At 62.7% G+C, this 230,686-nt stretch carries 200 protein-coding genes, 5 tRNA genes and 2 pseudogenes (1 of these 207 running past the window's edge); 118 read left to right on the top strand and 89 right to left on the bottom strand.

Translation table 11 applies throughout. The annotated features are described in order from the left end of the window. Nucleotides 1-146: 146 nt before the first annotated feature. From rbr to DMP07_RS01315, 51 genes and pseudogenes are all read left to right on the top strand, one after another. Complete coding sequence (rbr, locus tag DMP07_RS01570; protein WP_123197396.1) at nucleotides 147-686, top strand: rubrerythrin; 540 nt, start codon at nucleotides 147-149, stop codon at nucleotides 684-686. A gap of 401 nt (nucleotides 687-1,087) precedes the next feature. Then, nucleotides 1,088-2,326: a hydrogenase small subunit gene (locus DMP07_RS01565; RefSeq protein WP_123197395.1), complete on the top strand. Its 1,239-nt coding sequence runs from the start codon at nucleotides 1,088-1,090 to the stop codon at nucleotides 2,324-2,326. After that, the gene (locus DMP07_RS01560) at nucleotides 2,326-3,963 is read left to right on the top strand and encodes a nickel-dependent hydrogenase large subunit (RefSeq protein ID WP_123197394.1); all 1,638 of its coding nucleotides are present in this window, start codon (nucleotides 2,326-2,328) and stop codon (nucleotides 3,961-3,963) included. Before DMP07_RS01565 ends, DMP07_RS01560 begins: the two co-directional genes overlap by 1 nt. 1 nt (nucleotide 3,964) lies before the next feature. After that, on the top strand, nucleotides 3,965-4,651 hold the full coding sequence (locus DMP07_RS01555) for a cytochrome b/b6 domain-containing protein (RefSeq protein WP_123197393.1): 687 nt from the start codon (nucleotides 3,965-3,967) through the stop codon (nucleotides 4,649-4,651). 512 nt (nucleotides 4,652-5,163) lie between these two features. Continuing rightward, entirely contained in the window at nucleotides 5,164-6,303 is a 1,140-nt protein-coding gene (locus DMP07_RS01550; protein WP_123197392.1) for an aminotransferase class V-fold PLP-dependent enzyme, read from the top strand. Next, nucleotides 6,300-7,100 carry an acyl-CoA dehydratase activase gene (locus tag DMP07_RS01545; RefSeq protein ID WP_244594809.1) on the top strand — a complete coding sequence of 267 codons (801 nt, stop codon included), beginning with the start codon at nucleotides 6,300-6,302 and terminating at the stop codon, nucleotides 7,098-7,100. The genes DMP07_RS01550 and DMP07_RS01545 overlap by 4 nt, the downstream gene beginning before the upstream one ends. Nucleotides 7,101-7,178: 78 nt before the next feature. Continuing rightward, complete coding sequence (locus DMP07_RS01540; protein ID WP_123197390.1) at nucleotides 7,179-8,360, top strand: double-cubane-cluster-containing anaerobic reductase; 1,182 nt, start codon at nucleotides 7,179-7,181, stop codon at nucleotides 8,358-8,360. Between the two features lie 11 nt (nucleotides 8,361-8,371). Continuing rightward, the gene (gene yedF / locus DMP07_RS01535; protein ID WP_161956999.1) at nucleotides 8,372-8,992 is read left to right on the top strand and encodes a sulfurtransferase-like selenium metabolism protein YedF; all 621 of its coding nucleotides are present in this window, start codon (nucleotides 8,372-8,374) and stop codon (nucleotides 8,990-8,992) included. Beyond that, nucleotides 8,989-9,246: a putative Se/S carrier-like protein gene (locus DMP07_RS01530; protein ID WP_161956998.1), complete on the top strand. Its 258-nt coding sequence runs from the start codon at nucleotides 8,989-8,991 to the stop codon at nucleotides 9,244-9,246. The genes yedF and DMP07_RS01530 overlap by 4 nt, the downstream gene beginning before the upstream one ends. A gap of 611 nt (nucleotides 9,247-9,857) precedes the next feature. Then, nucleotides 9,858-13,013 (top strand): molybdopterin-dependent oxidoreductase, encoded by a 3,156-nt coding sequence (locus DMP07_RS01520; RefSeq protein WP_148039622.1) that lies wholly within the window; start codon nucleotides 9,858-9,860, stop codon nucleotides 13,011-13,013. A gap of 13 nt (nucleotides 13,014-13,026) precedes the next feature. Next, complete coding sequence (locus tag DMP07_RS01515; protein ID WP_123197385.1) at nucleotides 13,027-13,965, top strand: 4Fe-4S dicluster domain-containing protein; 939 nt, start codon at nucleotides 13,027-13,029, stop codon at nucleotides 13,963-13,965. After that, the gene (locus DMP07_RS01510) at nucleotides 13,958-14,722 is read left to right on the top strand and encodes a cytochrome b/b6 domain-containing protein (RefSeq protein WP_123197384.1); all 765 of its coding nucleotides are present in this window, start codon (nucleotides 13,958-13,960) and stop codon (nucleotides 14,720-14,722) included. Before DMP07_RS01515 ends, DMP07_RS01510 begins: the two co-directional genes overlap by 8 nt. A gap of 235 nt (nucleotides 14,723-14,957) precedes the next feature. After that, nucleotides 14,958-15,866: a formate dehydrogenase accessory protein FdhE gene (locus tag DMP07_RS01505; protein ID WP_123197383.1), complete on the top strand. Its 909-nt coding sequence runs from the start codon at nucleotides 14,958-14,960 to the stop codon at nucleotides 15,864-15,866. 148 nt (nucleotides 15,867-16,014) lie between these two features. Further along, on the top strand, nucleotides 16,015-17,079 hold the full coding sequence (locus DMP07_RS01500; RefSeq protein WP_123197382.1) for a nucleoid-associated protein: 1,065 nt from the start codon (nucleotides 16,015-16,017) through the stop codon (nucleotides 17,077-17,079). A gap of 364 nt (nucleotides 17,080-17,443) precedes the next feature. Continuing rightward, nucleotides 17,444-17,746, top strand: coding sequence for a 4Fe-4S dicluster domain-containing protein (locus tag DMP07_RS01495; protein ID WP_123197381.1), 303 nt, complete (start codon nucleotides 17,444-17,446; stop codon nucleotides 17,744-17,746). Nucleotides 17,747-17,757: 11 nt separating this feature from the next. Continuing rightward, nucleotides 17,758-18,756, top strand: coding sequence for a 4Fe-4S dicluster domain-containing protein (locus DMP07_RS01490; protein ID WP_123197380.1), 999 nt, complete (start codon nucleotides 17,758-17,760; stop codon nucleotides 18,754-18,756). Next, complete coding sequence (locus tag DMP07_RS01485; RefSeq protein ID WP_123197379.1) at nucleotides 18,749-19,615, top strand: FAD/NAD(P)-binding protein; 867 nt, start codon at nucleotides 18,749-18,751, stop codon at nucleotides 19,613-19,615. The genes DMP07_RS01490 and DMP07_RS01485 overlap by 8 nt, the downstream gene beginning before the upstream one ends. Nucleotides 19,616-19,915: 300 nt before the next feature. After that, on the top strand, nucleotides 19,916-21,595 hold the full coding sequence (gene ettA, locus DMP07_RS01480; RefSeq protein ID WP_123197378.1) for an energy-dependent translational throttle protein EttA: 1,680 nt from the start codon (nucleotides 19,916-19,918) through the stop codon (nucleotides 21,593-21,595). 153 nt (nucleotides 21,596-21,748) lie between these two features. Beyond that, nucleotides 21,749-23,086, top strand: a complete 1,338-nt coding sequence (locus DMP07_RS01475; protein WP_123197377.1) for a Na+/H+ antiporter NhaC family protein — start codon at nucleotides 21,749-21,751, stop codon at nucleotides 23,084-23,086. A 319-nt stretch (nucleotides 23,087-23,405) separates the two neighbouring features. Beyond that, nucleotides 23,406-24,377: a PhoH family protein gene (locus tag DMP07_RS01470; protein WP_123197376.1), complete on the top strand. Its 972-nt coding sequence runs from the start codon at nucleotides 23,406-23,408 to the stop codon at nucleotides 24,375-24,377. A 94-nt stretch (nucleotides 24,378-24,471) separates the two neighbouring features. After that, nucleotides 24,472-25,377, top strand: a complete 906-nt coding sequence (era, locus tag DMP07_RS01465; RefSeq protein ID WP_123197375.1) for a GTPase Era — start codon at nucleotides 24,472-24,474, stop codon at nucleotides 25,375-25,377. A 3-nt stretch (nucleotides 25,378-25,380) separates the two neighbouring features. Continuing rightward, nucleotides 25,381-26,340, top strand: coding sequence for a zinc ribbon domain-containing protein (locus DMP07_RS01460; protein WP_123197374.1), 960 nt, complete (start codon nucleotides 25,381-25,383; stop codon nucleotides 26,338-26,340). A 269-nt stretch (nucleotides 26,341-26,609) separates the two neighbouring features. Further along, complete coding sequence (locus DMP07_RS01455) at nucleotides 26,610-27,398, top strand: methionine ABC transporter ATP-binding protein (protein ID WP_211324476.1); 789 nt, start codon at nucleotides 26,610-26,612, stop codon at nucleotides 27,396-27,398. After that, the gene (locus tag DMP07_RS01450) at nucleotides 27,399-28,076 is read left to right on the top strand and encodes a methionine ABC transporter permease (protein WP_123197372.1); all 678 of its coding nucleotides are present in this window, start codon (nucleotides 27,399-27,401) and stop codon (nucleotides 28,074-28,076) included. Between the two features lie 166 nt (nucleotides 28,077-28,242). Then, entirely contained in the window at nucleotides 28,243-29,100 is an 858-nt protein-coding gene (locus DMP07_RS09030) for a MetQ/NlpA family ABC transporter substrate-binding protein (protein ID WP_123197371.1), read from the top strand. 435 nt (nucleotides 29,101-29,535) lie between these two features. After that, nucleotides 29,536-29,943: a hypothetical protein gene (locus tag DMP07_RS01440; RefSeq protein ID WP_123197370.1), complete on the top strand. Its 408-nt coding sequence runs from the start codon at nucleotides 29,536-29,538 to the stop codon at nucleotides 29,941-29,943. Between the two features lie 132 nt (nucleotides 29,944-30,075). Next, nucleotides 30,076-30,150, top strand: a tRNA-Val gene (locus tag DMP07_RS01435). Between the two features lie 6 nt (nucleotides 30,151-30,156). Further along, nucleotides 30,157-30,231 (top strand) — tRNA-Asn (locus tag DMP07_RS01430). A 46-nt stretch (nucleotides 30,232-30,277) separates the two neighbouring features. After that, a tRNA-Asn gene (locus tag DMP07_RS01425) sits at nucleotides 30,278-30,352 on the top strand. 292 nt (nucleotides 30,353-30,644) lie between these two features. After that, a complete protein-coding gene (locus DMP07_RS01420) occupies nucleotides 30,645-32,414 on the top strand; it encodes a L,D-transpeptidase family protein (RefSeq protein ID WP_148039621.1) in 1,770 nt (589 codons plus the stop codon). A gap of 177 nt (nucleotides 32,415-32,591) precedes the next feature. Beyond that, nucleotides 32,592-34,673, top strand: a complete 2,082-nt coding sequence (gene abc-f / locus DMP07_RS01415) for a ribosomal protection-like ABC-F family protein (RefSeq protein WP_123197368.1) — start codon at nucleotides 32,592-32,594, stop codon at nucleotides 34,671-34,673. An 80-nt stretch (nucleotides 34,674-34,753) separates the two neighbouring features. Next, nucleotides 34,754-35,221, top strand: a complete 468-nt coding sequence (locus DMP07_RS01410) for a tRNA (cytidine(34)-2'-O)-methyltransferase (protein WP_123197367.1) — start codon at nucleotides 34,754-34,756, stop codon at nucleotides 35,219-35,221. Nucleotides 35,222-35,287: 66 nt separating this feature from the next. Continuing rightward, on the top strand, nucleotides 35,288-35,962 hold the full coding sequence (locus tag DMP07_RS01405) for a site-2 protease family protein (RefSeq protein WP_123197602.1): 675 nt from the start codon (nucleotides 35,288-35,290) through the stop codon (nucleotides 35,960-35,962). A gap of 4 nt (nucleotides 35,963-35,966) precedes the next feature. After that, nucleotides 35,967-36,749 carry a segregation and condensation protein A gene (locus DMP07_RS01400; protein ID WP_123197366.1) on the top strand — a complete coding sequence of 261 codons (783 nt, stop codon included), beginning with the start codon at nucleotides 35,967-35,969 and terminating at the stop codon, nucleotides 36,747-36,749. Further along, on the top strand, nucleotides 36,746-37,459 hold the full coding sequence (scpB, locus tag DMP07_RS01395; RefSeq protein WP_123197365.1) for an SMC-Scp complex subunit ScpB: 714 nt from the start codon (nucleotides 36,746-36,748) through the stop codon (nucleotides 37,457-37,459). Before DMP07_RS01400 ends, scpB begins: the two co-directional genes overlap by 4 nt. Before the next feature lie 25 nt (nucleotides 37,460-37,484). Next, complete coding sequence (locus DMP07_RS01390) at nucleotides 37,485-38,219, top strand: pseudouridine synthase (RefSeq protein WP_244594820.1); 735 nt, start codon at nucleotides 37,485-37,487, stop codon at nucleotides 38,217-38,219. Nucleotides 38,220-38,272: 53 nt separating this feature from the next. Next, a complete protein-coding gene (gene aroA, locus DMP07_RS01385; protein ID WP_123197363.1) occupies nucleotides 38,273-39,607 on the top strand; it encodes a 3-phosphoshikimate 1-carboxyvinyltransferase in 1,335 nt (444 codons plus the stop codon). A gap of 99 nt (nucleotides 39,608-39,706) precedes the next feature. Next, on the top strand, nucleotides 39,707-40,384 hold the full coding sequence (gene cmk, locus DMP07_RS01380; RefSeq protein WP_123197362.1) for a (d)CMP kinase: 678 nt from the start codon (nucleotides 39,707-39,709) through the stop codon (nucleotides 40,382-40,384). Nucleotides 40,385-40,393: 9 nt separating this feature from the next. After that, nucleotides 40,394-41,206: a lysophospholipid acyltransferase family protein gene (locus DMP07_RS01375; protein ID WP_123197361.1), complete on the top strand. Its 813-nt coding sequence runs from the start codon at nucleotides 40,394-40,396 to the stop codon at nucleotides 41,204-41,206. A gap of 4 nt (nucleotides 41,207-41,210) precedes the next feature. Then, a complete protein-coding gene (gene ispH, locus DMP07_RS01370; protein ID WP_123197360.1) occupies nucleotides 41,211-42,038 on the top strand; it encodes a 4-hydroxy-3-methylbut-2-enyl diphosphate reductase in 828 nt (275 codons plus the stop codon). 89 nt (nucleotides 42,039-42,127) lie between these two features. Beyond that, nucleotides 42,128-43,357, top strand: coding sequence for a murein hydrolase activator EnvC family protein (locus DMP07_RS01365; protein WP_123197359.1), 1,230 nt, complete (start codon nucleotides 42,128-42,130; stop codon nucleotides 43,355-43,357). Between the two features lie 61 nt (nucleotides 43,358-43,418). After that, on the top strand, nucleotides 43,419-44,795 hold the full coding sequence (locus tag DMP07_RS01360; protein ID WP_123197358.1) for a DUF512 domain-containing protein: 1,377 nt from the start codon (nucleotides 43,419-43,421) through the stop codon (nucleotides 44,793-44,795). Nucleotides 44,796-44,854: 59 nt separating this feature from the next. Then, a complete protein-coding gene (gene der, locus DMP07_RS01355) occupies nucleotides 44,855-46,168 on the top strand; it encodes a ribosome biogenesis GTPase Der (protein ID WP_123197357.1) in 1,314 nt (437 codons plus the stop codon). A gap of 6 nt (nucleotides 46,169-46,174) precedes the next feature. Beyond that, a complete protein-coding gene (gene plsY, locus DMP07_RS01350) occupies nucleotides 46,175-46,822 on the top strand; it encodes a glycerol-3-phosphate 1-O-acyltransferase PlsY (protein ID WP_123197356.1) in 648 nt (215 codons plus the stop codon). A gap of 147 nt (nucleotides 46,823-46,969) precedes the next feature. Beyond that, a complete protein-coding gene (locus tag DMP07_RS01345; RefSeq protein WP_162843067.1) occupies nucleotides 46,970-47,965 on the top strand; it encodes an NAD(P)H-dependent glycerol-3-phosphate dehydrogenase in 996 nt (331 codons plus the stop codon). A gap of 43 nt (nucleotides 47,966-48,008) precedes the next feature. Beyond that, nucleotides 48,009-48,731, top strand: a complete 723-nt coding sequence (locus DMP07_RS01340) for a phage portal protein (protein ID WP_123197355.1) — start codon at nucleotides 48,009-48,011, stop codon at nucleotides 48,729-48,731. Continuing rightward, a pseudogene (locus DMP07_RS01335) lies at nucleotides 48,703-49,297 on the top strand (VG15 protein); the annotation flags it as partial. The gene DMP07_RS01340 and the pseudogene DMP07_RS01335, both read left to right, overlap by 29 nt. A 188-nt stretch (nucleotides 49,298-49,485) precedes the next feature. Beyond that, nucleotides 49,486-49,947, top strand: coding sequence for a hypothetical protein (locus DMP07_RS01330; protein WP_123197353.1), 462 nt, complete (start codon nucleotides 49,486-49,488; stop codon nucleotides 49,945-49,947). A gap of 153 nt (nucleotides 49,948-50,100) precedes the next feature. Next, a tRNA-Leu gene (locus tag DMP07_RS01325) sits at nucleotides 50,101-50,185 on the top strand. Nucleotides 50,186-50,303: 118 nt separating this feature from the next. After that, nucleotides 50,304-50,828, top strand: coding sequence for a hypothetical protein (locus tag DMP07_RS01320; protein WP_123197352.1), 525 nt, complete (start codon nucleotides 50,304-50,306; stop codon nucleotides 50,826-50,828). 8 nt (nucleotides 50,829-50,836) lie between these two features. After that, nucleotides 50,837-51,088, top strand: coding sequence for a hypothetical protein (locus DMP07_RS01315; protein ID WP_123197351.1), 252 nt, complete (start codon nucleotides 50,837-50,839; stop codon nucleotides 51,086-51,088). A gap of 420 nt (nucleotides 51,089-51,508) precedes the next feature. Here the strand turns inward: DMP07_RS01315 and DMP07_RS01310 are convergent, their stop codons facing one another. After that, the gene (locus DMP07_RS01310; RefSeq protein WP_123197350.1) at nucleotides 51,509-51,787 is read right to left on the bottom strand and encodes a type II toxin-antitoxin system TacA family antitoxin; all 279 of its coding nucleotides are present in this window, start codon (nucleotides 51,785-51,787) and stop codon (nucleotides 51,509-51,511) included. Nucleotides 51,788-52,147: 360 nt separating this feature from the next. On the opposite strand from DMP07_RS01310, the gene DMP07_RS01305 reads away from it, so the two are divergent. Then, nucleotides 52,148-52,561 (top strand): hypothetical protein, encoded by a 414-nt coding sequence (locus tag DMP07_RS01305; RefSeq protein ID WP_123197349.1) that lies wholly within the window; start codon nucleotides 52,148-52,150, stop codon nucleotides 52,559-52,561. Further along, complete coding sequence (locus DMP07_RS01300; protein ID WP_123197348.1) at nucleotides 52,561-52,884, top strand: hypothetical protein; 324 nt, start codon at nucleotides 52,561-52,563, stop codon at nucleotides 52,882-52,884. The genes DMP07_RS01305 and DMP07_RS01300 overlap by 1 nt, the downstream gene beginning before the upstream one ends. 361 nt (nucleotides 52,885-53,245) lie before the next feature. On the opposite strand, the gene DMP07_RS01295 is transcribed toward DMP07_RS01300, so the two are convergent. Together DMP07_RS01295 and DMP07_RS08675 are read right to left on the bottom strand one after the other, a co-directional pair. Next, nucleotides 53,246-53,428 (bottom strand): hypothetical protein, encoded by a 183-nt coding sequence (locus DMP07_RS01295; protein WP_123197347.1) that lies wholly within the window; start codon nucleotides 53,426-53,428, stop codon nucleotides 53,246-53,248. Nucleotides 53,429-54,173: 745 nt separating this feature from the next. Then, entirely contained in the window at nucleotides 54,174-54,422 is a 249-nt protein-coding gene (locus DMP07_RS08675; RefSeq protein ID WP_148039620.1) for a hypothetical protein, read from the bottom strand. Between DMP07_RS08675 and DMP07_RS01285 the strand changes: the two genes are divergently transcribed. The 5 genes from DMP07_RS01285 (at nucleotide 54,409) to DMP07_RS01270 (ending at nucleotide 60,353) form a co-directional block, all read left to right on the top strand. Further along, the gene (locus DMP07_RS01285; protein ID WP_123197345.1) at nucleotides 54,409-55,920 is read left to right on the top strand and encodes a Wadjet anti-phage system protein JetA family protein; all 1,512 of its coding nucleotides are present in this window, start codon (nucleotides 54,409-54,411) and stop codon (nucleotides 55,918-55,920) included. The two genes, DMP07_RS08675 and DMP07_RS01285, sit on opposite strands and share 14 nt — an antisense overlap. 14 nt (nucleotides 55,921-55,934) lie before the next feature. Next, a complete protein-coding gene (locus DMP07_RS01280) occupies nucleotides 55,935-56,576 on the top strand; it encodes a DUF4194 domain-containing protein (protein WP_211324474.1) in 642 nt (213 codons plus the stop codon). Continuing rightward, the gene (locus tag DMP07_RS01275) at nucleotides 56,560-59,958 is read left to right on the top strand and encodes an SbcC/MukB-like Walker B domain-containing protein (protein WP_211324473.1); all 3,399 of its coding nucleotides are present in this window, start codon (nucleotides 56,560-56,562) and stop codon (nucleotides 59,956-59,958) included. The genes DMP07_RS01280 and DMP07_RS01275 overlap by 17 nt, the downstream gene beginning before the upstream one ends. Before the next feature lie 85 nt (nucleotides 59,959-60,043). Continuing rightward, the gene (locus DMP07_RS08740) at nucleotides 60,044-60,226 is read left to right on the top strand and encodes a hypothetical protein (protein ID WP_211324472.1); all 183 of its coding nucleotides are present in this window, start codon (nucleotides 60,044-60,046) and stop codon (nucleotides 60,224-60,226) included. Between the two features lie 50 nt (nucleotides 60,227-60,276). Beyond that, nucleotides 60,277-60,353, top strand: a tRNA-Pro gene (locus DMP07_RS01270). A 157-nt stretch (nucleotides 60,354-60,510) separates the two neighbouring features. Here the strand turns inward: DMP07_RS01270 and DMP07_RS01265 are convergent. Further along, nucleotides 60,511-62,079 (bottom strand): amidohydrolase, encoded by a 1,569-nt coding sequence (locus DMP07_RS01265; RefSeq protein WP_123197342.1) that lies wholly within the window; start codon nucleotides 62,077-62,079, stop codon nucleotides 60,511-60,513. A gap of 245 nt (nucleotides 62,080-62,324) precedes the next feature. On the opposite strand from DMP07_RS01265, the gene DMP07_RS01260 reads away from it, so the two are divergent. The 5 genes from DMP07_RS01260 to DMP07_RS01240 all read left to right on the top strand — a co-directional run bounded on the left by DMP07_RS01260 (nucleotide 62,325) and on the right by DMP07_RS01240 (nucleotide 67,041). Further along, a complete protein-coding gene (locus DMP07_RS01260; protein WP_123197600.1) occupies nucleotides 62,325-63,674 on the top strand; it encodes an amidohydrolase family protein in 1,350 nt (449 codons plus the stop codon). Between the two features lie 226 nt (nucleotides 63,675-63,900). After that, nucleotides 63,901-64,581, top strand: coding sequence for an orotate phosphoribosyltransferase (gene pyrE, locus DMP07_RS01255; protein ID WP_123197341.1), 681 nt, complete (start codon nucleotides 63,901-63,903; stop codon nucleotides 64,579-64,581). A gap of 158 nt (nucleotides 64,582-64,739) precedes the next feature. Beyond that, nucleotides 64,740-65,582, top strand: a complete 843-nt coding sequence (locus DMP07_RS01250; RefSeq protein ID WP_123197340.1) for a putative ABC transporter permease — start codon at nucleotides 64,740-64,742, stop codon at nucleotides 65,580-65,582. A gap of 152 nt (nucleotides 65,583-65,734) precedes the next feature. Continuing rightward, complete coding sequence (locus DMP07_RS01245) at nucleotides 65,735-66,217, top strand: helix-turn-helix domain-containing protein (RefSeq protein ID WP_161956995.1); 483 nt, start codon at nucleotides 65,735-65,737, stop codon at nucleotides 66,215-66,217. Continuing rightward, a complete protein-coding gene (locus DMP07_RS01240) occupies nucleotides 66,214-67,041 on the top strand; it encodes an IS3 family transposase (protein WP_123197599.1) in 828 nt (275 codons plus the stop codon). Before DMP07_RS01245 ends, DMP07_RS01240 begins: the two co-directional genes overlap by 4 nt. An 81-nt stretch (nucleotides 67,042-67,122) precedes the next feature. Here DMP07_RS01240 and DMP07_RS01235 read toward each other — a convergent pair whose 3' ends face one another. Then, a complete protein-coding gene (locus tag DMP07_RS01235) occupies nucleotides 67,123-67,905 on the bottom strand; it encodes a teichoic acid transporter (protein ID WP_123197338.1) in 783 nt (260 codons plus the stop codon). A gap of 266 nt (nucleotides 67,906-68,171) precedes the next feature. Here DMP07_RS01235 and DMP07_RS01230 point away from each other — a divergent pair, with 266 nt between their 5' ends. Continuing rightward, on the top strand, nucleotides 68,172-69,257 hold the full coding sequence (locus tag DMP07_RS01230) for a TerC family protein (RefSeq protein ID WP_123197337.1): 1,086 nt from the start codon (nucleotides 68,172-68,174) through the stop codon (nucleotides 69,255-69,257). A gap of 88 nt (nucleotides 69,258-69,345) precedes the next feature. Here DMP07_RS01230 and DMP07_RS01225 read toward each other — a convergent pair whose 3' ends face one another. Next, nucleotides 69,346-70,251, bottom strand: coding sequence for a diacylglycerol/lipid kinase family protein (locus tag DMP07_RS01225; protein WP_123197336.1), 906 nt, complete (start codon nucleotides 70,249-70,251; stop codon nucleotides 69,346-69,348). Nucleotides 70,252-70,335: 84 nt separating this feature from the next. Here DMP07_RS01225 and rnd point away from each other — a divergent pair, with 84 nt between their 5' ends. The 6 genes from rnd (at nucleotide 70,336) to DMP07_RS01195 (ending at nucleotide 75,612) form a co-directional block, all read left to right on the top strand. Continuing rightward, complete coding sequence (gene rnd, locus DMP07_RS01220; RefSeq protein ID WP_123197335.1) at nucleotides 70,336-71,484, top strand: ribonuclease D; 1,149 nt, start codon at nucleotides 70,336-70,338, stop codon at nucleotides 71,482-71,484. A 202-nt stretch (nucleotides 71,485-71,686) separates the two neighbouring features. Next, on the top strand, nucleotides 71,687-72,382 hold the full coding sequence (locus DMP07_RS01215) for a zinc metallopeptidase (RefSeq protein ID WP_244594808.1): 696 nt from the start codon (nucleotides 71,687-71,689) through the stop codon (nucleotides 72,380-72,382). 2 nt (nucleotides 72,383-72,384) lie between these two features. After that, nucleotides 72,385-73,704: an exodeoxyribonuclease VII large subunit gene (gene xseA / locus DMP07_RS01210; RefSeq protein WP_123197334.1), complete on the top strand. Its 1,320-nt coding sequence runs from the start codon at nucleotides 72,385-72,387 to the stop codon at nucleotides 73,702-73,704. A 9-nt stretch (nucleotides 73,705-73,713) separates the two neighbouring features. Continuing rightward, on the top strand, nucleotides 73,714-73,968 hold the full coding sequence (gene xseB / locus DMP07_RS01205) for an exodeoxyribonuclease VII small subunit (RefSeq protein WP_123197333.1): 255 nt from the start codon (nucleotides 73,714-73,716) through the stop codon (nucleotides 73,966-73,968). Between the two features lie 75 nt (nucleotides 73,969-74,043). Beyond that, nucleotides 74,044-74,388 (top strand): histidine triad nucleotide-binding protein, encoded by a 345-nt coding sequence (locus DMP07_RS01200; RefSeq protein ID WP_123197597.1) that lies wholly within the window; start codon nucleotides 74,044-74,046, stop codon nucleotides 74,386-74,388. 21 nt (nucleotides 74,389-74,409) lie between these two features. Then, nucleotides 74,410-75,612, top strand: a complete 1,203-nt coding sequence (locus DMP07_RS01195) for an acetate/propionate family kinase (RefSeq protein ID WP_123197332.1) — start codon at nucleotides 74,410-74,412, stop codon at nucleotides 75,610-75,612. Nucleotides 75,613-75,798: 186 nt separating this feature from the next. Here DMP07_RS01195 and pta read toward each other — a convergent pair whose 3' ends face one another. Beyond that, on the bottom strand, nucleotides 75,799-76,788 hold the full coding sequence (gene pta / locus DMP07_RS01190; RefSeq protein WP_123197331.1) for a phosphate acetyltransferase: 990 nt from the start codon (nucleotides 76,786-76,788) through the stop codon (nucleotides 75,799-75,801). A 339-nt stretch (nucleotides 76,789-77,127) separates the two neighbouring features. On the opposite strand from pta, the gene DMP07_RS01185 reads away from it, so the two are divergent. Next, entirely contained in the window at nucleotides 77,128-78,162 is a 1,035-nt protein-coding gene (locus tag DMP07_RS01185; RefSeq protein WP_123197330.1) for a glycosyltransferase family 2 protein, read from the top strand. 124 nt (nucleotides 78,163-78,286) lie between these two features. Here the strand turns inward: DMP07_RS01185 and dinB are convergent, their stop codons facing one another. Then, complete coding sequence (gene dinB / locus DMP07_RS01180; protein WP_123197329.1) at nucleotides 78,287-79,591, bottom strand: DNA polymerase IV; 1,305 nt, start codon at nucleotides 79,589-79,591, stop codon at nucleotides 78,287-78,289. A 214-nt stretch (nucleotides 79,592-79,805) separates the two neighbouring features. On the opposite strand from dinB, the gene DMP07_RS01175 reads away from it, so the two are divergent. Both DMP07_RS01175 and DMP07_RS01170 read left to right on the top strand, forming a co-directional pair. Beyond that, nucleotides 79,806-80,108 carry a hypothetical protein gene (locus DMP07_RS01175; RefSeq protein WP_123197328.1) on the top strand — a complete coding sequence of 101 codons (303 nt, stop codon included), beginning with the start codon at nucleotides 79,806-79,808 and terminating at the stop codon, nucleotides 80,106-80,108. Nucleotides 80,109-80,362: 254 nt separating this feature from the next. After that, nucleotides 80,363-80,836 (top strand): GNAT family N-acetyltransferase, encoded by a 474-nt coding sequence (locus DMP07_RS01170; RefSeq protein ID WP_123197327.1) that lies wholly within the window; start codon nucleotides 80,363-80,365, stop codon nucleotides 80,834-80,836. A 584-nt stretch (nucleotides 80,837-81,420) separates the two neighbouring features. On the opposite strand, the gene DMP07_RS01165 is transcribed toward DMP07_RS01170, so the two are convergent. Beyond that, entirely contained in the window at nucleotides 81,421-81,840 is a 420-nt protein-coding gene (locus tag DMP07_RS01165) for a rhodanese-like domain-containing protein (RefSeq protein ID WP_244594806.1), read from the bottom strand. A gap of 303 nt (nucleotides 81,841-82,143) precedes the next feature. On the opposite strand from DMP07_RS01165, the gene DMP07_RS01160 reads away from it, so the two are divergent. The 10 genes from DMP07_RS01160 to DMP07_RS01115 all read left to right on the top strand — a co-directional run bounded on the left by DMP07_RS01160 (nucleotide 82,144) and on the right by DMP07_RS01115 (nucleotide 92,478). Further along, complete coding sequence (locus tag DMP07_RS01160) at nucleotides 82,144-82,908, top strand: sporulation protein (protein WP_161956994.1); 765 nt, start codon at nucleotides 82,144-82,146, stop codon at nucleotides 82,906-82,908. A gap of 219 nt (nucleotides 82,909-83,127) precedes the next feature. Beyond that, nucleotides 83,128-84,729, top strand: a complete 1,602-nt coding sequence (locus DMP07_RS01155) for a GNAT family N-acetyltransferase (protein ID WP_123197324.1) — start codon at nucleotides 83,128-83,130, stop codon at nucleotides 84,727-84,729. A 552-nt stretch (nucleotides 84,730-85,281) separates the two neighbouring features. Continuing rightward, nucleotides 85,282-86,700, top strand: a complete 1,419-nt coding sequence (locus DMP07_RS01150) for an MDR family MFS transporter (protein ID WP_123197323.1) — start codon at nucleotides 85,282-85,284, stop codon at nucleotides 86,698-86,700. A gap of 4 nt (nucleotides 86,701-86,704) precedes the next feature. Beyond that, a complete protein-coding gene (locus DMP07_RS01145; RefSeq protein WP_123197322.1) occupies nucleotides 86,705-87,202 on the top strand; it encodes a CBS domain-containing protein in 498 nt (165 codons plus the stop codon). 212 nt (nucleotides 87,203-87,414) lie between these two features. Beyond that, nucleotides 87,415-88,155 carry a lantibiotic protection ABC transporter ATP-binding protein gene (locus DMP07_RS01140; protein ID WP_123197596.1) on the top strand — a complete coding sequence of 247 codons (741 nt, stop codon included), beginning with the start codon at nucleotides 87,415-87,417 and terminating at the stop codon, nucleotides 88,153-88,155. Further along, a complete protein-coding gene (locus DMP07_RS01135; protein WP_244594805.1) occupies nucleotides 88,152-88,976 on the top strand; it encodes a lantibiotic immunity ABC transporter MutE/EpiE family permease subunit in 825 nt (274 codons plus the stop codon). Before DMP07_RS01140 ends, DMP07_RS01135 begins: the two co-directional genes overlap by 4 nt. Then, entirely contained in the window at nucleotides 88,976-89,833 is an 858-nt protein-coding gene (locus DMP07_RS01130; RefSeq protein WP_123197321.1) for an ABC-2 family transporter permease, read from the top strand. Before DMP07_RS01135 ends, DMP07_RS01130 begins: the two co-directional genes overlap by 1 nt. Before the next feature lie 12 nt (nucleotides 89,834-89,845). Then, the gene (locus tag DMP07_RS01125; RefSeq protein ID WP_123197320.1) at nucleotides 89,846-90,262 is read left to right on the top strand and encodes a YxeA family protein; all 417 of its coding nucleotides are present in this window, start codon (nucleotides 89,846-89,848) and stop codon (nucleotides 90,260-90,262) included. Between the two features lie 108 nt (nucleotides 90,263-90,370). Continuing rightward, the gene (locus DMP07_RS01120) at nucleotides 90,371-91,033 is read left to right on the top strand and encodes a response regulator transcription factor (RefSeq protein ID WP_123197594.1); all 663 of its coding nucleotides are present in this window, start codon (nucleotides 90,371-90,373) and stop codon (nucleotides 91,031-91,033) included. Next, nucleotides 91,021-92,478 carry a sensor histidine kinase gene (locus DMP07_RS01115; protein ID WP_123197319.1) on the top strand — a complete coding sequence of 486 codons (1,458 nt, stop codon included), beginning with the start codon at nucleotides 91,021-91,023 and terminating at the stop codon, nucleotides 92,476-92,478. The genes DMP07_RS01120 and DMP07_RS01115 overlap by 13 nt, the downstream gene beginning before the upstream one ends. A gap of 103 nt (nucleotides 92,479-92,581) precedes the next feature. Here the strand turns inward: DMP07_RS01115 and DMP07_RS01110 are convergent, their stop codons facing one another. The 4 genes from DMP07_RS01110 to DMP07_RS01095 form a co-directional block, all read right to left on the bottom strand. Then, nucleotides 92,582-94,486, bottom strand: a complete 1,905-nt coding sequence (locus DMP07_RS01110; RefSeq protein WP_123197318.1) for a lipopolysaccharide biosynthesis protein — start codon at nucleotides 94,484-94,486, stop codon at nucleotides 92,582-92,584. A gap of 207 nt (nucleotides 94,487-94,693) precedes the next feature. Then, nucleotides 94,694-95,239, bottom strand: a complete 546-nt coding sequence (gene nrdG, locus DMP07_RS01105) for an anaerobic ribonucleoside-triphosphate reductase activating protein (protein WP_244594804.1) — start codon at nucleotides 95,237-95,239, stop codon at nucleotides 94,694-94,696. A gap of 189 nt (nucleotides 95,240-95,428) precedes the next feature. Further along, complete coding sequence (gene nrdD, locus DMP07_RS01100) at nucleotides 95,429-97,651, bottom strand: anaerobic ribonucleoside-triphosphate reductase (protein WP_123197316.1); 2,223 nt, start codon at nucleotides 97,649-97,651, stop codon at nucleotides 95,429-95,431. A 364-nt stretch (nucleotides 97,652-98,015) separates the two neighbouring features. Next, entirely contained in the window at nucleotides 98,016-98,969 is a 954-nt protein-coding gene (locus DMP07_RS01095) for an AEC family transporter (protein ID WP_123197315.1), read from the bottom strand. Nucleotides 98,970-99,292: 323 nt separating this feature from the next. Here DMP07_RS01095 and DMP07_RS01090 point away from each other — a divergent pair, with 323 nt between their 5' ends. Then, entirely contained in the window at nucleotides 99,293-100,333 is a 1,041-nt protein-coding gene (locus tag DMP07_RS01090; protein ID WP_123197314.1) for a helix-turn-helix transcriptional regulator, read from the top strand. Between the two features lie 279 nt (nucleotides 100,334-100,612). Continuing rightward, entirely contained in the window at nucleotides 100,613-101,131 is a 519-nt protein-coding gene (yfcE, locus tag DMP07_RS01085; protein WP_123197313.1) for a phosphodiesterase, read from the top strand. A 187-nt stretch (nucleotides 101,132-101,318) separates the two neighbouring features. Here yfcE and DMP07_RS01080 read toward each other — a convergent pair whose 3' ends face one another. Further along, on the bottom strand, nucleotides 101,319-102,638 hold the full coding sequence (locus DMP07_RS01080; protein WP_244594803.1) for an NCS2 family permease: 1,320 nt from the start codon (nucleotides 102,636-102,638) through the stop codon (nucleotides 101,319-101,321). Nucleotides 102,639-103,030: 392 nt separating this feature from the next. Between DMP07_RS01080 and tatA the strand changes: the two genes are divergently transcribed. Both tatA and DMP07_RS01070 read left to right on the top strand, forming a co-directional pair. Further along, complete coding sequence (tatA, locus tag DMP07_RS01075; RefSeq protein ID WP_123197311.1) at nucleotides 103,031-103,315, top strand: twin-arginine translocase TatA/TatE family subunit; 285 nt, start codon at nucleotides 103,031-103,033, stop codon at nucleotides 103,313-103,315. A gap of 104 nt (nucleotides 103,316-103,419) precedes the next feature. After that, nucleotides 103,420-104,862: a helix-turn-helix transcriptional regulator gene (locus DMP07_RS01070; RefSeq protein WP_244594802.1), complete on the top strand. Its 1,443-nt coding sequence runs from the start codon at nucleotides 103,420-103,422 to the stop codon at nucleotides 104,860-104,862. Nucleotides 104,863-104,879: 17 nt separating this feature from the next. Here DMP07_RS01070 and crcB read toward each other — a convergent pair whose 3' ends face one another. Beyond that, nucleotides 104,880-105,290, bottom strand: coding sequence for a fluoride efflux transporter CrcB (gene crcB / locus DMP07_RS01065; protein ID WP_123197310.1), 411 nt, complete (start codon nucleotides 105,288-105,290; stop codon nucleotides 104,880-104,882). A gap of 126 nt (nucleotides 105,291-105,416) precedes the next feature. Here crcB and DMP07_RS01060 point away from each other — a divergent pair, with 126 nt between their 5' ends. Together DMP07_RS01060 and DMP07_RS01055 are read left to right on the top strand one after the other, a co-directional pair. Beyond that, nucleotides 105,417-106,691 (top strand): Mbeg1-like protein, encoded by a 1,275-nt coding sequence (locus DMP07_RS01060; RefSeq protein WP_123197309.1) that lies wholly within the window; start codon nucleotides 105,417-105,419, stop codon nucleotides 106,689-106,691. Nucleotides 106,692-106,770: 79 nt separating this feature from the next. After that, complete coding sequence (locus DMP07_RS01055; protein ID WP_244594801.1) at nucleotides 106,771-107,703, top strand: prenyltransferase; 933 nt, start codon at nucleotides 106,771-106,773, stop codon at nucleotides 107,701-107,703. 17 nt (nucleotides 107,704-107,720) lie between these two features. Here the strand turns inward: DMP07_RS01055 and gluQRS are convergent, their stop codons facing one another. The 17 genes from gluQRS to DMP07_RS00970 all read right to left on the bottom strand — a co-directional run bounded on the left by gluQRS (nucleotide 107,721) and on the right by DMP07_RS00970 (nucleotide 125,250). Further along, on the bottom strand, nucleotides 107,721-108,674 hold the full coding sequence (gene gluQRS / locus DMP07_RS01050) for a tRNA glutamyl-Q(34) synthetase GluQRS (RefSeq protein ID WP_123197308.1): 954 nt from the start codon (nucleotides 108,672-108,674) through the stop codon (nucleotides 107,721-107,723). A 119-nt stretch (nucleotides 108,675-108,793) separates the two neighbouring features. Further along, nucleotides 108,794-110,152: a phenylacetate--CoA ligase family protein gene (locus DMP07_RS01045; RefSeq protein WP_123197591.1), complete on the bottom strand. Its 1,359-nt coding sequence runs from the start codon at nucleotides 110,150-110,152 to the stop codon at nucleotides 108,794-108,796. Nucleotides 110,153-110,166: 14 nt separating this feature from the next. Then, complete coding sequence (locus tag DMP07_RS01040; protein WP_123197307.1) at nucleotides 110,167-110,610, bottom strand: ACT domain-containing protein; 444 nt, start codon at nucleotides 110,608-110,610, stop codon at nucleotides 110,167-110,169. Between the two features lie 2 nt (nucleotides 110,611-110,612). Beyond that, a complete protein-coding gene (locus DMP07_RS01035) occupies nucleotides 110,613-111,212 on the bottom strand; it encodes an indolepyruvate oxidoreductase subunit beta (RefSeq protein ID WP_123197306.1) in 600 nt (199 codons plus the stop codon). Then, nucleotides 111,205-112,947, bottom strand: coding sequence for a thiamine pyrophosphate-dependent enzyme (locus DMP07_RS01030; protein ID WP_123197305.1), 1,743 nt, complete (start codon nucleotides 112,945-112,947; stop codon nucleotides 111,205-111,207). The genes DMP07_RS01035 and DMP07_RS01030 overlap by 8 nt, the downstream gene beginning before the upstream one ends. Nucleotides 112,948-112,985: 38 nt before the next feature. Next, complete coding sequence (locus DMP07_RS01025) at nucleotides 112,986-113,435, bottom strand: FHA domain-containing protein (RefSeq protein WP_123197304.1); 450 nt, start codon at nucleotides 113,433-113,435, stop codon at nucleotides 112,986-112,988. A gap of 61 nt (nucleotides 113,436-113,496) precedes the next feature. Further along, nucleotides 113,497-114,843, bottom strand: a complete 1,347-nt coding sequence (locus DMP07_RS01020; protein ID WP_123197303.1) for a D-alanyl-D-alanine carboxypeptidase family protein — start codon at nucleotides 114,841-114,843, stop codon at nucleotides 113,497-113,499. Between the two features lie 67 nt (nucleotides 114,844-114,910). Further along, nucleotides 114,911-115,339, bottom strand: a complete 429-nt coding sequence (locus DMP07_RS01015; RefSeq protein ID WP_123197302.1) for an amino acid-binding protein — start codon at nucleotides 115,337-115,339, stop codon at nucleotides 114,911-114,913. Nucleotides 115,340-115,374: 35 nt separating this feature from the next. After that, nucleotides 115,375-116,679, bottom strand: a complete 1,305-nt coding sequence (locus tag DMP07_RS01010; RefSeq protein ID WP_123197301.1) for a phenylacetate--CoA ligase family protein — start codon at nucleotides 116,677-116,679, stop codon at nucleotides 115,375-115,377. A 153-nt stretch (nucleotides 116,680-116,832) separates the two neighbouring features. Then, nucleotides 116,833-117,459: a CDP-alcohol phosphatidyltransferase family protein gene (locus tag DMP07_RS01005; protein WP_123197300.1), complete on the bottom strand. Its 627-nt coding sequence runs from the start codon at nucleotides 117,457-117,459 to the stop codon at nucleotides 116,833-116,835. A gap of 265 nt (nucleotides 117,460-117,724) precedes the next feature. Continuing rightward, a complete protein-coding gene (locus DMP07_RS01000) occupies nucleotides 117,725-118,174 on the bottom strand; it encodes a 4Fe-4S binding protein (RefSeq protein WP_123197299.1) in 450 nt (149 codons plus the stop codon). Nucleotides 118,175-118,181: 7 nt separating this feature from the next. After that, entirely contained in the window at nucleotides 118,182-119,270 is a 1,089-nt protein-coding gene (locus DMP07_RS00995; protein ID WP_123197298.1) for a hydrogenase large subunit, read from the bottom strand. A gap of 1 nt (nucleotide 119,271) precedes the next feature. After that, nucleotides 119,272-119,934, bottom strand: a complete 663-nt coding sequence (locus DMP07_RS00990; protein WP_123197297.1) for an NADH-quinone oxidoreductase subunit C — start codon at nucleotides 119,932-119,934, stop codon at nucleotides 119,272-119,274. A gap of 3 nt (nucleotides 119,935-119,937) precedes the next feature. Next, nucleotides 119,938-120,384, bottom strand: coding sequence for an NADH-quinone oxidoreductase subunit B family protein (locus DMP07_RS00985; protein ID WP_123197296.1), 447 nt, complete (start codon nucleotides 120,382-120,384; stop codon nucleotides 119,938-119,940). Nucleotides 120,385-120,393: 9 nt separating this feature from the next. After that, complete coding sequence (locus tag DMP07_RS00980; protein ID WP_123197295.1) at nucleotides 120,394-123,255, bottom strand: proton-conducting transporter transmembrane domain-containing protein; 2,862 nt, start codon at nucleotides 123,253-123,255, stop codon at nucleotides 120,394-120,396. Nucleotides 123,256-123,429: 174 nt separating this feature from the next. Next, nucleotides 123,430-123,807, bottom strand: coding sequence for a PaaI family thioesterase (locus DMP07_RS00975; RefSeq protein ID WP_123197294.1), 378 nt, complete (start codon nucleotides 123,805-123,807; stop codon nucleotides 123,430-123,432). Between the two features lie 78 nt (nucleotides 123,808-123,885). Then, nucleotides 123,886-125,250, bottom strand: coding sequence for an MGDG synthase family glycosyltransferase (locus tag DMP07_RS00970; protein ID WP_244594799.1), 1,365 nt, complete (start codon nucleotides 125,248-125,250; stop codon nucleotides 123,886-123,888). Nucleotides 125,251-125,358: 108 nt separating this feature from the next. On the opposite strand from DMP07_RS00970, the gene DMP07_RS00965 reads away from it, so the two are divergent. Beyond that, nucleotides 125,359-126,006, top strand: a complete 648-nt coding sequence (locus DMP07_RS00965; RefSeq protein WP_123197293.1) for a cysteine hydrolase family protein — start codon at nucleotides 125,359-125,361, stop codon at nucleotides 126,004-126,006. Here DMP07_RS00965 and DMP07_RS00960 read toward each other — a convergent pair. Beyond that, nucleotides 125,978-126,808: a hypothetical protein gene (locus DMP07_RS00960; RefSeq protein WP_123197292.1), complete on the bottom strand. Its 831-nt coding sequence runs from the start codon at nucleotides 126,806-126,808 to the stop codon at nucleotides 125,978-125,980. The two genes, DMP07_RS00965 and DMP07_RS00960, sit on opposite strands and share 29 nt — an antisense overlap. Nucleotides 126,809-126,959: 151 nt before the next feature. Then, nucleotides 126,960-127,436 (bottom strand): 2-thiouracil desulfurase family protein, encoded by a 477-nt coding sequence (locus tag DMP07_RS00955; protein ID WP_123197291.1) that lies wholly within the window; start codon nucleotides 127,434-127,436, stop codon nucleotides 126,960-126,962. 212 nt (nucleotides 127,437-127,648) lie between these two features. On the opposite strand from DMP07_RS00955, the pseudogene DMP07_RS09085 reads away from it, so the two are divergent. Further along, nucleotides 127,649-128,322, top strand: a pseudogene (locus DMP07_RS09085) (nitroreductase family protein). Between the two features lie 78 nt (nucleotides 128,323-128,400). Here the strand turns inward: DMP07_RS09085 and DMP07_RS00945 are convergent. Then, nucleotides 128,401-129,885 carry an aldehyde dehydrogenase family protein gene (locus DMP07_RS00945; RefSeq protein WP_123197290.1) on the bottom strand — a complete coding sequence of 495 codons (1,485 nt, stop codon included), beginning with the start codon at nucleotides 129,883-129,885 and terminating at the stop codon, nucleotides 128,401-128,403. 241 nt (nucleotides 129,886-130,126) lie between these two features. Further along, nucleotides 130,127-130,660, bottom strand: coding sequence for an adenine phosphoribosyltransferase (locus tag DMP07_RS00940; protein WP_123197289.1), 534 nt, complete (start codon nucleotides 130,658-130,660; stop codon nucleotides 130,127-130,129). Nucleotides 130,661-130,820: 160 nt separating this feature from the next. Between DMP07_RS00940 and DMP07_RS00935 the strand changes: the two genes are divergently transcribed. The 3 genes from DMP07_RS00935 to DMP07_RS00930 all read left to right on the top strand — a co-directional run bounded on the left by DMP07_RS00935 (nucleotide 130,821) and on the right by DMP07_RS00930 (nucleotide 132,995). Beyond that, a complete protein-coding gene (locus DMP07_RS00935; RefSeq protein WP_123197288.1) occupies nucleotides 130,821-131,789 on the top strand; it encodes an L-lactate dehydrogenase in 969 nt (322 codons plus the stop codon). Between the two features lie 87 nt (nucleotides 131,790-131,876). Continuing rightward, nucleotides 131,877-132,059, top strand: coding sequence for a hypothetical protein (locus tag DMP07_RS08850; protein ID WP_211324470.1), 183 nt, complete (start codon nucleotides 131,877-131,879; stop codon nucleotides 132,057-132,059). A gap of 9 nt (nucleotides 132,060-132,068) precedes the next feature. Further along, nucleotides 132,069-132,995 (top strand): MarR family winged helix-turn-helix transcriptional regulator, encoded by a 927-nt coding sequence (locus DMP07_RS00930; RefSeq protein ID WP_123197287.1) that lies wholly within the window; start codon nucleotides 132,069-132,071, stop codon nucleotides 132,993-132,995. A gap of 71 nt (nucleotides 132,996-133,066) precedes the next feature. On the opposite strand, the gene DMP07_RS00925 is transcribed toward DMP07_RS00930, so the two are convergent. From DMP07_RS00925 to DMP07_RS00910, 4 genes are all read right to left on the bottom strand, one after another. Further along, a complete protein-coding gene (locus DMP07_RS00925; protein ID WP_123197286.1) occupies nucleotides 133,067-133,798 on the bottom strand; it encodes a hypothetical protein in 732 nt (243 codons plus the stop codon). Nucleotides 133,799-133,819: 21 nt separating this feature from the next. Continuing rightward, nucleotides 133,820-135,661: an FAD-dependent oxidoreductase gene (locus DMP07_RS00920; RefSeq protein ID WP_162843069.1), complete on the bottom strand. Its 1,842-nt coding sequence runs from the start codon at nucleotides 135,659-135,661 to the stop codon at nucleotides 133,820-133,822. 9 nt (nucleotides 135,662-135,670) lie between these two features. Next, entirely contained in the window at nucleotides 135,671-136,165 is a 495-nt protein-coding gene (locus DMP07_RS00915; protein WP_123197284.1) for an FMN-binding protein, read from the bottom strand. 64 nt (nucleotides 136,166-136,229) lie between these two features. Continuing rightward, nucleotides 136,230-136,865, bottom strand: coding sequence for a cytochrome c3 family protein (locus DMP07_RS00910; protein ID WP_123197283.1), 636 nt, complete (start codon nucleotides 136,863-136,865; stop codon nucleotides 136,230-136,232). A 316-nt stretch (nucleotides 136,866-137,181) separates the two neighbouring features. Between DMP07_RS00910 and DMP07_RS00905 the strand changes: the two genes are divergently transcribed. The 8 genes from DMP07_RS00905 (at nucleotide 137,182) to sufU (ending at nucleotide 144,867) form a co-directional block, all read left to right on the top strand. Then, nucleotides 137,182-137,748 carry a TetR/AcrR family transcriptional regulator gene (locus tag DMP07_RS00905; protein ID WP_123197282.1) on the top strand — a complete coding sequence of 189 codons (567 nt, stop codon included), beginning with the start codon at nucleotides 137,182-137,184 and terminating at the stop codon, nucleotides 137,746-137,748. 174 nt (nucleotides 137,749-137,922) lie between these two features. Beyond that, nucleotides 137,923-138,918 carry a DUF5692 family protein gene (locus DMP07_RS00900; protein WP_123197281.1) on the top strand — a complete coding sequence of 332 codons (996 nt, stop codon included), beginning with the start codon at nucleotides 137,923-137,925 and terminating at the stop codon, nucleotides 138,916-138,918. 207 nt (nucleotides 138,919-139,125) lie between these two features. Next, nucleotides 139,126-139,566, top strand: coding sequence for an RrF2 family transcriptional regulator (locus DMP07_RS00895; RefSeq protein WP_123197280.1), 441 nt, complete (start codon nucleotides 139,126-139,128; stop codon nucleotides 139,564-139,566). Between the two features lie 131 nt (nucleotides 139,567-139,697). Then, a complete protein-coding gene (gene sufC / locus DMP07_RS00890) occupies nucleotides 139,698-140,552 on the top strand; it encodes a Fe-S cluster assembly ATPase SufC (protein ID WP_123197279.1) in 855 nt (284 codons plus the stop codon). 8 nt (nucleotides 140,553-140,560) lie between these two features. Next, nucleotides 140,561-141,970 (top strand): Fe-S cluster assembly protein SufB, encoded by a 1,410-nt coding sequence (gene sufB, locus DMP07_RS00885; protein WP_123197278.1) that lies wholly within the window; start codon nucleotides 140,561-140,563, stop codon nucleotides 141,968-141,970. Next, on the top strand, nucleotides 141,970-143,205 hold the full coding sequence (locus DMP07_RS00880; RefSeq protein WP_123197277.1) for a SufB/SufD family protein: 1,236 nt from the start codon (nucleotides 141,970-141,972) through the stop codon (nucleotides 143,203-143,205). The genes sufB and DMP07_RS00880 overlap by 1 nt, the downstream gene beginning before the upstream one ends. Continuing rightward, the gene (locus DMP07_RS00875) at nucleotides 143,187-144,440 is read left to right on the top strand and encodes an aminotransferase class V-fold PLP-dependent enzyme (RefSeq protein ID WP_123197276.1); all 1,254 of its coding nucleotides are present in this window, start codon (nucleotides 143,187-143,189) and stop codon (nucleotides 144,438-144,440) included. The genes DMP07_RS00880 and DMP07_RS00875 overlap by 19 nt, the downstream gene beginning before the upstream one ends. Continuing rightward, entirely contained in the window at nucleotides 144,433-144,867 is a 435-nt protein-coding gene (gene sufU / locus DMP07_RS00870; protein WP_123197275.1) for a Fe-S cluster assembly sulfur transfer protein SufU, read from the top strand. Before DMP07_RS00875 ends, sufU begins: the two co-directional genes overlap by 8 nt. Before the next feature lie 280 nt (nucleotides 144,868-145,147). Here the strand turns inward: sufU and DMP07_RS00865 are convergent, their stop codons facing one another. Next, nucleotides 145,148-148,627, bottom strand: a complete 3,480-nt coding sequence (locus tag DMP07_RS00865; protein WP_123197274.1) for a thiol reductant ABC exporter subunit CydD/CydC — start codon at nucleotides 148,625-148,627, stop codon at nucleotides 145,148-145,150. Between the two features lie 174 nt (nucleotides 148,628-148,801). Between DMP07_RS00865 and DMP07_RS00860 the strand changes: the two genes are divergently transcribed. Then, entirely contained in the window at nucleotides 148,802-152,065 is a 3,264-nt protein-coding gene (locus DMP07_RS00860) for a DEAD/DEAH box helicase (RefSeq protein WP_123197273.1), read from the top strand. Between the two features lie 29 nt (nucleotides 152,066-152,094). Here DMP07_RS00860 and DMP07_RS00855 read toward each other — a convergent pair whose 3' ends face one another. Beyond that, nucleotides 152,095-152,724: a TetR/AcrR family transcriptional regulator gene (locus DMP07_RS00855; protein WP_161956993.1), complete on the bottom strand. Its 630-nt coding sequence runs from the start codon at nucleotides 152,722-152,724 to the stop codon at nucleotides 152,095-152,097. 180 nt (nucleotides 152,725-152,904) lie between these two features. Between DMP07_RS00855 and DMP07_RS00850 the strand changes: the two genes are divergently transcribed. Then, complete coding sequence (locus tag DMP07_RS00850) at nucleotides 152,905-154,344, top strand: radical SAM/SPASM domain-containing protein (protein WP_211324469.1); 1,440 nt, start codon at nucleotides 152,905-152,907, stop codon at nucleotides 154,342-154,344. Nucleotides 154,345-154,584: 240 nt separating this feature from the next. On the opposite strand, the gene DMP07_RS00845 is transcribed toward DMP07_RS00850, so the two are convergent. Continuing rightward, the gene (locus DMP07_RS00845; RefSeq protein ID WP_123197271.1) at nucleotides 154,585-155,646 is read right to left on the bottom strand and encodes a glycosyltransferase family 2 protein; all 1,062 of its coding nucleotides are present in this window, start codon (nucleotides 155,644-155,646) and stop codon (nucleotides 154,585-154,587) included. Nucleotides 155,647-155,845: 199 nt separating this feature from the next. Between DMP07_RS00845 and DMP07_RS00840 the strand changes: the two genes are divergently transcribed. Next, on the top strand, nucleotides 155,846-157,000 hold the full coding sequence (locus DMP07_RS00840) for a glycosyltransferase family 4 protein (RefSeq protein ID WP_211324468.1): 1,155 nt from the start codon (nucleotides 155,846-155,848) through the stop codon (nucleotides 156,998-157,000). 21 nt (nucleotides 157,001-157,021) lie between these two features. Continuing rightward, nucleotides 157,022-157,966, top strand: a complete 945-nt coding sequence (locus tag DMP07_RS00835) for a glycosyltransferase family 2 protein (RefSeq protein ID WP_123197269.1) — start codon at nucleotides 157,022-157,024, stop codon at nucleotides 157,964-157,966. Nucleotides 157,967-158,210: 244 nt separating this feature from the next. Here DMP07_RS00835 and DMP07_RS00830 read toward each other — a convergent pair whose 3' ends face one another. The 8 genes from DMP07_RS00830 to DMP07_RS00795 all read right to left on the bottom strand — a co-directional run bounded on the left by DMP07_RS00830 (nucleotide 158,211) and on the right by DMP07_RS00795 (nucleotide 173,018). Continuing rightward, on the bottom strand, nucleotides 158,211-160,316 hold the full coding sequence (locus tag DMP07_RS00830; protein ID WP_123197268.1) for a DUF6541 family protein: 2,106 nt from the start codon (nucleotides 160,314-160,316) through the stop codon (nucleotides 158,211-158,213). Nucleotides 160,317-160,588: 272 nt separating this feature from the next. Then, nucleotides 160,589-163,165 (bottom strand): NTP transferase domain-containing protein, encoded by a 2,577-nt coding sequence (locus DMP07_RS00825; RefSeq protein ID WP_123197267.1) that lies wholly within the window; start codon nucleotides 163,163-163,165, stop codon nucleotides 160,589-160,591. A gap of 178 nt (nucleotides 163,166-163,343) precedes the next feature. After that, on the bottom strand, nucleotides 163,344-165,419 hold the full coding sequence (locus DMP07_RS00820; protein ID WP_123197266.1) for a sulfatase-like hydrolase/transferase: 2,076 nt from the start codon (nucleotides 165,417-165,419) through the stop codon (nucleotides 163,344-163,346). Continuing rightward, complete coding sequence (yidC, locus tag DMP07_RS00815; protein ID WP_123197265.1) at nucleotides 165,409-167,325, bottom strand: membrane protein insertase YidC; 1,917 nt, start codon at nucleotides 167,323-167,325, stop codon at nucleotides 165,409-165,411. The genes DMP07_RS00820 and yidC overlap by 11 nt, the downstream gene beginning before the upstream one ends. 100 nt (nucleotides 167,326-167,425) lie before the next feature. Beyond that, the gene (locus DMP07_RS00810; protein WP_211324467.1) at nucleotides 167,426-168,580 is read right to left on the bottom strand and encodes an acyltransferase; all 1,155 of its coding nucleotides are present in this window, start codon (nucleotides 168,578-168,580) and stop codon (nucleotides 167,426-167,428) included. A 16-nt stretch (nucleotides 168,581-168,596) separates the two neighbouring features. Further along, complete coding sequence (locus DMP07_RS00805) at nucleotides 168,597-169,781, bottom strand: glycosyltransferase family 2 protein (protein ID WP_161956992.1); 1,185 nt, start codon at nucleotides 169,779-169,781, stop codon at nucleotides 168,597-168,599. A gap of 8 nt (nucleotides 169,782-169,789) precedes the next feature. Next, nucleotides 169,790-170,860 (bottom strand): glycosyltransferase family 2 protein, encoded by a 1,071-nt coding sequence (locus DMP07_RS00800; protein WP_161956991.1) that lies wholly within the window; start codon nucleotides 170,858-170,860, stop codon nucleotides 169,790-169,792. 58 nt (nucleotides 170,861-170,918) lie between these two features. After that, entirely contained in the window at nucleotides 170,919-173,018 is a 2,100-nt protein-coding gene (locus DMP07_RS00795) for a DUF6541 family protein (RefSeq protein WP_123197261.1), read from the bottom strand. A 216-nt stretch (nucleotides 173,019-173,234) separates the two neighbouring features. Here DMP07_RS00795 and DMP07_RS00790 point away from each other — a divergent pair, with 216 nt between their 5' ends. Beyond that, nucleotides 173,235-173,918 carry a glycosyltransferase family 2 protein gene (locus DMP07_RS00790; RefSeq protein WP_123197260.1) on the top strand — a complete coding sequence of 228 codons (684 nt, stop codon included), beginning with the start codon at nucleotides 173,235-173,237 and terminating at the stop codon, nucleotides 173,916-173,918. A gap of 2 nt (nucleotides 173,919-173,920) precedes the next feature. Beyond that, nucleotides 173,921-174,280: a DUF2304 domain-containing protein gene (locus DMP07_RS00785; RefSeq protein WP_123197259.1), complete on the top strand. Its 360-nt coding sequence runs from the start codon at nucleotides 173,921-173,923 to the stop codon at nucleotides 174,278-174,280. On the opposite strand, the gene DMP07_RS00780 is transcribed toward DMP07_RS00785, so the two are convergent. Together DMP07_RS00780 and DMP07_RS00775 are read right to left on the bottom strand one after the other, a co-directional pair. Then, nucleotides 174,270-175,427 (bottom strand): glycosyltransferase family 4 protein, encoded by a 1,158-nt coding sequence (locus DMP07_RS00780; RefSeq protein ID WP_123197258.1) that lies wholly within the window; start codon nucleotides 175,425-175,427, stop codon nucleotides 174,270-174,272. The genes DMP07_RS00785 and DMP07_RS00780 overlap by 11 nt on opposite strands. Further along, nucleotides 175,427-176,281 carry a LicD family protein gene (locus tag DMP07_RS00775; protein WP_123197257.1) on the bottom strand — a complete coding sequence of 285 codons (855 nt, stop codon included), beginning with the start codon at nucleotides 176,279-176,281 and terminating at the stop codon, nucleotides 175,427-175,429. The genes DMP07_RS00780 and DMP07_RS00775 overlap by 1 nt, the downstream gene beginning before the upstream one ends. 309 nt (nucleotides 176,282-176,590) lie before the next feature. On the opposite strand from DMP07_RS00775, the gene DMP07_RS00770 reads away from it, so the two are divergent. Genes DMP07_RS00770 through DMP07_RS00760 form a run of 3 tightly spaced genes read left to right on the top strand, consistent with a single transcriptional unit; the run spans nucleotide 176,591 to nucleotide 179,831 of the window. Beyond that, nucleotides 176,591-177,427, top strand: coding sequence for a LicD family protein (locus DMP07_RS00770; protein WP_161956990.1), 837 nt, complete (start codon nucleotides 176,591-176,593; stop codon nucleotides 177,425-177,427). Between the two features lie 12 nt (nucleotides 177,428-177,439). Then, the gene (locus DMP07_RS00765; RefSeq protein ID WP_123197588.1) at nucleotides 177,440-178,714 is read left to right on the top strand and encodes a lipopolysaccharide biosynthesis protein; all 1,275 of its coding nucleotides are present in this window, start codon (nucleotides 177,440-177,442) and stop codon (nucleotides 178,712-178,714) included. Further along, the gene (locus DMP07_RS00760; protein ID WP_244594797.1) at nucleotides 178,704-179,831 is read left to right on the top strand and encodes a glycosyltransferase; all 1,128 of its coding nucleotides are present in this window, start codon (nucleotides 178,704-178,706) and stop codon (nucleotides 179,829-179,831) included. The genes DMP07_RS00765 and DMP07_RS00760 overlap by 11 nt, the downstream gene beginning before the upstream one ends. Nucleotides 179,832-179,902: 71 nt before the next feature. Here DMP07_RS00760 and DMP07_RS00755 read toward each other — a convergent pair whose 3' ends face one another. The 5 genes from DMP07_RS00755 to DMP07_RS00735 all read right to left on the bottom strand — a co-directional run bounded on the left by DMP07_RS00755 (nucleotide 179,903) and on the right by DMP07_RS00735 (nucleotide 188,464). Beyond that, entirely contained in the window at nucleotides 179,903-182,074 is a 2,172-nt protein-coding gene (locus tag DMP07_RS00755) for an N-acetylmuramoyl-L-alanine amidase family protein (protein WP_123197255.1), read from the bottom strand. A gap of 94 nt (nucleotides 182,075-182,168) precedes the next feature. Next, entirely contained in the window at nucleotides 182,169-185,117 is a 2,949-nt protein-coding gene (locus tag DMP07_RS00750; protein ID WP_161956989.1) for an N-acetylmuramoyl-L-alanine amidase, read from the bottom strand. Between the two features lie 101 nt (nucleotides 185,118-185,218). Next, on the bottom strand, nucleotides 185,219-185,494 hold the full coding sequence (locus tag DMP07_RS00745; RefSeq protein ID WP_211324466.1) for a hypothetical protein: 276 nt from the start codon (nucleotides 185,492-185,494) through the stop codon (nucleotides 185,219-185,221). A 4-nt stretch (nucleotides 185,495-185,498) separates the two neighbouring features. Then, nucleotides 185,499-186,641, bottom strand: a complete 1,143-nt coding sequence (locus tag DMP07_RS00740; RefSeq protein WP_244594796.1) for a hypothetical protein — start codon at nucleotides 186,639-186,641, stop codon at nucleotides 185,499-185,501. A gap of 38 nt (nucleotides 186,642-186,679) precedes the next feature. Continuing rightward, nucleotides 186,680-188,464 carry a phosphotransferase gene (locus DMP07_RS00735; RefSeq protein ID WP_123197253.1) on the bottom strand — a complete coding sequence of 595 codons (1,785 nt, stop codon included), beginning with the start codon at nucleotides 188,462-188,464 and terminating at the stop codon, nucleotides 186,680-186,682. A 284-nt stretch (nucleotides 188,465-188,748) separates the two neighbouring features. Between DMP07_RS00735 and DMP07_RS00730 the strand changes: the two genes are divergently transcribed. The 4 genes from DMP07_RS00730 to DMP07_RS00715 all read left to right on the top strand — a co-directional run bounded on the left by DMP07_RS00730 (nucleotide 188,749) and on the right by DMP07_RS00715 (nucleotide 193,746). Continuing rightward, nucleotides 188,749-189,531: an ABC transporter permease gene (locus DMP07_RS00730; protein WP_123197252.1), complete on the top strand. Its 783-nt coding sequence runs from the start codon at nucleotides 188,749-188,751 to the stop codon at nucleotides 189,529-189,531. A gap of 8 nt (nucleotides 189,532-189,539) precedes the next feature. Continuing rightward, entirely contained in the window at nucleotides 189,540-191,372 is a 1,833-nt protein-coding gene (locus DMP07_RS08845; RefSeq protein WP_211324465.1) for an ATP-binding cassette domain-containing protein, read from the top strand. 88 nt (nucleotides 191,373-191,460) lie between these two features. Further along, on the top strand, nucleotides 191,461-192,555 hold the full coding sequence (locus DMP07_RS00720) for a glycosyltransferase family 2 protein (protein WP_123197251.1): 1,095 nt from the start codon (nucleotides 191,461-191,463) through the stop codon (nucleotides 192,553-192,555). A gap of 105 nt (nucleotides 192,556-192,660) precedes the next feature. Continuing rightward, a complete protein-coding gene (locus DMP07_RS00715; protein ID WP_161956988.1) occupies nucleotides 192,661-193,746 on the top strand; it encodes a glycosyltransferase in 1,086 nt (361 codons plus the stop codon). A 290-nt stretch (nucleotides 193,747-194,036) separates the two neighbouring features. Here DMP07_RS00715 and glf read toward each other — a convergent pair whose 3' ends face one another. The 5 genes from glf to DMP07_RS00690 all read right to left on the bottom strand — a co-directional run bounded on the left by glf (nucleotide 194,037) and on the right by DMP07_RS00690 (nucleotide 197,994). Next, entirely contained in the window at nucleotides 194,037-195,158 is a 1,122-nt protein-coding gene (glf, locus tag DMP07_RS00710; RefSeq protein WP_123197249.1) for a UDP-galactopyranose mutase, read from the bottom strand. 222 nt (nucleotides 195,159-195,380) lie between these two features. Continuing rightward, nucleotides 195,381-195,863 carry a universal stress protein gene (locus tag DMP07_RS00705; RefSeq protein ID WP_123197248.1) on the bottom strand — a complete coding sequence of 161 codons (483 nt, stop codon included), beginning with the start codon at nucleotides 195,861-195,863 and terminating at the stop codon, nucleotides 195,381-195,383. 131 nt (nucleotides 195,864-195,994) lie between these two features. Then, on the bottom strand, nucleotides 195,995-196,696 hold the full coding sequence (locus DMP07_RS00700) for an ABC-2 transporter permease (RefSeq protein ID WP_123197247.1): 702 nt from the start codon (nucleotides 196,694-196,696) through the stop codon (nucleotides 195,995-195,997). Continuing rightward, entirely contained in the window at nucleotides 196,693-197,589 is an 897-nt protein-coding gene (locus DMP07_RS00695) for an ABC transporter ATP-binding protein (protein ID WP_123197246.1), read from the bottom strand. The genes DMP07_RS00700 and DMP07_RS00695 overlap by 4 nt, the downstream gene beginning before the upstream one ends. 30 nt (nucleotides 197,590-197,619) lie before the next feature. Continuing rightward, the gene (locus DMP07_RS00690; protein WP_123197245.1) at nucleotides 197,620-197,994 is read right to left on the bottom strand and encodes a GntR family transcriptional regulator; all 375 of its coding nucleotides are present in this window, start codon (nucleotides 197,992-197,994) and stop codon (nucleotides 197,620-197,622) included. A 351-nt stretch (nucleotides 197,995-198,345) separates the two neighbouring features. Between DMP07_RS00690 and DMP07_RS00685 the strand changes: the two genes are divergently transcribed. After that, entirely contained in the window at nucleotides 198,346-198,714 is a 369-nt protein-coding gene (locus DMP07_RS00685; protein WP_123197244.1) for an MGMT family protein, read from the top strand. Between the two features lie 216 nt (nucleotides 198,715-198,930). Here DMP07_RS00685 and rnhA read toward each other — a convergent pair whose 3' ends face one another. From rnhA to DMP07_RS00665, 3 genes are all read right to left on the bottom strand, one after another. Next, nucleotides 198,931-199,425: a ribonuclease HI gene (gene rnhA, locus DMP07_RS00680; RefSeq protein ID WP_123197243.1), complete on the bottom strand. Its 495-nt coding sequence runs from the start codon at nucleotides 199,423-199,425 to the stop codon at nucleotides 198,931-198,933. Between the two features lie 467 nt (nucleotides 199,426-199,892). Beyond that, a complete protein-coding gene (locus DMP07_RS00670; RefSeq protein WP_123197242.1) occupies nucleotides 199,893-200,411 on the bottom strand; it encodes a zinc ribbon domain-containing protein in 519 nt (172 codons plus the stop codon). A gap of 130 nt (nucleotides 200,412-200,541) precedes the next feature. Then, nucleotides 200,542-201,219 (bottom strand): hypothetical protein, encoded by a 678-nt coding sequence (locus tag DMP07_RS00665; RefSeq protein ID WP_123197241.1) that lies wholly within the window; start codon nucleotides 201,217-201,219, stop codon nucleotides 200,542-200,544. Nucleotides 201,220-201,440: 221 nt separating this feature from the next. On the opposite strand from DMP07_RS00665, the gene DMP07_RS00660 reads away from it, so the two are divergent. Next, nucleotides 201,441-202,202, top strand: coding sequence for an AIM24 family protein (locus DMP07_RS00660; RefSeq protein ID WP_123197240.1), 762 nt, complete (start codon nucleotides 201,441-201,443; stop codon nucleotides 202,200-202,202). A 218-nt stretch (nucleotides 202,203-202,420) separates the two neighbouring features. Here the strand turns inward: DMP07_RS00660 and DMP07_RS00655 are convergent, their stop codons facing one another. The 13 genes from DMP07_RS00655 to DMP07_RS00595 all read right to left on the bottom strand — a co-directional run bounded on the left by DMP07_RS00655 (nucleotide 202,421) and on the right by DMP07_RS00595 (nucleotide 214,461). Continuing rightward, nucleotides 202,421-203,275 carry a PHP domain-containing protein gene (locus DMP07_RS00655; protein ID WP_123197239.1) on the bottom strand — a complete coding sequence of 285 codons (855 nt, stop codon included), beginning with the start codon at nucleotides 203,273-203,275 and terminating at the stop codon, nucleotides 202,421-202,423. After that, nucleotides 203,272-203,973, bottom strand: coding sequence for a phosphonate C-P lyase system protein PhnL (locus DMP07_RS00650; RefSeq protein WP_123197238.1), 702 nt, complete (start codon nucleotides 203,971-203,973; stop codon nucleotides 203,272-203,274). Before DMP07_RS00650 ends, DMP07_RS00655 begins: the two co-directional genes overlap by 4 nt. Next, nucleotides 203,974-205,323: an alpha-D-ribose 1-methylphosphonate 5-triphosphate diphosphatase gene (locus DMP07_RS00645; protein WP_123197237.1), complete on the bottom strand. Its 1,350-nt coding sequence runs from the start codon at nucleotides 205,321-205,323 to the stop codon at nucleotides 203,974-203,976. It lies immediately after the preceding gene. 61 nt (nucleotides 205,324-205,384) lie between these two features. Next, entirely contained in the window at nucleotides 205,385-206,263 is an 879-nt protein-coding gene (locus tag DMP07_RS00640) for an ATP-binding cassette domain-containing protein (RefSeq protein ID WP_244594795.1), read from the bottom strand. Between the two features lie 2 nt (nucleotides 206,264-206,265). Continuing rightward, a complete protein-coding gene (locus tag DMP07_RS00635; protein ID WP_123197236.1) occupies nucleotides 206,266-207,129 on the bottom strand; it encodes an alpha-D-ribose 1-methylphosphonate 5-phosphate C-P-lyase PhnJ in 864 nt (287 codons plus the stop codon). Next, the gene (locus tag DMP07_RS00630) at nucleotides 207,113-208,237 is read right to left on the bottom strand and encodes a carbon-phosphorus lyase complex subunit PhnI (RefSeq protein WP_123197235.1); all 1,125 of its coding nucleotides are present in this window, start codon (nucleotides 208,235-208,237) and stop codon (nucleotides 207,113-207,115) included. The genes DMP07_RS00635 and DMP07_RS00630 overlap by 17 nt, the downstream gene beginning before the upstream one ends. Continuing rightward, on the bottom strand, nucleotides 208,237-208,800 hold the full coding sequence (gene phnH / locus DMP07_RS00625) for a phosphonate C-P lyase system protein PhnH (RefSeq protein WP_280176177.1): 564 nt from the start codon (nucleotides 208,798-208,800) through the stop codon (nucleotides 208,237-208,239). Before phnH ends, DMP07_RS00630 begins: the two co-directional genes overlap by 1 nt. Nucleotides 208,801-208,826: 26 nt before the next feature. Further along, the gene (gene phnG, locus DMP07_RS00620) at nucleotides 208,827-209,261 is read right to left on the bottom strand and encodes a phosphonate C-P lyase system protein PhnG (protein WP_123197233.1); all 435 of its coding nucleotides are present in this window, start codon (nucleotides 209,259-209,261) and stop codon (nucleotides 208,827-208,829) included. Nucleotides 209,262-209,283: 22 nt separating this feature from the next. Then, on the bottom strand, nucleotides 209,284-210,147 hold the full coding sequence (locus DMP07_RS00615) for a PhnE/PtxC family ABC transporter permease (protein WP_123197232.1): 864 nt from the start codon (nucleotides 210,145-210,147) through the stop codon (nucleotides 209,284-209,286). Next, on the bottom strand, nucleotides 210,144-210,935 hold the full coding sequence (locus DMP07_RS00610) for an ABC transporter permease subunit (RefSeq protein ID WP_123197231.1): 792 nt from the start codon (nucleotides 210,933-210,935) through the stop codon (nucleotides 210,144-210,146). The genes DMP07_RS00615 and DMP07_RS00610 overlap by 4 nt, the downstream gene beginning before the upstream one ends. After that, nucleotides 210,935-211,789 carry a phosphonate ABC transporter ATP-binding protein gene (phnC, locus tag DMP07_RS00605; protein WP_123197230.1) on the bottom strand — a complete coding sequence of 285 codons (855 nt, stop codon included), beginning with the start codon at nucleotides 211,787-211,789 and terminating at the stop codon, nucleotides 210,935-210,937. Before phnC ends, DMP07_RS00610 begins: the two co-directional genes overlap by 1 nt. A 59-nt stretch (nucleotides 211,790-211,848) precedes the next feature. Next, entirely contained in the window at nucleotides 211,849-212,919 is a 1,071-nt protein-coding gene (locus tag DMP07_RS00600) for a phosphate/phosphite/phosphonate ABC transporter substrate-binding protein (protein WP_123197229.1), read from the bottom strand. 336 nt (nucleotides 212,920-213,255) lie between these two features. Beyond that, a complete protein-coding gene (locus tag DMP07_RS00595; protein WP_161956987.1) occupies nucleotides 213,256-214,461 on the bottom strand; it encodes an AI-2E family transporter in 1,206 nt (401 codons plus the stop codon). Nucleotides 214,462-214,804: 343 nt separating this feature from the next. Between DMP07_RS00595 and gdhA the strand changes: the two genes are divergently transcribed. Next, on the top strand, nucleotides 214,805-216,136 hold the full coding sequence (gdhA, locus tag DMP07_RS00590) for an NADP-specific glutamate dehydrogenase (RefSeq protein WP_123197227.1): 1,332 nt from the start codon (nucleotides 214,805-214,807) through the stop codon (nucleotides 216,134-216,136). A gap of 885 nt (nucleotides 216,137-217,021) precedes the next feature. Here gdhA and DMP07_RS00585 read toward each other — a convergent pair. The 10 genes from DMP07_RS00585 to DMP07_RS00540 all read right to left on the bottom strand — a co-directional run. Beyond that, entirely contained in the window at nucleotides 217,022-218,809 is a 1,788-nt protein-coding gene (locus tag DMP07_RS00585) for a [FeFe] hydrogenase, group A (RefSeq protein ID WP_123197226.1), read from the bottom strand. Beyond that, nucleotides 218,803-220,635 carry an NAD(P)-binding protein gene (locus tag DMP07_RS00580; protein WP_123197225.1) on the bottom strand — a complete coding sequence of 611 codons (1,833 nt, stop codon included), beginning with the start codon at nucleotides 220,633-220,635 and terminating at the stop codon, nucleotides 218,803-218,805. Before DMP07_RS00580 ends, DMP07_RS00585 begins: the two co-directional genes overlap by 7 nt. A 243-nt stretch (nucleotides 220,636-220,878) precedes the next feature. After that, on the bottom strand, nucleotides 220,879-222,024 hold the full coding sequence (locus tag DMP07_RS00575; RefSeq protein ID WP_123197224.1) for a hypothetical protein: 1,146 nt from the start codon (nucleotides 222,022-222,024) through the stop codon (nucleotides 220,879-220,881). Continuing rightward, nucleotides 222,021-224,903: an excinuclease ABC subunit UvrA gene (gene uvrA, locus DMP07_RS00570; RefSeq protein WP_123197223.1), complete on the bottom strand. Its 2,883-nt coding sequence runs from the start codon at nucleotides 224,901-224,903 to the stop codon at nucleotides 222,021-222,023. The genes DMP07_RS00575 and uvrA overlap by 4 nt, the downstream gene beginning before the upstream one ends. Before the next feature lie 124 nt (nucleotides 224,904-225,027). Then, nucleotides 225,028-225,717: a response regulator gene (locus DMP07_RS00565; protein ID WP_123197222.1), complete on the bottom strand. Its 690-nt coding sequence runs from the start codon at nucleotides 225,715-225,717 to the stop codon at nucleotides 225,028-225,030. Beyond that, complete coding sequence (locus DMP07_RS00560) at nucleotides 225,707-227,047, bottom strand: sensor histidine kinase (RefSeq protein WP_244594794.1); 1,341 nt, start codon at nucleotides 227,045-227,047, stop codon at nucleotides 225,707-225,709. Before DMP07_RS00560 ends, DMP07_RS00565 begins: the two co-directional genes overlap by 11 nt. An 83-nt stretch (nucleotides 227,048-227,130) precedes the next feature. After that, nucleotides 227,131-228,063, bottom strand: a complete 933-nt coding sequence (locus DMP07_RS00555; protein WP_123197221.1) for a tyrosine recombinase — start codon at nucleotides 228,061-228,063, stop codon at nucleotides 227,131-227,133. Between the two features lie 2 nt (nucleotides 228,064-228,065). After that, complete coding sequence (gene trmFO / locus DMP07_RS00550; RefSeq protein WP_123197220.1) at nucleotides 228,066-229,406, bottom strand: methylenetetrahydrofolate--tRNA-(uracil(54)-C(5))-methyltransferase (FADH(2)-oxidizing) TrmFO; 1,341 nt, start codon at nucleotides 229,404-229,406, stop codon at nucleotides 228,066-228,068. 99 nt (nucleotides 229,407-229,505) lie between these two features. Then, entirely contained in the window at nucleotides 229,506-230,468 is a 963-nt protein-coding gene (gene dprA, locus DMP07_RS00545) for a DNA-processing protein DprA (protein ID WP_123197219.1), read from the bottom strand. Beyond that, nucleotides 230,468-230,686 carry the final stretch of a YifB family Mg chelatase-like AAA ATPase gene (locus DMP07_RS00540; RefSeq protein WP_123197218.1) on the bottom strand. Its footprint extends 1,275 nt past the window's final position, so the window shows 219 of its 1,494 coding nt (coding positions 1,276-1,494); its start codon lies off the right edge, out of view; its stop codon occupies nucleotides 230,468-230,470. Before DMP07_RS00540 ends, dprA begins: the two co-directional genes overlap by 1 nt.

Raw genomic sequence — 230,686 nt, 5'->3', positions numbered from 1 at the left:
TTCCCGTTTCGTGTCGTTTTTCGTCAGGGCCTAGGCGCCGTGATATTCTTGACACAGGCGTCGTTTCCCATGCGGCGCCTTCGCGCATGCGCGCGCCGCCGAAGAGCGACGCGCCCGCGACCGTCTTCGTGGAAAGGGGAGAGACCATGGAACTGAAGGGAAGCAAGACCGAGAAGAACCTCATGGCGGCGTTCGCCGGCGAATCTCAGGCCCACACCAAGTATCTGTATTACGCATCGCAGGCGAAAAAGGACGGCTATGTCCAGCTTCAGAACATTTTCGCCGAGACGGCGAAGAACGAGTCCGAGCATGCCAAGCTCTGGTTCAAGGCGCTGCACGGCGGTTCGATCCCTTCGACGCTCGAAAACCTCGCCGACGCGGCGTCGGGCGAGAACTACGAGTGGACCGACATGTACGCCGAATTCGCCGCGACCGCTCGCGAAGAGGGCTTCGACGAGCTCGCCCGTCTTTTCGACGGCGTGGCTGCGGTCGAAAAAGAACACGAGGCCCGTTATCGCAAGCTGACCGAGCGCATCAATGCGGGCGAGGTGTTCAAGCGCGGCGAAGTGTACGCGTGGAAGTGCAACAACTGCGGCCATATCCACATCGGCACGGAGGCTCCCGAAGTCTGCCCGGTGTGCAACCATCCGCGCGCCCATTTCGAAATCCGCGCCGAAAACTACTAAGGCCGGGCCCATCGTCTCAAAGGGATGGTGTGCGAAGCGTCGCATGCCCTGCAAGGAGTCGCATATATGCATGCGGCTCCATTTATTTTATGCATATGCATAATTCTGCATCGCCCATTTGACGGGAGCGCGGATTCGGCAGGATTTTCAGATGGATACCGCGTTTTCGAACCATCACCTTTATGGGGTGATGCGCCTATGGTGCAGGCCTCTGACCTGGGGTATGTTACCCGCTTCAAAATATGTAATATTTCGTTGCTACCGCGGCATATTTTCGTAACATTTTTATGCCTTTGAACAGGAATTTTGCATAAATGTCATTTTTAGGTGTCAGGACGGCAACAGTTCGCGCATAATGCCGCCTGTCAGTATTTTCGACACATCTAATAGGAGGTGTATGTATGGACAACGAAGCCACTGTCTCAGAGTTTCAGGGTATGCTCGATGCGCGAGGCGTCTCGCGTCGTAGCTTCATGAAACTGTGTGGCACGCTCGCGGTCATGGTCGGTCTGGGAGAGGCCGCCGCTCCCCGCGTGGCCCAGGCGCTCGAAGAGTCCGTCATCGGAGCGAGCCAGGGCGATCTGTACCCCGTCATTTGGATCGAGGGTGCATCCTGCACCGGCTGCACGGAGGCGTTCGCTCAGCTCGACGCTCCCGATGCCGCAGCCGTCGTGCTCGAAATGATCTCGCTGAACTACAGCGAGACCCTGAGCGCCGCCGCGGGCTGGTCCATGGAGGAAGCCAAGGAGCAGACCATCAAGGCCGGCAACTACATCCTCGTTTACGAGGGCGCCGTGCTTCACGGCTGGGGCGGCAACGCCCTGCGCATCGCCGGCAAGACCGGCAACGAGCACCTGATCGAGGCCGCCGAGCATGCGAACGCGGTCGTCGCCCTGGGCTCTTGCGCCGTCAACGGCGGCTGGATGGCCGCCCATCCCAACCCGGCAGGCGCCGAGGGCGTCCAGATGTTCCTCAAGGAGCAGGGCATCGCGACCCCCGTCATCAACATTCCCGGCTGCCCGCCGAACCCCGAGTGGCTCTGCGCCATCCTGATCGACGTCCTGCTGCTGGACAAGCTTCCCGAGCTCAACGCCGAGAACAAGCCCGTGCAGATCTTCGGCCAGACCGTGCATGACAACTGCCAGCGCCGCGGCCACTTCGAGAACGGCGAGTTCGTCTATCAGTTCGGCTCTCCGGAAGAGGCCAAGGGCTACTGCCTGTACCCGCTGGGTTGCCGCGGTCCTCAGACCAAGGCCAACTGCGGCGTCGTGCGCTACAACCATCGTCGCAGCTGGTGCGTCGAGGCAGGCGCTCCCTGCATCGGTTGCTGCGAGGCCAACCCCGAGAACCCGGGCCAGAACTGGGTCGAGGTCAACACGCCGTTCTACAAGCGTCACCGCGACCTGCGCATCGGCGATTTCGTGGTCCAGCCCGGCACTATCGCGCTCGGCGTGACCGGCATCGTCGCCGCCGCTCTGGTGGTCCACGGCTTCGGCATGAAGGCCGCCGGCCGCGTTCCCAAGGGCGCCGATTTCGAGAAGGTGCGCGCATGGGATGCCAAGCACCCCGATAAGGCCATCGGCGTGTACCCGAAAGAAGACCTCGAAGCCGCTAGCAAGAAGAAGGGAGGCAACCAGTAATGGCACGTTCCATCATCGACCCGATCACCCGCATCGAAGGCCACCTGCGCGCTGAGATGGAAGTCACCGACGGCGTGGTTACCGACGCATGGGTTTCCGGCGGTTGCTTCCGCGGCATGGAGCTCGTCGTGCGCGACCGCACGCCCGAGGACGCGGCGCAGATCGTGCAGCGCATTTGCGGCGTCTGCCCGGTTTCGCACGCCCATGCTTCCTCCATCGCGGCTGAGAAGGCCTACGGCATCAGCATTCCGAACAATGCCCGCATCATCCGCAACCTGATCGAAGGTTCCCAGTTCCTGCACAGCCACATCCTGTGGTTCTACAACCTGGCCGGCCTCGATTACGTCAACCCGCTCAACGCGCTTTCCGCCGACGCGACGGCCGCCTACGACCTGGCCGCCGAGCTCGGCACGCCGTCCGCCGACTTCGTCGGCCTGCAGGACCGCCTGAAGAAGTTCGCCGAGAACGGCCAGCTCTCCATCTTCAGCGGCAATTGGTTCGACACGGGCGAGTACAACCTCACCCCCGAGGCCGACCTCATCCTGACGGCTCATTACCTCGAGGCTTTGCAGATGCAGAGCAAGGCATCCGAGATCGCCGCCCTGCTCGGCGGCAAGATGCCCCACATCATGACGATCGTCCCCGGCGGCACGGCTTTCGTTCCCACCGAGGAGAAGCTCGACGACCTCAAGGGCCTCGTCGACGAGCTGTACAACTGGATCGCTTCCACGATGATCCCGGACACGCTCGCCGTGGCGAAGTTCTATCCCGAGGCGGCCACGTTCGGCAAGGGCATCGGCCGCTACGCTGCATGGGGCGTCTTCGAGCGTCCGTCCATGGAGATGAACGACCGCTACCTGCCCGCAGGCGTCCTCGACGAGAACTTCAAGCTCTCCGACGTCGACGAGTCCAAGATTACCGAGTACGTCGGTCGCTCCTGGTACGAGGGCGATGCCGACTTGCCTCCGTTCGAGCAGGGCGTCAAGCCTGCCTTCACGGAGTACAACGTCGACGATCGCTACACGTGGAACAAGTGCCCGCTCTATGACGGCAAGTCCCTCGAGACCGGCGGCTTCGCCCGCCTGCTCGTGGCCTACAAGCGCAACGTTCCCTTCGTCGTCGAGCACATCGACTCGCTGCTCGAGGCTCTCGGCGCGAAGAAGGGCGACCTTTCCGCGCTGCAGAACACGCTCGGCCGTACCGGCTCCCGCCAGATCGAGACCCTCTACATCGCCACGCTGATGAAGGGATGGGTCGAAGAGCTGTGCGAGGCCGTCAAGGGCGGCGACAGCGCCTACTTCGAGATTCCCGACCACATCACCGGCGAAGGCACCGGCTTCTGGGAGGCTCCGCGCGGCGCCCTCTACCATTCCGAAAAGGTCAAGGACGGCAAGATCGAGGATTACCAGATCATCATTCCGTCCACCTGGAACCTCGCTCCGCATGACCCGAAGGGCAACTACGGTCCGCTGGAGCAGGCTCTGATCGGCGTGCCCGTGGCCGACATCGAGAAGCCCATCAACGCGCTGCGTACCGTCCACAGCTTCGACCCCTGCACCGCATGCGCCGTGCACATCGTCGAGCCGAAGACGGGCAAGAAGTTCGAAACCGTTACCAGCCCTTGGGGGGTGAAGTAAGATGGCCCATCTCGCGCATTACCGCGAAGCGCATCCCGCGCCGTTCCGTGTGACCCACTGGGTCAACCTGATCGCGATGATCCTGTTGATCGTGACGGGCTTTTGCATTCACTTCCCGTTCTGGCCTGAGTTCATGGGCATCGCTCGCGGCACCCATATCTTCTTCGGCTTCGTGATCTTCATCAACTGCCTGGTGCGTATCGTGCTGGCCTTCACCGTGAAGTCCGCTCCTGCGGGCGGCACGCGCGAACTGGTGCCCGACTACAAGACCTGGCTGCCCCAGGCCGACAACAAGCATCAGCTCGGCGCATGGATCAAGTACTACCTGTTCCTGAAGAAGGACCATCCGCTGTCCGCAAAGCTCGGCGTGCCCCAGAAGCTTTCCTATCTGGCCATTCCGCTGCTGCTGGCGTTCATGTTCTTCACCGGCCTGCTGCTGTGGCCTCCCACGGCCAACCTGCCGATGTTCGAGGCTGCCATCAACATGATGGGCGGAGCCATGAGCGTGCGCATCATCCACTACTTCATGATGTTCGTGTTCATCTGCTTCACGATGCTTCATGCCTACCTGGCCAACATCGAGGGTCTTGCCCCCTCTAAGCTCATGTTCTTCGGAACCGAGCACGGCGGCTTGACCTACGACCCGGAGAAGCACAACATTTCCGGCGAGGACAAGCTCGATCACTAAACGCGATCGCGCATCCACGGCTTTTCGAAAGAATGGCGGCGTCATGCCGCCATTCTTTTTTTGCGCGCCGCGCCCGCCGCTCGTCGCGCCACGCCCGCGGCTCGCCCTGCCGCGCGGCTTCGTGCTCCGGCATTGAAGCGTTATCGGAAGGCCGGCTCGATCTTACCTGGATAAAATATGCAATTCGACGGTATCTCTTGAATATAAAAGCAGGAAATAACGTGTCGCAGTGCATATTTTCGAAGTGACGCTCACGCTTCGAACGCGACCGTCCGCCGCTTGCGGCGGCCTGGTTTCACGCGGCGTTCTATACTGAATAGCGACCGGCGCATCTCTGCTTGCAGCGCCGCGTCAGCTTTTTCTCTGCCTCGCACGTTCAATCGATTCGCTGCATCGCGAAAGAGTCGCGCCGCATTTTCGCGCGACGGTTCGGCTGCGCTTGCACCCGATTCTCGGCCTGCGTTCGTGCGGCCCGTCTTTTCATGCTTCGATCAGTTTGCAAGGTGATTCCCATGATCTATCTCGACAATGCGGCCACGACCATGAAAAAGCCCCCCGAGGTCGTAGAGGCCGTCTCGCGCGCCCTGTGCTCGTTCGGCGGGCCGGGCCGCGGCGTCCACGAAGCCTCTCTCGCGGCAAGCGAGGCGCTCTATGACGCCCGCATGCGCACGGCCGAATTCCTCGGGGCGCCGGATGCTTCGCGCGTCGCATTCGCGGCGAACGCCACGGCCGCGCTCAATGCCGCCATCGCGGGAACGCTTCCCGCGCACGGCCGCGCGCTCACTACGGCCGCGTCGCACAATTCCGTGCTGCGCCCCTTGTTCAAAGCCCGCGACGAGCGCGGATGCGCCGTCGACGTGGCTCCCATCCGCCCCGACGGCTCGCTCGACATGCGGGAATACGAACGCCTGCTTGGCTTGAATCCCGATGTCGTCGCCGTGACGCACGTGTCCAACGTGACGGGCGACGTCTACGACGCGGCCGCCATGGCGCGCCTTGCCCACGATGCCGGCGCGCTGTTCATCCTGGATATCGCGCAAAGCGCGGGCGTTATGCCCCTCGACCATGCCGCCCTCGGCGCCGACATCATGTGCTTCACCGGCCATAAAAGCCTTTTGGGCCCTCAGGGTACGGGCGGCCTGTGCGTCGCCCGCGATATCGAGGTGGCGCCGTATTCCGAAGGCGGTTCGGGCGTGCACAGCTTCGACGAGCGCCATCCGCGCTTCATGCCCGATGCGCTGGAGGCGGGCACGGCGAACGCCCACGGCCTGGCGGGCCTTGCGGCGGGCATCGCGTACCTGCAGGACAAAGGCATCGATGCCGTTGCAGGGGAAGTTTCCCGCCTGTGCGCGCGTTTCCTCGACGGCGTGCGCGCCATACCTGGCGTGCGCGTGGTAGGCGGCGGCTCGGATGCCCGCTGCGCGATCGCGGCGATCGACGTGGACGGCATGGAGGCCGCCGAGGCGTCGATGCGCCTGTCGATGGAATACGGCATCTGCACGCGAGCGGGCGCCCATTGCGCGCCGTTGATGCACAAGGCGCTCGGCACGCAGGACGGGGGCGTGGTGCGCTTCAGCTTCTCCCACCTCAATACGGATGAAGAAATAGATGCTGCCTTGGAGGCACTCGAGACGATTGCGAGCGAACGATGACGACTGATTGCAAAGAACAGATGGGCGGCCTCGACGCCGTGAAGCCGATTCGAGTCGGCATCGATATCGGATCGACGGCGGCGAAGGCGGCCGTGTTCGAAGGCGACAAGCTCGCGTTCACGACGGCCATCCCGACGGGCTACAACAGCGCCGACGCGGCGGCAAGGCTTGCCGAGGAGCTGCGCTTGCAGGGGTACGACGTCGAAGACCCGCGCGCTTCCACGGTGGCCACGGGCTACGGACGCATCTCGGTTCCGTTCGCCGACAAGGCCGTCACCGAAATCACCTGCCACGGCCGCGGCGCCGCGTTCTTGTTCGGCGACGACGTGACGGTGGTCGACGTGGGAGGCCAGGACACCAAGGCCATCCGCCTGGCGAAGGGCAAGGTGGCGAAGTTCGTCATGAACGACAAGTGCTCCGCGGGCACGGGCAAATTCCTCGAGATCATGGCGAACAGGCTCGGCGTCTCGATGCCCGAGCTGTCGGTCTTGGCGCGCGAAGGCGAGCCGACCCCCATTTCTTCCATGTGCACCGTGTTCGCCGAATCCGAGGTCATCTCGCTGATCGGCCGCGGCATCCCGCGCGAAGACATCGCCTGCGGCGTCATCGACTCGGTGGTCGCCAAGGTGGTTCCGCTGGTATCCCAGGTGGGCGGCGACTCCTACGTGCTCACGGGCGGCCTGTGTGACGAGGCCTATGTCGTGCAGCGTCTCGCCGGCGCCCTCGGCGCGCCGGTGCGCACGACGCCCGAAGCCCGTTTCGCCGGCGCCATCGGAGCGGCGCTGAGCGCTTCTTAGGCAAAGGCCCTTTTGCAGCCGATGCAGAGGTCTTCCCATACGAATCCGACATTCCAGACCATGAAAGGAACGATGTCCATGAGCCAGGAAAACACCACGCCGCAGAAAGCCCCCGACACGCTGCCCGAGATCTTCGAGGCGTTCGATGACGCCCGTCGCGCGGGCTTCATCGCCGCGATGGAATTCAAGCAGAACGGCGGCAAGCTCGCCGGATGCTTGTGCTCCTACACGCCGCTCGAGCTGCTCGATGCCGCGGGCATCGCCGCCGTCGGCCTGTGCGGCATGAGCAATGAGACCGTTCCCGACGCCGAGGCCGTGCTGCCGAAGAACCTCTGCCCGTTGATCAAGGGCACCTACGGCTTCGCGCTCACGCAGAAGTGCCCCTACACCTATTTCTCCGACCTGATCATCGGCGAGACCACCTGCGACGGCAAGAAGAAGATGTACGAGCTTCTCAACGACATCAAGCCGACGTACGTGCTGCATCTTCCGCAGAGCCAGGGCCGCGCTTATGCGTCCGACATCTGGCGCGAAGAGGTCGAGCTGCTCAAGCAGGAGCTCGAGCGCCGTTTCGACGTGGAGATCACCGACGAGGCCCTGCGCGACGCCGTGCGCCTGCGCAACCGCGCCCGCCGCGCCTTCAACAAGCTCTATGCGCTGCAGGAGAACACGCCGCCTGCGATGAGCGGCGTCGAGATGATGACCACGCTGCTTAAGAGCACCTTCAGCTTCGACGTCGAGAAGTTCGTCGAGTCGGTCGAAAAGCTCGCCGACGACCGCCTTGCCGCCTATGAGGCGAGGGAGCGCCCCGTGCCCGCTTCCGCCAAGCGCATCATGCTCACGGGCTGCCCTTCGGGCGGCGTGATCCAGAAGGTGGGCATGACGATCGAACGCAACGGCGGCGCGATCGTGTGCCTCGACGATTGCTCCGGAGAGCGTACTCAGAGTATGCTGATCGACGAGGATGCCGACGATATCCTGCGCGCCATCTCCGACCGTTACCTGGGCATCAACTGCTCGGTCATGACGCCGAACGAGGGACGCATCGAAAACAGCCTCGCCATGGTTGAGAAATATCAAGTCGATGGCGTTATCGAGGTCGTTTTGCAGGCGTGCCACACGTTCAACGTCGAGTCCGCGAAGGTCGCGGCCGCATGCGAGGAGCGCGGCATTCCCTACCTGAAGGTCGAGACCGATTACTCGACCGGCGATCTGGGCCAGCTCGAAACCCGCATCGCCGCCTTCATCGAAATGCTGTAGGAGGACCGATTATGAAAATCATCGACGCGTTCGGCAAGCAGTGTCCGCTGCCGCTGGTCATGGCGAAAAAGGAGCTCGATGCGGGTTGCACCGAGCTTGCCGTGCAGGTCGACAACGAGACCGCGGTGAAAAACCTTTCCAGGCTGGGCGAGAAGCAGGGCATCGGCGTTTCCGTCGACGCGATCGAGGGCGGATGGCTCGTTTCGTTCGCCGTGGGCGAGCGCGCCGAAGCCGTCGAACTGACGACGCCTGACGCCGCCGCTCCCGTGCAAGGCGCCTGCGGTCCGATGGGTTGCGGCTACGCGGTGTTCATCAAAAGCGACGCCATCGGCACGAGCGAGGGCGAACTGGGCGGCAACCTGATGAAGATGGCGCTCTACACGCTTTCCGAAGCGGGCGATCCCCCCGCGTCGCTTTTGTTCATGAACGAGGGCGTCAAGTTGCTCGTCGAGGGCCAGGACCAAAACATCGAAAGCGTCCGCAAGCTGATGGAACAGGGCACCGAGGTGCTCGTATGCGGCACGTGCCTGGATTTCTACGGCCTGAAGGAGAAGCTGGCCGTGGGCGAGGTGTCCAACATGTACGACATCCTCGGCCGCATGCGCGAGGCCGCGAAGGTGATCGAGCTGTGATCGAGTCCATGTATGTGATGGCGTTCGAATCGACCCATGCGGCCATGGCGGCCTATCATGCGCTCGCGCAGGCCAAGCCCGCCATGATCCCCACGCCGAAGGCCATCTCCGCAGGCTGCGGCATGTCGCTGCGTTTCGCGGCGCAGGATACGGCCGCCGCGTGCGCACTCGCCGAAGGCGTCGAGCAGATCAAAGGCCTCGCATCGCTGTATGCCGATAAGGACGGATCGTTCGATCTGGTCGAAAAGCTTTAAACGCCTGTTCGCGGGCGAAGCGCCGCGATGTCTCGGAAAAGCCCGAAACGACGGCTTGAATCTTTCATGTCGGACCCGGAATGGATCTTCATTCCGGGTCCGCTTGCGTTAGGAAAGATGCGATGCGCCGCGTCGGGCCGCCGCGACCGTCGCTTTGTTCGGCGAAGGTGGCGCCGTCGGCTTGCGCGTCGGCGCGGGCCGGGCGGTGCGAGGGACTTCCGCGACGCCGAAGCCCATTCGCGGCGATGCGGAATCGGGCGGCCGTTCGAGCCGCGTTTTCTATTATTCAACATGCTGCGGCGCGGCGATCCCCAGGGAATTTCGACAAATTCGCCGCATGAGCGGAATCTAGAAAAAAGCACGTTTTAATCTCAATGAAAGCATGTTTTTTGGCTTTTATACATGATGCGTCCATTTGCCGAATCAAACGGCTTCGCTTTGCGTTCTTTCGGTCCAATTGATGCCGCAATGCTACCATTGATCAATGTAACGGGAGGGTAACGCCCCCTCGTTTCCGACTTTCGAGCCATGCGCCCGTCCATTTTCCGAGCGCATGCTTCGATTTTCGAAAACGTATACACCGCAGTGAAAGAAAGAAAGGAGACGAGGCTATGGACCTGACACGCAGGGGCTTTTTCAAGGCCGCGGGCGCCACGTTCGCGGCAGGCGCCGCATTCCAACTCGCATCGGCTTCGCCGGCACTCGCCGTCGAGCCCGATAAGAACTGGAAGCTCGTGAACACCGAAGAGTACACGAATATCTGCTGCTATTGCGCCGGCGGTTGCGGCTCGCTGTGCTCGGTTCGCGAGGGCGAGCTGATCAATCTGGAGGGCGATCCCGACCATCCGATCAATCAGGGCGGTCTGTGCCCGAAGGGTGCTTCGATGTTCCAGCTTCGCAACATCGTCGATCCCGAGACGCGCGAGGTCGTCAAAAACCCCGATCGTATCTCCCGTCCTATGGTGCGCCGTCCGGGCGCTTCCGATTGGGAGGAAATCAGCTGGGAAGACGCCATCGAGGAAATCGCGCGCAACGTCAAAGACACGCGCGACGCCACCTTCGTCGAAACCGACGAGACCGGCCTCACGGTGAACTACACGCCCGCCATCGCGAGCTTGGGCGGCAGCCAGCAGAACTCCGAGGAAGAATATCTCATCCTCAAGGCCATGCGCAGCCTGGGCGTCGTAGCAGTCGACAACCAGGCCCGTGTTTGACACGGCCCCACCGTTGCCGGTCTGGCAGCATCATTCGGTCGCGGCTCTATGACGAGCCATTGGTGCGACTTCCAAAACGCCGACGTCATCATGAACATCGGCTCCAACAGCGCGGAAAACCACCCCGTCAGCTCGAAGTGGATTCATAAGGCCCACGAGCGCGGCGCGAAGTGGATCGTCGTCGACCCGCGCTATACCCGTACGGCCGAGCAGGCCGATATCTATTGCCCCATCCGTTCGGGCACCGATATCGCGTTCTACGGCGGTCTGTACAACTACATCATCGAAAACGATCTGTGGCAGCATGAATACGTGCTGAACTACACGAACGCTTCCTACCTGCTCGATCCCGAATACGAATTCGATCCCGCGACCGGCTTCTTCAGCGGCTGGGACGAAGAGGCGGGCAAATACAGCAACCACAGCTGGCACTACCAGGTCGAGTCCGAAACCGTCTGGGACACCTCCGAAGGCGGCGATTACGCATGGGCCGTCGCAGAGGGCGTGCCCGAGTTCACTCCTCCCGTGGTGCAGCATCCCAAGCGCGATATGACCCTGCAAGACCCGCTGTGCGTCTTCCAGCAGTTCAAGAAGCATTATTCCCGCTACGACATGGACACCGTGTGCAGCATCTGCGGCATGGACAAAGAGACGCTCGAGCTGGTGTATTCCACCTACGCCTCCACCGGCCAGCCCGGCAAGGCGGGCGCCGTCCTGTACGCGCTCGGCCAGACGCAGCACACCTACGGCGCCCAGAACACGCGCGCCATGTCCGTCCTGCAGCTTCTCCTGGGCAACATCGGCGTTCCCGGCGGCGGCCTCAACGCTTTGCGCGGCGAGCCCAACGTCCAGGGCGCTACCGACATGGGCATGCTGGTCAACGAGCATCCCGCATATCTGAAGTGGGCCAACACCACCGACCGCTCCTCGCTGCGCAAGTGGCTCGAGTCCCAGACGTATTCCGACGGCTACTACACCAACAAGCCCAAGTTCCTCATCTCCAGCTTGAAGGAATGGTTCGGCGAGAACGCCACGGTCGAAAACGACTACGGCTACGATTGGTGGCCGAAGGTCCCCACGTCGCCCGACTTCACCATGATGTCCACGTTCGAACTCATGGACCAGGGCGTCATCAAGGGTTACTTCAACTGGGGCATGAACCCGTGTCACTCCGCTCCGAACGCAGGCTTCGTCCGCCGTTCCATGGCCAAGCTCGACTGGCTGGTCGTCGCCGACCAGGTGGCCACCGAGTCGGCCACGTTCTGGAAGGCCCCGGATATGAATCCGGAGGAAATCGACACCACGGTGTACTTCCTGCCGTGCGCGCTGATCTATGAGAAGCCGGGCATCATCTTGAACTCCGGCCGCTGGATGCAGTACCGCAACAAGGCGGTCGAGCCGTGGGATATGGCCAAGCCCGACTACGAGATGTGCGACCTCATCTGGCGCGAGGTCTGCCGTCTGTACGAGGAAGAGGGCGGCGCCAACCCCGACCCGATTCTCAAGACGAAGTGGGACTACTACGTCGACGGCAAGATCGACCCGCGTCCCGTGGCGTGGGCGCTCAACGGCTACCGCGTCGCAGGCACCGAGTGCAACACGACGTCCGCCGCGCCTAAGACCGACCTGCTTCCGGGCTACGGCGACCTGAAGGCCGACGGCTCCACCGCATGCGCGATGTGGATCTACTCGGGCTTCTGGAGCAACAACGACGCGCCGCTCGATGCGGCCGAGCAGCCCATCGGCCGTCGCGACAATTCCGACGCTTCGGGCATCGGCCTGAATTCGACCTGGGCATACGCCTGGCCGAATAACCGCCGCATCCTGTACAACCGTGCTTCCGCCGACATGGCGGGCAAGCCGTGGAACCCCGAGAAGGTCCTGGTCGAGTGGACCGGCGACAAGTGGAACCTGGTCGACGCCGCCGACTTCGTCGCGGCCAAGAACGGCAAGCCCGTTCCGCCGAACGACAAGGCCTTCTTCATGCTGTGGGAGCAAAACGGCCGCCTGGAGAGCTACGGCATGGCCGACGGCCCGCTGCCCGAGCACTACGAGCCGTTCGAGACGCCTGTCGAGAGCAATCCGCTCAACGGCGCCCTCAACAGCCCCTGCATGCAGTTCGCGCGCAACGAATCCACCCGCAAGGGCGATTCGGCCGAATACCCGATCGTTGCCACCACGTACTCGGTCACCGAGATGTGGCAGACCGGCGGCCAGTCGCGCATGTGCCCGGCGCTCGTCGAGGCCATGCCGTCCCAGTTCGTCGAGATCAGCGAAGAGCTGGCGGCCGAGAAGGGCATCGAGAAGGGCGACAAGGTGCGTGTGTTCAACAACCGCGGATCGGTCGTGGTCGACGCCATGGTCACCAAGCGCATCAAGCCGCTGACGGTGCACGGCGAAACCCAGCACCTGGTGGGCCTGACCCATCACTACAGCTGGGCCGGCGTCTTCGGCACGGGCGACACCGTGAACGACCTCACCCCGAACGTGGGCGACCCCAACTCGTTCACGCCCGAGTACAAGGCGTTCCTCGTGGACATCGAGAAGGCATAGGGAGTGAATTGGCATGAGTGAAAAAGCAATATTGTTCGATTCCTCCAAATGCACGGCCTGCAAGGGATGCCAGATCGCATGCAAATGCTGGAACGGCCTGCCGTCGCCGACGGGGCTTAACGAGAACGTGTTCTCGGGCACGCTCCAAAACCCGCCCGACGTCAACGGCGACACGCGCCTGATCATCACGTTCAACGAGATGGAGGCCGAAGAGGGCATGTCGAACAAGAGCATCGCGTGGGCCTTCGGCCGCCGCAGCTGCCAGCATTGTTCGGACGCCCCGTGCGCCCAGGTCTGCCCGGGCGGAGCGCTCGTCAAAGACGAGGCCACCGGCTTCGTTTCCGTCGACGACTCCAAGTGCATCGGCTGCCAGTACTGCAGCAGCGCCTGTCCTTTCGACGTGCCGCATTATTACGGCGCGCAGAGCAAGGTCAACAAGTGCACGGGCTGCATCGACCGCGTGGAAAACGGCATGGCGCCCGCATGCGTGAGCACCTGTCAGCCGGGCGCTCTGCAGTTCGGCGACCGCGACGAGATGATCGCCATCGCCCATAAGCGCGTCGAGTTCCTCAAGGCCCACGGCTACGAGAAGGCGACCGTGTACGGCGAGAACGAAATGGGCGGCCTCCATGTGATCCAGGTGCTGAAATACGGCGTCGAGGCGCATGGCCAGGTCGAAGATCCCAAGGTGAGCCCCATGGTCGGCCTGCAGCAGATCATGAAGCCCATCACGGCCGTCGGCACGGGCGCCACGGTGCTCGGCCTGGGCGCCATGTTCGCCCTGGCGGCCGGCTATCGCCACAAGAACCTCGCGTACAACGAGAAGACCGGCGATACCATCGATGTCGACACCGGCGAGGTCGTCAAGCACGGCGACGCTCAGGACGAGCTGACGGTCGTCGAGCATCTGACCGAGAACCTGCCGAAGAAGAAAGGAGGCAGCCATGAGTAGCGCCGTGAAGGTTTCCGCCGCCGACGAAGCCCTCGACCGAGAGTTCCTCGAAGAGCGCAAGGCGAGCGAGACGGGCCGATACATCAAGCGCCATTCCAAGCAAGCGCGCTGGACGCACGGCATCACCATCGTGTGCTGCATCCTGCTGTGCTTCAGCGGCCTGTTCGTGTTCGTCCCGGCCCTGGGCCAGGCCATCGGCGCCGATACGGTGTTCGTGATCCGCATGGCGCATCGCGTGCTCGGCGTGCTGTTCGTCGCCGTCCCGCTGATCAGCGCGATCATGGCTCCCAAGGGCGTCGTGCACATCTTCAAGAACCTGTTCGCGAAGTGGGATTCTGACGATAAGAAGTGGATGATCCTCTTCTTCCCGTACCTGTTCATGGCCCGCTTCATCCACATGCCCGACCAGAGCGAGGTCAAAAGCGGCCAGCGTTTCGCCGACGGCATGTTGTGGCTGTTCGGCGGCCTGATGGGCATCACGGGCATCGCCCTGTTGCTCGACACCACCGTGCTCGATTTCGGCGCGACCGTCTACGGCGTCATGCTGTTCCTGCACGACCTGGGCTTTTTGGGCATCGCCGTGTTCGGTCTGGCGCACATCTTCCTGGGCGGCGGCATCTTCCAGCCGTACAGGGGCATGCATCGCGCCATGTTCGGCGACGGCCTCGTCTCCGAATCCGATGCGCTCTATCACTGGGGCCATTGGGCCCGTGCCGAGCTCGAAGACGGCAAGAACGTGGTCGAAAAGCGCAAGTAGGCGTTTTCGACTCGGGTGTTTTCGGCTGGAAAGCCGCCCTGCGCGGCGCGCTTTCCAGCCTTCTCGACGGCCCGACGCGCCGCTATCCCGGCTCGTGCCGGCGGCGGCGCTTCGGGCCGTCGTTCGACGTGAAAGGCGCCTTGTCGCTTCGTTCGATAAGGCGCCTTTCGCTTCGAATGCGTTTCATGCAGGAATTCGGACTCGGCCGCATTTCGGCCGGGATGGGAGAGTATCCATGAATCTGAAGTTGGCGGATGCGGCGCTGGCCGCATATGAAAAGCAGCTCGACGATGCCGACAACGCCAGGCTCGCGTTCTTCCGCGCGATCTGGGACGTGCGCGAGCGGATCGCGGCCGAGCATGCTCCGCGCGCGCATGTGATGCCTGCGGCCGACGACCTGCGCGCCTGGGCTGCGGAGGGCGCGCCCGTGCTCCATCGCGCGTCGCTTGCGATCGATGCGGCGGTTCTGGCCGACGCGTGCGGCGCCGTGGCCGCCTGCATCGCCGAAAAGGGCGGGTTCGCGCCCGAGGCGACGACCGCGCTTTCCTCGTTCGATTGGGCGGCGGCCATCGACGGCTCGCCGCTCGAGGTGGCGGGCAGCAATCCGTCCGCCTATGTGGACGCGTTCGCGCAGAGGCTTCTGGCCGACGGCGCCGACGAGGCGGCGGCTTCCGTCATCGTGTCGGCGGTGTTTTACGCCCTGCGCGCGCTCGTCGAGCCTTCCGCGGCGGCCTTGCAGCGCGCGCTCGAAGACGCAGGCGCCGACGAGGGCCATCCGCTCGAGTGCCCCGTGTGCGGCGCGCCCGCCACGGCGGCCCGCGTGGGCGTCACCAAGAAAAGCGACGGCCGCGCGAAAACCCTGTGGTGCGCGCAATGCGGTTGCACGTGGGCGTTCGAACGCGTGCGCTGCGCCCGTTGCGGCACGCGCAACCAGGGCCATCTGCATTACTTCAACGTGGAAGGCGACGATTCCCATCGCATCGCCACCTGCGACGAGTGCGGCGGCTACATGCGCACCGTGTTCCAGGACGACGCACTCGCCCCGTTCTCCTTCGACGTGGAAGACGTGGTCATGGCGCGTCTCGACTCGATAGCCCTCAACCAGCTGGCCGCCCAGGAGCAGGCCGACGCGGCGCAGGGCTAGGGGCGTTCGCGTCCTAGAGCCGCCGGCGGCATCGCCTCGTGCATTCGCGGCCCGGCATCCGAACGCGCTTCGGGTGCCGGGCCGCTTTCGCGTGCTATCCTGTATGGCCGCATATCGAACCAACGAGTCGAACGAGGAACGAAGGCTTATGAGCACCCGTATCAACCATGCCGTCTTGCACGTTTTCGATTTCAATTCGTGCGTGAACGTCTTTTCTGAAGAAGAGCTCGATCTGTCGAGCCGCCAGGTGAAAAACTACGTGGCCACGCACGCCCGCCGCGCGCTTTCGAATATCGACAACAAGCACGGCTCTTTTTCCGATGACAGCATGTTCGCCGAGAGGCTGCGCGCCTATCGCGACGGCGGGGTCGATTTCGTCGATCTGTCCATCGAGGCGGCGCAGTATCTTTGCGGTCAGCTGGAGCATCAGGACAAGGCGGCATCGGCCGACCTGCTCGCGATCGATTTCGAGGAGGATGCCGAAATCGAGGCGGGCACCGAAAGGGAAGATGCGGTCGACGAGGCCTTCGACGGCCGCACGCCTCGCTATTTCGCCCTGCTGCTGCTGGAAAGCAAACAGGCCTACATGCATGAAGTGGGCCGCGCCGACAACGGGGCGGTGCGCAATTCGATCGCCCGCCATTACGCCATCCTTCCCAATCCTTCGCAGAAGGTGGCCTCGTATGCGGTCGTCGACCTGCGTTCGATGTCCGTGCTTTTCTGCGACAAGCCGCGCTCCATTTCGGGCGAAGACCGCCTGATCATTCCCGACGGGCTTTTGCAGTGCACCAACGAGGCGTCGAGCAAAGAGGTCATCGATGCGGTGACCCGCATCGTCGAAGAGGTCGCCGAGGAATACGGCGCCAATACGGCGGTGGCGCTTTCGAAAGCGAAGGCGTGCGTGAACGAAGCGGCCGACGACGAGGAGTATCTGGCTCCGTGGGACATGGCGGCCGACGTGTTCGAAGACGAGCCCCTGCAGAAGCGCTTCGAGCAGGCGGTGGCCGAAGAGCGGCTTCCCGAGCGCATTCCCGTCGAGAAGAAAGTGGCCCAGCGCGTGGCGAAAAATCACAAGATACGAACGGATACGGGCATCGAAATCACGTTTCCTTCGGAATACAGCAACAGCTCCGAGTACATCGAGTTCGTCAACGCCCCCAACGGCCTGATCAGTATCGAGTTGAAAAACATCGGCAGCATCGAGAACCGCTAGCCGAAAGCCGTCTTTCGAGGCGCCCGGTCTTTCAAGGCCAGGCGCCTTCGTTTTACACTCGGGCAGACCTTTCGGGCGTGCATACGTTCTGCATAATCATGGAGATGCATTCATAATTCGAGTTGAGAAACGGGCGGCGAACGGCAGGGGGCGCACGGTTGCGCCGATTGGCGGCCAATAGCGTCGGCGGCCATCTTGTGTGCCACGGACCCAATTATCAGTGAGATAGTTTCAATTGCACAAAGGGAGGAATATCTCTTCCTCCGCCCATCGATCCGACAATGAAAAAATTCCGGGCCCTTGAGGGCTTAGCTTCGTATTGCCTGGTCATGGTGGGTGTACGTTCGCGTGGAAGGAGCGTGCTATGGGTCCGGTCGTCCTGACGAAGGCGCGGGAATCGCAATGGCGGCGCATAGCCGCGATCGCATCCGACGCCGGAGTGAATCTTAAAGACTGCTATCAGCGCGGCAAATGCACGGCAGGCTGCATCGAATGCGGCGAGTGCGAGCGCGTGTGTCCCATGGATCTGCCGCTCATGAGCCTCGTGCATAAGCAGGTGCGCGATATCGACCGCCTGTTCGGACCCTACGAAGGCGGCGGCCTGAGCGATGGCGGCCCCGATCCGCTGCGCACGTACAGGACCGACGACGTCGAGGAATTCATGTAAGGAGGCCGCTCATGGCGATTTCGAAAAGCGCCGTCGCCGCTCTTCTCGAGCGCATCTCGGCAACGCAGCCGGTTTTCGTCCCGTGCAAGGTGAGCGGCGGCTCGAAGTTCGTCGAGTTCGGCGAAGGCGTGGTGCCGGCGTTCGACATGCAGAACACCAAGGAGCCGCCGAAGGAGCTGTTCTTCCCGGCGACGGAGAAGATGTATCGCTGGAAAAGGCACGAAGGGGAGCTTTCGATCGAGCAGGCGGCGCTTGCCGACGCCCCGTTCACCGTCTTCGGCGTGCGGCCGTGCGATATGGCGTCGATCGACAGGCTCGACCAGGTGTTTTTGACGAAGGGGTTCGTCGACGAGTTCTACGAGGCGCGCCGCAACGCCGCGACCGTGGTGGCCATGGCGTGCCCGACGGCCGACAGGACCTGTTTCTGCTCGTCGATGGGCGTCGATTCGGGAGCCGCGCCTTCTGCCGACGTGCTGCTGACCGATTGCGGCGACTGCTACGAAGCGGCGGCGCAGACGCCGCGCGGCGAGGCGGCCGTGCGCGCGTGGGGAGACGCCGTGAGCGCTTGGGCGCCCGCGTCGGCGCCCAAGCGCGCGGCCTGCACCCTCGAGGTGGATGCCGAAGGGCTGGCCGAAAAGCTTCCGCACCTGTTCGAAAACGACCTTTGGGAAGACGTCGCCGCATCGTGTCTGACGTGCGGCACCTGCACCTTCGTCTGCCCGACATGCTATTGCTTCGACATCAGCCAGGACGTCCGTGCCGACGAAGGCTCGCGTTTCCGCTGCTGGGACAGCTGCATGTTCGCGGATTACACGCAGATGGCGGGCGGCCACAACCCGCGCGCCCGCAAAAGCGCGCGGGTGCGCCAGCGCTTCATGCATAAGCTGTGCTTCTTCGAGCAGCGCTACGGAACGGGCCTGTGCGTCGGGTGCGGCAGATGCATGAGGGAGTGCCCCGCATCGGTGGATATAACGCGCATCATCGAGCGGATTGGAGAGGCCGATGTCTAAGATCGGGATTTTCCACGGCTGCGCCCATCTGTGCGAGCCCTATGTTCCCCAGGTCTGCAGGGTCGTCCGGATCGAGAGCCAGACGCGCGACGTGAAGTCGATCCGCCTGCAGACGCTCGACGGCGCGCGTCCCTTCGACGTGCTGCCGGGCCAACTGGGCATGCTGTCCGTGCCTCCGTTCGGCGAGTGCATGTTCGCGGCGACCTCGTTCGGCGACGATTACGTCGAAATGGCCGTGAAGCGCGTCGGCTTCGTGACGGAGCGCATCCACGAGCTGGGCGAGGGCGACCAGGTTGGCCTGCGCGGGCCGTACGGCAACTGGTTTCCGTACGAATCGTGCCGCGGCCGCGACATGCTCTTCGTGTCGGGCGGCATCGGCTTGGCGCCGGTGCGCTCGTTCATCCGCCATTGCCTCGACCATCGCGACGATTACGGCCGCATCGATATCGTGTACAGCGCCAGCTCGAAGGCCGACCTGGTCTATCTGGACGAGCTGACGAACGATTGGCCGAACAGGCCCGACACGCACGTCCACGTGAGCGTCTACCACGGAAGCGACGATTGGGACGGCCCGGTTTCTTATACCGCGCCGTATCTCGAGCAGGTGTTTCGCGACAACGGGCTTTCGACGGAGAACCGCGCCGTGGTGCTGTGCGGCGGGCCGAGCCTGTTCCGCACGTGCCGCGCGACGCTTTCCGAGCTGGGCGTGTCGCCCGCAGACATCATCACCACGCTCGAGGCGCGCATGAAGTGCGGCGTGGGCAAATGCGGCCGGTGCAATATCGGCGGCCGCTTCATCTGCCTGGACGGCCCGGTGTTCACCGAGGAAGAGCTGGCGTCGGTCGCGCGCGACTTCTGACGGGCCTGTCGGAGGCGCGCCGGCGCGGCGGGGCGTACGGCGCAACGGGAAGGACGCGGCTTCGGCCGCGTTCTTTCGTATGGACGGGTTTGCGCGGGAGCGAGCGCGCCCTTTCGGGCGGGCGGAGGCGCCTTTGCCGCGTCGCTGCGGCGAAATGCTGCGGCGAAGCGCCGTTCCGCCCGGTAGAATACGCAGGACGCGGCGTGAAACCGCGTTCTTTTTTCGCACGAAGCGCCCCGGCTTCGCCCTGCGCGGCCTCGGCGTGTTTCTTGAACCGAACCTGAAGAAGGGAAGTGTCGCATGGCGGAATTCATCTACACCATGTACAAGGCGCGCAAGGCGCACGGCGACAAGGTCATCCTCGACGACGTGTCGCTGTCGTTCTATCCCGGCGCCAAGATCGGCGTGGTCGGCCCGAACGGCATGGGCAAGTCCACGCTTCTCAAGCTGATGGCCGGCATCGAGGAGGTCTCCAACGGCGAGGCTCGCCTGAGCCCCGGATACACGGTCGGCATCCTGCAGCAGGAGCCGCCGCTGGACGAGGACAAGACCGTCCTCGAGAACATCCAGATGGCGTTCGGCGACATCCTGGCCAAGATCGATCGCTTCAACCAGGTCAGCGCCGAGATGGGCGATCCCGACGCCGATTTCGACGCGCTCATGGAGGAAATGGGCAGGCTTCAGGACGAAATCGACGCCGCCAACGGCTGGGATCTGGACAGCCAGCTTTCCCAGGCCATGGATGCGCTGCAGTGCCCCGAGCCCGACATGCCCGTGAACGTGCTTTCGGGCGGCGAGCGCCGTCGCGTGGCGCTGTGCCGTCTGCTGCTCGAGGCTCCCGACCTGCTGCTGCTCGACGAGCCCACCAACCACCTCGACGCCGAGAGCGTGCTGTGGCTCGAGCAGTTCCTCAAGCGCTACCAGGGCGCGGTCCTGGCCGTCACTCACGACCGCTACTTCCTCGACAACGTGGCCGAGTGGATTTGCGAGGTCGACCGCGGCCATCTGTATCCCTACAAGGGCAACTACTCCACCTATCTCGAGACCAAGGCGGCCCGTATGGCCGCCCAGGGCCAGCGCGACGCGAAGCTCGCCAAGCGCATGCAGGCCGAGCTTGAATGGGTGCGCAGCTCTCCGAAGGCGCGCCAGGCCAAGAGCAAGGCCCGTCTGGAGAACTACGACCGCATGGTGGCCGAGGCCGCGCAGTCCAAGAAGGTCGACTTCACCGACATTCATATTCCCGCAGGTCCGCGCCTGGGCGCCGAGGTGCTCAACGTGGAGCATCTGCACAAGGCGTTCGGCGACCGCGTGCTGATCGACGATCTGTCCTTCAGCCTGCCGCGCAACGGCATCGTCGGCGTGATCGGCCCCAACGGCGTGGGCAAGTCCACGCTGTTCAAGATGATCGTGGGCAAAGAAGAGCCCACGTCCGGCGAGCTCAAGCTGGGCGAGACCGTCAAGGTGTCCTACGTCGACCAGAACCGCGAGGGCATCGACGCCGACAAGACCCTGTGGGAGGTCGTTTCCGACGGCCTCGACTACATGCAGGTCGGCGAGACCGAGGTTCCCAGCCGCGCCTACGTGTCCGCGTTCGGCTTCAAGGGCTCCGACCAGCAGAAGCCTGCGGGTGTTCTGTCCGGCGGCGAGCGCAACCGCCTGAACCTCGCGCTCACGCTCAAACAGGGCGGCAACCTGCTGCTGCTCGACGAGCCCACCAACGACCTCGACGTCGAGACGCTCGAGAGCCTGGAAGAGGCGCTGATGGAGTTCCCGGGCTGCGCCGTGGTCACGAGCCACGACCGTATGTTCCTCGACCGCATCGCCACGCACATCCTGGCGTGGGAGGGCACCGACGAGAACCCCGGCAACTGGTTCTGGTTCGAGGGCAACTTCGACAGCTATCAGAAAAACCGCATCGAGCGTTTGGGCGAAGAGGCCGCCAAGCCGCATCGCATCCATCGCAAGCTGACGCGCGACTAGGCGCGTCGCGGACAGGGCGCGCCGGCGCGAAGCCGGGCGCCCTTCTTCGCGCATGAAGGGCGTCTGCTTCGGGCTTTTCCGCGGCGGCGCCTTCGCAATAGATCTGAGGCGTTTCATGCGCGCCTCTTTCGAAACCCGTTTGAAAGGTAGGAAATGGAAAACGAAGCGAAGGAGAAGGGCAACGTCAAGGCGTTGCTCCCTATCGGAGTCTTTCTGGTCCTGTATCTGGGCATCGGCATCGTGTTCGAGTACGTCATGGGTATCTCGATGGGCTTTTACAACATCCCCATCGTCGTGGTGTTCCTGATCGCGCTGCTCGTCGCGTGCTTCCAGAACCGCAAGCTTCCCTTCGAGGAGAAACTTGCGGTTATGGGAAAAGGCATAGGCGATAAGACCATCGTCACGATGATTCTCATCTTCATGGCGGCCGGCATCTTCGTCGGCGTGGTCGGTCGCGATAGCGCCGAAAGCGTGGCGTATCTGCTGCTGTCGGTCATCCCTCCGCAATACGCGGTGGCGGTCCTGTTCGTGGTGAGCTGTTTCGTGTCCGTGTCGATGGGCACCTCGGTCGGCACCATCACGCTGATCGCGCCGATCGCCGTGGCCGTTTCGGCCGCTTCCGGCTTCGATTTGCCGCTGTGCATCGCCGCAGTCATGGGCGGCGCCATGTTCGGCGACAACCTGTCGTTCATCTCCGACACCACGATCGCCGCCTGCCAGGGCCAGGGCTGCAAGATGCAGGATAAGTTCCGTGAGAACTTCAAGATCGCGCTTCCCGCGGCCATCGTCACGCTGATTCTGATCTTGGTGCTTTCCATGGGCGCCGACCTCAACGGCAGCATCTCCCATGATTACGACCTGATCCAGCTCATTCCGTACGTGATCGTCCTCATCGGCGGCATCGTCGGCATCAACGTCTTCATCGTGCTGCTGCTCGGCATCCTTTCCGGCACGGTCATCATGGTGGCCACGGGCGCCACGCCTGCCACCGAGCTGCTCGCCAACATGGGCTCCGGCGCCGCCGGCATGTTCGAGACCACCATGGTCGCGGTGCTCGTCAGCGCGATCTGCGCGCTCATCCGCGAGCACGGCGGTTTCGTTGCCCTGCTCAACGGCATCAAGAGCCTGTTCAAGTCCCGCAAGGGCGGCATGCTCGGCATGGGCCTGCTCGTCGGCGCGATGGACGTCGCCACCGCTAACAACACGGTGGCCATCGTCATGGCCAACCCGATCGCATCCGATATGGCCAAGACTTACGACATCTCCAAGCGCAAGACGGCGTCGCTGCTCGACACCTTCTCCTGCGTCTTCCAGGGCGTGATCCCCTACGGCGCCCAGATGCTGGTTGCCGTGTCCGCTGCGGCCGAACTGGGCTATGCGGTGTCCGCGTTCCAGATTATGCCGCTGCTGTTCTATCCGTTCCTGCTGCTGCTCAGCTCGCTCGTCTTTATTTTCGTCATTCCTGACAAGCGTCATTACGACGGCGAATAGCGCGCCGCAGGCCGCTTTCCTTCGAAGAAGGGCTTTCGAGCGTCCGGCCGCATGCCGGACCGAACTCTCGATATCTGACCCGGAATGAATCTTCATTCCGGGTCTTTTCACGTTTGGAGGCGGTTTGAAGCGCGAGGGGATGATCGGCGAAGCCGTCGACCCTCTCGAAGAGGGGCGCGCCCGGGCATTTTTCCTCGCCGAGGCCTTTCGTATGGACGTTTCGTGTCGGAATTGCAAGAGAAGGGCAATGTTGTTCGACTGCGGCCTTCTTTTGATGCGGGGCGCCCGCGCGAAGCCCCGTCTTTGCTAAAATGCTCGCATGAATGACGAAGCACGCATAACACTCACTGTTCCCGATCACGTCGATATGACGGACATCGTCGGCCCTTCCGACACGGTCCTTCATGCGATCGCGGACGCGTTCGCCGCACGCATCACGGTGCGCGGCAATCTCATCATCCTTTCGGGCGATTCGCTCGAGGTGCAAAGCCTGACTGCTTTGTTCGGCGATCTGATCAAGATGGCCGCGTCGGGAACGGCGCCGACGGTCGATGACGCGCTGCGCGCCGTCGAGCTTCTGCGTCAGGGCGAATTCGCTCCGTCCATCCTGCGCGAGGACATCTTGCTCACGTATCGCGGCCGCGCGATCCGTCCCAAGACGGCCGGCCAGAAGCGCTATGTCGACGCCATCCGTTCCAACACGGTGACGTTCGGCATCGGTCCCGCGGGCACGGGCAAGACCTATCTGGCCATGGCCATGGCCGTGGCCGCGCTCAAGCGCAAAGACGTGAACCGCATCATCCTCACGCGCCCGGTGGTCGAAGCGGGGGAGAACCTGGGCTTTTTGCCCGGCACGCTGACCGAGAAGGTCGACCCCTATATCAGGCCCTTGTACGACGCGCTGTTCGATATGACCGATATGGAACGCGCCCGCGACCTGATCGACCGCGGCGTGATTGAAATCGCTCCGCTCGCGTTCATGCGCGGCCGCACGTTCAACGACAGCTTCATCATTTTGGACGAGGCGCAAAACACCACGCCCGAGCAGATGAAGATGTTCCTCACCAGGCTCGGGTTCAATTCGAAGATGGTCGTGACGGGCGACATCACCCAGCTCGACCTGCCTCGCGGGCTTTCGGGCCTCAAAAGCGTGCAAAGCGTCTTGCAGGATGTCGACGACATCGCGTTCTGCACGCTGACTGGCCGCGACGTGGTGCGCCATAACCTGGTGGCGCGCATCGTCGAGGCCTATGAGCGCGCGGCGGCGAAAGAGCAGGGCTCTCGAAGCTGACCGGGCGGGCTTTCGGGCGCATCGCGCGCCGAGGGCGAAGACGAAAGAAGACGCGGGCCGTAAGCCCGTCGATGAAAACGAAGGAGACCATCCTATGGCAGAGAAGTTCAAGAGCGGTTTCGTGACGCTGGTCGGCCGCCCCAACGCCGGCAAGTCCACGCTGATCAACGCCGTGGTCGGCCACAAGGTGGCGATTACGTCGAATACGGCCCAGACCACCAGGCACCGTTTTCGCGCCATCGTGACGCGCGACGACGTCCAGATGATCATGGTCGACACGCCGGGCCTGCACAAGCCCCACGACGCTCTGGGCGAAGAGCTCAACACGAGCGCGATCAAGGCTATGGAAGACGTCGACGTGGTGGCATTTCTGATCGATGCGAGCAAGCCGATCGGCCGCGGCGACGAATGGGTGGCGGCGCAGGTGCGCGCCGTGCGCCATGCGCGTAAGATCTTGGTGATCAGCAAGGCCGACCTGGTCGATAAAGACACGGTGATCGCACAGCTCGAGGCGGCGCGCGCTTTGGGCCGCTGGGACGACGAGGTGGTGCTTTCCTCCAAGTCGGGCTTCAACGTGGAGGGTTTCGAGACCGCGGTGGCGCGCTGGCTTCCCGAGGGTCCGAAATGGTTCCCCGACGATATGGACACCGACCAGCCCTTCGAGGTGCTCGTCGCCGAGTTCATCCGCGAGAAGATCCTGCGCAGCTTCCGCGACGAGGTGCCTCATTCCATCGGCGTGTCGGCCGACCAGATCGAATACGACCGCGGCAAGGACATGTATCGCATCTATGCGGTGGTCTACGTCGAGCGCGATAGCCAGAAGGGCATCATCATCGGCCGCGGCGGCGAGTGCATCAAGAAGGTCGGCATCGAGGCCCGTCACGACCTCGAGCAGCTGCTCGGCTGCAAGGTGTTTTTGGACTTGCAGGTCAAGGTGAAGAAGAATTGGCGCCGCGATCTGAACCAGATCCGTCGCTTCGGATACGGAGAGGGCATCTAGGCCATGGCCAAGTTCTGCACGTGGTGCGGCGCTCCTTTGGAGCCGGGCGCGCGGTTTTGCGGAGAATGCGGCGGACGCATTCTCGAAACCGTGACGGTCGACGGCACGAAGAAACAGGTCGATACCCTGAGCGGCTTCGACATCGTGGACGGCCGACAGCTTCCGGCCGATGCCACGTTGCGCCTCGACCGCGACTCCGTGGTCGTCAACACCGACAACAAGCAGAAGCGTTTCTCGCTCGATAGCGCGAAGCGTCCTCGTAAAACCGCCCTTATCGCAGCGGCGACGGTGATCGTGCTCTTGCTTGCGGCGGCGGGCGTCCTCGCCGCCGCGTATTTCGGCGGATGGGGCGGCGACCAGCAGAAGGAGCCCATCGCCGTGTCGGGCGTCGACGACAAGGCGCCCGCGCCCGAGGCTTCGCAGCAGGATGCCGCTTCCGACCTGGACAAGGATTCGGCGGAGGCGCCCGACAAGGCGCAGGACGAGTCGTCTTCTGCGAAGATCGATGACAAATCCCAGGTCAAGCTTACCGAGGCCGAGATATTCAATTCGCTCGACGCCGCGTACGGCAAGCTGTCGTCCTATGACGAGCGCATCGGCACCTGCGTCGAGGAGTTCAATGCGAACTTCCTGGCCAATTCCATGCCGACGCGCACCGCTTCCAAGGAGTTCGCCGACAAGGTTCTCGCGGACCTTCAAAACGACCTCAAGGGCATCGAGGCCATGCATATTCCGTCGCAGTCCGCCTACGCCGAGCAGGCGCAGACGGTGATCGAGCTGTACGAATGCCAGGTCGGCCGCGTGAGCGCTTTGACGAACGCATGGGCGCTCGACGTGACCTTCGAAAAGCCCTCCGAGCACAAAGACGAGATTCTGGCGACGTACACCCAGGGAAAGGCGAAGTCGCACTTGGACCGTTACGACGAGCTTTATGACGCCGCCAAGCCCGAAAAGGTTTCGTAGCGCGCATCGTCGCCTGAAACGCGTTCGGCCCATCGAGCCGCCCGTTACCGAAACGGGCGGCTTTTTTCATATTTCTTCTTGACGAATCACTCTAACGCACTATAGTGATTCGCATGATTTTCGTTTCCGCACATACCATGAGCTTCATGCCGATGCACATGCCCAAGCCTGGGTTTATCGGCGCATGGGCCGATACTCAGGCCTAGCTTCCGGGCGGCCGTATCGTGCCGCATTCTCGTTGTTTCCCCCTATGGTATGTATGAGGAATCATGATACATCTCAAAAATCTCTCCAAGACCTACGAGGGTCGCTCGGGCACGCATGACGCGCTGCGCGACGTGACGCTTCATATCGAACGCGGCGACGTGTTCGGCATCATCGGACAATCGGGCGCAGGCAAATCCACCTTGGTGCGTTGCATCAATCTGCTGGAGCGCCCCACGAGCGGATCGGTCGTCATCGACGGCGTCGATGTAACGGTATACGAAGGCAAGGACCTGCGCGTTTTGCGCTCGAAGATTGGAATGATCTTTCAGGGCTTCAGCCTGTTCCAGCAGCGCGACGTGCTGGGAAACGTGACGTTTCCGCTGGAGCTTCGGGGCGTATCCAAGGCCGATGCCCGCGCCCGCGCACGCGATCTGCTTTCGTTGGTGGGCCTTGCCGACAAGGCCGATTTCTATCCCAGCCAGCTTTCAGGCGGTCAGCAGCAGCGCGTGGCCATCGCCCGCGCCCTGGCGAACGATCCCAAGATCCTGCTTTGCGACGAGGCCACGAGCGCTTTGGACACCCTGACCACGCATGCGATCCTGGGCCTTCTGCGCGATATCAACGAGCAGCTCGGCGTGACGGTGGTGGTCATCACCCATTCGCTTTCCGTGGCGCGCCAGGTGTGCAACAAGGTTGCGGTCGTCGATCGCGGACGCCTTGCCGAAGCGGGCTTCGTTGAAGACGTGCTCGCCGCGCCGCGAAGCGAGGCGGCCCGTCTTCTGGTCGAGGCCGACGGCGTGATCGGATTCCGTCATGCCGACAGCCCCGTTATTGCGAAGAAGGCGGTGTAAATGGAGTCCATCGCATCGTTTCTCGACCAGTACGGCGCGCTCATGGCGCAGGGCACGGTGGACAGCGTAGTGATGACCGCGCTTTCCACGGCGTTCGCGTACGCGCTCGGCATTCCCCTGGGCGTTCTGCTCGTCCTCACGGCGCCGGGCGGCCTGCATCCGCATCGCGTGCTCAACGCGGTCGTCGGATGGCTTGTCAACATCGGCCGCTCCATTCCCTTCATCATCCTGATCGTGTTCATGATCCCTGCGACGCGCGCCATCGTGGGAACGTCGCTCGGCGTCGCCGCCGCCATCGTGCCGCTGTCCGCGGCGGCGGTTCCCTTCGTGGCACGCATGGTCGAGCAGAGCTTGTCAGAAGTCGATGAGGGCCTGGTGGAGGCCGCATCGAGCTTCGGCGCCTCCACCGCGCAGACCGTGTTCAAAGTGCTGCTGGCCGAAAGCGCTCCTTCGCTGATCCGCGGTCTGTCCATCACGTTCATCACGCTGTTCGGCTTCGTCGCCATGGCAGGCACGGTGGGCGCGGGCGGCTTGGGCGATATCGCCATCCGCTACGGCTACCAGCGCTATCAGGACGACGTGATGATCGCGGCGATCGTGCTGTGTATCGTCATCGTGCAGTTGGCGCAGAGCCTGGCCAGCGCTGCGGCGCGCAGGACGGATCACCGCTTGCGTTAGCCGGCCCTTTGCCGTAGGGCTTTTCATTCGAAGTGCCGCGAGGGCGCTCAGGTATGGCGCCGCGATACGAAAATCATCTCCTGACGGAATCTCGACAAAAGAATCTATGAAATCGAAACGTGCACGGCCGCGCTAGGTTCGTGCACCCGAAAGAAAGGCTGAAACCATGAAATTCAAGAAATTCATCCTGTCGTGCGCAGGTTTCGCAGCGGCATTCGCGCTTGCGTTCTCGCTTGCCGGCTGCGGCGGCGCGGCCAAGCAGGTCGCCGTTCCTTCCGACGCCACCAACGAGGCGCGAGCGCTTCTGCTGCTGGAAGACCAGGGGTTGATCACGCTGGCCGAAGGCGCGGGCCTTGCGGCGACTAAAAACGACATCGTCGAAAACCCCTACGGCATCGAAATCGTCGAGACGGAGGCGGCGTCGCTGCCGCGCGTGACGGCCGATGTCGACGCGGCGGTGATCAACGGCAATTACGCGATCGGCGCAGGGCTCGATCCGGCTACCGCGTTCGCTTCGGAGGATGCCGCTTCGGCCGCTGCCGATAAGTTCGCCAACGTGATCGTGGTCCGTGCGGGCGATGAGGGCTCGGTCAAGACCGCGGCGCTTCTGGCGGCGCTGCAAAGCGACGAGGTGCAGGAGTTCATCGCCGCCGCCTATAGCGGCGCCGTGACGGCCGTGTTCGAGCCGGGCGCGGCGGGCGATATCCCGCAGGCGGAAGGCGACGACGTCGTCATCAAGGTAGGCGCATCGCCCGCGCCCCATGCCGAGATCCTCGCTCAGGTGAAAGACGTGCTGGCAGCGAAGGGCTGGGTGCTCGAAGTGGTCGAATTCACCGATTACGTGCAGCCCAATGTGGCGCTTTCCGAAGGCGACCTCGACGCCAACTACTTCCAGCACCAGCCGTATCTGGACGATTACAATGCTCAGAACGGCACCGATCTGGCGGGCGTGGCCAAGATCCACTTCGAGCCTTTGAGCGTCTATCCTGGCAAGAGTGCAAGCGTCGAAGCGCTGAAGCAGTAGGGAAGAGCGCTTCGTATCGGAGCAGGCTGTCGGTGGAGTCGGGCTGCGTACGGCCCGGCTCCCTGCGGGACTTCCTCACGACGGCCTTCTGCCCATGCTGCAGCACGAACTCGACCTTGCCGCCCTCGATCGCATGGCTCGACGGATTCGAAGCGTATTCTGCGATGTTTGCATTCGATATATTCAATATGAACTTATCGAATATATCGAAATATTTATAACGGCAAGACCAAAAGTATAGAAAAGGAAAAGTGGCATCTATATAGTGAAAATATCACGTTAGTTAATAGGGCCAAAAAGACGCATCGGCGGCAGCGAAGGGGCTTTGTCGCCGGTGCGTGTCGGTGCGGCGCTTCGAAGAAGGTATGTAAGACACGTGCCGTCGGGCGGCGTGCAGACGGACGGGAAGGCGTTTCCTGAAAGGTGTGCGGGGCGATGAAAAACTACCAGGTTCGCGCGTTCTTCATAGATAAGAAGGATGTTGCAACCCCGCTTACGGACGACCTTATCGCGGGCGGGTACGTTCAGAAACGCGGCGGATATATAGATCGCGCGCGAGAACGCGGCATCGACCGCCCTACGCAGTATTGGCACTTGATCGAATCGTGGTCGGCCGCGAGCGCTCCCGACGCGACGTTCGGGAGGTCGATCAAGTGCGGCGAACTGATCTTTTGGATGGCGGAGTCTTCGGGCGCGGTTTCGGCCGCGGCATTGGAGCGGCTGAAAGACGACGTGCTTCGGGAGCCTTCGAACCGCGTCAGGGGCAATGGGCTGATCCAGGATGCGTGCTTCGATGCAATCGCGCGCGTCGTGGAGGCGTTCGACGCAGGCGCCTCCGAGTAGTTCGGGAGTGCAGGACCAACTTTTTCAAAAAAGTTGAAAAAAGGGCTTGCCAAGACTGGGCGATGTGCGTAATATACTGTCCTGCGCTTGGCGCTAAGGAAACAACTCCAAAGCGAAAAGAGCACATGAAATGGGCGTTTGGCTCAGGGGGAGAGCACTTCCTTCACACGGAAGGGGTCACAAGTTCAAATCTTGTAACGCCCACCATTTCATTCCTCGGTAGCTCAACGGCAGAGCACTCGGCTGTTAACCGATAGGTTGTAGGTTCGAATCCTACCCGGGGAGCCATTGAAACTTTCAAGACCCGCTCAGGCGGGTCTTGTATTCTCTACATTCCTCGGTAGCTCAACGGCAGAGCACTCGGCTGTTAACCGATAGGTTGTAGGTTCGAATCCTACCCGGGGAGCCATATGAATCTTCAAGAACCCGCACGACGGAAGTCTGCGGGTTCTTTTCGTATTCCCGCGATATGCGCTTGTACAGGACTTTGGGCTTGTGGCCTGGCGGCTTAGCGAACAAAAAGCGGGCTTATAGGATAAAAAGCACGTCCCCTAAGCCTGGGTCTTCGCCGTCGATGGCGCGTTTGTGTTTGTTGCTCTCGTGGTTTGTGCCGTTATTGACGCATCGCTTCTGCGATAAGTAAACTATCCAGGTTACACGGATGAAAGAACCGAGCGGGTTTTCAACAGAGGGTGGCAAGCGTGAGCGGCAAGAAAGAAGCAAAGAATCGGGATTTCGCGGAAGCGACGCGCGACCAGGCGAAACATGAGAGTTTTCCCCCTGGTCGCAACGGCGCCGAATCTCTTGCGTCGACGGGCGGGTTCAATCTTGCTGCAACGGCGGCGTATCGTCCCGTCGATGCTGCCTCGGCGAAGGCGCGCAGGGGCGCGCATGCGCGCGTGACCCCCGATGCGGCTGCTGGCTCGACCAGCGTGATGCCTGTGGATGTTTCCCGCCGTGCCCGCGGGGGCGCGCGCCAGGCGGGTCCCCAGCAGCCGGGACCGCAGCATCCCGCGAACGGCTCTGCGTTCGAGCATGCCCCCAAGTCGCGCAAGGGAAAGGCGGCCGCCATCACGGCGGGCGCCGTCGTGCTGCTTCTTGCCGTGGTTTACGTGGCGGGCGCCGTTATGTTCACGGGTCGTTTCTACCCCAATACGGTCATGGGCGCGCTCGATTTGTCCATGAAGGGCGCCGACGAAGCCGCCGCTATGCTTTCCGAGGCCGAGCGCGATTACACGCTGCAGGTCGAAGGCCAGGGTCTCGATTTCACCATTTCTTCCGTCCAGGCGGGCATCGGCGTCGATGCCCGCGCCATCGTCGAAGAGGCGCTTGCCGATTCCGAGCCCTGGAAATGGCCGCTTCGCATCGGAGGCAGCCACGACGAGACCGAGCGCATGGTGGCCGCAAGCGATACCGAGTCGCTGAGCGAAGCCGTGCATGAGGTTGTCGATGCCTTCAACGAAGCCGCCGATCCTTCCGCCGACGCGCACGTGGCGTTCGATGCGGACCAGGGCGCCTATGCCGTCATTGACGAGGTGTACGGCAAGCAGGTTTCCGCCGACGCCGTGACTCAGGCGGCCGCGCAGGCCATCGCTTCCATGCAGGACTCCGTGAAGCTGACCGACGAGGTGCTGATCAAGCCCGCGGTCCTTGCCGGCGACAGCCGCCTTGCCGCCGCTGCGGATAAAGCGAACCTGATGATCGGGTGCGACGTGGTTTTGAAGTCGTCCACCGACGGCACGAAGATCGCCGAGCTCGATGGCTCGACCATCTCTCAGTGGATCACGTTCGACGAGAACATGGAGCCCGTGCTCGACAGCGCCGCTCTGGATGCTTGGGCCAACAAGCTCGCGTCTTCTCTCGATACGGTGGGCAAGACGCGTTCGTACACGCGCCCCGACGGCAAGCATGTCGAAGTGGGCGGCGGCGATTACGGCTGGAAGGTCGATTCGGCCGCATTGGTGAGCGCCATCCAGGAGGCCGTCGGCAACGGCACCGTGGGCGATTTGGAAATCCCCACCTCGGTGACGGGCAACGGCTATACGGCGCCGGGCCGCGATTGGGACGCTTATTGCGACATCGACCTGACCGAGCAGCATGCCTATTACTACGACGAATCGGGCGCGCTCGTGTGGGACGCTCCCATCGTGACGGGCAAGCCGAACGGCGACGACGACACTCCCACGGGCGTGTACTCGCTGAAAAACCTCCAGCGCGACGTGTCGCTGCGCGGGCCGGTCGATCCTGAAACGAACAAGCCCGAATGGGATTCTCCTGTCGATTACTGGATGCCCTTCGTCGGCAATATGATCGGCCTGCACGATGCGCCGTGGCAGCCCGACAAGGTGTTCGGCGATCCGAACGCGTATAAGACCTACGGAAGCCACGGGTGCATCAACCTGTCGGTCGACAAGGCCGCGGCGCTGTTCGGCGTCATCAAGACGGGCGATGCCGTGATCGTGCACTGGTAGGCGCGCGGATTCGCCGCATCTTCTTCGTCGGGGCGGGCGGTCGAAGCCGCGCGCCGTCTGGAAGCGGGGCCGCGAAATCGTGTAGACTAGGCGATTGTTTTTCATGCAATTGATTTTCTCGGTTGCGTCTGGCGGCATGGCCGTCGGGCGCTTCCGTGCGTATGAGGGTGAACGAATATGATTATGCAGATAGAACACGTGTCCAAAAGCTTCGGCGGGCGCGTTTTGTTCTCCGACGTGAACTTCCGCCTCGAGGCGCACGACCGCCTTGCCCTTGTCGGCCCCAACGGCGCCGGCAAAACCACGCTGCTCAACATCATCACGGGCAACGAGGATGCCGACGAAGGCCAGATCGTGTTCGCCCGCGGCGCCCAGGCGGGATATCTCGAGCAGGAAGCCATCGAAATGGAGGACCGCTCCATTTTCGAAGAAGTCATTTCCAGCCAGTCCGAGGTGCTCGAAGCCGAACGTCGCCTGCAGCAGCTCGAAGAAAGCCTGGGAGACAACCCGACCCCGGAAGCGCTCAAGGCGTGCGGCCGCGCGCGCGACGTGTACGAATCGCTGGGCGGATACGTTCTTGAATCCCAGGTCAGAAGCGTGATGTTCGGCCTCGGCTTCAAAGAGGAAGACATGTCCCGCTCGACGAACGAGTTTTCGGGCGGCTGGCAGATGCGCATCGCCTTGGCCAAGCTCTTGATTCGCAAGCCCGACGTGCTGCTGCTCGACGAGCCCACCAACCATCTCGACCTCGAAAGCGTGAAGTGGCTCGAAGGCTTTCTGCGCGGCTACGAAGGCGCCGTGGTGGTGGTTTCGCACGACCGCGCCTTCATGGACAATATGGTCGATCGCGTCGCCGAAATCGATGGCGGCCGCCTGCAGCTGTATAAGGGCAACTACTCGTCGTATCTGCGTCAACGCGAGGAGCATATCGAGCGTCTGAAACAGGAGGCCGAAAAGCAGGCCGAAGAGATCGCCCATATGGAGGCGTTCATCGAGAAGTTCCGTTACAAGCCCACCAAGGCCAAGCAGGTCCAGGACCGCGTGAAAAAGCTCGAGAAGATCCAGCGCATCGAAGTGCCTCAGGAAAAGAAAACGGTGCATTTCAACTTCGTGCAGCCGCCGCGCACGGGCGATATGGTGGTTCGCCTCGACGGCGTGTCGAAGTCTTTCGGCGAGAAGCATGTCTACGACGGGCTCGATTTCTCCATCTTCCGCGGCGAGAAGGTGGCTTTGGTCGGCCCGAACGGCGCCGGCAAATCGACCCTGCTCAAGATGATCGCGGGAGCCTTGGCCCCCGATGCCGGGTCGATCGAATACGGCGTGCACGTGAGCAAGACCTACTTCGCCCAGCACCAGCTCGAAGAGCTCTATCCCGGAAACACGGTGTTCGAAGAGCTCGACCGCGTGGCTCCCGGTTGGACGATCAGCCAGGTCAGAAGCCTCCTCGGCGCGTTTTTGTTCCAGGGAGACGCGGTCGATAAGAAGGTCGGCGTGCTTTCGGGCGGCGAGAAGTGCCGCCTCGCCTTGGCGAAGATGCTCGTGGCCCCCGCGCCTCTGCTTTGTCTGGACGAGCCCACCAACCACTTGGACATCGCGAGCGCCGATATCCTCGAGCAGGCCCTGAACCGTTTCGATGGAACCATCGTCTTGATCACGCACGACCGCCATCTCATTCGCAGCGTGGCCAACAAGATCGTGGAAGTGGTCCCTGGCAAGATGACCGTCTACGACGGCGACTACGATTACTACCTGTTCAAGTCGGGCCAGCTCGAGCAGGGCGGCGATCTTTCGGCGTCTTCGCTCGAGGACTTCCTCGACCAGCCCGAAGGCGACGTTCGTTCGCGCGCGAAGCGCGGCGCGGCCAAGGAGAAGCGCGCGAAAGCGAAGGCGAAGGCCGCCCAGCCCGCGCCCGCTGCTCCCGGAAAGCCCGTCGAGCTGACGGCTCCGCGCGCGAGCGCTCCGAAATCCAAGGAGCAGAAGCGCCGCGAAGCCGAGGCCCGCAACAGGGCCTATGCCGCCTTGAAGCACCATCGCAAGCGCATCGCCGAGCTCGATGCCCAGATGGAGCGCGACAACGCGCGCATGAAGGAGCTTCTCGAGCTGATGGCCGACCCCGATTTCTATATCAACGAATCGGCGAGCTCGGATGCCGTGGCAGAGCATGCCCGCATCAAGAAGCGCCTGGCCGAGGCGGAGGAGGAGTGGTTCCTGCTCACCGAAGAGCTCGAAGAGGAAATGGCGCGCCAGCAGGAGGCCTAGCCGCCTGCTTCGAAGCCCGTCGCGTGGCGGGCGCGCGTTTCGTCTCGCATACGTTCGCCGTCGTTTCAGAAAGGAAGGTTATGGAGCCTTTGAATATCGTGCTCGTCGAGCCCGAGATCCCGCAGAACACGGGCAATATCGCCCGCACCTGCGCATGCCTGGGCGCCCGTTTGCACCTTGTCGAGCCGATGGGCTTTCGCCTGACCGACCGCAACATCAAACGCGCGGGCTGCGATTACTGGGATAAGGTGGAAATAATCCGCTGGCCTTGCGCCGAGGCGTTTTTCGAAGCCCATGCCCAAGACGAACTCCACCTGTTCACGGGCAGCGCCGAGCGCCTGTATTCCGACGTTTCCTACGGCGAGGGAAGCTATCTGGTGTTCGGTCGCGAAAGCCGCGGGCTCGACCGTGAATACCTCGAGCGTTTCCAGGATTCGTGCGTGCGCATTCCCATGCGCCGCGACTTGCGCAGCCTCAATGTGAGCAACGCCGTGGCCATCGGCGCGTACGAGGCGATGCGCCAGACGTCGTTTCAGGGACTTACGTAAGAGTCCTTCTGCATCATGAATGCCTGCTTCGCGCAGGCGCCCGTCCCTTCGATAGACTGCGAGACCATGACTTCGTTTCCTTATCTTATCTGTTCTGTGCTCAGCTTCATTCCCGCGATCGTGTTCCACGAGGTGGCGCACGGATTCGCCGCGGCGAAGCTGGGCGATCCCACGGCGAAAAACCGCGGACGCCTGAGCCTCAATCCGCTCAAGCACATCGACCCGTTCGGCACCGTGCTCATGCCGCTGCTTCTGCTGGCGCTCGGCGGTCCTATTTTCGGCTATGCGAAACCTGTGCCGTACAATCCATCGTATTTCAAGGACAAGAGGAAAGGCGAGGCCATCGTCGGCCTTGCCGGTCCCGCTGCCAATCTGGCCATGGCGCTGCTCGCCGGCGTCGTGGCGTGGCTGTTCTATCCGTCGGCGCCCGAGCTGGTGGCCGAAAGCGAGCTGTTCTTTTACTTCTACCTGTTCTTCCTGCCCATGTTCGCGCTGGTGAACCTGTACCTCATGTTCTTCAACCTGATTCCGTTGCCTCCGCTCGACGGCTCCAGCGTGATCGCGCTGCTCCTCAACGACAAGCAGCTTGCAAGCTATTACCGCATCCAGCGCTATGCGCTGCCGGTGTTCATGGTCGTGGTGCTGCTCGTGCCGTATATCTTCCACGTCAATCCGATCGGCGCATACCTCGACGTCACTGCGGGAACGTTGGCGCGCCTGCTGTTCCCGTTCGCCATATAGTCCTATGTCGTATCGCGTGCGCATAGACAGCTTCGAGGGGCCGTTCGATCTTCTGCTGCATCTGGTCGGTCGTAAGAAGGTCGATATCGGCTCCATCTCGGTGGCGCGGATCGTCGACCAGTACCTCGCCTACGTCGACCGCATGCAAGAGCTCGACCTCGACGTCGCAAGCGATTTCCTTCTGGTGGCTTCGACGCTGCTCGAAATCAAGGCCGCCTCGCTTCTTCCGCGCGAAGAAGATGAAGCGCTCGATGAATTCGACGAGCTTTCTCCCAGCGAAGCGCGCGATATGCTGGTCGAGCGCCTGATCGTATACAAGCAGTTCAAAAACGCCGCGGCGGCGCTCGGTGCGCGCTTCGAGCATGAGGGGCTCATGCATCCGCGTCTGTTCGGACCCGACGAGGAATTCCTCGACCTTGCGCCCGACTATTTGAAGGAGACGACCATCGACGACCTGGGGCGCTTGGCCGCCCGGGCCCTTGCACGCCGCGAGGTGTTCCTGCTTGAAAGCGAGCACATCGCGGCCAAGCCCATTGCGGTGGAAACACAGGTGCGTTCGATTCATCGCCGCATCAGCGCGCGCAAGCACATGATGTTCAGCGAGGTTTTGGCCGAGGCGCCTTCGCTGTCCGCCCGCGTGGCGAGCTTTCTCGCCCTGCTCGAGCTTTACAAGCGCACGATGGTCGACCTCGTTCAAGACGGCCCTTTCGCCGATATCGCCATCGATTTCATCGAGGGAAGCGGCGAGCTCGTGTTCGGCGAAGATGATGAAAAGGAGTGGTCATGACGCTTCAAGAGCTGCCCGATTCCGATATTCCGGGCGCGATCGAGGCGCTGCTGTTCGTCAGCGACGAGCCCGTGGCCGCTTCGACGCTCGCCGAGATGCTCGAAATCGACCGTTCGAAAGCGCTCCAGGCGCTCGAGGCGCTGCAGGAGCGCTTGTCTTCGGACGGTTCGGGCATCCAGCTGCGCGAGGTCGCCGGCGGCTGGAGGCTTTACACCCATCCGCGCTACCACGGCCTGGTGGAGCGCTACGTGCTTTCGTGGGATACCCGCCGTCTTTCCCAGGCCGCGCTGGAAACGCTTGCCGTGGTGGCCTACTGCCAGCCTGTCACGCGCGCTCTGGTGGCGTCGGTGCGCGGCGTGAATTCCGATAGCCCGCTCAACTCGCTTGTCGAAAAGGGCCTGGTCCGCGAGGCGGGCAAGGACTCTCGCAGCCCCGGGCAGCCCATGACGTATGCGACCACGAAGACGTTTCTGGAGAAATTCGGGCTGGCGAGCCCGGCCGATCTGCCCGACCTCGACGAGTTTGCTCCCGACGAGCGCACGCGCGAGCTGATCGGCGAAAGACTCGGCATAACCAGGGCCCAGGCCGATGAGGCGGCCGCGGCCTGCGACGATGCTGACGCTGCGCTCGAGGCGGGCTTCGTGTCGGATTTTTCCGACGAGTTCGCGTTCGAGCCTTACGAAACGAAGGAGGACGGCCTTGTCCGATGAAACCGAACAGAAGCGCATCGTGTCGATGCGCTTGCAGAAATTCCTCGCCCGAGCAGGCGTCGCGAGCAGAAGGGGAAGCGAAAACCTCATGACCGCCGGCCGCGTCTGCGTGAACGGCGCGGTGGTGACCGAGCTCGGAAGCAGGGTGGACCCTCGCGTCGACGTCGTCACTGTGGACGGCATGCAGGTGCATCTGGCCGACGGCGCCGTCACGATCATGCTGCACAAGCCCGCGGGCTATATCACCACGATGTCGGACCCTCAGGGCCGTCCGACGGTGGCCGACCTGGTTCCGCACGACCGCTATCCCGGGCTCTTCCCGATCGGAAGGCTCGATTACGACACCACGGGCCTGCTGCTGTTCTCGACCGACGGCGAGCTTGGAAATGGGCTGCTGCATCCGCGCAAGCACGTCGACAAGACCTACGAGGCGCTCGTCGACGGCGTCATGACGCCGGGCGAGGCGCGCCGCCTTCGCGAGGGCGTGCTGCTCGACGACGGCATGACGCTTCCCGCCGAAGTCGAGGTGCTCGAGGCCGCGCGGGGCCGTTCGCTCGTGTCCATCACCATCCACGAGGGGCGCAAGCGCCAGGTCAGAAGGATGTGCTCGTTCGTAGGCCATCCGGTGGTCGAGCTGCATAGGAAAAGCTTCGGACCCTTGGGGCTGCGCGGCCTCGAAGAAGGGTCGTGGAGGCTTCTGGATGCCGATGAGGTGGCGGAGCTTCGCCGCGCCGCCGGCCTCGAAGACGCGCAGTGGTAGAATCCGCCTCAAGGCGCGTTTAGGCGCGTGTCGTTCGACGACGAGGAGCGATCATGGACACGCAGGCAAGAACCACGATTATCGAACCGCTCGAGGGTTGCCTGACGGGCAGCGTGCATGTGCCGGGCGATAAGAGCATTTCTCATAGGGCGGTGCTTTTCGCCGCCATGGCCGAAGGAACCACGCGCCTTTCCGGCGTGCTCGATTCCGACGACGTGCGTTCTTCGGTCCGTGCCGTCCAGCAGCTCGGCGCGCGCGTCGCGTTGGAGAAGATGGCCGACGGAAGCCTTGCGGGAGGAATCACCGGATGGGGCGCGCAAGGTCCGCGCACGCCCGACGGACCCATCGATTGCGGCAATTCGGGAACGACGGCCCGCTTGTTGATGGGCGTTCTCGCGCCGTGGGATATCGAAGTCGAGCTTACGGGCGACGAATCGCTGCGCCGCCGGCCGATGGCGCGCGTGACCGCGCCTTTGTCCAGGATGGGCGCGCGCTTTTTTCCCGAAGGCGCGGCCACGCTTCCGCTGACGGTGCGCGGAACGCGTTCGCTGCGTGCGGCAAAATACGATTCTCCCATTGCGTCGGCCCAGGTGAAAACGGCTGTTTTGCTTGCGGGAGTCGGCGCCGAAGGCACGACGTGCGTCACGGAGCCTTCTCCTTCGCGCAACCATACCGAGCTCATGCTGCCGCTGTTCGGCGTGCCGACCACGGCGGCGTCGGGCGTGGCGCAGGTGTGCGGCTCCGCACCCATGCATGCATGCGAAGTCGAGGTTCCGGGAGACCCTTCGTCGGCGGCGTTTCTCGCCTGCGCCGCGGCGCTCAAGCCCGGAAGCGCCATCCAGATCGAAGGGGTTTCCCTCAATCCCGCGCGCATCGGTTTTCTGCGCACGCTCGAGCAGATGGGCGTCGACGCGTCGCGTCGCGGCGTCTCTTCGTCGGGCAAGGAGCTTTCGGGCATCGTTTCGGTGCGCTATTGCGACGACCTTCACGGATGCGAGGTTCCTGCGGAAAAGATCGCGTCGCTGGTCGACGAGGTTCCTGCGCTTTCCCTGGTGGCCGCCCATGCGCGCGGCATCACGGTGTTTCGCGAGGTGGGCGAGCTGCGCGTGAAAGAGACCGACCGCATCGCGGCCGTCATAGACGGGCTCGGCCTGCTGGGCGTCAATGCCTGGATGGACGGAAACGACCTTTATATAGAAGGAAATCCCGGCCTGCAGGTTCCCGAAGGGCTGCGGCTCTCGTCGGGCGGCGACCACCGTTTGGCTATGACCTGGGCTTTGGCTGGTCTCGTGAGCGAATCGGCCGTGGTAGTCGAGGATTTCGAGGCGGTCTCGGCGAGCTATCCGGGGTTCCTCGGCGATATCAGGTCGCTCGTGCGCCGCGCTTGATCGGCGCATCTTTCTGAAAGCGATGGCGACGGACTTCCTCGTTTCGCTTTATACTATTGCGTCTTCGATAGTTCGCACGGTTTTCAAGGAAGGCTTTTCATGATCATTGCTATAGACGGCCCTTCGGGGGCTGGAAAATCGACGGTCGCCAAGGCCGTCGCGAAACACCTCGGATTCAGCTGCCTCGATACCGGGGCCATGTATCGTTGCATCGCGTTGGCGGCGCTCGAGGCGGGCGTCGAGCTGTCCGACGAGCAGCGCTGCGCGTCCATCGCCCGAGAAAAGGCCATCTCGTTCGGCCACGTCGAGGGCGACCCGGTTCCCAAGCGCGTCTTCATCGACGGAGTCGAGGTTACCGACGACATCCGCACGGCGCGCATCGACCGTTCCGTCAGCATCGTTTCCGCGCATCCGCTCGTGCGTGAGGCGCTCGTCGAGCAGCAGCGCAGGCTTGGCCATCAGGGCGATTTCGTCATCGAAGGCCGCGACATCGGCACGGTGGTGTTTCCGAAGGCCGAGGTCAAGGTGTTTCTGACCGCGAGCAACGAGGAGCGCGCCCGCCGTCGCGTCCTGCAAAACGAGCAGCGCGGCGTCGGATCGGTCGATTTCGACGAAGTGCTCGCCGACATCGTGCGTCGCGACGAGCTGGATTCCAGCCGCGAAACCGCCCCCCTTATCGCCGCGGAAGACGCCGTGCGGATGGATTCCACGGGCCGCACCATCGAAGATGTGATCGACGACATCTGCACGCGAGCACGCGCCGCGCGCGGCTTCTAGGGGGAGCCGATGCTTGCATACGAAGAAATGTGGGACATGCCTATCGATCAGGCTTCGGCCGAGCGGGAGGGCAAGGGCGCAAAACCCATCCCTCACCTGGTGGGTAACGTCGTCTACGGCGTTTTGTTCGCGGCGTTCAAGGTCGCGTTCAGGTTTTCCGTCGAAGGCGTCGAGCATGTGCGCGCGTTTCGCGACGGAAAAGGCTGCGTGATCGCAGGCAATCACGTGTCGTATCTCGACCCGGTGTTTCTGTGGCTGTCCGCTCGTCCCTCGCAGTGGATCAGGTTCATGGCGCGCGACAACATGTTCGAAAACGCGAAGGGCATCGCGGGCCAGGTGATTTCCCGCGTCGGCGCGTTTCCCATCAAGCGCTCGAGCGCCGATAGGACCGCCATCAAGAGGGCTTCTGCCATGCTCAAGCGCGGAGAGGCCGTGGGCATCTTTCCCGAGGGCACGCGCCGCGGCCGCGGTTCGGCCGAACCCGAGCTGCATGCGGGCGTCGCATTCATCGCGCGCATGGGCAAGGCGCCGATCGTTCCGTCGAGTGTTCGCAACGTCGAAAAGGTCAAGCCGAAGGACAGCACGTTCGTTCATTTCCCGAAGATCGAAGTGGTCTTCGGCGCGCCGGTTTTCCTGGAAGATTTCGACTTTCTTCCCAAGGAAGACAGGCTCGATGCCGTGGCATGGTATGTCATGAGGGAGTGCTATGCGTTGTCTCGCGACATCGATCGCGAGCAGATCGACATGGGGGAGCTTTTCCCCGATGCGAAGGATTTCGCCTCCGCATTCGCGGGGCGCGATATGTCACGAAAAGGGGAGTAAGCCGATGCGCGTTGTCAGGGCGAAGCATGCGGGCGTGTGCTATGGAGTCGAGCGCGCGCTCGATATGGCCGTCGTGGCCATGATGGACGAGGACGACACCCATACGCTCGGGCCGCTGATCCACAATCCTACCGTGGTCAAGCAGCTCGAAGAGCAGGGCGTCAAGGTTGCGAAAAGCGTCGACGATATCGAAAGCGGCATCGTGGTCATTCGCAGCCATGGGGTCGAGCCCCATGTGATGCAGCAGCTGAAGGACAAGGGGCTGACGGTGATCGACGCCACGTGCCCCCATGTGGCGAAGGCGCAGCGCTCCGCGGGCGAGCTGCGCGACGCGGGCGGAACGGTGATCGTGATCGGTCGCGCCGAGCATCCCGAGGTCAAGGGCCTGTGCGGCCATGCGGGCGAGCGCGCCGTGGTGGTGGCCGACGTCGACGAGCTGCCCGATGATCTCATCGAGCCCGTGGGCATCGTCGTGCAGACCACGGAAAGCAAAGAGAAGCTCGAAGCGGTGGTCGAGGCGGTCCGCGCCCGCGGCATCGAGCCCGTGGTGAAGAACACGATCTGTTTCGCCACGCGCCAGAGGCAGAATTCCGCGGCCGACCTTGCCGACGAAGTGGACGCCATCGTGGTGATCGGCGGGAAGAACTCGTCGAATACCACGCATCTCTACGACATCTGCAAGGCCCATTGCGAGCGCTCCTATTTCATCGAGCGCGTCGACGAAATCGACCCGGCGTGGTTCGCAGGCTGCGAAACGGTGGGCGTGACCGCCGGCGCATCGACCCCCGACGACCAGATCTGCGCGGTGGTCGATTATTTGGAAACCTTGTAAAAGTGGAAGCGGGCGCGTCGGTACCGGTATCATCGTAGGGTTCAAAGACATTGCTCGGCAATGTTCGACAGATCAGGAGCGATCACACTATGACCGAAACAAGCTCTCAGTTGCACGGCTGGACGCGCCGTAATTTCCTTAAAGCAGCCGGCGCCGCCGGAGCCATGATGCTGTTCCCGTGGCTCGCCTACGCCGCCGAATCCGACGAATTGAATGCCAAGGCCGACGACCTCGAGGCCTCCGTCGCCGAGAAGCAGGCCCAGGCCGACGAAATGGCTGCTAAGCTCGAAGCCCTTCAGGCGCAGTTCAACGAAGCGCTCGAGCGCTATAACGCGGCCAACGACGCCCATGATGCGGCCGTCGAGGCCATGGACGAGGCGCAGGGCCGTATCGACGAGGCCACCGTGCGCATCGCCGAGCTCCATGAGCAGCTGAGCAACCGCGCCACCGCGATCTATCGCAAGGGCGAGCCGTCGTTCATCGACGTGCTGTTCGGCTCCGAGTCGTTCGAAGACTTCGTGACCAACTGGGATTCCATGGAAAAGATCGGCCAGCAGGACGCCAGACTGGTCCAGGAGAGCAAAGACGCCAAGGCCGAGGCCGAGGCGGCTCGCGAAGAGTTCTCCAGGCAGGAACAGATCGCGGCCGAGGAGCTTTCGAAGGCCCGCGCTGCCAAGGAAGAGCTCGAAAGCGCCCAGGCTTCGCTGCAGGCGGAATACGACCGCATGAGCGAAGACATCATCGCCATCCATGCCGAAATCGAGCAGATCCGCATGGACGCCGACGCCGCGCGCGAGAAGGAAGAGGCCGCCAAGAAGGCGGCCGAGGAAGCGCTGGCCAAACAGCAGGCGGCCGCCGCATCGCGTCCGTCGGCCCCTCGTCCGTCCGGCGGCGGATCCGTTTCCACGACGCCTTCGCCGAGCGTGTCGGGCTGGGTGAACCCCGCTCCCGGCAAATTCATCACCAGCGGCTTCGGATACCGCGCCTCTATCGGCGACTACCATCAGGGCGTCGATCTGAGCTGCAAGTACGAGCCGGTCTATTGCATGGCCGACGGAACGGTCACCACGTCCGGCTGGTTCGGCACGGGCGGCCAGGCCGTCACGGTCAATCACGGCGGCGGCATCGTGAGCTGGTATCTGCACGGCAGCCAGCTTCTGGTCAGCGTGGGCCAGAAGGTCTCGGCGGGCCAGCAGATCATGGTTTCCGGCAATACGGGCTTTTCCACCGGCGCCCATCTGCATTTCCAGATCAACGTGAATTCCCCGAACGGAGTCACGGGCACGGCGGTCAATCCCACGGCGTATTTCGGCTGGTAACGACATACGTACCTCAGAGGGCGGCCTCATGCGGGCCGCCCCTTTTTCGATAGGAGCATCAATGGAATGCAAAGCCTGCGCCGGCGTGCGGGAGTATCCCGGCGATCCGGCGCGAACCGCCGCGGTGATCCTCGAGGTCGAAGAGGATTCGCCCGCCTACGATGCGGGATTCGAGCCCGGCTGCAAGATCTGCGCGGTCGACGGCCATCCGTTGCGCGACGTGATCGACTGGCAGTGGTACAGCGCCGATGACGAAATCGGGCTTTCCTACATCGACCTCGACGGCGAAAGCGGCACGGTGGTCCTGGAACGCGAAGAGGGCGAGAACTGGGGCATCACGTTCGACGGCGCGGTGTTCGACGGCATTCGCACATGCCGCAACGCCTGCGTGTTCTGCTTCATGCGCCAGCTTCCCGAGGAATCGCGCGACACGCTGGTGCTGCGCGACGACGACTGGCGCCTGAGCTTTCTGCAGGGAAATTTCGTCACGCTGACCAACCTGAGCGAAGAAGACGCCGAGCTCATCGTCGAGCGCCAGGTCTCTCCGCTGCGCGTTTCGCTGCACGCGATCACGCCCGAGCTGCGCAAGAAGATGATCGGCAAGCACGCCCCGCACGGGGTGAAGATGCTCGAGCGCCTGCTCGAAGGCGGCATCGAGGTGCATGCCCAGATCGTGCTCGTTCCCGGGATCAACGACGGCGACGAGCTGAAGAAGACGCTTGCGTGGGCATATACGCATCCTGGCATCGAAAACGTCGGCATCGTGCCGCTCGGATTCACCAAGCACCAGACGCGCTTCGAGAAAAGCTTCGACGAGCCCGACGACGCGCGCGCGGTGGTCGAGGCGGTCGAGCCCTTCCAGCGCTACGCTTTGGAAGACCGCGGCCATCCGTGGGTTCATCTGGCCGACGAGTTCTACTGCAACGCCTATCCGGGCGATGTGCTCGCCCATATTCCGCCGGCGTCGAATTACGGAGACTTCTCCATGTTCGAGGACGGGATCGGCATCGTCAGAAGCCAGATGATGGAGTGGGACGAATCGGCCGACGCGATCGAGCGCCTGGCGGGCGCGCTCGAGGAATACGACGCGCACGTCTACTACGTCCTCGGCGCGGCGCAGCGCGACTGCATGGCGGCCATGATGGACGAAAGCCCGCTTGCGGGACGGCTGATCCCTCTGATCGTGAAAAACGAGTACTTCGGCGGAAACGTCGACGTGACGGGCCTTTTGTGCGGCTGTGATGTGGCGCATGCCATACGCGGCGTATCGGCGCATGATTTCGTGGTGCTGCCGCGCATCATGTTCAACGCCGACGGCTACACGCTCGATGATATGACCGTGGATGATATTCGCGACACCGCGGGCCTTCCCGTGACCGTGGTATCCTGTAGCGTGCCCGAGTTCATCGAGCAGATCGAGGAACTGGTAGCGGGCTAGCGTTCTCGCGAATTCGGACGGTGCGCGTTCGCGCACGGATATATAAGAAGGAAATGATTATGGCACTACCTATCGTCGCCGTCGTCGGACGGCCGAACGTCGGCAAATCCACGTTCGTCAACCGCATCGTGGGCGGACAAGACGCCATCGTGCATGAGATGCGCGGCGTGACGCGCGACCGTTCTTATCACGAGGCCGACTGGAACGGCGTGCATTTCACGCTGATCGATACCGGCGGCATCGAAATGGGCAACGACGACGCCTTCCAGGAATCCATCCGCAACCAGGCCGTCATGGCCACGCAGGAAGCCGACGCCGTGGTGTTCCTGGTCGACGGTCGCACGGGCGCTGCGCCCGACGACCTCGAGGTCGCGCGCATTCTGAAGCGCAGCGGCAAGCCCGTGGTGCTCGCCGTCAATAAGATGGACGCCCCTGGCAAAGAAGACGGCCTGTGGGAGTTCTACAGCCTGGGTCTGGGCGATCCCTGGCCCATCTCTTCGATCCACGGCCACGGCACGGGCGATTTGCTCGACGAGGTCGTCGGCTACATCAAAGACATCCCGGTGGAAGAAGAGGAAGACGTCGATTCGATCAACATCGCGATCATCGGCCGCCCGAACGCGGGCAAGAGCTCGCTGACCAACAAGCTGATCGGCCGCGAGCGCGCCATCGTCAGCGACGTGGCGGGTACGACGCGCGACGCCGTCGACACCACGGTCGAGCATGACGGCAAGTTCTACATGATCGTCGATACGGCAGGCCTGCGCAAGAAGAGCAAGATCGACGAGGACGTCGAATACTACAGCTTCGTGCGCGCCATGCGCGCGATCGACCGCGCCGACGTGGCCATCCTGGTCATCGACGCGACGATCGGCCTGACCGACCAGGACCAGCGCGTCGCAGGCTTCGCCGCCGAGCGCGGTTGCGCCATGATCGTCCTCATGAACAAGCGCGACATCGTGGAAAGCGGCGAGGTGCTCGACGAGCTGCGCGAGACCATCGGCGACCGCCTGATGTTCGTGGGCTATGCGCCTGTCATCAGCATTTCCGCGCTGACGGGCAAGGGCGTTTCCCGCATCTGGGAGGCGGTCGACGCGGCTTACGAGAACTACTCCTCTCAGGTTTCGACGAGCAAGCTCAACGCATGGCTGCAGCATATCCGCGAATTCGGCCACACGGTGTCTCAGGGCAAGAAGGTGCTCAAGATGAAGTACGTCACCCAGACGCGCACCTGCCCGCCCGAGTTCACGTTCTTCGTGAACCACCCCGAGCTGATCAACGACAATTATCAGCGATTCCTCGAGAACCGTCTGCGTCAGGCGTTCGATCTTTCGGGCACGCCCATCCGCTTCAAGTTTAAGAAGAAGGATTAGTTCGTCATGCCTGATGTAGCGGTCGCTCTCGGCGTTTTCGCCGTATCGTTTTTGCTGGGCTCGATTCCTTGGGGCCTGATCATTTCCAAGGTCGTGTACCACACCGACATCCGCGAGCACGGGTCGGGCAATATCGGCACCACCAATGCCATGCGCACGATGGGCAAGGCGGGCGGCGTCGCCGTGTTTCTGCTCGACTTCGGCAAGGGCCTTGTTTCGGGCGCTTTGGGCCTTGCCGCCATGAACCTGCTGGCCTCCGATGCGTCGATCGGATCCGTTTTGATGGGCGCCATCGCCACGGCGGGCTGTACGCTGGGCCACATTTTCAGCCCGTGGCTGGGCTTTCGCGGCGGCAAGGGCATCGCGGTCGCCATCGGCGCGCTGTGCATGACCTTCGGCCCGCTGGGGGCCTTTATCGAGGTCTTCTGCATTTTCGCGCCGCTCGTGCTGATCACGCGCTACGTGTCCGTGGGCTCGATCGCCTCGGCGGCGCTGTGTCCGGCCATCGCCTGCTTCCTGTATTGGGGGCAGTGGCCGGCTATCGTGCTGTACGGCCTGACGGGCGCCACCGTGGTGTGGGCCCATCGCGCCAACATCAAGCGTTTGGCGGCAGGAACCGAATCGCGCATCGGCGCGAAGAAACGCCAGGCTTAACGCGAAGCCTGTTCGAAGGAAAGCGCCTCGCAAGGGGCGCTTTCGTCGTTGTCGCGTCGGAATGCCGTCCCGGCCGCGCTCGTCGGGCCGAGGCGCTGGAATCCAGCGACGCAAGAGCGCGCCTTGTGCGCGATGAAGGGAGCTGTCATGAAGGTTGCGGTTATCGGAGCCGGTTCGTGGGGAACGGCGCTTGCCAACGTGCTTGCCACGGCGGGCCACGATGCGGTGCTGTGGGCGCGCAAGGAAGAAGTGTGCGCGGGCATCAATGACAATCATCGCAATCCGCGCTATCTGACGGATGCGGTGCTCGGCGGCAACGTGAGCGCCACGTCGAGCCACGAACGCGCGCTGGCGGAAGCCCAAGCCGTCGTGGTGGTCACGCCGTCGTCCATCCTGCGCCAAGCGGCGCGAGACATCGCGCCGTTCATCGGCCCCGATACGCCGATCGCGATCTGCTCGAAGGGCGTCGAGGCGGAAACGGGTTTTTTGCCGGTCGAGATTTTCGAAGAAGAGCTGGGCGGACGCGACCGCATCGCCGCGCTGACCGGCCCCAACCACGCCGAAGAGGTGGTCAAGGGAATCGCGTCGGGAACGGTGATCGCGTCGTCCGGGGCCGATACGGCGCTGTTTTTCCAGGACCTGTTCGCCACGGAGACGTTTCGAACCTACGTCAGCGACGATATCGTGGGCGCCGAGGTGTGTGCCGCCTTCAAAAACGTCATCGCGATCGCCGTGGGCGCCGCGTACGGCTTCGGCATGGGCGACAACACCGCCGCGCTCATCATGACGCGCGGCTTGGCCGAAATGAGCAGGCTCGTGGAGGCGTGCGGCGGTTCGGCCATGACGTGTCTGGGCCTTGCCGGCGTGGGCGACCTGATCGCCACCTGCACGAGCGAGCATTCCCGCAATCGCACGTTCGGTTATCGCATGGCCCAGGGTACGACGCTCGAGCAGTACAAGGCCGAAACCCACATGGTGGTCGAAGGAGCGCTCGCCTGCAAGACCCTCGGCGCTCTGGCGGATGCGCGCGAGGTCGAGCTTCCCATCACGAGCATGGTCCGCAGCGTCTTGTGGGAAGGCGTCGATCCGAAGGTCGCCGCGGCCGCCCTGTTCGACCGTTCGCTCAAGCCTGAGTTCTACTAAGCGAGCATATTTCCTTTGATACGAGGACGAGGTTGAGCGCACCATGCGGCACATGGCCGCGTCGGGCGCGCTCTACGCCACGCCCAAGGACGTGCTGCTCGGCCTGACCGACCAGCAGTTCAAGGCCATGTCCGAGGCCAAGTGGTCGGTGATGGTCGGCTCGCTGTTCATGGGCACGCGCGACAAGAACGGGCAGTCGCCCGACTACAGGCGCATCCAGAGCGCGTCGCCGCAGCCATACATCGACAGCATCCAGACCTACGCCAAGCTTTTCAGCGGGGCCACGGGCGTGCCGCTGAACTCCCTGGGAATCGTCCAGGACAACCCCGCGAGCGCCGAGGCCATCGCCGCCCAGCGCGAGGACATCTGCATCGCCGCAGAGGACTGCATCGAGAGCAACCGCGAGGCCATGCGCAACGTCGCGCTCATGGCGGTGGCCGTGGGGAACAACACGACGCTGGACGGCCTGACCGACGAGCAGCTGTCCGTCGTGCCGAACTTCAAGAACCCGATGCGACCCAGCCTCGCCGCCACGGCCGACGCGATGGTCAAGGTCGCGAGCGTGATGGACGGCTTCGCCCAGACGCGCGAGTTCCTGGCCAACATGGGCTTCACGCCCACCGAGGTGGAGAGCATCCGCAGCCAACTGCGCCGCAGCCAGGCCCAGGGCGCGGCGGCCGCTTCGGCCCAGGCCGCGCTCATCCAGAGCAGAGCGCAGCGTGAACGGCAGGTGACCGATGGCGATATCGCAGGCGAGGCTCGATAGGTACCGCGCCGAGCTAGGCGACCTCGGCCAGGCGGCGTTCTTGTTCGTCGACGAGTTCATCCGCGCGATCGTCGAAGAGAACCCAGGCATATCGGTCGCCGAATTGCGCGAAGAGGCGATAGACGCGGTGGATTCGGCTTTGCACGCATTCGGAGACCAGGCATCAGAACTCGCGCTCGATCTGTTCGAGGAGATAGCCGTTCGCGAACACGGCATCGACGTCGACGCGAGAATCGAAGACGCGATACCCGCGAAGATGGTGGACGACGGCGTGAGATACGCCGCGCGCAAGCTCGTCGAAGGCGACACCGACGCGTTCAGGCGCGATGTCGCGGACTTGACCCGCTACTACATCAAGCGAAGCGCCTTCGAGAACATGGAGCGCAACTGCCACCGTAACGACCTTGCGCTACGCCCGCGTGCCGAGCGGTCGCGAGACGTGCCCGTTCTGCTTCATGCTCAGCTCGCGCGGGTTCGTCTACCGAAGCGAGCAGACGGCGGGACATGCCCATGCCTTCCACGAGCACTGCGATTGCGTCGTCGTGCCGGGCTTCAAGGGCCTGCCTGCGTCCGAGCAGATAGAGGGCTACGACCCGGACGGCATGTACGAGCGGTGGAGCGAGTGCCGGAAGACGGCTAGGAGCGATTCGGATTTCCGCGCAGAGTGGGAACGGATGACCAAGGCCGAGCGAGCCGAGTACAAGGGGGGGGCAACGATTCGGAGCGTTACAGGCGTTTCGAGAACGCAAGGGTCATGCGCGAAATCGAAACGCGCGACTGGCGTTGGCTGCATACGGGAGATATTCCCAAAATCACGTTTGATTCGACTGGTCTGGAAGACGAAACCCGCAAAGAGCGTCCTCAAGAGATTGCTACGGCAAATAGGCTTAGGGCGTTCGGCGTTGCAACGAATTTCGTAAAAGATTCAACGGATTACATCGACCCCTTGACGGGCTTCGTCCAGCATGTGGGTCTCGCCGATTTCGAAAACGGATACGAGATCAAGACGCTCGAAAGCGCGACGAGCTACAACACGATTAACGGCTATTTGAAGAATACAAGCAAAAAGAAGAATGCAAGATACGTATGCTTCGACAATTCCGCAGGAGCGATTGACGACGATGAGCTTGTCGGCCATCTGAGAAGAAGCAGGAGCTTTCGACGCGGACGGGTCTACATCATAGATTCGACGGGGCTTTATCGCTTCATAAGGTAAGGCCCCCGATATCACCAATGGGTGATATCGGGGGCCTGCTTTCATTATAGCCGATATATCGCAAACGCCGGCGCTCCTTTCCCCGGCTCAATTACCAGGGCGGCCTCCGGCGTTTGTCTGAACTAATTAGCTCGCTTTGATTATACACCATACCGGGGCGTGGCGGAAAGGCAGACGCGCGGCTCTCAGAACGCCGTGGGCATCGTCCGTGCGGGTTCGAATCCCGCCGCCCCGACCACATTATCGGGAATCAAGCCCCGCACGGGGCTTTTTCATACACGGGCCGCCTCCGGGCGGCCTTTTCCATGCCCGCACGGGCGAAAACGACGCGCCGCACGGCGCAGGAAGGGGGCCATATGGCCGAGGACGCCACCACCGCCGCCACCGAGGCGGCGGAGACGGAGCAGAACGCCACGGAGCGCGATTACGACGCGCTGCAGGCCAAGTACGACGCGCTTCTCGAGACCTCGCGCAAGTGGGAGAGCCGCAGCAAGGCCAACGCGGAGAAGGCCAGGGCGTACGACGCGCTCGCGCAGCAGCAGGCAGACGCCCAGGCGGCGGCGGACGAGGCCAAGGCCCGCGCCGACAAGGCCGAAGCCGACCTCGCGGGGGCCAACCGCCAGCTCGCGGTGTCGCGCATCGCCGCCGAGAAGGGCGTCGACGCCGAAATCCTCGCCGCGATGGCGGGCGACGACGCCGACGCGATCGCCGCGAACGCCGACAAGCTCGCCGTGTCCTACGCCGCCCGCAGCCTCTACCCGTCCGTCACGGACGGCGGGGCGAACGCGGCCCCCGCGATCACGACCGAGTCCATCGAAGCGATCAAAGACCCGCTCGCCCGCGTCATGGCGCGCGCCGAGCACATCGACCTGTACCGATAGGAGAGACAATGGCAGTACTCGCAAACACCACCAACGCGGCGGCCGTCAACGCCGCCCTCGACCAGGAGTTCGTGAAGAACTTCCAGGGCGATTCCTCCCGCCTCGCCGAGATCCTCGGCGTCATGCCGACGGACGACGACGTGGACGGCCTGTTCGCGGCCGCGTCGGAGGAGTCGGGGCGGCAGGGCGGGGCTGCGGACGAATACGGCGCCGGCATAGTCTGGGAGGAGTTCCACATGCCCACGAACTACAGGCGGTGAATGATCCGGCGGGACACACTTTTTTGAAACATAACCCGAAACGCAACCCTCGGATCCGCAGCGCGCGTTTTTCGCTCAGGGAATGGAAAAGCCCCGGCTCCTCGAAAGGCGCCGGGGCTTTCCGTACCCCTCCGGAGAATCAAGGCAAGGCCCGGAGAGGGTCGAGACCGGACGTTTTAAAAACGCTCGAGGTCTTCGAAAGGATGTCTTCATTATACGCTCCTGAAAGCGGGGCGCAAGGCCCTTTTCCCGTCCGTGGGATCCCCATTTCCGAGAGGAGGAAAGGGGGTTCATGGCGGCCCGATCGGAGGTGCGGGGAGCGGGCCGCATGGAACAGGGTCGCGGCAGGGCGGGCTGCGGGAAGGAGAAATCCCGGCAATCATATTCCTGGATCGAGCTGTACGGGCTTGGTGAAATTCGTCATTCCCAGACCGCCTTGCGGGCGAGGAGCTCTTGCATGGCTTCCGGCATAGGAGCCTCGAGCATCGCGCAGAACGAGTCGAAAGCTTCGGGGGAAAGAAAGGTCGTCGTGGCCGTGTCGATATCGAAACGGGCGTTTTTGTCGAGGTGCGTAGTGGCCCATTGGGTGAGGCTCTGGCCTTTCAGCGCCGCCGCGCGCTCGTAAGCGTCTCTTTGCGATTGCGTGAGCCGGACGTCCATGCGGCATTGTTTTTCCTGTTTTTCCGTCAGGGCGGGCATGTCTTTCTCCTTTCGTCGAGACTTCTTTTCTTAATTGTGCGGAACTTTTCCGTACTAGTTGATGATTTTAGCGTCGATGGCCTCGCGCCGCCCATGGCCTCCAGCGGCCGTACGGCATGACCGAGAGGCAGCACAGGAGGTTCGAGAAGGAGGCGGCCGCCGCGGGGAAAGAGTGCCAGGCAAGGCGGGAGTCGGCCCGCGCCGAGTATGCCCGCAAGGTCGCTGGCGGCGAGCTGAGGCGGCCTACCGCCGTCGAGCAGATGATGAAGGCCGCCAGGGGCCACGAGGACAACGAGTCGACGCAGGCCGCGCGCCCTCAAGAAGCGCGGGTACGACTGGAAGACGGGGAAGAAGGTCTAGATGGGAGGTCGCGTGGCGTCGAGCGGCTTCTACAAGCTCAACGGCAAAGCCAACGTTTACGGCGACGAATACGCGTCGGCGATGGCGCCCCTCGGAAGAGTCAAGATAGTTGCCCCAAGAGAAGGCAGAGCGAAGAAGGCCCCCGTCGAGTCGATGATTCCAGGGCGTGTTTACGCGACGGTGGACAAGGATACGGGCAAGCTCCACTCTCTTTCGTACATCGGCTCTGACGGCAAGGCGTACAAGCAGGTAGATTATCAGGACCATAAAGGAATGGGCATACACGCCCACGGCATCAGCTATGATGACGAGGGGAATCTGCTGCGCGGCGATCCCAGGAAAATGAGCAGAAGCGAGCGCAATGCGGCTTATTCGGTTAGGCGGTACGTGCGATTCAGAGGGGGTGCGGGATAATGGGCAGGCTTGTCAAGCATTACGGCGATTTCGACAAGGAGGATTTCGTAAGCGCGATCATGCAGGAATACGATGAAAAGCTGTTCACATACAACGGCCAGGATTACATGATCGACCAGAAGTTCGACAAAAAGCGAAAGCGCCGCGAATTCTTCTTCATAAACGCCTTGGGAATGCGCACGGGCGTCGGCATAAAGCAGCTTTCGGCCCGCTACCCATCGCTTGAAGAGCTCCTTAATGCGCCGAAGCTCGACGGCAAATCGTCCATGGACCGTTACGATGAATTGCTTACATGCGATTTCGTGGAATACGTCGCCGACTGACAGATGGCGTTCGCCATTTTTTCTAGCCGTTCCAATAGGAGCGGCTTTTTCATGCCCGAAAGGAGGGGCCGTGCCGACCAAGCCCGAATCGGTGACAGCCGACGAGTTCAAGTCGGCCAAGTGGGATGAGCTTACGCAGGGCCGTTCATTCGAGCAGGCGGACGCGCCCGCCCTCGCCAACCCGAACAGGGCGGCTGCGCGCGGGTATCCTCGCCGCGTTCGGAATAGGAGCGAAAAGGGAGGACATGGCATCGCCCGCAGACGTCCGGGGATACACCTACGGAGGCAGCGGCAACTGCTTCAACGCGCAGCACAGGGGGGCGCTTCGGCGCCCCCCTGTTTTTTCATGCCCGGATGCGGGCTATTCGCCTTTCGCGCGCTCGTATTCGCGGCGTATCAGCTCGCGCACCCACGCGCCGCTGTAGCCGTTCTCGCGCATCCAGTCGTAGACCTCGCGGTCGGCGGGGAAGAACTTCACGGTGACGTTCTTCACGTTGGCGGCGCGGTATGCGTTGGTGGCCTTCTTCTGGGCGTCGGTGACCATGGCTATTCTCCTTTCTTGCAGCGTATGAACCTCATCACGGTTATCGTCGCCAGCGATGCGGCTACGGCTATAAGAATCGTTTTCATACGGCTTCTCCTGTCTTATAATCGAAGTCGGCGGGGAAGCCGCGCCAACGGCTCCACCTTTGCTGCTAGGACCTCCTTTCATGCTTTCCGTGCTTGCGGGAGGTCTTTTCTTTTAGAATCCCGACGGCCATTTCGACGAGAACCGTTACCACCGCGCCCTTCGCAGCCACTGCGAGATTCGTCAAGAACCCTTCCGCTTTTCATCACCTCCTTCCTTAACTCGATGTCTATATCATAGGGCAAGTGCCATAGCAATGTGAGTGGATGCTGAATATTTCTCCGCATCGACCTGGTATTTTCTCCCATGAAACGCAAAAGGCCGCCACGCGGGCGACCTTTCTGCGAACCGTGCCAGGAGCGCGGCATCTTCGGCTGCTATTCGCCGCGCTCCATGTCGGCGCGTATCAGTGCCTTGATGTGGCCGGCCTTGTTGGGCTGCGCGTCGAGATGCGCTAGCAGGTCGCGCTCGTTGGGGCTGAGCCATCCGCTTGGTCGGGCGGCTCTTTTGGCCTCGAAATATCCCGGCGATATCCTAACTTGACGCGAAACGGTGAATTTCGTGCATTTCTTGGACTTATCGCCGTACAAAACCGCAGGTCAGGTATCTTATGGGCATACAGAAACATTATTGATACAAGCCCAATTTCTACTAAGCGGGCTTATCGGCCGGCGAGTCGTGTTTCGATATCCTGGAGCGCTTCGATGCGTTCCGTATCCAGCGGCCGTTTCGCTTGCGGCTGCGAAGCCTGCCGATAGACTGGAATCGTTTCGCGGCGGCCGTCGCCGTGATGGGCGGCTTTCGGCGGCGTAGGCCGAAAAGGCCGCTGTTCGTGCGCGCGTTCGGAGCGTTCCGGCTTGTTGTTTCGCGAAGGACGAAGGAGGTCTATCGTGTCGATGGATGACGACATGCGGCTGCAGCCTTTCGCGCTGCGCCGCGACGGCGAGGCGCAGCGGCGCCTGTACGCCGTGCTTTCGTCGCCGAAACGCGAATTCTACGTTCACGGCATCATCGTGCTTTGGGACCTGCATTGCTCCAAGCGATGGATCACCAAAGACGATTTCGTCGACACGTTGGCGACGCGTTTCGAGAACTATCTCGTAGGCGGCTTGCTCGGCGGGCGCGACGAATTCCTCGACGAGAATTTCGCCGTGGAAGAGGACGAATCCCCCGAGGAAGAAAGCCCGCTGTCGCGCGCCCGCATCGTGCTTCGGCGTCTGTACGAGACGGGATGGTTCGAGCTGTTCAAAGACTCCGTCGAAGGAACGCTGAAAACCACGCTCGTCGTGGGAGACCAGGCAAGCCGCCTGGCCGAATTCGTGGCCGCCGACGCGCGCCGTTCGCATGTCGACTCCACGTCGTGCGTGCTCAACGTGCGCGCAAGCCTGGAGCATGCCCACGACGGGTTGGAACGCGCTCGAACCGACGGCCGCGATATCGACGATGCGGTGGTCAGGGGCGTCGTGGGCCGCGAGCTGTGCGAGGCGTTGAAGAACGCGCGCGAGCGCTCGGAGGCGCTCAATGCGCGCATCCGCCGCACATGCCACGAATTCAAACTCACGTCCATGCGCATCGCGGGCTGCCGCACCCAGCACGACCTGCAGCTCGTCATGGACGATTACGAGCGGGGCCTGTTCGATTCGATCATGCAGCCGCTGCGCATCGAAGACGGCTTCGACCGCAACGGCGACGTCATCGTGCGCATGCTCGATGCATGGAGCGTCGATTCCGAACTGATGGCTTTGGTGCGCGAGGCGTCGCGCCTGCCCGGCATGCCCGAGGGCCTTTCGCGGCCGTTCGAGTTCATCCAAGACGTGCGCTACACCTATGCGGTCAGAATCAGGGATGCGTGGGAATACGCGCTTTCTCTCGAAAAGCGCGTCACGTCGGAAATGTCGAAGAAGCACCGCATGCTTTTGGGCGGGTCGTCCACCATGGCCGCCGCTTACGAGCGGGCGATCATGCAGATATCGCAAAGCGACGAAGCGCGTGCGGCGCATGCCCTCGAGGCCATGCAGGCGACGCTTTCCCTGCCCGACAAGGGTCCTTTCGACGATTCGTGCCTTTCGGCGTTTCGGGCGCAAGACGACGCCGAGAAGATGAATCGCGTCAGGATCGCCGACCAGGGCGACATGGCGACGGTCCGACGCGACGACGCCGTGTCGGAAAGCGCCTTGGCGCGCGCGGGAAGGCGCATGCGCGCTATGGTGGCGCGTGCGAGCGAGGTGGACGGCTCGTCGCTGCCGCTTTCGAGCCGAGCCGACCGCGTTCAGCAGATGCTGTACGTGCTGGCGGCCGATTCGAAGGATTCGGCCTACGTCGTGCCGCAGGTCGACGATAACGATCGAGTAATGTCGGGCGGGCAGAACATCGCGCGCGTCCGATTCGTGGGAAGGGCTTCGCGATGAAGCGGTTCTATCAAATGGAAACGGAAAAGAAGGTCAAAGCCGTCTGCGCGGCGCTGATCGCGCGCCGTTATCTGTGCAAGATGAAGTGGGTTTCGCAGGAAGGCGAACGGACGAAAGACGTTTCGCCCGAATTCATGTTCTGCGCCGACCACGAAGACGAGGTGCGTGCGCGCCTCGATGCCGTGGGATACGACCTCGACCTCGATCCGCAGGGCGATTTCTACATCTGCGCCCCGCAGGACGATACGGGCATCCGCTACGAGCGCCTCGACCGCGCCGAAACGCTGTTTTTGTTCGGCCTGGCCGTGACTTACGAGAACAAGCGCTCCGAAATGGGCCGTTTCGCGACGGTCGATTCCGACATAAACGAGCTGCTCGGCCTTTTGTGCGTCACGTATCGCGCATTCGACAAAGAACCTTCCGTGGCCGAAGTCAGGCGCATCATGGCTCGCTTCGAGCGCGCGGGCCTCGTTTTGCGCAAGCGCGGCCGTTGGTCCGACCTCGATGTGGAGTTCGCGATCCAGCCTGCGATCGCGCATGTCGCCGATCGCGCGACGATCGACGCGTATGAGAAGCGCTATGCGGCGGCGCTTGACGGAACGGATGCCGCGACCGATGCGACCGACGACGATGCGGGGGATGACGATGGCGAATAAGGGCGTGCAGGCGGGAATCTACGCGCGCAAGCTGCTCGTGGTGAACTGGTCGCTTCATCAGATGAAGCTGTACGAGCCGTTCAGCATCGACGGTTCGGTGTTCGCGGGCGCGAACGGGTCGGGCAAATCGACGGCTTTCGATGCGTTCCTCACCGTTTTGCTGGGCAGCACCAGGCGGTCGAACTATAACCAGGCGTCGAAATCGCACAGCGCCGACACGCGCAATTTCGCCGAATACGTGGTGGGCAGGCGCAAGGGCTCGTCTCAGAAGGGCGTGCGCGAAGGCATGGATTTCACGACCCATATCGTGGCCGTGTTCTGGGACTCTTTGCGCGGCGCCGAAGTGACTTTCGGCATGTGCTGCGATTACCGCAGCCGCCTCGGCGCGGGCAACCTGGTGCCTAACTATTATTTCTACGAGGGCGGGCTTCCCGAGAACCGTTTCGTGGAAGACGGCGAGGCGCTCAGCGTGCGCGATACCAAGCTGCACCTGAAGCATCTCGAAGACGAGGGCGTCATCTCGAATCTGCATCTGTGCGAATCGACCTCCGAATACAACAAGGGCTTTCTCGCGCGCATGGGATTCAGCGACCCCGGATATTTCGGCGCGCTGAAAAACCTCGTGGCCATCGGCAAGGACACGCGCATCGAGGATTTCATCTATCGCTACCTGTGCGACGGACGCAGCGTGACGACCGCCGACGACATGAACAGCAACATCGACAGCTGGCAGCAGTGCCGCGAAGACCTCGACCGCGCGATCGAGCGCCAAGCCGCGATCGCCCAGGAACGCGAGCGCTTCGCCGCGTGGCAGGCCTCTGTGGACGAGCGCGATGTCTTCATGCGCGCACGCGTGCTGAGGCAGCGCGCCGACCTTGCGGGCGAAATCGACGCGCTGCGCAAAGAAGAGGGCGACATCGAGGCCGAACGCGCGCAGCTCAATGCGCGCATCGCGGTTCTGGAAGCGCGTGCCGACAGCCTGGACAGCGAACGCCAGGCGAAGTGGGACCTGGTCAAAAACGATGACGTGCAGCGCGAGCGCGGCCGCCTTGCGAAAGACATCGACCGCATCGACGCCGAGGCGAAGCGTTATATGGATCGCTTCGGCGACGATTTCGCCGCGCTTGCCGACGATTCGGCGGCGTTGCGCGCCGCGCGTCGCGCCGCCGAATTCGAGCAGCTTTCCTGCGCCGATTCGGTGCTGCGTCTCGAGGAAGCCCTGGAGGCCGCCGTCGAGCGCGGCGTCGGCCTGCTCGAAGAAGGCCCCGATGCTCTCGACCGTCTTGTCGGGCTTGCCACCGAGGCGTATAGGGAAGCGCAGAGCGAGGAGCTGAAGGCGCGCGACGCGCATCGCGAGGCGTCCGATCGTCAGATGGAAGCGATGCGTCGGAAGGCGGCCGCCGAGGCGGGCGAGGCGGTGCGCGACGCCGATGCGGATGCGCTGATCGAGTATTTGCGCGACGAGGCGGGCGTCGAAGCGGTATGCATCTGCGACGCGATCGACATCGCCCCCGGCGAGCAGGTATGGCGTGCCGCGGTCGAAGGCATGCTCGGACGCAAGCGCACCGACCTTCTGGTGGCGCCCGATTCGTTCGCGCGTGCGTTTCGCGCCTACGGGTCGTACCGCGGCCGCAAAAGCGTGCGGCTTATCGACACGCCGGGCATCCTGAAGCACATGGAGAAGGCGCGTCGCGTCGAAGGGTCGCTGGCCGCCAAAACGGTCGCTTCCGAGGGCCGATTCGCGAAAGCCGCCGAAGCGTATATCGACTGGGCGCTCGGCGATATTTCGTGCTGCGCCGACAGGGAGAGCCTGCTGGCGTTCATCAAGGACAATCCGGGCAGATCGGCGGTCACGGCCGATGGGGAATGCTATCGCGGATTCGCCGTGTATGCCCTTCCTTCGCGCGATCGCATTCGCTTCATGGTCGGCTCGTCCGCCCAAGAAGCGCGCCGTGCCGATGAGATTCGCGAGGCCGAGAAGGCGATCGAGGATAACGAGACGCTCGCCCGCGCCCTTTCGGCGCGCCAGGATCTGCTGCGTGCCATCAAGGCGGCGTGTCCCGACGGCGAATCGCGTTTCGCCCGTGGCATCGCTTCGATGGTCGATGACTACGGCAGGCTGGCCTCGGCGCGCGCCGAGGCCGAAGGCATGCGCGCGGCCCTTGCCGCTTCGGGGTCGGGCGAGTCTGCGGCCGTCATGGAGTCGGTGCGCGCCTTGAAAGACGAAGTCGAGCTGGTGCGTGCCGAGTCGGCGCAATGCCAGCGTGCCCTGGGCGATGCCGACCGTCGTGCGAAAAACGCGGCGAGCCGTCGCGAGCGATGCGAGGTGGATTTCGCGAAGACCGAGGTGGCGAATGCGGCCTTGGAGGATGATCGTCTCGAAGAGGCCGCCCGCCAGGAATGCATGGCAAGGCCGTTCAAAGACCTGGAGGAGCAATCCCGCGTTAAGGCGTCGGCAAGCAGGGAATGCTGGAATGCGCTTGTGGCGTATCGCCGCGAACACGCGTCCGCTGTGTCGGCGGAACAGGTCGACGAAGCCGATCGCGGCAACGAGGCGTGGGAGCGCGAGTGGAGCGCTTTGGAGACGAACGTCATTCCCGAGCGCAGGGTGCTGTTCGAGCGCATGGAGGCCGAAACCAAAGAGGGCTTCACGACGGCTATCGTGGGCGCCTTGCGCAACGGCATCGTCGACGTCAGGAAGACCATCCGCGAAACGAACGCCTATCTGGCCGAATGCCCGTTCGGCGATATCAGGTATCGCTTCGATTGGTCGAAGAACCCCGATTACGCGCCGTACTACGACATGATCATGGACCCCGATTTCGACAATGCTCTGGGCGGCCTGTGGGATGACGCGTTCCATGCGAAACACGGCGCCGTGATCGACGGCTTCTTCGACACGATCAGGGACAGCCGCTGCGCCGAGACCGAGCAACAGCGCAACGAGGCGCTTGCTCGCAAGCGCGCGCTTCTCGACTATAAGAGCTACCTGAGCTTCGATATGAAGGAAGTGCGCCCCGATGGAAGCGAAGTGTCGCTGAAGGCCGGTCTGGGCGGCAGCTCGGGCGGCGAGCAGATGCTGCCGTTCTACGTGGTGCTGTTCGCGTCGATGGCGCATCGATGCCGCACGAAGAAGCAGGGCCTTGACGGCAATACGCTGCGCACGGTGCTAATCGACGAGGCGTTCGAGGTGGTCGACAGCGAGCGTACCGTCCAGGCCATCGAGCTGATGCAGCGTCTCGGCCTGCAGCCCATTCTGGCCACGCCGAACGAGCGCGTCGGAACCTTCGCGGCCTTGACGGGCAGCGGCTTCATCCATCGCAACCTCGGCGGCGCATTCGAGGTGTCGCGCTGGTACGACGAGCAGGCCGAAATGGAATAGACGATACGGGAGGAAGCCGCGTTCGATCGAACGCGGCTTTCGTTTCGAGAAGCCCGATTCGCTGTGTTTCGGATTGCGGAAGAGGATGGACATGACGAACATGGGGCCGCGCCGGGCTCGCGTTCAGGAAATGGCCGGTTGCCCGCGCGCAGGCAGGGCAGGAAGCGATATCCGATATATGTATCATGACCAGGTATTTTCGAAATCGGGCGAATATTTTTCAAAAAAGTTTGAAAAAGTGCTTGCCAAAGTACCGTATCAAGCGTAATATACCGTCTTGCGTTTGAGGGAAACGAAAAAAACGAAACGAAAACGCAACGGGTTGTGGCGCAGTTTGGTAGCGCACTTGACTGGGGGTCAAGGGGTCGCAGGTTCAAATCCTGTCAACCCGACCAGAACTCACAGACCAGGGCATTTGCCCTGGTCTTTTTGTTTTTCTCGGCCGAATCGAGGGCCGTGCGCCAGGGCGCCGCGCCGCAGATTCGTTCCGCTGCGGCCTCGGGCCCGCTTTCGAAAAAAACGAGCGGCGCTTCAGGCAGCCGCTCGTCGGTCTTAGATCTTCGCCTTGTTCGTCATTCCCGCCAGCACGGCGCGAACTGCGCCTTGGCTTTGCTTGCGATACGGGATTCCCGCAAGATAGAGGCGCTCCACTTTCAGGTCGAGCAGCCGTTCACGCGGCGTGGTGTAGGGGTCGCCCGAAAGAATGACCATATCGGCGACTTTGCCCTTTTCCAGCGACCCGCGCTCCGCCTCGTCGAAGGTGACCCAGCTGCCGTTGCGGGTGCACATTTTCAACGCTTCTTGAATCGTGACCGATTCGTCGGGGTTCGAGTGGTTGCATGCGCGATGGAGCCACAGCATGGGGTCGGGATCGGTGCAGGGAGCGTCCGACCCCGCAGAAAGCATGATTCCTTTGTCCAGCATGGTTCGCAGCGGATTGAGACGGCCGGCGCGCTCGCCCAAAATACGCTCCAGATACGAATCGGGTTCCTGCGGCCAATCGATGAACGACGTCTGCATGGGAAGATGGATGCCGTATGCGGCGCATATGTCCAGCCCCTGCTCGGTGGGAAGACATGCGTGGATGATGCCGTGCCGGTGGTCTTCGCGCGGAAAATCGTCGAGCGCGGCCTTCAGGCAGCGCGTGGCCTGGTCGAAGGCGGCATCTCCGATCGCATGCATTTCGATCTGCAGGCCCGCGCGATTCGCGGCTTTACAGAACTCGATGACCGTTTCGTCGGCGTAATACAGCACACCGCTCGAATCGCTTCCCTCGTACGGCTCGTTGAGCGCGGCATCGGCCGACCCGAAGCATCCGTCCAGCGCGCATGCGAAGCAGCCGCCGATGCGGGGAATGCCGCGCTTCTGCGCGACGGACACGTCGAGCGATTGCGGGAACACGCGTACCTGAAACCCGGACTGGGCGCTTTTGCCAATCCATTTTTCGAGCGATATATCCAGATCGCCTGCGAACCCCACGCCGCTGACCGTGTGGACCATGCCGATGCCCTGCTCGGCAAGGCGGTCCATCGCCCGCTGCATATTGACGATCAACTGCGGAATGGAAAGGGAGCCGGTGACGTAGTCGGATGCGGCGAAAAACGCTTCTTGGTTCATTTCGCCCGAATCGGGATGGTATCCGCGCAGGGCTTTCACCTTGTCTTCGATCTTGTCGAGCAGCATCGAATTGACCACGCACGCGTGGCCGTCGTACTTGACCAACATCGCCGGCTTGTCGGGGCACGCTTCGTCGAGCTGGGCGCGGCAGACCAGGCGGCCTTCTTCGACGGAGAAGGGCGAGGCGCCGAAGGCGATGACGATCTTGCTTTTGCACCGAGGGGCGAAGTCGCGCAGCATGCGGACGATTTCGTCGTTCGACCGGGCGTTCATGACATTGAGGCCCGCGCCGAAGGTGGCGTAGCTGGCGAAGTGCTGATGAGTGTCGACGAAGCTCGGGCAGAGCGCACGTTCGCCGAGCTCGACGACGTGTGCGGAGGCGAAATCCGCAGGACGTTCGTCGCCGACGTAGGCGATGGTTCCGTCGCGTTCGACAAGGTATGAAGCGACGGTGTCGGCATCGTCGCAGCAGAGAATGGTGCCGTGGAATATCGTTTCGCTCATAATCGCCGCTTTCGTCGTGGGCTTTCCGATGGTAAAGGTCGGCGGTGCGCTGCATGCTGCCGAAGCCCGTGCTGGGCTTTTCGGCGGCCGGCGTTGCGGGGGCGCACGGCCTTTCGGCGCGCCGGTCCGTTTTCCGACGCGTCCATTCTTTCGGCGATTTTACACCCGGCGCGGGCGGCTCATCGGCATGAAGGCGGACATGTACAATGGTCTTCGTTCTGCAATGCGCTTTTACGGAGGCAACCATGGCTCATTCGTCTGCGAAAATCGTTTTCACCGATGCGACCGTCCTCGATGGCACGAAGGAGATGAAGCCGCAGCCGCATACGACCGTCGTCGTGGAGAACGGCAAGATCGCGCGTATCGCTCGCGATGGCGAGGTCGATGTACCCGCGGATGCGCGTGTCGTCGATCTGGGCGGGGCCTACCTTATGCCGGGCCTTATCAATATGCATGTTCACTTCTGCGGTTCGGGCAAACCCGTTTCGGCGGGAGACGCGGGGTCGCTCATGAAGAAGATCGACAACCCGGTCGGTCGTGCCATTCTGCGCCGCATCATTAAAAAACACGCGCAGACCCAGCTCGCCAGCGGCGTGACCACCGTGCGCGGCGCGGGCGATCCGCTGCTTTCGGATATCGCCGTGCGCGACGCCATAGAATCGGGTCGTTACGTCGGTCCGCGCATCGTGGCTCCAGGCACGGGCGTGACGGTTCCGAACGGCCATGGCGCAGGCCTGTTCGCCCAGGTGGCCGCATCGCCCCAGGAGGCGGCCGAGCAGGTGCGCGACCTTGCGAAAAACGGAGCGGACGTCATCAAGCTGTTCATCACGGGCGGCGTGTTCGACGCCGTAGAACCGGGCGAGCCCGGCGTGCTGAGGATGTCGCTCGATGTGGCGAAGGCGGCATGCGCCGCCGCCCATAACGCGGGGCTGCCCGTCATGGCGCATGTGGAAAGCGCCGAAGGCGTGCGCGTCGCCCTTGAGGCGGGCGTCGACACCGTCGAGCACGGCGCGCCGATGACGCCCGAAATCATCGAGCTCTATCGCGGAGGGGTCGCGCAGCTGGAAGGCCGCAAGCCTTCGGTGACCTGCACCATTTCGCCGGCGCTTCCGTTCGCGCTGCTCGATCCCGCCAAGACGAACTCGACGGAGGTCCAGAAGGTCAACGGCGACATCGTTTGCGCGGGCATCATCGAAAGCGCCCGTTCGGCGGTCGAGCACGGCATTCCCGTGGGCCTCGGCACCGATTCCAGCTGCCCGTACGTCACGCACTACGACATGTGGCGCGAGGCCGCCTATTTCGCGAAATACGTGGGCGTGGATAATGCGTTCGCGTTGCATACCGCCACCCAGGCCAATGCGGAACTGCTCGGCCTGGGGCAGGTGACGGGCCGTATCGCGGAAGGCTACGATGCCGATATCTTGATCACGGACGGCAATCCCTTGGAAGACCTCGCGGCTCTGCGCGTTCCTCGCCGGGTCATGGTGCGAGGCGTCTTCGCCGACGATCTTCGCGTCAAGCGCTTGAAAGAGCTCGACGAAGACCTCGACTGGATTATGGCCCAGCCCGCCGAAAGCCTGCGTGCCCAGCGCTAGCGCGGGCTGCGCGATTCGGCGGCCGGACCTCTGCCGAGTCGGTGTCGGAGCGGCCCGCATGCGGGTTCGTGCGCCGTCCGCATCGAAGGAATGCGGTATCATAGGGCATCGTTATGCAGAATCAGGCTTCGAAGCCGGGCGATTTCCCAGCGTTTGCGAAAGCGCGCGCATGCCGTGCGCCCGCTTGCCCGAACGGCGGAAAGCGTTTATCGAAAAGGAGACCGACATGGAAGACTACAAGCGCGAGTTCATCGAGTTCATGGTCGAAAGCGACGTTTTGAAGTTCGGCGATTTCACGCTCAAGAGCGGCCGTAAGTCCCCGTTCTTCATGAACGCCGGCGCCTACGTCACGGGCGAGCAGCTCATGCGTCTGGGCGAGTACTACGCACGCGCCATCCACGATAACTTCGGCCTCGATTTCGATGTCGTGTTCGGTCCCGCTTACAAGGGCATTCCTCTGTCCGTGGTCACCGCCATCGCGATGCACAACCTGTACGGCAAAGAGGTCCGCTACTGCTCCGACCGCAAAGAGGTCAAAGACCACGGCGCCGACAAGGGCGGCATGCTGGGCTACGAGCTTAAAGACGGCGACCGCGTCGTCATGGTAGAAGACGTCACCACGTCGGGCAAGTCGATCGACGAAACCTACCCCAAGCTCAAGGCTGCGGCCGACGTGGAAGTGAAGGGCCTCATCGTCAGCTTGAACCGCATGGAGGTCGGCAAGGGCGGCGTCGTGACCGCCCAGCAGGAAGTCCAGGAGAAGTACGGCTTCCCCGTGGCCTCCATCGTCAGCATGGCCGAGGTTGTCGAGCACCTTTACGGCCGCGAGTGCCAAGGCCGCGTCGTCATCGACGACGAGCTCAAGGCCGCCATCGACGCATACTACGAGCAGTACGGCGTCAAATAAGGCAGAACGCTTTCGTCTTGCCGACCGCCTGCGGGTCTTTCCTTCGAGAAAGCCGCAGGCGGTTTTGTTTTGCGGGTCGGGCGTTTTACGCCCGTGCTACCGCCCGGAGCGCGGCTTCGGTGCGGCGGGACGGATGTCTTGAAGGGAGGGGTTCATCCATGGCGAAGCGACGGGAACCGCGCAAGGTGCAAGAGCGGATCGCCGAGCCGACCGACTTGTCGTACAGCATCGAGGGGAAACGCGGCGATCGCGCGGGTAGAAAGACCGTTTCGACGGAGGCGGTCAAGCACGACGTGCGCGATTTCGTCGAAGAGGCCAGGCATGAAATCGAAGCGGTGGCAAGGCCGCGCGACGAATTCTTCTCGCTGAGCTATTGGCATATTCTGTGGCTGTTCGTGGCGGGCTCCGTCGCGGGGCTTGTTCTCGAGACGGTCTTCCATGTCATCGTGTACGGCGGCTACGAAAGCCGTGCCGGGTTGGTCTGGGGTCCGTTTTCTCCCATCTACGGTTTCGGGGCCGTGTTTCTCACGATCGTCTTGAATCGGTTCTGGCACAATCACAACGTGGTCATATTCACGGTGGCCATGATCGTGGGATCGCTTCTCGAATACGTGACCAGCTGGGGCATGGAAGTGTTTTTCGGCGCGGTGGCCTGGGATTACGAAGGTACGTTCGGCAGTATTCACGGTCGAACGAATTTCGTTTTCGGCGTGATGTGGGGCATGCTCGGCCTGGTGTGGGTACGCACCGTTCTGCCGTTTTTCAAAAGGGCGTTCTCGGCGATCGACGTGGAGACCGTCGCGATGAAGGCCGTCGGCGTGGCGCTCACGGCGTTTTTGGTGCTTGATATTGCCCTTACGCTCGGAGCCGTCGGACGGCAGAGCGAGCGCATGCTGGGCATCGAGGCCGACAATGCCATGCAGGTCTTTTTCGACGAGCGATTCCCCGACGATTGGATGAAGCAGCGTTTCCATATGACGGTGTTCGGTCGCCCGCAGTAGGCTCGGAGGCCTTCGCCGCGCTTGCGGCGTCGTTGCCGCCTTGTTGCGCCGAACTTGCTCCAGACATGAAAAAGCCCCGATAATGAACTGAACCCCTAATGTTGGACCTGGAATGAAGATTCATTCCAGGTCTTTTCACGTTAGGAGGCAGATTGAAGCACAAGGGGCTGATCGACGAAGCCGCCGACCTGTTCGAAGAGGGGTACGGGCGAGAAGCCGTCGCCGCGCGCCTCGGCGTGAACGATGGCACGGTGAGAAACTGGGAGTATGCTTACAGGGCGCTCGGAAAGGAGGCCCTGTTGAACGGAAAGAGACTGTCGTACTCCCAGGATCTGAAGCTCGAGGCGGCGCGTATGTTCCTCGACGACGGGATGACGAAATCCCGGATCATGGAGGAGCTTGGCATCAAGTCCAAGTCCGCGCTCGAGCGCTGGATACGCGAATACCGCACCGCCGGCGCCGCCGCGCTCGAGCCGAAGCCCGGGGGGCGCAGGCCGAAGCCTGGAAAGCCCGCCTACGCGACCCGCGAGGAGGAGCTCGAGGCCAGGGTCAGGGAGCTGGAACTGGAGAACGAGATCCTAAAACGAATAAGCGCCTTAGCAGACGAGATCGAGCAGAGGCGGCGGAGTCGCTGAGGCGCGAGTGGCCCTTGGAGCTGGTGCTTGGGAAGCTCGATCTCAGGCGCTCCACCTACTATTACCTGCGGTCGCACCCCAGGGAAGACGCCTACGCCGACGTCAGGCCGCTGGTCAGGGAGATCTTCTCCCGCACACCCAACGGCATGGGATACAGGCAGGTGCGGATGGCCCTGCGCGCCGAGCAGGGCCTGTCGATATCGGGAAAGACGGTGCTGCGTCTCATGCGCGAGGAGGGCTGCGTCTGCAGGATCAGGCGCAGGCGCTACGCCTCGTACCGCGGCAAGGTGGGCAAGGCCGCGGAGAACATCCTGAACAGGGAGTTCTCTGCCGACGCGCCCATGACCAAGCTGGCGACCGACGTGACCGAGTTCAACGTGGCCGGCGCGAAGGCCTACCTGTCGCCCGTGATGGACCTCTTCAACAACGAGATAGTGGCGTTCTCGATCTCCCGGAGCCCGAACATGGCGCAGATCAACGAGATGATGGGGCAGCTGGCCTCCCTGGAGTTCGGCGAGTCGCCGCTCCTGCATTCCGACCAGGGCTGGCAGTACCAGCAGATAGGCTATCAGAGGAAGCTCGAGGAGCTTGGCGTCGTCCAAAGCATGTCGCGCAAGGCCACCTGCCTGGACAACGCCTGCATGGAAGGGTTCTTCGGCCATATGAAGGACGAGTTCTTCCGAGGCCGCAGGTTCCCCTCGTTCGAGTCGTTCAAAGCAGAGCTGACCGCATACATCCATTACTGGAACAACGGCCGGTATCAGGTCGGATTAAAAGGAATGACCCCGGTAGGATACCGAGGCCATTCAGCTGGGTCCGCTTGAGAACTTTATTTAACCGTCCAACATTCGGGGTCTAGTTCATAAACGGGGCTTTTCGTTCTTGTTGGCATGTATCGATGCAATCTACGCCTGAAGCCTGATGCCGACGTACTGCGAGTTTTCAGGGAGGCCGGCGATGTCGTAGACGTCATCGAGAGGGCATACCGAAACGCGCCAGGCGTAGGTCGCTCCGTCGGCCGCGGTCAGCGTGCCCGCCCTGAAGGTGTTGCCCACTTCGTCTTGGCCCTCGTCGGTCACCGTGACGGCGGGGTTGTCGAGCCATCCTTCGCTCGTCATGGCGGAATCGATCGCCGCCGCCGCGTCGGGCGATTGAAGGTCGGCGTAGCGTACGCGCATGGAAATGCCTTCGACGCGATCGACCGTCAGGCGCCAAGAGCCCACGAGGTATTTCGATGCGGCCACGCCGTCCATGTTGCCGATGCCGCCGCCCAAAGCGATGCCTGCGTCCATCAGATTGGTGTCCGAGGGCAGCTTCATGACGTCGATGCCGGAATCGCCTTCGCCGGTAAGGTCGTACGTGAGAAAGCCCGTCTCGTCGAAGCGCGCGAGAATCGCGGCGTCGTCCAGGGCTATGTAGTCTTGGAGCAGAGGAATATCGTAAGAGACTTCGCGCGTGATGTTGCTTTCGATGGTGGCAGCCGCGCGCTCTTCGCCGTGAAGAACTTGGTCGATCGTCTTCGACGCCATCATACCGCCGATGGCGGCCGCTGCCGCGGCTGCGACGATGCAGACGGCGATAACCGCCTTGGGCGGGTCGAACGGGCGCTTGAGGCCCGAATCGTCGAGGTAGCGCACCGGGCCCGCCTCGGTCGAATCGTGCTTATGCGAAGGTTTCATAAACTTCATGAGTTTCCGTCCTCAATGCCGACAAACCCTGTCATTATATCACGCGTGCTCTGCGCGCTTTTCAGCGAAGCGGGGCACGAGCCTATGAGGGAGTAGTTGGCATCTTATTCGATGCGGCACGTCAACAGACCCGGTTTCGCGCCTGGCGTGTCTGAAATAACGAGACTCATGTCACAGCTCGCGGGCGACGTGCCCGTATCGTATCGGTTGTGCCGGGGTCTCCGTCGTGCGCGGGTTCATGCTCCGGACTGTTTGAAAGGAGCGGAATGGACTTTTCCATTTTCACGACGCCCGAAGCATGGATCAGCCTTGTCACGCTGATCTTCCTCGAAATCGTGCTCGGCATCGACAACCTGGTGTTCATTTCCATCACCACGAATCGTCTTCCCGAAGAAAAACAGCACATCGGCCGCAAGCTCGGTCTTGCCGGCGCCTTGATCATGCGCATCGTATTCCTGTGCTTCGCCTCGTATCTGGTGCACATGACCACGACGCTGTTCACGATCGACCTGGGCGTGTACAACCACGGCTTCTCGATGCGCGACCTCGTGCTTTTGCTGGGCGGCGCCTATCTGATATATAAGGGCATTTCCGAGGTCATCGACATGCTGCGCCTCACCGAGGTCAAAGCCGAGCACTCCCATGAGCACAAGGCCCTGCATATGATCACGTTGCCCCAGGCCATCGTCACCATCATGGTCATGGACGTCGTGTTTTCTATCGACTCGGTCATCACTGCCGTCGGCATGGCCGACCACCTGATCATCATGATCATCGCCGTCATGATCGCCGTCGTCATGATGATGGTGTTCATCGACCCCATCTCCAACTTCATCAACGGCCACCCCGAGATGAAGATGCTCGCGCTGACCTTCATCGTCGCCATCGGCGCGCTGCTGGTCATCGACAGCGCCGGCTTCCACACGGGCATCGAGCTTTTGCATATGCCGCTTGAGAAGCTGATCGTGTACTTCGCCATGGTGTTCTGCATCGTGCTCGAGCTCATCCAGATGCGTTACAACAAGAATTTCGCGGACTGGAAGAAGAGCCGTTGGCAGGAAGAGACCGCTGCGCAGATCGAAACCGTGCGTGCCGAGATGCTCGAGCGCATCGAGGAGGAGCGTGCCAAGGTCGCGGATTCCGCGGACGCTTCTCAGCCCGCCACCACGCAGGCCACCCCGATCTTCATCGGCGGCAACGTCTACATTATGGCACCCGTCGACGGCGAGGACGCCAAGACGTTCCGCGAGCAGGTGCTTGCCAGCGCGAGCGCCCAGCGTTCGCTGAACGCGCCCATCGAAATCGGCTACGAGACGGTCGAAGATGACAGCCCGTCCGGTTCCGACAAATAGGCTTAGCGGACAAATAGCGTTTCTACACGAAAGGCGCCCGGTGTTCCGGGCGCCTTTTCCATGCATGCGTTCTTATGTCGGAGCCGGTCTACTTGAACAGCTCGTAGGCCTCGTCGGATACGATCAGACGGGTCGTCTGCGGCAGGGCGTGCGCCGCGAAGGGCGTGGTGGCGCCGGTCGTTTCGCCGTCGTATTGGATTTCGAAGGCGGGGTCGGCGGCCACTTCGACATGCTTGCCCGAATAGATGTCGAGCGCCTCGCCGCGGTCGGGGAAATGCCCGTCGCGGTCGAGCATGGCGGCGAACACCGAAGGCAGCAGCTCCACGGCGTTTTTCGCCTTCAGCACCACGATGCCGAGCTTGCCGTCGCGCGGCTGGTTGCTGTGGGTCACGGGAATGCCGAATTGGATCTGGGAGAAATTCACCAGCAGGACGCCCATGCCTTCGGTTTCGATCTTCTCGCCGTCGATGACGAGCGTGATCTTCGAGTGCTGGGGTGCGATGTTCGATCCCGCGGCCAGGAAATAAGCCACAGGTCCCAAAAGCTTTTTATTGGGAGCGGCGCTTTCCATAATGGTGGCGTCGTAGCCCGCGCCCGCCATGATCATGAACCCGAAGGTCTTGCCGTCCTTTTCGATTTCGCCCATGTCGAAATCGAGGGTCTTGCCCGAGCGGGCGAGCTTCGCCAGCGCATGGGGCTCGTTGGGCTCGAGCAGGTTGAGCGAGAGAAGATTCGCGGTTCCGGCGGGGTAGGGAAGCACGGGAACGCCCGTGCCGCGCAGACGATAGGCCACGGTGGCGATGGTGCCGTCTCCGCCCGATGCGACGACTGCGTCGAATTCTTCGGCGTCGTCGAGAAGGCGGTCTATCGACGTGGTTCCGTCGGATGAACGCAGGCACACCTCGTCGCCGTCTTCGACGAACGAGCGCATGAAGTCGTATACGGATCCTTCGCGGTATCCGGATGCGAGATTGTTGATGATGAGCACTTTCACGGCGGTCGGCCTCCTTTCTTCGCTACCATATTATAATTCCAGCCGCATATTGTTGCCCGATTACCGTGATTCAAAGGAAAAGCGTTGTACATCACCGACCAAAAGCAGTTGAAGCAATTCGTCGAGCGCGCGAAGAAATCGCCCGTTCTCGCCGTAGATACTGAATTTCTGAGGGAGAAGACCTATTGGCCCAAGCTGTGCCTTATCCAGCTTGCCACCGAGGAAGAAAGCGTGGCGGTCGACCCCTTCAGGGTGAAAGACCTCTCTGCGTTGGCCGAGCTGTTCGTCGACGAGGGCATCGTCAAGCTTTTCCATGCCGCCGGCCAGGACATGGAGCTCATCGTCCATGAAATGGGCGTCATTCCCAAGCCCGTCTTCGATACGCAGATCGCCGCGTCGTTGCTGGGCGATATGATCCAGATCGGCTACGGATCGCTGGTGCTCAACGAGTGCAACGTCAAGCTGAAAAAGGCCGACTCGTTCACCGATTGGAGTCGTCGCCCGCTGACCGACTCGCAGATCCAGTACGCGCTCGACGACGTGATCTATCTTCCGCGCATCTATCGTTCGATGAAGGCGCGCCTCGAAAAGCTCGGCCGCCTGTCGTGGCTCGACCCCGATTTTGCGGAGCTGTGCGATCCCGCGCGCTACGCGATCGACCCTTACGAGCGCTTCAAGCGCCTCAAGCGTGTCAACCAGCTTACGCAGCGCCAGCTTTCGGCCGCGCGCGAAGTGGCCGCGTGGCGCGAGACGGCCGCCATGAAACGCAACATCCCTCGCAAGTGGATTCTCACCGACGAGCAGGTCGTGGAAATCTGCAAGCGCGAACCGCGCACGCTCGACGAGCTTTTCATGGTCAGGGGCGTTTCCAACGCGCTCAAGACCGACGACGCGCGCCGCGTTTTGGCCGCTTGCAAGCAAGGTCTCGACGCGCCCGAAGACGAGTGGCCCGAATTGAACAAGTCCTTCAAGAGCGAGCCGAATGTGGACCCCCAGGTCGATCTGCTGTATTCGCTCGTGAAGATCAGGGCGAAAGAGGCGGGCGTGGCTTTCGGCGTGCTAGCATCCCATGCCGACCTGGCGAAAGTCGTTCGCGGCCATTACGACGAGGTCGATGTGCTTAAGGGGTGGCGCAAACATCTGGTGGGCGACGAACTGCTTGCCTTGATGCGCGGCGAAATCATGCTCGGGATCGAAGACGGCATGCTGAAGGTCGTCAAGCGGCGGCCGTAGGGCGCCGCGGCGGCTCCTGTTCGGCAGCGCTTTCGCTTCTTCGCCTTTCGCGGCTTTGCGGCGTGGAGATATGCGGCGGGTTCGTGAAATGCTGTGGTTCAGGTTACAAAACGGACACGCTCGGTGCGAGGGTACTTTTGTTCGACTACAATTACCAGCCGATATATCCAACGGCAGGTTCGAGTTCAAGAAGGAGCATCCAATGCCTATAGTTTCCGGAGGCATGGGCCTCTATTTCGCCGTTATGATTCTGACGCTGATCATCGGCGCCGGCGCTCAAATCTATGTGACCAGGCAGCTGAAGAAATACAGCCACGTTCCCAGTTCGTACGGCATCACCGGCGCCGAAATGGCGCGCCGCATGTCGATCGACAGCGGCATTCCCAACGTCGAGGTGCACCGCGGCGGTCCGAATCAGGACTTCTTCGATCCCCGTTCGAACTCCGTCACGCTGGGTACCGATTCGTATGCCCAGTACAGCATCACCGCGGTCGCTACCGCCGTGCATGAGATGGGTCATGCCCAGCAGTATGCCGAAGGCTACGCGTTCATGAAGTTCCGCAGCGCGCTCGTGCCCGTGGTGAACTTCTGCTCCAACGCCTGGATGATCATCTTCATGCTGGGCGTGGTCATGGGCGCCGCCGGCGGCACCACCATGATGAAGATCGGCATTATCATGTTCGCTGCCGTGTTGCTGTTCCAGCTGGTCACGCTGCCTGTCGAGTTCGACGCGTCGCGTCGCGGCCTTGCGTACCTGCAGGCGTCCGGCATGAACCAGGCAGAGCTTTCGGGCGCGTACTCCGTTCTGCGCGCGTGTGCTCTGACCTACGTGGCGGCGGCTCTGACCGCGTTGCTGCAGCTTCTTTACCTGGTTCTGTCCACGCGTTCGGAAGATTAATCATGTTGCTCTCTCAAGCGTCCTCTCAAGGATCAGCTCGGAAAGGGGCCGCGTCCTCGCGGCCTCTTTCCGTTTCGGAAGCCATGCAGGCCGCGAAGAACTCCCTCGAGTCGCTCACGCTCACGTTGATCGGCGAAGTTTCCGAGGTCAATGCCAAGCCCGGCTATAAAGCGGTGTATTTCACCGTCAAAGATGCGGGCGCTTCGCTTCCTTGCATGATGTGGCTCAACCGCTACCACCAGTCCGGCGTTCGGCTCGAAGTGGGGCAGCGCGTCGAGCTGACGGGCCGTTTCACGCTTTATGCGCCGAAAGGCCGCATGAACTTCGACGTTTTCTCGGTATCGGTTGCGGGCGAAGGCGACCTGCGACGCCGGGTTGCTGAGCTCGCGCGCAGGCTCGAGCAGGAAGGGCTGATGGATCAGGCCCGCAAGCGCCCGGTGCCTCGCATGAACGCTCATGTCGGCCTGGTCACGTCTCCTCGCGGCGATGCCGTTCACGACGTCATGCGCACGATGCGCAGACGTTTCCCGCTCACGAAGCTCTCGGTCGCGGGCGTCGCGGTGGAGGGTGCGAACGCGCCGGCCGGCATGATCGAGGCCTTGCGCGCCTGCGTGCGTGCGGGCTGCGAGGTCATTCTGCTCGTGCGCGGCGGCGGCAGCTTCGAAGACCTGATGCCGTTCAACGACGAAATGCTCGCCAGGGCCATCGCGGCATGCCCTGTTCCCGTGGTGACGGGCATCGGCCACGAACCCGACACCTCGATCGCCGACATGGTGGCCGATGTGCGGGCTTCGACGCCTACCGCGGCGGCCGAGCGCGTGACCCCCGAGGTCGAGACGGTCGGCCGGGAGCTTGCATCGCGTCAGGCGGCTATGGCCAATGCGCTCGAGCGCACGGTCGGGCAGGCTCAGGCTTTGCTGGAGCGTTACGAAACGCGTCCGGTGTTTAAGGACCCGCGTCAGCTGTTCGCGACGGATCTCATGACCGTCGATATGCTGCACGAGCGCCTGTCTCGAGCGCTGCCCGCGAGTCTTGAGAAAGACCGCGCCGCTTTGGCGGAAATGACGGCTCGTCTCCGCCGGCAGGGAGCAGGCATGTTCGATCCGTTCGAGCACGCCTTGGCTCTTCGCGCCGGGCGCTTGCACGACCTTTCCCCGCTGCAGGTTCTTTCGCGCGGCTACGCCATGGCGAAAGATTCCCAGGGCCGAGTGGTCTCGAGCGTCGAGGCGGTCGCTCCCGGCGAGAAAATCGACGTATCCATTTCAGACGGCGTGCTTCGATGCACGGTCGACGATATTGCCGCATCGCATGCGGCGGAATAGGAAGGCATCATGACCGAAACCGCATCCCGTCCCGTCGATCAGATGAGTTTCCGCGAAGCCATGGCGGAGCTCGATCGAACGGTGTCCGTGCTCGAGAGCAATACGCTCGAGCTCGAAGACAGCTTGAAGTCCTACGAATACGGCGTTTCTCTGCTCGCCGACCTGAAGGGCCGCCTTGCGAATGCGCAGCAGAAAGTCGACGTGCTCATGGGCAGGCTCGACGCTCCCGCCGACGATGCAACCACTGACACGACTCTTTCATAGGCGTTCGATTTTTTCCATTACACTGTCATGCGTTATGCGTGGTAGAAGAAACTGAAGAAAGGCGGTATGCATACTATGACGGATTGCATTTTCTGCAAGATTGCCGCTGGTGAAATTCCCGCAACCGTGGTCTACGAAGACGACCGCGTCGTCGCATTCGACGACTTGTCGCCTCAGATGCCCGTTCATACGTTGATCATCCCCAAGGAGCATCACGATAATATCGGCGACGACATTCCTGACGACCTGATGGGATACCTTTTCAATACCGTGAAAAAGGTCGCCGAGCTCAAAGGCATCGCCTCGTCCGGATATCGCGTTATCGTGAATACCGGCGACGACGCCCAGCAAAGCGTCCATCATATCCACGTCCATGTTCTCGGCGGCGCGCCGATGAACTCAGGATCTCCTGCCCTGTAACTTCGAACACGGGAGCATCACGTGAAAATTCTCGTTATCAATGCCGGCTCTTCTTCGTTGAAATACCAGCTCGTCGATACCGAGCTGGATAAAGTGCTCGCCAAAGGCCTGTGCGAACGCGTAGGCAGCAAAGACTCCTACATCAAGCACGGTGCCGACAAGGACGAACGCATCTTCGCGCAGTACATGGCAGACCATGAAGAAGCGCTCAGGATCGTTTTCGAGGCCCTGATCCACAGCGAGCGTTCCACGATCACCTCGATCGACCAGATCGACGCCATTGGCCACCGCATCGTGCACGGCGGCAACTACTTCGACTCTTCAGCCTTGATCACCCCCGATGTGATCGAGAAAATCGAGAGCCTTTGCACGCTGGCGCCCCTGCATAACCCGCCTGCGCTCAAGTGCATCCGGGTGTGCGAGCGTCTGGCTCCGGATCTGCCCCAGGTCGCCGTGTTCGACACGTCGTTCTTCCAGTCGCTGCCGCCTGCGGCATATATGTATCCGCTCCCGTACGAGCTGTGCGAGAAGCATCAGATTCGCAAATACGGCGCCCACGGCACGTCGCATCGCTACATCGCGTCCCGTTGCGCCGCGTTGATGGAGCGTCCTCTCGAAGACCTGAAGATCATCACGTGCCATCTGGGCAATGGCTGCTCCATTTCGGCTGTCGACCACGGCATCGCGGTGGATACGTCGATGGGCTTCACGCCGCTCGACGGCCTGATGATGGGAACGCGCTGCGGCGCCATCGACCCCGCCATCGTGCCGTTCCTGGAAGAGGCTGAAGACCTCACGCCTCCTCAGATCAATGAGATCATGAACAAGAAGTCCGGCCTTCTGGGCGTTTCTGGCATCAGCAACGACATGCGCGACGTGCGCAAGGGCGCCGAAGAGGGCGATGAGCGCGCGGTTCTCGCATATGAGATGTACGCTCACTCCATTCGCAAGTATCTCGGCCAGTACATGATCGAGATGGCCGGCGTCGACGCCATCGTTTTGACGGCAGGCGTCGGCGAGAACTGCGACCGCATGCGTCGTCTGGCGTTCGCGGGCCTGCAGCCTCTGGGCATCATCCTGGACCAGGAGAAGAACCGCCGCGATTACCACGGCAAGGAGCGCTTCATTTCGAGCGACAACTCTCCGGTGAAGATCATCGTCATTCCGACGAACGAAGAGCTCATGATCGCGCAGGATACCTACGAGATCGTCTCCAAGCTTTAATCGGGTGGAAAGCGCTTATCGGAAGCGGGCTTCGGCCCGCTTCTTTTTTCGTCCTATAACCCCCTACAACCTGGTTCTGACTCGCGCACAAAAATGCCGGCCCGATAGGTCGGGCCGGCATTGCCGTTCGCCGTATTCGCCGCTGTGGCGCTTGATGGGACGAACGGGTTCTGTTTTGCGATGCGGCTATTCGCCTTGAGCCTGAACGGCGGTGATGGCGACGACGCCCACGATATCGTCTGCGGTGCAGCCGCGGGAAAGGTCATTCATCGGGGCGCCGAGACCCTGCAGGATGGGACCGTACGCCTCGGCCTTCGCCAAGCGCTGAACCAGCTTGTAGCCGATATTCGCGGCGTCGAGGTCGGGGAACACGAGGACGTTCGCTTTGCCGGCGACGGGGGAGTCGGGAGCCTTGGACGCGGCGACGCTCGGAACGAGGGCGGCGTCGGCCTGCAGCTCGCCGTCGATTGCGAATTCGGGAGCCTTCTGCTTCGCGAGCGCGAGCGCCTCGGTCACCTTTTCGGTATCGGCATCTTTCACCGATCCGTAGCTCGAGTGGGAGAGCATCGCAACGCGTGCGGGGCTGCCGAGGACTTTCTCATAGGACCTTGCCGTTGCGACGGCGATTTCCGAAAGCTCTTCGGCATTGGGCTGGATGCATACCGCGCAGTCGGCGAACATGAAGGTTCCGCCGTCGCCGAATGCGCACTCGGGAACCTCCATGACGAAGAACGAGCTCACGAGCTTGCTGCCGGGAGCGGTTTTGATGATGCGAAGCGCGGGGTGCAAGACGTCTTTGGTGGCATGGCATGCGCCGCCCACAAGGCCGTCGGCGCGGCCGGTTTTCAGAAGCATGGTGCCGAAATACATGACGTCGTCCATGAGCTTGTCGGCCTCTTCGGCGGTCATGCCTTTGGCCTTGCGAAGCTCGAACAGGCCTTCGGCTAGTTCTTTGCGCAGCGGGTCGTTCACGTTGTCGATGACGTGAACGCCTTCGAGCGCGAAGCCCTTCTGAGCGATTTCGTCGGGGTTGCCGATGACGATGACGTCGGCGATTTCCTGGTCGACGATCTTCCGGGCGGCTTCGAGAACGCGCTCGTCGTTGCCTTCGGGAAGCACGATGGTCTTCTTGTCGGCTTTCGCACGCTCGATCATGGTGCTGAGAAACGCAGCCATGGGTGCTCCTTTCGTTGTCTGTTTTCGTCGCGTGCAATGATAATGCACGGGTTCGGATTCTTTTTGCCGCAACGGGGGAGCGCCGTTCATTTTCGGTTATGCGGCAACGTCGTTGTCGTGCCGTTACCGTTTTCTTTTGCGGCCTCGGCGGCCGCGGAACGTGCTGGCGCCCGTTCGCCGTCGTGCGAAGTTCCTCCAGGGGAGCCGAAATGCTGAATTTCATATGGTTGTCACCCGCATCGGCGAAGGGGCTGTGCGCGTCTACGTATAATAGTCGGGTTGTTTTCATTCATTCGACGGCGAGACCGTCTTAAAACGAATCAAAAGGGGCTTTCAGGCATGAAAACCGTCTCATTCGCCATTCCGTGCTACAACTCTGCCGCGTATATGGACAAATGCATCGAGTCCATTCTTGCGTGCGATTTCGGCAATCGCGGCGATATCGAAATCCTTATCGTCGACGACGGTTCGACGAAGGACAACACCGCGGAGAAGGCCGACGAATGGCAGCGCCGCTATCCCGATACGATCGTCGCGATCCATCAGGAAAACGGCGGTCATGGCGCTGCGGTGAACGCCGGTCTGGCCAATGCCACCGGCCGTTATTTCAAGGTGGTCGATTCCGACGACTGGCTTGACGAAGACGCCATGCGCGATGTGATGGCCTACCTGCGCAGGCAGTGCGAGCTCAAGGATTCCACCGATCTTATTATCGCGAACTACGTGTACGAAAAGGTGCATGAGGGGGCGCGTACGGTGATGCGATATCGTAACGTATTTCCCGAAGGCCGAGAATTCACGTGGGACGAAACGGGCCACTTCAATCAGTCTCAGTACCTGCTTATGCACTCGGTAATCTATCGCACCGAGCTTCTGCGCGACTGTGGCCTCAAGCTTCCCGAGCATACGTTCTATGTCGACAACATTTTCGTCTACGTGCCGCTGCCCCATGTCAAGACGATTTACTACCTCGATGTGGATATGTATCGCTACTTCATCGGCCGCGAAGACCAGAGCGTGAACGAGAAGGTCATGTATTCGCGTCGCGACCAGCAGCTTCGCGTGACGCGTATCATGATCGATTCGGTCTATCTTCCCGACGACGTCGAGTCCAAGAAGCTCGAGCGCTATATGGAGAACTATCTGTCCATGATGATGTGCATCTGCTCGGTGTTTCTACGTCTTGAAAAGACCGACGAGAACGAGCGCGATCGTGCCGCCATTTGGCAGTATCTGGAAGATGCGAATCCCGTTCTGTACAAGCGCATCCGTCATACCGTGCTGAATTGGGGAAGCAATATTCCCACCGAGATGGGTCGCCGCTTCGCTCTTTCGGCGTATCACATCGCCCAGCGCGTGTTCAAGTTCAACTAACGCTGCGGCGTTCGATACGGACCCTATTGCCCCTGCACTCGCTTTCGAGGGAGCGCAGGGGCTTTTGTGCAGTGGGCCAGGCAGCTTTCTCGACGGCTCGATGGGTGCCTGCCCTGGAGAAACGCTAATAGTCGGCCGGGTTTTTCGCCGCCGTGCCCGTGGTGTTGTCTTTCACCTGCAGTTCGCGGCCGTAAAAGACGGCCGATTCGCCGAATCGGTCTTTGACGATGTCGGTCGCTCGCGAGAGTTTGCGTCCATGATCTGCGTCGATTGCGGGAGGCTTCGCTTCTGCATGCGGGTGCTTTCCCTTGTCTTCCGCGGCGAAATCTTCGCTGTCGAAAAGAGATCCCTGCACGTGTTCGTCCTCTTCGAAGCCTGTCACCGCCACGCCGACGAGGCGCACCGCCATGCCTGGCTTCCAGAGTTCGTCGATCATCTCGTGAAGCAGGGGAATGAATGCGAATTCGTTGTCTTCGGGCCGGGGGAGCTTGCGCTGGACGCTGCGGGTGCTGCGGTCGGAATAGCGCATGCGCAACGCAAGCGTGCGTCCCGCCAGTTCTTTCTTGCGGAGCCGGCGCGCCACCTTCGCCGCCATGGTGTCGACGGCGGCGGCGATCGAATCGAAGCTTCGCAGATCGCTCGAAGCGGTCATCTCGCTGGAAACCGATTTCACCGGGTCGCTTTCGGCGCTGACGGGGGTCATGTCGAGCCCCAAACAGCGGCTACGCATCATGTCGGCATTCTTTCCCCAGATGGCTTTTAAGAGCCGCTCCGGGGCTGAGGCCATTTCTCCGAGGGTTGAAACGCCATGCCGATGGAGCATTTCTTCCGCTCGAGCACCGACTCCAGACATGGTTCGAACGGGCAGGGGAGAGAGGAAATCGCGCTCGCGACCTGGGTATACAACGGTAAGGCCTTGCGGTTTATCCATGTCGGAGGCAATTTTGGCGATGGTCTTGCTCGTGCCGACGCCGATCGAGCACGTCACTCCGAGCTCTTTGACGCGGCTTTGGATGCGCTGCGCGATCGCGACGGGATGCTCGGTGTTCACCGCGTTCGGGGAAACGTCGAGAAACGCTTCGTCGATGCTGACTTGCTGCAACAAAGGGCTTTCGTCGAGAAGGATGCCCATGATCGCGCGAGACATGGCTTTGTAGCGGTCGAAATGGCCATGCGTCCAGATGGCATGCGGGCAGAGCTGTTTGGCCGTTGCTGCGGGCATGGCGCTGCGAACGCCGTAGACGCGCGCTTCGTAGCTTGCCGTGGATACCACGCCGCGTTTGTCGGGGTCGCCGCCGACAATGACGGGTTTGCCGCGCCATGCTGGATGATCGAGCTGTTCGACCGAGGCGAAGAATGCATCCAGGTCGACCAGAAGCACGGCAGGGCCGGGCCAAGGGCGGTGCTGGTTCGTTCCTTCGAATGGCATGTCGCTTCCTTATGTTTCGGTTACGAATATCCGTTCGCTTTTATGTTTCATTATATACGAACAAAAGTTCCTATAGGAGTGCAAGCGGCTTCGTAACGTCTCGAGAACGTCTTGGCGCGCAAAACTTCGAACAGATTTACGCTCATGTACTATATAGTAGATTATGCACGAGCGCGTCGCTGCGATGCGCGGAAACGTTTCAAGGGAGAAATCAATGGACGCAAAGAAATGCCGAACGCTCGGCATCGTGAGCATCGTTTGTGCAGGCATCAGCTTGATTATGTTCGGCGCGCTGCTCGACATCGTCGCTTTCATCATCGGCTTCATCGCGCTGACCGGCGCCCGCAAGCTCGCCATGGCGAACGCCGATGACATCTATGCGCGCGACGCTATGAAGCTTGCCAAGATCGGCGTCGTGCTGAGCTTGGTCGCATTCATCGCGAACGCCCTTACGGCCGCATTCCTGGCTCCTGCGTTGCTTGAAGGCACTGTGGGCACTTCGGGTGCGATGTTCTAAAATCGCACGTGCCATCCGCGTTTCAGGCCGCCTGTCGTTCGGGGTTTCCCGATCGCAGGCGGCTTTTTCATTGTCTGAAGCTGTTTTGCTCTATTCCGACGTATCCGGTGCGCATTCGAACCAACGAATCGGCTATTCTCCGTGATACTTTGCCCATAAAACACTAAAATGGGGCCTTAGAACGGCTCTCAGGGCTTCATTTATAAAAGCCCAGGTCAGATGGGTGTAGGAACGAGCTTGAAGGGGAATAGCTCATGAAAATGGTCGAAGAGGTGCAAAAAAGCGAACGAACCGACGAATTGATCGACGAACTTGCCTTGCTTTGGCGACGTTCGGTAACGGCGAGCCATTGGTTTTTGAGCAAGGCGGATGTCGATGCTATCGAACCCGAGGTGCGAAACAGCATTCGTGATATCGAGACGCTCTATATCGCTCGAACCGATGCGGGTCATGCGGCGGGTTTTGCCGGAGCTTCGGGCGTGAGGCTCGAGATGATTTTCGTTGAAGCGGCTTTGCGCGGAAACGGATATGGCAGCGCCTTGATGGATCGCGTGATCGAAGACGCGCCGATCGAATTCACCGACGTGAACGAAGGCAATCCGAACGCGATCGAGTTCTATTCTAAAAAGGGATTCAGGGTGATGTCGCGCTCGTCGTGCGATGACGCAGGAAGGCCGTATCCGGTATTGCATATGCGCAAGGCTCCGAACTACGGAATCGGAGCATAGGCGGGCTGCGCGCCGGAGAATGGTTTAAAAGCGAACAGATGTTCAATAATATCTGTTCGCTTTTTGTTCGAAAATTTATCTATGATAATATATCTTATGTAAAGCTGTTGAATAAAACGACATAAAACGAGGCAAAGCGTCGTGCAGTCTATTTCACGCTTTGACCTGCGGTTATTGATGCATGACGCTGCACCTTGCCTTGTGGCGCGTTGCAAAAAAATCTGTAATTTTTTCCGGATTGTTTCCGGGTCTGTTCGATTTTCTCTTATATAACCAAGCCTTCGCCTTGCATTCATGATTCAATGTTCTGGCATCTGTTCGAGCTGCATGTACCATGCACTCCACTGCTCATTCCGAATGGCGCCGTGCTCAGGCCCCGTGCCAGCCGTTCGTGTCGTCGGCGCGAACTTCGTGGATGCCGGCTTGATGCGGACAAAAGAAAAGCCCCCGACGCGAAGCATCAGGGGCATACAGATGGTGGACGATCCTGGGACCATCCATAAGACGATTGCACGACAAAACAGGCCGTCAGGGAAGAAGGATGTTTATCGGGTGGCCGTCAAGCTAGCGTGAATCGTATGGCCCTACTTTCCCGAAACGGTCTCTCCCGTCCAGGAGTTGATGCCGCCGAACTCGATGACATTGGTGTATCCCAGGGCGACGAGCTTTTCACATGCCTGCTTGCTTCGGTTGCCGCTGCGGCAATACACGAAGATGGCCTGGTCTTTGTCGGGCAGCTCGGCGATCTTTTCCTTGCCGATCGTCTCGTTGGGAACATTGATCGCGCCAGGAATGTGCTTTTCGGCGTACTCTTCGGGCGTGCGCACGTCAAGGATGACGTAGTCCTGCTGGGATTGCATCATTTCGACCGCTTCCTCGGCAGTCGTTTGCACATAGGTCTCCGCCGCGCCGCCGCTCTCCCCTACGGGCGCCGAACAGCCCGCCAGCAGAATGGCCGAAAGCATCAGCGGAAGCGTCTTTCTCATGTTCATGGTTTTCTCCATTTCGCATAGTTCGCAACGCTCGGTTGCATGCTCGGGGGATCGAGCGCGGCGCATGTTCCAAGCGATGGCTCGGTTTTCATGCGCGAAGCCGCATCGGGTCGCCCTCTGTTGTGTATCGGGGCGATCGTAGCCTGGTCGCGTCTGTGGCGCTGCGGCGAAGGCCGCGCATTCGGTCGCGCGCCGATATTGTCGGCAGCGGTTCGGTGTCGTATCGCCGCCGACCCGAAAACGGTACCTTCTATACGTTATGCTGGCATGGACACGCGAGCGATGTTCGCACGGTTCTACGAATGGAGGATTCGCATGTTCAATAAACTGCTTCAATCGATCGGCATCGGCAGCGCCCGGGTCGACACCGTTTTGTCCGACACGGTTTGCACCCCTGGCGGCTCGATCGCCGGCGAAGTGCGCGTGCACGGAGGCAACGCGCCTCAGGAAATCGAGACGATCTATCTTTCGCTTATGGCGAGCTATGAGGTCGAAATCGACGACGCCAAGGTCAGGCGCACGGCCGATCTCAACTGCATCCGTCTGACCGATAAATTTTCCGTGCAGGCGAACCAAGAGCTCGTCATGTCGTTTTCGATTCCCGTGCCGCTCAATACGCCGGTGTCCATCGGAAAAAGCCAGGTGTGGGTGCAGACGGGCCTCGACATCAAATCGGCCGTCGATCCTCAGGACCGCGATCCGCTCGAGGTAAGGGCGCATCCGCTGGTCGACGGGTTCGTCGCTTCCGCACAGCGTCTTGGATTCCGTCTCTACCAGGTCGATTGCGAAAAATCCGATTTCCGCAATGCCGGCAACGGCTTGCCGTTCGTGCAGGAGTTCGAGTTCAAGACGGTCGGCGGAGAATTCCACGGTAGGCTCGATGAACTCGAAGCAGTCTTTCTTTTGAGCGATGCGGGAGCCCGCGTGATGCTGCAGATCGACCGTCGCGCGCGAGGGCTGGCAAGTATGCTTTCCGAATCCATGGGCATGGATGAATCCTACACGTCCATCTCTTACAGCCAGGCCGACCTGGTTCGCCTGGACGCTCTTCTTGCCGCTGCCATCAGGCGATATTGCTAGATCGCTTCACGCGTGCAGGCTGTGGCGGCGCCGTCGGTCGGCCGCGGGGCCGTTTCCGCGATCCGTCCGCCCCTCGCTCGCCTGCGCGATTTTTCGCGCCGCAATGTTCCATCGCGCGCATACGATGCTTGCAACTCGTCTTCGCTGTTGCAATAATCCTGGAAGCCCTCGTTTCGACGGGGGCTTCCCTATGCTCCACCCTGTTGAAAGGCCCCGGTTATGACGACGTCGAATGCCTCGAAAAGCCACGTAGCCCGCGGAATCCTGCTTACCGCCATCGGCGCGTGCTGCTGGGGCTTTTCGGGAACATGCGCCCAGCTGCTCACGAACGAATACGGCATTCCGGTTTCGTGGCTGATCACGGTGCGCATGTGCGCCGGCGCCTTGTTGTTCTTGGCGGTATGCCTGGGCAAGAATTGGCGCAGCTTCCGTGCCGCCCTGCGCGACACGCGCTCGCTCGTGCACATCATGATATTCGGGCTTTTCGGCGTGCTGTTGACGCAGTTCAGCTATATCACGTGCATTTCCTACACCAATGCGGGAACGGGCACGGTGCTCGAGAGGCTCGGCCTGGTCATCATCCTGTTCTATATCTGCATGACCGTGCGAAGGCTTCCCCGCCTGCGCGAAGCCGTGGGCGTCGCATTGGCGCTCGCGGGCGTGTTCCTTATCGCCACGCATGGAAACATCGGCACGCTGGCCATTCCTCCCCAAGGCTTGTTCTGGGGGCTCATGACGGCCGTCGCCATGGCGTGCTATACGCTTATGCCGGTAAAACCCCTGGCCAAATGGGGCAGCTTCATCGTGACGGGCATCGCCATGTCCACCGCGGCGGTTTCGTCGGCCGTGCTTTTGCAGCCTTGGAAGCTCGATGTGACGGTCACCCTCGAGGTGGTTTTGATCGTGGCGGTCATGGTGGTCATCGGAACGTTCGCCGCGTATCTGTTTTATTTGCAGGGCGTCAACGACGCGGGTTCCATGCGCGCCGGCCTGGTGGGCTGTCTCGAGCCCGTGTCCGCCATCGTTATCTCGGCGGTGTGGCTGCATACGCCGATCGGCATCTTCGACATCGTGGGCGCCGCCCTTATTTTGACGATGGTCGTCTTGACCACGCAGAAAGAAGAGCCGCGTGAGCACGACCGTTTCTCGGGCTCGCTGCGCGACGTGCCGCTTTTCCAGGGAAGCGCGTCGAGGCTCGGCTACTATGAGGCGCGCCGCGCCACGAGCGAAGATTTCAATGCGTTTTCCGCCGTGCTGGAAACGGGTCACGAGATGATGGCCGAATTGGGAATATCCGAGCAGGGCGACAAGAAATACCCCTCCGAACGCCGTGTTATGCGCGCGATCGACCGCGGCAACGCCTACGTGGTGACCATGGACGCCGAGGCCGCCAAGGCCGACGCCGGAGCGGGCGACGCCTCGGTCATCGACGCGGTGGCCGTCGATACGCAGGGCCGTCGCGTCATCGGCGTGTTTTCGCTCGACATGGGCGGCGACGCGGCATATGCTCGCTCGGAAGGAGCCGTTTGGACCGACTTCAGCGATATGAGGCCTGAAGGCGGCAGCGAATATGCGGCGCTTCATTGGGTGACGGTCGTCCCCGAGGCCCGCCGCAGCGGCGTGGGCATGTTCATTCTGGGCGAGGCCGAGCGCATGGCGAAAGAAGCCGGCAAGGCTTGCGTGCGCGCAGACGCGTACGAAGAGAACTCCCCCATCAGGCGTCTGTTCGAGCGCTACGGATTCCATTCGTGCGGTTCGATCGTGCTGAAAAACAGCCTGGGCCGCAAGCGCCGCCGCGCCGCCTACGAATTGATTCTCTAGCATCGATGCAGCGAATCGCTCGGGCGTTTTGCCGGGGCGATTCACGTTATGGCACGGAGAAAACCGCATTTCCTGCACGAAAAGTGCAGTCGGCGGTCTTTTCGGGGCGGGGAAACCTCGTCTTCGCATCGCCGCAGCCTTTTCAGGGCGGTATCGCATGAAGCGACCAGGCGTTTTGTCATGCGTGAAGGGCGCCCGCGCAAGAGAAAAGACCGCCAACTGCAAAAAAGACGCGGCATTTCCTCTTGCGACCGCGCGCTTCGCGCCGTGCCGATACTGTGAAGCATGCCGCCTCCAGGTTGACCCATTCCGAGTGCGTGGGTAAGGTATCCGACATGTTTTCTTCCGTGGTGAAAATCTACCGACATGCACGACTTCTGAACGACTTCGCATCGAGCGAAGCCGTTTTCGTCACGTCCAACGCCACGCGTCTATCGGCTATGCTCATCTAAGCCTCTTTTCGAAACACGATACAACCGAAAAAATCCTCGAGCGGCACCGTGCCGCCAGGTGTTGTTCTGTACTCTTTCGTTTTCGGAAAGGATCGATTCTTTGAGCTCTTCTTCTGCTTCGAACGACGTCCGTAAGGCGACGCGTCATGAAATCTTGGTTGTCGGCGTCGTTATCGCGGGCGCTTTCCTCGCGATTCTGAACCAGACCGTCCTCGCCCCCGCCCTGCCGGGCCTTATGGAGACCTTCCAGGTCAACGCCGGCACCGCCCAATGGGTGACCAGCATCTACATGCTGGTCAACGGCATCATGGTTCCTATTTCCGCATATCTGATCGACAAGTTCCCCACGCGCAAGCTGTTCTTCGCGTCGATGGGCGTGTTCATCGCGGGCACCGTGCTTTGCGCCATGGCTCCTAATTTCGAGCTGCTGATCGCGGGCCGTATCCTACAGGCGGCAGGCGCCGGCGTGCAGATGCCCCTGGTGGCCGTGGTTCCCATGCTGATTTTCCCGCCTGAGAAGCGCGGCACGGCCATGGGCATGGCCGGCATCGTCATGTCGGTCGCTCCCGCCGCAGGCCCCGTGGTCGCCGGCATGATCATCGACTCCATGGGCTGGCGCGCGATGTTCTGGTCGATCGCTCCGCTGGGCGTGATCGTGCTGATCGCGAGCATCTTCCTGCTCAGCAACGTCGGCGAGCTGAAAAACCCCCGCCTCGACATGCCTTCCGTCCTGCTTTCCACCGTCGCGTTCGGCGGCCTGCTCTACGGCTTCTCGAGCGCGTCGAGCCTGGGTTGGACCAATCCCATCGTCGTCGCGGTCATCGTTATCGGTGCCGTGTGCCTCGTGCTCTTCGTCCTTCGCCAGAAGAAGCTCGACGAGCCCTTGCTGCAGCTCGCCACGCTGAAATCCGACATTTTCGCATCGTCGGCCATCATCGTGACCCTGATCAACTGCGCCGCCGCCGTGACCAACGTCACGCTGCCGATCTTCCTGCAGAACGTGTTGGGCGCAAGCGCGCTTGAGACGGGCATGGTCATGATGCCCGCCGCCGCCGTGGGTATCATCATCAGCCCGCTTTCCGGCGTGATCTTCGACAAGTTCGGACCCCGCTGGATCACCGTGGGCGGCCTGGCGCTGATGAGCGCCGCGCTCTTCGGCTTCTCGCGCATCGGCTCCGACACCACCCTGCTCGTGGCCGCCGTGCTGTGCACGTGCATGGCCGCCGGCCAGACCATGGCGAACATGCCCGCGAACACGTGGGGCATCAACGCTCTTTCCAACGATATGATCGCGCACGGCAACGCGATCAGCAATACGGGTCGCCAGGTGGGCGGCGCGATCAGCACGGCGCTCATCGTGACTGTCATGACCATGGTGACCTCGGCGAATGCTTCCAGCGGCCTGGTCGAGTCGACGGCTCTGGGCGTTCAGGCGGCCTACGGCGTCTGCGCGCTCGTCGGCGCGGCGACGCTCGTGTTCGCCATCGTCAAGGTTCGTTCGAACAAAAAGGAGGCATAGGGTCATGAATACGACGACGGTCGGTTCTATCATGGAGCGCGATGCGTACTCGTGCTCTGCTCAGGACACGTTGAAAGACGTGACGAAAAGCCTCATCGACCTCGGCGTGAGCAGCCTGCCGGTGGTCGACGAGGGCAATCGCGTCGTGGGCTTCATCAGCGACGGCGACATCATGCGCGCCATCGCCGAGCACAAGACGCGTTCGATCTTCTCGGGCGGCGCTCCCACCATGCTCTACTACGACGACGAAACGATCGAGCAGAAGGTCCTTTCGCTCAAAGACCGCAACGTGATGGAGCTTGCCGCGCGCAAGGTGCTGTGCGTGACGGAAAGCCAAAGCATCGGCCGCGTGGCCGATACGCTGGCGAAGAAGAAGTTCAAGAAGCTTCCCGTGATCGATGAGCACGGCAGGCTCGTGGGCGTCATTCGCCGTTCGAGCATCATGCGCTACGCGTTCGACCTGCTTTTCCACGACGACGAGGATGAGAAACGGGGCGAATAGCCGTTCGCTGCCATTGAAAGCATCCTGAAAACGAGGCCTCCGGCATGCCGGGGGCCTCGTTGCATATGCGGGAGCGTTCGTCGAACGGGACCGGCGAAGCATAGAAAGGCCGGCCGCCGCGATTTCTTTTCCGTCTTTCAAGTTTCTTTAGAAACGTCGTCCATGCTGGATGAATCGAAGGAATCCGAAAGATGGAACGAAAGGAGTTCGGCATGGAGTGCCTTTTGGAAACGAAAGCTCTCACCAAGACGTTCGGCTGCGGTGACCGTGCGCAGACCGCGGTCGATGCCGTGGATATGCATGTGGAGGCGGGCCGCGTCTACGGACTGCTCGGCCCTAACGGCGCGGGGAAATCGACCTTGCTCAAGATGGTGACCGGCATGCTGCGTCCTACATCGGGCGAAATCATCTTTGACGGCCACGCATGGCGACGCGACGACCTGTACGACATAGGATCGCTTATCGAAACGCCGCCTTTGTATCCTAACCTGACCGCGCATGAGAATCTGAGGGTGCGGGCGATGTTGTTCGGTGTCGATGAATCGCGCATTCACGACGTTCTTCAAACGGTCGGGTTGACCGATACCGGGTCGAAGCGTGCGGGCAGCTTCTCCCTCGGCATGAAGCAGCGTCTTGGCATCGCCCTTGCGCTGCTCGCGCAACCGAAATTGCTCGTGCTCGACGAACCTGCCAACGGTCTCGACCCCATCGGCATCGAGGATCTGCGCGCGCAGATCCGCTCGTTCGCTCAGGCCGGCATCACCGTGGTGGTGTCGAGTCATATTCTTGCCGAAGTAGCCCATGTGGCCGACCGCGTGGGCATCATCGTGCAAGGCAGGCTTGCGTTCGAGGGCGATTTCGAAGACGGCATGGATTTGGAGAAGCTGTTCATGGACGTATGCCGCGGCGCTTCGCCTTCCAGCGAAGGCTCGATGAAGGGAGGCGTGCGATGACGTTCGACGGGCGATGCGTTCATGCCGAGGCCTCCCAGCTTCAGGAGCGGCCCTTGCGCGGCTTCAAGGCGGCGCTTGCGGCCGAGGTGGCGAAAGGCAAGCGTGCGGGCGCGCGCAAGGTAGCACTTATCGCCCCGCTTCCTCTCTGTGTTTTGGGCCTGATGAGCTCGGGGCTTGTCACTCAAGGACACGGTCCTGGCGGTGTGGGATTCAACACGTATGGCTGGTGCTGGTGGTATACGTTGCTGTTGCCGGTGGCTGTGGCGCTTATTACGGCGAGTGTGGCGGGCATCGATGCGCGCCAGAAATTCCATGGCGTCATGAGCTCGCCTGTAAGCCTTTGCAGCGTCTGGGGCGCGAAATCAGCGTATGCGTTCATGCTGGTCGCGGCGGCCAATCTTGTCGTGGCGACGGTATCGGTCGCAATCGATGCGCTCGGGGGTGATGCAGCCGGGCTTCTCGCAAGCGCGTGTATGGTCGTTCTTTTGAGCGTGTCGTCGCTCTGGATGGTTCCTGCGGGTCTTTTCCTGACGGCGCGATTCGGCATGCTGGCGGGAATAGCCGCGCCGCTTCTAGTGCAGCTTGGCGTAGGCATCGCGTTGTACGGAAGCGGCTTATGGTGGCTTTTGCCGCCGGCCGCCGCCATGCGCCTGTGCTCTCCGTTCGCCGGCGTGGCGCCATCGGGTGTGCCGCTTATGCCGGGCGAGATATACGGCGTCATCGATGCGGTTTGGTTCGTCGCGTTGGCCGTTTCGGCAGTGTTCGGCGTGTTGCTCGTCGCCGCAGGCGCGGCGTGGTTTGCTCGACAGGAGGTGCGTTGATGATGGATCGGGCCAACGGTTTCGAAGGCGCGCGCCGCACCGCCTTCATGGCGATGGCGCGCTCCGAGTTGCTTCGCGTCCGCCGCTCCCCTCTCGTGGTGTTGCATGCGGCGATCGCTGCGGCTGTCGGGCTTGCGGCAGGCTTGTATTTCGCGGCGACTCCGTGGGATTCGCTGCTCGCCTACGATGCGTTCGTGCAGCTTCTCGGCGCCGGCGCGTCGCTGCTTGCAGGTATTTCATGCGGGTTATCGCTTGAGGCCGAGCGCGATGCCGGCGATTACGCGAACCTTTCGGGCCACCCGTCGCGTTGCAAGGCGTTTTGTGCGAAGGGGGTCGTTTTGCTTGCAATGGGCTCGCTCGCCTGTTTGTGCGCGATCCTGCTGTTCGTCGGCGCCGTGGCGCTTGCGGGCAAGCCCGTTCCTTCGGCAGGAATTGTGGCGCTGTCGTTCGTCGCGTTGACGGGCGCTTCGGCGGCGCTGTACGCCATTGCGATCGTCGTGGCGCTGCGATGGGGCCGCAATGCCGCCATCGCGCTCGGGGCGCTTGGATTCATGACGGCTCTCGCATCGCTTGGCGGCCTTGGAAACGGCCTGGTCACAGGCACGATGAGCGCATCGGTGGCGCCGCTCGCCCTTATGGCGGTGCCCTTTACCTGGCCGGCGCGTCTCGCGTCGTTGAGCGTCGAAGCTCCCTTGGCCGCCGCCGGCTGCGCTCCCGGTGCGGCCGGAATGCTCGAGGCGCTTGTATCGAACGCGCAGGCGAGCATTACGCTGTGCGTGGCCGGCACGGTGCTTATCGCCGCGGTATGGGCGGCGTACGTGTCTCGTTTCGAAGATGCGCGCCGGACGAAAGAATAGGAGGCGAAAACCATGATAAGAGGAAAAACGGCCGCCGCGATCGCCGTGGCGGCCGCGATCGTCGCCGTCTGCGTCGCGGGGTCGGCCTGGATCGTGCAAAGCCGCGATGCCTGGCTCGTGAAAAGCGTCGTCGACCGCATCGCGCCCTGGAGCGCCCCGGCGGTTCTATATGCCGAAACGCCCGATGCGCAAAGCTACTTCCAGGTCTACGATGATGCGACGGGCGCGTATGAGAACTACGTCTACGAGGTCCAGGCGCATGATGCCGAAGGGAACGAACGACGCGTCGTGCTGGTTTCGTTCGGTACAATGCTCGATGAAACCGAACCCTTCCTTGCAATGGTCGCGAAGGGGTCGAGCATTCAGACCTGGGAATATGCTGAATCGCTCGAGTGCCTCCCCGTGTCGGATTCTGCCGGGGGCGCATAGGCCTTCGCAATGCGATGCGTCGTTGCCGCCGCATCCGGCGTCTTGCGCAATATCGAGCGGCGCGCGCGATGCGCCGCGCGCCGCGCTATCGAAAGGAGCGAATCGGATATGGCAAAGATTCTTGCAATCGACGACGAGCCCGCCGTCCTTTCCCTGCTCGTCGCCATTTTGAAGAAAGACGGACACGAGGTGGTCGCCGTGGAAAACGCCGAAAAGGCGCTCGCGCTCGACTTCTCTCGCTTCGACCTTATCTTGTGCGATGTGATGATGCCGGGCATCGACGGCTTCGAATTCGTGGCCTCCGCGCGCGAGCGCATCGATTGCCCCATCGTGTTTTTGACCGCGAAAAGCGAGGAAAACGATGCGGTGACCGGTCTGTCCGTGGGTGCCGACGATTACATGCGCAAGCCGTTCGGGGCGGCCGAACTGCGTGCGAAGGTGGCCGCTCACCTGAGGCGCGAGAAACGCGAACGCCATGCTGCGTTGACCTTCGACGGCATAAGGATCGACCTGGCCGCAAAGCAGCTGTACGTGCATGACGCGCCTATCAAGCTGACGAAGTGGGAATACGCGATATGCGAGCATCTGGCGAAGCATCCCGGCCAGGTGTTTTCGAAGGCGCAGATCCTCGAGGCCGTGGCGGGGTGGGATGCGCAAAGCGACGTTTCCACCGTGGCCGTACATGTGGGCAACGCCCGCACAAAGCTGAAATCGGCGGGCGTCGCTCCGATCGAAACTGTTTGGGGGATTGGATACAAATGGACCGCTTGAAAACATTCGGCAAGCGCGGAGCCGAGCGCCGTCGCGGCATGCCGTTCTCTTTGTTCATCGTTCGATATTTCGCTTATGTCCTGTTCGGGGCGCTGTTCTTGGCAGGCGCCGTGGTGTCGCTCATTATCGTCGCCGTCGATTCGGGCGCGCTGTACCCCGGCAATTACGCGAGCATCAATCGCGATGCGATGGTCGGCGCCATCGAAGAGCGCGGTACGGCATCGGCCGACGATATCCCCTCATGTTACCGCTGGGGCGTTTTCGACGAATCCGGGCGTCTTGTCGACGGCGATTTCGACGCGCGCTCCGAAGGCTTGGCGAAAGAATTCCTGCAGGATGGCGGCATAGACTCCGTGGTGTATTCGTCGCCGTTCGCCTCTCCCGTCTATGCGGCGCGTGCGATGCTTGAGGACGGCTCCGTCTGTGTTCTCGTTTACGATTTCAATCCCGACTTCGCTTCGAAGACGCTGCGCGACCGCCTGCCCGATCCGCAAGGCTTCATATTGGCGGTCGGCGCCTGCCTGTTCGTGGCGATGGTCGCGCTCATCGCGATGCGTGCGTCGCATATGATGCGGCGCGCCCTTTCCCCTCTTGTCGACGCGGCCCATCGCATCGGCGATCGCGAACTCGATTTCGAGGTGATCAACGGCAGCGTGCGCGAAGCCAACGACGTGCTGGACGCGGTCGACGATATGCGGAAGTCGCTCAAAACGTCGCTCGAGGCGCAATGGGCGGCCGAGCAGGCTCAGCGCGACGCCCTTTCGTCGCTCGCCCATGACCTGAAAACGCCGTTGACCATCGTGCGCGGCAATGCCGACCTGCTGCTCGAATCGTCCCTCGACGAAGAACAGGCGGCTTCCGCGCGCTTTATCGGCGATGCGGCGTGCGACATGGAGGATTTCATCGGACGCATCATCGATGTCACGCGCTCGTCGGGCGGCGCGCATCCCGAGGGCCGTCGCGTGGCGTGCGCGCGAGGGCTGTGCGACGAAGCCGTTCGTGAGGCGAAGGCCTTGGCCTCCGCGCGCGGATCGTCGTTCGACGCGTCAATCGAAGGGGTTCCCTCGGATGTTTTCGTGCGGATAGATGCCGATATCGTCCAGGCCGTTTCGAACCTCGTGGATAACGCGTTCGAATACGGCGCATCCCCGGTGACGATGCGCTGCCGCTACGCATCGGAGCGTGCGGCGGATGCATCGAGCGACGTTGCGGGTCGTCTTGAAATCTCGGTGGAAGACGAAGGCCCCGGCTTTTCCGAATCGGCGCTCGCCCATGCCTCCGAGCGATTTTATCGCGACGATGCCGCCCGCATGCGCGACGGGCATCACGGCCTCGGCCTCGCCATCGCTTCGGAGCGCGTCCGTGCATGCGGCGGAACCTTGGCCCTCGATAACACCGCGCGCGGCGCTCGGGCTACGATTACCTTGCCGTGTTTCGAGGCTTAGCGGACGAAGTCGTGTTCGCCAAGCCCGCATCGGCGTCGACGCACTTTCGCAGCCATAAAAAAGAGCCCATCGCAGCTGAGGAGTCTGCGATGGGCTCTTCGTTTTAAGGGCGCGGGCGTCGTTTCGTGTCGTCTGAACGAAGCGGACGGGTGCGTATGTCGCCCAGGTCTTGCGTGCCGCCGCGCAAGAAATCGCGCTCGCGCTCCAGGCGTGCGCGTTCTTGCGCCTCACGAGGCGGTTCCTGGCGCTGCATGCGCTCGGTGTCGTGCGCATGGCTTCTCGTCGGTTTGCCTGCCGCGCCGCTGCGGCGCGATCGCTGCATACGGGTCATCGACCGCGCCGCAGCTTGGCGCGAATCCGAAAGCTTCGCCACGGGCTTGCCGTCCACGGGCACGACCCCTTTGATGCGCGTCGTCTCATGCGCGGGCGCGCCCTCGCCTCCATGGCGGCCGGGCATCGCGGCGGTGCGGGCCGGGTCGTATTCGGCATCATAGGTCCGTGCGTCAGGCGCCATGTCGAAGCGAACGGTTTCCATCGCTTCGACCGGCATCGAAGCGCCCGCTTGCGCATCGTCAGGCATGCGGTCGATGCGGATTTCTTCCGTGGCATCCGCGGAAGCATGGTGTCCGGCGCCGCGTCCGCAAGCGGCGTCGCCCTCTGCGCGCATGGCCATGAAGCGGCGGCGCAGGTCCATTCTGATGGAGACGTATTCCATCACCAAAAGCGAAAGCAGGATGCACATCACGATCAGGTACGAAAGCACGGCGCCCGCAAGGCCCGTGAACCCGATCAGCAGAAGCGGCACGAAAATGGAGAAGCCGAACGTGAGCAGATAGAGCTTGGTGACGTCTTTCTGGCGTCGCAGCACGGTGATCGCCTGGTACAGGAAGTCGATCACGGCGGTCACGCCGCCTGCGGCGATCATGACGAAGGCGAGCCCGCGGAACGGTTCGAAGTCGATGCCGTAGAGGAAGCTCATGATGGGAATGCCGATCCAACCCATGACGGCCATCACGCCGCCCGTCAGCACCACCGTGATCGCGACGATCGCCAGAATAGCCAGGTCGAAGCGCTTGCGGCGCGCGGGGTCGGCCCATACTTCCGCCAGGCGGATGAGCAGCGGCTTGTAGAGCATGCTGATGGTGAGCAGGATGCCTTGCGCCGGGAAATAGAGCGCGTTGAAATAGAGCTGGTTGTCATAGGGCAGCATGCCCTCCATGACGAACTTCGGCATGTTCTCGATCAGATTGAACAGGAACAGCGCGACGAACAGCGGGAAGCACTGCTTGAGCAGCTCGATGACGGCCATCGGGCTCCAGCGGCGCGACTTGGGCGTTTCGAACAGGGCCAGCGGGAACGTGAGCACGAAAAACGACAGGAGCGACACGACGGCCATGGCGACCGAGGCGATGGCCAGGTTGCGCGTGACCAGGAGCAAAAGCGAGAACACGATGACCACGGCGACCGAGCGGATCGCCTGCGAAAGGCCCGCCAGATACATTTTGTCGGCTTGTTGCAGGCGGCCTTCGTAGACATCGGCGAGCGCATCGACCATCTTGTAGAAGTAAACGCCCATGCAGATGGTGAACATCTGGCCGTCGTAGCCGCGCGCGAAGCAGTAGAGCGCTCCTATGAGAAGCATGATGATGCAGGTTACGACGCGGTTGACCTGGTAGTCGGAAAACGAATAGCGTTCGTCTAGGTCGGATACCTGAAACGTGCGCACGCCGTAGTTGCCGAGGAACATGAGCACGAGGCCCGTGATGAAGGCCATCGAGAACATGCCTGCCTGCTCGGCTCCGACCAGCTGGGTCACGACGATCGTCAGAAGCGGGAATACCATGCCCCACGCCCCCACGCCGAGCGTCGTGCAGACGAAGTCGCGGCGGGTGCGATGCGATGCGTACTGCTCTTCCTGCTCGCTCAGCGACCCTTCGGACACCGCCCCCAAAAGGCGGTTCCACCATTCGTTCGTGATGCGCACGATGAAGTTCTGTTTGCGCGTCATGCGGCGGATGCCTCCTTAGAGCCGGTTCGGTGAATGACGAGAATTATAGGCCATGCGGCATACGCGAGCGAAAAAGCGCTTGGTTTTTCACGTCGCCGCCACGCGTCGCTTATACGGCCGACGAAGATTGTACCGACGCGCGCGGCCGTGCGATTCCGGAGCGGCACGGTCGAAAACGCCCTGTTGAAAAGGCGCGCTGATTTTCCGCTAATCCATCGTGTGCGTGGCGAACACGGGGTCGTCGGCCCACAGGACCACCTTGCCCGCCGCCCGCGTCGCGGCCATGTCGATGATGCGCTGATTGGACGAGCCGCGAAAGCGCAGCGTGATGTCTTTGAGTTCCTGGATGAACGGACCGTCCACGAGGACATCGATGGATGCGAGCAGGCGCTCGGTATCTTCGGTGCGCTTGGGTCCCGATACGAGTTCTTCGTAGGTATCGCCCGTGTAGCACCAGATGCTTTTTTCGGGATAGCGCGCTTTCACGGTTTCGAGAAACGAAACGAGTCCGCGCTGGTTTTCGGGCTCCATGGGTTCGCCGCCGAGCACGGAAAGGCCGTCGATATAGGCGGGTTCGAGGCTTGCGAGAATGGCATTTTGCGTCTCGTCGTCGAAAAGCCTGCCGGCGGCGAAGCTCCACGCCTCCTCGTTGAAGCAGAACGGGCAGCGCCTGCGGCAGCCGGAGACGAACAGGGTCGTGCGCACTCCTTCGCCGTTGGCGATATCGCAGTATTTGATCGTCGAGTAATTCACTTTACAACCTCTTTCGGGCAGATGGTTCTGCAGAAGACCCCGATGCATGTTCGGGCAAGGCCGAGCTTTTCGTTTGTAGGCAGCTGCGGTCACGCACATGCAGAAAGCCACTGAACGTGGCTTTCTGCATAGTTGGTTCGGTATGGTCGGCGGGTTTTCGCCGGTGCCGCCGTGCACCGGGATTATGGCCTACAGATGCAGGACGCGGTCGCGGATTTCCTCGGTGCGGCCCTGGTTCCAGAACTGCGTTCCGATGTAGCCGCAGGTGCGGCGGGCGACGTTGAGCGTGTCCTGGTCGCGATTTCCGCAGTGCGGGCACTCCCAAACCAGCTTGTTGTCATCGTCGACGATCTTTATTTCGCCGTCGAATCCGCACTTCTGGCAGTAGTCGCTCTTCGTATTGAGCTCCGCGTACATGATGTTGTCGTAGATGTACTGAAGCACGCGAATGACGGCCTGCAGGTTGTCCTGCATGTTGGGCACCTCGACGTAGGAGATGGCGCCGCCCGGCGAAAGGCGCTGGAACTCGCTTTCGAACTTCAGCTTCGTGAAGGCGTCGATCTCCTCGCTGACGTGGACATGGTAGCTATTGGTGATATAGCCCTTGTCGGTGATGCCCTCGATCAGGCCGAAGCGGCGCTGCAGCGCTTTCGAGAACTTGTACGTGGTGGATTCGAGCGGCGTGCCGTAGAGCGAGAAGTCGATATCGCTTTCGGCCTTCCATTCGGCGCACTTGTCGTTCATGTGCTGCATGACCGCCATGGCGAACGGAGTCGCCGCCGCGTCGGTGTGGCTTTTGCCCGTCATGTACTTGACGCACTCGTACAGGCCCGCGTAGCCGAGCGAAATGGTGGAATAGCCGCCGTAGAGCAGCTTGTCGATCGGCTCGCCCTTTTCGAGGCGCGCCAGCGCGCCGTACTGCCACAGGATGGGGGCGGCGTCGGACAAGGTGCCTTTCAGGCGGTCGTGGCGGCACATCAGGGCCTTGTGGCACAGCTCGAGGCGTTCGTCGAAGATCCGCCAGAACTTCTCTTCGTCCTTTCCGGACGAGCACGCTACGTCCACCAGGTTGATGGTCACGACACCCTGGTTGAAGCGGCCGTAGTACTTCGGCTTGTCGGGCTCGTAGTTGCCCGCGTTGGCCACGTTGTCGAAGCCGTTGCCGGAACGGTCGGGCGTGAGGAAGCTGCGGCAGCCCATGCAGGTGTAGCAATCGCCCTGGCCGGGCTCTTCGCCCTTGGAAAGCTTGAGCTCGCGCATCTTCTTCTCGGAGATGTAATCGGGCACCATGCGCTTCGCCGTGCACTTGGCGGCGAGCTTGGTGAGGTAGTAATACGGAGCGTCTTCGGTGATGTTGTCCTCTTCGAGCACGTAGATCAGCTTGGGGAATGCGGGCGTGATCCAGACGCCGGCTTCGTTCTTGACGCCTTCGTAGCGCTGACGCAGGACCTCTTCGACCACCATGGCCAGGTCGTGCTTCTCGGCCTCGGAGCGCGCCTCGTTGAGATACATGAACACGGTGACGAACGGAGCCTGGCCGTTCGTGGTCATGAGCGTGACCACCTGGTACTGGATGGTCTGCACGCCGCGGCGGATTTCGTCGCGCAAGCGGTTCTCGACGATTTCGGCCAGCTGCTCGGGGGAAGGCTCGACGCCGACGGCATTGAGCTCGGCGACCACCTGGCGGCGGATCTTCTGGCGGCTGACGTCGACGAACGGCGCCAGGTGCGTCAGCGAGATGGACTGTCCGCCGTACTGGCAGGACGCGACCTGGGCGATGATCTGCGTGGCGATATTGCAGGCGGTGCTGAAGCTGTGCGGGCGCTCGATCAGCGTGCCGGAGATGACCGTGCCGTTCTGCAGCATGTCTTCGAGGTTCACCAGGTCGCAGTTGTGCATGTGCTGGGCGAAGTAATCGGAGTCGTGGAAGTGGATGATACCCTCTTCGTGGGCCTTTACGACGTCTTGCGGCAGCAAAATGCGCATGGCGAGGTCTTTGGACACCTCGCCCGCCATGTAGTCGCGTTGCACGGAGTTCACGGTGGGGTTCTTGTTGGAGTTCTCCTGCTTCACTTCCTCGTTATTGCATTCGATCAGCGACAAGATCTTGTCGTCGGTCGTGTTGGCGACGCGTTTGAGGCTTTGCACGTAACGGTAGATGATGTAGGCGCGGGCGAGCGAGAATCGACCAAGGGCCATGATTTCGTTTTCCACCATGTCCTGGATCTCCTCGACGGAGACGGCATGGCCGGCGGCTTCGCACAGGGCTTCGACGCGAGCGGCGGCTTCGGCGATTTCGACATCGGTCATGCGTTCGCCCTCGGCGACGTCGGCATTGGCGCCCTTGATGGCGTTGATGATTTTCTCGATGTCGAAGACGGCTTCCGACCCGCTGCGCTTGATGATCTTCATCGGTGCGATTCCCTCTCTGCGATGGCCAATATTTCCTCTATGCAATGTTCGGCGCCGGGTCTTCGATAAGGCCCGGCGCCGAACATGCCGTTGTGATTGGTTCATCCATGATACGCCATTTAGGCACAAGATATTGTGAATTCTTATTGAATCGAACTAGAAATAGTATTTGTGCAGGTCAGCAATAAAGATGGCTCTTTTTTGGTTTTCAAGGCTTGATTCGCGGGAAAAGATCGTTCCGCCGCGTATTCCCTGATGGGCGATTCGATGCGTTCCGAAAGGCGCTTCAAGGGGTCCGAAAGGGACAGGCTCCGCTATGCCGAAGCCGTAAGAGGCGACTTCGTTTGCGCTGTCATCTCGCACTCTATATCAGCCCCATCGTCTTCAGGACGAAAAGCCATGCCGTGAGCGTGAAGGCGCTGCCGAGGGTCGTCGCCATGACGGCCGTCGAGGAAAGCACGCCGTCATGGCCCATCGAGCGCGCCATGACGAAGCAGCTGACCGTGGTAGGCGAACCGAGCATGACCGCGACGGTGGCCAGCTCCTCTCCGCGCATGCCCATCGCGGCGGCGACGGGAAGCAGCAATGCCGCGAGGCCGATGAGCTTGACGGCGCTGGCGCCGAACGCCGGACGCAGACGCCCCGAAGCGCGGCGCAGGTCGAACATGGCCCCCATGGCCATGAGTCCGAGCGGCGCAGCGAGCCCGCCGACGCTGCCGATCACGTTCGCCGCGATCTGCGGCATGGGTAGGCGAAGCGCCGCCCAGAGAAAGCCTGCGGCGATGCCGATGATGATAGGGTTGGTGATTATGCCGCGCAAAGATCCTGCCAGGCGTGTACGCATCGAGGCGCTTTCTTCGCCTGGATGCGGAGCCGTGAATACGAGAGCGATGACGGCGGCCACGTTGTAGAGCGGCACGGCGCCGACGATCATGAGCGCGGCCATCGAAGACGAGCCGTACATGTTCTGCATGAGCGCGATGCCGAGCAAGGCGGCGCTGCTGCGATACGACGCCTGGACGAATTCGCCGCGATCAGGCTTGTGCGGAACGAAAAACGACAGGATGACCGAAACGGCGATGCATGCGACCGTCAACGCGAAGCAGGATGCGACGAACGAGCCGTTCCATCCTCCGTCGAAATCGATCGCGGCCATGTCGCTGAACAAAAGGACGGGCAGCGCCACGTGGAACACGAATGCGTTGAGGCGCGCCGCGAACGCGTCGTCGATCACGCGCATGCGACGCAAGACCATGCCGAGGACCATAAGCAGGAATACCGGCATCGTCGCGTTGAGGCTGAATGCGAGGTTTTCCACGGATTCCTTTCGGCCGGATGCTTCGATGTGCGCCAATCGGCGCAAAGCGGCTTTCTATCATAGCACCGCCGTGGCGGTCTTCCCTATTTCCACAGAAGCCTTGCGAACGGGCTTGTATCCGATAATCTTCTTGCATACCTTTCTGACCTGCGATTTGCAACCATAAGGCGCATTGCGATGCCGTAAAATGAAGCCGCTGGTTGGTGGATTGCGACATGATGCCATCGTATATTCGCTCCCGTAAGACGTCTTGCAAGGCATTTTCAATCCGAAGCGTTCGATGCATGCAAAATGCTTCGCCGACATTCAGGAAAGGCATCGCTATGAGTTTTCGAGACAACCTTCTTTATTTGCGCGCCTCGCGCAATATGACCCAGGAGCAGCTTGCTATGCTGCTCGGCGTATCGCGTCAGTCGGTCACGAAGTGGGAATCCGAGAGAAGCTATCCCGAAATGGACAAGCTTTTGAAAATGTGCGCGCTGTTCGAATGCACGCTCGATGATTTGGTGCAGGGCGATTTGTCCTCACGCTGCGAATCGGATGCCGCAATGCCGGCCGTGATGCCATGCGGCCCGACGACCGACGTTTGCGGTTACGACGATCATATGCGTGCGTTTTCCGTGCAGGTTCCTACGGGCATCGCATGCATCGTGCTCGGCGTCGCCTGGACCGTCTTTTTCGACGGAGGCCCTACGGGCGTCTTGCGCGATGGCGACGTGCTTTCGATCGCAGGGCTGTTCGCCGGTATCCTGGCGGGACTTGCCTTCTTGGTTCCCGCGGGAATGCGTCATTCATCTTTCGTGAAAGCGCACCCTTATATCGAGGATTTCTACACCGTCGAGCAGAAAACCCAAGCAAGACAGCGGTGCGGCATTTCCATCGTCGCAAGCGTCGGCATCATATTCCTCGGCGTGCTGATTATGATTTCTACCGATAAGACCGGATATGAAAATGTGGGCGCAGCGGTCCTGACTGCGCTCGTGGCCGTTGCAGTATGGGTCATCGTGAATACGAGCATGATGTATTCGCGAACGAATCTAACCGAATATAACCAGAATGCGATTGACGAATTGGAGCTCGAAGACATCACGAAAGCCGCCGTTGACGAAGAGCGTAAGAAGGCGCTGCTCGCAGCTCACGGAATCAAGACGCGCAAGCAGCGCCTGACGGGCAATTTGTGCGGCATCATCATGATCGTCGCCAGCATCGCCGGTCTTGTGATGCTGTTCTTGCCGCTTGCCCAGGGGATTGACCCCGACGATGTCGATTGGAAGTCGAATCTCTTCTGGATGGCATGGGTCGTCGGCGGTCTGTGCTGCGGCATTGTGTCGCTTGCCGTGAATGCGTTTGTCGAAGACGAATAGCGCAGGGTGGATCGCCGAATCGACCACGGTCCTTTCCCGCCTGACTTGGGATCGACACGGCGGCTTCGAGCGGTTTTATTTTGAAAGAGCACGGCTGGCGCATCGGTCTTCGGGCGCGCCGGCTGCCTCATGATGAAAGCGGGATTCGGACGAGTCGCCGCTCGCTGACCGCCGGCGTATCGGGCCGTGCGCGGGCGCGTATTCGCTGTGATAGGCTACGGCCGATAAGGCAACCGCGGCGGTTCGGCTCGGATGCGCCGGAACGCGAAAGGAATCAATATGAAGTTTCTTATAGCATCGGATATTCACGGATCGGCGTATTGGTGCGCCGCGCTGATGAAGTGCATCGAGGCGGAGGCTCCCGACAAGGTGATTCTTCTGGGCGACGTGCTCAACCACGGGCCGCGCAACCCCCTGCCGGACGGTTACGCTCCGCAGGATGTGGCTGCGATGCTCAATAGCATTGCCGAGCGAATCGTGGCGGTGCGGGGTAATTGCGACTCGGAAGTCGATCAGATGCTGCTCGATTTTCCCTGCATGGGCGATTACGCTTTCGTGCTCGACGGCGAGCGTACGCTGTTCGCGACGCATGGGCACGTGTTCGGCCCCGACAACGTGCCGCCCTTGCCCGCCGGCTCCGTGGTGCTGTCGGGCCATACGCATATCAAGACGAACGACGAAAAAGACGGCCTGCTATTCGCCAACCCGGGAAGCGTATCAATCCCTAAGGACGGCTCGCACAGCTACGGCATCTACGAGAACGGGGCGTTTCGGACGGTCGAAATGATTGACGCATAACGGGCGGGTCGATCGTTTCTGAATGTCGTCGGAAAGCGATCGGTGTGGTCGAGCCAACGAAATCGACTGTCTTTCGAACCGCATGCCGCTCGTTTGCGGAGCGGCATGCAAGGCGATGCCGATATGTGCATGCAAAAAAGAAGGGGCCGCGGCCCCTTCTTTCGTTTGCTATATGCCGATGCCGAAGCTAGCCGACGATGAACATGACCATGAATGCGACGGCGGCGATCCACATGAGCGGCTTGACTTCGCACGCCTTGCCCTGCACCACTTTGATGATGCAGTAGGAGATGAAGCCGAAGCCGATGCCGTTGGTGATCGAGTAGGTCAGCGGAATGCCGAGAATCGTGATGAACGCGGGGAACGCATGCTCGATCTTGGACCAGTCGATGCTCGTCACGTCGGAAAGCATCAGATAACCTACGACGACCAATGCGCCGCACGTCGCCGAAGCAGACACCATGCCGATGACTGGCGCGAAGAACGCGAAGACGACGAAGAGGATGCCGACTACGATGTTGGAAAGGCCGGTGCGGGCGCCTGCCGCGGCGCCGGAGGTGGACTCGACGAAGCTCGTGATGGAGCTTGCGCCGAAGAAGCCGCCTGCGGCAGCGGCGACCGAGTCGACGGCCAGGATGGGCTGGATGTCTTCGACGTTGCCGTCTTTATCGACGAACTTGCCCTGCTCGCCCACGGCCACAACGGTGCCCATGGTGTCGAAGAAGTCGCTCATCAGAAGGGAGAAGACGAACAGCAGCAGCGCGGGCTGCAGGAACACCTGGACGATGGCCATCGTATCGGTGCCGGGAACCGTCTGGAAGGGCGCGGCGAAGGCGGAGAAGTCAAGGCCGAAGTTCCACTCGGTGGGCAGCGGCGTGACTCCCATGGGAATGCCGACGATCGTGGCCACTACGATCGAGATGAGCAGGCCGCCTTTCACATTGAGGGCCTGCAGCACGACGGCCAGAAGAATGGAGACGAGAGAAACGAGGACGATCGGGGACGAAAGGTCGCCGAATGCCAGGATGGTGGCCTCGTCGGGGACGATCAGGCCGCCGCCCTTCAGGCCGATGAAGGCGATGAACAGGCCGATGCCGATGCCGATCGCGTGGCGCAGGCTTGCCGGGATGGCGTCCATGATGGCTTTGCGCAGACCGCACAGAACCAGGACCAGAATGACGATGCCCTCGAGGAAGACGATCGCCATGGCAACGCGCCAGTCGACTGCGGTTTCGCCCAGGCACAACGTGTAGGCCACGATGGCGTTGATGCCCATGCCCGAAGCGAGGGCGATCGGCCTGTTGGCGATAAGGCCCATGGCAACGGTCATGACGGCGGCGCCGAGGCAGGTTGCCGTCAGCGCGGCATCGAACGGAATGCCCGCAGCCTCCAGAAGAGACGGATTGACGGCGATGATGTAGGCCATGGCCAGAAAGGTCGTCAAGCCGCCGATGATTTCGTTTCCGATCGTCGAGTTGCGCTCGGAAATCTTAAAGAACTTATCCACCGAGAAAGTCCTCCTCCTTCGATTCGTGGATATGCGACAATTCCCTCTCTTTCGAGCAAGGTAACGGAATTCTAACATTTCCACCTTTGAAGGGCATCGACGGCCCGTCTATTTTCGATGGATGCTACAGCGGGCGCGCCTCTTGTCGTTGCGTCTGGCCGTCTGTCGGGCCGTGTTCGCCTCATTTTTCAAGGCATCGTTTTCATCTGGCGTTTTGTAAATATCCTCTATTTACATGACATGATGCATGACGTATTTCCCTGAAATAATCCATTTGCACGATAGCCTGCACGACCTGTTCGGCTATTGTGGGGTGCGTCGATTCGTCCGCATGGCTTACGAACAAGGGCATCGCGGATACACAGCCGATATCCACTCAATAGGAGGCATTCATGAAAATCTTCGGTCTCGGCATGCCGGAACTTCTCATCATCCTGGGCGTCGCGCTTCTCATCTTCGGCCCCAAGCACCTTCCCAAGCTCGGCAGCGCTTTGGGCAAGACGATCAAGAACCTGCGCGACGGATTCAATTCCGGCGACGGCATGATCAAAAAGACCGCCGAGGAAGAGGAAGAAGAGCCCGCCCCCAAGCGTAAGAAGAAGGCCGTCAAGCGCATCGAGGCCGCCAAGGACGAAGAGGTCGTCGTCGAGGAAGAGACGGCTGTCACAGCCTCCTAATCGAGCGTCGCGCCCTGTATCGAAACCCCTGCGAAACCCCCGCGGGGGTTTCGTTTTTTCATGGGCGCGTTTGCTATGATGGTCATTCGACAAAGGAGCATCGAGTGAGCGAATCGACAACCCTGTCCCGAAGCGCGCCGTCTTTGCGGCGCATCCTGGGATTCTCATGCTATCAAGGCTTCATCTACGCCGTGTTCTACATGGGCGCGAACAAGGCGTTCGCCCTCGGGGGCGTCGCGATCGAGCGCGCCGACCTTTTGGCGACGCTCTTCGGCATGGTGGCGGCGTTTTGCGTCATGACGGCCCTTCCGCGCCTTGCGGGCAGAGTCCTTGCAAGCGACGCCGCGATCGCAGCCTGCGCGGCCATGTTGACGGCGGGCGCCTTCGCGCCGCGCCTTTCGGGGTCGCTCGATATTGCAGGCGCCGGCTTGGAGGCGTTTCTCGTCGGCCTTCCCATGGCGGTGCTGCTCGTGGCGTGGGGCAGGGTTTTGGGCCTGTCCTCCCCCCGTGTGGCCGCGTGCGAGATATTCGCATCGACCGGCATCGCGGCGGCGGCCTGCTTCATCGCGTCGTTTTTCGGCGAAGGCGCTTCGGTCGTACTTGCCGCCGCCCTGCCTGCGGCGAGCGCCGGCGTCCTGCTGGTTGCAGGCGTAGGCAGCGCGGCGAGCCAGCGCGGCTTGGAAAGCGCGTCACGTCCCGGGGCATTCGACGAACGCGGCGGATCGGGCGTGGCGGCGCTTTCCCGCAGGATGCTGGTCGGCGCCGTCATGTTCGGCTTGGCGGCGGGCCTTATGGAGACCTTCCGTTCGAATCCGGGCGCGTCGAGCACGCCTACGCTTCCCGCAACCCTGCTGATCCTTTCGCTTTTCTGCGCGGCGGCGCTTCAGTCGTTGCGCGGCGGCGCGGAAGAGCGCTCGCTCGGCAACACCTACCGCATCGCGATCCTCGTCATGATGGCGGGTTTTCTGTTCACGCCGGCATTGTATGAAAGCGGCGTTCCCGGAGAGGCGATCGTGCTTGCGGGATGCCTCGGCCTGATGGCGTCGTTCATCGCGCTTTTCATAGCCGTGTCCGTATTGCGCGGCATAGATTCGGCGTTGGCGTTCTGCCGCGGCTTCGGGGCCTTGTACCTGGGCGAAGCGGCCGGCATCGCCGCGGGCAACGTGATCGACGGCTTCGGAGCCAATGTGGCCGTGCAGCACGGCATGCTCGCATTCGCGGGGCTTGCGGCGCTCATCGCCTATCTCTTCCTTTTCACGGAAAGCGACTTCAGGGCGCTGTCGGCGATCGTCGATGCGGGAAGCGCCGAAGACGCGATGCATGACGCGATCGTCGAGCAGGCGGGGCTCTCCAAGCGCGAGGCCGAAGTGCTCGCACTCGCCTTGCGCGGCAGGACGAACGAGCGCATCGCGCAAGAGCTCGTCGTGGCGAAAAGCACCGTGGACACTCATTTGAGGCGCATCTATTCGAAAGCGGGCGTCCATTCGCGCCAGGAACTGATCGATTACGGCGAGAATCTGGTGCGCAGCGCCCGGCCGCGCGGTTAGGCCTGCGGTCGCGCTGGTCAGGGTTGCGCGACGAAAAGGGCGCGCGCGAGGGCGCGTCCCGCCATGACGCCGGCGAGGCATGCGCCGAGGCTCAGGCCCGCGTTGAGGGTCGCCATCCCTGCGGCGCCGCGTTCGATGAGGGAAACGGTTTCCAGGCCGAACGTCGAAAACGTGGTGAACCCGCCGAGCACGCCCGTGACGGCGAACGCGCGCCAGCCGGCCTCGCCGTTCCACGGCCCGCCGTCGAAAAGCACCGAAAGAACGCCGATGACGAAGCATCCGATGAAGTTCGCCGCGAATGTGGCGGCGGGAAAATCGCCCGGCACATGAAGGGACGCCGCGACGGCCGGCACGCCGAGGCCGACGAGGTAGCGCCCCGCGGCGCCGATCGCTCCGCCTGCGGCGACGGCGCACAGCTGCATGAACATGGTCGGCTTCCTTTCTCGGCTTCGAAGGGCCCGTCGAATGCGTACGGTATGGGGAATTATAAAGAACGGTTATCCCTCTGCGCTACAATACCTCGGAACAAATCGTAGGAAAGAAGGCGACGAGGCATGTCGGAGGATATCGAACGCAAGGAAGACCGAGAACGCGAGGCCTCGGGGCCTTCCCCTGAGAATCCGCATCATCCTTCTTTTTCATCGGCGGTCGCCTCCAAGCTCGCCGATTCCACGATGAGCGACTATCTGCGCCGCCATCACGAAGGGTTCGATGAAACCCCCTTCTCCCCCGTCGACAGCCTGGTGCTTTCCGCGCTGGCCTACCTCGATTTCAGCGCGTATCCTTACGGCGACGTCGGAGGCGCGCAGCAGGTGCCCCTCATCGACATCCTCCGTTTCACCGATTTGGACACGATGCTTACGGGCGGTTGGATCAGGGCGTCGAAAGACCTCCCGGTGTTTCTGGACGCCCTCGTGCGCTGTCATCGGTTCGCCGACCTGACGGTGTCGTATCACGTCAACGAGAACGCGGTGGTGATCGAGAAGCAATTCGCCGCGTGCACGTTCGGCTTCGACGGCGGCAAGACCTACTACATCGCTTTCCAGGGAACCGACGGGACGTTCGCGGGATGGAAGGAAGATTTCAACCTGAGCTATCGCAAGATCATCCCCTCGCAGCGCTCGGCCGAGCGCTATGTCTCGGGCGTGCTTTCGGCCCTGCCGCGCGATGCGCGGGTGTTCGTCGGCGGCCATTCGAAGGGCGGCAACCTCGCCGAATTCGCCGTTGCCACGATGGACGAGGCGAGCTACGACCGCGTCGAGCGCGTCTTCAATCACGACGGCCCGAGCTTTCTTGCCGCCCCTTCGCCGCGTATCGCCGAACAGCACTTCAAAGACAAGCTGTCCAAGACCGTGCCCGAGTCGTCGATTTTCGGCATGGTGCTCGAGCATCGCGACGATTACGCGGTGGTGCAATCGGATGCCACGGGAATCTTCCAGCATAATCCGTTCACCTGGCTTGTCGACGATACCGACTTCCTTTATCAGGAAGGCCTCAATGCAAGCGCGGCGCTGTTCGACGAAACGCTCGATCGCTGGCTGAAAAGCGTGACGCCCGAACAGCGCGAGCGCTTCATCGACACCTTCTACGACCTGATCGCCTCGACCACCGACTCCAACACGTGGCAGGAGTTCTGGGAAGGCGGCGTGGTCGGAACCGTGGCGGGCGTCTTGCGCGACGGGCGCAATCTCGACGCGGAAACCAAAGAGATCATCGCGCACACCATCCGCAATCTGGCCACGGTGACCAACGCCACGGTGCGCGAGCGCCTCAAGCGCCTTGCCGCGCGCATGCGCGATGCGGCCGTCGCCATGCCCGGCGGACGATAGCGCTCGGCGCGCTCTTTCCGCCCGACGCGAACCCTGCCGCCTGTTGCGGCGCGTTTCCATGCCTTAGAAAGGACCTCTCATGGCCTCATCGCCGTCTTATGCCCGCTTCACCCCCCGCATGGCGCTTCAGCTCGCCGCGCCCCATACCTGGCCCGCGGCGGTTCTTCCCTGTCTCGTCGCCGTATGCGCGGCGGCCGTTTCCCCGTCGGGCGCGTCCGTCGTCATGGCATGCGTGCTGCTTGCCATATGCGTGCTCATGCAATCGTCCGTGAACACCTTCAACGACTATTACGACTTCGTGAAGGGGTCCGATTCCGCCGATGACGACGTCGAGGAAAGCGACGCCACGCTGGTGTACAACAATGTGAATCCTCGATCGGCGTTGCGTCTGGGCATCGGATTTCTGGCGGCGGCGTTCGTCCTGGGAGCGTACGTGATCTATCACGCGGGATGGATTCCTTTGGCCATCGGCGTGGTCGGCGCGTTTTTCGTCGTGGTGTATTCCGCCGGCAAGACGCCCCTGTCCTATCTTCCTTTGGGCGAGGCGGTCAGCGGCGTGGTGATGGGCGGCCTTATTCCGCTTGCCTGCTATCAGGCGCTGACCGGCGATATGAACTGGATCATGCTGCTGTGGGCCGTGCCCGAGGTCATCGGCGTGGGGCTGATCATGCTGACCAACAACACGTGCGATATCGAAAAGGATATCGAAGCGGGCCGAAGGACGCTTCCCGTGCTGATCGGCCGCGATAAGGCGCGCACGCTCTATCACGTCGCCCTCGGTGTATGGATCGCCGCCGTCGCGGTGCTGTGCGCGGTGTTTTTCCCGAACGGCGCCGTCGTCTTGCCCTTCATGGCGCTCGCCGCGTATCCCCCCGTGAAAGCGCTCGTCGCCAATCCCCTCGTTCCCGCTTCGCGCATCGGCGGCATGGCTCAGATCTGCAGCGTGAACATCGCGCTCGGGGCGTTTTACGCCGCCTGCATCATCGCGCAGGGCGCCGTGCTGCATCTGTAGCGCCGACGCGCGCCGCGCTATCGCCAGCGGATCTGTTCGAGCTCGACGAGCGTGCGCGGCAGGGCTTCGGGGTGGAAAGTCTCGAGCAGCTCTTCGGGCGATGCCGGCTCGCACGTGGGAGCCAGGCCCGTGATGCCGGCGATATGTCCGATAAGGGCGCGCGGGCTGCCGAACCGCTCGAGCAGCGCGTCGAGGGCCGCGTCCTTATCGCGCTTGGAAAGGCGTCGGTCGTGTTCGGCCACGATCAGGGGCACATGTGCGTATGCCGGATGCTTCAGGCCGAGCAACGACTGCAAATACATCTGCTGCGGAGTCGAGCAAAGCAGGTCGACTCCGCGCACGACCGACGTCACGCCTTGCTCCGCATCGTCGACCACCACGGCCAGCTGATAGGCGAACGCGCCGTCCGAACGCCTTACCAGAAAATCGCCGCATTCGCGTGCAAGATTCTGCTCATAGGGGCCTTGGATGCCGTCGATGAACGAAACGGCTTCGTCCGGAACCGCCAGGCGCTGGGCGGGCGTGCGCGATGCGGCCCGCGCGGCTCGCATCGCCTCGTCGAGGCCGCGACACGTGCCAGGATAGACGAACTTTTCGCCATGATGCGGCGCGGAGGCCGCATGGAGGTCCGCACGCGTGCAGAAGCACGGATAAATCAGGTCGCGACGGCGCAGCTCTTCGAACGCCGCGGCATAGGCCTCGTCGCGGCCGTGTTGGAAGTACGGACCTTCATCCCAGTACAGGCCGAGTCTTTCGAAATCGCGCTGCACGTCGTCGATGAAGCAGGCTTTCGAACGTTCTTTGTCCAGGTCTTCGATGCGCAGCACGATGGTGCCTCCGCTCGCCTTCGCGGTGAGCCACGCGACGAGCGCCGAAAACACATTGCCGGCATGCATGCGCCCGGTCGGCGACGGAGCGAAGCGCCCCTTCAACGGCACGGCGTATTCGGACGGTGTGCGGCGGTCTTGCATCGAAAGCCTTCTTCCCTGCTCTTCGTCATGAAAAGGGCGCGGCCCGGAAAGCGTCGAAGACGAATCCGGACCGCGCCTCGCATCGGTTCAAGCGGCGCGAAACACGCCCGAACCGTATCTTACATCTTTCGTAGATCCTGCACGTGCTTGGTCTTGCCCGTGCTGCGCTCGATGCCGCCCGGCTCGACCAGCTTGACTTTCGAAGAAACCAGCAAGACGCCCTTGAGCTTTTCCTCGATGGCTCGGCGGAAGGCATCCATCTGCTCGAAGGAGTCGGAGAACGCCTCGGGTTTGAGCTCGACATGCACCGTCATGCGGTCGAGGCCGGTTTCGTTGTCGACGACGATGCGGTAGTGCGGCGTCACGCCGTCGATGCCCGAAAGCACGTCTTCCACCTGGCTCGGGAACACGTTCGTGCCGCGGATGATGAGCATGTCGTCGGAGCGGGAGCGCACTTTCTGCATGCGCGCCGTGGTGCGTCCGCACGCGCAGCGCTCGGTCACCACGCGCGTGAGGTCGTGCGTGCGATAGCGCAGCACGGGGATGGCGTGTTTGCCGAGCGGAGTCAAGACGAGCTCGCCCATCTCTCCCTCGGCGACCGGCTCGCCCGTCTCGGGGTCGACCACTTCCCAGACGAAGTGGTCTTCCGCGATATGCTGCATGTCGCGTTCGGCCAGGCATTCGCCCGAAACGCCCGGCCCCATGACCTCGGTGAGGCCGTAGTTGTCAGTGCAGACGATATGCATGCGGCGCTCGATTTCGGCCTTGAGGGCGGGCGTGCACGGCTCGCCGCCGAACAGGCCGACGCGCAGGGTGCTTTTCGCCCAGTCGATGCCCATCTTCTCGCCCACTTCGCAGACATGCAGCGCATACGACGGCGTGGACACGAGCACGGTGGAGCCGTAGTCCTGGATCATCTGGATCTGGCGCTCGGTGTTGCCCGAGCCCGCGGGAATCATCATGCAGCCCAGGCGCTGCAGGCCGTAATGCAGCCCGAAGCCGCCGGTGAACATGCCGTAGCCGAACGCCATCTGCACGCGGTCGCTCGGCACGACGCCCGCCATCTGCACGAGGCGCATGATGCAATCGGCCCACAGGTCCATATCGCCCTTATCGTATCCGACCACGATCGGCTTTCCCGTGGTGCCCGAGGACGCATGCAGTTCGACCACTTCGTCGAGGGGCACGGCGAACATGCCGTACGGAAACGTTTCGCGCAGCGCTTGCTTGTCGGTGAACGGAAGCTTGCGGATGTCGGCGAGTGTTTTGATGTCGGAGGGGGAAACGCCTGCGGCGTCCATGCGCTCGCGGTACCAGGCAACGCGGTCATAGGCCCATTCGACCTGGTCGATCAGGCGTGCGAGCTGAATGGCCTCGATGCGTTCGCGGCTCGCGCACTCGATCGAGGGATTATGTATGGGCAGTTCGTCGAAGCGCCCATGCGCCGCGGCTTCCAGCGCCGCACCTTTGACGGTCATATCGGCCACGGCGGCTACTCCTTTTCTTTCGTCGGCGTTCGGTCGAAGTCGACGAGGTCGTTCTGGTCGATCAGTTCGATAGATTCGCCCTCAAGCGCACGCTGGGCCGCGTCGAGGTCTTTGACGGATATGGCGATGAACGTCGAGATGAGCGAATAGCTGTATTCGACGTTGATGCCGCAGCGCGCCATGATCGCCATGATGCGCGCGAGCTCGCCCGGCGTGTCGGGCAGAAGGGCGCACAGAACTTCGGTTTTCACGGCGGCCGCGCCCATGTCTTTCAGGACCTCGAGGGCCTTGTCGGGGTCGTCCACGATGAAGCGCACGATGCCGTAATCGCCCGTGTCGGACGCGCTATAGCCGCGCACGTTGACGCTGGCGCGCTGGAAGGCCTCCAGGACGCGGGCCATATGCCCGGGGCGGCTTTCCACGAAGACGCTGATCTGGGATACGCTCACGGCTATGCCTCCTTCGCGGCGTTGCGCTCGGCCCAGGCGCGCGCCGATTCGAATGCCGTAATGTTGACGTCTTTGAATTTCGCGGGCACGCGCTCTTCGATGACGCGCAGCCAGACGTCTTTCGGGTACGGAAGGTAGGTGGACAGGGCGCCGAGCAGAACCACGTTGACGGCTTTGACGCTGCCGGCCTGCTTCGCCAGAAGTTCTGCGGGGATCACCTGCGCCTGATGGGCGGCGAGCTGCTTGCGGGCGCCCTTGGGCATGGCGAGCTTGCCCGTCAGGACGGGCAGCGGTTTGATCGATTCGTCGCTGACGATGGCCACGCCGCCTTCGCGCAGATACGAGATGTTGCGCAAGGCCTCGGTGGTCTCGAACGACACGAGGTAATCGACGCAGCCTTGGTCGGCCACCATGGACGAGACCTTCTCGCCGAGGCGCACGACCGTGGTGACCGCGCCGCCGCGCTGGGCCATGCCGTGGATTTCGGAAAGCTTCACGTCCTGGCCGCATGCCATGGCGCAGCGGGCGAGGATGTCGGCGGCCAGAAGGGCGCCCTGCCCTCCCACGCCGCACAGAAGTACGGTGGTCGCATTGCTAGGCATGGCTTCCTCCTGTCGACACGATGCAGCCGTACGGACACGCCTGCGAGCACTGGGAACAACCGACGCACAGGCTTGCGTCGATGAAGGCGACCTTCGTCTCGGGGTCGCACGAAATGGCGGGGCATCCGATCAGCGAGCACGTGCCGCAGGCGCGGCAGTCGCTTTTCACCTCGTAGGGGGCGTTGCGCTCCTTGGTCAGCAGCACGCACGGCGACTCGAACACGATGACGCTCAGCTCGTCGTTGGACGCGGCTTCCTTCAGCGCGGCGCGCACGGCCTTCATGTCCATCGGATCGACGGTGCGCACGTCGTCCACGCCGAGGGCGCGCACGAGCGCGGGAAGGTCGAGCTCGCGGCTCGGACGGTGCTGCAGCGTGATGCCGTTGACGGGATTGCCCTGATGGCCCGTCATGGCGGTGGTACGGTTGTCGAGGATGCACACGGTGCCGGTTCCGCAGTTGTAGACGGTGTTGAGAAGCGACGTGATGCCGGAATGCGCGAACGTCGAATCGCCGATGACGGCGACCACAGGACGATGCTTCTCGCCTTCGAGGCCCAGTTCGAAGCCGTGCGCCATCGAGATGGACGCGCCCATGTCGACGCAGGTGTCCACGGCGGAAAGCGGCGCGAGGGCGCCGAGGGTGTAGCATCCGATGTCGCCGGTCACGATGGCCTTCATGCGCGCGAGCTCGCGGAATACGAGCCTGTGCGGGCATCCCGGGCACAGCGCGGGCGGGCGCGGCGGAAGATTCGCAGGGGTATCGGCGTGCGGAGCCTCGTCGGCGCCGAATGCGCAGGCGATCGCCTGCGGCGTGAGCTCGCCTGCCGGAGAAAGCGGGCGAGCGGGCTGGGAAAGCTTCACGCCCAACGCCTTCACCTGGTCGGACAGATACACGGACGCCTCTTCGACCACGTAGACCTCATCGACGCTCGCGGCGAAATCGGCGATGGTCTGCGCAGGCAGCGGCCAGGACATGCCCAGCTTGAGCACGCTTGCCTCGGGAAGCGCCTCGACCACGTGCTGGTACGTGGCGCCCGTGCAGATGACGCCGACCGCGTCGCCACGGCGCTCGACGCGGTTGAACGGGCAGGTTTCGGCATACGCGCGCAACCGCTCGATGCGCTCGTCGAGGTCGAGCCTGCGCGGCTTGGCATAAAGCGGCATCATGACCCATTTCGGCTGGTTCTTTTCATACGGGACGGGCGCCGTCTCGACGCGCTCCCCCGTTTCCACGGCGCATTTGGTATGCGATACGCGCACGGTGGAGCGGATGAACACGGGAATGTCGAAACGCTCCGAAATCACGAACGCCTCTTTGGTAAAGGCTAGGGCCTCGGCGCTATCGGCGGGGTCGAGCATGGGAATGTGCGCGGCCATGGCGTAATAGCGGGAATCCTGCTCGTTTTGCGAGGAGTGCATGCCGGGGTCGTCGGCCGCAAGCACCACGAAGCCGCCGCCGACGCCGGTATAGGCGGCCGTGAACAGAGGGTCGGCCGCCACGTTCACGCCGACATGCTTCATCGTGGAAAGCACACGCTTGCCTGCGGCCGATGCGCCGAGACCCACCTCGACGGCGACTTTCTCGTTCGGGCACCATTCGGCATAGACGCCTGGCATCTTGGCGAAGTTTTCCATCGTTTCGGTCGAAGGGGTGCCGGGATAGGCGACGCCGATCGAAGCGCCCGCTTCCCAAGCGCCGCGCGCAATCGCCTCGTTACCGGATATCAATTCCATAGGGTCACATCCTATCAAACGTCGTTGCGAAACCGCTTCTACATGCTGGGCATGGACTGATAGACCAGGCAGAACGTGCCGATTTGGACGACGTCCCCGTCTTTGAGAGCCGCTTCTTTGACATTGAGGTTGTTCACCCACAGCCCGTTGAACGAATCGGCATCGACGATTTCATAGCCGCCCCGCACGCGCTTGAGCGTGGCATGCATGCGCGATACGGTCATGTCGTTGAGGAAGATGTCGCACTGAGGGCTTCGGCCGATGGTGATGGCGTCGGAGGACAGGCGGAACACGTTTCCGACCTGGGGGCCCTTCACGATGCTCAGGGTGCACTCCTCGAGAATGGAGGCAGGCGCCGTGTTGGCGTTGGGCTGCACGGCGATCGGAGAAAAGGCCTGCGTCTGGCCGAGGAGCTTGAATCCGCAGGTAGGGCAGGCATTGGCGCCCTCAGGGAGCGGCGCGTTGCAAACGGGGCATACGGTTGCCATGATGTTCCTTTCTCGAACGGAGAGCAATGCTCCGGATAGGTATCGAATAAGGCCGCGACGGTTACATGTCGGCGATGGCGGCCGGGTCGTTCAGGCAGACCGACGTCGCCATCGTGGGCTGATTCTGCAGGCCGCGGACGAAGCAGTCGATCCACACGCCGATTTTCTGGAAGAAGCCGGGCGCGGCCTGGTTTTCGGCGGCGAGCAGGTCGCATTCTGCAATCTTTTCGCCTGCCTGGGTGAATGTCAGATGACCGACGACGTCTCCTTCGGAAACGTCGCCTTTCACGTCGACGAACGAGACCTGCTGCTCGATAGGGCCGGCCAGGTCAAAGACTTCGACGGCGAGATCGGGGTCGGAGGCCGCAGCGTCGATCGTGCAGTCGGGCCACTGCGTATGGGCCACTTTGGCGACGAGCGGCTGGCGGATGCCATCGACCTCGATGTGTTCCATGCTGTTGATCAAGCGTTTCTGTACGATATTGCCATACGTCCAGTCGAAAAGCGCCACGGTATCGGCGAAACGCACGTCAGGCTCGGGGCTTCCCAGGACAACGCTGTAGAACTCTCCTTCTTCGCGCGAGACGGCGCCTGCGAAGCAATACCCCGCAGCATCGGTGGTGCCCGTCTTCACGCCGCAGACGCCGTCGTAGACGCCGATGAGTTCATCGGTCGAAACGAGCCGGAGAAAGCGCGATGACCCGTCAGCCGACGAGACCTCGATCGACGTGTCGCCCGCATCGACCACGGAGCGGAACGTGTCGTTGCGCATGGCGTGGGAAACCACGATTCCCACGTCTGCCGCCGTGGAGCGGCTGTCGCTTTCGAACGCTCCGGCATCGAGGCCGTGCGGATTGGTGTAGACGGTATCCTCGCAGCCCAGCTCTTGCGCCTTGGCATTCATGGCGGCGACGAATGCGGCCTGCGGGTCGGCGCCGTCGTATTCCGGCAGAAGCGCCCCGACGCTTTTGGCGATGGCGATGGCGGCGTCGTTGCCCGACGGCACCATGAGCGCGTAAAGCGCCGTTTCGAGGTCCATGGAGTCGCCCTCGAGCAATCCGGCCGACGACTCGCCAACTTCGGCCGCTTCGGCGTCGACCGTCACCTTTGTATCGAGCGGAGCGTTTTCGAGCGCCACTACGGCGGTCATGACCTTGGTGATAGACGCGATCTTGACAGGCTCGTGCGCGCCGCGGGCGAAATAGACCGTTCCATCGCGCGATACGAGCAAGGCGTTTCGGGCCTCTATGTCGGGGCATGCCGAGTCGGCAAGACCTCGCTGCGCTACGCTTTGCGAAAGCACTTCGTCGTTTTGCAGCACGACGCCGAAGGCCTGCTCGCCCGGGACGCTGCAAAGCGCGGCCGCCAGCGCGCACGACACCAGTCCGGTGCCGATGCGCGCCGGCATTCCGATGCGGCAGGGCCTTCCCCCGCCCTGCCGCGCGTCGAATTCATTCGACCATATCGAAGTCGAGCTATTCATCGAGCTCGTAAACCTCCTGAGCTTCTACGATATCGAATCCTGCTTCCGACAGTTTACTCTCGATGCTCGCGTCGCCGACCTTCAAAACGTCAATCGCCGTCTGTTCGCCGCGAGAAAAACAGTAGCCATACTCGATGTTGCATTCCTCATCCTCGATCGCCTCCAGAAGCGTTGCGAGGCCGCCGGCGACGTTGGGCACGCGCACGGCCAGGACGTCGACTACGCGGGCGCGATAGCCTCGCTCTTCAAGCATGGCGGCCGCGCGGCGCGGCGTGTCGCAGAAAATGCGCACGATGCCGAAATCGGACGTGTCGGCCACGAAGAGGTCGTGCATGTTGATGTCGGCATCGGCCATGTCGCGGCACAACTGCGAAAGGCGGCCCTTTTCGTTCTGAAGCAAAACGGTAAGCTGTTCGATCATGATGTCTCCTTTTCCCGATGTCGCGATGCCGGCGGCTAGTCTTTGTCGCGCAGGTCCAAGACGCGTTTCGCCTTGCCTTCGCTTCGTTCGATCGTTTTGGGTTCGACGATCTTGATATCGACGGCGATTTGCAGGTTGCTCTTAAGCTCGCCTGCGAGGCGGCGTCGCAAGTCTTCGAGGGCGCGAATCTCGTCGAATGGGAAATCGGACGCCGTTTCGACGCGCAATTCCACATGGTCGAGCTTGCCCCTGGTGGTGAGTACGATCTGGTAATGGGGAACGACTTCGGGGAACGCCGTGATGACCTGCTCGATCTGGGACGGGAACACGTTGACGCCTCTGATGATGAGCATGTCGTCGGTGCGGCCGAGGATGCGGTCGATCTTGCGGTGAGTGCGTCCGCAAGCGCACGGCTCGGAGATGATGCGCGTCAGGTCGCGCGTGCGGTAGCGGATCAAGGGGCTGCATTCGCGCGTCAGCGTGGTGATCACCAGTTCGCCGAGCTGGCCGTCGGGCACGGGCTCGAGCGTTTCGGGATCGACGATTTCGACGAGGAACTGGTCTTCTGCCACATGCAGGCCGCATCCTTCGGAGCACTCCATGGCCACGCCCGGCCCCATGATCTCGGAAAGGCCGTACACGTCGCAGTACTGCACGCCCAGTTTGCGGCGGATTTCGTCGCGCATGTGCTCGGAGGCCGGCTCGGCGCCCAGGATGGCTCCGGAAAGGTTGAAGTCTTTGGCCGGGTCGTATCCCATTTCGATCGCGGTATCGGCGATGAGCAAGGCGTAGGAAGGAGTGGCGCACAAAATGTCGACCCCGAAATCCTTCATGACCTGAATCTGGCGCTTCGTGTTGCCGGTCGAGGTGGGAACCACCGTGCACCCGGCGGTCTCGCCGCCCATGTGGGCTCCCAGGCCTCCCGTGAACAGGCCGTATCCGTACGAAACCTGCATCGTGGAATCGGCGTTGCCGCCCACCATGGCGATGCCGCGCGCGAAGCACTGCCCCCAGTTCTTCAGGTCGTTTTCGGTGTAGCCCACAACGGTGGCCTGGCCGGTCGTGCCGGAAGACGCGTGCAGGCGCTTGACCTCTTTGCGATCGACCGCGAACAGACCGAACGGATAGGCGTCGCGCATGTCCTGCTTGACGACAAAGGGGAATCGCGCGATATCGTCAAGCGATTCGATGTCGTAGGGGTCGAGGCCTGCGGCGTCGAATCGCTCTTTGTAAAGGGGAACGTTTTCATACGCATGGACGACGGCCCATCGCAAACGCTCGAGCTGCAGCTTTTCGAGCTCGGCGCGAGGCATGCATTCGATTTCCTCCTGGTAATACATCGGCGATTCCTTTCTCTTCACGTACACAGCGGACGACGTGTCGCCCGCCGCTTTTATACTCTAGTCTAGTAGAGTGGATTCGTGAAGTTAAAATCGCGTGAATTGACCTGATTTTGCACGAATGCGTATAAACCGGAGAAATCGTGGCGCGAATCAGCGCTCCGCGATTCCTGCCCGGACTTCTTGCAGGGCAAGCCAGCCGCGATGGATATAGACCGCCGTCGTGGCAAGGGCCGTGACGAGGCCCGCGTAGACGAACCAGATGCCCCACGAAACGGCTTCCCCGTTGAAGCCGGGAAGCCATGCGAAATCGCAAAGACCGAGGCCGGGAATCATCGGCCAATTCAGCAAAAGGCCGGCGAAGCCGATAAAGAGAAGCGTCGTTGCCACCTTGCCGGGAAACACCACGGCGATACGCTTCTTGTAACGCAGTAGACACGCACCGCCGATCAGGAGAAAGAGGTCGCGGGCGATTACGACGACGATGACCCACAGAGGCAGACGACCCACAAGCAGCAATCCCACCACGCCTGCGATCATGAGGATGCGGTCGACCGCAGGGTCGAGCAGCTGGCCGAGACGCGAAACGGTATGGGTGCGGCGAGCGAGCTGGCCGTCGACGAAATCGGTCGACGCAGCCAACGCGAAAAGGAACGTCGCGAGGATATCGTGGCCTTCGAGGAGGAATACGAGATACGCAGGCACCATACACAGCCTGATGAACGAAATCACGTTCGCGAGCGTGAATATTCTATTACTGACTTGTTCCTGCTGCCCCATGGAAATCTCTTTCAAAACGAACCGAACGACGTCTGCCGCTTTCGGGCAAACGGCTGTCGATTGTATCAGGCTTTTCGTACGTGAAGAACCTATGTCGGCCATATTCGCGATACCGTCACGGAGCCGTTGAGAAAAGTTGAGAAACAATGCACGAAACGACGGCGTCGCGCATCGCGGCCCGCCTTTCGTGTAAGTGCCGGCATCGCTCGCCGAAACAAACGGGGCCCGATGCGCCATATCGCGCATCGGGCCCCGCTGGTCGGGCTTATTGTTCGCCGGCCGCCTCTCGGGCGGCTTTCGCGGCGAGCGCGGCTTCGATCCGCGCGGCCTTTTCGGCCTCCTTGGCGGCAACGACCGCCTTTTCGTCCTCGGAAGGCTCGGGCTTATGCAGCGCATCGATGCTCTTCTGCGCAGCGGGCGCCGGGTAATTCGGATCCATCGTCAAGGAATCCTTCGGGCACTCGCGCACGCAGGTTCCGCACTGGACGCACCTGAAACGATCGATCTGCCAGCAGCCGTCTTTCTTAGCCACCTTGATGGCGTCGGTCGGGCAGCGCTTTTCGCAGATGCCGCACAGGATGCACGCGTCGATATCGTTGAGCACCTGGCCCTTGAGACCCTCGGGCTGATAGCGCGTCTGCGCCGGATACATGATGGTTTCCGGCTTCTTGAACAGCGAACGCAGGGTCATCTTCCCCAGTTTGAAGTTTCCCATCGCGTTCCTACCTTTCAGAGCAGCTGATACACGGATCGATAGTCAGGATGACCATGGGCACGTCGGCCAGGTCGCATCCTTCGAGCGCCTTCACCATGCCGGCGAGGTTCTGGCTGGTGGGCGTGCGCATACGCATGCGGTCGAGGTTCTTGGAGCCGTTGCCGCGCGCGTAGTAGTAGCATTCGCCGCGCGGCTGTTCGAGCACGCTTGCTGCCTGCGAGCCCGCAGGAGGCGTGAGCTTGCTCTTCTCGCCGATGCCGTCGTGGGGCATCTTGGCGGCCAGCTCTTTGATGATGGCGATCGACTGGTTCACTTCCAGGGCGCGCACTTTGCAGCGGGCGTAGCAGTCGCCTTCGTCGGAAAGGATGGGCTCGAAGCCTTCCAGGTCGCCGTAGCCGCCGCGTCCGAGCATGCGCGCGTCGTAGGCCACGTTGGAGGCGCGGGCGAACGGGCCGACCATGCACAGGGCTTCGGCCTCTTCTTTGGAGATGTGGCCCACTCCGACGAGCCTGCTTTTCACAGAGGAGTCTTTCAGGAAGGTGTCCGTGATCTCTTTGTATTCGGACTCGATGCTGTCGATCTTGTCGATGATAGCCTTCATCATGACGTCGTCGATATCGCGGTTCACGCCGCCGATGCAGACGGCCGACAGGATGACGCGGCCGCCCGTAGTGGCCTCGAAGATGTCGAGCACGCGCTCGCGCAGACGCCAGCAGTGCATGAACAGGCTCTCGAAGCCGAAGGCGTCGGCCGCAAGTCCCATCCACAGCAAATGGGAGTGCATGCGCGAAAGCTCGTGCAAGATCACGCGGATGTATTCGGCGCGCTTGGGAACCTCGACGCCCATGAGGTCTTCGACCGTTTCGGCGTAACCAAGCGAATGGCCGAAGCTGCAGATGCCGCAGATGCGTTCGGCGACATAGATGAACTGATGGATGTCGCGCGTTTCCACGAGCTTTTCGAGACCGCGGTGGATGAAGCCGATCTGAGGGATGGCCTCGATGACGCGCTCGTCTTCCACCACCAGGTCGAGATGGAGCGGCTCGGGCAGCACCGGGTGCTGCGGGCCGAAGGGGATGACCGTCGCTTTGCCCATGCTATTCGCCGCCTTTCTTCTCGGCGGCAACGCGCGCCGCCTTCGCTTCCATGGCCGCGCGCACTTTGGCGGCCTTTTCCGGGTCCATGCCTGCGAGCTTCGCTTCGAGCTCGTCGCGCTTCGCGCTTTCCGCCGCGGCTTTTTCCTTGGCCGCCTTCGCCTCCATGGCGGCGCGCACCTTGGCCGCTTTCTCGGGGTCCATGCCCGCGAGTTTGGCTTCGATATCGTCGGCCGGCTTGTCTTTGCCGGCGGCCTTCGCGGCCTTGGCGGCCGCGATTTTAGCAGCCTTTTCACGTGCCGCCTTCTGCGCCGGCGAGATGACGGTCATAGGCTTGTCCATGGCCACCTTGTAGAAGTTGCCGGCGAAATCGATGGCGATGTCGGTGACGTTCAGGCCGAATAGGTCGTGCGCCTCGTTTTCGAACGGGAAGGCGGCGAGGAAGAAGCCCGTGACCGACGGAACGGTTTCGACGGCCGTATCGATGCCGCAGATGGTGTAGTTCTCCAGGCGGTCATCTTTCATGAAGGCGTAGAGGGCGTCGATGCCCTGCTCCGTGTTGACGCACAGCATCTGGACGAAGCGATAGCCTTCATCGCGCTTCTTTTCGGCGAGCGCGAGCAGGTCGGCCGTCTGGATGGTTTCGAACGTGGTATGCAAGGCCATGGTCTACTCCCCTTTCTTCTTCGAGGCCGCGAGCGCCTTCGATTTTTCTTCAAGGATGCCGAGGCCCTGCACGACGCCGTCGATGATCGCTTCGGGGCGCACCGCGCATCCCGGCACGTAAACATCGACCGGGATGGCCTTGTCCACGCCGCCGATGATGTTGTAGCAGTCGTGGAAGATGCCCGCCGAGCATGCGCAGATGCCGCATGCCACGACGACCTTCGGCTCGACCATCTGGTCATAGATCTCTTTGACCACGTCGATGTTCTGCTCGTTCACCGACCCGGTGACGAGGAAGATGTCGGCGTGCTTGGGGTTGCCGGTGTTGATGATGCCGAACCGTTCGACGTCGTAGAGCGGCGTCAATGCGGCGAGCACTTCGATATCGCAGCCGTTACAGCTGCTGCCATCGTAATGGATGACCCAGGGCGATTTGGAAACACTGCTCATGATTGGCTCCTACGCGAAGATGATGTACAGCACGAGACCGAGGATATTGACGAGGCCCGCGACGAGCGAGACGATCCAGGCCCACTTCAGGCAGGACTGCCACTTCACGCGCGCGAAGTTGTTGTCGATCCAGATCTCGAGGAAATAGACCGCTGCGGCCACGACCACGGCGAGGGCGATGGATGCCGGGTTAGACCAGACGAAGAACATCGCGACCCAGGCCATGAACAACACGTTCTCGCACCAGTGCATCACTTCCACCTTGGCGAGCGTGCGGCCGGACATCTCGGTGGTCACGCCTTTGACGAGCTCCTGGTGGGCATGGTGCGAATACGAAAGGTCGAACGGCGATTTGCGCAGCTTGATGGTCAGCACGAAAAGCAGTCCGATGAAGATTGGCCATGCGGCGACGATCATCGGGGCGCTGCCGTGGAACAGGCCCGCCACATCGAAGGTGCCCATGGTGAGCAGCATGCCCACCGCGACGAACAAGATCATGGGCTCGTAGGACATGACCTGCAGGATTTCGCGGTCGGCGCCGATTTCGGCATACGGCGAGCGCGACGAGTAGGCTGCCAGGATGAAGAACAAAGCCGACAACGTGACCAGGAACACGCACATCAGGAAGTTGCCGCCGCCGAAGAACACGCCGCCGGCGATCAGCGTGAAGATGAGCGCCATGGTGATGTAGGTGCCTTCGACCGTGTTGACGCTCACGTCATCTTTGGCGATGAGCTTGCGCACGTCGTAATACGGCTGCAGCAGCGGAGGGCCGACACGGCCCTGCATGCGGGCGCTGATGATGCGGTCGAGGCCCGCCAGCAGGCATCCGAGAACGGGGCCGACGACGAGAAACACGACGATGCCGATCAGCGTGGAGAACACGCTTTCGTTCAGCGAAGCGGTCTGCAGATACATGGGCAGCGAGACGGAGCCGAGCGTGCCGCCCGCGAAGATGCTCGCGACGAGGCAGACGACGAGCACGGCTGCGGTGACGATGGTGGCGGGCTTGTCGAGGCGTTTCTCGCCGAAGATGCCTTCGAGGTACCAGTTGCGCGAGGTGGCCTCGCGCTCGCCGCCGAGGGCGCCCTTGAAGACGCGCTTCGAAGAGTCGACGGTGATGCCTGCCATGTAGACGGGAACAACCTTTTTCTTAGCCTTGCCGAGCGTGCCGAACAGCACCACGACGATGAAGGCCACGATGATCGCCATGATCGCCATGTTGTCGAAGCCGATGGCGAGCGGGGCCATGCCGTAGACGCCTGCCAGGTACGGCTCGACGAACGCGGAGGAGATGAAGGGCATGCCGACGCAGCAGGCCACGACCAGGACGGCCATCAAAATGATCGCGCTCCACTCGGTCTTGTTGACCGTGACCTCCTCGCTTTCGCGATGCGCGGCGATGCCGGCGAGCTTGCCGAGCCACTTGCCCCAGAACATGAAGGTGGCCGCGCTGCCGAATGCCAGCAGGACCAGCAGGAGCACCTGGCCGGTGGTGGCGAACGAAACGAGCGTCGCCCACTTGGAGACCAGCATGCCGAAGGGAGCGATGAACATGGTCATGATGCCGAGCATCATGAAGCGAGCCAGACGCGGCATGCGCTCGAAGAGCTCGTCCATGTCTTCGATGTTGCGGCTGCCGATATGGTGCTCGGCGGTGCCGACGCACAGGAACAGCAGGCTTTTCGCCACGGCATGGAAGACCACCAAGAAGATCGCGGCCCAGATCGCCTCAGGCGTGCCGACACCCGCGCAGGCGGTGATCAGGCCCAGGTTGGCGATCGTCGAGTATGCGAGCACGCGCTTGGCGTTGCTCTGCGAGATGGCCAAGAACGAGCAGAACAGGAAGGTCAGGCCGCCCACGATGACGACCATGCCCGATGCGATCGGAAAGACCAGGAACAGCGGCGACAGCTTGATCAGCAGGAACACGCCCGCCTTCACCATCGTGGAGGAGTGCAGCAGGGCGCTCGTGGGCGTAGGAGCGACCATGGCTCCGAGAAGCCACGTATGGAACGGCATCTGGGCCGCCTTGGTCATGCCCGCGAAGGCGAGCAGCACCACGGGAACGGCGAACAGGGCGGCAGCGGCCGTGCCGGCCGACATGGCGCCCGCCATGAGGAATTCGCTGAACACGAGCGGCAATCCGTTGAGCGCCGCGAACGCGATGGCGACCTGGAACGCCACGCCGCCGAGCATGTTCATCACGATCTGGCGGAATGCGTTATTGATGGCTTCGTCGGTCTTGGTGAAGCCGATGAGCAGGAACGAGCACAGCGTGGTGACTTCCCATGCGGTATAGATCCATGCCATGTTGTCGCTGAAGACGATATTGAACATGGCCGCGAGGAACGCGAACATGAGCGCGAAGAACCACGGGCGGCGGTCCTTCTGCTCGGGATGGTGCTCCTGGAAATCCTTCATGTATCCAAGGGCGTAGACGCAGATGCCGGAGCCCACGATGCCGATGATGAGGGCCATGATGACCGAGAGCTGGTCGACGCGCATCTGGGTGGAGAACTCGTGGCCCGCAAGGACCGACACCTCGATCCAGACGGCCATGACGAGCTGCACCAGCGCCAATCCGAGCGCCAGCATGCGCTTGTAGCGGATCGCGTAGGCGAGAATGAAGGCCCCGACGGCAATCTCGATCAAGAAATTGACGATTCCCAATACGCCGGCAGTCGATTCGGGAAGCACGAAATACACGGGGCTTTCGCCCAGATAGCGAACCGCGAACACGACTGACAGCAAGCCGATCGCCGCGACGGACGCCACGGCCAATACGTTTCGAGCCTTGTCGCAGCGCACTGCCAGCATCAGCAGCGCCGCGAGACAGGGCACGCCCACGAGGGAAACAATCAACTCCATCGGTTCCTCCTCCTTCGCACGGACGGTACAACGAAAAGCGGCGAGAAGACCTCGCCGCTCGGTACTCTATCAAAGTGGATCATCCGTGTACGAAGTGCCACCGATTCGATCACGTTTGGGGTCGATGCTTATCGGCGAATGGATGCCGTGTCGACGGCGCCGGCGATCAGGAGGCTATCGCGGGCGCTTGGTGTAGGTCGTGAGTTGGGAGACGTTGAACATCTCGCCGTCGCTTTCCCTGAATTGCTCGACCTTCCAAACCTGGATGCGGCCGCCGCGCCGTACGGGCGTCGCGACGCTGCGCACCGTGTCTCCCGCCGCGACCGGCAGAAGATGCGTGCTGGTCAGATCGAGCCCGACCACGTGGCATCGGTCGTCGTCGAGCGCGAAGCCCGCGGCGGCGCTCGCCACAGTTTCGGCGAGATATGCGCTCATGCCTCCGTGGATGATGCCCTGGGGTTGCAGCATTTCGTCGACGACGGGGGCGACCATCACGAAGCGGTCTTTCTCGCACTCCGTGAAACGGGCGCCGATTCGTTCGAAAAACATCATGGCTCGTCCTTTCTTGAAACGATCATCGGTCGGCCATTCACGGTAGCGCAGCGCGACGGCGCTGTCGATGGGCGGATGCTAGCGCGTGTGGGCGGGCTTTCCTCCCCAGTACAGCTCGATGAAGTGCTTCTTGGGCTCATCGACCGAGCCGATCAAACGCAACGACGCGTCGGCGATATCGAAGGCGGCATTCGGACGCCTCAGGATTTCTCCGTTGACGAGCATGGCATGCAGGCTCGAAGGATTGGCGTGCAGGTGCCGCAGGGCACCGAGCAGTTCGCGCGCCGTGGTGACGTGCATGCCGACGCCGAGCGACGTGAGCATGCGGGTATTGGCTTTCTCCTGGCCGTACGAATGGCCGAGAAGCACCATGGGCAGGCGGGCGCACAGGCATTCGGTGACCGTCAGCCCTCCCGACTTGCAGATGGCGAGGTCGCTGGCCGCCATGAGCGCAGGCATCTTGTCGACGTAGCCGAGGATGCTCATGTTGTCGATCGACATGGCTTCGCGTTGGCGTTCGAGATGCACGGCGTATTCTTCGTCTCTTCCGGGAAGGAAGACGAAGTGCATGCCGGGCAGGCCCTTGAGATACGAAAGCGTTTCGTCCATCGTGGCGCGGAAGCGAACATACGGTTGCGGCAGGTGGGCGCCTGCCATGACGAGCACGAGGGTCTTGTCGAGCGGAAGCCCGAGTTCGGCGCGGACGGCCGCGATGTCGTATTCCTCCCCCAGCCCGCCGCGCACCGGGATGCCGGTTATTTCCATCTTGTGCTCGGGCACTTTGCGCGGACGCAGGGTTTCTGCCATGGCTTCGGTGGCCACGCAGAACAAATCGGTTTCTTTATGGGGCCACAAGCCCTCGATTTCGTAATCGGTCGGCACGCAGACGATGGGAAAACGCTGGCCCGTGAGCATGCGCGCGCCTACGACGGCGTTCGCCGCGGTGATATGCGTGCAGACGACCACGGACGGCTTGCGTCGCTCGACGTATTCGGTGAGCTTTCCGAACATGATGTGCGACCACGCCGTTCCGCCGCCCCAGAGAAGCCTGCCGGTAAGCGTGTAGCGCCATGTGATGTCGTAGATCGGCCTTGTGGGGCCCGTGAACATGGAGGCGGTTTTGTCGCCGTCGATCGGAACGCGGCCGTAATCGAGGATATCGATGACCTCTATCTCGGCATCGGAGGGAACGCGCTCGTCGCCCGAGGCTTTCAGCGCCTCGAACGCTTCTGCCACGGCCAGCGCGGCGCTTCGGTGTCCCGACCCTACCGAAGCGTGCATCACGAACACGACGAACGGCTCGGCCGCCGCAACGCCTTCGTCTTGCTGCATGGCATCGCAGCCGAAACGGCCGATCGGGCTTTCCCCTGCGCCGCTTTTCTGTTCGCGGGTAAGATCGGATTCGGCCACCGGATGCCCCCTGTCGTCTTCATGCTGATTCATGCCGCCCGCCCCGAAAGGCTCGGCTTGAAGAAGCATAGCTTATTTATCATATGCTCACGAAAAGAGCGGTATCGATGAAACCGAGCCGTTGACGCGAGGAGGATGCCCATGATCGAACCCGAAAAGACAGCCGTCGTGATGATAGACATGCAAAACGGCTTCATACACGAACGCTCTCCGCTCCATATCGCAGGAGCCCGCGCGACGATCGGCGCGTGCGCCCGCGTGCTCGAAGCCGCTCGGCGCAGCGGCATGACTATCGTGCATGCCGTGCGAAGCTATGCCGCCGACGGATCCGACGTGGAGCCGTGCCGCTATGACGCATGGCTTCGCGGCAAGCCCCTTTCTGCAAGCTGCGACCCTTCGATCGACGACCGCGAGCCGGCCGAGCTGGCGCCGATCGATTCCGACCTGGTCATCGTGAAGCCGAGCTTCTCCGCATTCTTCGGAACGCAGCTGCACGAAACATTGAAAGCCGCCGGCATTCGCACCGTGGTGCTGACGGGAACCACGACGCCGAACTGCATTCGCAGCACCTGCTACGACGCCCTTTCGTACGGCTACAACGTAGCCGTTGTAGAAGACGCCACCTCGTCGCGCACGGAAGACGTCCAGCGCGCCAACATAGCCGACATGGCCTTCATCGGCGCTTCCGTGCTTTCGAGCGACGCGTTTTGCGAACGTTTGCTCGCGGATATGGACGATACGGCCGGACGGGTGCGCGAGGCTATTCATCGGCAGGCTCGAATGCGATGACGGCATGGCCGTTTTCGTTCGACCACGAAACGCGAAGGCCGCAATACGAGCATGTCGAAACGATGAGCGGCATCCCGGACCCTCGTGCGTCGACGCCCCCGAACCGATAAAGCGCCTGTACCAGCAAAGCGTTGCGCGTAGGCATGGCGCCTGCGGCCGGCCGATCGCGAAGCGTCTCGGCGGCGCCTTCCTTCCGCGGAGAAGGAACGTATACGTCGAAAAGATAGGGCCCGGGCGACGATATGCGCACGCACCCGGGCGAAACGACCGCCCGTACGGGTTCTGCGATTTCGTAATCGCGATGCGCAAGCGCATTGACGAGCGCCTCCCCGAGCGCGCAGGCGATGCACGATTCTTTTTCATGCGCGTTTTCCCGCTGTATGGCGAGCGCGCGCGGCGCGTGGCGCTCGAGAAACGCCCGCGCTTCCTCGAGCGCGGTCGAAAAGGACCCCGAGCAATCGGCCCCTTCGATCAGCACGTCGCATCGGGGGGAATCGTATGCCCGGCACAGGATAAGGGCGTCTTCGAAGCGATGGAACAAGAGCGCGGCGGCATTCGTCAGCATGCCGCCGCGCGATAAGCCGAGATTCGTCAGGGCCGACGGCGCATCGTCGCAGAAAAACGGAATGCGACGCGCGGCGAACCCTTGCTGCATGGCGAGCATCACGCCGAACGGATCGGCTTCTTGAACGGAGATTCCGCTTGCGCGCATGTCCCACGGCTCTTTTTCGCAGGAAATACATTCTGCGCGATCAAGCTGCGACAGGTGGCGGATATTGGGATAGGCGTACGGCGCGAACATGACAGCCCCCTTCCAGGAAGCGGCTGTCCTTCGCGTGAAGTTAGGCTGAACCAACCGTTACGAACATTTGTACTTGTTTCATAATAGCGAATGTTTGTTCGTAAAGCAAGCATGGGGCCGCCGTTCGCGAAAGAAGAAACGGATCCGCGCGTCACTGTTTCTCAGGAGCCGAGAAGCGCAACGCAGCCTGCGGGTCTTCGAGGAAACGGCGCTCGTCCACCACGCGCACGCCGGCGGCCCGCAATGCGCGAACGGCGAAGCCGTCCCCTTCCGTCAAGCGGCCCGTGAACGTGCCGTCATAGACCGACCCTGCGCCGCATGAAGGGCTTTTCGCCTTGAGCACCGCCAGGCGGCAGCCGTGTTCGCGCGCGGTTTCGACGGCGATCCGCGCGCCGCGCTCGAACGCGTCGGTCACGTCTTCCCCTGCTTCATTCACCACGCGCGCGCCGTCGGGCGCTATCTCGCTTGCGGGCCGCGGACACGGCAGACCGCCGTCTCGTTCGGGGCATATGCGCACGATGTCGCAGCCGTGCGCGGCAAGCGTCTCTTCGAGCCCGGCGGCGCATTTCGCCTTTCCGTCGTAGCGGCACGGCTCGCCAAGAAGGCAGGCGCTCACCAAGACATTCATGCGACGCTCCTCATTTTCGATGCTTTGTACGCGTCGCAGGGCGCGACGCGGTTTTGCCGAGACCATGATAGCGCAGTGCAGGCGCGCTTCGCGCCGTGCGACGCGGCCCCGCGCGCCGATGACGCGCGGGGCGAGAACCCCTACAATTCTGTCATCGGCCCTGCGTGTGCATCGTCGCTTCGGGCCGTAGTTCGAAGAAGGAGGCATGCGCCATGGACATCATACAGGCGATAGCGGCACGCCATTCCGTGCGAAAGTATTCGGACGAGCCGATCGGCGCCGCGGCCATCGATCGGCTGAGGCGCGTCATCGAGCGGTGCAACGTTGAGGGCGGGCTTCGTTTCCAGCTCTGCCTCGAGCACCCCGACCCCTTCGCGTCGCGCTTGGCCACATGCGGCATGTTCGAAGGCGTGCGCAATTACGTGGCGCTCGTCGGCGAAAAGGCCCGACGCTCGAAGAACGGGTCGGCTATTACGGCGAGCTCGTGGCCCTCGAAGCGCAGATGGCGGGGCTCAATACCTGTTGGGTCGCGCTGACGTATCGCAAGAAGGTCCTTGCCGCGACGGTCGCAGATAGCGAAGCCTGTCCTTGCGTCCTCGCTGTCGGGCACGGGTCGAACCAGGGCTTTACTCATAAGACGAAGCCTGTCGAAAAGCTCTGCCGCAGCGACTGCGACCCCATGCCCGATTGGTTCGAAGCGGGTATCGAGGCGGCGCGGCTCGCCCCGACGGCCCTGAACCAGCAGCGGTTCCTGATCGTCCTCGAAAACGGCGCCGTCCGCGCCGAAGCGCTTGCGGGGCCGTGCTCGAGCATCGACCTGGGCATCGTGAAGCGCCACTTCGAGCTGGGGGCGCGAAGCGTGCGGCCCGATTGGAACTGGGAATAGCAGCGGGCCCGCCTCGGCAAGAGACGGGCCCGCGATCGCGCGCCGCACGCGGACGGCGCATCGTTTTTCTCGAGGCGGTTACTGCGCCGGGTAGAATCCCGAAGGCTCTTCGGACAGGTTCACCAGGATGTTTTTCGTCTGGCAATAATGCTCCAGCATCACCTTGTGGGTTTCGCGGCCGATGCCCGATTCCTTATAGCCGCCGAACGGGGCGCCTGCGGGAATCTGGTTGTAGGTGTTCACCCACATGCGGCCGGTCTGGATGCCGCGGGCCACGCGGAAGGCGCGGTTGATGTCGCGCGTCCATACCGCCCCGCCCAGGCCGTAGACCGAATCGTTGGCCAGGTCGATGACCTCCTGCTCGTCTTTGAACTTCATCACCACGGCCACGGGACCGAAGATCTCTTCTTGGGCGACGCGGCAGGAATTGCTCGGGACCTCGAGCAGGGTCGGCTTGAGGAAGGCGCCCTTGGCAAGCTCGCCTTCCGTCGCGCGTTCGCCGCCGACCAGCACGCGGCCTCCCTCTTGCTTGGCGATTTCGACGTATTCGAGGATCTTGTCGGCCTGGCGGCGGTCGATCTGGCTGCCCATCTGGGTGTCTTCGTCCCATGGCAGGCCCACTTTGACCTTCTTGAACGCCTCCACCGCTTCGGCGACGAATTCGTCGTAGATGTCCTCGTGGACGAAGATGCGGCTGCCGGCGCAGCACACCTGACCCTGGTTGAACAGGATTCCCAGCTGGATGCCGTCGATCGCCATGTCGCGCTTGGCGTCGGGGAACACGATATTGGCCGACTTGCCGCCCAGCTCGAGCGTGGCGGGGATCAGGCGGTCTGCGGCGGCGCGGGCCACTTCGCGGCCGACCTCGGTAGAGCCTGTGAACGCCAGCTTGGCGAGCCTTTCGTTCTCGAGCAGGTACTGCCCCGATTTCGACCCGCGTCCCGTGACCACGTTGAACACGCCCGCAGGAATGACGTCTTGGGTCAGGCGCGCCAGCTCGAGAACCGAAAGCGAGGTGGAAGAGGACGGCTTGAGAACGGTGCAATCGCCCGCGGCAAGCACCGGCGCGAGCTTCCATGCGGCCATGAGCAGCGGGAAGTTCCACGGCACGATCTGGCCCACCACGCCAATCGGCTCATGCAGCACGATCGACATCATCTGCGGCGTCACCATATCGGCCTCGCCGGTTTCGGCGAGCAGGACGCCTGCGAAGTAGCGGAAGTGCTCGGCGGAGTAGGCCACGTCGATCGCGCGGGTTTCGCGGATCGGCTTGCCGTTGTCGATCGATTCGACGAGCGCCAGATGCTCGGCGTTCTCGTCGATGATGTCGGCGACGGCGTTCAGGATGCGCGCACGCTCGGCTTTATCCGTGCGGCCCCAGAAGACGAAGGCCTTATGGGCGGCATCGACGGCCGCGTCCACGTCTTCGCGCGTCGCATCGGCGATGCTTGCGATGCGCTCGCCGTTGGCGGGGCAGTAGGTGTCGAGCACGGCGCCGTCGGATGCCTCGACCCAGCGGCCGCCGATGAAAAGCTTGTAGGAATCGGAAACGGGATACTGCATGGTATCGCTCCTTTCTGACGAGGGCTTTCCCTCTCGGTATTTGCGCGTCATAATACCTACCGTTTTTGTAGGATATATAGTCGATATGTTACAGAACGAATAACAAATACCGAGGCGATCCCTTCCGCATCCGATTCGCGCGCCCCTCTCCTTCTACCCTTCTATAAAAGAAGCCCCCGCAGGCGGCGGAGACTTCGGAGGCGGACCCGCATCGAGCCCGCAAAAGCGTTTTGATTCGGGGTTAGCCTACTTTGACCAGCGAGAACACTTCGGCATCGGTGGCTTCGGCGATGGCCTTGCGCGGATCGAGGAACGCGAGCTCCATCAGAAAGCCCATGCCCGCCAGACGGGCGCCGAAGCGCTCGACCAGGCGCGCCTGCGCGACCGCGGTGCCACCGGTGGCCACCAGGTCGTCGACGATCAGCACCACGTCGTCGGAAGAGATGGCATCGAGATGGATCTCGAGGGAATCGGTGCCGTATTCGAGCGCGTAGCTCTCGCTCGCCGTTTCGCGGGGAAGCTTGCCGGGCTTGCGGGCGGGCACGAAGCCTGCGCCGAGCCGATGCGCCACGGGGGCGCCCACCATGAAACCGCGGGCCTCGGCGCCGATGACCTTGGTGACTCCCGCGTCGGCGAAGCGGGCGGCGATGGACTCGACCACCGCATCGAAGCCTTCGGGATCGGCGAACAAGGGCGTGATGTCTTTGAACACGACTCCCGGCTCGGGATAATCGGGAATGTCGACGATCAGACGCTCGAAATCGTATGCGGCCATGGTGTTCCTTTCTGCGCGCCCCTTGCGAGGCTCGATAGAGCTTTCGTGCCTGATGCATTGTACTACTCTCCCAGCGCCTCTCCTTGACGGCGCGCGCGTGCTCGTATAAAGTCCCGCCGATACCGCAGTGCACAAACACATATCTATTTCAGGAGGAAGCATGGCAAAATCGGTGAACGACAGGAAAGTAGCCATCGTCGGATGCGGATTCGTCGGATCTTCGTCGGCGTTCGCTCTGATGCAAAGCGGGCTGTTCACCGAAATGGTCCTCATCGACGTCGACCGCGACCGAGCCGAAGGCGAAGCGCTCGACATCAGCCACGGCCTGCCCTTCGCGCGTCCCATGAACATCTATGCGGGCGATTACGACGACGCCGCCGACGCCGCGATCACGGTGATCACGGCGGGCGCCAACCAGAAGCCGGGCGAAACGCGCCTCGACCTGGTGAAGAAAAACGTCGAGATCTTCAAGACCATCATCCCCGAAATAGCGGCGCGCGACTACCAGGGCATCATCCTGGTGGTCTCCAACCCCGTCGACGTGCTCACCTACGTCACCATCAAGCTTTCGGGGCTGCCGCTCGGCCGCGTGCTCGGTTCGGGCACGGTTCTCGATACGGCGCGTTTCAAGTATGCGATCGGCCAGCATCTCGGCGTGGACCCGCGCACGGTGCACGCCCGCATCGTCGGCGAGCACGGCGATAGCGAAATCGCCGTCTGGAGCACGGCGAACGTCGGCGGCGTGCCGATCAATTCCTTCTGCGAGCTGCGCGGATTCTACGACCACGAGGCTTCGATGCGTCGCATCGCCGAAGGCGTGAAGAACAGCGCCTACGAAATCATCGAGAAGAAGAACGCGACCTACTACGGCATCGCCATGACGGTCAAGCGCCTGTGCGAGGCGATTGTGCGCGACGAGAAATCGGTCCTGCCCGTGTCGAATCTGATGGAGGGCGATTACGGCCTGGACGACGTGGTGCTGAGCATGCCCGCGATTATCGGCCGCGGCGGCATGGAACAGAAGGTGCCGATCAGCTTGAGCGACGAAGAGCAGCGCAAGCTCGAAGAGTCGGCCGCGGCCCTGCGCGCGGTGATCGACGAGCTCGAGCTTCCCGGCATGGACGCCTAACTCGAAGCTCCGCGGACCCGCTTCGACCATCGAAGGCCCCGTCTCTCGATCGCGAATCGTCTCCCGTTTCTCGGATAAGAGAAAAGAATGGAAGACGATTCGCAGAGACGGGGCCTTTCCTCTATCGTGCGGCCCGAACCCGCCGCGATGAACGGGCTCGGAGAAACGACGGGCGGCATGGAGAGTTTGCGGCGAGGGACGATCCGCCGGATCGCGAAGGTTCGCGGACGCTACCATATCGTTACATCGTTGAAATATCTCGTATCGTAGAAAGCCCGCATGAGCCCTCGCAAAGAAAACCTCTCCCTCGATTCGGCCTATTTCGTCGCGTTCGAAATGACCCACGACGCCCTCAAGCGCGGCTTGCGGGCTGCAAGCGAGCTGAACATCACCCAATACCGCATGCTCGTCAAGCTGGCAGCCGCGGGCGGAAGCATCGCCCAAGGAGAGCTTTCTCGGATGCTGGACCTGCGCCCCAACGTGGTCACCCAGGCGGCCAACGCCCTCGAATCCGCGGGCTTCGCCAAGCGCGAGGTGGGCCGCGCCGACAGCCGTTCGCGCACCGTGGCCGCCACCGAAAAGGGAATCGCGCACGTGGCCGCCGCCAACGAGTCGATCGTGGCCCAGCTCTACGAGCTCTTCCCCACCGAAGACGCCGCCTGGCGCGCGATCTTGGAAACCTCGATCGCGGCGGGCGCTTTCATCGACCCGCCCGTTTCAGAACGCGAAACCTCCTGCTATCCGGCTTCGCGCGCCCTGGCTTCGCTCGAGCGATTCCGCTCGGCCATCGAAGCGGGGCTGCGCGCGGCATGCGGCGCCACGTATAACGAATGCCGCGTGATGCAACGGCTCGCCGAAACGGGCCGCCCCATGCGCATCGGCGACATCGCCGCGCAGCTGCAGCTCTCGCCCGTCAACGTGGCCCGGGCCGTAGACAGGCTCGCAGGACGCGCATGGGTGCGGCGCATGGGCGCCGAACACGATCGCAAGGCGGTGTTCGTCGAGGTCACCGAAGCAGGCGCCGCCCAGCAGCGCGTCATCGCGCGCACGGTGGACGACCTGGGCCGCAAGCTGCTCTGGAAGCATCTGTCCCGCCCGCAGCGCGACGCCATCCGCGCCGTGACCGACACGGTGATCGAGGGCCTGCGCGAGCGCGAGCGGCGCAAGGGCCTTTCCGCGTCGGAGAACCTGCGGCCGATCGGCTAGGCGAAAACGGTTCATAAAGCGAAGACGGCCCCTCGTGGGGCCGTCTTCGTCTGCGGTTCTTTATCTATTATCTATGCCGCGGTCGGCCGGGCGTTTTTCGCCATGCGCCATGCGATCGCCGCCATGGCCGCATTCGCCGCGATGTCGGCGACGAACCATCCGCCTGCGCGCGCGAGGTTGATCGAAACCGTATCGATCGAGGCGAACGTGCCCACCGTCAGCAGCATTACCACGACGCCGCACGCCGCCGTGGCGACGACCAGGTTCTTCGCCAGCGCGCACGGCGATTCCGCGCGCACGATGCACGCATGCACGACCAGCGACGCCGCCATCAGCAGCGTGCCGATGAACGCCGCGAACACCGCGACCGCCGCGATCAGCGCGAGCGTTCCCGGCAGCTTCGAGCTCATCGACGCGACCTGCACGCCGCTCAGGATGCCGCTCGCCACGATGCCCAGGCACGCGATCGCCACGAGCGCCGTGGCCCAGCCCCACAAAAACGCGGTGCCCGGATGGGCGGGAATCGCATCTCGGCGCGTCAGATAGCCGTAAAGCGCCACGCCCGCCGTCGAAAGCGTCAGGGCCAGCGATCCCGCGAATACGAACGCGACGAACGCCGAACCGGTGAGGATGGAGCAGATCACGTCCAAAACGGCCACGCCCGACGCGGAAATATAGTCGTAGGCGATCGTGCCTGTCATGTCCATGACCCACAGGCCCATCCTGGCCAAAAGCGCCACCACGAGCGCGATGGCGAACAGCCCGGCGTACGGGCGCGCCATATCTTTCATCAATGTAGCCATCTCAACCTCCCAGCGGCGCCTCTAGGCGCGGTCCAACTCGTGCTCGACGGCCGACGTGCCGCACAGATATCCTCCGCAAAACGCCAGGCCCACATCGCCCATCAGCGACCCGAGGATGGGGTCGCCCACATAGCTGTTCTCGCCGCAGGCGCCGCCCGCGGTGTGCCAGCCTGCGTACAGGCCTGCGACAGGCCTTCCGTCGATACCCATGACCTGCATATCCTCGTTGATCGCCAGGCCCGCCTTGGTTCCGTACAGATTGCCGCCGATGCGACAGCCGTAAAACGGCGGCTCGACGATCGCATGGAGCCACTCTTTCGGCATGGGATACAGGTAGTCGTCTTCTCCGCGCTCGCAGGCCTCGTTCCACTTCGCCACGGCATCGACCAGCACGCCGGGTGCGAATCCCAGGTCGGCTTCGAGCTCTTCGAGCGTGTCGCGGCGCTTGAGCACGTCGGCGTCGATCGCGTCCTGCACGCCGTGGTGCCAATCGCGGTAATGCGGCGGCACTTTCTCGATCTGCTCGAGGTCGGGCGTGATGAGCTTGCGGCAGTGCTCCTGCGCGAACCCGGCCAGATGGTCCTCGTAGTTCGCGTCGAAGATGATGTAGGAGCGGTGCCCGGGAGGCGTCATCTGGATCGTGGCGAGGTCGCCCAGCGCATAGATCGCGTTCGCGCCGTCTTCGCCGACGCGGCTGTCCATGTAGCGCAAGCGATTGCCGCAGCGGTCGATCGTCAGCCAGGGCTGACGCGAGAGCTGCGTCATGCCATCGTAGAGGAATCGCGCCCATTGGCCGCCTTCGGCCTCCCAATCCACGCCGCCGTCGAAGCTCGCCGAGCTGTTGAAGCCCGACACGTCGGCCCCGACGCCGAGGCCCATGCGGAAGCATTCGCCCGTCTCGCCCAAGGTGAGATAGCTCGACGCACAGCCCATCGCCGCCGTGGGAATATAGCGGTCGAGCAGCGCCTTGTTGTTGCAGAAGCCGCCCGCGGTCAGAATGACGGCCGCCGCGGCATGGATGAACACCTCGTGCTGATAGTCTTCCTTGCACACGACGCCTACGATGCGTCCGTCGCCGTCTTGCACGAGCGCCACGGCCGGGCACTGGAAGCGATAGTCGACGCCTTTGCGCTGGCCGTAGTTGAACATGGCATCGGTGGCGTCTTTCATCTTGAGCACGTGGTGGTCGAGCGTGGCGTTTTTGGGAGCCACGTACACGGGCACTTCGCCCAAGCGCCATTGCACGCCGCATTCGGCCATCCAGTCCAAGCTCGGGCCGCCCTGTTCGGCGATTTTGTAGATCAGCTTCGGATCGGCGGCGTAATGGTATTCGTCCATGGCCCAATCGGTCAGGGCTTTGGCGTCGAACGGATAGGACGGAAACGCGAAACGCTTCGACTCCTGCATTTTCGAGCCGCCCAGGATGCCGCACATGCCCGCCTCTTGGGCGTTGCCGCCGTGGAGGCCGGCGGCCTCCACGCAGATCACCGAAGCGCCCAGCTCGGCGGCGCGCGCGGCCGCGTTCAGTCCGCCGCCGCCTGCGCCGACCACGCAGATGTCGCACTCGTAATCCCAGGTTTCGGGAACCGGGCGCGGAGGAATGGGCGATGCGTCGTTCGCGGGAAACGCCGCTGCGTTATGCTCGCGATACGTGCCGTCGGGCGCCGTCGCATTCGTGTCCGCGCTTGCAGGAACCTCGACCGCGCGCGACCCGTCGGCCGCCCAGTCGCCGATAAAGCCCTCTTCGACCGCCTGGGCGGGCTGCGCCGCGAAGGCCCCGACGGCGACGGCTCCTGCTCCGGCGGCCGCCGCGCGGGCCAGAAAGTCGCGACGCGACATCCCTTCGTTCATGTAATCGTTCATCATGACCCCCTATTCGCCCGCCGCCGCGGTGTCGCCCTGCGCCGTTTCGGCCTGAGCCAACGCGTCGTTTACGGCCATCTTCACGCCGGCCGTCGTGATGGTGGCTCCGCTGACCGCATCGATATCGGAGCCCTGCGCCGCCTCGATCATGGCGGCGAACGTGCCGTCGCGCACCGCTTCGTAGCCGCCGCGGCTCTGGCTTTCGCCCTCCTGGGTCACCTCCAAACACGAAATGCGGTTGCCGTCCACCAAAAGCGTGACAGTGACCAGGCCCTCCATAGCCGTTCCTGTGCCGGTGTAAACGCCGTCGGCATACGTTTTCTCGGCGTGCGTGCGCACGGCTTCCGTCTGCACCGCCGCCCACGGGTCGTCGGTGCGCATGGCGAGCTGCTCGGCGCTCGCCGCGTCTTTCGACCCAGACCCTTCGAACGACGCCGCGCAGCCCGTCAGGCCAAGCATGAGCGCGGCCGCGGCCCCTGCCGCCGCCTGCGTCTTCCCCTTCATAGAACCTCCCCTCGAGAAGCGGCGATCCCGCCTCTGCATGTTTCGAATCAACGGCTCCTGAGCCTTATGCGGGATTCGTCCACCCTTCGGGCGTCAGGTAGTCGTGGCACGCGTTGCAATACATGTTCGACACCTTGTGCACGCCGTGGCAGTTGCTGCAATCGATCGGCGCTCCTTGATGCGACTCGTGCGGATTGACGCCCGCCTCGCCGCCCCAATCTGCGGTGGCCGCGATCACGTCCTTCATGTCATGGCAGCCGCCCTGGGTGCACATCTTCTCGTCGGCGGTCACGCCGACCGTGGCGATGTCGCCGTTCTCGTCCACCCGGAAATCGCCGCGGACCCACGCGAGCCCTTCGGCCACCTGCTCTTCGAGCTTGGGCTCGTGACAATCGAGGCACGACGTGCCGGCACGATAATGCGCGTTCGCGCACAGGCTCTCGTCTTCGAAATACCCCTGCACGTAGTTGTCCATCGGCACGTGGCAGACCGCGTTGCAAAAGCCCGGCGTCTGATGCCATGCGAAAAGCCCGGCGCCCGCAAGCGCGAGCACCAGCGCGACGCAGCCCACGACGATCGGCCACCTTCTTTTCGCGCGCGGCTCGCGAGGGCCTTCGACGCCCGACGTCTCGACGGCGGACGCATCCTCCCCATGCGTCTGCGGCGCTTCGAAACCGTCCTGCCGTTCTTTCTCGCCCATCCTTTCCCCCTCTCGTTCTTTTACTTCATTGAAGTTTTTAATTCATTACATCAATGAACTTTACGGCGCGAACTATAGCACGTGTATATTCGCCTGAAAATAGCCTTTGTACTGGTTTTTTACGGATTGACGGATTCGCGGAACTGTACATTGACGGGGCGTCAAAAAGGAGCGTATCCTGCAGAAATCAAGGGGAACGCGACGAGACGGCGCACAAAGGGGAACGTGCGTTTCACGCCCTCGCCGCACACATGAAGGCCGCGGGGAAACGCGCGCGAACCGCAAGGCGCGCCGCATCCGCGCCGAAGGAGGAGCCATGGGCCGCCGAGAGCAGATCATCGCCTGCACGCGCGAACTCTACGAAGAAAAGGGCCTCGCCAAAACGTCCGTGCAAGACATCGCCGACAGGGTCGGCGTCACGCGCAGCCTTTTCTACCACTACTTCACCGACAAAGACGCCGTCACGTCGGCCGTGCTCGACTCGTATATCGAAGACTTCCTCGCCATGCTCAAGGCATGGAACGACTGCCGCGTGGAAGGCGATGTGGACGGCGCGCTCGACACGCTCGTCCCCGTGCTGCGCCGCGCGCTCTTCGAACGCGATTCGTTCCGCCGCGCGCTGGCGTCGCGCGAAAACGCCGCGCTCTACATCGATTTCATCAACCGCGTGGCGGACCAGGCGGCGCGCTACATCGTCGCCACCACGGTGCAAGATTACGAGCGCCTGCACGAGGTCCGCATCGAGCACGTCTACGAATCCTTCTACGTGCTGATCCTCGGCGTCGCGGGATACGTGCGGTCGCACCCCGAAGCCCCCGACGCGGTCATCGAAGACATCGTCGCCCAGTCCCTGCATCTCGACCGAGGGCGCATCCGAGTATAGAACAGTGCGGCACGGCCGCATCGAAAAACAAGCCGCGACCCGGCGCTTCCCTTCGACGCTTCCCATCGCGAAGCGTCAGGCTCGAGCGCCCGAAATCGCGCATCGAAGGCCGGGAAAGGACGGCGACGGCGCAACGGCGCAACCATTCAACCATCGCATTACCAAGGAGTCACCATGCTATTCGACGTATACGGCGATACCGCCGTCTTCCAATGGGTCGGATGGGTCGTCGTCTTCGTCGGCCTGATCCTGATGAACGAATTCGCCCGCCGCACCAAAGCGGGCGGCATCATCTGCTTCCTCGTCGTTCCCGCCATCCTGACCGTGTACTTCATCGCGATCAGCATCAGCGCGGCGGCGGGCGCGCAGTGGGCCTTGAACAACCCCACCTATACCGATATGAACAGCTGGTTCCACTACGCGAAGCTCTATGCGGCGACCATCGGCTGCATCGGCTTCATGGCCCTGAAATATCGCTGGGGCAAGATCGGCAAGAGCCATTGGTTCAAGGCCTTCCCCTTCGTCATCGTGGCCATCAATATCCTGATCGCCGTGGTGAGCGACTTCGAAAGCGCCGTGCGCGCTTTCGGCACCACCTGGGTCTCCTCCGAAGGCGTCACCCTCTACGGCGGTTGGCATAACGTGTTCAACGGCATCGCCGGCATCATCAACATCTTCTGCATGACCGGCTGGTGGGGCATCTACGTGTCCAAGAAGAAGCAGGACATGCTCTGGCCCGATATGACCTGGGTGTTCATCCTCGCCTACGACCTGTGGAACTTCTGCTACACCTACAACTGCCTGCCCACGCACTCCTGGTACTGCGGCCTGGCGCTGCTGCTGGCGCCCACGGTAGCCAATGCGATCTGGAACAAGGGCGGCTGGATCCAGAACCGCGCCTACACGCTGGCCATCTGGTGCATGTTCTGCCAGGTCTGCCCCATGTTCGCCAACGACAGCGTGTTCGCGGTGAACTCGGTCAATAACCCCGACATCAACCTGGCCATCTCCGTGATCGCGCTGGTCGCCAATATCGCGGCCCTCGGATACATCGTCTACCGCGCCAAGAAGCTCGGCGTGAACCCCTACACCCACGAAGTGTTCACGGGCACCCGCGACTTCGTCAAGGCCATGGATCGCCGCGAAGAGGAAAGCGGCGAGACGGCTTAACGGCGATAGCTTCGAGCACGCACGTTCCGCCGACCCGGCTGCGGCCGGCGACACGGACCCGAGCCCGGCTTCTTCGGAGGCCGGGCTTTTTCGTGCACGGCTCGCCCGCCGCAGGCCCGTGCGGGCGGACCGCGGCATTCGGGCGCGACAATCGCATCGCGAGTGCTACTATAAGGGCACCTGCTTGAACGACCCGAAGGAGCGGCCATGATGATCTCGACGAAAGGGCGCTACGCCATGCGGCTCATGGTCGATGTCGCCGTCAACGCGCAAGAAGCGCCCGTGTCGCTGAAAGACGTGGCCCAGCGCGAGCATATGCCGCTCAAATACCTCGAGCAGCTCGTGCGCTCCCTGACGCGTGACGGCCTGCTCAAGAGCGTGCGCGGCCAACGAGGAGGCTACCTTCTCGCCCGCGAGGCGTCGTCGGTGACGGCGGGCGACATTCTGCGCTCCGCCGAAGGCAGCACCGCGCCCGTCGCCTGCGTCGACGGGCAGGCCGTCGACTGTCCCCGCATGGGCACGTGCACCACGCTCGCGTTCTGGCAAGGCCTCGACGAGGCGATCGAATCCTACGTCGACGGCGTGACCTTGGACGATTTGGCCCGCCCCCATCGGATCGAAGCCTGCGCGACAGGCGGCGAATCATAAGATCTTCCCCGCGCCGCACGAAGATGCGGCGTTTGTTTTAATTGATACCTTTTTAGTATGAATTAGCTTGACACCTCGTCGGCATGCCGTATTTTAATCCTAGAAATTTAATATGATTAGAAAGGCATGCCATGAACCCTGACATCCTGCTTTCTGTCCAGGGCCTTAGCGCCTCCGCCGATGGAAAACCCATCCTCCGCGATATATCGATCGACATTCCCGCCGGCCAGACCCATGTCATCATGGGCCCGAACGGGGCCGGCAAATCGACCTTCGGCCACGTCGTCATGGGCGACCCCGCCTACGACGTCGACGAAGGATCGATCGTCTTCGCAGGAAACGATATCGTCGACCTCTCCCCCGACAAGCGGTCCCGCGCCGGCGTGTTTTTGAGCTTCCAGGCCCCGGTGGAGATTCCGGGCGTGCCGGTCTCAAGCCTCCTTCGCGCCCAAACCGCAGGCCGCGAAGGCATCGAGATGAAGGGCAAGCGCTTCCGCCGCCGCATCGCCGACCTGGCCGAAAAGCTCGAAATGGACCCTTCCTATCTCGAGCGCGAACTGGGCGTCGGCTTTTCGGGCGGCGAGAAGAAGAAGCTCGAGATGCTCCAATTGCTGCTGCTCGAGCCGCGCCTGGCCATCCTGGACGAAACCGACTCGGGCCTCGATGTCGACGCGCTCGGCGTGGTGTCGCGCGGCATCCGCGCCTATCGCGAATCCTGCGACGGCACGCTCGTCATCATCACGCACAACACCCGCATCCTCGAAAACCTGTCGATCGACTGCGTGCATGTGATCGTGGACGGAAGGCTGGTCGAAAGCGGCGACGCGTCGCTCGTGGAAGAAATCGACCGCGCCGGGTTCGAGCGTTTCGCGCGCCATGCCGAAGAGGCTGCCGGCGAGCGCGGCGCGCTTCACTGCGACCATGCCGACGAGGGCCTTCTCGGCGGCAAGACCGACGGCCACTGCGTCGCGGCAGACGAACGGTAGGCGAAGCCATGGCAAAGAACCGCACCGAAGTCGCCGATATCGACCGCAGCATGTACGATTTCCGCTTCGAAGACGCAGGCGCCGAACGCGTCGACGCGGGCCTGACGCCCGCCATCGTCGAAGAGATCTCGCGCAAGAAAGACGAGCCCGCATGGATGCTCGAATTCCGCCTGAAGTCGCTCGAAACCTATCTGAGCATGCCCGTGCCCGATTGGGGCCCCGCGCTCGACGGGCTCGACATGGACCATATCGTCACCTACGTCAAGCCCGACACCGAGCAGAAAAGCGATTGGGAAAGCGTGCCCGCCGACATCAAGGACACCTTCGAGCGCCTCGGCATTCCCGAGGCGGAGCGAGCCTATCTCGCGGGCGTCGGCGCACAATACGATTCCGAGCTGGTCTATCACAGCGTCCAGGAATCGGCCGCGAAGATGGGCATCGTGTATTCGGGCATCGAAGAGGCGCTCAAGGGCGAATACGCTGAGCTCATCCGTGAGAAGTTCATGACGCTCGTCACGCCGCGCGACCATAAGTTCGCCGCGCTGCACGGCGCGGTATGGAGCGGAGGCAGCTTCGTCTACGTGCCCGCGGGCGCCAAGCTCGATTTCCCGCTGCAAAGCTACTTCCGCCTCAACGCGAAGGGCGCGGGACAGTTCGAGCACACGCTCATCATCGTGGAAGACGACGCCGACCTGCATTTCATCGAGGGATGCTCGGCGCCGAAGTACAACGTGGCGAACCTGCACGCCGGCTGCGTGGAGCTGTTCGTGGGCGACCGCGCGCGCCTACGCTATTCCACGATCGAGAACTGGTCGAAGAACATGTACAACCTCAACACCAAGCGCGCCCTGGTGGGCGAAGGCGGCTCGATCGATTGGGTCAGCGGATCGTTCGGCAGCCACGTGGGCTATCTCTATCCCATGTCGGTGCTCGCCGGCGAAAACGCCGCCTGCACCTTCACCGGCATCACCTTCGCGGGAACCGCCCAGAACCTCGATACCGGCTGCAAGGCGGTCCTCGCCGCGCCGAACACGTCGGTCGCGGTGCAGACCAAATCCATTTCGAAGGGGGGCGGCATCTCCACCTTCCGCTCGTCGATCGTGGCGACCGAAGCCGCGCGCGGCGCAAGCGCGAGCGTGTCGTGCCAGTCGCTCATGCTCGACGACGAAAGCCGCGCCGACACCATTCCCGCCATGGACATCCGCTGCAAGCATGTGGACATCGGACACGAGGCGACCATCGGCCGCATCGGCGACGACACCGTGTTCTACCTGATGAGCCGCGGCATTCCCGAAGAAGAGGCGCGCACCATGGTGGTCAACGGCTTCGCCGAGCCCGTCAGCAAAGAGCTGCCGCTCGAGTACGCGGTCGAAATGAACAATCTCATCAAGTTGGAAATGGAAGGGGCGATCGGATAATGCTCGACACCGTCATTCGCCATGCGAACGCGATGCCCGCCCCCACCTGGCATCGCCTCGGCATGAACCATGCCGACATCGCCGTGAAAGCGCCCGCCGCATCCGTGCGCGCCGCGACCGTCGATGCGACGGGCTTCATGGACTCCCCCGCGCCCGATGCGTTCGACGCGGCTCTGCGAACGCTGCCGTGCGCGGCCGCGCCTGCCGAGGGCGCGGCAGACGACGCGGCGGGCCTGGATGCCTGCGCGCTTTCACGCTACCAAAGCGACCTCGCAAACCGCGAACGGATCGGCGACGCGGCAGGCGCGTTCAAGACGGGCGCCGGACGCGACGCCGCCGCATTCGTCGAATCGATCGCGCCGGAGCGCGTCGTCCTTCAAACCGTCCGCGGCGCCGCCGACGCCCGCGCCGTCGTGTATCTGGAAGCCGGCGAAGGAGGAGCGTGCGCGAACGCGCTCGATATCGTGCTCGCCGAAGACAGCGCGGCCGAAGTCGCGGTGGTGTTCGACGCGACGCGCGCCGCGGACGCGTTTCTCGGTTCCGTCCTGCGCATCTTCTGCGGAGCGCGCAGCAAACTCGCGCTGACCGCGCTGCAGGCGGGCGGGGCGCGCACGACGGTCCTCGACGACGCGGGTTGCGTCCTGGCCGACGAAGCCTCGGTCGACGTGCGGCATTTCGCGCTCTCGACCGGCGCCTCCTCTACGGGATTCGCATGCGACCTGCGCGGGGCCGGCTCCCGGGCGCGCGCGGACGTGCGCTACCTCGGCCGCGAACAGGCCGAGACGGACTTCAACTACATCTTCGAGCACCGCGGAGCGGCCAGCACGAGCGACTTGCAGGCCGACGGCGTCCTGGCGGACGAAAGCGTCAAAACGCTCAAGGCGACGATCGATTTCATTCGCGGATGCAAGGGCGCAAGCGGCCACGAGCAGGAGTCGGCGCTCATCGTGGGCGAGCATGCGCACAACCGCAGCTGCCCCGTGATCCTGTGCGGCGAAGACGACGTGGCGGGCGACCACGGCGCCTCGATCGGCCACATCGACGCCGACCGGATGTTCTATCTGGCGAGCCGCGGCCTTTCGCCCGACGCGGCCGAGGCGCTGTTCTCGCGCTCCGTGCTCGAGTCGGCGCTGGCCGCCTGCCCTGACGACCGATGCCGAGAAGCCGTGCGGCGCATCGCCGACGGCGCCCTCGAAACGAAGGAGGATGAGGCCCCGTGCATCGTCTGCCCCTAAGCGCCGCCCAGGCCGGCGACATCTCGACCAATCCCTACAAGGCCGACTTCCCGCTGCTCGCCGCCCGCGACGACCTGGCGTTTCTCGACAGCGCGGCCACCGCGCAGCGCCCTCGCTGCGTAATCGACGCGCAGGCGCGTTTCTACGAGACCCTCAACGCCAACGCCTTGCGCGGCCTGTACGACCTCTCGGTCCAGGCCACGACCGCGATCGGCGAGGCGCGCGCCAAGCTGGCCCGCCTCATCGGCGCGCGCGACCGCGACGAAGTCGTCATCTGCCGCAACACGAGCGAGGCCCTCAATATCGTAGCGGGCTCGTTCGCGCTCGATATCCTGCGCGAAGGCGACGAGGTATGCGTCACCGCCATGGAGCACCATAGCAACCTGATCCCGTGGCAGCAGGCCTGCCGCGCGACGGGCGCGAAGCTGACGTATCTTTTCCCCGACGAGAACGACGTCATCACGGCCGAGGAGATGGATGCCAAAATCGGCCCCTCCACGCGCATCGTGGCGGCCGCGCACGTGTCCAACGTCTTGGGCGTGGAAAACCCCATCGCCGACATGGCGCGACGCGTCCATGAGCACGGCGGATACCTGGTGGTCGACGGGGCGCAATCGGTCCCGCATATGGACATCGACGTCGCGGCGCTCGAATGCGACTTCTTCGCCTTTTCGGCCCACAAGGCCTTCGGTCCCTTCGGCATCGGCGTGCTCTGGGGACGGCGCTCCCTGCTCGAATCGAGCAGCCCGTTTCTCACCGGCGGCGAAATGATTGAATCGGTCACGTTCGAAGACGCCGCCTGGGCAGGCATCCCCGAGAAATTCGAAGCGGGCACCCAAGACGCCGCCGGCATCCATGCGGCGGGCGTGGCGGTCGATTATCTCGAGTCGGTAGGCATGCAGGCCGTGCAGGCGCGCGAAGCGGCCCTCATGCGGGCATGCATCGAGACGCTCGACGCGCTCGATTTCGTCTCGATCGTCGGGCCGAGCGACCCGGACGCGCGCCACGGCGTCGTGTCGTTCAACGTCGACGGCATCCACCCGCACGACGTGGCGAGCATCCTCGACATGCAGGGCGTGGCCATCAGAGCAGGTTACCACTGCGCAGAGCCGCTTCTGACATGGCTCGGCACGGGAGCATGCTGCCGCGCGTCGCTCGCCTTCTACAACGACGAATCGGACATCGCCGCGCTCGGGCGCGGGCTCGAAACGGTCTGGAGGACCTTCAATGGCTAGCATCTACACGGCGGCGCTCATGCAGCACCATGCGCACCCCGACTATAAATACGATATGGAAGACGCCACGCACGCGCGCGAAGGCGTCAACCCGAGCTGCGGCGACCGGCTGACGCTTTCTTTGCGCATCGAGGACGGCACGGTCGAAGAAGCGGCGTTTTCGGGCAGCGGCTGCGCCGTTTCCCAGGCGTCGGCCGATATCATGGCCGATCTGATCACCGGCGAATCGGTTGACGAAGCGCGCCGACTGTGCAGGCTGTTCATCGCCATGGTGCGCGGCGAAAGCCTTTCCGACGACGATTTCGAAGACCTCGACGAGGCGGCGCAGCTCGAATCGATCGCGCGCATGCCCGCGCGCGTGAAATGCGCCGAGCTGGCCTGGCGCACGCTGGAGACGCTCCTCGACGAAACGGACGACGCCTCGTAAGCACGCGAAGCCCTTTGGGAAAGGGCGCTTGCGAACCGACCATTCGATAACGGCCCCGGGACGAAAATCCGTTCCGGGGCCGTTTGCGTCAGGAGACGATTCGAAACGAAACGCTCCGCCGAACGTGCCGACGGAGCGTTCGGCCGGCCGCGACCGCGCGGGTGCCGCTTTCCTCCCGGAGATACGCGAAGGCGCTGCCCTCGACGGGGCGGCGCCTTGCCCAGAATCCGGCAACCGTCGAATGACGGCCCGATCGGATGCGCTTTCGGGAAACGAAAGCCTACGAGACCATGCCCCGCTCCACGGAATACGACGCATCTGCGAAAAACGCCGCAGAAGGACGGTGGCTCACCAGGACGACGGTGCGATCGCCCCGATTCTCGACGAGCGCGCGCAGCACGGCTGCTTCGTTGAGGCTATCGAGATTGCTCGTCGGCTCATCGAGCAGCATGAGCGCCGCATCGCTCAAGAAGAGGCGCGCAAGGCCCAGCCGCTGACGCTCGCCTCCCGAGAACGACGCGCCGAGCTCGCCGACCTGCGTATCGAGGCCGTTCGGAAGACGCGCGACGGTCTGGCCCAGCGCCGCTTTGTCGAGCGCCGCGAGAACGGCTTCGTCGTCGACGTCGGGATCGGAAAGCGCCACGTTGTCGCGCACCGTTCCCGTGAACAGATGCGTTTCCTGGGTCATGAGGCCCTCGATCCCACGCAGGCTCTCGGTGGTCGCCTCCGCGATATTCTCGCCCGATATCTCGATCGAGCCCGAATCGGGATCCCAGAAGCGCATCATCAGCTTGAGCAACGTCGACTTCCCCGATCCGCTTTTTCCCGTTATCTGGACGACACTGCCGCACGCGATCGAAAAATCCACGCCCTCGAGCACGCTGCGCCCGTCGTAGGAGAAATCGAGAGCGCGAACGCGTGCGCCCGAAAACCCCTCCAGGCGCTCGCCTTCCAATACATCCGGCGTCTCAGGGCGCTCTCCCATCAAGTCGAGCACGCGCGCTCCCGCAGCGAGCGTGCCTTGCAACGTGCTTCCGAGGTCGGCGAGCGCGATAACCGGGCCGAAGGAGGACATCAGGGCCGCGCTTGCGAGGACGGCTGCCGCGAACGGCGCCGATCCCTGCATGACGAGGCCCGACGACATCGCGATCATCGCGATGTCGAAGGCAAGCACCGTCGCTCCTGTTCCCGCGAACGCGAGCGACGCGCGTTTTTTAAGGCGCATGGCGTCGCGACCGACCTCATCCATGCGCGCATCCAAATCCCGCGCGCGAGCGTCCTGCCCCGCGAACTGCAGCGTTTCGCGCAAGCCGCGCAGGCTTTCGAGCACGAAGGAATTCAGGCATCCCATGCCGTCGCGCACCTTGCGCCCGAGACCGCCTGCGGCCTTCGAAGCCGCGAAGGGAATCGCTGCGCCCACCGTCAGATACGCGCAGGCGGCGAAGACGCCGAGCATGGGAGAGAGCGAGGCGATGAACGCGACCATGGCGGCCGAAACGACCGCGGCGATCGCAACGGGCGAAAGCGTGTGGGCGAAAAACACTTCGAGCAGTTCGACGTCGGACGTGACAAGCGACACCAGGTCTCCCTTGTCGCGCCCTTCGAGCTTCGCGGGAGCGAGAACGCGCAGACGCGCGAACACCTTGTCGCGCACATCGGCCAACACCTTGAATGCGAGGTAGTGATTGCACAGCTGCTCGCCGTAACGCAACGGCCCACGCACGACGGCGCATATGCCCGCCGCCGCGACGAACGCCCCTGCGGGCGCACCCATAGGAAAGCCCGCGGCAGCAAGCAGGGCTGCGGCTGCGAAAACCGTCAAGCCGATCGCGGCGAGAAAACCGAGGATGCCGAGCACGACCGCCAGAAACATCACGAAGGCAAGCGACCCGACGAGTCCGACCAGGCCCATCATCACCGATGCTTTCGAACGCGGCTTCGAAGCGCCGGGCTTTTCCCGTCCGTTCGCGCGATCGCGCTGCCCCGGGCCCACACGCGACGGCGAAGCGCATTCGCACGCATCATCGCCGCAGGCGTTTTCCGCGAAGCGCTCGAGTTTTTCCTGTTCGCTCCACATGCCGGCATAGCAGCCGTCTGCCGCCGCCAGCTCGTCGTGCGTGCCGACCTGGGCCACGCGGCCGTCGTCGAGCACGTAGATCCGCGCCGCATGACGAAGAGCGGCCAGACGATGCGATATCACGACGACCGTCTTTTCCCGTGCCAGATCGCCGATAACGTCCATGATCGCATGCTCGCTTCGCACGTCGATATTCGACGTCACCTCGTCGAATATATAGACGGACGAATCGTGCAGAAGAGCGCGCGCCAAAACGAGCCGTTGACGCTGTCCGCCCGAAAGGTCCGCCGCATCGGGTCCGACGACGGCATCGAGCCCGCCGAGCGATCGCACGAAGTCCGCGAGGCGGCAGCGCTCGAGCGCGTTCCAGAGGGCTTCGTCGTCGGCATCGGGATCGGCAAGGCGAAGATTCTCGGCGATCGTCCCCGCGAACAGCCGGCTCGAAAACGAGACATAGGTCACCGCGCGCGAAAGCGACGCCGCCGAAGCCTTTCCGACATCGACCCCGCCGATTCTCACCGTTCCTTCGAAAGCCCTGTTGGACCCGGCAAGCACTCCCGCCAACGTCGACTTGCCCGACCCGCTCGGGCCGACCACGCCGACGAAGGAGCCGCGCGTAGCGTGGAAATCGACGTCGGAAAGGACGAAGCGGGACCCATCGTAGGAATATCCGATCCCCTCGCAGCGCACATCGGCGGCATCGGCCGGGATTTCCGCTGCAGCATACGGCGGCTCCGGCGCGTCGAGAATGGAAAACATCTTGTCCGCGACGGCCATGCCTCCCATCGCCGTATGGAAAAACGATCCCAGCGTACGCAGCGGAAGAAAGAACTCGGCCGAAAGGAACACGATGGAAAACGCAGATGAAAACGCTATCGCGCCGTGCGAATACTGCCAGACGGCGCAGGCGATGCCCGCCGCCGCCCCGCCGAAGGCGAATAGGTCCATGACCGTGATCGAATTGAGCTGCATGCGAAGCAGGCGCATCGTGGCCCGGCGAAAGCCTTCGGCCTGGCGGTTCATCGCCTCATGGGCGCGCCCGTCGGCGGAAAAGATTTTCAGCGTCGTGAGCCCTTGGACGTTTTCCAGAAACGACGCCCCTAGATCGATATAGGACCCCCAGTAGCGGCCCATCGTGCGCTTCGCGATCTTTTGAACGGCGACGATCGAGACGGGAATGAGCGGCACGCATGCCAGCAGCACCGCGGCGGCGGGAAGCGAAAGCGGCGCCAGGCAGACGAACAGCGTCGCCGGAGCGAGCACCGCGTAGAACAGCTGCGGAAGATACGATCCGAAATAGCTTTCCAGCTGCTCGGCCCCTTCGACGCATACCTGGACCGCGGCGGCCGTCGATACGTTCTCACGATACCCGGGACCCAAAGCGACGAGCTTGTCGTACACGCGGCGGCGGACGACGCGCTTCGCCCTATCCGCGGCCTTCGCCCCGGCGCGCACGGCCGCGGCCTGGCATAGGAACCGAACGACGATGGCGAACAGACCGACGACGACGAACGATGCCAAAGCCCGCGCGTCGGCCTCCCTTTCCAGCATCAGCCCGAAAAACCTGCCTGCGGCAATGAACAGGGCCACGTTGGCGAGCAAGGCGGTCCATTGCAGCACGACGCTCGCCGCGATGGGGCGCTTCGCCGCAGGAACCATGGCAAGAAGACGTCTGTCGAACACGCTTCGTCCTTTCATCCGAAAAAGAAGCCACGGCTTATGTTTGCCATGGCTTACTTCATGCTACCGGAAAAAGCAGCGTTGTAAACCTTGTCTTACTTTGACGCATGCGCTGCAGCGACCTTGTCGGGGCAAAAGCCTTTCCGTATCATGAAAGTTTGGCGAAAGGGAGGCCGAATGATCTCAGAGCAGGAACTCGCATGTCACTGCGCCCCGAAAACATTGCAGCGGGCGCGCCAGATCGCTTCGTCGGAGCAGAACATCCTCACGAAGAAATGCCGCTACGATCGCAGCGGCACGCACCTCAGCGCATTCGTCGCCTCGAGCCACGGATGGAACGACTGCTATCGCAGTTCCATCTCGTTCGATGAAGACGCCGACCGCGTCATCGACTACGCATGCACCTGCCCCGCATATCTTCAATACGACGGCCCCTGCAAGCACAGCCTCGCCCTGGCGCTGTCCTACAACCGCAGGCCCGCGGGCTTCATGGGCTACAAAGCGCATCGCAAGCCCGAAACCACCGCATGCCTCGCCGACCTGATCCGCCGCGCCGATGCGGCCGAGAAGGCCGTCGAGGTTAGCGGTATCGACATCGAGCCCACGTTCGTATACGGCTACCGCTCGTGGGCGGTGCAGTTCAAGGTGGTCGGCCCCGACGGCGCATACGTCATGAAAGACGTCGGCGCGTTCGTCGACGACGTGCAACGCGGCGCATGGCGCTCCTACGGCAAAAAGCTCGCGTTCACCCATGCCCTCGACGCCTTCACCGCGCACGGCCGCGCCATGGCCGAACTGATCGACCGCGCCGTCTGCGCCCGCCGACGCGCGGCGACGGGCATCCGCGGAAGCGAGGCGTCGGGCCGCGTGCTCGACCTGAACGAATTCGAGCTCATCGACTTCCTCGACGCCTGCCAAGACGCGTCCTTTCTCGTCGAGGGCGCCGATTACGGCGTAAGATCGCGCACCGTCGCCCACGTCGAATGCTGCGACCCGCGCATCGAAGTGAATATGACCTGGGAAGACGGCGGCATCTCGATCGCTTCGCCATGCGAAGCGGTGGCGATCTCGCACGGCGGGCGCCTCTATCTGTGGCAGGACGAGACGTTTTACCGCTGTTCCGAAAAACTCGCCGGCTGCGCGGCGTTTCTGCACATGCTGCACTCTGCCGACAGCGACGAACTGTTCGTCAGCGAAGATGACCTCGCCCTGTTCTGTTCGGCGATCCTGCCGCGCATCGAGCGATCCTTGCAGGTATCGGCGCCCGAGAAGCTCGACGCCTGGAGGCCCGTCGAAGGAACGCTGGAATTCTATTTCGACAAAATCGACGCCGCCGTCACGTGCGAGGCGGTCGTGAAATACGGCGCGAGCCGCAGAGCCCTTACGATGGAAGGTCCGCGCTGGGAAGGCGACGACGCGCAGGCCCGCCCGCTTCCCGACGAGAAGCTCGAACGCGCGGCCTATGCGCTGATGCATGCCTACTTCGACGACGCTGCGCCGCGCAAGGCGAGCGCCGACGATCGCGCGCGCTGCCATTTCCTTTCGCTCGAGCGCCCCCAAAGCGTCGCCGACCTGCTGTTCAGCGGCATGGCCCGCTTCGCCGAACAGGGGTCGGTGTATACCACCGACGCGTTCGACCGGCTCGTTTCCGACAAGAAGCCGCGCATCAGCGTGGGCATATCGCTCGCGGGCGACCTGATCGACCTCGACGTGCACGCGACCGACCTCGACCGCGACGAGCTGGCCGCGCTGCTCGGAAGCTATCGCGCGCGCAAGCGCTACCACCGCCTTAAATCGGGCGCCTTCCTCGATATGGCCGATTTCGAGCTGGCTCAGCTCGACAAGCTCGCGCGCGACCTCGACCTGACGCCCGCCGCCCTCACGGCCGGAACCGTCGAGCTGCCCGCATATCGCGCGGTCTATCTGGACGAAACGCTCGATGACGCGCGCCGCGACGCGGCGTTCGAGACGTACGTCCAGAAGCTGCGCGGCGCCAAGACCGTCGAACGCGCGGTGCCCGAAACGCTCGCGAATACGCTGCGCCCCTATCAGCGCGAAGGGTTCTCGTGGATGAATTCCCTCGCCGACCTGGGATTCGGAGGCATCCTTGCCGACGAGATGGGCCTCGGCAAATCGCTGCAGCTCATATCGTTTCTGCTCGCCCGCCGCGACGAGGCGCGCGCCATAGGACCGAGCCTGGTGGTCTGCCCCGCCTCGCTGGTCTACAACTGGACCGCCGAATTCGAGCGCTTCGCGCCCGAGCTGAACGTGCGCGCCGTAGCGGGAACCAAGCAGGAAAGAATCGCCGCGCGGGCCGAGGACGCCGTCGACGTGTTCGTGACCTCGTACGACCTCGCACGCATCGACGTCAAGGACTACGCCGCACGCGATTTCTACTGCTGCGCGCTCGACGAGGCGCAATACATCAAAAACCACGGCACGCTCACCGCGCGCGCCGTCAAGCGGGTGCGCGCGAAACTCCGGTTCGCCCTGACCGGCACCCCCATGGAAAACAGGCTGAGCGAGATCTGGAGCATCTTCGACTTCCTGATGCCCGGGCTTCTGGGATCCTACATGCGCTTTCGCGAGCGCTTCGAGCTCGACATCATCGGAGGAAACGACGATGCGGCCGCGCGCCTGCAGGCCCTGGTGGGCCCCTTCATGCTCAGGCGCCTGAAGGCCGACGTGCTCGACGACCTGCCCGACAAGATCGAATCGGCGGTGCATGTCCCCATGACGCGCAAGCAGGAAAAACTCTACCTCGCCTACGAACAGCAGCTCAGAGAATCGCTCGCCGCGCAGCGTGCCCTGCGCAAAAGCAAAGACGGCGAAGCCAAGGGGCCGGGCGTCGAAGTGCTCGCCGAGCTGACGCGCCTGCGCCAGATCTGCTGCGACCCGCGCCTGGCCATGCAGGACTACCCCGAGCCCGGCGCGAAGATCGCAGCCATCGTCGACCTGCTCGAATCGGCCGAAAACGACGGGCAGAAAACCCTGGTCTTCTCACAGTTCACGAGCTTTCTTACGCTGATAGCCGACGAGCTGGACAAGCTCGGCATGCCGTATTACACCATCACGGGCGCGACGCCCAAAAAAGAACGCATCGACCTGGTCGATGCGTTCAATGCCGACGACACGCCGGTGTTTCTGGTGTCGCTTAAGGCGGGCGGCACGGGATTGAACCTGACGGGCGCCTCGGTCGTGATCCACGCCGACCCCTGGTGGAATGCGGCCGCGCAGGCCCAAGCCACCGACCGCGCCCATCGCATCGGACAGACGCGCTGCGTCAACGTGCACCAGGTGATCGCGAAAGGCACGATCGAAGAGCGCATCGTGGCGCTCCAACAGGCGAAAAGCGACCTGGCCGACAAAGTCATCGGCGCAAACGCCGCCTCGTCGCTAAAACTGACCGGCGACGAGCTGCTCGAGCTGCTCCAGGGATAGCGAGCGACGCGCGAGGCGCGCAGCCGCCTTTAGCGGCCGAGCACCTCGCCGTTCATCTCGAAGAATTCGCGCACGCACACGCCGAGCATGCGGCTCGCGATATCGGACACGCGCTCGTCGGGCACTTTCATGCCGCGCTCGATCCAGGCGCTGTAGGCGCCCAGGATGCCGCCGACCAGCGAGGCGATATAGATTTCAAGCACGTCGTCTTCCACCTTGAGGCGGTCGGCGGCGCGCAGACGCACTTCCTTGGCCAGCGGACGGGCAAGACGGTCGGCCAGCACGGTGGCGGGCATGGCGGAGAAAATATGCTCTTTCATGGGCAGATGCGCCATCATGGCCCTGTTCACCCCGGCGAAGAACACGTGAAGGTCGGGCTCGACCCGCTCGGAAGCATTCGCCGCCTCCCCGCTTCGGCGGCGCATGTCCTCTTCCACGTCGTCGAGGATTTCGGCCACCATGGCGTCAACCTTGTCATCGATCATGTCGTCGATCGAGCTGTAGTGCAGATAGAACGTCTTGCGGTCGATATCGGCCTCGCGTGCAAGCTCGGAAATAGTGATCTTGTCGTAATCTTTCGTGCACAAAAGGCGGTCGAATGCCTCGAAAAGGGCTTTGCGCGTCTTCAGGACGCGACGATCGACCTTCTTCGTTTTCATAGTGCGTTCAATCGGCATATGATGTTCCCCCTCGTTCTCAAACGCTGCGCGGCTTAGTGCGCACAACGCCTTTCATTGGCAATTGTCGGCGGTGTTCCCAAGAATATAATCCCCATATGTGGAAAAAACAACATCGAATGGAACGAAACCACAGAGGTCCGCACTGAAAGGACGACTGCCGTGAACACGACCGACCACATGAAGCGCCTGGCGCTGAACAAGCTCGTCGACTACATCGTCAAAGACCCCGAAGGCCACGTCGACACGATCATGGACATGCTCGAGCCTCTGCTGCCCGAATCGCTGTTCCCCGAACAGCGCGCGGCGTTTCGCACGGCGTTCGAACAGAAGAACAACTGGTACGAACTGGCCATGAAGACCCTGCATCTCAACGAGGAAATCGTGCCGGCCCTTCTGAAAACCCTCCTGGTGGAAGCGAATTTCCTCGCGTGGCCGAAACAGGAGAAGGCGCGCCGGGAATACGAATGCAACATTCCCTGGGCCATCCTGCTCGACCCCACCAGCGCCTGCAACCTGCACTGCACCGGCTGCTGGGCCGCCGACTACGGCCACAAGCTCAACCTGAGCTTCGACGACATCGATTCGATCATCCGCCAAGGCAAGGAACTGGGCGTCCACATCTATATCTACACGGGCGGCGAACCGCTCGTGCGCAAGAAAGACGTCATCCGCCTGTGCGAGAAGCACCCCGACTGCGCGTTTCTCTGCTTCACCAACGCCACGTTGATCGATGAGGAGTTCTGCCAGGATATGATCCGCGTGAAGAACTTCGTTCCCGCCATCAGCGCCGAAGGCACGCGCGAAACTACCGACGCGCGCCGCGGCGAGGGAACCTACGACCGCATCGAAGCAGCCATGGCCCTCTTGAAAAAGCACGGCCTCCCGTTCGGCATTTCCGCATGCTACACCTCGCAAAACGCCGAAGCCGTGGCATCCGAGGAATACTTCGACCGCCTGATCGAAGCGGGCGCGCTGTTCTGCTGGATCTTCACCTTCATGCCGGTAGGCGCCGACGCGCCGGTCGAACTGATGCCGAGCGTCGAGCAGCGCGAGCATCTCTACCGATTCGTACGCGCGATGCGCTCGAAGAAACCCCTGTTCACGCTCGATTTTCAAAACGACGGCGAATTCGTGGGCGGCTGCATCGCGGGCGGCAGGCGCTACCTGCATATCAACGCCGCGGGCGATGTCGAGCCCTGCGTGTTCATCCATTATTCGAACGCCAACATCCATGACGTAAGCCTGCTCGAGGCGCTGCGATCGCCGCTTTTCAAAGCCTATTACGAAGGCCAGCCGTTCAACGACAATCTGCTGCGCCCCTGCCCCATGCTCGAAAACCCCGATTGCCTGGAATCCATGGTGGCGCGCACGCATGCCCGCTCGACCGACCTGCAATGCGCCGAAAGCGCCGAGGAGCTGTGCGCGAAATGCAGGCCGTTCGCCGAAGCCTGGGCGGATGCTGCCGACCGAATCTGGAACGACGAGGCCGACCCGCAGCATGCCAAGCGCCAGACGCCTACCCAGGGCATGTCGGAAAGCGACCTCGAACGCTTCGAGCGCATCGGACGCGCAGGGCGAACGAAGGCCGAGCTGGCGTAAAGCGCCCCATTGACCGCATGAGCCCCTTTTCTCGCCGCCACGGCGGCAACGACGAGGCGGCGGACTCCGTGCGTGACGTTCGTCGCACGCCTTCCGCCTGAATGAAACGCAGAAAACGCCCGTCGTACGATGTCTGCATTCGCCGAACGGATGCCTTTCGAATGAAGGACGCCGCGCCGAACGCTCGGCGCCGGAAAACAAGAGGCGGTTCCGATGCATACGGAACCGCCTCTTCGCATCTTATCGATGGGCTTTCAAATAGGCGAACACGCCCACGAAATTGCGCTTCACCCAGGAAATGAACCGGCTTTCCGCCGTCATGAGGCCGGGCTTGCGCCAGCGGATCGGCAGAAGCATGGCGCGCATCATCAAAGAACCGGGACGGGCCTCGGCCACGGCGCGCCGGACCGACGGGGCCAGCACCATGCGCGCGACCTCCGCCTTTTTCTCCTGCGGCGAAAGCGGGCAATCGGCGCAGGTCACCGTTTCGATGCAGCCCACCACACGCTCGACGTGGCGGCGGGCCAGAAATTCGCGCGAGGCCTCGTCGCTTACGCCCCAATGCTCGTAAAGCTCGCGCATCCAGCCGTCTTCCTCTTCGCGCTTCTCGAACGTGCCGGCGCGATACTTCGTGTTCTCGCTTTCGGAACGTGCGCGCAGGAAGTGATAAAAGGCGTCTTCCATGAGCGCCACGCGCTCGACATCGCGCAGGACGGCCAGATTGAACGGCAGGTCGTCCCACCATACGTCGGGGAATTCGATATCGCGCTCGAACAGATACGACGCCCTGAACAGCTTGTTCCAGGGGGTATACAAAAGGTTGCGGTCGAACAGGCGGTATGCGTCTTCGCGGAACTCGCGAACCGACGCGTAGGTTTTCGACGGAAGGCTTTTCGTCTCGCGGAAGAATTTGTCGTCGCTGCGATAGGTGTCGATGTAAAAGCCCGCGACCACCAGGTCATACGGGCCCGATTCGGCGCGCTCGTACATGCGCTCGAGCATTTCGGGCTCGCACCAGTCGTCAGCGTCCATGAAGAACAGGTACTCGCCTTTCGCCTGCGCCATAGCAGCGTTGCGCGCGCTTGCCGCGCCGCCGTTGGGCTTATGGATCACCGTGATGCGCTCGTCGCGCGCGGCGTAGGAGTCGCAGATCGCGCCGCTTTCGTCGGGACTTCCGTCATCGACGAGCAGCAACTCGAAATTGCCGAACGTCTGGGCCTGGATCGACTCGATGGCGCGCCCCACCCAGTCTTGTACCTTGTAGACGGGAATGATCACGCTGATGCCGGGTTTGTTCGCCACTGGAAGACTCCTTGGAATTTAACGCGTCGCACGAATCTATTTCGATAAAATTCGAAAACCATGTTCGATCTATTATAAAATATTAGTTTGGTACGCGCTCGATCGTCTCGCAGCGCGGTTTTATTCATCATCATCGAACGGAGCTACGTTGACCTGGTTGCATTATGTCATAGTGACTGCAGTCGCCTGCATTGTAACCATGGCGCTCGTTCCCTCCGTCAAAAAGCTCGCATTCGTCGTCGATGCCGTCGACTATCCGAACGCCCGCCGTGTGAATAAACAGCCCACGGCGCGCTTCGGCGGCGTGGCCATGTTCGGCGGCCTGGCCGCAGGACTTGCCGCCATTTGGATCGGCACGCAGTTCTTCGGATGGAACTACCCCCTGCACAGCCCCGTGAGCCGCAATATCTGGTACCCGGGCGTCATGATCGGCGTGGTCTTGATCTTCCTCGTGGGCGTGGCCGACGACATCTTCGACCTGCGTCCGCGCACCAAGCTGCTCGGACAGATCGCGGCGGCGGGCATTGTGGCGGCGTCGGGCCTGCTGCTTTCCGACATGCACAATCCCGTGGGCCCAGGCTACATCGATTTCGGCATCTTCGCCTACCCCATCACCATCTTCTACCTGGTGGCCTTCATGAACGTCATCAACCTGATCGACGGCCTGGACGGCCTGGCATCGGGCATCACCGCCATTTCGGCGCTGACCATGTTCATCTTCGCCACCCTGACCTTCCGTCTCGACGCGGCGTTTCTGGCGGTCGGCCTCATCGGCATCTGCCTGGGCTTTCTGCGCTACAACTTCAACCCCGCGTCGATCTTCATGGGCGATTCGGGGTCGCTGCTGCTCGGCATGTCGCTCGGCATCGTGTCGCTGTTCGCCACCACGCGCTCGGCGCTGTTCGTATCGCTGCTCGTGCCGATCCTCGTGGCGGGCGTGCCCATCATCGACACCGCCTCGGCGATCATCCGCCGCATGCGCGCCCACCAGCCCATCCAGCAGGCCGACAACGGGCATATCCACCACCAGCTGCTGCGCGAAGGCTTCAGCCAGCGCAAAACGGTCCTCATCATGTGGGGATGGACCGCCATCCTGGCTGTTTCCGCCATCTTCATCACCGAAACGCACGGCGTCATGCGCCTTGCGTTCATGGCCCTGGCCTTCGGCATATCGGCGTTTTTCGTCGTGCGCCTGCATCTGCTGGGACCGGTGCTGCGCCACCATTACGCGCCGCGCCCGGCAACGGGCCAGAAACGCGCCGCCGAAGAGTTCAACAAAGCCGTCGACAACGCCGCGGCATCCGATAAAGCCGCAGACGAAGCCGACCCCGACCGATCCGATACCCGTCGTTAGACCTCCCACGGAGAGCACACCATGACCGACCGCATTGCCGTACTCATTCCCTGCTACAACGAAGAAATCACCATCGCCAAGGTGGTGGACGATTTCAAGCGTTCGCTGCCCGAGGCCGCGATCTACGTCTACGACAACAATTCCACGGACGCCACCGCCGAAATCGCGCGTGCGCACGGCGCCATCGTGAAGCGCGAGCCGCGCCAGGGCAAGGGAAACGTCGTGCGCCAGATGTTTCGCGACATCGAAGCCGACTATTACCTCATGGTAGACGGCGACGACACCTATCCCGCCGAAGCCGCGCGCGAACTGCTCGCGCCGCTCATCGCCGGCGAGGCCGACATGACCGTCGGCGACCGCCTGTCCAACGGCAGCTACGGCGAAGAAAACGACCGCGCCTTCCACGGATTCGGAAACGACCTGGTGCGTTGGCTCATCAAATTCATCTACGGCTACGCCTTCGACGACGTCATGACCGGCTACCGCGCCTTCAATCGCACGTTCGTCAAGACCATGCCCGTCCTTTCCTCCGGCTTCCAGATCGAAACGGAGCTTTCCATCCACGCCGTCGACAAGCGCTGGCGCATCGTCGACGTGCCGATCGAGTACCGCGACCGCCCCGAAGGAAGCGAAAGCAAGCTTTCCACCTTCGAAGACGGCGCGAAGGTGCTCATGGCCATCGCCTCGCTGTTCCGCGAAAGCAAGCCCTTCGCCTTCTTCGGGTGGATCGCGTTCGTCTTCTTCGCGCTCGGCCTGATCGTCGGGGTTCCCGTGGTGCTCGAGTTCTTCCAAACGGGCCTCGTGCCGAAGTTCCCCTCGACGGTGCTCGCGACGGGCCTTGTGTCATGCGGCGCGCTCGCGATCACGGCGGGCGCCATCCTCGACACCGTGGCCAAAAGCCATCGCAAGATGTGGGAGCTGGAAGTCTATCGCGTCCAGCAGGAAAGCATGCACAAGCACGCGTAACGCCCGCCTGGGCGCAACGCCCGCAACCATACGCTATCGAAACGAAGCCCCGCCTTGTCAAACGACGTCCGGACAAGGCGGGGCTTCATGCGTTCAGGGCATCGCATCCGTACAAGCGCGAAAATACGGCGTCCGAAGCGCCCGACGGACGAATGCCCCGGCCCGTTCGAAACCCGATACGCGAAGGCCTCCCGCACGCTTGATGCGGGAGGCCTTCGCAGCTTTGCGGCAAGGGCGGAAAACCTTATACCACGATGCGATACAGCCTCATATCGCCTTCGCTCAGCACCGTTTCGAAGCCGGGCGTGGCGTCGTCGATAGCGCGGATGCCGCTCCATAGCTCGTTGTCGATATCGTCTTTCAGGACGAAACGGCGACGCTCCATGTCGGAGCCGAGGTCTTGGTCTTTGCCCTGGTCCAAAACCAGGACGTATTCGGCCCCGATGGATTCCACGGCTTGACGCACGCGCTCGTCTTCGGCGATCCGGTACAGGCCCTGCCTGATCGCGGCGCTGTCTTCGGACTCGTTCGACTCCGGCGAATAACCCGTCAAATAACGATAGTACGTGCGCACGCCCTCGTATCCGTACAGGAAAATGCTTCCGTCGTCGGGGCTGTTGATGATCGGCTGGTCGTCGGGAACGATCTGCTCGACCTGGCGGACGAACTCCTTCTCGGAAGCGTCGAGGTAATTCATCTTCGACACCGAATTCTGGTCTTCGACGCGGTTCCTGATGTCGCCGAAGGCCGTTTCCACCTTGTGGTGCCCGGGAATCACATAGCTCGGGAAGAATACCGCCGTGACGCTCAACGCGAGCACCAGCACGGCGGACACGTACGGCGTAGGCTTTCCGCCTACCGACTCGACCGCACGGTCGAGCCCGCGCGCGACGAAATGCACCGCATGCCTCAAGCCCAGCGCCGCCATGGGAGCGGCGAGCAGCGCCGCGGTCGAGCCCGTGCGCAGCTGGTCGGTGTACCAGAAGCCCGCAAGAAGATGCTTGATGAAGCCGTCATGGGCAAGGTCGACATAGCAGATCGCGCACGCGAGCAGAAACGAGCAGGCGAACCAGCGGTAACGTCCGTCGACCAGGCTGCACGCCGTGCCGATCAGCACGAGCGCGGACAACAGCAACTGCGCCGGCGCGTAGCTGAACGACAGCAGCGCGATATTGGCGATCGCCTGGGCCTCGCCTTCTTTCGCAGGCCAATCGAACCAGATGACGTCCTGCAAAAACGGCGCGTTGAACAGCGCCCACCAAATGGCCGCGATGCCCGCCACGGCAACGGCGGCAAGGCCGATCCGGCATGCGCGAGGATGCGCCGCATGCCACGGGAGGAAGCGTGCGAAGCGGGCTGCCCGCACGACGCAGAACGGCGCGAGCAGCACCGCGGCGGAAAAGACCGCATTGGGCTGCGCACACGCGAGCGACACGATGCCCACGACGAACAGCGCCGCGCGCACGATGCGCACGCGAGCTCCGACGCCGTCGTCGAAAATGCCCATGAACAGCACCGCCACCACGGGAAGAATCGCATACGAAAGCAGGTTGGGATACAGCGGACCGAAGGTCAGAAAGCCCCACGGAAACGTGGCGAACGCGAGCGAGACGAACGCGCCGCAGCGCACGATGCCGCGCCTTCCTTCGAACAAACGCTCCATCAGCACGAACGTGGACAGCGGCAGCACGATGCCCACGACGACCGCGTTAACGGCGTTGGCGGCCATGGAAACCGTGGCGCCCGATGCGCTTACCACCAGCGCGCCCAGGCAATGCCATGCGGACGGGTAGAACATCGACTCGCCCTGCCACGGCGTGAAAGAGCGGTCGAGCGCGGTGGCATACGACGTGGTGGTCAGCATGGAGAAATTGCCCGACTCGACGAAAGCCCTGATGGAGCTCAGATGATGCGAATTGTCCCACGCCTGCAGGAACGAATCGGGGCCGTCGAGGTTTTTCACGAAGACGAGCCCGACCACCGCAAGGCCCGCCAGCACGTACAAAGCGATCGAAAACCATTCCTCATTCATGGCCTTGCGAAACGAGCGCCCCATATCCGCCACGCCCAGGCGCGTCGGATTCCACGACGAGAACCACGGCACGAAGCGCACGATCGCGGCGGCGACGATGCCTGCGGCAAGGCACGGCAGAAACACCGTCTGCCACGTGGCGAAAACGCCCAAGGAAGGCAAAACCGCCGTGACGACCGCATATCCGACGATGCTGAACACGGGCGCACAGCACAAAGCGACCGCCGAACGCACGCGCAGGGCTTTCAGGGCAAGAAAGCCGGGCATATAGAGGAACACGGCCGCAAGGGCCATGGCGATGAAAAACGTCGACCACATTCGGATTCTTCTCGATTCTTCTAAAGCAACGTCGAAATGCGACGGAAAAGATCAAAGGAAGGCGCGCGCCCGGATGACGCCGAAACCCACATCGAAGCGGTCGTGAAGCGCGTGCATGCATAGCAGCTTACCCGAAGGGCCGTCCCCTGCGGGCCGGCCCTTCGAAATAACCATGGAGCGGATGAAACGGCGGGGCGTATGCCGCCGCCTTGGGAGAAACGCGGCCGCATCGGCGACCGTCTTCCGCAGAGCCTGCGCGGCGGAAGACGCGCTTAGGCGATGCGGTACGCGGGATCGACGTCTTGCAGCTCGGCGAACGAATCGATCTCCACGATCGCGGAAGCCTCGAAAGGACGCACGTGCACGTCGTAGCGGTCGGCGCGCAGGCGCAAAGCGACTTCGTCCCAGAACACCTGCTTGTTCTCGTCGTTTTCCTCGAAGGCCGCAGGAATGTCTTCGCGCAGCTTCGCGCCGTCTTCGGCCGTCCAGTACGAAATGCCCGCCATCTGCCAGCACGGGGCGTCTTTGCCCTTGGCGAGCGCCACGATGCGGCCGTCCTCGTCGGCGTCGAAATACCAGTCGTCGGTGGATTCGACGGGCAGGCCCAGATAGTTGGAGCGGTACTGATACTTCGTCACCAGCGAGGGGTCGACCAGATACAGATCGCTTTCGAAGACGTAGGCGTTTTCGAACAGGTCCTTGGCCAGGACGGCCGAAGAGATGTTGTTCGTCTTATCGTAGCGCGGGTTGTCGATGAAGCGCACCATGGGATAGGTGCTCAGCAGCTGGTCGAACTCCTCGGCCAGATATCCGCGCACCACGTAGATCTCTTCGATGCCCGCGGCCAGCACCGCGTCGATCAGGCGGTCGATGATGCGCTTGCCGTGGACGCGCACGAGCGGCTTGGGAGTGTTCACCGTAATCGGCAGCATGCGGCTGCCGAAGCCTGCGGCGAAAAACACCGCCCGCTTCGCGCGATAGGGCTCGAGGCGCTTCAGTTCCTCGCCCGACGCGACGCCCGCGCGCTCCTTCGCCACGAGCTCGTCGAATTCCTTCTCAGAAAGCGGATGCATCAAAACCTCTCTTTCCTTATAAGCAGGCAGCGCATACGCCGAAAACTCCTTCGCGGCGCGATACCAGGCATACAGCCACTCGCCCATCGCGTTGCCTTGCGATTCCTTATAAATGGCCCAGACGTACCAGTAGTACCCCACGATCGCCGTGCATCCCATGCAATGCAGCAGCTCCGCCTGGGTCGCCTTGCGGCCGAAATAGACGTCCACGACGTGCGCGGCCTCTTCGACCGAATAGCCCGAACCCTGGGCGATGAAGTTGCCGATGTCGCAGGCGTAATCGCCCATGGCCGAGTATTCCCAGTCGATCAGATGCATGGCATCGTCTTTGACCAAAAGGTTCGGCCCGTAGAAATCGTTGTGGCACAGCACCGGCGCGCCCGCCTCGGCGCGCACGTAGCGCGCCAGCTCGCCGAGCGTTTCGGACAAGGCGGAAAAATCGCTCGGTAACGGATATCCCGCCTCGCGCAGCAGATTTTCGATCTTGCAGGCCTCATCGTAGAAGTCGAACTGCCAAGGCGATTTCTCGCCGCTTTCATGCAGGCGGCGCGCCAAGGCGAGCGCGCGGGCGACGTGGTCGGGGTCGTAATAATCGAATTCGACACAGCCCGCCACATAGCGCGATATCTTCCAGCCCTGCTCGGGGTCTTCGTAGACGAAGGTGTCGTCGAGCCCGAGACGCTTCGCCACGGCCAGCGAATGGGCCTCGGCCTGCCTGTTGACGATTTCGTCGGTACCCAGGCCCGGATGGCGGTAGACGTATTGAACGCCCTTGCACGAGAACAGGACCGACAGGTTGGTCAAGCCCGCCTTCACCGGACGCACGCGCACGATGTCTTCTCGCTCGCAATCGAGCGTCGTGCAGATGTTGTCGAGGATCGACGAATCGACGTTCGCCAGGAAATCCCTGTCGAAGGCGCACAAATCGCTCATGAAGTTGAACTCGTGCAGCGTGCCCGAAGGCAAAAGACGCACATGGAAGACGAATTCGCCGCAGTGGGCCGCATAGACGTCGTCCCAGTGCAGCGGCTCCATTTCGGGGGCGTCGTAATCGCTTTCGATGATATCGAGCAGGCGGCCGGCGCAATCGGCGTCCATGTAGACGGGGCCGCGCATGCACCATCCGTTGCCGCGGTCGCGCTCGACCGACACCGCCACTTCGTTCGCATTCCAGGAAACGGCCATGTCGTTGGTGCGCGCCGCCTTGCGGTCGAGGCGCAACGTGGGCTCGTATTCGTGCGATTCGAACGGATTGGCCGTGTAGTACTGGTCGGACGAGCACACGTAGGCGCCGCCGCGCAGCACGTCTTTCGCAGCGTAGAGCGACGCATGGTTGCCGCGCGTCGCATAGTCGGGGTTCACGACGATTTCCACGCCGCACTTCTCGCTCAGATAGAAGAACGACTCCTTCATATAGCCCACAACCACGGCGATCCGCTCGACGCCGGCTTCCCGCAGCTGAGAGATCAAGCGCTCGATCAGCACCTCGCCGCGCACTTCGAACATGGCCTTGGGCTTTTCGAACGACAGCGGGGCCAGGCGCGTCGCCGCGCCCGCCGCAAGGATGACCGCGCTCTGCACGCGATACGGCGCAAGCGCATCCAGACCCTGCCCGGTAATGCCGGCATCGTCGATAAGGCCCTCGTCGCACAGCTCGCGACAGGTCTTTTCGACCAGGCCGAGCGACATATCGGCGGCGTCGGCAAGCTCGCGCTGGGTAGAGACGCCCTCTTTCGAAAGGCGATACAGAATGTCGAATTGATAGCGCGTCAGCATAATGCCTCGTTCATTTTTTACGTAGAATTGACAGTCCTGAACATAATAGCGTCTGAACTGGCCGATTCATAGGACAAACGCAAGAAACGAAGCCGCCGCGCACAAGGCGGCGAAGACGAAGGGGCGCCTGCTTCTGGCAAGCGCCCCTTCGTTTCATCGCATGGCACGATGACGCGCCTTATTCGATAGGCCACTCGGCGCCCGTCGCATGCCACGCGGACCAATCCGTGGCCTCGCCGTCGATGCTCCACTCCTTGATGCGCGTGTACTCATTATCGGGCCCGACCACGGAAGTCGAGCAGAAGTAACGCGTGCGCGGCTCATCGGGCACGTCGAACATGTTCATGCCGCCGTACGTCGACGGGTCGCCCCCGACCGCATCGAGGACCGTGGCCGCGAAATCGAGATGGCCCGTCGGAACCTGCGACACCTTCAACGGCGCCCGAGAAGCGTCGCCCGAAGATGCGGGCTTGGCGATCAGCATGGGGTTGGTCGGCCCCGAGATCTCGTCGGCCAGGTACCAGTCGCCATGGTCGGCCGTCACCACGATCGTCGCCGAATCGTACAGGCCGAGGCGTTTGAGCTCGTCGAGATAGGCCTCCACGATATGCAGCGCGCCGAGGCCCTGCTCGATCATGTCCCCCTCGCCTTCGACGCGCAGGCCGTCGCGGCCGATCGTGTACGGCGCATGCGTTCCCGCCATATGGATGACGCGGAAGCTGCCGGCCTCCCCTTTTTCGACCGCCGTAAGGCCCTGGCGCGACAGCAGGTCGTAATAGCCCGCATCGTCCATCTTCCATACCGAACGCGACGGGTCGTCGGGGTGCTCCACGAGCACTTCGTTGTTCACCTCGTCGGTATAAAACCAGCACAAAGGCTTGAGCGCCCAGGGAAGGTCGCGGTACAGCGCGCACTTGACCAGCATGGCCAGCGCGGCAGGACGGTCGATTTCGCATGCAAGCGGCTTGATGTTGTCCGCCTTCGCCTCGAGCGCGCCGATCGCGTCGTAGATATCTGTAGCATACAAATCCACCGCGTAGCCCTGGGCCGCGATATCGTCGAGCAAGTTCGGCTGCGTGTACCAGTCGGCGATCTTTCGCGTCGAATAGCTCGCATCGTCGGCGGCAAGCGAGCGGCCCGTCAGCAAGGTCGACATGGCATAGCGCGTGGGAATCATGGAGCCCGTCGAATTCTCGAACCACGTGAATCCCGTGAACGCGTCCAGACACGTCGGATCGGTCTCGACCGCACGGCGCAGATATTCGGTGTCGAAGGTGTCGAGCACGAACACGATCACATTGTCGCGCGAGGACACTTCCGAAATCCCCTCCATGGTGACCGTCGGCTTGTCGTCGAGCGGCGTATAGCCGTCATCGCCCGGCGTCAGAAGGACCAGTCCCAGGCTGATGCCCTGGGCAACGATTCCCACCAGGCACAATGCGGCCGCCGACCCCGTGAAGGCAAGGGGCTTCTTCCATGAAAGCACGGCCGCCGACGCGAACAGCGCGACCCATACCGCCCCGGTCAGCAGCGTCACGGACAGATACGCCTCCCAATCGACCTGCGATCCGTCGGCGGGAGGAAGCGATGCGTTCATGAAGGTCGCCTGCACGTAGGCCGCGATGCCCAAAACGGCCGTGGCCGCAAACACGAATCCGAACGCGCGGCCCTTCAAGCACGACATGGCCGCCGCGGAAACGATCGTCGCGGCGACGCCTGCCGCGACAAGCAGGCCCGCCACGTCGTCGACCGAGAACATGAGGCTTTCAGGGCTCGCCGCCACGATTTCAAGAGGGCCTGCCACGACCACCGTGAAAAACAGCATGGCCGACGCGGCAAGCGCGAACAGAAACCGGGCGGAACGGCAGAATTCGACCGGCTTTTCGGCGTCGAGGCTGCGCTCGAGACGACGGGCGCGCTCGTCCGCTTCGGCGCGCAGCCGCGCGCGTTCGGCATCGTCGCCTTCGATGCGATGCACAGAGGCGTCCGCCTCTTTGCCCGCATTCGGGTCTATGCGAAGCGCCTTGAACAAGAACTTGCGCAGACGGCGCCAGGCCACGCCGATGACCGCCGACAGCGCCACCGCCACGCCTGCGAGCGCCTGAATCGTATAGGTCATGACGGAAGGGTCCACGTACGCGTACGCAGGCCGCGCGAAGCCGGCGGCCAGAACCACGGCGATCGAAAGCACGACGAAGCAGTCGGCCGCCTTCACCGACGCATATGCCCGACGCTGTTTCGCATCAACGGCCATTGCGGCCCCCTTCCTCGCGCTGCGCCTGCTTCTCGAGCACGCGGTCGAGAAGATAGGCGCCCGCGACCTCGCCTCCGCGGCCCACGTTGTAGATCATCGACGCGCGCACCTCGGCGATCGCATCGCGCCACGCTTCCGGATGCGCGACCATCTCGTCGACCACGTCTCCCAGCCTATCAAGCGCATCGAGCGGCACCGAACGGCCGATGCCGTTGCGCAGCGTTATATCGGTCGGCTCGATTCCCAGCTCCTGCCATTGCGGGTTGCAGGTCTTCATGGGCGTGTCCACGAACACGCACGGCTTGAGCGTGGCGAAGGCGAACTCGCACGATATGGACGACCAGTCGGTGATCAGCACGTCGGCGTCGTAGATCGAATCGGACGAGCTGAAGTCCTGTTCGAAGTGCAGTTCGTCATCGGAGTAATCCGCATAGCGGCCCTGCAGCGATTCCCATCGGGCGCGGTAGCGCTTGGTGTATTCGGGATGCGGGCGCACGATGACGCGGTAGCCGCGGCCGAGCAGCGGACGTATGACCTCGTCGGCGCAGATGTCGAGGATGCAATCCTCTTGCCACGAAGGCGCAAGCAGCACCACGGGACGGCCGTGCGCGGGCTTTTCGCGGCGGGCGTAGCCGGCGATCTGGCGATCGAGCAGGTCGTAGCCGCATTCCACGAGCGCGCGGGGGCGAATGTCGCGCAACTCGGCCATACGCTCCAACTCGTGCTTCTGATGGGGACCCACGCACAAAACGGCATCGTAATGGTCGAGGGCCTCGCGCGAAGACACCAGATGCACCGATGTCATGTGATGGAACAGATAGACGTATTCGACGTCTTTGCGCACGTAGGAACGCTTGAGATAGAAGTTTTCCAGATCGTCGAGCGTGGCTACGGCCACGTCGCAATCGAGCTTCATCATCAGCGTGATCAGACGGCGCTCTCCAATGTAGTACGGCATGAGACGCGGGTTCTCCCCATGCAGGGCGAACACCTGGTCGTTCGGGTCGCTCGTCACGTAATGGATCGCCACGTCGGAATTCTCGAGCAGCCACTCGATGGCTCCTTGGAAGTATTTATAGAAGCCGCTGCGCTCGGAATAGAACACGATATGCTTGTCCACCACGTTCATGAAGCGGCGATAGTCGCGCTTCTCGCGCTTCGCCAGCGGGTCGCGCCTGTACCAGGGCGTCTTGCGCGCGGCGAAGGCGTTGAGCGCCTCAAGTTCTACGCGGCTTTGCGCGAGCTCGGTGTAGTCGATGTATTTGGCGGGACGGATGCACAGGTTGCACAGCGCCTGGATGGCGATAGCCATCAGGTTCGAGCAGATCCAATAGAAGGCCATGCCGGCCGCCACATAGATTCCCAGCACGAACGACAAGGCGATGGAAAGGCCGTTGGTGGTGTTCTTCTCCATCTTCGACTGCTCGCGCTGCAAGGGGTTGATCCGATTCTGCGCGAAGCCCATAGCCACAGCCGAAAGCGCGGCGAGCACGGGCATCGCCCACGAAATGCCGCCGTCTTCGGCAGGCACCATGCCGAGGAATTCGGTACCGGGCGCCCCATGGTCGGTGATTCCGTGAATGACTTCGACCAGGCCGAACAGCACGAGGATCTGCACGGCCAAAGGCACCAGCGAAAGCAGCGGGTGATAATGGTGCTTCTTATTGAGCTCGGTCTGTTTTTCGCCGATGGTCTCCGCGTCGCCGAAATATTTCACCTTGATGCGGTTGAGCTCGGGCATGAGCTTCACCATCACGATGCTGTTCCACTGGCACCACAGCGAAAGCGGCATAAGCGCGATCTTGATGATGACGGTGAACAGCAGGATCGCCATCCACCAGCTGCCCGTCAGGTCGTAACAAGGCTGCACGATGTAGGAGAAGGCGTGCGCAAGCGCTTCAAGCATGATTCGTCTTCCTTCGGTTCAGTCTTCGCGCCCAAGCAGCGCCTGCGCCGCTTGGGCCGTTACAAGGGGCGCAGGACCGTCGAGCGGCCGAGCTCTTGCGTTAAGCGGCCTTGTTCGGCGCGATGCGATTCGCTACCGCATCGAACAGCGCCTTGGCACCCTTGACCGCGGTGGAGTCGATAAGCCAGGCTAGAACAGTCGACGCCGCGAATACAACGACGGCGAACAAGCCATGGACCGCGATCGTGGAAATTCCTTGGTCAAACATGAAAAATGGCTGAATCGCATACAGCACCATCATGTGGCACAAATAGATGCCGAACGAATGCTTCGCCACGAAAGAGACGAGACGGAATCGGGGAATCTTCTCCCCCAGGTCAAGCAGCGCAACATAGATGCCGACGGCCATGACCGTATAAAGAGGCGAAACCTCGACTGCGTAGGTCGAAAATCCTGCATATTGGACCGCGACATTGACGAAGAAGCAAACGAGCGCCAACAATTTCAACGCCTTTCGAACGCGAGAGTTCCCGCCGAAACGGTCTATCAGAACGCCGAGGCAGAATGCGAACGCAAATCCGCTGAACAAATAAGACCAAGAAAATCCGATTCCCATATTGTCCAAAACGGTCAAAACGGCATTGAATCCGATGCCGATGCCGATGAACGCCTTCGCTTCGGAATCGGGCATATGCGCGAACATGCGCGCCAAAAAGGGAGCAACCAGCAAAAAGCCGCAAAGCGTGAACACGAACCAATATTCCGTTCCTGCAAAATCGGAAAGGGTCCCGTGCACGAAATACGAGGCTACCTGGCCGACGCTTTGCAAATCGCCGCGCAAATCGAAGACGCTACGTATGGCGAAGTAAACCAAGACAGGGACCAATATATTTCGCGCCTTGCTGCGATAGAAGCCCTTGAGGGCGCCTTCGCCATCGCGTTCTCGAAGATTAAACTTGCCCGACATGATAAAAAATAGGGCATTGCCCGACAAAAACACCGTTCCGCACGCGATGAACCAAAGCAACCCGACCGTAGTGCCAGTGTCGACGACGACGCGGCAATGCACCGCGACCACGAAAAACATTGCAACGGCCCGTACCAGGTCGTACCCGAAAATGCGCGTTTGCGCCATACATCGTCTCCTTCTACGAGAAAAGCCATGCGAACAATCGAACGCCCGTCTTCCGGCGAAACGCGGAAGACGGGCGGCATGCAAGCGGCGTATAAAAGCCGCGAGCAACAGACGCGCCAAGCGCGTCGGCGCATCGTTATTCCAGATTCGAGAGCAGCAGCTCTTCGAGCGAATCGGCAAGGCGCTTATCGCATGCGGCGCGCTCCTTTTCGCCGTCCAGCCAGCCCGCCAATTGCTTCTTCGAGGGGCCCGCCTTGCGGCGGAACAGGTCCTTCGCCTTGATGAAAGGCCTCATGACCAGTCCTTTCACATAGGCCTTGCGGCCCATGCGCGCGGCGACGTAGCGCCATAGCTCCATACGCGGCATCGCCTGGGCCGAACCCTCGAGAACGCGGCGATACACTCGCGCGATAGGGTCGGACAGCCCCGCCGCAGGGTCGCCGTGGCCCTCGAGGTAGCGCTCGTAGAGCTCCTTCAAACGCGCGAACGCACGCTGCGCGTCATCGGGAGCCAAGGCTCGTATGTCCAGGAACAAGAAATCAAGCGACCAATCGGCAAGCCGGGAAGGCCCCAGATCAATCAGGCCGCGCCTGTCCCACGACGAGAACACGGCCTCCACGATGTCGAGATGCTTGCCCATACGTCCCGCAAGGTCGTCGAACAGCATGCGCATCGCCGACCCTTCGCGCACGACGCGATAGTCGTAGAGCTTGTCCGAAATGAAAGCCGTCTTGCGCGCAAGCGGATACACGTCGAAATGAAACGCCTGGTCTTCGCCAAGAGGAAGGCTTTCGTCATATGCGATGCCGTTATCGACGAGAAACGCCCTCGTGGTCGCCGTGCGCCATGCGAACGGACGCGACTTCTCTTCGAGAAGGATCTTCCAGTCGAAGCCGTCATAGACCGCATCGCGCGGGCTCAGGCAATCGACCAGCCACGGGTAGCCGTCGCAGGCGGGAACGCAGTTGGCGCCGAACGTCACCACGTCGGCATCGGTTTCTCGAAATGCGCGGACAAGGCGCTCGCAGGCCTCGGGCACGAGCGCGTCGTCGGCGTCGACGCACAGCACGTAATCGCCCGTCGCCTCGCGCATGCCGGCGTTTTTCGCCGACGAAACGCCGCCGTTTTCCTTGCTTACCAGGCGGATGCGCGGATCGGCGGCCGCATGCAGCTCGATGATGCGGGCGGAGCGATCGGTCGAGCCGTCGTCCACACAGATAACCTCGAGGTCGTCATAGGTCTGCGCACGAACCGAATCGAGGCAATACGACAGATACTTCTCGACGTTGTAGACGGGAATGATGATGGAGAACTTCGCCACGACTCGACCTACCGACCCTTCGTCTTGCGCGCAAGGCCTTTGACCAGCAAGGAGATGCCGCCCTCTTGCACGTAGCAACGGGCTTTGGAAAGCGCGCCCTTGCTCGTGCTCGCCGCACGGCCCGCCTTGAACAGTTCGGGGGAATCGCAGATGATCTGGAAATCCTTTTTCTTCCACGGCTCGAACACGCTGAAATCGACGCGGCCGACTGCCATGTCGGCCTTGAACTCTTCGTGCATGCGCTGCAGAAATTCGTCGTTCAAAGGACTTGCCAGGCGCTCGTAATTCCAGAGGTAGTTGTCGAGCTTGACCTTCTCCTTCACGCCCCACAGGCCCTGTTTTTCAGGATGGGCCTCGAGGAAGCGGTCCATTTCGGCATGCTCGTCGCAGATGCAATACACCTTCGACGGCGAATTGACCGAAGAAGACTCGTTGTCCTGGCGGTAATGAAGCACTGGCTCGTCCAAGAACGCCACGCGATCGGCGCATGCCCACACTTTGAAATTGAAGGCTGAATCCTGGAAGGACGCGCCCGGCGTTTCGAGGAAGTCGATGCCGTGCTCGAAGAGGAAGTCGCGACGATAGACCGCCGACCAGATAGAGGGCTTCGCGAAGAAGATATCAGGCTCTTCCGACGGATTCACCGCACGCCCCGCCGCCTTCTTCGGAACCACCTCGAACAGTTCGTTCTTCTCTTCGGGAACGGACCAATAAAGCCAGAAGTTCGCCTTCGCCACCTGGGCCTTGTGCTTTTCGGCGGCGTTCACGAGCATCTCGAGCGCATCGGGCTCGAAGAAGTCGTCGGATTCCAGGATGCCGATGTAGCGGCCGCGTGCCTCGGCAAGGCCGCGGTTCATGGACGCGCCGTAGCCGGAATTGGGCTTATCGACCATGCGCACGCGCGGATCGCGCGCCATGTATTCTCGGATGATATCGGGAGACGAATCGGTGGATCCGTCGTTCAGGCAGATGATTTCGATGTCCTCGAGCGTCTGGGAGCATGCGGAATCGAGGCATTCCCTCAAATAGCGCTCGACATTATAAATAGGAACAAGCAAAGAAACCAACGGTTCGGACATATAGCATCCTCTCGATGAAACGCACAACATGTACAGGGTATCACTCGCACAATCGGCATCAGGCCACAATACGATACAGACGCATATCTCCCTCGCTCAGCACGATTTCGAAGCCAGGAGTTTCATCGGTGACCGCAGTGACTCCCTTCCAGTCCTTCAAGCCCACACCCTGATGAGGCCAAAAATGACGATAGACGGTCGACTCCTCCATGGTCGATACCCAGCCCGAATCAAGCACGAGCATATATTCGGCACCGACCTCAGCCACCGCATCACGAACTTCAGGGTCATACGAAATACGATCGATTCCCGTTCGAATCAGATAGCTCTCCCTCGTCTCGTCATCGTCTCCCGAAAAGCCCGAAAGATAGCGATAATAGGTGTTCGCTCCATCGAAAGGATACGCAAACACGCTTCCGTCGCCTGGGTCATTGATAATCAACTCATCCTTGCCGACGAGTTCGACCGCCTGCTCGACGAACTCCCGCTCATCTTTCTCGAAGACATCCTGAGCTGTCGCGCAATTCTGAGATGCCATCCGCTCTTTCAACGCATCGAAAGCGGAACGGAACCCCCCATCGGAAGCGACATACGGCACCATCAAGACGACAATTGCAATAGCGAAAGGGGCCAATCCCATTACGATAGAGTCGAGTTTCGCACGGTTCCCTGAGAAAACAGGAATACGCTCCAGCAAAGAAGCAACGCCCCTGGCCAGCGCAAAGGATCCATACGCCGCCAAGGGAGCGGCCGCGAGCGCAAGCATAGCGGCAGTACGCCACTGGTCCGTATACCAAAAACCTGCGAGAAAATGCTTCAATGGGCCGTCGACGCCCATGTCAATCGCATAAATAACGAACGCAAACGCATACGAGAATGCAACCCAGCGATACCGGGCATTCGCCAAAACGGCAAAGAAGCCGACAAGCACGACGAAAGCAAGCACGGGCTGGGCAGGAAGCTCGACGCACGAAAGCAAAAGAGCAGACGAAACGGCTCCGAGCAGCGTGGTTTTGGCGGGCCAATCGAAGGCGACGACCCCGGCCACGAACGGCGTTTTGTAAACAAAGGACCAGATTATAAAGATGGCAAGAACGGCAAGAGCTCCTATCAAAATTTTCCAGTCCGTTCTTCCCTTCGAGAAGCACTTGAAGCGGTCGACGATTCCCGAAATAGAGACAACCAAAAAGGCCGCAACCAAAACTCCGAGCGTGAACAAAGCATTAGGCTGCGCGAATGCAAGCGTCGCCATGCCGACCAGGGCGAGCAGCACGAACTCGACACGGTAAAAGCGCGCGATCCCCTTCTTGAAAAGCCGCAAGAACACGAACATGCAAGCAAAAATCAAAGAATACGACAAGAGATTGGGATACAAAGGGCCCCAGATGAGAAAGCCCCAGGGAAACGCCGTGAACAAAAGGGGCATAAACGAGCCGCACCAAAGAACCCCCCGCTTCCCGGGGAACAAAGCTCGAATGAACACGAAGAAGCTCACGGGGAACACGATTCCCGCGATAACCGCGTTGACCGCGTTGACGGCGACGAACACGGGAGCCCCCGTGGCGCCGGCCGACATCGCAACAAGGCAGTGCCACGCCGAAGGATAGAATGCCGAATCGTTCACAAAAGGGTTTTCAGCCGCGTCGACCACAGCGGCATACGAGGACGTGGTAAACGACGAATATACCCCGGAATCAAGAAATGCTTTCACGGACCCCAGATGATGAACGTTGTCCCACGCCTGCGAGAACGACCCAGGACCGTCGAGGGAAACGACGAAAACCCAGCCAGCGATGAGAAGATTCACAGCAATAGCCACGATCAATATGGCCCAATCGACGCTCAGGCGACCCTTAAAAAACGTCCCGCACGATTCATCGACGAAATCGTCAGAGCTGAAATCGGGAGCGGCCTTGAACGAAACAGCACAAGCGACGACGGCCACGGCGAGACTCGGAAGGAAAAGCGACACCCATGACGCCGAAATACCGAACGTAGGATACACGGCAGAGAGGACCACATAAAAAAGAATAGTCGGAAGCGGCGCACAGCATAGCGCGGCAATCGGCTCAAGACGAAGCGCTCTCAGGATAAAAAAGCCCGGGACATATAAAAACGAAGCGGCCGCAGCCATTACGAGAAAAAACGTCACCCACATATTCGATAAAACCTATCTTTGTCCGATATCCGTTCGAACGAAACAAGACAACAGCGCATTGCAGACATAAGCCGCACGGCGCATCAATAAACGTCATGACACTAACCGTTCAAATATACACTATGCATATCGCGCTTGTCCCCGCATAGACGCTTCGCTATATTCATAACACGTGATACCATAGGCATTTATGTACTCAACCGAGAAGATGGACTCATGAAACTTCTTGTAATCATTCCTGCATATAACGAACAGGACTGCATCGTCCAAACCGTCGAAGAGCTGAGGCAGACCGCCCCTCAGTACGATTACGTCGTCATCAACGACGGATCGAAAGACGCCACCAAGCGCCTGTGCATCGAGCACGGCTTCAATCTAATCGACCTTCCCGTCAACATCGGTCTGACGGGCGGCTTCCAGGCGGGCATGAAATACGCACTGCGCAACGGCTACGACGCAGCCGTGCAGTTCGACGCCGACGGCCAGCACATGCCGGCCTACATCGAGAAGCTCGCCGCCGAGATGGAAAGCACCGGCGCCGACATCGTGATCGGCTCGCGCTTCGTGACCGAGAAGAAATCCACGTCGATGCGCATGATCGGCTCGCGCCTGATCTCGGCCATCACCAAGCTGACCACCGGGGCATCCATTTCCGACCCCACCTCGGGCATGCGCCTGTATAACCGCAAGATGATCGAATGCTTCAGCTCCAAATCGGATTTCGGCCCCGAGCCCGATTCTATCGCCTACCTCGCCCGCAAGGGCGCGGTCGTGCGCGAGGTGCAGGTGAGCATGCGCGAACGCCAGGCGGGCGAAAGCTATCTCACTTTCACCAGGTCGATCGAATACATGATGCGCACCTGCATTTCCATCCTGTTCGTCCAGTGGTTTAGGAGCTAGCCGTGAACATCACTTTGCGCGTATTTCTGGTCGTCAGCGCCCTTGCGGTGCTGTATTTCGTGGTGCGCAAGATCAGGAAGTCGAAGTTCGAGGCGTCGGATTCGATCTTCTGGCTCTTCTTCATCGCCCTGCTCGTCGTGCTGGCCGCCTTCCCCCGCATCTCGTACGGCCTGGCAAGCATTCTCGGGTTCGAATCGCCTTCGAACTTCATATTCCTGTGCGTGATCGCCATCCTGATGATCCGCATCTTTTCGTTGACCGCGAAGGTCTCGCTCATGCGAACGAAGCTCGACTCCCTCGTCCAGGAAGTGGCGCTCGACCGCAACGAGCGGGCGCGCCGCGGCCAGGACGCTATCGATTAGCATCCTGGCACGCGTCGGCAACGGCGCAGGCGGTGCATTCCCACGAATACAGAGCGCGCACGCGCTCGAAGCTGAGGGCGCCTTGCTTCGCGAGGCGCCCTCTATCGTTGGCGGCCGCCTCGATCGCGGCGGCGATCGTTTCCGGCCGGGCGTCCAAAAGCACGGTCCCGTATGTTTCGTCGGGAATCATCTCGGCCACGCCGCCCACATCGGTGATAAGCGAAGGCGTGCCGCACGCAGCGGCCTCGAGAAGCGACGTCGAAAAGCCCTCGGACCTGGTGGGAAGACAGAATAGGTCCGACTCCTCCAGCAGCGCGGCGACATCGGGAGCGGAAAGCTTCCCCGCCACGGCTACGGTGCCGAGGTTCGCGGAGCGAATGCGGTCTTCGAGAGGGCCCGTGCCCGCCATGACCAACATCGCATCGACGCCCTTCCCATCGATTATCCTCATGGCTTCGAGCAGAGCGTCGACCCCCTTTTCGGGAATGAACCTGCCGACGAACGACACGAGCAGCGTTTCATCCTTTATGCCGAACGACGAACGAAACGAACGGCCCGACGAGGATGCGCGAAACGCATCGGCGTCGATCGCGTTGCTCAAAACCCCGCGGCCCTGTATGCCGAAGGTGGAAAGCCACTCGAGGCCTTTGCTCGAAACCGCGTAGAAATCGGGGCGGTAATGCTTCACGCGCGCCGTGATCGCATGCTCATATGCGACGACCGCCTTGTCGAGCAGCGCGTTGCCGAAGGTCAGATAGGCCGAGCCGTGCTCGCACACCACGGCGCGCAGGCCTTGCCGCTCGGCGAGCTTCAACCCGAGCAGCGAATGCAGATAGAAACGCGTGTTGACCAGGACGCCGTCATACGAACGCGAGCACAGCTCGCCCCAAAGACGTTTGAATTCGCCGTTCTTGCGCGGCATGGGCATGCGGCCGCCGATCAGCGGAAAGCACGGAAGGCGCACGACCTCCACGCCGGGAGCGACCTTCTCGATGCCCGAGGGCGCAGCCGCATCGGTCGTCGCCACCACGACCTCGTGGCCCTGGCGCGCAAGCTCGCGAGCCAGGTTGTCGGTGTATTTCTCAACGCCGCCGACATTAGGAAGGAACTGCGCCGAAAAGATCGCGAAACGTTTCGAATCGGCCATTATGCGGCACCGCCCGCACGCCACACGGTTCCGTCGCCGAAATCGATGAACTCGGGAAGATGGGTGCGTCGGTCCTCCGGCGCGGGAATCGTACGCCAGTCGCCGTACATGTTCTCGAGATACAGTTCAGGCTTCGCCGCTATCGGAAGGTCATGCCCGCAAAACGAAACGCGCGCCGGAGGAACCATGTCCTGCACGCGGCACGGCTTCATCGAAGGCCAGGAAAGTAACATGACCTCGTCGGAAGCGGCCCCCTCGAAAGACTGCGACGCATCGAAGCGGCGCTCGATCTCCGCACGGTTCGTGAACGCGCACACCAGATAATGTGCGATGCGGCATCCGAAACGCTCCACGGACCCCATGAACCCCTTGTGCGGAACCGTGATCGTCTTGGCATGGTAGAGATACGAGACCGACTGCCACGTGCGGGCCGTCTTCAGCTGGCGCGCACGCTGCCCCTCGTCGGCCGCAAGCACGTCATAAGGAAAGATGTCGACGAAAATTCCCTGGTCGCAACCCGCTTCGATCGTCTCTTTCGTGTGAAACGCCGTGCCTTCCTTGTACACCTTCGCGAACAGGCCCGCGAACGTCTCGTTGTTTTCGAAGGTCTGTAGCGAGTAGCCGGAGGGAAGGCCGTCTTGGGCCTCTTCGATGAAGCGGTCGTAATCGGCGCGCATCATGCCGATGTCGATATCGTCGTCCCACGGGATGAACCCGCCATGGCGCATGGCGCCGAGCGCCGTGCCCGAATCCATGAACCATTCGATACCGCGCTCTTTGCAGAACGCGTCGATCGCAAGCAGGATATCCAGCTCGGTCTCCTGCAGTTTCTTCAACGCCTCGGCGTCATTCATATCAGTCACTCCATACGTTCTCGAAACAAAGCGCCCGTCCGAAAACGGGCGCGATTCGTTTTTTGTCACGGCCCTCGCGCCGACAGGCGCCGCGATGCCTTCCAAGCATTATAGAGGTAAGACCTCGGCCGTGCTTCGCGACGCCGCGCCTTCGCGAAGAAGCCGGCCGCGACCGCGCGGCGCAAAACAACCGCGTTACGCTTGCTGTTGTTTTTGTTCCTATCCGCAATTTCGGCCCCATTGTCTCTATCATGGGTGATTCATGACAAGAATCGCGCGCATGGCTTCATGCCCTTTCCAGGAGGCTTCGTGAAAAAACGCCTATCCTCAGACGAAATCAAATCGATCGAACTGAACATCCTTCTCGAACTCGACCGCATCTGCACCGAGCACGGCTTGGCCTATCTGCTGGCCTACGGCACCTGCTTGGGCGCGGTGCGCCACGAGGGCTTCATTCCGTGGGACGACGACATCGACGTCTTCATGCCCCGCGACGATTACGAGAAGCTCTATTCGTTGTTCCAAAACGGTCTCGAAAGCCCCTACGAGCTGCAGACGCATCGCGACGGCAGCTCCATCTACCAGTTCTTCAAGCTGGTCGACCCCGCCACCGAATCGTACGAGACGTTCGTCGGGAAAAGCCGCCCCATCGGGCTTTGGGTCGACATCTTCCCGCTCGAGCGCATCGATCCTTCCGCGAAAGACGCCTTCGAAGCCGTTTGCCGCAGGCATAAGCGCACCGGCCTCAAACGCAGCTTCGCCCTGGCCGATTCCTCCGTGGCGTCGACGCCCGCCATCAAACTGGTCAAAAAGATCGTCTGCCCGGTCGCTCGCGCTCTGTTCGACGTGGAAAAGCTCAACCGCAGCCTCGAAAACGACGCTATCGGGCTGCCGGCCGCCACGGGCGCCGACCCCGCGACGCCCCATGAGAAGGGCTACTTCTGCGACATGCTGGGCGATGCGAACGTCTTCGAAGCATCGATGTTCTTCCCTACGCGCAAAGCCCCCTTCGAAGGCCATATGCTGCCCATTCCGAACCGCGCGGAAGAATACCTCTCGCTCAATTACGGAGACTGGAAGGCGCTGCCGCCCGAAGACGAGCGCCATCTGCACTTCCCCGAAGCATACGCGATCGACAAGGAGTGATTCGTGGCTGAGATGCAGCAAGAAAAGCCCCGGGAACTTTCCCTGAAGGCCAACGTCCTGTGGAATTCCATCGGCTCGATGTTCTATCTCGGGTGCCAATGGCTGATCACGGTGCTCGTCGTGCGCCTTTCTTCCGGATTCGATGCAGCAGGCCTTCTTTCGCTGGCCATGTCGGTCGTCGGCATTTTCGGAACGTTCGCGAACTACAAGATGGGCACCTACCAGATCTCGGACATCCACCGCGAGAACACGCTGGCCGAGTATCTGGCATTCAGATGCCTGACCTTGGGGCTGTCGTTTCTGGCCTGCATCGCCTACGCGCTGGTCACCTGTCCTCCGCACGCCATCATGACCGTGGCGTTGTTCTTCGTATACAAAGGCGTCGGGTTGCTGATCGACATCCTGCACGGCTGCGACCAGCAGCACCGCCGCATGGATTACATCGGCAAGTCGTTCATGCTGCAAGGCGTCGCCTCGATCGCGGCGTTCGCCGTCGTGTTCTACCCGACGCAAGACCTCAACCTGGCCATCGTGGCCATGACCGTAGCCACCGCCTTGGTCTTCCTGCTTTTCGATATGCGCAAGACGCGCCAATTCGAGCCCATCGCCTTGCACCTCACCCGCAAGAAGGCGTTTTTCTTCCTGAAGACCTCGCTTCCCGCTGTGATCGCGGCCGTCGCGGCAAGCGCCATCTTCACGATTCCCAAGCAGTACCTGTCCATGGTCGGCGGAGATGCGGCCCTCGGCATCTATTCGTCGGTCGCCGCGCCCGCGCTCATCGTGCAGATGGGCGCGACGTATCTGTACGGCCCGCTGCTCGACATCTTCCCCAAGCATTTCTTCGACGGGAAGATGAGCGATTTCGTCAAGCTGCTGGCGCGCACCGTGCTGTCGATTATCGCCGTGACGATCGTCTGCTGGATCGTTTTGCTGTTCATCGGCAAGCCCGTGCTCGTGCTGCTGTTCGGCCAAGGCATCGCCGAGCACGTCTATCTGCTCTATCCCGTGCTCATCGCCACCTCCGCCACGGCGTTCCTGTGGTTCTTCGGTGACCTGCTCATCGCCCTGCGCGATTTCAAGGCGAACTTCATCGGCAACGTGGTGGCGCTTGTGGCCGTGATTCCCTTGAGCGTGGTCTGCGTGAACGTCTGGGATATGAACGGCGTGAGCTTCGCCGGCATCGGCGCCTGCGTAGCGGGCGTCGCATACCTGACCTTCGCTCTTATATCCGCTATCCGCAAGCAATCCGCCCGCACCAAGAAGCAGGAGGAATCCTTTGAGCTCTAACCCCGTCCGCATCCTGCACGTCATCGGCGCCATGAATCGCGCCGGCGCCGAAAGCATGCTTATGAATCTCTATCGCGCATGCGATACCGAGCACGTCCAGTTCGATTTCCTCGTCAACGCCGAAGGCGACTACGACGAAGAAATCGCCGCGCGCGGCGGACGGATCTATCGCATCCCCCGCTACACGATCGCCAATTTCTTCGCGTACCGCAAAGCATGTCGGGAATTCTTCGATGCGCATGGCGAGTTCTCGATCGTCCACGGCCATATCGGATTGCCCGCGCCCATCTATCTGAAAGAAGCACGCAGAAGGGGCATGTACGCGGTCGCCCACTCTCATGCGCAGAACTACCCTCTCTCGCCCACCGAAGTCATCTTTCGCGCCGCCGCGCGCCCGGTGCGACGCGCCGCCGATTATTTCATGGCCTGCTCGCGCCAGGCGGGCATCGACCGCTTCGGCGCAGAAATCGTCGCGGACGAAAACCGCTTCCATGTGCTCAACAACGGCATCGACCTGGCATCGTATCGTTTCGACGAGGACGCGCGCCGGGCGCTTCGCCATACTATGGGCATCGACGAGCACGCGCCCGTGTTCGGGCACGTGGGACGCTTCGACCCAGTGAAAAACCACCGCTTCCTGCTCGACGTGTTCGCATGCATCCTGAAACGGGAACCCGCCGCGAAGCTCGTCTTGGCGGGCAAGCCCGACGATGGAGCCGTGCGCGCCTATGCGCGCGAGCTCGGAGTCGAAGACGACGTGGCGTTTCTCGGCGTGCGCGACGATGTGGCCCGAGTCCTGTGCGCCTTCGACGTGTTCGTGTTCACGTCGCTCAAGGAAGGCCTCGGCATGGCGGTCGTCGAAGCGCAGGCATCGGGCCTTCCCTGCGTCGTGTCGACAGGCGTGCCGGCCATCGCCCGCGTAAGCGACGCGGCGACCTTCCTCGACCTCGAACGCGGCGCCGAGGCGTGGGCCGACGAGGCGCTGAAGAAGCTCGACGAGAAACCTGCGCGACGCGACGCGTACATCGAAAACGTCAGGGCGGCGGGATTCGACATCGAAACGTCCGCGGCATGGCTTCAGGATTTCTATCTGCACCGCGCGCAATGCCGCCGCTAACGGCGCATCTCCTCCCGACATAAACTCAGAGATAGCGAAAAGGCCTCATGACGAGGCCTTTTCCATAGATGCTACCAGCAGCCCTTGATCAGCACGGTCTGCTGGTACAACTCGGACCTGTTGGCGTTGTTGAAGCATGCCGAAATGCAATTCTGCGGATAGATCTGATGCCACATCCTGTTCTCATACGGCGTATCGCCCCAGAAGAATCCGATATGGCAATCGATCGAGCCGTTGGTCTTGAAGAAGATGATATCGCCCTTGTCGGCCTTGCCGCTGGCAAGCATGCTCGCCACGCTGTCGAACGTATACATCTCGACGCCGCGCTCGACGGCATAGCCGTACCAGCGCCATGCGTTGACATAGCCGCCGCGGCCGGGACCGGTCGGCCAAGGCGAATAGCTCTGGGTCCGGCCGATGGCATCAAGATCGCCCACGCCGCCCGCCATCGCATAGGCATGCGCGACGAACCCGGTGCAATTCATTCCCACGAAGCCGTCCCAGCGAGGCGAGCCGTTGGGGTACATGCATGTATCGACGCTCAAGCCGTTCGAATACGGCGTGCCCCAGTAATACCAGTCGTTCTCATGCGACCACAGCCACTCCACGAGCCTCGTGCGGGAAACGCCGAGCACCGACCCCGTATTTTCGACCCAGCGGCCGCCGGCATCGAGCTTATAGGCGCTGCCGCCCTCGTTGATCCAGCCCGTGGCCATGGCGCCCCAATCGCGCAGCCAGTACCATCCGTCGTCGAGATGCAGCCAGCCTGTGGCCATGGCGCCCGTTTCAGGATCGAGCCAATACCACGCACCGCCGATCCACTGCCAGCCCGTGGCCATGGATCCGTCGCCGCGGCAGTAGTACCACGAACCGCCCTCGGCGATCCATCCCGTCTGCATGAAGCCCGCGGCGTCGAACTTGTACATGGCGCCGTCCACTTCACGCCATCCGACGGCCATCGCGGCCGTTTCCTCGTCGAAATAGAACCAGTATCCGCCGATATACTGCCAGCCCGTCTTCACGGCACCGTCCGCCCCGAGCCAATACCACACGCCGTCGCGAAGCATCCACTCCGTGTCCATGACGCCGTGCTCGTCGAAGCAATACGTTTCGCCCTGGTCCTCGAACCATCCAGTGACAAGCACGCCGTCATCGCCCGCATAGTATTTCCTGCCGTCGACGCTTTGCCAGCCCGACGCATCGAAGCGCACCGCGCCCGTCTCGTCGGCGAAGCGCAGCGCGCCGTCCACCACGACCGAGCCCTTGGCCAGCGCGCCCGTCTCGTCGAACCAGTACAGCGCGCCGTCCTGATCGATGAAACCCGTGGCCATGGCCCCCGTTTCGGGGTCGAGCCAATAGGTGTCGCCGCCGGCATTCAGCCATCCGCGCTCAAGCGCGCCCGAGCCGTCGGCATAATACCAGCGGCCCTCGAAAAAGCACCAGCCGTCGACCGCGACCACGCCGCCCTGGGGCGCGCAGTAGCGGAAACCGTCCACGTCGAACAAACCCGTGGCAAGAAGGCCGCCCGCCTCGGGGTCGAGCCAATACCACGAGCCTTCGATGCATATCCATCCGCTATAAAGCTCGCCGCTGCGAGAAAGCAGATACCAGCCGCCGTCGACGAAAGCCCAGCCCGTCGCCATGGTTCCGTCGGAAGCGAGGTAGAAGCGAGAACCTCCCGCATCGAGCCACGTATCGTGCGCCATAGCGCCCGTCTCGCGATCGAACCAATACCAACTTCCGCCCGCATACGCCCATCCGGTACGCAGCACGCCCGACGCGTCGGCGTAGTACCAGGTTCCCTCATGCAGGCCCCAGCCGTCCATGATCACGACGCCCGATGCATCGGCGGCATACCGATGCCCGTATGCCTCGAAAGCGCCCGTCGCCATGGCGCCGCCCGCTTCAGGATCGAGCCAATACCAGCGCCCATCGAGAAACAACCAGCCCGTCGCGGCGCGATCGCCCTGGCTTTCGGTCCAATACCACAGGCCTTCGCGATAATTCCAGCCCTGCTGCAAGGGCTCGGCAGGAAGGCTTCCGTCTCCCGCTTCGGGCGCCTGTCCGTCGGCGCCGTCGACCGCATCGCCAGGCCCCTCGAAAACCGCGCCCGCCTCGACGAGCGCCTCGGCCGCAGGCGCCGCATGCTCGTCGGCATAAGCGGCCCCCGCGCCGAAACACATAGCCGCCAGCGCCGCCGCGGCGATCGCCAGACGTCCGTTCCACATCGTCGTCTCCCTCATGGTCCCTCCTCGACCGACGCGAACCCGAAACCATGCGCTCCGTGAGCACCTCGTTCGCATCTATGCGTTCGAGGCGCCCGAAGCGCACAACCCATCAGGCGAAACACTCGCCCATCATGGCCGCCAGATCATAGCCGTAATTATCGGCGGCAGCCCATCCGCCGCCATAGGGGTTGTCGGGTATCCCGAGCCACTCGACATACGGAGCTGTTCCCCGCTTCACATAGGAGAACCGCCCGTCCACGCAAGGCCTGTTCAAAGGCGCATCGGATCCGTACGCCTTCAGATGCTGCGCTTGGGCGAGCAGCCCCTGCGCCACATCTGCGAAGCGCTCGCCCGGCACGCCGCCGCCCGTCGCACCCAGGCCGCCGAAATTGAACTGGTCGACCTTGACATCGCCGCCGAAGCGCAACCATCCGGTTTCTTTCATGGCCTGGCAGAACAACACCTCGGGGCGCACCCCTTCCGCAACGGCCTGGTCGTACAAGATCGAGCAGAACTCGCGCAAGGTCGGCGCTCCCCCGCGCCCGAGCGCTGATGCGGGATACGTCGCCCCGGCACGCTCGTACGCGCGCGCCATGTCGTCGACGAGCACCTGCTTAGAAGCGCAAGGCGCGCCCATCACCGCCTCCAAGGAATCGATCGCATTCGCGACGAAGCGGCCCGATTCGTCGAAGCAGCACGGCTCTCCGTCCACGAGGACCCAGCCCGTCGCCATGGCGCCTGAAGCGGCCAGGTAATACCTATCGCCGCCTGCCTCGATCCAACCCGTCTGCATGACGCCGTCATGAGCCAGGTAATACCATGCGCCGCCCGCGAAAAGCCAGCCTGTCTGCAGCGATCCGTCGGCATTGAGATAGAACCAGTCGTCGCCCTGCATGCGCCATCCGGGCATTCCGTCCAGCAAACGGCCCGACTGGTCCGCAAGCCACGGCCTGCCCGCGGAATCGAAGAAAACGCCCGAGGCCATGGCGCCGCTGCCGTCGAACCAGTACCAGGCGCCGTCGATCCAGCGCCAATCGATCGCCATGACGCCCGACGAGTCGAACCAGAACCACGTTTCGCCGAGATACAGCCAGCCCGTGCGCATGGCTCCCGACTCATCCGAATAGAACCACAGGCCGTCGATGAGATACCAGCCCGAATCCATCGCGCAGGAATCGCGGTCGAAGTGATACCACGTTCCGTTCAGGTCGAGCCATCCGGTGCGGGCCTTTCCGTCGTCGAACCAATACCAGGCTCCGTCGATCAAGGCCCAGCCGGAAAGGATATTGCGGCCCGAAGCGTCGGCGTAGTGCCACGCCCCCGAGTCGTCCAGGATCCAGCCGGTGCGCATGGCGCCCGAAGCATCCAGATAATAGCGGTCGCCGCCGACGGAGACGAAGCCCGTCGCCATGGCGCCGAGCTTATCGAACCAATACCACGAGCCGCCGAGGAAACGCCAGCCCGTCGCGGCATACGGCTCGTAATAATGCCACGTGCCGTTTTCGCACTGCCAGCCGGAAAGCAAGGCGCCCGAACCGTCCGCGACGTAGCGGGCCCCGTCCGCCGTGAACCAGCCGACATTCATGGCTCCCGAGTAAGACAGGCGATAAATCGCGCCGTTCTGTTCGAGCCACGCAGCGCTATACATGGCGCCCGTCGAAGGGTCGAAGTAATACCAGGATCCGTCGACGATCTGCCAGCCCTCGAGCGCATAGCCGCGAGCATCCATCCGATACCACGAGCCGTTCGTATACAACCATCGGTCGGTCACGGGCTCGCCGTCGATAAGGTAGCGATGCGACCCGTCCTTCGACACCCACGACCCCTCCGTGCGCAGGCCGTACGACTCGGCGATTCCGCGCGCATCCGCCCGGCCCATGTGCTCGAGCGTCGCATCGTCGGCGAGCATGGCCGCATCCTGTTCGTTCGTGATGAAGGCGTGCTCGACGATGACGGCCGGAATGCCGACCCTGCGCGCATGGCGTATCACGCCGTAATAGTCGGCGGTCGAACCGTTCTCATACGAAGATCCGGCCCAATCGCGGATCTTCGATCCGCGGTCGGTCAAGCCGAGCGCGACCAACTCGTCGAGAATATCGCGCGCGAGCTCGCCGCCCTCCAGGTGCGTCTGCTCGTATTTCCAGCTGCTGGCGTTGGGATACCACACCTCGGCGCCATGGGCCGAAGACGAAGCCGAGTTGATATGGATGCTCACGAAGACGCGCGCGCCGGCGGCGACGGCCCTGTCCACGCGCTCCGTCAGCGAATTGAGCGTTTCGTCGCGCCCGCGCGTCATGAACACTTCGACGCCCGCGTATTTTTCAAGCTCCGCCTTGCAGTATTGCGCGATCTTCCAATTGAGTTCGGATTCCTTCAACCCGTTGGCAACGGCGCCCGGGTCGCTTCCGCCATGCCCCGGGTCGAGCGCGATGACGATCCTGCCCTGCTTGGAAGAAGGCATACGCGACAGCAGGCTTGCGGCGAATCCCTCGGATTCGCCGGCCGCGTCCGAAGAGAGGACGGGCATTTCCGCCGCACCGAACGAAGACGCGCTTTCAAGGCCTCCTTCGGCAGAAAGCGTGTAGACCGAGACGGATTCGTCCGATGCGGCGCGACCCAAAACCTCGGGGCCGCCTACCGAAAACGAGCACGGACGGCCGGCGTCCGACGAGAAGTCGATCGTCCGAACGGACCCGTCCGCGCATGCGTATTCGACCGTCTCGAGCGCGTAGGTGCCGGGCTCGTGCGCCGCGAACTCGAACAGCAGGCCCGCGCCGCCGCATGCCGCAGCGTCATAGGAGAAGCGAGCGCCGTCCTCGACGCGGACGAACGCGGCCGATGCCGAAACCGCGCGCGGGGCGGCGTCGGACAAGGCCACCGCGACGGCCTGCCGGCCTCCCGCATCGAGCGCGGCCTCGTCGACATAGACGAAATCGACCGCATCGGCGCCTTGCGCGCCATCGCGCCCATAAGCTTGCGCGAAAGCGGCGCCCGCCGCAAGGACGAGCGCAAGCAGAACCGCGGATACGGACACGAGAAAGGATCTGGAACGCACCATGACGGGCCTCCCGAACAACGCAAACCGACATTTCCTGCCGCCATTGTATCCCATGCGAAAGCCGCGGATATCGCGCGCGGGCGTTGCCGCCGGGCGGCGGGCTAGCCCAGATAGCGACGCGCCATGTCCTTGCCGAAATCGTTGATCCGATAGTATATGACCAGATCGCCGCGCGCATCCAAATCGCAGCGCGTCTCGTCGAGGATGCCGTTTTCCTTCGCCGTGGCCAGCGCCTCTTCGACATCGCGATGCGTCAGCATCTTATAGCCGCCGTAATCGGGGTCCAAGGCGGCCACGACGCCCGCGGCGCAATCCTCTTCGCCGCCGACGAAATGCTCGATGATCGCATAATGCAGAGGAATCAGACCGTTGCCCATGTGCCTAGCCTTTCTTCTTGTTCGAACGAAGCAGTTCGGCGGGGTTCACCGCGATGCAGAAGATGCCCGCCACCATGATCAGCGCTCCGATCCACTGCACGGCCGACAGCGGCGGATAGTCGGCGGCCATGCCGCCGATGTTGCACAGGCCCATGAGGACCCAGATGAAAAACGGGCCCCAGAACGCATACATGCCGTTGCATGCCATGCCGAGCGCCGTTCCGCACATCGAGTTGCCCTTGTACCAGAAGGAAAACGCAGGCATGGCGAACAGGCCCGAAATAAGGAAGAAGGGCATCGCGGGGCTCGTGACGGCCGCGCCGAAGACGGCGAACAGCGCATCGAAGCCGCCGCCGATCGCCATGAGCAGCGGAAACACCACGAACAGCTCCAGCAGGCCCGCCGTGACCTGGCGGATGGCGATGCCGATGCGGTAGTCGATCAGAATGGTTCCGAAGCCAGCGACGCAGCCTTCGAAGCCCCAGCCGAACGCGGCCAGAAAGGCGAACAGGCAACCCATGAACGCGCCCGGGCCCATTGCCGCGAAGCTCGCTCCGCCGATGAGCGCGGCGGCGAGCAGGCACACGGCGATGCCGACGACCTTGTGGACGCCGAGGCTCTGCTTGAAGAAGATGCGGCCCAAAACCGCGCCGATGGCGCAGTTGAGCGCCGCGATGGGAACGATGACGCCGGGATTTCCCGCAGCAGCCGCCGAATTGAGCGCGACGACGTAGGCGATGGTCGCGAACGGGCCGCCGATCGCCGCGCACAACATCATGATGCGGCCCGGCTTCGTCTTGACCGTTTTCCACAAGTCGCCGACCTGGCGGTTCTTCGCGCATACCGCAACCGACCATACGCCGCTGATAAGGTCGTTGAGGCCTGCGGCCAAAGCCGCCAGGGCGAACGTCACCACGAAGGCGCTCAGCGCCGCCTGTCCTTCGCCCCACTCGAGGCCCGCGAACCACGACCCCCAGACGCCCTGGGTCTGGGCGAGCGTCAGAAAGCCCGTATACAGGCCGTAGCAGACGCCCGAAGCCACGGCGAAAGCCAGGCCCCTCACGAAATACTTCCTCCTGCGCTGCTCGCGCAGTTCGGCGACGCGCTGTTCCACGATCGACCCGCTTTCCTCTTCTCGAACCGTCATTCACGCCGCGCCCTTCCGGACCGGCTTTCAAAAAAACGCTAGGCGTCCTGCTCCGCTCCGTTTTCATACCAGGAGATGACCCTGTCCAAGTAGTTCACGGCGTAGCGATAGTAAATGTAGAGCCATTCGCCCACGTGCTCGCCTTGAGCCTCCTTGAACAGCGACCAGACGTACCAGCACCAGCCCGCCATGGCCACGTACCCGAAGTTGTGGCGCATCTCTTCGAACGAAGGCGTACGGCCGAAGTAGAACGTCAGCGCCTCTCGGGCCTGGTCGAAGTCGAGCTCGCCGCACACCACGAACGTTCCGAAGTCGCTCGCGTAATCGGACATGCCCGAATATTCCCAGTCGATCAGATACATCTTGTCATTCTCGTCAATCAGGAAGTTCAGTGAGAAAAAATCATTATGCGTGAGGCAATGTCTGGCTCCGTCGGAGTCGAGATAGCTCTTCAGACGATCGGCTTTCGCCGCCATCTCCTGAAAGCCCGCGATATCGATGCGGCCCTTGGCCTCTTCGTAGAGCGCGGCATACTTCTTCGATTCGTCGTAGAAATCGAAAGTGCGGCGCGTCCCCATGGGCGACTCGTGCAGCACGCGGGCCATCTCCATCGCACGTTTGACCTGCTCGGCGTTGTTCGGGTCGAGTTGGCGCGAGCCGGGAATGAAGCGCGATATCTTCCAGCCCTGCTCCGGGTCCTCGAAGATGTACGTGTCGTCCAAACCGAGCTCTTTAGCCAACGACTGCGCCACGAGCTCCGCCTCGCGGTCGATGATGAGCTCGGTGCCGGCGCCCGGGTGGCGATAAACGTATTCGGCGTCGCCCACGGCGAAATGGCATGACAGGTTGGTCAGGCCCTGCTTCAAAGGATAGACGTCGTGAATGTCGTCGACGTCGCACTGCAAAACCGCGACGATGTTGTCGAACACCTCGGAATCCACGTTGCGCAGGAAGTACGGATCGAAATCGCGCAGCTCGTCGAGCGAATCGAACTCGTGGACGATGCCCTCGGCATAGGGGCGCGCCGTCATGTCGAGCTCTTTGATGTGGTCGGCATAGATCTCCTCCCACAGCTTGTCGGCCGTGGCGGGAAGGTCGTATTCGCGCTCCAGGATATCGACGAAGCCGCGCGAGAAGGCGCGGTCGAAATACACATGGCCCAGCATGACGAGCGAGTCGCGTCCGCCCACCGTGACCGATTCGATGCGGCCGCCCGTTCCCTGCCTGATGCACCATTCCTTCGTCTCGCCCTCTACGTAAGTGGCGGCGTAGAAGGCCTTGTACACGTACTGCTCGAAGGGGTTCTCCGTGAAGTAGTCGTCGGACGAGCAGATGTAGGTATTGCCCAGCTGCTCGCGCACGACCATCAGCGAGGAATTGTTGTTGCGGGAGGCGTATTCCTCGTTCACCGCGATCTTGACGCCGAATTCGCGCTCGAGATAGAAGAAGTGCGCCTTCTTATAGCCCACCACCACGGTGATATCGGCGATGCCCGCCTCCTGCAGCTGGCGGATCTGGCGCTCGATCAGCACTTCGCCGCGCACCACCAGCAAACCCTTGGGCTTTTCGTAGGAAATGGGCGCGAAGCGCGACGAAAGGCCCGCGGCCATGATCACCGCGTTTTCGACCTTGTACTCTTCGAGACATGCACGGCCCGCTTCCGTAACCTCGTAGCCTTCGATCATGCCGCGTTCGGAGAGGCCCTTCAAAGCCCTGTTGGCGCTTCCCAGAGAAACGCCCGCCGCTTCGGCAAGCGAACGCTGGTTGCCGCAAGGCGAGGAAACGATGGCTCGAAGCACCTTGAATTCGTTTTCCGTCAGCACGCATGTCCTCCTTTATATAAGTATGCCGGCTGCAGCGTAACGGCGGCCGGCACGGTGTGTTCCATTTCTCAAAATGGTAACAGCATTTTGAACATACGTAAATATGACAAGAATTTTGCACACAAATCGCTTTCGAGACGAAAAAAGGGGGGCCTTCGCACGGCCCGTCCGCCCGTCCGGACTCTCGAAGCTCTTTCGGTGAAGAATGCAGAGCCTGCGACGCGTGGGGTATAATTTCGGTTCGTTTGTATTCCGACGAACTATAAGAAAGTCACAGGTACGCCATGTCCAACGCGATAAACAAGGCAACCTTGAAGCGCAACTGGTTCACCATTTCATCGCTTGTCTCGAAAGACTTCAAACTCAAATACCGCCGAAGCGCCCTGGGCGTGGTCTGGTCGGTGCTCAATCCCCTGCTCATGATGATCGTCCTGAGCGCCGTGTTCAGCACGTTCTTCCGTTTCGACATTCCCAACTATCCCCTCTACATCATCTTGGGCAACACCTTGTTCGCCCTGATGTCGGAATCGACCACCGGCGCCATGTGGTCGATTCTCGATTCGTCGTCGCTCATCAAGAAAGTGCGCATCGAGAAGCTGATCTTCCCAATCGAAAAAGTGCTCTTCCAGCTGGTCAACTTCTGTATCTCGCTGATCGCGGTGGCGATCGTCATGGTGTATTTCAGGGTGGCGCCCAGCCTGAGCCTGCTCATGCTTCCGGTGCTGCTGCTGTTCGTCGTGCTGTTTTCCGCGGGCCTCGGCCTGGCCCTTTCGGCGCTGGCCGTGTTCTTCCGCGACGTGTGCCATCTCTGGAGCGTCGTGATCACCGCCTGGACCTATGCCACGCCGCTGTTCTATCCCGTCATGGTGCTTCCCGACTGGATGATGCCCGTCATGGAGCTCAACCCCATGTACCACTACGTCTCGTACTTCCGCCAGCTTCTGCTCGACGGCACCGTTCCCGGCCTTCAAGAGAACTTGATCTGCCTCGGCATGGCCGTGGTCACCTTCGCCGTCGGTCTGCTCATCTTCAAGAAGAGCGAGAAGAAGTTCATCCTCTACGTTTAGGAGAAGCCATGCCCGAAGTTGTCAACACCACACCGCTTTCCGGCTTCTCCACGCTTCCCGATGAGCCGGAACGCGAGACCGCCATCTCGGTCAAGAACGTGTCCATGATCTTCAACATGGCCAACGAGCAGCTCAACAGCCTGAAAGAATACGCCATCGCGCTCGCGCGCAAAGAGCTGCGCTTCAAGGAGTTCCGCGCGCTCGACGGCATCACCCTCGACATCAAGAAGGGCGACGTCTTCGGCATCCTGGGCACGAACGGCTCGGGTAAATCGACCCTGCTCAAGATCATCGCCGGCGTGCTCGAGCCCACGAAGGGCACGTGCGCGATCCACGGCAACATCGCGCCGCTCATCGAGCTGGGCGCGGGCTTCGACATGGAGCTCACCGCCCGCGAGAACATCTATCTCAACGGCGCGCTGCTGGGCTATTCGAAGAAGTTCATCCAGGACAACTTCGACGACATCGTCGAATTCGCCGAGATCAAGCCGTTCTTGGACATGCCGCTGAAGAACTATTCTTCGGGCATGGTGGCGCGCATCGCCTTCGCCATCGCCACGGTGATCGTGCCCGACATCCTGATCGTCGACGAGGTGCTTTCCGTCGGCGACTTCATGTTCCAGAAGAAATGCGAGGAACGCATCCAATCGCTGATCAAAGAGCATAACGTCACCGTGCTGATCGTGTCGCACAACAACGACCAGATCGAGCGTCTGTGCAACAAAGCCGTCTGGATCGAGAAGGGCCACATGCGCATGCTGGGCACCGCCCACGACGTGTGCCAGACCTATCGCGTGCTCGGCGGCCACACGGGCAGCAAGAAGGCGGAAGAGCGCGTGTTCTCCACGCTCACCTCCCCCGTGCAGCCCGACGAGTCGCTGATCAAGCCGCTCGAGGCCGACAGCCCCTATGCCATGGCGGCGCGCCTGAGCAGCAGCCGCGAAGAGCCCGCCGACACCGTAGTGGTAGCGTTCGGCGAATACGAGATGGACGGCTTTTTGGGCGCGGGGCTCGCCAGCGCGCTCGACGCACCTGTGCTGCTCACGAAATCCGACGGCATCCCCGACGCCACGTCGCAGGAAATCAAGCGTCTCAAGGCGCAGCGCATCATCCTGGTGGGAAAGACGCCTTATTGCGACGCCGGGAAATTCGCCGACGCCCTGCAGGCCGCGACCGAAGTCCGCTGCGACGTACAGGCGCTTTCGGCCGACACCTACGAAGGACTGTCGTTCGCGGTGTTCGATTACGCCTTGCAGCGCGGCCTTTGGCAGGGGCCTGCGATCCTCACCCATATCGGATGCATGGGAGATATGATCTCGCTGTCGCCTTATGCAAGCGAGCGCCGCTGCCCGCTGCTGATCAAGTCTCCCGGCAAGCCGCTCAGCGAAGGGCTGCTCGAGCGCATCGCCGCATACGGCAACGACAGGCTGCTCGTGCTCGATAGCGAGGAAGGCTGCCCTGACGAACAACTCGCCCCCATGCGCGAGCGCGGCATCGAAACGGTGCGATTCTGCGAAGATGACGCCTACCGCGCCAACGAAGTCATCCGCGCATGGATCGAAGGCGAGCGCGGAGCCGAAGGCCTCACCCGCTCGTTCATCGCCGCGCCTTCGTGGCAGCCCGCCTACTCGTACACGATCGGCCCCTATGCGGCCCGCACCGGCGCGCTCGTCGTGCTCGACGACCCGCAAGACCTCGACAGCGTCGCCCATGCGATCGACCTGTTCGAAAGCCGCCGCGGCCGCATCGATCTGATCACATTCGTGGGAAGCCGCACCCAGTTCAGCCCCCTCGATAAAACGATGCTCGCGAAAGCGGCGTCGGCGATCGACGAAGAATAACGCCCGACGACGGACCCGCCCTTCGCAGGCGGGTCCGTTCCGAACACGCATCGCGCGCCCGGCGCCTGATGAAGAACGGAGACCCAGCATGGCATCGAACGCCGCCACCGAAACGACCCGGCCGATCATTTCCGTCCTCATACCCATCTACAACGTGGAGAAATACCTGCGCCAGTGCCTCGATTCGCTTCGCGAACAGAGCTTTTCCGACTTCGAGGCGATCTGCCTCAACGACGGCTCGACCGATGCGTCTTCGACGATCGCGCACGAATACGCCGCGGCCGATCCCCGTTTCCGCGTGGTCGACAAAGCCAATTCCGGCTACGGCGCCACGATGAACGTCGGCCTCGACGAAGCACGGGGCACATACGTCGCCGTGCTCGAATCGGATGACTTCTTCTATCCCGATGCGCTCGACTCGCTGCACCGTGCGGCCGTCGAATACGACGCCCAGGCGGTCAAGGGCAACTTCACGTTCTACTGGACCGAAGGCGATCGCGACGAGCTGCACCGTATGGTCGAGCCCGACATGTGCGGCCGTGTCGTGGACACGCGCGAGGACATGCGCATCTTCTACCAGAAGCCCTCCATCTGGAGCGGCCTGTACCGCCGCGACTTCCTCGCCGAAAACGACATTCGCTTCCTCGAAACGCCCGGCGCCTCGTATCAGGACACTTCGTTCGCCTTCAAGGTCTGGGCGAGCGCCGAACGCGCCGCTTTCCTGGAAAGCCCCCTTGTCCATTACCGCCAAGACAACGAGGCGTCGTCGGTCAATTCCAAAGGCAAGGTCTTCTGCGTATGCGAGGAGTACGCGGAAATCAACCGATGGCTCGACGCCCGCGCCGACGCGCGTCACGAACGCTCCCTGCGTTTCATGGCCCAGGTATCGCAATACAACGCCTACCTTTGGAACCTCGACCGCCTCGCGCCCGAGTTCAAGATGGAATTCATCGAGCGCATGGGGCGCGAATTCAAGGCCTACGAGAAGACGGGCGCGCTCGATTGGAGCGAATGGAACGGCTGGCGCACGCTCAACCTGCGCACGATCATGGACGACCCTGAGAAATACCTGCGCGTCCGTGCCCGCTCGAACGACAGCGGCACCGCTGCCAAAGCCCTGTTCGCGCTGCGCCTGGGCGGCCCGAAGGCGCTCGCCCAGGCGATTGCGGGACGCTCGAAATAACATCGCACGCAATAAAAGATACGCCGCGCGCATCTGCAAGCAACGACGAAAGCGGGCATCGGGAAGGCCCAAGGCCGCCTTGCCGCCCGCGCGCTGGGAGGCCCCGTGAAGATATCCGTCATCGTTCCCGTCTACAAAGCCGAAAAACACCTGGGCGCCACGCTCGACTCGCTGCTCGGGCAAACGCACGGCGACCTTGAAATCATCTGCGTGAACGACGGATCGCCCGACCGCTGCGGCGAAATTCTGCGGGAATACGCATCCCGCGACGAGCGCATCGTCATGATCGAGCAGGCCAATCAGGGCGTCTCCGTCGCGCGCAATACGGGCATCGCGCGCGCCACGGGCGATATCGTCATGTTCGTCGACGCCGACGACACCCTGGTCGTTCACGCATGCGCCCGCGTGAACGAGATCTTCGAAACGCAATCGCCCGAAGCGCTCACATTCGGCATCGAGTGCAATCCGCCCGAAGCCGCGCCCGCAAGCCTGCGACGCGAGCTTTCCCCCTCGGATACCGTCTACGAGGGCTTCGAGCCCGCCCTGCTGTTCAAAGAGCATGCCCGCCCCTACGCCTGCCGCACGGCGCTTTCCCGTTCGTTCGTCCAACGCGAAGGCATCGGGTTCGAACCCGGCCTTGCGCTCGCCGAAGACCAGGTGTTCTACTTCGCCGTCTACCCCTTCTCGAAGCGCACCGTGCTCTCCTCCGAGAAGCTCTATATCTATCGCATGAACGACGAGTCTGTGACCCACGAGTCAACCGACGGCCGTCGCGCGATGCTTGTGAAACTCGACCGTCACCTGACGGCCATCGAGGCGATCTGCCGCATCTGGAACGAGCGCGGCATGCGCGATTTCTGCGCGGGCGAACTGCTGGAATGGTGTCTTGATTTCACGATGCTCGACATAAGCAGGCTTCCTGCCGCCGACCAACGGGCATGCTATGCGCGCCTCATGGCCTCGCTCGACGGCCACTTCAGCGCGCCGAGCGAGGCTTTCGCCGTACGTCGACCGACGAAAGCCTGCCTGGCCGACATCCGTGCCGCCCTTGCGACGGAAAGCGCGACGTCCGAAACGACGAATGCGGACGGCGTGGTCTCTTCCCTGCATAAGGCGCGCTACTACCTCATGCGCCGCGGCTTCGCCCGCTGCGCCGAACGCGCGCTCATGAAAATCGGCCTTGTGAAATAGCGCCCACGTCCAGGTCTCGACCTCCGTGTCGAGCCGGCCGCATCTTCCCTTCAAGACCCCGCCGCAGACTTCGTGCGCCCGAGCCCATGCTGCAATGCGGCGATGCTGGCGCTCCCTCGTGCCTGGCGGCGAAGCACCGTTTCGATCGGAGGCGGTCGTCGAGCAAACCCGCCCCCTAACGCGAAGGACCCCTACGGCAGGAGCAGTTCGTTGCCTGTCCGGCCATAGGGGTCCTTGTAAAAACGGCAGACGGTTCACGTCGCCGTGCGGGGTCTTCGTTCGAACCGATCTTACAGCTCGACGCCCAACTCGGCCTTCACCAGGTCGAACGCGGCGGCGATGCACTTGTCCATGTCGTAATACTTGTATCCGCCCAAGCGGCCCGCGAACACCACGGAGCCTTCCTGCTCGGCCAGTTCCTTGTACTGGGCGTACAGCGCCTCGTTCTTGGCATCGTTGAGCGGGTAATACGGCTCGTCGCCCGGCTTCCAATCGGCGGGATACTCGCGCGTGACCACCGTCTTGGGCTGCGTGCCGTACTCGAAGTGCTTGTGTTCGATGATGCGCGTCCACGGCACCTCGCGCTCGGTGTAGTTCACCACGGCCACGCCCTGATGGTTCTCTTCGTCGAGCGTCTCGCTCTCGAAACGCAGGGAGCGGTACTCGAGCGTGCCGAGCTTGAAATCGTAGAACGCGTCCACCGGGCCGCAGTAGATGGTGCGCTCGGCGATATCGGGCTGCTCGGCGATCAGATCGCGGTATTCCACGCCCAGACGCACTTCCACGCCTTCGAGCATGCGCTCGACCATCTTGGTATAGCCGCCCATCGGAATGCCCTGGTAGCGGTCGTTGAAGTAGTTGTTGTCATAGGTGAAACGGCACGGAAGGCGCTTGATGATCGACGCGGGCAGGTCTTTGCAATCGCGGCCCCACTGCTTTTCGGTGTAACCCTTCACGAGCGCCTCGAAGATATCGCGGCCCACCAAAGACAACGCCTGCTCTTCGAGGTTCGACGGCTCGCCGATGCCTTCGGCTGCGATCTGCTCTGCGATCTTGGCCTTGGCCTGGGCAGGAGTCACCACGCCGTCCCATATCTTCGAGAAGGTGTTCATGTTGAACGGCATGTTGTACGTCTTGCCCTTATAAAGCGCCACGGGCGAATTCACGTAATTATTGAACTCGGCGAAGCGGTTCACGTACTGCCAGACGTTCGTCAGCGAGGTATGGAAGATATGCGCGCCGTAGACATGCACGTTGATGCCTTCGACCTCTTCGGTGTAGATATTGCCGGCAACATGGTTGCGACGGTCGATGACCAGGCACTTCTTTCCAAGCTTGGCGGCCTCGTGGGCGAACACGGCGCCCGTCAGGCCCGCGCCGACGATCAGATAGTCATAGCGAGAATCAGACATGTTGCTCCATTCGTAAGATTTCGAGAGGCGCAAAGCGCCTTGCTCTTCATTCCAGACGTTTTTATTATCGCAAAAAGGCGCATGCCGCGGCGGACGAGCACTTAAAAAACGCGCTTCGACGCCCCACGGCGGGCCGAAACGCCCGAAGGGCCCGCCTCATGCGAGACGGGCCCTTCTTCAGTATCGTACATGCAGCTGTCGCACCGCATGGCGTACGCCGAACTACTTCACCGTGAGCACTGGAGCGTCCGCCCCGTGCAGCACGCCGTAGCTCACGCTGCCAAGCATGCCGCGCAACGCGCCCAGGCCGCGACGGCCCATGACGATCAGGTCGATGTCGTTTTTCTTCGCGTAATACACGATCGCGTCGGCGGCGGAAGGATCGGCCACCACGTCGATAACCGCGGCGTCGCCCATTTCGGCCACCACGTCGGCCAGGCCTTCGGCAACCTTCGCCTTCGCACGCGCGAGAGCCTTGTCGACCAGGCCCTGGTACGCTTCGCGGTCGACCAGGCCCAGCGGCACGCCGTCGAGAGAGCCACCGTCGTCGAGGTCTTTGGAATCGATCATATCGGAAGGCATGATATGCACGATGAACACGCGTGCGTCGGCACCTGCCATGGCGGCGAGGCCCTTAGCGTAATCGAGCGCGCGGCGGGCATGCTCGGACCCGTCGTAGGGAACCATGATCTTCGAAAGCTTCATTTCGGGCTCCTTTCCCTTGTCATGCCTCGATTATAGGCGTCCGCGCTTCGGCCGAGAACAGACCGGGGAAACATGGCTTCAAAGGCCAACGCCACGCCGCCGTGCGTATCCCGGCATGAACACCGCACGCATCAGAGTTCCTTGTTGCGATACATCGCGACCGCCGCGGCGCAGCTGGCCGCATAGACCGCAAGCGCCGCAGCCATGAACACGACCGTCGCCAGCACTACGTTTCGATCGAGCCACAAAGAAGCCTCCGAAAGCATCCTGGCAAGATCGGGCACCTGCTGCATAAGGAAGATGAACGCGGGAAGAAGCAAAATCGCGACCACGGGAACGATGCGAATCGACTTGGTCATCCCGAAACGCAGGGCGAACGGAAGGATGAACGAAGCGGCCAGCAGCGTGACGCCCATGCCCATCGCGCCCGCGCACAAAAGCATCGCCGGATCGGACGCCTCGCGCGAAAACGACGCGACCGCTTGCGCATCGAAGGGCAGCAAGGAGGCCGCCGCTGCCAGAGCGAGCGCGATCACCCACCCCACGACCAGCATGAAGAAGCTCGCTGCCAGGATATTGGCATAGCGGCTCGCTACGATCGCCGCGCGCGACACGGGCAACGTGGCGCGAAAACGCTCCCAGCCGTTCACGCCGTCGAGCGCGCAGAACGTGAACACCATCATGAACGGCGTCATGGCGCCGAGGCATGCGACCAGCGCGACAGGGCTTTGCATCGACACGCCGATGACCAGCGCAACCACGACGTAGATGACGGCCGACTGGGCAAGGACGCTTTTCGACGTGATGAACTCGGAAAGGAAGGCGGCCTTCATCGGATTTCTCCTTTCAAGACAAGCTGCATGTAATCGTCGATTGTCGCCTTGTCGCAGGCGATATCGGGAAACTGGCGCGCGAAATCGAACCGGTCGGGCACCAACACGTCGATGCCGTACGCATGGCGGGCGCAGCGCAGCTCGCGATCGGCGTACGCGCCGCTTCGCGCCACCCGGTCGAACTCGGCCGCCCGGCATCGCGCGATGCCCGCCACGTCGCAGATCGCGTCCTTGTCTTCGTCGAACACGATGCGGCCTTCGTCGATACAGACCACGCGGTCGGCGATTTTATCGAGGTCGGACGTGATATGGCTCGACATCAGAATCGAACGGCGCTCGTCGGCGGCCAGATACGCGCGCAGCATATCGAGCACCTCGTCGCGAGCGATGGGATCGAGGCCCGCCGTGGCCTCGTCCAAAACGAGCAGGTCGGGATCGTGAGAAAGCGCACACGCGATCTGCAGCTTCATGCCCATGCCGCGCGAAAGGCTTTTCACCTTCTTCCTCGCGCCGATGCCGAACCGCTGCAGATGCGTCTTGAACGCATCGGGGCGCCACGACGGATACGCCGCCGCCATGACCGCCCCGACCGTCGCAACCGACAGATCGCCCGCGTACGGACATGTGTCGAACACGACGCCGATACGCTCTTTCACCCGATTGCACACGGCGGCATCGGCTTGAGGGCCGAACGCTTCGCCGAACACTTCGACCGCGCCCGAATCGACGCGCATCAAGCCGAGAACGGCCCTGATCGTGGTGGTCTTTCCCGCGCCGTTGGCGCCGACGAATCCGACCACGCTGCCCTGCGGCACGACCAAAGAAACGTCGCGCAGAGAAAAATCGTCGCCGTAGCGTTTATTCAGCCCTACAGCGCGAAGAGAATCGGCCATGACAGCCCCTTTCGGTAGAATGCAGCCGGCCTACATGCCGTCGAACAGCATGTCGAGCATCTCGTGCAGTTCGCTCTTTTCTACGCCGACCGAACGCGCTTCGCGAACGGCCTGGTCGATCAAGCCTTCCACATGGCGCAGGCGCTCTTCGCGCAGCAGCTCCTGATTGCCGCCCGCCACGAAACTGCCTTTGCCCGGCACGGTTTCGATGAAGCCCTGCGCTTCGAGCTCGGCATAGGCGCGCTTGGTCGTGATGACGCTGATACGCAAGTCGGCCGCCAAAGCCCTGATGGAAGGAAGAGCGGCGCCTTCTTCGAGCGCGCCCGAAAGAACGGCGTCTTTCATCTGCTCCGCGATCTGCTCATAGATCGGCTTGTTGCTTGCATTCGATATGACGATATCCAAGAAAACCCCTTATCCCGCCCGCGATGCGCATCGCGGGCGTTGGCGAAATATGGAGCGCCGCGGCCGTCGCCGCCGCACTCCATCGCCGCCCGGCGGCGGCCCGGCCGAACGCCTTCGAACCGAACCGCAAAACGATGCCGCAACAAGCGCCGAAGCATCGAAACGGGCGTCGTTCTTGCCGAGCGCCCCCGGCAAGAACGGTCCGCGCGTGCGTCGTACGCGGACCAAGTGTATATACGCTACATATACAGTATATACACGCTATATACAGTTGACAAGGACGCTTCGAAAAAAGCAAGCAGGCCTTCGCTGCGCTACACTTCGCAGCGAAGATCGACGAAAGAAGGATTCATGGGAGATTTCTCCGCCAAGGTTTTCGAACAGGTGCGCCGCATCCCACGCGGCAAGGTGTCGACATACGGCCAGATAGCGCGACTCATCGGTAGCCCGCGATCGGCGCGCTACGTCGGCTGGGCGCTCAGAAACAACAGCGAGCCCGTCAAGACCCCCTGCCATCGCGTCGTATTCAAAGACGGCAGGCTCGCGCAAGGATACGCGTTCGGCGGCGAGGATAAGCAGCGCTGTCTGCTTGCCGGCGAAGGCGTGACGTTCGCCGACGAAACCCACGTCGACATGGAGGCGTGCCTTTGGGACCCCGAGCGCGACGAGCAGGGGCGCCCTGCCGATATCGATTGGGAGCGGGAAATGGCCGACGAGTGAAAGCGCCATGGCGCAGCACGGAAATGCGCCATCGGCACATCGGACCACGCTCGCAACGCCCCATAGCGCATCGCCGAAAGAGAAAAAGCGGGCGGGAGCCCGCCCCGAAGGAGGGGTTCCCGCCCGCTTCCGTGCGCCGGCGCGGTCGTGCCGCGTCATGCGGCCGAGGGCGCCGGCGCATTCCGAACGGCGGCTGAATTACAACGTGAACAGGCGTTATTGGAAAAGACCGCCCGTCTGCTCGAAGCCTTCGTCCACCAAAAGCGGGCCGTTGTCGGCCGATTCGGTGGCCAGCTCGTCGCAGCGCTCGTTCTCGGGATGCCCCGCGTGGCCCTTCACCCAGTGAAACGTCACGCGATGCGGCTCTTTCGCCGCCAGAAGGCGCTTCCACAAATCGGTGTTTTTCACCGGCTCCTTCTTCGCGCTTTTCCAGCCGCGCTTCAACCATCCGTCGACCCAATGCTGGTTGAACGCATCCACCACGTACTTCGAATCGGAATACAGGTCTATTTCGCACGGCCGGCGCAGGCTCTCGAGCGCCGCGATCACGCCGAGGAGCTCCATGCGATTGTTCGTCGTGCGGCGGAAGCCCTGCGTGAGCTCTTTGACATGCAGCTTGCCCGCAGGGTCGACGTAATGCATGACTGCGCCGTATCCGCCGGGACCGGGATTTCCGCGAGCCGCCCCGTCGGTATAGATCGTCACGCGCATTCGTCCGTTCCTTTCGCCTCGCCCGTCTTCGTTTCAAGCGCTCTATGGTAGCACAGCGCAAAGCAAGACCCCGTCAAACCCTTGATGCCGCCGATGCATGCCTCAACGAGCCTGTTCTTTTAAGCTCACAGACACCGTCATCCTCGTCAATATGGGCGGATTACAAACCGACGACGAGTTCCGCGTCCTTGACGTTGAAGACGAAGTCATCGGGGGGCCTTTATGCCGTAGGCAACGCCCAAGAAGGCCGCTTCCTCGTCGCCTACCCCCTTCCATGCCCTGGAATCAGCCACGGCATGGCGATGACACATGGCATGCTTGTAGGCGAAGCCCTCGCAAAACTCTAGCAACCGCTCCAACGATTCGCGACCCCTCCTCGCCCGGGGCAGGCATCGATTCCTGTCCCGGGTTTTTCGCGCGAAAAAAAACGGGCGCGGCGCCGTGAAGCGCTCGCGCCCGGTAAAACGCTACTGCTGCTGCGCAGGCTCGTCGTGCGCGGCGGGCGCAGGAACGGGAACCTCATAGCTTTGCGCGGACGAAGCGGTCGCGTTGCCAGCGGAATCGACCGCAGGCGCCGCCTGGTCCTCGGCGCGCTGGGCGGCCTGCACGGGAGCGAGCTGCGTGCCGCACACGTGGCAGAAACGCGCGCCCTGCGACAATGTGGCTCCGCACGACGGGCACGAATACGTCACCGACGCGGCTCTGGAGGCCTCGGTCTTGCGCGCGATGCTTTCGATTTCGGCCTTGATCTGCGCGATTTCGCTATCGCACGACTTCATGGCCGCCACGATGTCCTCGCAGCCTTCGGGAAGCCCCGCGTCGGAAGAAACGGCCTCGTAAAGTTTTTCGCCGAGGTCTCCCGCCAAGTCGCGGCGCTTGCGCTCGACCTCGCCGAGCCTGAACTTGAGGCTCGTCGCGTCGGCGAAGCGGCCGGCGCCTTCGACGCCCTTGTTCAGAGCGCCGCTGATGTTATCCCAGATTCCCATGGAAACCCCTTTCCTGCCGCGATCGACGCGGCGAATGCGCCATCATGCCGCCATTATCGCAAAGCGCGGCGCGCCGGCGCGGCATCCGTTGCCGAGCGGAAACGCGCGCCGCGCGCACGGATACGGCCCGTTAATCCTGCCTGCGGCCCGACTCCCAGGCCTTCTTTCCCACCATGAATTCGCGATACGCCTTGTAGACGGCGCTATGGGGAGAAACGGCGATCTCGTTTTCATAGCCGTCCTCGAAGCGCCGCTTGAAGCGCGCGGGCTCGCGAAACGCTGCGGCCGCCAGAGCGCAGCCGAGCGCGCAGCCCGCGACGCTCGAAACGGTGCGCGACACCACGACGATGAAGCTTTCCGCGCCGCCGCCCATCGCGGTGGCGAACATGCTGCACGCCGTGGAAAGAAGCAGGCCCGCGAACACCACGACGATGAACACGGAGAAACGCTGCATGCCCTTGGCAAGGCGCAGGATGCACTCGCCTGCCATGAGCACCACGACGACGCCCGACGCGACCACGTCCACGACCACGACGCCGGCGACGATGCCGTTCGCTTCCATGACCAGGCCCACGATCGCCACGACGAGCGTAAGAAGCGACGTGAACACGGGCACGCGCTTCAGCAGACGGGCGCCGTACGGCACATCCTCGGCCGCGCTTTCGCAATGGGTGGCCACGAGCCTGCCATGGGGATGGCGGAACGACCCCTTCTTCACCGTGCGACCGATGCCCGAAAGCTCGTCGCTTTTCACGATCGCCCACGAAATCACGCCCACGATGGCTACAACGCCGAATAGAATAGCCATTCCTACCTCTTATCTCTTTCTATATTCGAACAGGTCGTCGACGACGCGGACCCGGCGCATCGCCACGCGGCCGCGCGAGAGAGCCCGCCGCGCCGCGATGCGCCGGTCGAAAACGACGGCGCGACCCCTTATCTTAGCGATCTGCGTGATATGCTTCATCCGACAAAGAAACGCGTATCGAAACCGATACCGTTTCGCCGCAGCGGTTTGCGAGGAGAGCCATGTATCAGATCTCAAACTTCATCGACAACGACGACGTCAATGTGCTCACCGAATTCGGCGCTTTCAAGGTCATCGAATGGAAGCGCGACCTGAGCGTCACGGCGGGAACGGCCATCACGGCCTATTTCGCGAGCGAAATGAACGTGCGCAGGCGCCAGGTGCTCTGCGACCTCTCCCAGGCCCCCGTCACGGTGCAGGCGGGCGCCATGCAGTGGTCGGTCGGCCATGTGAACTGCACCACGGGCGTGAAAGGCGTCGGCGACCTGTTCGGCAAAGCCCTGCGCGGCGCCGTGACCAACGAGTCGGCCATCAAGCCCGAATACGAAGGCACGGGCATGCTGGTGCTCGAGCCCACGTTCCGCTACATCATCGTGCTCGACGTTGCCGATTGGGGCAATTCGATCGTACTCGACGACGGGCTGTTCCTCGCCTGCTATTCCAGCCTGCAGCATAAAGCCATCATGCGCAGCAACGTGTCCTCGGCGGTCGCGGGCAACGAAGGCCTGTTCAACCTGGGAATCCAGGGCTACGGCGCGCTGTGTCTGGAATCGCCCTGCCCCAAAGAAGAGCTCATTGAGATCACGCTCGACAACGACGAGCTGAAGGTGGACGGCAACATGGCGCTCGCCTGGAGCGGTTCTTTGAACTTCACCGTGGAACGTTCCGGCAAGTCGCTCGTCGGCTCGGCCGCCTCGGGCGAAGGCCTCGTGAACGTATACCGCGGCACGGGCAAGGTGCTGCTCGCCCCCACCACGTACTAAGAGCCGTACGGCCTGCGATTTCGCAGTGCAACGAAAAAGGGCTCGGATAAGCCGAGCCCTCGATGCCGGGCCCGGAATGGATCGCCATTCCGGGCCCGCGTGCGTTAAGGGGCGATCCGAAGCGCGAAAAACCGCGCGGCCGCGCCGCAAGCCCGGCCGAAACGGGCCGACGCCCGACGGACCCGCTTGCGGCCGAGCGCCTTCGAGAAGGCCGGACGTCAGCCCTCGATGCGGCGGCACCCCACATGCGGCGGCGCGCCGAACCGGCCGTGATAATCCGAGCCCGCCGAGCAGAACAGGCCGTGCGCTTCGGCGACGTCGCGCGCACGGCGCTCGTCGCAGGCGCCGTGGTCGGGATGGGCCGCCTCGATGCCCGAAAGCCCGGCCGAAACCAAATCGGGCACGATACCCCAGCTGTCGAGCTGGCCCGGGTGGGCCAGAACCGCGAAGCCGCCGTCGGCCACGATCGCCGAAACCGCGTTGCATGCATCCACGTACACGATGTCGCGCGCGCAGATGCCGTCGCCTTTGAACAGCGAGCGGTACAACGAAACGTAGGCGTCGCTGCCGTAGGGCGCATCGGTCAGCCCCGCCATGATGTGCTGCTTGTACAGCACGCCCGATACGGCGGCGAGCTTCTCTATAAGCGCCAAGTCGGGCGCGAATCCCGCCTCGATCAGGCGGTCGAGCTGCCAACGCGAATTCTCGTCGCGGCGGACGAGGGTCTGCGCGCACAGCGCCTCCACCGCTGGGCTTTCCTCGCGAAGACCCAGGCCGACGACGTGCACCTTGCGGCCGCGAGCCGCGTCGTAGGCGCTGATTTCCACCCCGCCGACCACCTGCACGCCTGCCCGCGCACCTGCGGCGGCCGCCTCGTCGAACCCACGCGTCGTATCGTGATTCGTCAATGCCACATGGGTCAAACCGCGCGCGGCCGCGTCGGCCGCAATCGCCGCGGCGGAATCGGACCCGTCCGAAACGGTCGAATGCACATGCAGGTCGGCGGAAAACGGGCACCCGGGCTCAAGGCCCGCGCGCTCCTCCAAAACATCCCTCAACGTAGGCGCGCTCATGCCATCATGCCTTTCTGCATGTTGAATTCCTTGTCGCACAGCCCCTCCATGAACTCGAGGTCGTGGAAGATGCCGAGCATCGTGGTTCCCTGCCCTTTCAGCTGCTCGATCAGCTCGCGGACCTTCAGCTTCGACGCGTTGTCGAGCGAAGCGGTGGGCTCGTCGAGCAGCAGCAGGCGGGGACGCTTGATCATGGCCGCCGCGATGTTGAGGCGCAGCTTCTCGCCGCCCGAGAACGTGCGCGGGAAAAGCTCCCAATGGTTCTCGTCGATGTTGAAGTGGCGCAGCATCGCCTCGGTCTGCTCGCGTGCATGCTCCGCCTCCTCGACGCCGAACGTCTCGAGCGCGCTTTTCAGCACAATGTCGTAGGCGCTTTGGCGCGGCAAGGCATCGAGGAACTGCGAGACGTAGCCGATTTCGTTCTTCCTGAGATACAAGACCCTACGCTCGTCGCACGTGCACAGGTCGATCGTCCCGAACGCCGCCGAATCGTAGACGATGCTTCCCGATTCGGGCAGGTTGGTGCGATAGATGCAGCGCAAGATCGTGGATTTGCCCGACCCGCTGCGCCCCGTGATGCCGACGAATTCGCCCGGCATGATGTCGAAGGAGATATGGGAGCATCCCGTGACCGTGCGCCCCACGTTGTGCAAGACGAACGACTTCGAAAGGTCCTGGATGGAAAGAAGGGGGCGCATCTAATCCTCCTTCGTCTCGCCCGCGGCAACAGGCGCTTTCACGCCGTAGCCGAACGGCTGACTGGGATAATGCGTACGATACACCGAATGGCCGCCGACGAAGGCGCGCGTCACCACGGGGATCACGCCGCCTTCGCCGCATCCGATGCGGCGCACGACCAAGATGTCGGCCTTCTTGCCGGGCTCGATCGAACCGATCGAGCCGTCCAGGCCCACGGCGCGGGCGGGATTGCACGTGACCAGGGCGAACGCATCGGCAAGATCGACGCCGCACTCCTCGTTCAGCAAGAACACGGCCGTCAGCATGGCGGCGGGATAGTAATCGGAGCACAAGACCTCGATGGCGTTTTCCATGATGGCCTCGCGCGCCGACAGATTGCCCGAATGGCTGCGGCCCATCATCACGTTCGGGGCGCCGGCGAGCGTCGCCATGCCGCGGCGGCGCGCTTCGAGGGCCGTTTCCATATCGATGGGGAATTCGCTTATGCGCGCGCCGAGCCTTTCCATCACGTCGAGCTTCTCGAGGCAGTCGTCGTCATGCGAAGCGATGCGGATGCCGCGCTCATGCGCCGAAGACGCCAGACGCTCGAGCTGCCAGAAATCCATCTTGTCGCTTTCCATGCGCGCCTTGGCCGCACGGGCAACCTGCTCGTCGCTCATGCCCTCGTCGTGGTAGCTCTTCACGGTTTCGGCATACACCAGAAGATCGCGGTACTGGCCTTGTCCGGGCGTATGGTCCATGAACGAGACCAGATCGACCTCGCCGCGGTCGATGTAGCCCGCGATCTCGTCGTAGCGGTCCACTGCATCAAGCTCGATGCGCAGATGCATGCGATGGCGGATCAGATGGTCGCGCTCCTCGCCCGCGCGCATCGCGGCGATCGACGACAGAAGCCTGCTCACGTTCTCGAAATGGCGGATCGGCTTGGGCTTGAATTCATCGTTGCCCATCACCGACAGGGAGTGGAAGATGGTCGTGATGCCGTGGCCGACCAGCTCGCGGTCGCACTTGTACAGCGAGGTGGGCAGGTCCATGACCACGCTCGGACGGGGGCTCGCGATGTTTTCGATATAGTCGGAATGGATGTCGATCATGCCAGGCGTCACATACGCGCCGCGAGCGTCCACCACGGGAAAGCCCGTGGCCACATCGACGTCGAACCCGGGCGTTCCCGTGTCGTCGGCTCCCGCGAAATACACGGGGCGCACCGTGGCCGACGCGTCGGAGGTGGGAACGACGGCCTCGATCGCGCCGTCGCGCACGATCACGTCGTGGTTCTCGAGCACGCGGTCGGGACACACCACGGCCCCGCCGCGAATGATCATGGAGCAGGTATCGGAAGAAACCATGAATCGTTTTCCTTTCGAAGCGATGAAGCGCGCCCGAAACGCCCCGGGCGCACTCCGAGCGTTAAATCAAGGAGTAGACGAGCTGCTGGGTATAGGGATGCTGCGGGTCTTCGAGGATCTGGTCGGTCAGGCCGCGCTCGACCACGCGGCCGTCGAGCATGACGAGCGTGCGGTCGGCGAGCATGCGGATCACGCCCAGGTCATGGCTGACCACCACCATGCCGACCCCGTAATCGCGCCTGATGCGCAAGATCAGATCGAGCACGCTCGCCTGCACCGACAGGTCGAGCCCCGTCGTCACCTCGTCGAGCAAAAGGATGGGCGGATTGTTCGAAAGCGCCTTGGCGATCTGCACGCGCTGCTGCATGCCGCCCGAGAACAGCGCCGGCGCGTCTTTGGCGCGCCGCGCCGGGATGTTCACCTCGCCGAGAAGCTCGTAGCCGCGCTCGCACATGGCGTCGACCCGCCGCTCCCCCGAAGCGATCATCTGCTCGGCGATGTTGGAAAGCGACGAGAAGTCCATGCGAAGCCCCAGGTAGGGGTTCTGATACACCATGCCGAACACGGTGTTGCGCACGCGGCGCTTATGCTGGGACGACAGATCCAAGATGTTGCCCGCGCCGCCGTCGAAAGGAAGCGCGCGCACGTCGCCTTCGCTTGCGTCCTGGTCGAAATAGATGCACTTCATCAGCGACGACTTGCCCGAACCCGACTCGCCCACGATGCCGACGATTTCGCCCGGGTATACGTCGAAGCTCACGTCGCGCACGGCGTGCACGGTCCCGCACACGGGGCAGACGTTGCGCTCGAGCGCCGCATCGGGCGCCATGCACGAAGGACATCCCGCGCCGAAGCGCAGCGACAGATGCGACACCGACAGGCAGGGGTCGCAGGAGTCCACGTCGGCCTCGACGCGTCGGGCCTGTTCCATATCCGTCATGGCTATTCCCCCTTCGTCTCATCGCCTGCGGCGGCGCGCTCGCGCCGCTTCGCGCAAAATGCCGTGTCGTTGCACTGGTGGACGGTTTCGCCCGTGGCCTCGTCGACGATCTCGTCGAGATAGACCCCCGAGGCCCCGCACAGCCGGCACGAAAGGCCGTCGAAATCCTCGACGCGAAACGGCCTGTCCTCGAAATCGAGCGGCGCCACGCGCGTGTGCGGCGGCACGGCGTAGATCTTCTTCTCGCGTCCGGCGCCGAAAAGCGTCAGATGCTCGCTGCCGTCGAGCTTGGTCGTGTCGAAACGCGGGATCGGAGAAGGCGCCATCACATAGCGCCCGTTCACCAGGCACGGATGGTCGGCGCCCGTCGAGCCTTCGCCGAAGCGGACGATGCGGTCGAACAGCCCGAGCCAAGCCCCCGTGTAATCGGCCTCGGCATGCAGGGCGCGCGTCTTCGCCTCGCTCGGCTCGAAGGAGCGCAGCGGCTCGGGCGTGGGAACCTGTAAGACGAGCACCTGGTCGCTGCGCAGCGGCTCTTCGGGAATGCGGTGGCGCGACTGGATGATCGTCGCCGCGGCGGTATCTTCGACCGTCTCGACGTCGGTGGTGGCGCACACGAGCTTTTTGATGTTGACCGCGTTGACGCTCTCGTCGCATCCCTGGTCGATCACCTTGAGCACGTCGTCGGCGCCGATGATCGCAAGCGTCACCTGCAATCCGCCCGTGCCCCACCCGCGCCCGATCGGCATCTCGCGCGAAGCGAAGGGCACCTGATAGCCGGGAACCGATATTCCCTTAACGATCGCGCGGCGTATCTCGCGCTTGGAGGCCTCGTCGAAGAAGGCGAAATTATACAGACGCTGCATGGGCCTGCCTTTCCCTGGCGGTGCGCACCGTGTCGAGCTTCGATTGGAACGTCACGTAATGCGGAAGTTTCAGATGCGAGATGAAGCCCTGGGCCTCGACCCCGTCGACGTGGTACAAGACGAACTCTTCGTCTTGGGTGGGATAGCGCGGGTCGCCCAGCTCGAGGCAGTGGTCGAGCACGCTCATGGCAACGGCCTTCGTTTCGGTGTCGCCCATCACGAGCCCGTAGCCGATATCGAACGAAAGCCCCGCGCCCGACGCGTCGGCCGCGTCGGATTCCACCTCGAACACGCTTTCCACCTCGCAGACGCGCATGTCGCCCAGATAGAAGGCGTCGAGCGGATCGGCGTCGTCCGAGGCGTCGGCGGCGACGCAGAGCTCCACCGTGCCGCTGCGCAGCTCGCCGACGGTGGGATGGGCGGGGCCGTAGCCGCGGATCGCGGCGTAGCCGAATGCCTCGACCGCCTGGGTCATGCCGCGCGCGAGCGTCTGAAGGCGCGCCGAGCGCACGCACGGGAACTCGAGCGACGCCATGGTCACGTCGGCGGGCGGCGTGTCGTCGTTTTCGCACGAGGGGATCAGCCCCTGGTCGCGCAGGTAGTCGAGCACCTTCGGCAGATGTCCGTCGAAGCGGGCGTCGTCGGGCGCCTCGGCGAAATGCTTTCGCAGGCGCGCCGCCGCGTCGCGCACGTCGCCGTCGGTTTCGTCCGCCAGGGAGAAATCGATGAGGCGATGGCTGTAATCGCGGGTGGCGCCGAGCACCTGGCCGCCCGGCACGTCCTTGAACGCCGCCGAGATACGGCGTTTCACCTGCATGTCTTCCATATCCACCACGCAGGTCTCGCTGGTTCGCTCGAGCGTCGAGCGAAACGCGCGCAGCAGAAACACCGCCTCTTCCACCGACCCGCGCGCCTGCTTGAACGCAAGCGCGGCCAGGCGCGGCGCATACAGCGAGCTTTCGCCCATGACCTGGTCGATCGCATCGGGAAAGCACGCCTGCACCCGGTCGAGCGCGACGCTTGCGCCCGAAGAGGCGCGCTCGAGTTCGAACAGGCGCAGGCTCTCTTCGATCGCACGGCCGCCGCCGCGGACGGCAACGTATCCCATCAGCGGCCCCCTTCCATGCGCGTCACAGACGAGCTGCGCGGCACCGCCGCGAGACGGCCCTCGCCGTCCACGAGGATCATCTCGATGCCCAGGGGATACTCGTCGCATCGCCCTTCGCGCACGCGCTCCCATTCGTCCGAATCGGTCCAGAACCTGTTGACGTCTCGCACGCCCGGGCCCTGCACCTCGAAGCCCGCAAGGCCCTCGTCGGGCGTCGCAGACACGCGGCCGCATTCGACGAACACCGTCGCGCCCTTCTCGGGAGAAACGAGCGTCCCCGCGCTCGCCTCGCCGACGCCCGCCTCGCAAGCGGACGCGGCGGCGGGAACCACCACGAACAGGGCCTCCGACTGCGAAGCGCGGCGCGCCTTGGTCTCGACGGCGATGCGTTCGGCAAGCGCGTCGTCGCAGCAGTAAAACGTCACGGCCTGGTCCACGAACAAGCGCACCAGGGTCATCAGCGGATCGCGCGCGCCGGCCGCGTCGACGGCGTCGTCGCGCAGCTCGGCTATCGTGCCCGGCTGAGCGAACGCGTTCATGACCGTTCGAAACGCCCGCTGCATCCGGTGGATTTCGACATCGTTGGAAATCAAAGCTCATCCTCCATCGTTGAAAAATCGACCTTCGTCGCCGCGACGGCCCGCCGCTCGAAAGAAGCCGCCGCCTCGATCGCCTGCGCCTGCTCGGCCAGCATCCTGTCGTACGCATCCGTGTCGAAGCGTCCTTCGGGGGCGGCATAGGCGGCGTCGACCACCGCGAGCGCATAGGCGGCTTCGCGGTCGGAGCCGAGTACCATGCCCTTCCCCGAAACGCCCTCCACGCTGACGCGGCAGGTGGTCATGAGCGCCTCGCCCAGGTAGAACAGGCTGCGCCGCGCCGACTCGCGCACCTTCACCATGACCAGCTCCTCGCGAGGAGCTTCGACGATGTCGACATGCGCCGCCGCCTCGATATCGGCCGCGATGCGCCGCGCCAGGCCGGGATCGCCCTTCACGAGGATGCGCGTCCTTTCCCGTCGTCTCATGCGTCGTCTTCCTTTCTCGTTTCTAGTGCTGAACGATGTATCGCTTGCGCAGATTGGTGGCGGCGACCTCGAGAACCACCGCGACGGCCAAGCACAGATATGAGATCAGGCCCACCTCGTGGATGTTCAGGTAGAAGCTGCCCGCCAAGAACAGCTGGTAGCCGATGCCGCCCGCTCCCGCCACGGCGCCAACGGCCACGGCGTTGACGAAATTGATTTCGAAGCGGATGAAGGTCCACGACAAGATCTCGCTCGTCTTGGCGGGAACCACCGCCTGGAACACGATCTGCCACCAGCGCGCGCCGCTTGCCCTGAGGGCCTCGAGCACGCCGGGGTCGATCTCTTCGAAGCTCTCGGAATACGCCTTCACCAGGTAAGCGATGCTATGGAACAGAAGGCCCGCCACCGCGGCCTCGGCGCCCAGGCCGATCGCCACCGAGAACACGAGCACCCATAAAATGGTCGGCACCGCGCGAAAGAACGACATGACCGCCTTGATCGCGGCCGCCACCGCCGTGTTCGAGAGATTCGTCGCCGCGAAAAGGCCCAAGACGAACGCGATGACAGCGCCGATGAACGTGGTCAGCGCGGCAAGCGCGAGCGAAACGAACAGGCCCTCCATCACATCGGCGAACGTGAAGTGCCCCGCAAGACCGGGCGAAGACACCATCATCCAGAAGTCGCCCACGGCGTCTTTGCATGCCGTGAAGAAATCGACCTTGCCGTAATCGATCGTCGCCATCGTGAACACGCTCACGACCGCGAGCACCACGACCACCGCCCACAGTACCGCGTTGGATTCCTCGGTCGCATGGGCGCGGATCGAGCCCTTGCGCGATAGGCGCGCGCCGCGGGACGTCGCCTCGCCGGAAGCGCTGCGCATCATATGATCCTCCTTCTGACGAAGTTCGACGTCATCTCGCACGCGATGACCACCACGACGACCGCGAGGATCGCAAGGCCTGCGACGTCATAGCGAAAACTCTTGTAATAGATGTCGAAAACGAATCCGATGCCCGTGCCGGTGAGAATGCCCACGAGCGTCGCGTCGCGGACGTTGGTCTCCACCATATAGAGCACCCAGCTGATCGCCGACGCGATCGTCATAGGCAGCACCGCCTGCGCGAAGATCTGGAAATACGTCGCGCCTGCGGCCTGCAGCGCCTCGATCGGGCCCGTGCTCATCTCGTCGATCGTTTCGAGGAAGCAGCGCGTCAGATATCCGAACGTGGTCAAGAACAGCGCCAGGAAACCGGTGAATTCGCTCTGCTTGAACGAGAACAGCAGAATGAGCGCCCAGGCGACCACCGGGATGTTGCGAAACACCGATGCGACCGCGCGCGCCAGAAACGCCGCGACCTTTCCCACGCCCACCGTGCGGCTGCCAAGCACTGCCAACGCGAAGGCGAACACGGCCGCGATGCAGCTCGACGCCACCGACACGAGCACGGTCGACGCCAGGGCCGGAAGGATCGAATCGAGCTTCGAAAGCGATTCGACGGTGGGCAGGAATTCCGCGGCCATCCACGCCACGCCCGCCGGCACCTCGGCCGCCGCGTCGATGAAATCGAAGCCCACGTAGGTGGCGGAAAGCGCATTCACCAAGAGAAAGACGACGACCATCGCCAGAAACGAGAGGGTCTTCGCGCGAAAGAACGAACGGCTCTCTTCCATCAGGCCACCTCGGCAGACGAAGAAACAGGCGCAGGCGCGATGCGGGTCGCGGCGCGCAGGCGCTGCGCCTCGCTCGGCAGGCCCTCGATCTCGATATCGCCGTAGATCTCGCGCGCGGCCTCGTCGGTCAAATCGGCCGGCGCGCCTTCGAACACCTTGCGGCCTTTCGAAAGGCCGATGATGCGGTCGGAGAACTCGAGGGCGAAGTCGATCTGATGCAGGCTCACCACGCAGGCGATACCCAGGTCGTCGGCGGCCCAGCGCAAGCGCTCCATCACCGTGCGAGACGATTTCGGGTCGAGGCTCGCAATCGGCTCGTCGCACAGCATGAGCAGCGGATCTTGCACCAAGGCGCGGGCGATACCGACGCGCTGCATCTGACCGCCCGAAAGCCTGTCGACGCGCTTGTAGGCGAAGTCGGCCATGCCCACCTGCTCGAGGGCCTCGAAGGCACGGCGCTTCTCCTCTTCGCTATACAGGCCGAGCGCGCCTGCGATCGTGGACTTGTAACCCAGGCGCCCATGGAGCACGTTCTCGATGGCCGTCAGGCGATGCACCAGGTTGTAGTGCTGGAAAATCATGCTGATGCGGCGGCGGCAGGCGCGCAGGTCGCCGCGCGAAAGCTCCGTCACCTCGCGGCCGTCGAAGACCACCGAGCCTTCGGTGGGCTCGATCAGGCGGTTGATGCTGTGCAGAAACGTCGACTTGCCGGCGCCCGAAGGCCCGATCACCGACACGAGCTCGCCTTTGCGCACGTCGAGCGACACGTCGTCGAGGCGCTTCTCATCGCCCTGATAGCATTTCGTCAAACCGCGCACGCGCAATAAGACGTCGTCTTGCATGATGCCTCCCATCAAAAAGCGGGGGCGAAAGCGTTTCGCCCGCGCGTCGCTTCGTATATCGACCGTATGCGTTAAGCACCCAGTTTCCTGATGGGCTCGTACCAGGCGTCGTCCACTTCGACGAAGCAGGTCTTCTCGGAATCCTTCTCGAAGATGCCCTTGACGCTCTCGTCGTCGGGATCGACGAAGATCTGCGGGTTGTTCGACACCTCATCGGAGCAGAAGTACCCCACGATCTTGGTGCGCTCCTCTTCGGAGATGGCGTCGTTGTTGAAACAGACGGGAGCGTTGAGCACCGGAGTGATGCCGACGATGACGAACTCCTTGCCGCGAGCGGAATCGAGCGGCGCCTCGGCGTCGTCTTTGACCTTGTACACAGCGCCCACAGTGTTCTTCTCGCCCTCCACCAGGTCGAGATACATGTCCACGTCGACGTCGTCGAACGCGGCGGCGTCGACGTCGCCGCTCATCAGGTTCACGCACGAGCCCGCGTGGGAGTTGCCGAACAGGACCTCGCTGAAGAAGCTGCCCGGCTCGAGCAGGACGTCGGAGCCGTCGAGGCCGAATTCGGACACGATCGCCGATGAGGGGACCTTGAAGCCCGAGGTGGACGTGGCGCTGACGAATGAGAAGCTCTTGCCTTCCACGTTGGCGATCGAGTAGCCGTCGCCGTCTTTGTAAGCGTCGGCGTCTTCCTTGCGCACGCAGATGCGGCTGTAGTAACACGCGCCCTCGAGGCCTCCCTCGTCATCGCTGTTCGTGAACGCAGCCTGCACGGCCTTGTTCTTCTTGTTCGCCTGCACGTAGCCCTCCGCGCCCAGCAGGGCCATCTGGGCGTTGCCCGACGCGATGGCCTCGATGGCCACGTTGTAGTCGGTCGTCGTCATCAGCTTGGCGGGACGGCCGCATGCCGCGGTGATGGCCGCGCCGAAGGCGTCGCGGGCCGCCGTCAGGTCGGCGGCGGAGTTGTCGGGGAGCCACACCATGGTGAGCTCTTCAGCCTTGTCGGCATCGTCAGACGATCCCGCAGCCGCGCCGGAACCGCCCGCCGTGCAGCCGGTCAGCGCTGCGAAGGCGCCGAACGCGGCGAGGGCGGCGCTGCCCTTGATGAAATCGCGACGATTGATTGCGTGATTAGACATATTCGTTTCCTATCGACCTTTGCCTTCGTACCGAGAAGCGCCCGCATCCGACCCGACGGCGCGCTTCTGCGTCCCGCTCGACCGCGGAGACATCGAAAAAGATTAAGGAGCGGCCGTCAAAGCCAATCGAACGGCAGACGAAAGAATTGAGAAAGGAAATCCAAGAACATGAAAAGCGACGCCGCCGGGCGCCGCAGGTTTGACGAATCTTTCACGCACGAAAAAGAAAAGAGGCGCCGCGAACAAACGATTCGCGGCGCCTATCGGGCGTTTTACCTGTTTTATTCAAAGCTCGGACAAAGCCCGCGCACGACGCGGACGTCCGGCCGAGCGGGCCTATGCGCCGGAAGTCTCGCGCGCCTCGGCCTCTTCGGCAGCCTGCTTGGCAGCAAGCTCCTTCCTGCGGGCGCGGACCTCGGCGGCGCGGTCGATCGCGAGCGTGCGCAGCGTGGCCACCGTGGGAACGCCGAGGAACATGCCCACGACGCCGAACAGCGCGCCGCCCACCAGCACGGCGGCGAACACCCAAATGCCCGGCAGGCCGACCGAGGCGCCCACCACATTGGGATAGATCAGGTGCGATTCGAGCTGTTGCAAGACCACGAGGAACACGACGAACCACACGGCCTGCATGGGATCGACGGTCAAGATCATCAAGAAGCCGATCGCGCCGCCGAGCCAGGCGCCGAAGACGGGCACGAGCGCGGTAAGGCCGACGCATGCGCCCACGGCCACGGCGTACGGCATGCCGAAGACGGCCATGCCGACGGCGCACAGCGTTCCCAGGATGACCGCCTCGATGCACTGGCCCGTGATGAAGCGCGAGAACGCCTGGTTGGCCACATGGCCCGCATGGCGCAGCGTGGCGGCGAAGCGCGCGGGCACCGTCATCTCGACGAAGGTGTCCAGGCCCCTGAACACGCGGTCTTTATCGAGCAGGATATACAGAGAGAACACGAGCGCGACGATGAAGGAGAACACGTTGTGAGCGATAGAGGTGGCGGTCGAAAAGACCGACTTCACCATGTTCATCAAGCTCGACGAGTCGCCGCTCGAGAGCGTGGCCATGAAATCGGCGAAGCTGTGCTCGATATTCTCGACGGCCGTGGTGTCGAGCGAGGCGAGCAGCATGTCGAGGTCGTCTTGCGCCCACTGGTAGAAATCCTCGAGAACCAGGACGGCGCCCTGCTGGATGATGCCCGCCGACGCCTTCATCTCGGGAAGGACCAGATTCACGATGACGGCGATGACGATCGCGATGATGGCGAACGACGCCGCCAGGCAGACCGGGCGTCGGGACGCCGCCAAAGGGCCCGCCTTCGTCGAGGGGAAATACACGCGCTCGAGGCGGCCCATGATCAAGTTGACCAGGAATGCGATCACGCAGCCCAGGACAAGGGGGAAAAACGCCGCCCATACCGCGCCGATGGCCGCGAGCACCTGCTGGGAATACATCACGCCGAGCGCCGCGAGAAACGCGAAGAACGCCGCGAGGGCCAGAAGGGTCGCCGAGCGGCGCACGCTCGGCTGCTTATCGTCCATGGTGCCGTTTGGCATATTCCACCGCCGTATCCGCCCGTGCGAACGGGCCATCGAAACGCCTCGGAAAGGCGTCGCCGTCCGGCGCATCCTTCTCTCGCGCCTTCATGCACCATGGTAGCGCAGCGACGCCCTGCCGCGAAGCATCGTTGCCGAACCGCCACGTTTTCGCGCGCCGTGTCGCGCAACCCCTTGCCGCATGCGACGGGCGCCGCCTGCAGAGCGCCTTTCGCCCCGAATCGAGACGCCGTAACAGCGACGAAACAGAGCGGCTTTAATCTGCTAGAGTGCATCACGGAACAACGCGGGACGAAACGAGTCCGCACGAACGATACAGGAGGAAGCCATGACGTACGCACAGCGCGTGATCGAACAGGTCAAGGCGAAAAACGCAAACGAGCCCGAATTCATCCAGGCCGTCACCGAGGTCCTGACCTCCATCGAACCCGCCCTCGCAGCGCATCCCGAATACGAGGAGGCAGGCCTTCTCGAGCGCCTCGTGGAGCCCGAGCGCGTCGTCATGTTCCGCGTCCCCTGGGTCGACGACCAGGGCAAGGTGCAGGTCAACCGCGGCTATCGCGTCCAGTACAACAGCGCCCTGGGCCCCTACAAGGGCGGCCTGCGCTTCCATCCCTCCGTCAACCTGTCCATCATCAAGTTCCTCGGCTTCGAGCAGTGCTTCAAAAACAGCCTGACCACGCTTCCCATGGGCGGCGGCAAGGGCGGCGCCGACTTCGATCCCAAGGGCAAGTCCGACGGCGAGGTCATGCGCTTCTGCCAGAGCTTCATGACCGAGCTCTCCCGCCACATCGGCGCCGACACCGACGTTCCCGCCGGCGACATCGGCGTGGGCGCGCGCGAAGTGGGCTACATGTTCGGCCAGTACAAGCGCATGCGCAACGAATGGACCGGCGTGCTCACCGGCAAGGGCCTCTCCTTCGGCGGCTCGCTCGCCCGTACCCAGGCCACCGGCTACGGCCTGGTGTATCTGGTGCAGGAGCTGCTCGCCCAAAGCGACGATTCCCTCGAGGGCAAGACCGTCTGCATCTCCGGCGCGGGCAACGTGGCGATCTATGCCGCCGAAAAGGCCCAGCAGCTCGGCGGCAAGGTGGTCACCATGAGCGACTCCACCGGCTGGGTCCACGACCCCGCAGGCATCAAGCTCGACGTGGTGAAGCAGATCAAAGAGGTCGAGCGCGGCCGCATTTCCGCCTACGCCGAGCGCGTCGAAGGCGCCGAATACCATGACGGCCGCGGCGTCTGGAGCATTCCGTGCGACATCGCCCTGCCCTGCGCCACGCAAAACGAGCTGTTCATCGAAGACGCCAAGGCGCTCGTCGCCAACGGCTGCAAGGTGGTCGCCGAGGGCGCCAACATGCCCACGACGCTCGACGCCACCGACTACCTGGTCGAATCCGGCATCGCGTTCTTCCCCGGCAAGGCGTCCAACGCAGGCGGCGTGGCAACCTCCGGCCTGGAGATGAGCCAGAATTCCGAGCGCCTTTCCTGGTCGTTCGACGAGGTCGACGCCAAGCTCAACGGCATCATGGTGAACATCTTCCATGCGGCGGCCGATGCCGCCGAGGAAGTCGGCCAGCCCGGCAACTACGTCGTCGGCGCCAACATCGCCGGCTTCAACAAGCTCGCCAACGCCATGATGGCCCAGGGCATCGTCTAATCGGCCTTTTCTCCGGCGAACGCAAGCGCCCGCCTCGACACGTTTGAGGCGGGCGCTTTTTCATGCCGCCCGTGCGCGTCGAAAACGACGGCCTCTACGACGAGGCCCGTCCGCGCTCGAACGCGGCGGGCGAAAGGATCAGGCGACAAAAAGGCCTCGCGCTTTTGCGCGAGGCCTTCGATGGATGTATCGGGATGCGATTCTCTACCCTTCGTCTCCCGCGACAGAGACGAATGCGACACAGCGGGTTTGCGGATGCTTTATGCGAAATTCCGAATATCGGCAGAATCAAAGGATATTCCGAGGGAAAACAACCGCCGCATCATACGTCCCGAAACCCTAGATTACTCCCGTAAGGATAATAGCGGCGACGCAAAGAAGGGCAACGCCGCAGATGAGAGACATAGCGTAGAAGACGGGCGTACAAGCGGATCGCAGAGACATTTCACGTTCGGTCATCGTTATCACTCCTTAGGTATTCCAGGTCATCATTCTGCCGATGGGGCCATCATACTCCCCATGAGCAGGTATTTCGAGGGGTTTTCCGTTATTTTCGGCGCATATATCCACCATCTCGCATAGCGTATGCATATGCAAAGCGACACATGAGATATATTTCGCATTTTCCCTGGCCAAGAGGCATATATCGAAATGCATCAATGCCCGGGCCGTGCATATTCGGGAAAATCGCCGCCGACGATGCGGCGCGCCGCCCGACGGAGGAAACCTCTCTTGCCAGACAGGCCCGCGCAAGCGGAACCGCTAGGCAAGCGTACGCGAAAAAGGCACGGGCGCCGCAAAGCGCCCGCACCTGTCGCTATCGCGCCGAACGGCCCTGCCGAAGCCGTCGAAGCGCGGTCGAACCCTTGACCGATCGAGACGAGGTCACTTCTTCTTCATAGGACCGTCGACTCCCACGGCGCACGGCATAGACCAGGCGCCGTGATCGCTATGGAGCAACCGTTCGGCGAGTTCGGAAAGCGGTGCTCCGAGGAAATCGCCGTAGCAGGCCTGCACGGAAGGGTTCTCATGGCTGAAACGAAGCTCGCTTCGCGCATCGATGCGACGCAGGACCGACCCGCGACGGGCGGCACGCTCCTCGCCCTCGCAGATAGGCTGCCCGCCCCCGCCGACGCAACCGCCTGGACACGCCATGACCTCGACGAAATCGTAGGAGACTTCGCCGCGATCGATGGCGGCGCAAAGCGCGTCCGCATTCGCCAGGCCGCTCGCCGCAGCCACGCGAAGCGTACGTCCCGCCAAATCGAACGTCTTCTCGCGCCATCCGCGCTCGATTCCGTCGTAGCGGATATCTTCGAATGCATCGGGGTGAGGATTCGAACCCGTTGCAAGGAAATACGCCGAACGCAACGCGGCTTCCATCACGCCGCCCGTAACGCCGAAAATATGTCCTGCACCGGTAGCTGCGCCCAACGGCGCGTCGAATTCCTCTTCATCGAGCAAAGCGACATTCAGGAAACGGGATTTGATCTGACGCTGCAGCTCGCGCACCGTCAGCGCCGCGTCGACATCGGGCACGCCTTCGTTCGAATCCATGCCGGGATAGGCCCGTTCCGCCTTTTTCGCCACACAAGGCATGTAGGATACCACGAAGAGTTTGGAGGGGTCGATACCCAACAGGCCCGCATAATATGTTTTCGCGAGCGCGCCGAAAATCTGCTGGGGCGACTTCGTCGTGGAGAGACGGTCCTGCATCCAGGGATAGCGCGTTTTGAGAAAGCGCACCCATCCGGGACAGCACGACGTGAACATCGGCCCTTCGACGCCCGCCTCGAGCCGAAGCAGCAGCTCGCTGCCCTCTTCCATGATCGTCATATCGGCCGCGAAATCGGTATCGAACACGTAATCGAAGCCGAGCTTTCGAACCGCCGCCACCAAACGGCCCGGCGTGGCCTCGTCGGCGGCGAGGTCCAGGCCTTCATGCCACGACGTGCGCACCGACGGCGCGATCTGCGCGATCGTCACGATTTCAGGGTCGCTTATCGCATCGAACACGCGCGCGATGTCGCTTCGCTCGTGCAGCGCGCCCACGGGGCAATGTGTGATGCACTGCCCGCAATACGAGCAATCATCCTTCGCCACCGCGTCGACGCGGCTGCGCGACCCCGAATCCACAAGGGCCCAGACCGCGAGCGCCTGGCTTTTCTCGCAGACCGAAACGCACCTGAGGCACGAAATGCATTTCGCGGGCTCTTTAACGAGCGGGAAGCGCTTATCGACCGGCTCGGTATCGAAGCTCGTCGGAAACGGCACGTCATGGATGGCCATGCGGTCGGCGAGCGCCTGCAGGCGACACGCGCCGTTTCTGAAGCAGGTCGGGCAACGGCGGTCGTGGCGCGAAAGAATGAGCTGCAGATTGGTGCGGCGCGCAAGACGGACCCTCTGCGTGTCGGTGCGCACTTCCATGCCGTCGAACACGGGGCTGTTGCACGCGGCGACGAGGCGGTCGATCCCCTCGACCTCGACCACGCAGACGCGGCAGGCGCCTATTTCGTTGAGCTCGCGCAGATAGCACAGCGTGGGGACCTCGACGCCCGCGAGACGGGCCGCCTCGAGGATCGTCGCCGTGCGCGGCGCATCCGTTTCGACGCCGTCGATGACGACGCGGACGGTTTCGCCGCAGCCGCGCGCTATGGGGTTCTCCTCTACCATGCAAGCCTTCCTTCCTTGCGCAGGATTCCGCATCCGAAGTGATCGCAACTCAAGCAGCGCGCCGCCTCCTGGCGCATCTCCTGCTCGGAGAATCCGTATTCCACCAGGTCGAAATCGTGTCGGCGCTGCTCGCCCGACCTTTCGCCGAGCACCGCGCGGCCCCACGGCATGCGGTCGTGCTGCGAAACGGGTTCGAATTCGATATCGAGCGAAAGCGCGCGATGGAAGCCCAGGTCGGCATCGATCGAGCGCGCCGCCTGCTTGCCGTCCGCGATGGCGATGATCGCCGAGGCGGGACCGCGCATGCAGTCGCCCCCTGCGTACGCGCCCGCGGCGTCGATGCAGCGCAGGCCGTCGTCGACCACGAGGGTCTTGCGCTCGCAGGAAAGGCCCGCGCGCTCGAACGGCTCGGAAAGGACCTCTTGCCCGACGGCGACCACCACGGCTTGGCACGCGATGGACTCGGCGGGGCGCTGCGCGGGCACAGGCGAAGGCCTGCCGTTGCGAACGGGGCCCGTGACCTGCGGCTGGACCTGCAGCGCGCAAACGCGGCCGTCGGCGTCGGCCTCGATGCGAAGCGGGGCCATCAGTTCGGCGATATGGCAGCCGTCGGCCACGGCGCCTTCGATTTCCTCGGGCAAGGCCGTCATATCGGCCGAACGGCGGCGGTACACCACGGTGACGCTTTTCGCGCCCAGGCGCACGGCCGTGCGCGCCGCGTCCATGGCCACGTTGCCGCCGCCGATGACGCACACGTCCATGCCGCTCCAGTCGGGACGGCGGCCCGATGCCACCTCGCGCAACATCTCGACCGCCGACACGACGCCTGCGGCATCCTCGCCTTCGATGCCCACGCGCTTGTCGCCATGCGCGCCGATCGCCACATACAGCGCGTCGTGATCGCGGCGCACGTCTTCGATCGGAAGGTCGGCGCCCACGTCGACGCCGCAGACGATCCTCACGCCCGCCGCTTCGATCGATGCGATTTCGGCATCCAGTATGTCTTTCGGAAAGCGATAGTTCGGAATGCCGTAGCGAAGCATGCCGCCCGGCTTTTCGAGGCGCTCGAACACCGTGACATCGTGGCCGAGGCGCGCGAGGTAATACGCCGCCGAAAGGCCCGACGGGCCCGAGCCGACGATCGCGACCTTCTTGCCGGTGTCTTCGAGGCGCGACGCCGCGCGCGGACGCGTTTCGTGGTCAACCGCGTAGCGCTTCATGCCGCGGATATTGATCGCGTCATCCACAAGGGCGCGCCGGCACGTCTGCTCGCACGGATGCTCGCACACGTAGGCGCAGGCCGAAGGGAACGGGTTGTCCTTCCTGATCAGCTCGACGGCATCGTCGAAACGGCCCGCGGCCGTGAGCGCGATATAGCCTGGAACGTCGACGTGCGCAGGGCACGACACCGTGCACGGAACGCCCTGCGACGAGCTGCGCAGGCAGCTTCCGTGCTCCATGTGCTGCGCGAAATCGTCGTGGAAAGCCGCGATGCTCACGAGAACCTGCTCGGCGGCCTGGGAGCCGATGGCGCAATCGGACGTATCCCTGATATGCTCGGCGAGCGCACGCAGGCGCACAAGCGCGTCCGCATCGGCTTTGCCGTCGATGATGTCCTCGAGCATGCTCGAAACGCTCGCGAGGCCGATCCTGCACGGAACGCACTTTCCGCAGCTCTGCGCGTGGGCGACGCCCACCTGCGCGCGCGTCATATCGACCGGACACGTCCCCCGCGCGGTCGCGCCGAGGCGCCGCGCCGTATCGTTGCACTGCGCGGCGAGCCGCTTATGAAGCGATGCTCGCGCGTACCCCTCCGCAATGCCCATGTTCCTCCTCCCGACAAGGCCCCGCAGGGCCGCCGAATCCGATTGAGCCCCCGACGGCGCGCCCGCCGCGAACGGCAGGCGAAGCGGACGAAAGCAAGATGCGTCATGATACCATCGCGCGGCGTCGCAGGGTCGAAATCGCAGGAAAAGACACGGCCTGGAAACAGAAAGCGCCGCCGGCCAAACGGGTTTTCACCCATAGGCCGGCGGTGCTTCGTCGCATGGCGGAAGACGCGATGCGGGTCATTCCTCCGTGAGGACCTTCGTCGATGCCACGTTGCCGGGCGCGATCATCAGCACGCCGACGCTTCCCTCTTCGGGCGCGTCGAAATACAGCGTGCCGCCGATGACCTCGCTCATCGAGAAACGGTCGGAGGTTTTGAACGTGATCACCGCATCCACCCCCGAAACCGCGGAAAACGGCGTGGGGTCCGAAGTGAACGCCACCACGGTGTCGACCCGCGCCGCCTTGAAACGGGCCAGAACGTCTTCGATATGATTCACCAGCGCGAGGTCGATCGACGCGGGGTCGACGGCGGCGAACAGCTCGGCCACGCTTCCATAGGCGCTCTTCACGCGCGTAGTGGTCTTTTCATCCACCTCGCCCGACTCGCCCGTCGCCGTGATGGTGGTGGTCGTGGTGGTTTTGGTCATCGTGGTGGTAGGCATGGCAAAATCGGCGGTCATCTCGGACGGGATGCTGAAGAACCCATACGTATGACCGTCCTTCATGACGATGCGACCGCTCACGAAGTCGCGCAGCGACTCCGAATCGACCTCGATGACCGAAGCCTTCTTGCCTTCGTAGACCGCCCTGGCCTCTTCCATCGTCATCTCGCCGTCACGCGATTCGTCCGCAGGATACGGAGCCTGCGCGTCCTCGACCTGCTCGTCCACGTCGGCCTGCTCGTCTTCGGCGGATGCCCCGGCCGTCTCGGAAGACGTCTTTCCCGACGCCGAAGGGATCAGAATGGGCTTGATGCCTTTATCCTGCGCGCCGGATTTCTCGTCGGCGACAAGCGAGGAATCGCCCTTTCGCACTGTTCCGTCGAAGATCACCACGTCATAGCCCGACATATCGCCCGCGACGTCGTCGATGCTCGTCGCGGCGACGTTCAATCCACGCCCCGCATTGGAGATGTACGAAGTCAGCAGAACGAAGCCGGCGATAACCAGAACGGCGAACACCGCGAGCGCGATCCTCTCGCGCTTGTGCTGCTTCGCCGCGCGCGAAGCGGCGGCGGAGCGCGCGTCGATCAGGCGAGCCGCTTCGGCCGAGCAGGAAAACGAAGGCTCGTCGGATTCGGTCGCACAGGGCTCCTTCGAAACGGCCTTGCGATCTTCGCGACTTGCGCCCGCCGACAACGGGGACGCGTCGCGCGCCCTCATCGGTCCGCCTCCAGAAGAGGACGGAGGAATCGGCCGGTATGGCTGTCCTTCGCCGCCGCCACTTCCTCGGGAGTGCCGGAAACGACGATTTCTCCGCCGCGGGCGCCGCCTTCGGGACCCAGGTCGATCACCCGGTCGGCGCACTTGACCACGTCGAGGTTATGCTCGACCACCAAGACGGTATTGCCTTTGTCGACCAGGCGCTGAAGCACGTCGAGCAGCTGGCGCACGTCTTCCATATGAAGGCCCGTGGTGGGCTCGTCGAGAATATAGAACGTCTTGCCCGTCTGGCGACGCTGCAGTTCGCTGGCGAGCTTCACGCGCTGGGCCTCGCCGCCCGAAAGCGTGGTGGCGGGCTGTCCCAAGCGAATATAGCCCAGGCCGACGTCGTGCAGCGTCTGCAGCTTGCGCGCCAGGCCGGGGATGTTCTTGAAGAACTCGAGCGCCTCTTCCACCGTCATGTCGAGCACGTCGTAGACGTTCTTGCCGCGGTAGGTCACCTGCAGCGTTTCGCGGTTGTAACGCTTGCCGCCGCACACCTCGCACGGCACGTAGACGTCGGGCAGAAAGTGCATCTCGATCTTGATCTGGCCGTCGCCCTTGCATGCCTCGCATCGGCCGCCGCTCACGTTGAAGCTGAAGCGCCCGGGCGCATAGCCGCGCGCCTTGGCCTCCTGCGTGCTCGCGAACAACGCGCGGATGTCGTCCCACAGGCCGATATAGGTCGCGGGGTTCGAGCGCGGCGTGCGGCCGATAGGGCTCTGGTCGATATCGATCACTTTATCGAGCCCCTCGTAGCCGGAAAGCTTGCGATAGGCGCCCGTACGATGGTGCGCGCGGTTGATGCGGTTCGCCAAAGCCGGGGCGAGGGTGTCGGTGATCAGCGAGCTCTTGCCCGAACCGGAGACGCCCGTCACCACGGTGAGCGTGCCGATTTCGACCTCGACCGAAACGTTTTTCAGATTGTTCTCGGATGCCCCCTCGAGCTTGACCGACCCGCGGCCCGGACGGCGGCGCTGCGCCGGCGCTTCGATGCGGCGACGGCCCGACAGGTAATCGGCCGTGAAGCTTCCCGTGGCCGCAGCCACCTGCTCGGGCGTTCCCGCGGCGACCACCGAGCCGCCGCGCTCGCCTGCGCCGGGACCCATGTCGATGACGTAATCGGCATGGCGGATCGTGTCTTCGTCGTGTTCGACCACGATCACCGTGTTTCCCAGGTCGCGCAGGTGCTCGAGCGTAGCGATCAGGCGCTCGTTATCGCGCTGGTGCAGGCCGATCGAAGGCTCGTCCAGAATGTAGAGCACGCCCATGAGGCCCGCGCCGATCTGCGTGGCAAGGCGGATGCGCTGCGCTTCGCCGCCCGAAAGCGACGCCGTCGCGCGTTCGAGGGTCAGATAATCCAGACCCACGTCCACCAAGAACTTCAAACGCGCGCGGATCTCTTTGACGATCGCGGCGCCGATCGTGGCCTCGCGTTCGCTCAATTCGAGCGCGTCGAAAAACGCCAGCGAATCCACGGCGGCCATCTCGCAGACCTCGTGGATGTTCTTGCCGCCCACCGTGACGGCGAGGATCTCGGGGCGCAGGCGCTTGCCGCCGCATGTCGCACACGGAATGGTGGCGAAGTATTTGCCGTATTTGTCGCGCTGCGAATCGGACTGCGCGTCTTTATAGCGGCCGAGAACCGCCTCGCAGGCGCCTTCCCAGTCGATGTTCCAGTAGGTCTCGCGGCCGTCGACGGTCACGTAATCGACGCGGACCTTCTCTTTCTCGATGCCGAACAGCAACGCGTCGCGGACCTTTTTCGGTAGGTCTTCCCACGGGGTGCCGGGGTCGGCGCCCATATGCAGGCAGACGGCGCGCAGGATCTGCGGGTAATAGTTTCCGGTGGCGAACGGCGCGATGGCGCCTTCGTTCAGCGAAAGCGACGGGTCGGGCACGAGCAGGCTCGGGTCGACTTCTTCCCTGCTGCCGAGGCCCGCGCAATCGGGGCATGCGCCGTACGGGGCGTTGAAGCTGAAGTCGCGCGGCTGAAGCTCGTCCATCGAGTGGCCGTGTTCGGGGCACGCCAGCGCGAGCGAGAAGAAGCGGTCGGCCGAAGAGACGCCCGTGAATCCGGGAGTCGCCTTCAAGGCGTCGTCCGCCTGCGCCTCGTCGTCGACCACGTGCACGACGACGCGGCCTTCGGCGAGCCTGGTGGCCACCTCGACCGATTCGGCCACGCGGCTCGCCGCCGACGCCTTGAGCACCACGCGGTCGACCACCACGTCGATCGTGTGCTTGAATTTCTTGTCGAGCTTCACGAGCTCGTTTCCGAGCTTGACCACCTCGCCGTCGATGCGCAGGCGCGAAAAGCCCTCTTTCTGCAGGTCGGCGATGATCTTCGTGTGCTCGCCCTTGCGGCCCACCACCACGGGCGCCAAGATCAGCGCGCGCTTGCCTTCGCCCAGGCCGAGGATCTCGTCGGTCACCTGGTCGGTGGTGCGCTTCTTGATTTCGCGTCCGCACTCCGGGCAATGCGCCACGCCGATGCGCGCGAAGAGGAGGCGCAGGTAATCGTAGATTTCAGTCGTGGTTCCCACCGTCGAGCGAGGGTTTTTCGACGTGGTTTTCTGGTCGATGGCCACCGCGGGGGAAAGGCCGTCGATGCTGTCGAGGTCGGGCTTGTTCATCTGCCCGAGGAACTGGCGGGCATAGGCCGACAGGCTTTCCACGTAACGGCGCTGGCCTTCCGCATAGATGGTATCGAAAGCCAGGCTCGATTTGCCGCTGCCCGACAGGCCGGTGATGACCGCCAGCTTATCGCGAGGGATGGTCACGCTCACGTTTTTGAGATTATGCTCGCGAGCGCCCTTGATCACGATCGAATCGCTTGCCACTTGTCGAACCTCTCTTCGAATACGGTATGTGCGACAGCTGATTGTAGCGCAGAGAACGGGAACTACGAACGGACGTACGCGGAATCTTCCATACATCCGGAAAAGCGGCGGCGCGGGCGGGCGGCTACATGCCCGGCTTCACCAATCCGCTCTCGTAAGCCGCCACCACCAGCTGGGCTCGGTCGTGCGCGTCGAGCTTCGCCATGACGCGGCCGACATGGGTGCGCACCGTTGCGGGGGAAATGACCAGCTCGTCGGCTATCTCGTCGTTGCTCATGCCGCGCCCCACCAGACTCAAAATCTCGCGTTCGCGCTCCGTGAGGCCTTCGACCGCCGAGCCGTCGAAGCGCGTCTTGCGTCGCGAGGCGGCGTAGGTTTCCACCAAACGGCGCGTGACGGAAGGCTCGATCAGCGCGTCGCCCGCGGCCACCACGCGCACGGCACGCGCCAGCTCGTCGGGCTCCACGTCTTTGAGCAGAAAGCCGCTCGCTCCCGCGGCAAGGGCGTCGTAGACGTATTCGTCGATATCGAACGTCGTCAAGATCAGCACCGCCACCTGGGACGTTTCAGGGTCCGACGCCAAGATCTTCGTCGCCTCGATGCCGTTTTTGCGCGGCATGCGGATGTCCATCAGCAAGACGTCGGGCCTCATCCTGCGCGCCAGGGCCACCGCGTCGGAGCCGTCGACGGCCTCTCCCACCACTTCGATGCCGGGAAACGACGAAAGGATGAGGCGGAACCCCTTGCGCACGAGGTCCTGATCGTCGGCTATGGCCACGCGGATCGGCGCGGCGCCTGCCTTGCTATCGAGCATCGCGAACTCCTTCCAGGGGAATTTCGGCGGAAAGCGCGCAGCCGCCCTCTCCGACCGCACGGAACCGGCCTCCGAGCGCTTCGATGCGCTCGGCCATGCCCTGCAGGCCGTGGCCTTCGGCGGCGTCGCGGTCGGCCTGCGAAAAGCCCACGCCGTCGTCGACGTAGGACAGCGACGCCGACGCGCCGCTCGAACGCAGCGTGATATCGACGCGCGACGCATGCGCATGGCGCACCGTGTTGGTGGCCGCCTCGCGCACGAGGGCGAACAAGGCCATGTCGACGAATGCAGGCACGGCGTTCTTTTCGTAGCCGCGCGTCGCGCACGATACTTCGAGGCCCGCCCGCTCGAGATAGGAAACCACGTCTTCGAGGCGCTCCGTGCCTTCCGCGGGCGCCGTCTGTGCCGCCTCGTCGCCGCGCAGAACGCCGATCATGGAGCGTATTTCGTCGAGCGCGCCCTTGGAAACCGTCCTGATATCGACAATGGCCTCTTTCGCCGCGGCCGGGTCCAAGTCGACCAGGCGCTCGGCAGCGGCGGCCTGGATGGCGACCGCCGACAACGAATGGGCCGTGATGTCGTGGACGTCGCGCGCAATCCTCACGCGCTCTTCGGCGACGCGGCGCGCGGCCAGCTCTTCGCGGCTTCGCTCGGCCTCGTCGAGCCTGCGCTCGGTTTCGCGCGCATAAGCCCGATACGTACGCACGGCGAACCCGAGCGACACCGCGGCGGCGGCGAACACGGCGTTTTGCACGCGCATGATGGTGGCGAGCGTCTCGCTCGGCAGCGGAGTGGGCGCCACGAGCATGACCGCCGCCGCGACGACGCCCGCCCCCGCCGCATGGCGGCCGCTCAGCTCGCTCGCCACCGTGAAGGCGGCGATGATCGGGCCGACGGCCGACAAGGCGTATCCCGACATGAATCCGCTCGAGAAGAAAAAGCACGCCGACACGATCGCGAGCGTCGGCCACGGCGCGGCGCGGCGCAGGACAAGAGGAAACGTCGTGAACGCGAGCGCGGCGTAGGCGTATCCGTTGGGAACGATGTTGACCAGGCCCGCCATTTCCCTGAACGGACCGTCCACGTAAAACACCGAGGTGGAGGCGAGGATCAGCTGCACGCACCCGAACACGAACGCGACCAGGGCCACCGCGACATCGATAGCCCAATCGCGCGGGCCCATGTCCGAAAGCTCGAAGGGACCGGCGGGGTCGTCGTCGCGGTCGCGCAAAGGGTCGCCGAACAGAGACGAGGCGAAGGCGTGGGCCGACTTGCTCGCCTTGCTGCCGAGCTCGGAGAATCCACGCGTCTGTTTTTCGAATTCATTCATCGTTTCATGCTAAGCCGTCGCGAGCCGCAGCGCCATACATCCGACGACGTATTCGCCATTCTGCCCGGTTTCGCCACATACGCCTACCCGCGCGGATGCGCGCGGCTGTGCTCGTTTTTCAAGCGCGTCGGAGAAACGTGCGTGTAGATCTGGGTGGTGGACAGGCTCGCATGGCCGAGCATCTCCTGAACGCTTCGCAGGTCGGCCCCTCCCTCGAGCAGGTCGGTCGCGAACGTATGGCGCACTGCATGCGGAGAAAACGACAAGTCGAGCCCCGCAGCGGCAAGCGCCCCTTTGAAGACCGCGCGTATGGCGTCGGGGCTCATTTTCGCCCCGCGCGTGGAAAGGAAGAAATACGGCGAAGGCCCGTCGCATTCGAGCTCGGGGCGCGCCTCGTCGCGATATCGAAGCATCGCTTCGCATGCGACGTCGTGCAGAGGAACGACCCGCTCTTTGCGGCCCTTGCCGAACACCTTGACCCGCGCCGCCGAGAAATCGACCCCGCGCACCGTCAGCGACGCGGCCTCCGACACGCGCACCCCGCACGCGTACAGAAGCTCGAGCAACGCCCGGTCGCGCACGCCGCGCGCGTCGTCGCGGCCGACGTAGACGCCGAGCAGGCGGTCCATATCGGCCGCGCTCATCACGCGAGGCAAGGTTTTTTCGGCCTTGGGGCCTTGGATGGAAACGACCGAATCGTCGCACGGCACGCCGGCGGCGCAAAGCCAGCGGAAAAACGTCCGCATGGCCGAAAGGCGGCGGTTCGTCGTGCGGCGCGAACAGCCTGCGGCATCGAGCTCGGCGAGATAGCGGCGTATGGCGCGATGGTCGGCGAACAGCGGATCGATGCCGTGCCGCGCCGCCCAGCGGCCATAGTCGAGCAGGTCACAACGATATCCGCGCACGGTGTGCTCGGAAGCGTTGCGCTCGAGCGCCAAAGCCGCGGCGAAGCGCTCGACGCAATCGAGGAAGCGTCCGTCGACCGCCGCGGGCGTTATGCGTTCCGCACCGTCCACGGCTACAGCAGGCCCGCTTCCTGCAGGGCGAGGCGATACGACTCGAGGGCCTCGGCGCCGCGGCACGCATAGGCGGCATAGCGCTCCTGCTTGTTGCGAATGCGCTGCTCGAACGGCTCCATGATGCCGAAGTTCACGTGCATGGGCTGATAGCCCTCGGTGTTCGGGTCAGTCGCGTAATCGAGCAGCGCGCCGAACGCCATGGCGCGCGGCATCGCGGGCATCTCGACATCGACGAGGCGCGCATAGACGGACAAGGCGGCCACGAGGCCCGACATGACGGCCTCGCAATAGCCCTCCGTTCCCGAAAGCTGGCCCGCGACATAGACCGGCACCTCGGAAGACGCCTTCTCGAAATAAAGCGTGCGGTCGAGCAGCTCGGGCGCGCAGATGAACGTATTGCGATGCATCACGCCGTAGCGCGCGAATTCGGCGTTTTCAAGGCCGGGGATCATGCGGAAAACGCGGCGCTGCTCGGGAAACGTCAGATTGGTCTGGAAGCCCACCAGGTTGTACGCCGTCAAATCGGCGTTTTCGGCGCGCAGCTGCACGGCGGCCCACGGCCTTCTGCCCGTGGCGGGGTCGGTCAGGCCGACGGGCTTGCACGTTCCGAAGCGCGGGGCGTCGTGGCCCTTGCGAGCGATCTCTTCGATCGGCTGGCATGCCTGGAACAGGTCGCCCGTCTCGAAATCCTTCTTGATGACGCGGTCGGCGGCGAGCAGCTCGTCGATGAAGGCGTCATAGCTTTCCTTGCTGAAAGGAGCGTTGAGGTAGTCGCCCACCGCCTGCTCCTCGTAGCGCGACTGGCGAAACAGCACGGCTTCGTCGAGCGAATCCGCCATGACGATCGGCGCCGCCGCGTCGAAGAACGCCAGGTTGTCGGAACCCGCGCGCTCGGCCACCCATGCCGCCAGCGAATCCGACGTGAGCGGACCGGTGGCCAGGATGACCGCATCGGCATCGGTCGGGGGCTGCTCGACCTCTCCGACGATGTATTCGATCGAGGGATGCTCGCGCACGAGGCGCGTGACCGCGGCCGAGAAGGCGTCGCGATCGACGGCGAGAGCGCCGCCCGCATCGACGCGATTGAGCATCGCCTGCTCGATCAAAAACGACCCGAGCCCCGCAAGCTCGGCTTTGAGCATGCCTGCGGCGCTTTCGGGCTTGGTGCTTTTGAGCGAATTCGAGCAGACCAGTTCGGCGCAATCGGATCCGTGATGGACGTCCGTCTGCACGACAGGACGCATTTCATGAAGGCGGACACGGACGCCGCGGGAGGCGAGCTGCAAAGCCGCCTCGCTTCCCGCAAGGCCCGCGCCGATGATATCAACTGTTTTATCCATGGCCGTGATTCTACCGGCTCGCCCGCGGATGCCCGCACTCTTCGAACGAGACATGCCCGCGACCATATCGTTTCCATAGAAACCGCCGAAGCGGCGAGGTCATTTCACCGCCCCGAACCTTCCGTCGGGATAGCGCTCTATGACGCCGATGGCCTCGAGCCGGCCCACGCACGCCATCAGGTCGCTCATGCCGTCGAAAAGAGCCTCGTCTCCGCCGATGAAGGCGGCGGCCATCTGCTCGAGCCGCAGCGGGTCGGCGGCAAGGGCCGCGGCCAGGCGCGTCTCCCGCGGACCGGGCAGAGGCAAAACCCCCTGGCCCGCCACGACGCCTTTCGACGGCGCGGCCCCGAAAGAAGTGCACGCCGCCTCCGTGTCGGGGAACATGCGGTCGAGCATCTCGACGAACGACTCCTCGTCCACCACGGGCATGGCCCCTTGCCCGATCAGCATGTTCGCGCCGCGCGACGTTTCCGAGAAGATGGAACCCGGCACCGCGAGCACATCCCTGTTCGCGCGCAGGGCCTCGTCCGCTGTGGAAAACGTGCCGCTGCCGACCCCCGCCTCCACGACGAGCGTCGCCCTGGAAAGGCCGGCGATGAGCCTGTTGCGCGCCCTGAAGGTATACGGCTTCGGCGGGAATTCCCAGGGATGCTCGGAAACCACCGCGCCGCCCGACGCCGCGATGCGGTCGAACAGCCCCGCATTGCACGCCGGATACACCTTGTCGCAGCCTCCGCCGAGAAACGCGACGGTGCGTCCTCCCTGCTCGAGCGCGGCCTCGTGCGCCGCGGCGTCGCATCCGCGCGCGCCGCCCGAAACGATAGCGATGCCGCGGCGTGCGGCGCATCCCGCGAGCAGGCGGGCGGCGGCTCTGCCGTACGGCGTCGCTTTGCGGGCGCCCACCACGGCAAGGCCTTCCTGCAACGCGTCGGGATCGCCCACCACATACAGCGTTTCGGGAGGGTCGTCGAGGCATTCGAGAGCAGCGGGATAGCCCTTCGTCCCGCGCGCTATCTCCCAGCGCGGCCCCTTCACGGCCTTGCCGTATCCGCCCGACGCCATCACGACCCCCTCCTCACCCTGAAGCCGACCGCTTCGACCAGATGCTCCTCGCCCACATCGCGGCTCTGCGCCATATCGGCGACGGTGCGCGCCACCGACAGCACCCGAGCTATGCCGCGGCCCGACATGTTCATCGAACGCGCCGCGGCCTCGAGCAGGCTTTTCGAGCGCTCGTCGAGGCGGCAGCACCGCAGCAGGTCGTCCGTCTTACGCGAGCG

The sequence above is a fragment of the Slackia faecicanis genome (assembly GCF_003725295.1).
Classification (GTDB): domain Bacteria; phylum Actinomycetota; class Coriobacteriia; order Coriobacteriales; family Eggerthellaceae; genus Slackia; species Slackia faecicanis.
The sequence above is the reverse complement of the archived record's forward strand: the minus strand, read 5'-3'. Positions and strand labels throughout refer to the sequence as shown.

What these genes read in the sequence shown, in the direction of transcription:
- DMP07_RS00775 (WP_123197257.1), bottom strand. Translation starts at nt 176,281, where the DNA reads ATGAATGACGCCGAGGCGTTGAAGAAACTGCAGGAGACCGAGCTGGAT.
- DMP07_RS01090 (WP_123197314.1), top strand. Translation starts at nt 99,293, where the DNA reads ATGAGTTTTCGAGACAACCTTCTTTATTTGCGCGCCTCGCGCAATATG.
- DMP07_RS01005 (WP_123197300.1), bottom strand. Translation starts at nt 117,459, where the DNA reads ATGGGGCAGCAGGAACAAGTCAGTAATAGAATATTCACGCTCGCGAAC.
- DMP07_RS01470 (WP_123197376.1), top strand. Translation starts at nt 23,406, where the DNA reads ATGAATGACGAAGCACGCATAACACTCACTGTTCCCGATCACGTCGAT.
- DMP07_RS01455 (WP_211324476.1), top strand. Translation starts at nt 26,610, where the DNA reads ATGATACATCTCAAAAATCTCTCCAAGACCTACGAGGGTCGCTCGGGC.
- DMP07_RS01450 (WP_123197372.1), top strand. Translation starts at nt 27,399, where the DNA reads ATGGAGTCCATCGCATCGTTTCTCGACCAGTACGGCGCGCTCATGGCG.
- DMP07_RS01045 (WP_123197591.1), bottom strand. Translation starts at nt 110,152, where the DNA reads ATGACCGTCAAAGGTGCGGCGCTGGAAGCCGCGGCGCATGGGCGCTTC.
- abc-f (WP_123197368.1), top strand. Translation starts at nt 32,592, where the DNA reads ATGATTATGCAGATAGAACACGTGTCCAAAAGCTTCGGCGGGCGCGTT.
- DMP07_RS00660 (WP_123197240.1), top strand. Translation starts at nt 201,441, where the DNA reads ATGTATCAGATCTCAAACTTCATCGACAACGACGACGTCAATGTGCTC.
- rnhA (WP_123197243.1), bottom strand. Translation starts at nt 199,425, where the DNA reads ATGCGCGTGACGATCTATACCGACGGGGCGGCTCGCGGAAATCCCGGT.
- DMP07_RS01475 (WP_123197377.1), top strand. Translation starts at nt 21,749, where the DNA reads ATGGAAAACGAAGCGAAGGAGAAGGGCAACGTCAAGGCGTTGCTCCCT.
- DMP07_RS01495 (WP_123197381.1), top strand. Translation starts at nt 17,444, where the DNA reads ATGGGTCCGGTCGTCCTGACGAAGGCGCGGGAATCGCAATGGCGGCGC.
- DMP07_RS01405 (WP_123197602.1), top strand. Translation starts at nt 35,288, where the DNA reads ATGACTTCGTTTCCTTATCTTATCTGTTCTGTGCTCAGCTTCATTCCC.
- DMP07_RS01555 (WP_123197393.1), top strand. Translation starts at nt 3,965, where the DNA reads ATGGCCCATCTCGCGCATTACCGCGAAGCGCATCCCGCGCCGTTCCGT.
- DMP07_RS01165 (WP_244594806.1), bottom strand. Translation starts at nt 81,840, where the DNA reads ATGGAGAAAACCATGAACATGAGAAAGACGCTTCCGCTGATGCTTTCG.
- der (WP_123197357.1), top strand. Translation starts at nt 44,855, where the DNA reads ATGGCACTACCTATCGTCGCCGTCGTCGGACGGCCGAACGTCGGCAAA.
- yedF (WP_161956999.1), top strand. Translation starts at nt 8,372, where the DNA reads ATGAAAATCATCGACGCGTTCGGCAAGCAGTGTCCGCTGCCGCTGGTC.
- DMP07_RS00670 (WP_123197242.1), bottom strand. Translation starts at nt 200,411, where the DNA reads ATGGGAATCTGGGATAACATCAGCGGCGCTCTGAACAAGGGCGTCGAA.
- rbr (WP_123197396.1), top strand. Translation starts at nt 147, where the DNA reads ATGGAACTGAAGGGAAGCAAGACCGAGAAGAACCTCATGGCGGCGTTC.
- DMP07_RS01120 (WP_123197594.1), top strand. Translation starts at nt 90,371, where the DNA reads ATGGCAAAGATTCTTGCAATCGACGACGAGCCCGCCGTCCTTTCCCTG.
- DMP07_RS01390 (WP_244594820.1), top strand. Translation starts at nt 37,485, where the DNA reads ATGCGCTTGCAGAAATTCCTCGCCCGAGCAGGCGTCGCGAGCAGAAGG.
- DMP07_RS00955 (WP_123197291.1), bottom strand. Translation starts at nt 127,436, where the DNA reads ATGAATGTCTTGGTGAGCGCCTGCCTTCTTGGCGAGCCGTGCCGCTAC.
- aroA (WP_123197363.1), top strand. Translation starts at nt 38,273, where the DNA reads ATGGACACGCAGGCAAGAACCACGATTATCGAACCGCTCGAGGGTTGC.
- DMP07_RS01375 (WP_123197361.1), top strand. Translation starts at nt 40,394, where the DNA reads ATGCTTGCATACGAAGAAATGTGGGACATGCCTATCGATCAGGCTTCG.
- DMP07_RS01320 (WP_123197352.1), top strand. Translation starts at nt 50,304, where the DNA reads ATGGCCGAGGACGCCACCACCGCCGCCACCGAGGCGGCGGAGACGGAG.
- DMP07_RS01365 (WP_123197359.1), top strand. Translation starts at nt 42,128, where the DNA reads ATGACCGAAACAAGCTCTCAGTTGCACGGCTGGACGCGCCGTAATTTC.
- DMP07_RS00780 (WP_123197258.1), bottom strand. Translation starts at nt 175,427, where the DNA reads ATGGCCGATTCGAAACGTTTCGCGATCTTTTCGGCGCAGTTCCTTCCT.
- DMP07_RS00935 (WP_123197288.1), top strand. Translation starts at nt 130,821, where the DNA reads ATGGCAAAATCGGTGAACGACAGGAAAGTAGCCATCGTCGGATGCGGA.
- DMP07_RS01010 (WP_123197301.1), bottom strand. Translation starts at nt 116,679, where the DNA reads ATGTATTACCAGGAGGAAATCGAATGCATGCCTCGCGCCGAGCTCGAA.
- DMP07_RS00930 (WP_123197287.1), top strand. Translation starts at nt 132,069, where the DNA reads ATGAGCCCTCGCAAAGAAAACCTCTCCCTCGATTCGGCCTATTTCGTC.
- yfcE (WP_123197313.1), top strand. Translation starts at nt 100,613, where the DNA reads ATGAAGTTTCTTATAGCATCGGATATTCACGGATCGGCGTATTGGTGC.
- DMP07_RS00835 (WP_123197269.1), top strand. Translation starts at nt 157,022, where the DNA reads ATGACCGACCGCATTGCCGTACTCATTCCCTGCTACAACGAAGAAATC.
- DMP07_RS01160 (WP_161956994.1), top strand. Translation starts at nt 82,144, where the DNA reads ATGTTCAATAAACTGCTTCAATCGATCGGCATCGGCAGCGCCCGGGTC.
- DMP07_RS01115 (WP_123197319.1), top strand. Translation starts at nt 91,021, where the DNA reads ATGGACCGCTTGAAAACATTCGGCAAGCGCGGAGCCGAGCGCCGTCGC.
- DMP07_RS01540 (WP_123197390.1), top strand. Translation starts at nt 7,179, where the DNA reads ATGAGCCAGGAAAACACCACGCCGCAGAAAGCCCCCGACACGCTGCCC.
- DMP07_RS01275 (WP_211324473.1), top strand. Translation starts at nt 56,560, where the DNA reads ATGACGATGGCGAATAAGGGCGTGCAGGCGGGAATCTACGCGCGCAAG.
- DMP07_RS00580 (WP_123197225.1), bottom strand. Translation starts at nt 220,635, where the DNA reads ATGGGCATTGCGGAGGGGTACGCGCGAGCATCGCTTCATAAGCGGCTC.
- DMP07_RS01300 (WP_123197348.1), top strand. Translation starts at nt 52,561, where the DNA reads ATGGGCAGGCTTGTCAAGCATTACGGCGATTTCGACAAGGAGGATTTC.
- ispH (WP_123197360.1), top strand. Translation starts at nt 41,211, where the DNA reads ATGCGCGTTGTCAGGGCGAAGCATGCGGGCGTGTGCTATGGAGTCGAG.
- DMP07_RS01310 (WP_123197350.1), bottom strand. Translation starts at nt 51,787, where the DNA reads ATGCCCGCCCTGACGGAAAAACAGGAAAAACAATGCCGCATGGACGTC.
- DMP07_RS01060 (WP_123197309.1), top strand. Translation starts at nt 105,417, where the DNA reads ATGTCGGAGGATATCGAACGCAAGGAAGACCGAGAACGCGAGGCCTCG.
- DMP07_RS00585 (WP_123197226.1), bottom strand. Translation starts at nt 218,809, where the DNA reads ATGGTAGAGGAGAACCCCATAGCGCGCGGCTGCGGCGAAACCGTCCGC.
- phnC (WP_123197230.1), bottom strand. Translation starts at nt 211,789, where the DNA reads ATGGGAGGCATCATGCAAGACGACGTCTTATTGCGCGTGCGCGGTTTG.
- DMP07_RS01460 (WP_123197374.1), top strand. Translation starts at nt 25,381, where the DNA reads ATGGCCAAGTTCTGCACGTGGTGCGGCGCTCCTTTGGAGCCGGGCGCG.
- DMP07_RS00855 (WP_161956993.1), bottom strand. Translation starts at nt 152,724, where the DNA reads ATGAAAACGAAGAAGGTCGATCGTCGCGTCCTGAAGACGCGCAAAGCC.
- DMP07_RS00765 (WP_123197588.1), top strand. Translation starts at nt 177,440, where the DNA reads ATGCAGCAAGAAAAGCCCCGGGAACTTTCCCTGAAGGCCAACGTCCTG.
- DMP07_RS01305 (WP_123197349.1), top strand. Translation starts at nt 52,148, where the DNA reads ATGGGAGGTCGCGTGGCGTCGAGCGGCTTCTACAAGCTCAACGGCAAA.
- DMP07_RS01125 (WP_123197320.1), top strand. Translation starts at nt 89,846, where the DNA reads ATGATAAGAGGAAAAACGGCCGCCGCGATCGCCGTGGCGGCCGCGATC.
- crcB (WP_123197310.1), bottom strand. Translation starts at nt 105,290, where the DNA reads ATGTTCATGCAGCTGTGCGCCGTCGCCGCAGGCGGAGCGATCGGCGCC.
- DMP07_RS00965 (WP_123197293.1), top strand. Translation starts at nt 125,359, where the DNA reads ATGATCGAACCCGAAAAGACAGCCGTCGTGATGATAGACATGCAAAAC.
- DMP07_RS00575 (WP_123197224.1), bottom strand. Translation starts at nt 222,024, where the DNA reads ATGAGGGCGCGCGACGCGTCCCCGTTGTCGGCGGGCGCAAGTCGCGAA.
- era (WP_123197375.1), top strand. Translation starts at nt 24,472, where the DNA reads ATGGCAGAGAAGTTCAAGAGCGGTTTCGTGACGCTGGTCGGCCGCCCC.
- DMP07_RS01175 (WP_123197328.1), top strand. Translation starts at nt 79,806, where the DNA reads ATGGACGCAAAGAAATGCCGAACGCTCGGCATCGTGAGCATCGTTTGT.
- sufB (WP_123197278.1), top strand. Translation starts at nt 140,561, where the DNA reads ATGGCAAAGAACCGCACCGAAGTCGCCGATATCGACCGCAGCATGTAC.
- DMP07_RS00635 (WP_123197236.1), bottom strand. Translation starts at nt 207,129, where the DNA reads ATGCAGCGTCTGTATAATTTCGCCTTCTTCGACGAGGCCTCCAAGCGC.
- DMP07_RS01550 (WP_123197392.1), top strand. Translation starts at nt 5,164, where the DNA reads ATGATCTATCTCGACAATGCGGCCACGACCATGAAAAAGCCCCCCGAG.
- DMP07_RS00705 (WP_123197248.1), bottom strand. Translation starts at nt 195,863, where the DNA reads ATGAAGCTTTCGAAGATCATGGTTCCCTACGACGGGTCCGAGCATGCC.
- DMP07_RS01500 (WP_123197382.1), top strand. Translation starts at nt 16,015, where the DNA reads ATGAGCACCCGTATCAACCATGCCGTCTTGCACGTTTTCGATTTCAAT.
- DMP07_RS00700 (WP_123197247.1), bottom strand. Translation starts at nt 196,696, where the DNA reads ATGAAGGCCGCCTTCCTTTCCGAGTTCATCACGTCGAAAAGCGTCCTT.
- DMP07_RS00685 (WP_123197244.1), top strand. Translation starts at nt 198,346, where the DNA reads ATGGGAGATTTCTCCGCCAAGGTTTTCGAACAGGTGCGCCGCATCCCA.
- glf (WP_123197249.1), bottom strand. Translation starts at nt 195,158, where the DNA reads ATGTCTGATTCTCGCTATGACTATCTGATCGTCGGCGCGGGCCTGACG.
- DMP07_RS00645 (WP_123197237.1), bottom strand. Translation starts at nt 205,323, where the DNA reads ATGGTTTCTTCCGATACCTGCTCCATGATCATTCGCGGCGGGGCCGTG.
- DMP07_RS01000 (WP_123197299.1), bottom strand. Translation starts at nt 118,174, where the DNA reads ATGGGAAACTTCAAACTGGGGAAGATGACCCTGCGTTCGCTGTTCAAG.
- DMP07_RS01280 (WP_211324474.1), top strand. Translation starts at nt 55,935, where the DNA reads ATGGAAACGGAAAAGAAGGTCAAAGCCGTCTGCGCGGCGCTGATCGCG.
- xseA (WP_123197334.1), top strand. Translation starts at nt 72,385, where the DNA reads ATGTTGCTCTCTCAAGCGTCCTCTCAAGGATCAGCTCGGAAAGGGGCC.
- DMP07_RS00665 (WP_123197241.1), bottom strand. Translation starts at nt 201,219, where the DNA reads ATGGCTATTCTATTCGGCGTTGTAGCCATCGTGGGCGTGATTTCGTGG.
- phnH (WP_280176177.1), bottom strand. Translation starts at nt 208,800, where the DNA reads ATGCAGCGGGCGTTTCGAACGGTCATGAACGCGTTCGCTCAGCCGGGC.
- DMP07_RS01230 (WP_123197337.1), top strand. Translation starts at nt 68,172, where the DNA reads ATGGACTTTTCCATTTTCACGACGCCCGAAGCATGGATCAGCCTTGTC.
- DMP07_RS00840 (WP_211324468.1), top strand. Translation starts at nt 155,846, where the DNA reads ATGGCGCTCGTTCCCTCCGTCAAAAAGCTCGCATTCGTCGTCGATGCC.
- DMP07_RS01440 (WP_123197370.1), top strand. Translation starts at nt 29,536, where the DNA reads ATGAAAAACTACCAGGTTCGCGCGTTCTTCATAGATAAGAAGGATGTT.
- DMP07_RS01315 (WP_123197351.1), top strand. Translation starts at nt 50,837, where the DNA reads ATGGCAGTACTCGCAAACACCACCAACGCGGCGGCCGTCAACGCCGCC.
- DMP07_RS01020 (WP_123197303.1), bottom strand. Translation starts at nt 114,843, where the DNA reads ATGCCGGCGCGCATCGGCACCGGACTGGTGTCGTGCGCGCTGGCGGCC.
- DMP07_RS01565 (WP_123197395.1), top strand. Translation starts at nt 1,088, where the DNA reads ATGGACAACGAAGCCACTGTCTCAGAGTTTCAGGGTATGCTCGATGCG.
- DMP07_RS00640 (WP_244594795.1), bottom strand. Translation starts at nt 206,263, where the DNA reads ATGACGGATATGGAACAGGCCCGACGCGTCGAGGCCGACGTGGACTCC.
- DMP07_RS01345 (WP_162843067.1), top strand. Translation starts at nt 46,970, where the DNA reads ATGAAGGTTGCGGTTATCGGAGCCGGTTCGTGGGGAACGGCGCTTGCC.
- DMP07_RS00915 (WP_123197284.1), bottom strand. Translation starts at nt 136,165, where the DNA reads ATGAAGGGGAAGACGCAGGCGGCGGCAGGGGCCGCGGCCGCGCTCATG.
- DMP07_RS08740 (WP_211324472.1), top strand. Translation starts at nt 60,044, where the DNA reads ATGGACATGACGAACATGGGGCCGCGCCGGGCTCGCGTTCAGGAAATG.
- nrdD (WP_123197316.1), bottom strand. Translation starts at nt 97,651, where the DNA reads ATGAAGATCATCAAGCGCAGCGGGTCGGAAGCCGTCTTCGACATCGAG.
- DMP07_RS01330 (WP_123197353.1), top strand. Translation starts at nt 49,486, where the DNA reads ATGCGCGAAATCGAAACGCGCGACTGGCGTTGGCTGCATACGGGAGAT.
- DMP07_RS00895 (WP_123197280.1), top strand. Translation starts at nt 139,126, where the DNA reads ATGATGATCTCGACGAAAGGGCGCTACGCCATGCGGCTCATGGTCGAT.
- DMP07_RS00655 (WP_123197239.1), bottom strand. Translation starts at nt 203,275, where the DNA reads ATGAGCGCGCCTACGTTGAGGGATGTTTTGGAGGAGCGCGCGGGCCTT.
- dinB (WP_123197329.1), bottom strand. Translation starts at nt 79,591, where the DNA reads ATGCCATTCGAAGGAACGAACCAGCACCGCCCTTGGCCCGGCCCTGCC.
- DMP07_RS00565 (WP_123197222.1), bottom strand. Translation starts at nt 225,717, where the DNA reads ATGCTCGATAGCAAGGCAGGCGCCGCGCCGATCCGCGTGGCCATAGCC.
- DMP07_RS00920 (WP_162843069.1), bottom strand. Translation starts at nt 135,661, where the DNA reads ATGAACGATTACATGAACGAAGGGATGTCGCGTCGCGACTTTCTGGCC.
- DMP07_RS01170 (WP_123197327.1), top strand. Translation starts at nt 80,363, where the DNA reads ATGAAAATGGTCGAAGAGGTGCAAAAAAGCGAACGAACCGACGAATTG.
- DMP07_RS00880 (WP_123197277.1), top strand. Translation starts at nt 141,970, where the DNA reads ATGCTCGACACCGTCATTCGCCATGCGAACGCGATGCCCGCCCCCACC.
- DMP07_RS01135 (WP_244594805.1), top strand. Translation starts at nt 88,152, where the DNA reads ATGACGTTCGACGGGCGATGCGTTCATGCCGAGGCCTCCCAGCTTCAG.
- dprA (WP_123197219.1), bottom strand. Translation starts at nt 230,468, where the DNA reads ATGGCGTCGGGCGGATACGGCAAGGCCGTGAAGGGGCCGCGCTGGGAG.
- DMP07_RS00600 (WP_123197229.1), bottom strand. Translation starts at nt 212,919, where the DNA reads ATGTCTAATCACGCAATCAATCGTCGCGATTTCATCAAGGGCAGCGCC.
- DMP07_RS00975 (WP_123197294.1), bottom strand. Translation starts at nt 123,807, where the DNA reads ATGATGTTTTTCGAACGAATCGGCGCCCGTTTCACGGAGTGCGAGAAA.
- DMP07_RS00940 (WP_123197289.1), bottom strand. Translation starts at nt 130,660, where the DNA reads ATGGCCGCATACGATTTCGAGCGTCTGATCGTCGACATTCCCGATTAT.
- DMP07_RS01560 (WP_123197394.1), top strand. Translation starts at nt 2,326, where the DNA reads ATGGCACGTTCCATCATCGACCCGATCACCCGCATCGAAGGCCACCTG.
- DMP07_RS00970 (WP_244594799.1), bottom strand. Translation starts at nt 125,250, where the DNA reads ATGAATCAGCATGAAGACGACAGGGGGCATCCGGTGGCCGAATCCGAT.
- DMP07_RS00860 (WP_123197273.1), top strand. Translation starts at nt 148,802, where the DNA reads ATGATCTCAGAGCAGGAACTCGCATGTCACTGCGCCCCGAAAACATTG.
- DMP07_RS01200 (WP_123197597.1), top strand. Translation starts at nt 74,044, where the DNA reads ATGACGGATTGCATTTTCTGCAAGATTGCCGCTGGTGAAATTCCCGCA.
- DMP07_RS00905 (WP_123197282.1), top strand. Translation starts at nt 137,182, where the DNA reads ATGGGCCGCCGAGAGCAGATCATCGCCTGCACGCGCGAACTCTACGAA.
- pyrE (WP_123197341.1), top strand. Translation starts at nt 63,901, where the DNA reads ATGGAAGACTACAAGCGCGAGTTCATCGAGTTCATGGTCGAAAGCGAC.
- DMP07_RS08675 (WP_148039620.1), bottom strand. Translation starts at nt 54,422, where the DNA reads ATGTCGTCATCCATCGACACGATAGACCTCCTTCGTCCTTCGCGAAAC.
- DMP07_RS00630 (WP_123197235.1), bottom strand. Translation starts at nt 208,237, where the DNA reads ATGGGATACGTTGCCGTCCGCGGCGGCGGCCGTGCGATCGAAGAGAGC.
- xseB (WP_123197333.1), top strand. Translation starts at nt 73,714, where the DNA reads ATGACCGAAACCGCATCCCGTCCCGTCGATCAGATGAGTTTCCGCGAA.
- DMP07_RS00960 (WP_123197292.1), bottom strand. Translation starts at nt 126,808, where the DNA reads ATGTTCGCGCCGTACGCCTATCCCAATATCCGCCACCTGTCGCAGCTT.
- DMP07_RS09030 (WP_123197371.1), top strand. Translation starts at nt 28,243, where the DNA reads ATGAAATTCAAGAAATTCATCCTGTCGTGCGCAGGTTTCGCAGCGGCA.
- DMP07_RS01030 (WP_123197305.1), bottom strand. Translation starts at nt 112,947, where the DNA reads ATGGAATTGATATCCGGTAACGAGGCGATTGCGCGCGGCGCTTGGGAA.
- DMP07_RS00985 (WP_123197296.1), bottom strand. Translation starts at nt 120,384, where the DNA reads ATGAGCAGTGTTTCCAAATCGCCCTGGGTCATCCATTACGATGGCAGC.
- DMP07_RS01185 (WP_123197330.1), top strand. Translation starts at nt 77,128, where the DNA reads ATGAAAACCGTCTCATTCGCCATTCCGTGCTACAACTCTGCCGCGTAT.
- yidC (WP_123197265.1), bottom strand. Translation starts at nt 167,325, where the DNA reads ATGCTTGAAGCGCTTGCGCACGCCTTCTCCTACATCGTGCAGCCTTGT.
- DMP07_RS00980 (WP_123197295.1), bottom strand. Translation starts at nt 123,255, where the DNA reads ATGGAGTTGATTGTTTCCCTCGTGGGCGTGCCCTGTCTCGCGGCGCTG.
- sufU (WP_123197275.1), top strand. Translation starts at nt 144,433, where the DNA reads ATGGCTAGCATCTACACGGCGGCGCTCATGCAGCACCATGCGCACCCC.
- trmFO (WP_123197220.1), bottom strand. Translation starts at nt 229,406, where the DNA reads ATGGATAAAACAGTTGATATCATCGGCGCGGGCCTTGCGGGAAGCGAG.
- DMP07_RS01130 (WP_123197321.1), top strand. Translation starts at nt 88,976, where the DNA reads ATGATGGATCGGGCCAACGGTTTCGAAGGCGCGCGCCGCACCGCCTTC.
- DMP07_RS00820 (WP_123197266.1), bottom strand. Translation starts at nt 165,419, where the DNA reads ATGGCCGTTGATGCGAAACAGCGTCGGGCATATGCGTCGGTGAAGGCG.
- DMP07_RS00730 (WP_123197252.1), top strand. Translation starts at nt 188,749, where the DNA reads ATGTCCAACGCGATAAACAAGGCAACCTTGAAGCGCAACTGGTTCACC.
- DMP07_RS00800 (WP_161956991.1), bottom strand. Translation starts at nt 170,860, where the DNA reads ATGTCCGAACCGTTGGTTTCTTTGCTTGTTCCTATTTATAATGTCGAG.
- DMP07_RS00720 (WP_123197251.1), top strand. Translation starts at nt 191,461, where the DNA reads ATGGCATCGAACGCCGCCACCGAAACGACCCGGCCGATCATTTCCGTC.
- DMP07_RS00740 (WP_244594796.1), bottom strand. Translation starts at nt 186,641, where the DNA reads ATGACGGTTCGAGAAGAGGAAAGCGGGTCGATCGTGGAACAGCGCGTC.
- DMP07_RS00560 (WP_244594794.1), bottom strand. Translation starts at nt 227,047, where the DNA reads ATGAATGAATTCGAAAAACAGACGCGTGGATTCTCCGAGCTCGGCAGC.
- DMP07_RS01035 (WP_123197306.1), bottom strand. Translation starts at nt 111,212, where the DNA reads ATGCCTAGCAATGCGACCACCGTACTTCTGTGCGGCGTGGGAGGGCAG.
- DMP07_RS01110 (WP_123197318.1), bottom strand. Translation starts at nt 94,486, where the DNA reads ATGACGCGCAAACAGAACTTCATCGTGCGCATCACGAACGAATGGTGG.
- DMP07_RS01490 (WP_123197380.1), top strand. Translation starts at nt 17,758, where the DNA reads ATGGCGATTTCGAAAAGCGCCGTCGCCGCTCTTCTCGAGCGCATCTCG.
- DMP07_RS01510 (WP_123197384.1), top strand. Translation starts at nt 13,958, where the DNA reads ATGAGTAGCGCCGTGAAGGTTTCCGCCGCCGACGAAGCCCTCGACCGA.
- DMP07_RS00995 (WP_123197298.1), bottom strand. Translation starts at nt 119,270, where the DNA reads ATGGGCAAAGCGACGGTCATCCCCTTCGGCCCGCAGCACCCGGTGCTG.
- DMP07_RS00610 (WP_123197231.1), bottom strand. Translation starts at nt 210,935, where the DNA reads ATGGAAGAGAGCCGTTCGTTCTTTCGCGCGAAGACCCTCTCGTTTCTG.
- DMP07_RS01515 (WP_123197385.1), top strand. Translation starts at nt 13,027, where the DNA reads ATGAGTGAAAAAGCAATATTGTTCGATTCCTCCAAATGCACGGCCTGC.
- DMP07_RS01055 (WP_244594801.1), top strand. Translation starts at nt 106,771, where the DNA reads ATGGCCTCATCGCCGTCTTATGCCCGCTTCACCCCCCGCATGGCGCTT.
- DMP07_RS01015 (WP_123197302.1), bottom strand. Translation starts at nt 115,339, where the DNA reads ATGATCGAACAGCTTACCGTTTTGCTTCAGAACGAAAAGGGCCGCCTT.
- plsY (WP_123197356.1), top strand. Translation starts at nt 46,175, where the DNA reads ATGCCTGATGTAGCGGTCGCTCTCGGCGTTTTCGCCGTATCGTTTTTG.
- DMP07_RS01400 (WP_123197366.1), top strand. Translation starts at nt 35,967, where the DNA reads ATGTCGTATCGCGTGCGCATAGACAGCTTCGAGGGGCCGTTCGATCTT.
- DMP07_RS00900 (WP_123197281.1), top strand. Translation starts at nt 137,923, where the DNA reads ATGCTATTCGACGTATACGGCGATACCGCCGTCTTCCAATGGGTCGGA.
- DMP07_RS01505 (WP_123197383.1), top strand. Translation starts at nt 14,958, where the DNA reads ATGAATCTGAAGTTGGCGGATGCGGCGCTGGCCGCATATGAAAAGCAG.
- DMP07_RS00910 (WP_123197283.1), bottom strand. Translation starts at nt 136,865, where the DNA reads ATGGGCGAGAAAGAACGGCAGGACGGTTTCGAAGCGCCGCAGACGCAT.
- DMP07_RS01215 (WP_244594808.1), top strand. Translation starts at nt 71,687, where the DNA reads ATGCCTATAGTTTCCGGAGGCATGGGCCTCTATTTCGCCGTTATGATT.
- gdhA (WP_123197227.1), top strand. Translation starts at nt 214,805, where the DNA reads ATGACGTACGCACAGCGCGTGATCGAACAGGTCAAGGCGAAAAACGCA.
- DMP07_RS01285 (WP_123197345.1), top strand. Translation starts at nt 54,409, where the DNA reads ATGGATGACGACATGCGGCTGCAGCCTTTCGCGCTGCGCCGCGACGGC.
- DMP07_RS08850 (WP_211324470.1), top strand. Translation starts at nt 131,877, where the DNA reads ATGGAAGACGATTCGCAGAGACGGGGCCTTTCCTCTATCGTGCGGCCC.
- DMP07_RS00595 (WP_161956987.1), bottom strand. Translation starts at nt 214,461, where the DNA reads ATGGACGATAAGCAGCCGAGCGTGCGCCGCTCGGCGACCCTTCTGGCC.
- DMP07_RS00695 (WP_123197246.1), bottom strand. Translation starts at nt 197,589, where the DNA reads ATGGCCGATTCTCTTCGCGCTGTAGGGCTGAATAAACGCTACGGCGAC.
- DMP07_RS00745 (WP_211324466.1), bottom strand. Translation starts at nt 185,494, where the DNA reads ATGGGCAACGGTCTGATTCCTCTGCATTATGCGATCATCGAGCATTTC.
- DMP07_RS00945 (WP_123197290.1), bottom strand. Translation starts at nt 129,885, where the DNA reads ATGCAGTATCCCGTTTCCGATTCCTACAAGCTTTTCATCGGCGGCCGC.
- DMP07_RS01410 (WP_123197367.1), top strand. Translation starts at nt 34,754, where the DNA reads ATGGAGCCTTTGAATATCGTGCTCGTCGAGCCCGAGATCCCGCAGAAC.
- pta (WP_123197331.1), bottom strand. Translation starts at nt 76,788, where the DNA reads ATGGCTGCGTTTCTCAGCACCATGATCGAGCGTGCGAAAGCCGACAAG.
- DMP07_RS00925 (WP_123197286.1), bottom strand. Translation starts at nt 133,798, where the DNA reads ATGGCTACATTGATGAAAGATATGGCGCGCCCGTACGCCGGGCTGTTC.
- DMP07_RS00755 (WP_123197255.1), bottom strand. Translation starts at nt 182,074, where the DNA reads ATGAGGGAGACGACGATGTGGAACGGACGTCTGGCGATCGCCGCGGCG.
- DMP07_RS01155 (WP_123197324.1), top strand. Translation starts at nt 83,128, where the DNA reads ATGACGACGTCGAATGCCTCGAAAAGCCACGTAGCCCGCGGAATCCTG.
- DMP07_RS01485 (WP_123197379.1), top strand. Translation starts at nt 18,749, where the DNA reads ATGTCTAAGATCGGGATTTTCCACGGCTGCGCCCATCTGTGCGAGCCC.
- DMP07_RS00615 (WP_123197232.1), bottom strand. Translation starts at nt 210,147, where the DNA reads ATGATGCGCAGCGCTTCCGGCGAGGCGACGTCCCGCGGCGCGCGCCTA.
- DMP07_RS01340 (WP_123197355.1), top strand. Translation starts at nt 48,009, where the DNA reads ATGCGGCACATGGCCGCGTCGGGCGCGCTCTACGCCACGCCCAAGGAC.
- DMP07_RS01140 (WP_123197596.1), top strand. Translation starts at nt 87,415, where the DNA reads ATGGAGTGCCTTTTGGAAACGAAAGCTCTCACCAAGACGTTCGGCTGC.
- DMP07_RS01545 (WP_244594809.1), top strand. Translation starts at nt 6,300, where the DNA reads ATGACGACTGATTGCAAAGAACAGATGGGCGGCCTCGACGCCGTGAAG.
- DMP07_RS01145 (WP_123197322.1), top strand. Translation starts at nt 86,705, where the DNA reads ATGAATACGACGACGGTCGGTTCTATCATGGAGCGCGATGCGTACTCG.
- DMP07_RS01260 (WP_123197600.1), top strand. Translation starts at nt 62,325, where the DNA reads ATGGCTCATTCGTCTGCGAAAATCGTTTTCACCGATGCGACCGTCCTC.
- scpB (WP_123197365.1), top strand. Translation starts at nt 36,746, where the DNA reads ATGACGCTTCAAGAGCTGCCCGATTCCGATATTCCGGGCGCGATCGAG.
- sufC (WP_123197279.1), top strand. Translation starts at nt 139,698, where the DNA reads ATGAACCCTGACATCCTGCTTTCTGTCCAGGGCCTTAGCGCCTCCGCC.
- DMP07_RS01250 (WP_123197340.1), top strand. Translation starts at nt 64,740, where the DNA reads ATGGCGAAGCGACGGGAACCGCGCAAGGTGCAAGAGCGGATCGCCGAG.
- DMP07_RS00790 (WP_123197260.1), top strand. Translation starts at nt 173,235, where the DNA reads ATGAAACTTCTTGTAATCATTCCTGCATATAACGAACAGGACTGCATC.
- phnG (WP_123197233.1), bottom strand. Translation starts at nt 209,261, where the DNA reads ATGAGACGACGGGAAAGGACGCGCATCCTCGTGAAGGGCGATCCCGGC.
- cmk (WP_123197362.1), top strand. Translation starts at nt 39,707, where the DNA reads ATGATCATTGCTATAGACGGCCCTTCGGGGGCTGGAAAATCGACGGTC.
- DMP07_RS01025 (WP_123197304.1), bottom strand. Translation starts at nt 113,435, where the DNA reads ATGGCAACCGTATGCCCCGTTTGCAACGCGCCGCTCCCTGAGGGCGCC.
- gluQRS (WP_123197308.1), bottom strand. Translation starts at nt 108,674, where the DNA reads ATGCAAGACCGCCGCACACCGTCCGAATACGCCGTGCCGTTGAAGGGG.
- DMP07_RS00650 (WP_123197238.1), bottom strand. Translation starts at nt 203,973, where the DNA reads ATGCGCCCCCTTCTTTCCATCCAGGACCTTTCGAAGTCGTTCGTCTTG.
- tatA (WP_123197311.1), top strand. Translation starts at nt 103,031, where the DNA reads ATGAAAATCTTCGGTCTCGGCATGCCGGAACTTCTCATCATCCTGGGC.
- DMP07_RS00825 (WP_123197267.1), bottom strand. Translation starts at nt 163,165, where the DNA reads ATGCTGACGCGCTATCAATTCGACATTCTGTATCGCCTTTCGAAAGAG.
- DMP07_RS01235 (WP_123197338.1), bottom strand. Translation starts at nt 67,905, where the DNA reads ATGAAGTTTATGAAACCTTCGCATAAGCACGATTCGACCGAGGCGGGC.
- DMP07_RS08845 (WP_211324465.1), top strand. Translation starts at nt 189,540, where the DNA reads ATGCCCGAAGTTGTCAACACCACACCGCTTTCCGGCTTCTCCACGCTT.
- DMP07_RS01265 (WP_123197342.1), bottom strand. Translation starts at nt 62,079, where the DNA reads ATGAGCGAAACGATATTCCACGGCACCATTCTCTGCTGCGACGATGCC.
- DMP07_RS01295 (WP_123197347.1), bottom strand. Translation starts at nt 53,428, where the DNA reads ATGGTCACCGACGCCCAGAAGAAGGCCACCAACGCATACCGCGCCGCC.
- DMP07_RS00795 (WP_123197261.1), bottom strand. Translation starts at nt 173,018, where the DNA reads ATGTGGGTGACGTTTTTTCTCGTAATGGCTGCGGCCGCTTCGTTTTTA.
- DMP07_RS01360 (WP_123197358.1), top strand. Translation starts at nt 43,419, where the DNA reads ATGGAATGCAAAGCCTGCGCCGGCGTGCGGGAGTATCCCGGCGATCCG.
- ettA (WP_123197378.1), top strand. Translation starts at nt 19,916, where the DNA reads ATGGCGGAATTCATCTACACCATGTACAAGGCGCGCAAGGCGCACGGC.
- DMP07_RS00990 (WP_123197297.1), bottom strand. Translation starts at nt 119,934, where the DNA reads ATGGCCTTGCATACCACGTTCGAAACCATCCAGACGGCCGACCTGCTC.
- DMP07_RS00750 (WP_161956989.1), bottom strand. Translation starts at nt 185,117, where the DNA reads ATGGTGCGTTCCAGATCCTTTCTCGTGTCCGTATCCGCGGTTCTGCTT.
- DMP07_RS00830 (WP_123197268.1), bottom strand. Translation starts at nt 160,316, where the DNA reads ATGTGGTCGACGTTTTTCATCGCCATGGCCCTTGCGGCCGTGTTCCTC.